The organism is Streptomyces sp. Tu 3180 (assembly GCF_009852415.1).
Classification (GTDB): Bacteria; Actinomycetota; Actinomycetes; order Streptomycetales; family Streptomycetaceae; genus Streptomyces.
The window spans coordinates 510,798-741,483 of record NZ_WOXS01000002.1 but is presented as its reverse complement, the minus strand read 5'-3'; the positions used below and the strand labels follow the sequence as shown (position 1 = coordinate 741,483).

The window sequence follows — 230,686 nt, the reverse complement described above, 5'->3', positions numbered from 1 at the left end:
GAGCCGGCCAGGTGGTGAGCCAGCCGGGTGACCTCGGCGGTGAAGTCCGCGGGAGCGCACTCGATCACCCGGTCGACCAGGCCGATGTCCCGGGCCCGCCCGGCGCTGAGCGGCAGCGCGTCCTCGGTGAGCCGCAGTGCCGTCGCGGCGCCCACCCGGCGCGGCAGGCTGTACGTCCAGTACTCGGACCCGTACAGGCCCATGAGCCGGTAGTGCGGGTTGAGCACGGAGCCGGAGCGGCACCACACCTCGTCGGCGGCCAGCGCCAGCATGACCCCGCCGGCCGCCGCGTTCCCGCCGACGGCGCCGACGACGAGACGGTCGGTGGTGGTCAGGACGGCCTCGACGAGGTCGTTCATGGCGTTGACGTTGGCCCAGGACTCCGCGGCGGGGTCGGGTGCCGCCTCGATGACGCCGAGGTGGATGCCGTTGGAGAAGAAGTCCCGCGCGCCGCCGAGCACCAGCACCGTGGTGGGCCGCTCGCAGGCCGCGCGGTAGGCGTTCAGCAGCCGTCGGCAGTGGTCGGTGGACATCGCGCCGCCGGGGAAGGAGAACGACAGCACCCCCACCGGGCCGTCCTCCCGGTACCGGATGTCCGACCAGGTGGTGTCGGACTCGGGGCACAGGACCGGCGCGGGCAGGTCCGGCACCTGCGGCAGGCGTCCGGACAGGGCGAGCACGGCGGGCAGCTTGCAGGCGCGCGCGGCGCCGGGGCCGGTCCGGGCCCGCAGTTCGGGGATCCACACCGCGCCGTCCGCCGTGGCCCGGCAGATCGCGCCCGCCCGGGTCGCCAGCAGCTCGCCGGGGCGTCCGCGCAGGCGGAGCTCGGGGTGACCGCCGTGCAGGAACCACTCCGCGCCGAGCAGTTCGTCCCTGACGCCGGGCTGGGAGTCGGCGGCGCGCAGGGTGCGCAGCACGGTCTCGGTCGGGTCGTCGGCCCAGGCGATGCGGCGTGTCTCCTGGCGCATCGGGGGACGGCTCCGGGCGCCGGGCGCGCTCGGCAGACCGCGCTGGTCGACGGGGGAGTGGCTGCCGGAGGCGAACCGCTCGACGGCCGTCAGCACGGCGTCGAGGGCCGCGTCGGACAACTCGTTGCGGTACAGGTCGCTCTTGGCCACCCCCCGCGGCACGGGAAAGGCCGCCGTGGCCCACACGGGCCCCGCGTCCAGCTCCTCCTCGGCCTGGAGGACGGTGACGCCCCACTCCTCGGCGTCCTCGTGGATCGCCCAGTCGAGGGAGGACGGGCCCCGGTCGCCGACCGGCCCGGGGTGCACGATCAGGCACGTCCGGGTCGCCCACACCTCGCGGGGGACGACCGTCTTCAGCAGGGGCGCCACGATCAGGTCGGGCGCGTGCCGGTCCACGGCGCGGACCACGTCGTGGCTCCCGGGCGTCACCTCGACGGCGACGGCGTGCCCGCGGTCGCGCAACTCGGCGTGCACCCGCTGCGTGAGGCTGTTGTAGGCGCTGGCGACGAGCAGGATGCGCATGGCGACGGCCCTTCCGAGGATGCTCCGGCCGTCGGGGATGGGCGGCCCGGCTGTCTGCGATGGTCGGACATACCGGGCCGTGAGCGTCGACATGAATCCCGCTCATCACCCGTGAGGGTGAATGTTTCGGTCGCATGGCGGACGGCCGGCGGCCGTGGACCACCTGTCCGGGTCAGTCGACGGGCCAGGTGTGCACCGGGGCGTTGAGGTGCATGTAGTCGATGTACTGCTGCGTCATCCGCCGCAGGGCCTCGTGGCGGCCGCAGTGGGCGGTGGCGTCGATGCGGTGGAACATCTCCTTCTGCCACACGGCTCCGTTGCGGCCGGTGACGCACCGCTGCTCGATGACGCCGAGCAGCGGCTCGCGCCAGGCCGCGTCCATGCCGGAGTGCTCCAGTCCGCGGTGCGCCAGCGGCAGCAGCCGCCGCAGGACCAGTTCGGCCGCCGGCACCTCGCCCATGCCGGGCCAGTACAGCCGCGCGTCGATGCCGTACCGCGCCGCCGTGTGCAGATTGTCCTCGGCCGCCGAGAAGGACATCCGCGACCACACAGGGCGGTCCTCCTCCACCAGGGCGCGGGTGAGCCCGTAGTAGAAGGCGCCGTTCGCGAGCGTGTCGGCGACGGTCGGGCCGGCCGGCAGCACCCGGTTCTCCACCCGCACGTGGGGCTTGTCGCGGGCGATGGCGTAGACCGGGCGGTTCCAGCGGTAGATCGTGCCGTTGTGCAGGGTGAGTTCGGACAGTTCCGGAACGTCGCCCCGGTTCAGCGTCTCCGCGGGGTCCTGTTCGTCGCACAGGGGCAGCAGGGCGGGGAAGTAGCGCAGGTTCTCCTCGAAGAGGTCGAAGACGCTGGTGATCCAGCGCTCCCCGAACCACACCCGGGGCCGTACCCCCTGCACCTTGATCTCCTGCGGGCGGGTGTCGGTGGCCTGCTCGAACAGCGGGATCCGGGTCTCGTGCCACAGCTCCTTGCCGAACAGGAAGGGCGAGTTGGCCGCGAGCGCGACCTGGACCCCGGCGATCGCCTGCGCCGCGTTCCAGTAGTCGGCGAACCGCTCCGGGGACACCTGGAGGTGGAACTGCGTGCTGGTGCACGCGGCCTCCGGGGTGATGGTGTCCGCGTAGGTCCGCAGCCGGTCGATGCCGGTCACCTCGATGTGCAGGTCCTCGCCGCGCGCCGCGAAGATCTGGTCGTTGAGCAGCCGGTAGCGCGGGTTCTCCGACAGGGCCCCCTCGCCGACGTCCTCCTGCCGCAGGGTGGGGAGGATGCCCGTCATGATCAGATGGGTGCCGATCGAGCCGGCGCGCTCCTCCGCGTGGTTCAGCGCGGCGCGGATCTCGGACTCCCAGGAGTCGGGGCCGCCCGCCGTCAGACGCCGGGGCGGGATGTTGATCTCGAGGTTGAACCGGCCCAGCTCCGTGGCCCAGGCCGGGTCCGCGATCGCCTCGAGCACATCCGTGTTGCGCATCGCGGGCTCGGCCCGGTCGTCGACCAGGTTCAGCTCGATCTCCAGCCCCACCTGGGGCCGCTCGGCCTCGAAGCGTGACTCGCGCAGCATCTGCGCGAACGCCTCGAGGCACTCCTGCATCTTGATCCGGTAGCGGCGGCGGTCCTCGCGGGTGAAGGTGAGCGCCGGGACGTCCCGTCCCATCGGTCTCCCTCCCGGAGTCTGGTCCTCGGACACCCTGTCCACCCCAGCGTCGCACCACGGGGCGGACCCGACCACGCGGGACGGTGCCGCGGGTGGGGCGTCCCGCGCGGCCGGGTCCGCCCCGTGGTGCCTCCGTCCGCGGCCGGCGACCGCGCTCGCCGGCCGCGTGTCCCCCGGGGCGCTCAGTCCGCCGGGCCCTCGGCGAGGAAGGCGCTCAGGCCGTCGAGGAGCATGGTGCTGCCCTGCTCGGCCATGTCGCGTTCCTCCGCCGTGCCGCACGTCTGACGGAGCACGATCCGCGTCCGCCGGCCGTCCTCCTCGTCGAGCTCCAGGGCCATCTCGGCGGGCGCGGGCCTTCCGGTCACGTCCATGCCGAGCACCAGCAGGCGGTTCTCGGCGACCTCGAGGTAGGAGCCGGTCAGCGGGAACCGGTCGCCGCCGGGCGTGAGCATCGTGGACTTCCAGGTGCCGCCCGGCCGTACGTCCATCTCCACGGAGCCCGGGACGGCGTGGGCCCACCGGGCGTACCGCTCGGGGGTCGTCCAGGCCCGCCACACCTCCTCCACGGGGGCGTCCAGGGTCCGGGTCAGCGTGTAGGGGAAGCCGTCGTCCGTGGTGGTCCGTCCGGTGCTCATGCCGTTGTTCCCTCGTCTCGTGCGGGATCGGGATCCGTCGGGGCTGTAGACGTGCGGGGGCCCGGAAAGTCATCGGTCGCGGGCCGGGCCGGCGGACCGCGCGGACACCACCGCCGCGTCCGGGCCCACCGGCGCGGCGGGCCCGGACGCGGCGCCCGCCGCCGCGGCGCACCGCGTCAGCCGTCGTGGGCCGGTTCGCCCACGGCCCGTGCCGCCTGCCGCCAGGCCGCGGTGACCGCCCGGTGCGCCGCCTCCGTGCCGCTCGACGCCCCGGCCGGCAGGTACAGGGGGCTGCCGATGTGGACGTGGAGGCGCGGGCGGCGCAGCGGGGCGGTGAGCACACCGGCCAGCTGCTTCGCGACCGGGCCCGAGGCCAGCCGCCGGGCCCCCGCCTGCCCCACCGGGACGACCGCGGCCCGGGTGGCGGCCGCGAGCCGCGCCGGACCGGTGCGGAAGGGCCGGGGAGGGGCACTCGCCGCGTCCCCGCGGCGCGGCAGCCCTCCCTCGGCGTAGATCAGCACATGGCGCCCCGACCGCAGTGCCCGCGCCGCGGCGTCGAGCGCCTCCGCCGCGCGGGCCGACCCCCGGTGGACGGGGACGTGTCCCTCCTTCGCCAGGACGCGTCCGAGCCCGGGCACGCGCCACAGACCCGCCGTCGCCAGGACGACCGGCACCACCCCCACCCCGCGCAGGGCGGCCAGCACGAGGGCGGGATCGGCCAGTGAATCGTGGTTGGCGACGAAGACGCTGCCCGCGGTGAAGGGCCCGTCGGTCTCGCGGGTGACGGTGAGCCGCCCGGACAACGGCACCAGGGCGGCGGCGGCACGACTGAGCAAGGGACGTCCTCTCGACGCACACGGAAGTCTCGCCCGTCAGTCTCGTGCGCGGTCCGTTCCCGCCGCCTGAGTACGCGTACCCGGAAGGGCGGACCGGCCTACTCGGGTCCGCGCCCCGGAGGGGAATTTTTCCCGGGCCCGTTCGGGGCCATCACTTCCCGGCGCCCTGGGTACCCGTGACGTCCTCGCGCGGGTACGCCGCGCCGCTTCGACGACGGGAGGCTCCCATGGCCGACGTCAGCCCGATCGATCTGCAGAAAGCCCTCAAAGGCGCCGACTACCCCGCCAGCCGTGACGACCTCGTCTCGCTGGCCAGGGACAACGGCGCGGACGACAACCTCGTCCAGAAACTGACGCAAGCCGGGACCAAGCGGTTCGACGGTCCCAACGACGTGCAGAAGGCGGTCTTCGGCGACGAGTAGCGCCCGCGCCGGGGCCGCCGGCGCCGCGCGCCGGGAGGCCCCGGCCCGCCGGGCACCCGTCCCGCCGTTTCGACCCCGCACCGAGGAACCGAGGAGCGGTACCGCAATGACCGAGTACGAACGTTCACGCACGATGCCCGCCGCACCGGAGCACGTCTTCGACCAGGCGGCCAACATCGGCCAGATGGGCAGCTGGCTGCCCGAGGACCTGCACGTGCACGCCGAGGACCTGCCCGCCGTCACCGTGCACGAGGACCGCTCAGACGAGGACATGGCCGCCCTGCTGCGCGCCCGGCGGGACCAGATGCGGCTCGAGTGGGGGACCCGCGACCAGGGCAGCTACACCGGCTGGCTGCAGGTCGCCGGGATCGGCAGCGGGGCCAGTGAGGTCACGGTGCACCTGTCCTTCTTCGAGGACGGCCACGACCCGGGTGAGCGGGCCGTGCGCGACGCCCTGGACACCAGTCTGCGGCGTCTGGAGGAGCAGGTGCGGCTGCGCGTCGACCACGCGGCCGGCTGACCGGGTCCGGTGAGACGAGATGCCCCGCACGAAGCGGTACGCGGTGGCCGCCTCCGGGCAGTGGACCGACGAGGAGGAGGGCCGGCGCAGGCTGCCCGCCGGTGAGGTCCACGCCTGGGAGCCGGGCCTGAACCAGACGGTGTGCGGGTTGTCCCTCAGCCGCTCGCAGCTGATCCGGTTCCCGCACGTCCTGTGGCCGGACACCTTCCCGGAGTCCGGGGGCGCGGCGGACCGGGTCCGGCGCCAGTGCCCGCGCTGCGCGTCCGTCGCCGGCCGGCGCGGCGGTGACGCCCGCCCGCGGTGGCACCGCACCGACCCGCGGCCGTGAGCGCCGGCCGGGGCGGCCCGCCGGTCCGGCTCGCGGGAACCGCGGCCGGCGCACCGGCCCCCGGAGGCCGCTCAGCCGGCTCGTCGGGCCCGCGCGGCCGTCCTCGCCCTCCACCGGTCCGCGGTCATGCGGCAGACGACGTCGATCCCCGTCTCGCCGGGGGCGGCCGGCCCCGCGGGGAGGGGGGCCCGTCCGACCTCGGCGAAGCCCAGGCGGCGGGCGACGGCCCCGCTGGCCGTGTTGGCGGCGTCGTGATGGATCTCGACGTGGTCGACGTCCGCCAGCCGGAGCCCCTGCCCGACCAGGGCCTCCGCGGCCGCCGTGGCCAGCCCCCGCCCGGTCCAGCGGGGGTGGAGCCAGTAGCCGATGTCCAGTCCGCCCGCGCCGATGCGGCGGTAGAGCCCGCAACTGCCGATCATCGCGCCGCCCGTCGTGATGGCGTAGGCGTAGGCCTCCCCCGTCCTCCACTGCTCCTGGTTCAGGGCGAGGAACTCGGCGAGCTGCCCCCGGTCGGGCGGGTCGGACGCCCAGGGCATCCACGGCACCAGATGGTCCAGGGACTCCCGGATCGTCCGCTCCAGGGCGCCGAGGTCGCTCGTGCGCCAGCGGCGCAGTTCCACCCGCTCGCAGCGGAGGATGTCGGCAGGCTCTTCCACGCGCCGGATGCTCCCGCAGCCGACGGACACCGGCAACGTGTTTTCCCGTCCGTGCGCCGGGCCCGCGGACGGCGGCGCGTGCGCCGGCCCCCTCCGGCACCGGTCACGTGCCGGGCGACGGTCCGCCGGCCCTGCCGCGGGCGGTCCGCCGTCAGGGCCGGCCGGTGAGGTAGCCGCCCATGGAGGTGAAGTACTCGGTCGCGCCCAGCTCCCGGCCGTCCTCGGTCCGTACGCGGGTGACGGCCAGACCGCGGTTGCGGCCGGTACGGGCGTCGGCTCCGGCGACGATCACCACGCCGTCGCCCTCGCGGTAGAAGATGCGGCCGGGGGTGCCGCCGTAGCGGCCCCGGGACACCACGGCGGAGAGGACCTCCAGGCGCCTGCCCCGGTGGAAGGTGAAGGCGCTCGGGTAGGGGGCGGACTGCGCCCGCACCAGGCGTTCCAGGTCCTCGGCGGGCCAGTTCCAGTCGATGCGGCTGTCCTCGACGGACCGCTTGTGGAAGAAGCTGGCCCGGGAGCGGTCCTGCCGGGTGAACTCGGTCCGCCCCGAGGCGATCAGGGCGAGGGCGCCCGTGGTGACCGGGGCGATGAGGTCGACGGTCCGGTGGAAGAGGTCGGTGGCGGTGTCCGCCGGCCCGACCGGCACCGCCTGCTGGAGGACGATGTCCCCGGCGTCGAGTTCCTCGTCCATCAGGTGCGCCGTGACGCCGACCTCCTCCTCGCCGTTGATGAGGGCCCAGATCAGGGGGGAGAAGCCGGCGTACTTCGGCAGCAGCGAGTCGTGGACGTTGAGCGTGCCGTGACGCGGCAGGCCGTAGACGTGCGGAGGGATCCAGGTCCGCCAGTTGTTGGCGACGATGATGTCGGGGTCGGCGTCCTTGAGCCGCTCGAACAGCTCCTCGTCGTCGGGGCGGCTGCGGACGAGGACGGGGATGCCGTGCTCCTCGGCGAGGTCGGCGACCGAGTCGCTCCAGATCCTCTCGTAGGCGTGCTCGCTCCTGGGATGCGTCACGACCAGCACCACGTCGTGCTCGGAATCCACAAGGGCCTGCAGGGTGCGGTGGCCCCAGGTCTGATAGCCGAACATGACGACCCGCATGGAGTTCCTCCTCAGGGCAGGGACTGGCCGCGGCCAGTAAAGCAAGGCTTACCTAAGGTCGCAATGGCGCACATCTTCAAGGAAGTTGACGGAGTGTCAGTCCGTGCCGTGCGCCCACTGTTCCGTTTTGTCCTGTCGACACCTCCAGGAGCTGAGCTTAGGCTTCCCTAAGTTTCATGGGCCCGCCGTCCTGCCGGCGCGCCCCTCCCTCTCGTATCCCCACGCCGGGCAACCGGCCGCCCGCACGATGGGAGTGACATGGCTCAGGTTCTTCCTGGCGACGACGCACCTCTGGTTCACGACCTCATGGGCCTCGGCTTCGGGCCGTCCAACGTGGCCATGGCGATCGCGCTCAGTGAGCACAACGCGCGGGTCGGCAGGCAGCGGGCGGTCACCGCCCACTTCTTCGAGCGGCAGCCGCGTTTCGGCTGGCACCGGGGCATGCTGATCGACGACGCGACGATGCAGGTGTCCTTCCTCAAGGACCTGGTGACCCTCCGCAACCCGACCAGCGAGTTCAGCTTCCTGAGCTATCTGCAGAGCAGGGGACGGCTGATCGACTTCGTCAACCACAAGAACTTCTTCCCGCTGCGCAGGGAGTTCCACGACTACTTCGAGTGGGCCGCGGCGAAGGTCGACGACATGGTCTCCTACGGCCACGAGGTCGTCTCCGTGGAACCCGTCGTGCGGGACGGGGCGGTGGAGTACCTGGACGTGACCGCCCGGTCGGGGGACGGGCTCGTGGTCCACCGGGCCCGCAACCTCGTCATCGGCACCGGACTGCGGCCGCGCATGCCGGACGGCGTCGAGCGCTCCGGCCGCGTCTGGCACAACTCCGACCTGCTGGCGAAGGTGGACGCCCTGGAGGGCATGAACCCCTCGCGGTTCATCGTGGTCGGGGCCGGCCAGAGCGCCGCCGAGAACGTGGCCTACCTGCACCGCCGCTTCCCCGGCGCGGAGGTCCACGCCGTCTTCTCCCGCTACGGCTACAGCCCCGCCGACGACAGCAACTTCGCCAACCGCATCTTCGACCCCGAGGCCGTGGACGAGTACTTCACCGCGCCCGAGGACGTCAAGCGGAAGCTGATGGACTACCACGGGAACACCAACTACTCCGTGGTCGACGTCGACCTCATCGAAGACCTCTACCGGCGCGTGTACCAGGAGAAGGTCCTGGGCACCGAGCGGCTCCGCTTCCACAACGTCTCCCGCCTCACCGACCTGGTCGAGACGCCGGAGAAGGTCCGGGCCACCGTCCTCTCCCTGGTCACCGGCGAACGGACGGAAATCGAGGCCGACGTCGTGGTCTACGGCACGGGATACCTGCCCGCCGACGGCCTGGCCCTGCTGGGCGAGACCGCCGGACTGTGCCACCGGGACGACGAGGGCCGCGTCCGGGTCGAGCGGGACTACCGCGTCGCGACGCGCCCCGAACTGCGCTGCGGGATCTATCTGCAGGGCGGTACCGAGCACACCCACGGCATCACCTCGTCCCTGCTGTCCAACATCGCGATCCGGGTCGGCGAGATCCTCGACTCGATCCTCGAACGGGGCCTGACGTCCCCGGACGCGCCCCGCCCGCTCACGGACGGGATCGGCACCTCCCGCTGACCCGGCCGAAGGTCCAGCCCCCCACACCGCCGCGCACCGTCCGGGCCTTGTGCCCGGCGGGCGCGGCACCCCTGTGAAACCCCGTGAAAGGAACCCACGTGTCCACTGGTGCACGCCCCGCGCCGGCGCGGTTCGCCGGACTCCTCCCCAGGGCGGTCGTGGCCGCCGTCGCCGCACTCGCCCTGACCGCCTGTGGGGGCGGGACCGACGACTCCTCCTCCGAGGCCGGCTCCTCGTCCCCGGGCGGCGCAGGCGCGCGGTCCGCGGCGTTCCCGGTCACGGTCGAGCACAAGTACGGCAGCACGACCGTCGAGGAGGAACCGAAGAAGGTCGTCACGCTCGGCCTGTCGGACCAGGACGCGGTACTGGCGCTCGGCGTCAAGCCGGTCGGTGCCGTGGACTGGTTCAAGGAGAAGCCGTACGGCAAGTGGCCGTGGACCAAGGACCTCTGGGGCCCCGACACCCCCGAGATCGTCGGCGAGCGCGACGAGTACAACATGGAGAAGATCGCGGCACTGAAGCCGGACCTGGTCATCGCCCAGTACTCGGGCATGAAGAAGGAGCAGTACGACACGCTCTCGAAGTTCACCAAGGTCGTCGCCCAGCCCGAGGACTACCCCGACTACGGGGCGCCCTGGGAGGTGATGACCCGTCAGATAGGCAAGGCGCTCGGCGAGGAGGACCGGACCGAGAAGCTGATCTCCGACGTCGGCGCGCGGTTCGAGGCGGTCCGCGAAGAACACCCCGAGTTCGCCGGCCTGACCCTCGCCGTCGCCGACAGCTTCGAGGCCGGCAAGTACTCGGCGTTCACGAGGACCGACCCCAAGGCGATCTTCTTCAAGGAGCTCGGCTTCCGGCAGGAGCCCGAGATCGACGAACTGGCCAAGCCGGGCTGGAACGTGGCCGAGCTCAGCGCCGAGAAACTGAACGTCCTCGACGTCGACCGCCTGGTCTGGGTCACCTCCAGCACCGAGGCCAACGACCGCATCAGGGCGGAGCCGCTGTACAAGAAGCTGAAGGTGCACCAGGACGGGCGCGACCTGTTCGTCCCCTACCAGGACCCGGACATCGGCGCGGCGTTCTCCTTCAACACGGTGCTGTCGATCCCCTACGCGATCGAGGAGATCACGCCGCTGCTCACGGCCGTCGAGTGAGGACGGGCCCGGCGACGGCCCCGTCATGAGCGGACCGCCTCGCGACGAGGACCGCTGACGCACACCGGTGCACCGGGCGGCGGGGACGACCGCGCCCCGCCGCCCGGGACCACCGGCCCACCGGTTCCTGACCGTTCACCGACGCACATCAGGAAGGGCGATCCTCACGATGTTTGACGCCGAGCCGGACCGGACGACCGGGGCCGGGGCCGGGGACGGTGCCGGGATGCCGCTGACGGGAGGACAGTCCGGCGTCTGGCCGGCCCAGCAGATCGAGCCGGACAGCTCCGCCTACGTCCTCGCCTACGTCCTCGAACTCAGGGGCGACGTCGACTGCGTCCGCCTGGCCGCCGCGGTGCGCCGCGCCGTCGGGGAGGCCGAGGCCCTGCACGTCCGCGTCACGGACGAGCGGGGCGAGCCGCGGCAGACGGTCACCCGCGGCCCCGTCGACGTGCGCGTCCTCGACTTCCGCGGCGAGCCCGACCCGGACCGGGCGGCCGGCGCGTGGATGGACGCCGACCGCGACCGGCCCGCCGACCTCGCGGCGGCCCCGCTGTTCGCCCACGCGGTGCTCCGGCTCGCCGACGACCGTGTGCTCTGGTACCAGCGCTACCACCACATCGTCGTCGACGGCACGGGCGTCGTCCTCGTCACGCGCCGGGCCGGGGAGATCTACACCGGGGGCGAGCGGGCGTCCGCGCCCCCCGACTGGTCGCTCTCCCGCCTGGTCGCCGCGGACCGGGCCTACCGCGCGTCCGAACGGCACCGGGCGGACCGGGCCCACTGGCTCGCCCGGATGGCCGACCGTCCGGAACCCGTCCGCCTGGTCGAGCGCGCGCCGTCCCCGATGAGGCGGCGGTCGCGGCGCTCCACGGTGCTCTCCGCGCGGGACACCGCCCGGCTGCACGACGCCGCCCGCGGCGCCGGGGTCCGGCTCTCCCGCCTCCTGATCGCCGCCGTGGCCGCCTACCTGCACCGGGTCAGCGGCGCACAGGACCTGGTCCTCGGCCTGCCGGTCACCGCCCGCGGGGACGACGCGTCGGCGGCCGTGCCCGGCATGGTGTCCAACGTCGTCCCCCTGCGCGTGACGGTCCGCCCCGACACGACCGGGACCGCCCTGGTGGCCGGGGTGCGGCGGGCCGTCGCCGAGGCGGTCGAGCACGGGCGCTACCGGGCCGAGGACCTGGCCCGGGACCTGGGGCTGGCCGACGGGATCGCGGAACTCGTCGGGCCGACCGTCAACGTCCTGCCCAGGGCCGCGGACCTGCGCTTCGGCGACCACACGGCCGAACTCCACCCGCTGTGGCTCGGTCCGGCCGGCGATCTGGCCCTCACCTTCTCCGAGACGGCCGGGGGCCGGGGCGTCCGCGTCCACCTCGACGCGGACGCCGAGGTCTGCGACGAGGACGCCCTGCGCGACCACGAGCGGCGCTTCCTCGCGCTGCTGGACTCCCTGGCCGAAGACCCGGACCGTCCCCTCGGGCGGATCGACCTCACCGACGCCGACGAGCGCGGCCGGCTGCTCGGCGTGCTCGGCGTGTCACCGCGCGAGGTGCCCGAACTGTCCTGGCCCGCCGCGTTCGAGCGGCAGGTCCGCCGGGCGCCCGACGCCGTCGCGCTGGTCTGCGAGGACCGGGAGCTGACGTACGCCGAACTGAACGCCGACGCCAACCGGCTCGCCCGCCTCCTCGTCTCCCGCGGGGTGGGGGCCGAGGACGTCGTCGCCGTGGCCCTGCCCCGCTCGCCCGAGCTCGTCGTCTGCCTGCTCGCCGTGCTCAAGGCCGGCGCCGCCTACCTCCCGCTGGACGCCGACCACCCGGAGGACCGCATCGCCCACATGCTGTCCGACTCCGGGGCGCGCACCGTCGTCACCGTGCGCGCCCTGGCCGGGGAACTCCCCGCGGCACCCTCGGTCGCCCGTGTCCTGCTCGACGCCCCGGACACGGCGGACGAGCGCGGCGCACAGGACGCCTCCGACCTCCGCGCGCCGGTACCGCTGGACCGGGCCGCGTACGTCATCTACACCTCCGGTTCCACCGGCCGCCCCAAGGGCGTCGTCGTCACCCACGACGGCGTCGGCAGCCTCGTCGCCACCGCCACCGACCGGATCGGCGTCGACGCCGCCAGCCGCGTCGTGCAGTTCGCCTCGGTCGGCTTCGACGTGACGGTGTGGGACCTGATCATGTCGCTGTGCGTGGGGGGCCGGATCGTCGTCGTCCCCGCCGAGCGCCGTGTCGCCGGGCCCGCCCTCACCGAGTACATCGCCGAGCACCGCGCCACCCACATGATCCTGCCGCCGTCGCTCGTCTCCGCGCTGCCGCAGGACTGCTCCCTGCCCGACGGCGCCGTCCTCGTCGTCGGCACCGAGGCCGTGCCGGGCGAGCTGATCGCCCGCTGGGCCGGGCGGCTGAACGTCGTCGTCGCCTACGGTCTCACCGAGGCGAGCGTCAACTCCACGCTGTGGCCCGCCGAGCCCGGCCGGCCGGGGCCCGCACCCATCGGCCGGCCCGACCCCAACACCCGGGCCTACGTGCTCGACGCGGCGCTGCGGCCGGTCCCCGTGGGCGCCGAGGGCGAGCTGTACGTCGCCGGGCGCGGACTGGCCCGCGGCTACCTCGGCCGGCCGGGGCTCACCTGCGAACGCTTCGTCGCCGACCCGTTCGGCGCGCCCGGCACCCGCATGTACCGCACCGGCGACCGGGTGCGCTGGGCCCCCGACGGCAACCTGGAGTTCCTCGGCCGCGCGGACGGACAGCTGAAGATCCGCGGCCACCGGATCGAGCCGGGCGAGGTCGAGAGCGCCTTCATGGCCTGCCCCGGCATCGCCCAGGCCGCGGTCCTCGCGCGCGAGGACCACCGGGGCGTCAAGCGCCTGGTCGCCTACCTCGTCGCCGGGGCGCCGGGCGCGGACGCCGACGCCGCCGTGACGGCCGCGCGGGAGCGTGTCGCGGACACCCTGCCGGAGTTCATGGTGCCGTCCGCCGTCGTCGTCCTCGACGGCCCCCTGCCGCTGACGCCCAACGGCAAGCTCGACCACCGCGCCCTGCCCACCCCCCGCTGGACCGCCCTGGGCGGGACCGACGCGCCGGCCACCCCGGCCGAGACCGCGCTCGCCGGCCTGTTCGCCGACGTCCTCGGCCTGCCCTCGGTGGGCGTCCACGACAGCTTCTTCGGACTGGGCGGCGACAGCATCGTCGCGATCCAGCTCGTCCACCGCGCCCGTGCGGCCGGGCTGGCGATCACGCCGCGGGACGTGTTCCGGCAGCGGACCGCGGCGGCGCTCGCCCGCACCGCCGACCGGGCCGCCCCCGACCCGGCACCCGTGACCCCGGTGGACCTGGACGAGGACGCCCTGCCGGTCTCCCCGCTCCAGGAGGGCTTCTTCTTCCACGCGCGGTTCGACGCCGGCGCCCCCGACCTGTACCTGGTCCAGCAGCTCCTCGACCTCGCGGGCCCGGTCGCACCGGACCGGCTGCGCCGCACGCTGCAACTCCTCGTCGACCGGCACCCGTTGCTGCGCGCCTCGTTCCGCCAGCTGCCCGACGGCCGGGTCGTCCAGCGGCTCGCGCGGCAGGCGGCCCTGCCCTGGCGGGAGGCCGACACCGCCGGAACCGCGCTGGACGACCTGCTGGCGGCGGACCGGGCCGAGCCGTTCGACCTCGCCCGGCCGCCGCTGCTGCGCGCCACCCTCATCCGGGACGGGCGGCGCCACCGCCTCCTGCTCACCCTGCACCACATCGTCGCCGACGGCTGGTCGCTCTCCGTCCTGCTGCGCGAACTGCTCGCCGCCCACCGGGGCGAGGAACTGCCGGAGCCCGTCGACCCGTACCCCCACCTGGCCCGGCTGGCCGGCCGGGACCGCGACGCCGCGCGGGAGGCGTGGCGGCGGGCGCTGTCCGGCCTCGAGGGACCCACCCGGCTCGCCGACGCCCTCACGACGGCGGACGGCGGACGGACACCCGCCCGGCCGGACCAGGTCGACATCCGCCTGCCCGACGACCTCACCGCGGCCCTGACCGCCACCGCCCGGGCCCACGGCCTCACCCCGAGCACCGTCGTCCACGGCCTCTGGGGGCTGCTGATCGGCGGCCTGACCGGCAGCCGGGACGTCGTGTTCGGCACCACGGTGTCCGGCCGGAGCACCGGGAGCGGCGATCCCGGCCGTGCCGTCGGCCTGTTCATCAACACCGTCCCGGCCCGCGTACGCCTGCGGCCGGATGAGTCCCTCGCCGGGCTGCTCCGGCGCGTCCAGGACGAGCACGCGGCCCTCCTGGACCACCAGCACCTCGGTCTCGCCGACATCCAGCGGGCCGCGGGCTGCGGCGAACTGTTCGACACCCTCGTCGTGTTCGAGAACCACCCGGCCCTCGACACGACGGCCGACCGGGGCACGGACACCCTGCGCGTCACGGGCGTCGACGTGCTCGACGCCGTGCACTACCCCCTCGCGCTCGTCGCCGAGCCGCGGGGCGGCCGGCTGCTGCTGCGGTTCAAGCACGACGCGGCACGGCTGGACCGGCCGACGGTGACCGGAGTCGCCCACCGGTTCACGGCCCTGCTGCGGACCCTGGCCGCCGACCCCGGCCGCCCGGTCGCCCGGACCGGGCTGCTCTCCGACCGGGAGCGGGACCGCCTCACCGAGCTGAACGCCACCGCGCACCCGGTGCCCGGCACCACCCTCCCCGCGCTGGTCGCCGCGCAGACCGCGCGCACCCCCGACGCCACGGCCGTCGTCTTCGAGGACGTCACGCTCACCTACGCGGAACTCGACCGGCGCGCCGAGGCCCTGGCCCGGCGGCTGCGGGCCCGCGGAGCGGGCCCCGAGCGGTTCGTCGCGGTCGCCGTGGAGCGGTCGGCGGACCTGGTGGTCGCCCTGCTGGGCGTCCTCAAGTCGGGCGCCGCCTACCTGCCCGTCGACCTCGACCACCCCGCCGAACGGATCGCGTTCGTGCTCGGCGACTCGGGAGCGCGGACCGTCGTGACCACCGCCCGGGACGCCGGACGGCTGCCCGGCGTGCCGGGCCTGGCCCACCTGGTGGTGGACCGGGACGAGGAGGAGGACGTTCCCGGGGGCCCGGGACGGCCGGCCGGCCCCGACCACCCCGCGTACCTGATCCACACCTCCGGCTCCACCGGGCGCCCCAAGGGCGTCGTGGTCACGCACCGGGCGATCGTCAACCGGCTCGCCTGGATGCAGGGGGAGTACGGGCTCGCCGCGGACGACCGGGTGCTGCAGAAGACGCCGGCCGGCTTCGACGTGTCGGTGTGGGAGTTCTTCTGGCCCCTGACCGAGGGGGCGACCGTCGTCCTCGCCCGCCCCGGCGGCCACCGCGACCCGGCCTACCTGGCCGGGCTGATCCGCACCGAGCGGATCACGACGACGCACTTCGTGCCGTCGATGCTGGCCGCGTTCCTCCGGGCCGTGGAGGCCGCCCCGGGCGGGCCGGACTGGGCGGCGAGCCTGCGCCGCACCTTCTGCAGCGGGGAGGCGCTCACCGGCGCGGACGCCGCGCGCTGGCGGGACCTCACCTCCCGCCCGGGGCACGGCCCGGTGCCCCTGCACAACCTCTACGGCCCCACCGAGGCGGCCGTCGACGTCACGTACTTCCCGTACGACGGCGCCGACGGCCTCACCGTGCCGATCGGCCGCCCCGTGTGGAACACCAGGCTGTACGTGCTGGACTCCTTCCTGCGCCCGGTGCCCGACGGGGTGCCCGGCGAACTCCACCTCGGCGGCGTCCAGCTGGCGCGCGGCTACCACGACCGTCCGGGACTGACCGCCGAGCGGTTCGTCGCCGACCCGTTCGGCGGGCCGGGCGAGCGCATGTACCGCACCGGGGACCTGGTGCGGCGCCGCGCCGACGGGGTGGTCGAGTACCTCGGGCGCACCGACCGGCAGGTCAAGATCCGGGGCAACCGCGTCGAACCGGGGGAGATCGAGGCGGCGCTCACCGCCCTGCCGGGCGTCGCCCGGTCGGCCGTGACCCTGCGCGACGGCGTGCTCGTCGGATTCGCCGTCCCCGAACCCGGCGCCGGGCCGGTGGACGCCGGGACCCTGCGCGCGGCCCTCGCGGACACCCTGCCCGCGGCCCTGCTGCCGGGCGCCGTCGTGGTGATCGACGAACTGCCGCTCACCCCGAGCGGCAAGCTCGACGTCAACGCGCTGCCCGCGCCCTCCTTCGCCCCCGCGGCGGGCGGACGCGCACCGGCCGACGGGCGGGAGCGCGCCCTGTGCGAGACCTTCGCCGCGGTGCTCGGGGTGCCCGCGGTCGGCGCCGACGACGACTTCTTCGCCCTCGGCGGTGACAGCCTCACCTCCATCACCGTCGCCACCCGGGCCAGGGAGCACGGACTCGCCCTCACCCCGCGCGACGTGTTCGAGCACCGCACCCCGGCCGGCCTGGCCGCCGTGGCCGGGCCGGCCGGCGCCGGCGACGACTCCCGGACCGCGCCCCCGACCGCCGGGGAGGGCCCCGCCGTGACCGTCCCGGCCGCCGAGGCCGGGCAGGCCGCGGCCGCCCTGAAGGCCGTACTGGAGCGGCAGGAGCAGTCCGGGGCCGCGGTCGACCCCGCCCTGCGCGCCCTGCTGGCCCAGCTCACCACGGGGGCCGGCGCACCGCCGGCCCCCGAGCCCCCCGCCGCGCCCGCCGGACCCGTGCTCGGCCCGGAGGAGACCGCCCGGGTCGAGGCCGCCGCCGGCGCCTTCGGGGTCGCGGACATCTGGCCCCTGTCCCCGCTCCAGGAGGGCATGTACTTCCACGCCACCTACGACACGGGCGACGCCCTCGACGTCTACCTCTCCCAGGAGACCCTGGACCTGGACCACCGCGTGGACGCCGGCCGGCTGCGCGCCGCGTGCCGGTCGCTGCTGGGGCGCAACACCGGCCTGCGCGCCGGATTCGTCAGCGACGGCCTGCCCCGCCCGGTGCAGTTCATCGCGGACCGGGCCGAGATCCCGCTCGTGGAGCACGACCTCACCGGGCTGCCGGCCGACGCACGGCGGGCCCGCACGGAGGAACTCCTCGCGGCGGACCGCCGCCGGCGCTTCGACCTGACCGCGCCGCCGCTCGCCCGCCTGCTCCTCCTGCACCTCGGCGACGGCCGGGACCGGCTGGTCGTCACCCACCACCTCATCCTGTGGGACGGCTGGTCCGCCTGGCTGTTCCTGGAGGAACTGTTCACGCTGTACGAGCGCGCCGGCGACGTCACCGGGCTGCCGGCCCCCGGCTCCTACCGGGACTACCTGGACTGGCTGGACCGGCAGGACACCGAGGCGGCCCTGACCGCGTGGCGCCGGGCGCTCGCCGGTTTCGACGAACCGACCCTGGTCGCCCCGGCCGGGCGCGACGGCGGCCCGGTGATCCCGGCGGACTTCGGCACGACGCTGAGCCGGGAGCTGAGCGACCGGCTGCGCACCGCCGCCCGGCGGCACGCACTCACCCCGAACACCGTGCTGAACACCGCCTGGGGGCTGGTCCTCTCGGCGCTGACCGGCCGCACGGACGTCGCCTTCGGCACCGCCGTGGCCGGACGGCCCGCGGACGTCCCCGACGTGGCCGGCATCATCGGCATGTTCCTCAACACGGTCCCGGCCCGCATCGCCTTCCGCCCCGGTGAACCCCTGCTCGACCTGGTGCGCAGGACGCAGTCCGAGCGCGCGGCGGTCATGCCGTACGAGTACGTGGGACTCGGCGTCCTGCAGCAGGAGACCGGCCACCGCCGGCTGTTCGACACCCTGTTCGTGCTGCGCTCGGCCGACGGCGAGGAGCGGGCCGCCGCGCTCCGCCGGCGGCACGGCATCACCGGCGTGTCCAACGTGGACGGCACCCACTTCCCGCTCACCCTGATCGTCACCCCGCAGACCCGGCTGCGGGTGACCCTGGCCGCCCGCCCCGACCTGTTCGGCCCCGACGCCGCGACGGTGATCCTGGACCGGTTCACGACCGTGCTGGAACGGCTGGTCGAGGCCCTCGCCGGACCTGACGCCGACGCCGCCCGGACCGCCGGCGTGGACCTGCTGCTGCCGTCCGAGCGGGCCGCCCTGGCCGCCGCCCGGGAGACGTCCCGCGAACCGGTGCCCGACGACACCGTCGCCGACCTGCTCGCCGCCCAGGCCGCCCGCACCCCGGACGCCGTCGCGCTGGTCTTCGGCGAACAGTCCCTGACCTACGCCGAGCTGGACGCCCGGATCAACCGGCTGACCCGGATGCTGCTGGCCAGGGGGGCGGGCCCGGAGCGGGCCGTCGCGCTCGCGCTGCCCCGCTCCCTCGACACGGTCGCGGCCCTGTTCGCGGTGCTGCGCACCGGGGCCGCCTACCTGCCGCTCGACCTCGACCACCCCGCCGAACGGCTGCGCCTGATGGTCGCCGACACCGGCCCGCTGTGCCTGATCTCCACCACGGCCGTCGCCCCCGCCCTGCGGGAGGGGACCGGACGGCCCGCGCCCGAACTGCTGCTGGACGACCCCTCCGTGGCGGCCGGGCTCGCCGCGCTCCCGGACGGCCCGGTCACCGACGCCGAGCGGCCGGCGTTCGCCCGTGGCGTGCCGGACCGGCTGGAGCACCCGGCGTACGTCATCTACACCTCCGGTTCCACCGGACGCCCCAAGGGCGTCGTCACCCCCTACCGCGGGCTGACGAACATGCAGCTCAACCACCAGAGGGAGATCTTCGACCCGGCCATCGCCTCCGCCGGGGGGCGGCGGCTGCGGATCGCGCACACCGTCTCCTTCGCGTTCGACATGTCCTGGGAGGAGCTGCTGTGGCTCGTCGAGGGCCACGAGGTGCACATCTGCGACGAGGAGCTGCGCCGCGACGCGCAGGCCCTGGTGGCCTACTGCGACCGGCACGCCGTCGACGTCGTCAACGTCACCCCGACCTACGCCGAGCTGCTGATCGAGGAGGGCCTGCTCGAACGGGACGAGGCCGCGGGCCGGCACCGGCCCGCCCTGGTCCTGCTGGGCGGCGAGGCCGTGTCCGACACGGTCTGGACGAGACTGCGCCGCACGGAGGGCACCTACGGCTACAACCTGTACGGACCCACCGAGTACACCATCAACACCCTGGGCGGCTCCACCGGGGACAGCGCCACCCCGACCGTCGGCCTGCCCATCCGGGGCACCCGCGCCCACGTGCTCGACACGATGCTCCGCCCCGTCCCGCCGGGCTGCCCCGGCGAGCTGTACATCGCCGGAACGGGCCTCGCCCGCGGCTACCACGACCGTCCGGGACTGACCGCCGAGCGGTTCGTCGCCGACCCGTTCGGCGAGCCGGGCGAGCGCATGTACCGCACCGGTGACCTGGTGCGGCAACGCCCGGACGGGCTGCTGGACTTCCTCGGCCGCACCGACGACCAGGTGAAGATCCGCGGCTACCGCATCGAGCCGGCCGAGATCGCCGCCGCCCTGTCCGCGCACCCCGAAGTCGCCCGTGCCGCCGTGGTGGCGGTGCCGTCCGCCGGGACGAAGCGCCTGGTCGGGTACGTGGTGCCGGAAGAGGGCGCGGAAGCGGGGAGGACCGGCTGCAGCGGCTCCGGGAGCACCTGAAGGCGGCTCTTCCGGACTACATGGTCCCGTCCGCCCTCGTCCCGGTGGACACCCTGCCGCTGACCGTCAACGGCAAGCTCGACGTCAAGGCGTTGCCGGCCCCCGACCTCACCGGCACGGGCGCCGGCCGGCCGCCGCGCACCCCGCGGGAGGAGACGCTCCGCGCGCTCTTCGCCGACGTGCTCGGACTGCCCGCGGACGGCATCGGGGCCGACAGCGACTTCTTCGAGCTCGGCGGGCACTCCCTGCTGGCCACCCGGCTGGTCAGCCGCGCCCGCGCCGCCCTCGGCGTGGAACTCGCCATCCGGGACCTGTTCGAGGCACCCACCGTCGCGGAGCTGGCCCGGCGCACCGGCCGCTCGGACGCCCCCGCCCGCCCCGCGCTCACCGCCGCACAGCGCCCCGCCGAACTGCCGCTGTCCCACGCCCAGCAGCGGCTGTGGGTCGTCCAGCAGATCGAGTGCACCTCCGCCGCGTACAACTTCCCGCTGGTGATGCGGGTGCGCGGAGCGCTCGACCGCACGGCGTGGAGCGCGGCCCTCACCGATGTGACGGCCCGTCACGAGGCGCTGCGCACCGTCTTCACCGAGCGGGACGGCCGGGTGTACCAGCGCGTCCTGCCCGCCGGCCGGGCACGCCCGGTGGTGGAGCACGTCCGCGCAGCCGAGGACGAGGTGCCCGGCATCGTCGACACCGCCGTCGCCCGGCCGTTCGACCTCGCCCGTGAACTGCCGCTGCGCGCCACGCTCGTGGAGATCTCCCCCGAGGACCACGTCGTCGTGCTGCTGCTGCACCACATCACCACCGACGAGTGGTCCGACCGCCCGTTCCTGCGCGACCTGGCCACCGCCTACCGCGCCCGCCTCGCCGGTGCGGCCCCCGAGTGGCCGCCCCTGCCCGTGCAGTACGCCGACTACGCCCTGTGGCAGCGGCGGCTGCTCGGCGACCCCGCCGACCCGGACAGCCTGGCCGCACGCCAGCTGGCGTACTGGCGGACGGCGTTGGCGGGAGCCCCGGAGGAACTCGACCTGCCCGCCGACCGGCCGCGGCCCGCGCGTCCGGTGTTCTCCGGAGCCGGGCTCGACATCGACTTCGACGCCGCGGTGTACGAAGGGCTGCGGCGGCTCGCCCGGGACACCGGCGCCAGCATGTTCATGGTGGTGCACGCCGCCGTCGCCACCCTGCTCCACCGCATGGGCGCCGGAACCGACATCCCGCTCGGTGCGCCGATCGCGGGCCGCGGCGACCAGGCGCTGGACGACCTGGTGGGCTTCTTCGTCAACACCCTGGTGCTGCGGGCCGACCTCGGCGGCGACCCCGCCTTCACCGAGCTGCTGGCCCGGATCCGCGAGAGCGACCTGGCCGCGTTCTCCCACGCGGACGTGCCGTTCGAGTCGGTGGTGGAGGCGATCAACCCGGCCCGGTCGCTCTCCCGCAACCCGCTGTTCCAGGTGATGGTCGGCCATCACCTCCGCACGGGCGACGCGCTGGAACTGCCCGGACTGAGCGCGCGGTACGTGCCCTTCGGGGTCGGTCCGGCCAAGTTCGACCTGGTGTTCAGCTTCACCGAGCACCAGAGGGCCGACGGCGCGGCGGGCTCGCTCCGCTGCCGTCTGGAGTACGCCACCGAGCTGTTCGACCACGACACCGCCGAGGCGGTCGGCGAGCGGCTGCGCAGGCTCGTCGCCGCCCTGGTCGCCGCGCCCGACCGGCCCGTCTCCCGGGCGGAGATCCTCTCCGCCGACGAACGGCGGCTGGTCCTGGAGCGGTTCAACGACACCGCCCGGGACGTCGAGGAGACCTCCCTGCCCGACCAGTTCGCCCGGCGCTCGGCCGAGCGGCCCGACGCGGTCGCCGTCGTCGAACGCTCCCGCCCGGTGACGTACGCCCAGCTCGACGCGCGGGCCGACCGCATCGCGCGGCTCCTCGCCGCGCACGGCGTGGGGGCCGAGAGCGTGGTCGGGGTGGCCGTGCCCCGCTCGGTCGACACGGTCGCGACCGTGCTCGCCGCGCTGAGGCTCGGGGCCGCGTTCCTGCCGCTGGACCTGGCACACCCGGCCGACCGCCTCACCTACATGATCGAGGACTCGGGCGCCGCGCTCGTCGTCGGCAGCGAGCCGGTGGCCGGCAAGATCCCCGACGTGCCGCACGTCCCCGTGCTGCTGCTGGACGCGCCCGGAACCGCCGCCGAGCTCGACCGGCTGCCCGGCACCCCCGTGGACCGGCCCCCCGTCCCGCTGGACCGGGCCGCGTACGTGATCTACACCTCCGGTTCGACGGGCCGGCCCAAGGGCGTCGTCGTCTCCCACGAGGGCATCTCCAGCCTGGTCGCCACCGCCGTCGACCGGATGGAGCTGCGCCCCGACAGCCGGGTGCTCCAGTTCGCCTCCATCGGCTTCGACGTGTTCGTCTTCGAACTGTCGATGGCGCTGTGCCACGGCGGCCGGCTGGTCCTGGTCCCCGAGGAGGCACGGGTCGCCGGAGAGGCCCTCACCGACTTCCTCGCCGACCAGCGGATCACCCACATGATCCTGCCGCCGTCCCTGGTCTCCGCCCTGCCGCCCGGCTGCGAACTGCCCGAAGGCTCGACCGTCCTGGTCGGCACCGAGACCGTGCCGCCGGACCTGTTCGCACGGTTCGGCACCACCGCCCACCTGATCTGCGCCTACGGACTCACCGAGGCCACCGTCAACTCCACCCTGTGGCCCTCCCGCGAGCACGGCGGCCGCCCGCCCGGCCGGGTGCCCATCGGCCGCCCCGACCCCAACACCCGCTGCTACGTGCTCGACGAGCACCTGCGGCCGGTCCCGCCGGGTGTGGCGGGGGAGCTGTACGTGGCCGGGCGCGGTCTCGCCCGCGGTTACCTCGGCAAGGCGGCGCTGACCTCCGAGCGGTTCGTCGCCGACCCGTTCGGGCCGCCCGGCGGCCGGATGTACCGCACCGGCGACCGCGCCCGCTGGCGGGCGGACGGCAACCTCGACTTCCTCGGCCGGGTGGACACCCAGGTGAAGATCCGGGGGTTCCGCATCGAACTCGGCGAGATCGAGGCCGTCCTCGCCGCGCACCCGGCGGTCGGCCAGGCCACCGTGACGGCCGACCGCGACGGGGACATCGTGCGCCTCGTCGGCTACGTCGTGCCCGACGGCGGCGCGGAACCCGACCCGCAGGAGCTGCGCGCCCATGTCGCCGGGCTGCTGCCCGAGTACATGGTCCCGGCTCTCGTCGTGCCGCTGGACGGCCCGCTGCCGCTGACGCCCAACGGCAAGCTGGACCGCAGGGCGCTGCCCGCACCGGACTGGTCCGCCATGACCGGCGACGCCCGTCCCGCCACCCGGACGCAGGCCCGGCTGGCCGGACTGTTCCGCGAGGTCCTCGGACTGGACGGCGTCGGCGTCCACGACGACTTCTTCGCGCTGGGCGGCCACTCGATGGCCGCGATGCGGCTGCTGGGCCGGATCCGCACCGAGTTCGGCGCGGAACTGAGCATCCGGGACGTCTTCGACGCGCTGACCGTCGCCGGCCTCGCCGCCAAGCTCGACGGCGCCGCGGCCGCCGGGCCCGCGCTGCGCCCGGCCGGGGACGGCGCGGCCGTGGCCGCCGACCGGCCCGTCGCGCCGGTCCAGCGGTGGCAGTGGGACGCCCACCGGCGCGATCCGCGCCCCGACCACGCCCTGGTGCTGCGCTCGCCGGGCGGGCTGGACGCGAACGCGCTCGCCGCCGCGCTGGCCGATGTGACGGCCCGGCACCAGCCGCTGCGCACCGCGTTCACCGAACGCGACGGCACGGTGTTCCCGCGGGCCGTCGAGCCCGCCGCCCTCGCCGTCGAACACTGCGCCGACCTCGACGCGCGCCTCGCCGAACGCGCGGGGGAGGAGGCGGACCCGACGACGCGGGCACCCCTGCGGGTCCGGCTGCTCACCGCCGCGGACGGCGGCCAGGCGATCCTGCTGACCATGCACTACCTCGCCGTGGACGAGTGGTCGGTGGTCCCCCTGCTCCGCGACCTCACCACCGCGTACGCGGCCCGCACCCGGGGCCGGGAACCCGGATGGGAGCCGCTGCCGGTGACGTACGCCGACTACACCCGCTGGGCGCACGAGGTGCTGGGCGACCTCGCCGACCCGGACAGCCGCGGCGGCCGGCAACTGGACTACTGGCGGCAGGCACTGGAGGACGTACCGGGCGTGCTCGCGCTCCCGGCGGACCGGCCGCGTCCCGCCCCGCCCGCTCCGTCGCGCCGGACCGCCGGGCACGTCGGCTTCGTGCTCGACGAGCGGCTGCACGCCGACGTGGACCGGCTCGCCCGGGCCACCGGCACCAGCATGTTCATGGTGCTGCACTCGGCCCTGGCGGCGCTGCTCACCGCACACGGCGCGGGCACCGACCTGCCCATCGGCACCATGGTGGCCGGCCGCGGCGACGACCGGCTCACCGATCTCGTCGGCTGCTTCCTCAACACGGTCGTGCTGCGCACCGACACGGCGGGCGACCCCACCTTCACGGAACTGCTGACCCGGGTACGGGAGACGACGCTCGGCGCCCTGGACCGGCAGGAGGTGCCGTTCGACGAGGTGGTGCGCGCCACCGGCCTGCCTCCCCGAGGACCGCAGGTCATGGTGGTCCACCACGAACAGGCCGACCTGGAACGGCTGGAGGGCGGCCTCGGCTCGCTGAGCGCCCTCCCCACGGGCTCGGCGCGAGCCGAGCTGACGCTCGGCTTCCACGAACCGCGCGGCGACGGCCCGGTGCACTGCGCGCTCGTCCACGCCACCGACCTGCTCGGCACCGCCGCGGCACGGCGGCTCGCCGACGACCTGCTCGCCCTGCTGCGCGACGCCGCGGCCGACCCGGACCGGCGCCTGACGGACCTGACCACCGCACCGTCCACGAGGAGTGACCACGCATGACGACCAACCCGTTCGAGGATCCGCAGGGCCGTTTCCTGGTCCTGGTCAACGACGAGAACCAGCACTCGCTGTGGCCGTCCTTCGCGGACGTGCCGGCCGGGTGGCGGACCGTCTTCGGCGAGGACACCCGCGAGGCCTGCCTGGCCTACGTGGAGACCCACTGGACCGACCTGCGCCCCGCGAGCCTGGCCGCCCGGCAGGACTGACCCGTACCCCTACGGCCGCCCGCGGGGAGTTCCGCGCCGCGGGCGGCCGTGCCGTCCCCGCGCCCCCTGTCCGCGGTCTCTCCGCGGCCTCCTCACGCCCCGGCGTCCTGCGCCGACGGCGCCGCCCCCGGACGGCTGTCGGACCACGCGGCCCACAGCTCGGCGTAACGGCCGCCCGCCGCGACCAGTTCCTCGTGCGTGCCGGTCTCGACGACCCGCCCCCCGTCGAGGACCACGACCCGGTCGGCGGTCGCGGCCTGCGGCAGCCGATGGGCCACCACCAGGCCCGTGCGCCCCTCCAGGGCCCTGAGCGCGGCCGTCTCCAGGACCCGCGCGCCCGCGCTGCCCGCGTCGGCGGTCGCCTCGTCCAGGATGGCGATCGGCGGGTCGGCCAGCACCAGGCGGGCCAGGGCCAGATGCTGGGCCTGGGTCACCGTCAGCCGGTGCCCGCCCTCACCGACGACCGTGTCCAGGCCGTCGGGCAGCGCCTCGGCCCACTCCAGGGCACCGACCTTCGCCAGGGCCGCCCGCAGCTCCTCGTCACCGGCCCCGGGCCGGGCCAGCCGCAGGTCCTCGGCCAGCGGGCCGGCGAAGACGTGCACCTCCTGGCTGATGAGCGCCACCGCCCGGCGGACCCCCGAGGGGCCCAGGTCGTCCGCGTCGACCCCGCCCAGCGTGATCGACCCGCGGGACGGCCGGTGCACCCCCGCGATCAGCTTGGCCAGCGTCGTCTTGCCCGCCCCGCTCGAGCCGACCAGGGCGACCCGCTCCCCGCCGCCCACCTCCAGGTCGACGTCGCGCAGCACCGGGTGGCCGGGTACGTAGGCGTGGTCGAGCGAGGAGACCTTGACCGAGCCGTCCACCGGCACGGCCCGGCCCTCCGGCCGCCGCGTCGCGGCGGCCGGCTCGGACACGCCGACCAGACGGGCCAGGCTCGCGCCCGCGGACTGCGCGTCGTCGAGGAGGAACAGCGCGGCGTTGACCGGGTTGAACAGGCTGTGGAAGTACAGCGCGGCCGCGGTCGCCGTGCCGATGCTCACCGATCCGTCGTCGACCAGCACGAAGCCGGTGACCAGGATCGAGCTCAGGCCGATGAACTCGGCGAGGTTGAGCCGGGAGAAGAACCCGGTCACGACGTGGATCCCGCGCAGCGCCAGGTCGAGGGCGGAGCGCGACCGCCGCTCCACGAGGGCCACGTGCGGCCCGCCCAGCCGGAAGGCGCGGACGGTGCGGACCCCGCCGACGCTGTCGAGGAGCTGGTGCTGGAGCGCGCCGGTGGCCACCCGGTGGTCGGCGTGCACGGGAGCGGCCCGGCGCAGGTACCAGCGCACGGACAGGACCTGCACGGGCACGGCCGGCAGCACCGCGAGCAGGAACCGCCAGTCCAGCACGGCGAGGCCCACGAGGGTCAGCACGATCGTGACGGCGGACCGGGTGAACTCCGGCAGGGCCTGGCGCACCGACTTGGTGATCACGGCGACGTCGCCGGTCACCCGGGAGACCAGGTCGCCCGAGCCGGCTTCCTCGACGCGTTCGAGCGGCAGCGCGAGGGCCCGCTCGACGAACCGCTCGCGCAGGGCGGCGAGCACGGTCTCGCCCAGCCGGGCGACGAGGGAACTGCCGATCGCGGTGGCGGCGCCGCGCGCCACCGCGACCGCGACGAGCAGGACCATGGGCACGGTCAGCGCGTCCGTGCCGCGCCGCTCCACCACCAGGTCGACGACATGCCCGAGCAGGGGCGCGGTCAGCAGGCCGATGCCCGTCCCGGCGACCAGCACGGCCGCCGCCGCCGCCAGCAGCGGGCGGTGGCCGCGCAGCAGCGAGCGGAGTGCGGCCAGGGTCTCGGCCCCGGAGGCGGTCGGCAGCAGGGCGCGGTCCAGGGCGCGGGCGTCGCTCATCGTCTCCTCGGTCCGTCCGCCGTCGGTCGGGGCGTCGGCGCGGTCGTCGTCGGCGCGGTCGTCACCGGCCGGATCGCCGGCGCGGTCGTGGGCGCCGGTCCCGGTGGGGTGCGCGGACGTCATGCCAGCACCACCGCCCGGTAGGCCGCGTCGGCGGCGACGAGTCCGGCGTGCCGCCCGTCGGCGGCCACCGTCCCCCCGTCGAGCACCACCACCCGGTCGGTCACCGCCAGCAGCGCGGGACTGGTGGTGACCAGCACCGTGGTGCGGCCCCGGCGGACGTCCCGCAGCCGGGCGGCGATCCGCGACTCGGTGACCGTGTCCACCGCGGTGGTCGGGTCGTGCAGGACGAGCACCGGACGGTCGGCGGCCAGCGCCCGGGCGAGCGCGACGCGCTGCCGCTGGCCGCCGGAGAGGGAGCGGCCGCGCTCGGCGAGGACGGTGTCCGCCCCGTCCGGCAGCAGCCGGGCGACGTCGTCGGCCGCCGAGGCCGTCAGCGCCGCCTCCACCTTCGCCGCGGCCGTGTCCGCCGCGCCGCGCACGTTGTCCAGCAGACTGGTCTCGAACAGGTCCGCGTCGTGCGGGGCGACCAGCACGGCCCGGCGGACGTCGTCGGGGTCCAGACCGGTCAGGGGCACGCCGTCGAGCTCGATCACGCCCTCGGCCGGGTCCGACTCCCGGGCCAGGCACACCAGCAGGTCGTGCGCCGCGGCCGGGTCCCCGGCCACGACACCGACGAGGCCGCCCGGGGCGATGTCGAGGTCGACCCCCCGCAGCGCGCCGAGCGACACGCCGCGCAGCCGGAGACCGCCGGCGACCGGGTCGGGCAGCGCGGACCCGCCCGGCTCCACGGCGGCGGGCGCCGCCAGCACCTCGGCGATCCGCCGCGCCGAGGCGCGGCCCTGGGCGAACTCGGCGTTGACGTAGGCGAGCAGCTGGAACGGCCCGAGCAGGAACTGGGCGAGTCCCACCGCCGCCACCAACTCGCCGACGCTGATGGTGCCGCGCATCGCCAGATACGCGCCCACCAGGCCGATGACCGCGATGAAGACGCCGGTCAGCGCGAGCACCGCGCCTTCGTGCCCGGCCCGGCTCCGCGCGGCACGCAGCGCCGCGGCCAGCGAGTCCCGGCTGGTCAGCCGGTAGCGCGACACGGCCGCCGACTCGGCCCCCATGCCCTTGAGCACGCGCAGCCCCCCGACCAGGTCGGCGGCGACACCCGAGGCGTGGGCGGCGCGTTCCTGCTCCGTCTCGCTGCGCCGCTCCAGCGGTCCGCTGATGCGGTGCCCCAGCCACAGCAGGGGCGGGATGCCGAGCAGGACGAGCAGACCGAGCGGCACCGAGACGCGCAGCAGCGCCACCGCGCTGACCGCCAGGGCGGCGATCGCCGAGGCCCCGTACGACAGGGCGGTCACCGCCGCGCCCACGCGCCGGGCGTCATGGGTGGCGACGCTGGTCAGGGCGCCCGGGAGCCGGTCCGCGTCGGCGCCGCCGCGCGGGTCGAGCACCCGGGCGCCGACGTCGAGGCGCAACCGGTGCGTGGCGTGCTCACCCGCGGCCTCCGTGATCCGGGCGCCGGTGCGGTAACACGTGGACAGGACGAGGAAGAGGACGGCGAGCAGCACCAGCAGGCGCAGCAGGGCGCCGGAGGACCCCTTCGCCACCGCCTCGTCGATGACCACCCCCACCACCACGGGGACCAGGGCCTCGCACGCCTGGTGCCCCATGCCGAGGAGCGATGCCGTGACGACACGGCGGCGCTGGCCCCCGATCGCTCCTCGCAGGACGTGCCCTCCGGTCGGTCCTCCAGCCGGCATGCGGTCCCTCCGCGGGGTTCAGTTGGTGAGGTAAGGCTATCCTGAACATCGTTGCCGCTGTAGAACGCGTCGCCGGGCGCACGGCACCGCGCACGCGCCGCACCGGCCCCACCCCGCACGCCCAACACCCCGTATCCGACGGCTCGTTGACCCTTCGCTTCCCCTTCGGTTAGCCTCGCCTAAGTCAGACCGGCGCCGCCTGGGGGAGTTGTCGTTGACGGTCGAAACCGGGGCGGTGACGAGGAGACGGGCTCCCGCCCCGGCCGCGCCCGCGACGCGGCGGAGGACGGCCGCGCTGCGCGGCCTCGGACTCCTCCTCGCGCTCGGCGCGCTCGTCCTCGTCGGACTGGTCGGCGTGTGGGTGGGCACGAAGGGCATCCCGTTCACCGCGACGTGGAGTCTGCTGTGGAGTCCCGACGGGTCGGAGAACTCCGTCATCATCCACGACTACCGCATCCCGCGGACGCTCCTCGGCCTCCTCGTCGGCACGGCCCTCGGGCTGTCCGGCGCCCTGATGCAGGCGATGACCCGCAACCCGCTCGCCGACCCGGGACTGCTCGGCGTGAACCTGGGCGCCTCCACCGCGGTGGTCGTGTGCATCGCGTTCCTCGGGGTGGGATCGGTCCTGGGCCAGGTGTGGTTCGCGCTCCTCGGCGCGGTCGTGGCGACGCTGGTCGTCCACCTGCTGGGCTCCTCCGGACGCACGACGGCCACACCCGACCGTCTCGTCGTCGCGGGCGCCGCCGTCACGGCGGTGCTGTACGCCTTCAACTCGGCCGTGCTGCTGCTGCGTCCACGCGCCTTCGACCAGTTCCGCTTCTGGACCGCCGGCTCCCTCGCCGGCCGGTACTACGACGTCATCCAGGTCGTGGCGCCGTTCGTCGCCGTCGGAGTCCTGCTCGCCCTCGGGCTCGCCCCCGCGCTCAACGCCCTGGCCATGGGCGACCAGACGGGGCGCGCCCTGGGCGTCCACGTCGGCCGGACGCGGGTGCTGGGCGCCGTCGCCGTGATGCTGCTGTGCGGTGCCGCCACCGCCGCCGCCGGACCGATCGGCTTCGTCGGCCTGGCGGTTCCGCACGTGGCCCGGTTCGCGGTCGGCCCGGACCAGCGGTGGGTGATGGCGTACTCGATGCTGCTCGCGCCCGTGCTGCTGATCGGCGCCGACGTCCTCGGCCGGGTGCTCGGCGCCCCGGGCGAGGTGCAGGTCGGGATCGTCACCGCGTTCCTCGGCGCACCGCTGTTCATCGCGCTGTGCCGTCGCCGGAAGCTGGTCATGCTGTGAGCCCCGCACGCCGGAGCGGGACCCCCGCCGACGCCGGGCCCGCCGCGCCCCCGGCCCTCGCGGGCACCGCGCGGTCCCGGGTCGTCAGCGGCCTGGTCGTGCGCGCCGGGGGAGGGGGGATCTCGCTGCGGATCCCGAGCCGCTCCGTCGCCGTGACCGCCGTGCTGCTCGCCGTGCTCGTCGCGGTCGTGGGCGTCAGCCTGACCACCGGGGACTTCGAGCTCTCCGTCGCGGAGGTCGTCCGGGCCCTGACCGGCGGCGGATCGCCCGGCGCCGACTTCATCGTCAACACCCTGCGCATGCCGCGGCTGGTCACCGCGGTCTGCGTCGGCGCCGCCCTCGCCGTCAGCGGCGGAATCCTGCAGAGCCTGACCGGCAACGCGCTCGGCAGCCCCGACGTCATCGGCTTCACCAACGGATCGGCCGTCGGCGCCCTGACCGTCATCATCGTGCTGCACGGCAGCATGACCCAGATCGCGCTCGGCGCGCTGATCGGGGGGCTCTCGACGGCCGCCGCCGTCTCCCTCCTCGTCACGGGCCGGGGACTGCAGGGCTTCCGGCTGGTGGTCATCGGCATCGGGGTGAGCGCCCTGCTGCTGGCCGTCAACTCGTACCTCATCACCAGGGCGACCTTCCAGGAGGCGCTGGAGGCCCAGGCGTGGCTCCTCGGCAGCCTGAACAACCGCGGCTGGACGCAGGCCAACGCGATCGGCGTCGCGGTCGTCGTCCTCCTCCCGGTCGCCTTCGCGCTCACCCGCCGGCTCTCCCTGGTGGAGATGGGCGACCTCACGGCGACGGCGCTCGGCGTGAACGTGGCGCGCACCCGCGCCGTCCTGCTCACGGTCTGCGTCGCCCTGGCCGCGTTCGCCACCGCGGTCGCCGGACCCATCTGGTTCGTCGCCCTGGCCGCCCCCCAGGTCGCCCGGAGACTCACCGGATCCTCCCGGCCCGCCCTGGTCCCCACCGCCCTCATGGGCGCCGTCCTGCTCACCGCCGGTGATCTCGCCGTGCAGCGCCTCTTCACCGACGCCCTCCTCCCGGTGGGCGCGGCGACCGGCACCGTCGGCGGGCTGTACCTGATCTGGCTGCTGGTCACCGAGTCGCGAAAGAGCCGCGCATGACAGCAACGCACACCCCGGCGCCCCGGCTGCGGGCCGAGAACCTGACCCTCTCCTACGACCAGCGGACCGTCGCCACCGGCCTCGGCGTCGACATCCCCGACGGCTCCTTCACGGTGATCGTCGGACCGAACGCGTGCGGCAAGTCCACGCTGCTCAAGGCGCTGGCGCGGATGCTCAGGCCCAAGGCGGGGGAGGTCTACCTCGACGGGGCCGCCATCGCCTCCTACCGCACCCGCGAGGTCGCACGCCGGCTCGGACTGCTCCCGCAGTCGTCGACCGCGCCCGGCGGCATCACGGTGGGCGACCTGGTGGCCCGCGGACGCTACCCGCACCAGCGGCTGCTGAAGCAGTGGTCCGCCGAGGACGAGACCGCCGTGGTCGAGGCGATGCGCCGGACCGGCGTGCTGGAACTCGCCGACCGGCCCGTCGACGACCTCTCCGGCGGCCAGCGCCAGCGGGTCTGGCTGGCGATGGTGCTCGCCCAGCAGACCCCCGTCCTGCTGCTCGACGAGCCCACCACCTTCCTCGACATCGCCCACCAGGTCGAGGTGCTGGACCTGTGCGCCGACCTGCACGCGCGCAGGGGACACACCGTCGTCGCGGTCCTGCACGACCTCAACCAGGCGTGCCGCTACGCCACCCACCTCGTGGTGATGCGGGCCGGCGGCACCGTCGCCGCCGTGGGGGACCCGACGGCCGTCATGACGGCCGACCTGGTGGAGGACGTGTTCGGCCTGCCCTGCCGCATCATCGACGACCCGGAGACCGGCACCCCGCTGATGGTGCCCGCCGCACCCCGGCTCCCCGCCGCCCCGGACGACCGCCCACCCGTCACCGCGACGGCCGACCTCCCGCGGGGACACCGCTGAGGCCCCGCACCTCCGGCCGTGTGCGCGACTCCCGGCCGCCACGGGTATGTTCTGGTGATCATCCCGAGGACGGCACGGCGGACTTCGAGGGGGCGTATGGACGCGGCAACGGTGAACTCACGTCTGGACGGGGCTCGTTCCGTCGACGTCAGAACACGCGAGCGCATCTGCGAGGAGACCGCCGAGGCGTTGCTGGCGGCAGGGACCGTACCGTCCTTCGAGGTGCGTTCGGCGGACCTGCGCGCGGATCCCTACTTCCGGTGCGCCGATCGCTACTGGCGCAGTCGCTTCCTGCGCCGGCCGACGGCGCGCACGGCTCTCGAGTGCGCGCGGTGGATGTCGGACCACGTGCGGGACGAGAACTGGGGTGAGGTCGCCGAGCAGTGGGCCCTGGGCAACGGATTCCTGAACAGGGGGAGCGTGGAGTCCACCGAGCAGGTGGCGGAGGCGGTGGGAGAAGCGGGCGCCGGTCCGGAGGCCGAGCGGACCGGGTTCTTCCTCACGCTGTTCCAGGCGGGCAAGCTGCGGGCGAACTTCTGCTTCGACGAGCTTCACGCCTTCCTGGCGTTCTCGCCCCCGGCCGCGACCGCCGGTTCCCTGCGCGAGCGGCCCGTCTTCGTGGCGCTCCGCTCGTTCGCCGCGTTCGGCAGCCGCACACTGACGGTCGCGTATGCCTGTGAGCTGCTGGAGCAGGCCTGGTCCGCGGCGGGACGGACACGGCACACGGTGGACATCTGCCTCAACGGCCTGGCCTTCGCCGCTCCCTTCGAAGGCCAGGGCGAGCTGCTGCGCGACCGGGCGGCGGAGGCCGTGGCGGCTTACCCGGACGACCACATGTTCCACGGGCGCCTGGCCGCCGGGCTGCACCTGTGCGGGCAGTACGACGCGGCGCTGCGGAGCATCGACACCGCACTCGCCCTGCTGGCGGCGAGTCCCACCGCCAGCCTCGGTGCGCTGCAGGACCAGTACCTGACGAAGCGGGACGCGATCCAGGAGGGACGTCTGCGGGCCCTGCGGGACGCGGAGCAGCAACGCCGCTGGGAACGGCAGGCAGTGGCCAACGCTCAGGTGGAACGCTCCCTCCACACCTCCTCGGTGCGCGCCGTCGAAGTCGTCGCCGTCTTCACGGCGGCCATCGCCTTCGCCGTCGGTTCCCTCCAGGTCACCCTCACCGGAGATCTCGCGCTGTCGGACCGCCTGTGGCTCCTGGCCGCGCAGGGCGTGGGCCTGGCGGTCTTCGCCCTGCTGACGGTCGGCGGGACATGGCTCATCACCCGGAGCCGTCGCGGGCCGGATCGCGGGGCCGAGTGAGTGCCCCGCTGCACGCGTCCGGAGGAGGCCGGCCCGTCAGCCGAGCGTGATCCGCGCCGCCACCGGCAGGTGGTCGCTGCCGGTGGCGGGCAGGGCGCGGATGTGGCCGACGGTCGCCGAGCGGGCCATGACCTGGTCGATCCGGGCCAGCGGGAAGGCGGCGGGGAAGCTGAGGGCGAAACCCCGCTCCGCCCCCTTCATCCGCGAGGTCACGGGCGCCAGACCGCGGTCGTCGACGGTGCCGTTCAGGTCGCCCAGCAGGACGACGGTCCGGAGGTCCTCGGCGGCGACGGCCGCGCCCAGCAGGCCGGCGCTCTCGTCGCGCCGGGAGGACGCGAGACCGCTCGCCCCGACCCGGACCGAGGGCAGGTGCGCGACGTACGCCGCGAAGTCGCCGTGCGGTGTGCTGACCGCGGTGCGCAGCCCGCGGTTCCAGTCCGCGGTGATCCCGCGGGGCCTGATGTCCAGCGGCCTGGTGCCGGTGAGCGGGTGCTTCGACCAGAGCCCGACGGTCCCCCGGACCGCGTGGTACGGGTAGTGGGGGGCGAGGGTCCTTGCGTAGACCGGCAGTGCCCGGGGCACCAGCTCCTGCAGCGCGATGAGATCGGGCCGGGCGGCGGCCAGGGCGCGGGCGGTGCCCGCCGGGTCGGGATTGTCGTCGCTGACGTTGTGCTGCACCACGACCAGGTCGCGCGTGCCGGGCTCCGCCTCGGGCAGCAGCAGGCCGCCGAAGAGGTGCGTCCAGGCCGCGACCGGCAGGAGCAGGGCCACCAGCGCCGCCGCGGAACGGCGCAGCAGCGCCGGGACGAGCAGCCCCACGACCACGAGCCCCAGCCACGGCAGGAACGACTCCAGCAGACTGCCCGCGCGGCCCACGGAGTTGGGCACCGCCCGGTGGAAGGCCAGCAGCCCGGCGGTCACCACCGCGAGTGCGGCGACCACCCGCCCCCGCGTCCGGACCGGCACACCCCTCGCCGCGCCCCCGCCCGGAGCCCACCGCCCCGCCCGCCGGCGCGGAGCCGCCCGCACCGCCCGTGCCGTACCGCTGTCCGCCCGATCCGCCATGACTTCCCGTCCGCTCGGCCTCGTCTTCCAGGACGAACCCGTGGACGCATCGGTTTCCCCGCGGCCCCCGAGGACCGGCCCCACCGCGCCGCGGTCGGGTCAGACCGGCGGTCGGGCCGGCGGCGCGGGCCGTGCGGCGAGGACGGCGATGTCGTCCTCGCTGTCGGCGCCCAGCCCGATGAGCAGCTCGTCGCAGAACACGTTCAGGGGCTCGCGGGCCAGAGCGGCGGCGTGCCGGCGCAGCCGGTCCATGGCGCGGTCCAGGTGCTCGTCACGGCGTTCGATGAGGCCGTCGGTGTACAGCAGCACGGTCGAGTGGGGCGGGAGCGGGTCACGGGCGTGGGGGCGGTGCGTGCCGGGGTCCACGCCGAGCAGCAGTCCCGCGCCGTCCTCCAGGTAGCGGGTGCGGCCGTCCGCGCCGACGAGCAGCGGCGGCAGGTGGCCGGCGGAGGAGTGCACCAGCTCCCAGGGGCCGTCCGCCGGCCCTTTGACCAGACCGTAGACGCAGGTCGCGGTGGCCTCCCGGTAGAGGCTGTGGTTCGCCAGGTCCAGGCGGTGCAGGACCGCTTCGGGCGGCTCCTGGCGGTCCACGGCGATGCCGCGCAGCATGCTGCGCAGCTGGCTCATGGCGATGGCCGCGTCGAGGTTGTGCCCGGTGACGTCGCCGATGACCAGCGCCGTGTCCCCGTTGGGCACGACGAAGCTGTCGTACCAGTCACCGCCGACCTGGGCGGTGGTGGAGGAGGCCGCGTAGCGGGCGGCCAGCTCGAGGTGCCCGACCTCCGGCAGCGCCGGCAGCAGCGAGCGCTGGAGGCGTTCGGCGATGTTGCGCGTCTGCTGGTGGAGCCGGGCGTTGTCCACGCCCAGGGCGAGACCGTGCACCAGGTCGGCCACCAGGGGCAGGTCCTCCTCCGTGAACGGCCTGCTTTGACCGCTGCGGGCCACGGTGAGGACGCCGATGACCTCCCGCCGCGCCCGCAGCGGGGCGACGACCGCGCTGTTCGCCCCCATGACCCGGAACAGCCCCAGGTAGTGGGCGTCCAGAGGGCTCGTCACCTGATCGGGTGACGGGGGCCCGCTGAGCAGCAGCGGACCCGCGCCGCGCAGCGCGCGGGCCAGGGGCCCCCGGGCGGTGTCGGACACCGGCGGAAGCCGGCCCCCGTACTCCTCGGGCCACCGGCCGTGCGGGGAGCGCTGGACGAGGGAGACCCGCTCCACCCGGGCGTCCTCGGTGAACAGGTCCACCGCGCACCAGTCGGCCAGCCGTTGGGTGAGGATCACGCCCACACGCCGCAGACCCTCGTCCAGGGTCGGGGCGTTGCCCAGCGCCGTACCGGCGTCGACCAGCAGGGAGAGCCGCCCGAGCGCCGACGCGTCCGCCCGGTCGCGGCCCCCGTCCCCGGCGGCCCGAGGGACGGCCGGCGAAGACGGACGCCCGGGCTCCTGGGCGGCCGCGGCCCGGCCGGTCCCGGCCGGGCGTGCGGAGGGGCCGGGAGCGGACGCCCTCGGGGAGAGCTGGGCGACGAACACCGTGCGGCCGTCGGCCGTCTCCTGCGTCTGGATGAACAGGCGGACGGGGATCAGGCGCCCGTCGCGGTGCAGCGCGGGGAGCGGCACCGAACGGTCCAGGATCCGGGACTCCCCGCTGAGCAGCAGGGAGAAGAACCCCGCCAGGTGGCGTCTGCGGAGGTGCTCCGGGACGAGGGAGGTGAGCGGCCGCCCCACGAGGTCGTCCTCGTGCCAGCCGAGCATGTCCGCGGCGGATCCGTTCGCCGCGATGATCCGGTTCCGCTCGTCGGCGGCGATCGTCGGGACCCTGCCGGCCCGCACCTGGTCGGCGTCCCACGGCACCAGCACCGAAGGGCCGGCGCCCGGCTGCCGGGGCATCACCGTCCATGCCGTGGGGGCCCCTCCGGCGAGCTGGCCGGCGATCTCGTCGAGCAGCCACTGCTGGAAGGCACGATGACGGGGGAGGGAGGGGAGGGTCAGCAGGCGTTCCTCGCGGGCGGCCTCCTCCGCCAGGGCGAGGACCTCGCGCAGGGTCCGCAGCGGCGGTCCGGCGTCCGGCGGCACCGGCAGGGGCAGGGCCCCCGTCTGCGCCCCGGTGCCCTGCCGCCGCAGTGCCGCCGTCACACAGGAGGTGATCACGTTGTTCATGTCCTGGGCGACGGCGACGTCTTCCACCGGCACACCGAGGTCGTGTCCGGCGGCCACGGCCAGGGTGACCTCGCGCAGCAGCGCCTGCCGGCGCTGCTGGGACGCCCGGTGGAGCGCCGCCGGCACGTCGACCAGCGTCACGGTCGTCCTGCCGGGGCCGGAGGGGGGCACGACGGTCTCCCACCCGCTCCGCCGCCGTGGCGCGGGCCCGGGCCGCAGCTCGAACCACACCGTCTTGTCCGCTTCCCCCACGGCGGCACCGTGCCGGGACGACAACTGCCCCACCAGGGCCAGGCCCTGCCCCGTACCGGCGTACGGCGAGTACTTCTGCGGCACGATCTCGCGGTCCGGCCGCCGATCGCCCACCCGCACGCGGACCGCGCCCCCCTCGACGTGGACCGCCACCTCCACCCCCGTGCGGGCGTGCAGCACGGCGTTGGTCACCAGCTCACTGATCAGCAGCTGAGCGGTGTCCACCACGTCCGGTGCGACATCACCGAGAGCGGCCCGTACGAAGCGCCGGGCCTCGGCCACGCTCTGCGGCGCCCCGGGGAAGCAGCGCGACGACGTCCCCCGGGCATTGAGGTCGCCCATGACCCCAGTCTGCCCCAGGGAGCCCGCCCCGCCCGCGTCCGCGCCCGGCGGTGGGTGCCGGACGGGTGAGGCGGGCCGCACCCCCCCCGGTCCCGCGCCGGTTTCACCCCCGAAGAGGGGATACCCGGTCCTCGACCCGTTCCCCCACATCCCCGGGAGGGCTCATGGCGACAGGCGAGACGGGATTCAGCGACATCGTGTACGACCTCATCTCCGTCCAGTACCACGCGCTGAAGGGGGGACACGACTACGGCCAGTACGTGCGCGACGCGGAGAACGCGAACGAGGAGGAGATCGCCGACTTCTTCCGGACCGTCATGGAACAGGACGCGGAGCGCGCGGCCCGCTGTCACCGGTTCCTGGTCCGGCTGTCCGGCACCGAGAAGGCCGGCCCCGCGGTCGACTGACCGGTACGGGCGAGGTGTGGGAGGCCGGCGCTGCGAAGAGGGCCGGCGGTTCTCACGCCGTGCCGGACGACGGTCCCCTCCGGCCGGTATCCGGCCGGAGGGGCCGGTCCTCGTGCGCGTCCCGCCGCGTGGTGGGCGGCGCCCCCGGCCGGGCCGTGCGGCGCCCCGGCCGGGACCTCCGTCCGGCGGCCGGAGCGCGGCGCCGGTCCCGCCCGGCCGTCACCGCACGCGCCGGGCCCTCCCGTCCCCCCGGGCAGTACACGGCGCAGCCCTCGTTCACGCCCTCTCCCTCCCACCGGCCGGTGACGGGAAGACGCCGTCACGCGGCGCACCGCCGCCGACGGTCATCGCCGTCATGACTCCGCTGTGAAGAACGCACGGGTGACTTCGCGGGACCGGGCGGCCGGCGCACCCGGGAGCACCGTGCCGGCCCCTCCGGGGACGGCTCCACCGCATGCCGGTCGTCCTTTGCGGGAGTACGGTCCTTTCATCGGCGGATCCACGCAGGATTCCCAGAGCCCCGGTGGAGCAGATGACGGCCCGCAGCCGGCGGGGGACCTCCCCCCGTGACGCCGGAGGCGCCCGGTGACCGGCACGGACGGGCCGGCCGTCGGCGCCGAAGCACTGGACGCCGCCTTCACGGAGGCGGTGCGCCACACCGGTGCGTCCATCGGCGCCCTCTACCTGCTCGCGCCGGACGAGCCGCTGCTGTACCTGGACGTGCTGTACGGGGCGTCGGCCGGTCTCGCCGCCCCGTGGACGAGGGTCTCGCTGGCCGCTCCGGCCCCGGTGGCCGACGCGGTCCGGGAGGACCGCCTGGTGTGGGTGGGCAGCCAGGAGGAGATGGCCCACTCCTATCCGCGGACCGCGATGGTGCTGCCCTATCCGCTGGCCCTGGCCGCCGCGCCGGTCACCGGCGTCCGCCGGTGGGGATCCCTGCTGCTGATGTGGCCGGCCACCCGTCCGCCGCACATGACCCGGCGCGAGCGCGGCCACATCGTGTCCCGCTGCCGGAACCTGGCCCGGCTGCTCGAGGAGGCCGCCGGACAGGGCGCGCCCTCGGGACGGACCGGCCGGCCCCGCATCCTCGGCGTCGACGCCGGCCGGTGGACCACGGGCCCGGCGATGGCGGTCGCCGACTTCGTCGAACGCCTGCCCGGCGGCAGCTGCGCACTGGACCTGGAGGGACGCTTCGTCTACGTCAGTTCCGGTGCCTGCGACCTGCTGGGCCGGGACGCCGGACAACTGCTGGGCACACTGCCGTGGCAGTCCCTGCGCTGGCTCGACGACCCCACCGTCGAGGACCGCTACCGCGCGGCGGTCATCGGCCGCGAGCCCGTCGCCTTCACCGCGTGCCGCCCGCCGGACCGGTATCTGGACTTCCACCTCTATCCGGACGCCAGCGGCATCAGCGTGCGCATCATCCCCGCCGGCGGCCGGCCCCCGCCCGCGCCGGCGCCCCACCTGCGCACCGGCGCCTCACCGGCCCGCGCGGGGCAGATCTACCAGCTCACCCACCTGGCCGCGGCCCTGACCGAGGTCGTCGGGGTCCAGGACGTCATCGACCTGGTCGCCGACCAGATCATGCCCGCCTTCGGGGCCCAGGGGCTGGTCCTGTCCAGCGCCGAGGGCGGCCGGCTGCGGATCACCGGTTACCGCGGTTACGCCCCCCACGCCATCGAGCGTCTCGACGGCCTGTCCCTCGAGACCGGTCTCACCCCGGCCGGGGAGGCGATCGTCAGCGGCAGCCCCCGCTTCTTCTCCGACCCGGAGGAGATGCGGCGCGCCTACCCCGAAGCCCAGCTGATCAGCGGCAAACAGGCCTGGGCCTTCCTGCCGCTGGTCGTCTCCGGCCGCCCCGTCGGCTGCTGCGTCCTCTCCTACGACGCCCCCCGCGCGTTCCACGCCGAGGAACGCGCCGTCCTGACCTCGCTCGCCGGACTCGTCGCCCAGGCCCTCGACCGCGCCCGTCTGTACGACACCAAGCACGAGCTGGCCCACAGCCTCCAGCAGGCGCTGCTCCCGCGCACCCTGCCGGCGGTCGCCGGCCTGCGGGTCGCCGCCCGCTACCTGCCCGCCACCCGCGGCATGGACATCGGCGGGGACTTCTACGACGTGATCCGGCTCGGCGACTCCGCGGCCGCCGCCGTCATCGGCGACGTCCAGGGACACAACGCGGCGGCCGCCGCACTGATGGGACAGGTCCGCACGGCCGTGCACGCGCACGCGACCTCCGGCACACCCCCGGAGCAGGTCCTGTCCGGGACGAACCGCCTCGTCACGGATCTGGGCCCGGACCTGTTCACCAGCTGTCTCTACGCCCACCTCGACTTCGCCCGCCGCCGTGCCGTCCTGGCCACCGCCGGCCACCCGCCGCCCCTCCTGCGCCGGCCCGACGGGGACACCCGTCCGGTCGCGGTCCGGCCGGGACCGCCGCTGGGCATCGATCCCGACGCGGACTTCCCCGTGACCGCGATCCCGCTCACCCCGGGCCTCACCTTCGCCTTCTACACCGACGGACTGGTCGAGACGCCGGGAGCGGACATCGACGACTCCATCGCCCGGCTCGCGCGCCGTCTCGCCCACGCCGACGACCGGGACCTCGACCTGCTCATGGACGAACTGCTGACGCAGGCGGGCACGGCCGGACAGCGCGCCGACGACATCGCGCTCCTCGTCCTCCACCTCGAGACCGCCCCGGGCCGGCGGGACTGAGCCGGCCCGCGCACCGCCGGCCGCACCCGCCGCCGCGCACACGGGGCCGGGGGCTCCCGGGACGCACGGGCCCCATAAAGTGCCCCTCATGTCTGCGACGTTGAATCCGAGGAGAACCCGCGCCGCGCTCCGTGTCTCGGCGCGGGTCTCCGGCGAACTGCTGCTGGTCCTGGTGATGGCCGCGGTGGTCCTGTGGCTCCTGGGCCGGATGTGGTCGGTGGTCTGGCCGCTCCTGGTCGCTCTCCTGCTCACCACGCTCACCTGGCCCCTGACCCGCTTCCTGCGCCGGCGCGGTCTGGCCCCGGTGCTCGCCGCGTCCGTCGTGACCGTGCTGTTCCTGCTGGTGGCCGCGGGCACCGCGGCGTTGATCGCGGTGCCCGTGGCGTCGCAGTCCGGGGAACTGGCCGACGGCGTCGTCGAAGGCATCCAGAGGCTGCGCGAGTGGGCCGCCGGGCCGCCGCTGAACATCGACGAGGAGGAGATCGCCGGTGCCTTCGACTCCGCGGCCGCCCGCATCCAGGACAGCGCCGGATCCATCGCCACCACCGCCGTCACGGGCGTGAGCACCGTCTTCAGCGGTGTGGTCACCGCCGTCCTGGCGCTCTTCCTGATGTTCTTCTTCCTCAAGGACGGCCCGCGCTTCCTGCCGTGGCTCGGCCGGCAGCTCCCCGGCCGGCTCGCCACCGACGTGCCGGCCGTGGCCGCGCGGTGCTGGGACACCCTCGGCGCGTTCGTACGGTCCCAGGCGCTCGTCGGTCTGCTCGACGCCGTGTTCATCGGGCTGGGCCTGTGGGTCCTGGACGTCCCCCTGGTGCTCCCGCTCGCGGTGCTGACCTTCGTGTCCGCGTTCGTGCCCATCGTGGGCGCCCTGTTCGCCGGCTTCGTCGCGGTGCTCATCGCCCTGGTGTCCAACGGCCTGACGAACGCCCTGCTGGTGCTGGCCGTCATCATCGTGGTGCAGCAGCTCGAGGGCAACGTGTTCCAGCCGATCATCCAGAGCCGGGGGCTCGGCCTGCACGCGGCGGTCGTCCTGCTGGCCGTGACGCTGGGCGGGAGCCTGACCGGCATCGTCGGCAGCCTGCTCGCCGTACCGGTCGCCGCGCTGATCGCGGTGGTCTGGAACTACCTGCGCGAACAGCTCGGCGACCCGCCGCGGGGCCCGGAGACCGATGCCCCGCGCACCGGTGCCGGCGTCCCGTCGTGACGCCCCACCCCGCTCCGGCGGCCGCGCGCCGCCGGCCCACCGCACCCGTCTCCAGGCCCGACAGGAAGTCCTCGTGACGTACGACCTCACCGCCCTGCGCGCTTCCATCCCCGCACTGGCCGCCGGCACCGCGCACTTCGACGGCCCCGGCGGCACCCAGATGCCCCTGCCCGTCATCGAGGCGATCGGCGCCGCGCTGTCCCGCCCCCTGTCCATACGGGGTGACGGCCTGCCCGGCGAACGCAACGCCGAGGAGATCGTCGCCGGGACGCGCCGGGCCATGGCCGACCTCCTGGGCGCCGACCCGCGCGGCATCGTCTTCGGACGCAGTGCCACCCAGCTCACCTACGACTTCTCCCGCACCCTGGCCCGCGACTGGTCGCCCGGCGACGAGGTGGTCGTCACGCGGCTGGACCACGACGCCAACATCCGCCCCTGGGTGCAGGCGGCGGAGCGGGCCGGCTGCACCGTCCGGTGGGCGGACTTCGACCCGGCCACCGGGGAGCTGACCGCCGACGACATCCGGGCCGTGCTCTGCGAGCGCACCCGGCTGGTGGCGGTCACCGCGGCCTCGAACCTGATCGGCACGATCCCCCCGGTCGCCGAGATCGCGCGGATCGTGCACGAGGCCGGTGCGCTGCTCCACGTCGACGGCGTCCACTACACCGCGCACGCCCGGGTCGACGTCGAGGCACTCGGCGCGGACTTCTTCGTCTGCTCCCCGTACAAGTTCCTCGGACCGCACCACGGCGTCCTGGCCGCCCGCCCGGGGCTCCTGGAGACCCTGCGCCCGGACAAGCTGCTGCCCTCCACGGACGCGGTTCCCGAGCGCTTCGAACTCGGCACGCTGCCCTACGAGTTCCTGGCGGGCACCCGCGCGGCCGTCGACGTCCTGGCCGGCCTGGCGGCACAGCCGGGCGGCAGCCGCCGCGAACGCCTCGGCTCGGCGTTCGAGGCGATCCACGAGCACGAGGAGACGCTGCGGAGCCGGCTCGAGGCGGAGCTGGCGGCCTTCGAGGAGGTCACCGTCCACTCCCGCGCGGCCCGGCGCACCCCGACCCTCCTCCTCACCCTCCGGGGCCACGACACCGCGGACGCCTACCGGTTCCTGGCGGAGCGCGGCGTCCACGCGCCCTCCGGCAACTTCTACGCGCTGGAGGCCTCCCGCCGTCTCGGTCTGGGAGACACCGGCGGCCTCCGCGTCGGCCTCGCCCCCTACACCGGCGCGGAGGACGTCGAACGGCTCCTGGAGGGCCTGTCCGCCTTCCTCGGACGGACGGCGCGGTAGGGCCGAGCGGCGCGGGAGGCGGGCCGCGCCGGGCGGCGGCCGTCGGCGCAGGGGGACGTCGGGCGGCCCGCCGGCCGGCCGGTACCTCCGCCCCGGCGGGCGGCCGACCGGCACCTCCGCCGTGGCCGCCCGGGCCGGTCCCGTCCCCCGGGAGCGGGACCGGCCCGGGACGTCGGGCGGACCGGCTGCCGCGCCGTGATCCGCCCACGGCGGCGATGATGGCGGACGCCGTCCTCGCGGAGAAGCCTTTCGATCCCGCTCGAAAGGGTTCCGCCGCACCTGTCCGAAAACAGCGGTGCGCCGGCCGTCTCCTCGGGGCGGACGGGAATCGGCTCCGCCGCGGGGCGGTCGACTGCCGGGGACCCGGGTCCCGACGACCGCCACCGGCGACCGGCCGACCGACGACAGGGGGAAGCAGTGGACGGACTCTCGGTGCAGGCGGGGCCGTTGGACCGCGTACCGCTCTCGGTCGGCAGCCGGCCCGGCGCGACCGTGTTCCCGCTGATCTTCCACGAGCTCGGCGGAGGCAGGTACGGGGTGCCCGCGCCCCTGCGGGACGCGGTGCGCCGGGCCCTGCCGGCCTCCGGCGCCCACGTGCTGAGGGCGGTGTTCGCACCCGGCCGGATCTGGGCCCCCGACTGCCTGGCCCTGACCCGGGACCTCGGCGCCGACGGCCCCTCGGCGGTCGTCGACGAACTGGACGCCATCGAACCGGAGGACCTCCTCGGGCAGCTCCACCACGAGTACGGAACCGTCCCCCCCCCCGCACTGGCGGGGCGCGGCCGCCCGCCCCCGGGCCTTCCTGTCGGTGTACCGCGCCGCGGTGCGCGCCGTGTGGGAGGACCTGCGCCCCCTGTGGCGGCGGGCCTCGCCGCTCCTGCGCCAGGAGCAGGAACGCATCGGCCTGGCCAGGGTGACCGACAGCCTGGACACGGTCCTGGACTCGCTCGGCGGCAGGGTGCGCTACGCCGACGGCGCGTTCCGCCTGCCCCACCCCTGCCCCCGGCAGCTCACCGACCTCGGCCGGCGGCGCGTCGTGCTGGTGCCCCTGGCCTCCGGCTACACGGCGGGCACCTACAGCGCCGAACGCGACGACGTGCTCCGGATCGGCTACCCCTGCCGGGACTGCACCGGCTGGTCACCGCCGCCGAGGCCGAGCCGGACACCGACCGCCTCGCCGTCCTGCTCGGCCGCACCCGCGCCGGCATCCTGCGCCACGCCCGCCGGCGCCCCTCCGCGCCGGACACGGCACGGCACGTGGGCGTCTCCGTCAGCACGGCCTCGTACCACTGCGACCAGCTGACCGAGGCGGGGCTCCTGCAGCGGCGGCGCCACGGGCAGCAGGTCCGGCTGTACCTCACCGACGAGGGGGCCGCGCTGATGGACCTGCCGGCCTGAGGCGAGCCGGGCGGCACGGCCCGGCGGACGGGCTCAGTCCAGGACCGCTTCCCAGGTGTCGACGGTGTAGTGGACGCTCATCCCGTGGCGGTCGTACAGCCGGGGAGCCCCGGTGGTGTTGGCCGTGTCCACGCCGAGCCCGACGACGTCCCGCCCCCGCGCCGCGAAGGCCGCGAAGGCGTGCCGCAGCAGGAGCCCGCCGAGGCCCCGGCCCCGGGCCCCGGGCAGGACGCCGATGCTGCGTATCCAGCCCATGGCCTCCCGGTCGTCGCGCGCGAGCAGGAAACCCACGTCCCCCAGCACGTCGTCCGTGACGATCCACACCAGGGACCAGTCCAGACCCTCCGCGTCGACGTCGTGCAGCCACGAGCCGTACGCGCGCGGCTGGAAGTCGAAGTGGCGGGCGAAGGCGGCCTGGTACAGCGCGTGCACCCGGGCGCGGTCCGCCTCGGCGGCGCACTCCCGGATCCGCACCCCCGCGGGCGGCTCGGGAGCCCGGTCCCGCGCGGGGTCCAGGTCCCGGCGCATGACGTGGTACCGCCGCACGACCCGCCAGCCCCGCTCCCGGAGCAGAAGGGTGTCGAGCGTGGGCGCCACGTTGAGGTGCAGGTGCACCACGGCCCTCGCGGCACCGTTCTCCCGGGCCTTCTCCCGCGCTCTGTCCTCCATCGCGGCCAGCACGGACGCGGCGGCCTCCCGGTGGTCGGGCAGGACGTAGTGGTCGACGTCGATGCGGTCGCCGCCGGACTCGTCCCACAGCAGTCCGTAGGCCACCAGCCGTTCCCCGTCGAAGACGAGCCAGGAGTCGCGTCGCAGGTCGATCTCGGGGTGCCTCAGGTCGGCCTCGACGGTGTGCAGGTCGGTCTCGGGCCGGCCGATCTCGATCTCGTCGACCCTGTTGAGCAGTTCGGTGATGCCGGGCGCGTCGTCGAGCGTGGCGGGCCGTGAGGAGTAGGGCATGGGGACCAAGGATCGGGCGGCGGGACACGCGCCGCAACGGGATTTCCCGGGCCCGCCCGGCCCGGGTCCCTGCGCGGTTCGCCCCGCGCCGGCGGACCGGTCCGCGGCCGGGACGGCCGGCCGCCCGCGCGGCCGGGCCGTCCCGTCCGGGCCCGCGTCAGCCGGGCCGGCGGGAGCCGGTCCGTGCGTGGTGCAGCTCGGTGACCACCGCCGCCATCAGCTCGGGGTCCAGGACCGAGGCGTCGGCGAGACGGGTGGGGGCGGTGAGGGAGTTCAGCAGTGTCTTGGTGACGCGCAGGGCCGCCGCCGGCCGGCGCAGGACGGGCTTGGCCCAGGCCGTGACGGCGGCGTCGAGGGCGTCCTCGGACACGACGCTCTGCAGGATCGACAGGCGGTGGGCCTCGTGGGCGTCGAAGGTACGCCCGGTGAGGACGAGTTCGCGCACGCGGGCGGCGCCGATCTCGCTGACGAGGCGGGGGAGGAGCCCGCCCCAGGCCGTGGGCAGGCCGAGCGCGAGCTCGGGCAGCCGGAAGGAGGCGGTGTCGGTGCCCACCCGCAGGTCGCAGGCGAGGGCGAGGGCGAGGCCGGCACCGATGGCCTTCCCCTGGACGCGGGCGATGGTGACGGCGGGGTTGGAGGTGAGGGCCTCGCACACGCGCCGGGCCCGGACCCCGGAGGCGCGGATGCCGCCACCGGTGGGGTCGTGGGCCAGGTGCTCGGCGAATTCGCCGCGGTCCCCGCCGAGGCAGAAGTCGTCGCCGGCGGCGGCCAGCACGACGACCCGTACCGCGGGGTCCTGCTCGTCGAGGACGGTGAGGAGGTCGTCCAGCATGGCGTCGGTGACGGCGTTGCCCTGCTCGGGGAGGTTCAGCTCGATGGTGAGGAGCGGTCCCCGCCGGTGGGTGCGCAGGGTCTTGAGCATCCGGTCGGCGGGGAGTTCGGCGAGGGGCGTGCTCATGTCGTGACTTTCAGGGAGGCGATGCGGCGGAAGACGACACGGGAGGTGTCGTACTCGGGGGGTGCGGTGGGCCGCAGGGTGGGGAATCGTTCCAGCAGCTGGCCCAGCAGCTCGCGGGCCTCGAGCCGGGCGAGCGCCGCTCCGAGGCAGTAGTGGGCGCCGCCGCCGAAGGTGAGGTGGCTGCCGTTGCGCAGGATGTCGAAGACGTGGGGCTGCTCGTTGCGGCGGGGGTCGTGGGCGGCCGCCCCGTACAGGACGTGGACGGTGGTGTCCTTCGCGATGGGGACACCCGCGAGGACGGTGTCGTCGGCGGCGACGCGGGAGTTGACGTACACGGGCGGGTCGTAGCGCAGCGTCTCCTCGACCGCGTCGTCGATGTGCTCGGGGTGCCGGCGCAGCCAGGCCGCGCGGGAGGGCTCCTGGGTGAGGAACCACACGGCGTTGGTGAGCAGGACCGCGGTGGTCTCCAGCGAGGCGATGGTGATGAACATCGTCAGGTCGTAGATCACCTGGTCCGCGGCCGCCCGGTCACCGGGGTACCGGGCGTCCCAGTGGTGGATCCAGCCGGTGAGGACATCGTTGCCAGGGCGTGCCCGCCGCTGCCGTATCAGCTCGGTGAAGAAGGCCCGCATCTCCAGCGTGGCCTGGGCCGATACGGCCAGTTCGCTCTTGGTGGGCAGCAACTCCTGCGCGTAGACCTGCCGGTGGGTGAAGTCCAGGATGTGCGCGAAGTGCTCCGGAGCGATCCCGAGCCACTCGCCCACGGTCCGGACGGGGAGTTGCTCGGCGACGGTGCGGACGAAGTCGGCCTCCCCGTCGGCGTGCAGCCGCTCCGCGAGGTCGTCGAGGAGCCCGGAGGCCAGGGCGGCGATCCCGGGACGCAGGGCCTGGAGGGTGGCGCGGTCGAAGGGGTTGCCCAGGGCGCGCCGCTGGCAGGTGTGGGTGGGCGCGTTGAGACGGGGCAGGGTCCGGGTCATCTCCCGCGTGGCGGGCGCCTGCCAGCGTTGCGTGTCGGGCTGGCGCTCCTGCCAGGCGAAGTCCGGTACGAGCCAGTTCCTGCCGCGCAGGACCTGGCTGCACGCGTCGAATCCGGTGACGAAGTAACCGCCCCAGGGGGCGCGTACGACGTCCCCCATGGAGCGCATTTCCTCCCAGATGGGCAGGGGGTTGGCCTGCCCTTCGCCGGAACGCAGTCGGCGCAGGAGGGAGATGACGGCTCGGCGGTCGGTGGTGGTGCCGCGTATGTCGCCAACGGCGGTCACGCAGGGCTCCTTCGGCTGGTTCTGTCGATACCGCCGGAACCTACCCTTCCACCCTCCGCCGTCATGCACCTCTGCGTGTTGCCCCTGTCACATGCCGTGCATCAGACACGGAAGATGTCCAGGAAGCTGCTCCAGAACCCCTTCTTGCGCGCGGGGTCCTGCCGGGCCGGCGCGGACGGGGACGCCGGCAGGGGCTGCTCCGGTCCGGGCGTCGAGGGCCGGTTCCGGATCGCCGCCGCCATCCGGGTCGCCGGGGTGGGGCTGAAGGCCACGGGCAGCGCGACGAGGGCGCGGTGGAAGGGGCCGGGCCGCCACTGCAGGTCCTTCTCGGGGACGGCCAGCGTCAGGTCGGGCAGCGCGTTGAGGAGCCGCTCGATCGCGGTGGTCGCGATGACCTGCGCCGGGTCCTTGGCGGGGCAGGCGTGCGGGCCGGCCCCCCACGCCAGGTGGGCCCCCCTGCTGCGGGTGCGGCGGGCCTCGGCGAGCGCGGGGTCGCTGTTCGCGCCCGCGAAGGAGATGACGACCGGAGTGTTGGCCTCCACCACGTAACCGCCGAGGTCGACGTCCTGGACCGGGTAGTGGGTGGCGTAGTTGGCGATGGGGGTCTGGTTCCACAGCACGTGATCGAGGGCCTCCTCGATCAGCATGCCGCTCTGCCGGCCGCCCGCGCCGGACAGCAGCAGGACCAGGGCGTTGCCGATGAGGTTGCGCTCCGGTTCGACGCCGGCGCCCATCAGCATCACCAGCTGGTCCTTGAGCTCCTCGTCGGTCAGTCCGGCGGGGTGCTGGATCAGCCAGGAGGTGACGTCGTCGTCCGGCCGGCGCCGCTTGAGGGCGATCAGCTCCATGAGGCAGGCGGTGAGGTCCTCGTTGGCGCGCAGGGCGTCCTTGCCGTCGAAGATCGCCGACATGGAGGTGGTGAGGGTGTCGCCGATGTCCGCGGGGCAGCCGAAGAGCTTGTTGAACAGCAGCAGCGGCAGCAGCTTGGCGTAGTCGTTGAGCAGGTCGGCGCGGCCCCGCTCGCTGAACCGGTCGAGGAGGTAGTCGGCGATCGGCTCCACGTCCCGCCGGATCCGGGTGATGTTGAGCCGGGCCAGGCTGTCGGTGACCGCCTTGCGCAGCCGCAGGTGCACCGCACCGTCGGTGAACAGGCAGTTGGGCCGGTACGCCATCATCGGCAGGACCGGGTTGTCCATGGCGATGCGGCCCTCGTTCAGCGCCTTCCAGCGGCGGGCGTCGCGTGCGAAGAGCTCGGTGTTCTGCAGCACCCGCAGCGCCATCTCGTGCCCGACGACCAGGGTGGCGTCCGCGCCCGGGGCGAGTTCCACCGGGCCGGCCGGTGCGTGGGCGCGCAGCCGGTCGTAGACCTGCTGCGGGTCGGCGGCGAACGAGGCGTCGTGCATGGGGCATCTGCCCACGGCGGGCGAAGAGGTTTGCTGAAGATCCATGACGTCTTCCTTAGTGATCCGGGAACCTCCGCTCCCGGGCCGGGTGGGCGGGCGGTCAGGCCGCGCGGTCGAGCAGGTGCCGGACCAGTGCGATCAGGGCCTTGGCGGAGGACTGCTGGTCCCGGGCGTCGCAGTAGACGACGGGGGTGTCCGGGAGCAGGTCGAGCGCCTCGCGCACCTCCGCCTCGCCGTAGGTGGCCGCCGAGTCGAAGCAGTTGACGGCGATGGCGTACTCCAGGCCGTAGCGCTCGATGAGGTCGATGACGGGGAACGTCTCCTCCAGCCGTGCCGGATCGACCAGCAGCAGTGCACCCAGCGCGCCGCGGGCCATGTCCTCCCACAGCTGCATGAAGCGCTGCTGGCCGGGCGTCCCGAACAGGTACAGGACCAGGTCGTCGCTCAGGGTGAGACGGCCGAAGTCCAGCGCGACCGTGGTGGTCGTCTTGTCCGCCACGCCCCGCAGGTCGTCCACGTGGACGGACGCCTGCGTCATCTTCTCCTCGGTACGCAGAGGAGTGATTTCCGACAGCGAACCGATGAAGGTCGTCTTGCCCACGGCGAAATGCCCGACGACCAGGATCTTGGCGGCGTTGGTCACCGCGCTGGAGACGTAGATGGACCTCTGGGCCGTCTCAGCCGATGAGGGATTGGAGTCCATTCAGAACCTTCTCGAGGGTCGCTCTGTCAACGTTCTGGGCCCGGGGCGGCTCGGCACGGCGCAACAGGTGCCCCTGTTCGAATAAATCGGTCAGCAGCAGCCGGGCCACCCCGACCGGCAGGCCGAGGTGGCCGGCCACCTCGGCGACCGACAGGTAGCCCCCCGCGCACAGCTCCCAGATCGCCCTCACCTCGGGGCCGGCCCCCAGCGGAAGGGTCCGCTCGGGAGCCAGGGTGACCAAGGTGTGCAGTGCCAGATCGTCCGAGGACGGCAGGCTCCGGCCGCCGGTGATGACGTAGGAGCGGACGAAGTCGCTGGTGACGGATGCTTCCTCGCCGGGAGTCGTCATGCGCCGACACCGTTGTCGGAGTTGTCGGAGCGTGGCGCCACGCTCATCGCCTTGCTCAGCGCCGCCACGGTCTTCTGCATGCGGAACGACATGGCCTCCATGTCGACGTCCAGCGCGGCGGACACGGCCAGGTAGGCGCCCTGCCCGGCGGCGATGAGGAAGATCCAGCCGCCGTCGTACTCCAGCAGCGTCTGCTTCCAGATGCCGTGCCCCGCGCCGACGAACCCGGCCACCGCCCGGCTGAGGGACTGCATGGAGCTCATCGCGGCGGCGTTCGTCTCCGCGTCGTCGCGCGAGATGTCGTCCGAACGCTGCAGCAGCAGGCCGTCACCCGAGACGAGGACCGCGTGGCGGGCACCACGCACCTCGAGCACGTCGTTCAGCACCCACGACAGGTCGGTGTTCACTGGTGGTCAGGTCCTTCCGTGGTGTTCGTGGTCCGTCCGAGGTGGGTGCCGCGTGCGAAAGCCCCCAGGCGGGAGGCGGTCACCTCGCCGGCCGACTCGGACGTCTGCTCGTCGATCCCGGGCGTGGCCTCCGGCGGCGGCACCACCGCGATGGGGCCCTGGCGCCGACGGCGCTTGGGCAGCCCGCCGGACGTCGTGCCCACCACGTGCGAGGGGCCCACCGGCACGGGCGCCAGCCGCTGGGGCGCGGCCTCCTGGCCCTCGGCCTCACGGACCGGTTCGGCGGGTGCCGGTCCGTCGGCCGACAGAAGGCTTTCCGGCACACGGATCACTGCACGCACTCCGCCGTAGGGGGACACGGAACCGACCGAGACGGCGAAGCCGTACCGTGCGGCGAGCATGCCGCACACGGCGAAACCGAAGTGGGGCGGATCGCCGAGGCCGGTGATGTCCACGGGGCCGTCCGCGGAGAGCAGGGCCGCGGCGCGGTCCTTGGTCTCCTGGTCCATGCCCAGTCCGGCGTCGTCGACGATGAAGCACACGCCCGTGGGGACGGCCTGGATGTTGACCTCGACCGGCGTGCCCGGAGCGCTGTAGGTGGTCGCGTTGTCCAGCAGCTCGGCCAGTACGACGGCCAGCGGCTCGACGGCCTTGCTGGAGACGGAGACGCTGACCTGCGCGTGGATGCCGACCCGGTCGAAGTCCTTGATCCGCCCCTGCGCGCTGCGGGCCACGTCGTAGACGGTCGCCGCGCCCTCGCGCCGGCCCAGCCACCCGCCGCACAGGACCGAGATGCCCTTGGCCCGGCGGCTGAACTGGCTGCCGGTGTGGTCCACCGACATCAGGTCGGCCAGCACCTCGGTGTCGTCACCGTACTTCTTCAGCAGCCCGTCCAGCAGCAGCTGCTGCTCCTCGGCGAGGGACTGCAGCGTTCCCATGGCCGACTTCAGCACGGCCTTGGTCGACGACTCCGCGTCGGCCCGGACGTCCGCGAGGTCGTCCTTGTGCCGCGTGGTCAGGGAGGCGATGTGCTCCTGGAGCTGGACGACGCGCCCCTGGGCCTGCCCCAGCCCCGCCTCCAGGTCGTTCTTTGTTCTTCGGAGAGCCAGATTGGTTCTCCGCGCCCGCATCACCGCGAACACCGCAGCGACGAGCACCACAAGCAAGATCCACAACAGTGGATCCTGGATCAATGACGTCATGAGACTCTCTTGGAAGTCGCATCGCGTCAGGAGTGAGGAAGGTCCACCGCGTCATGCCGACGGTCCGTGCCACCGAACGGCACGGGCCACGGGCGGACCAAAGTCTGACTCCTTAGCGATGGGGCCTTAGAGACTGTCCCCCGTACGCGTTCATGACGCGCCGCCAGCCTGCTGAACGTGGGATGATCTTATCAGGCGCCTACGGGCAACCCGCCTGCCCCGTCGGCCGGTTGGGCACCCTCACCAGACCCACACACCACGGCGCGGTTCCGGGCCGGGAGGCGTCCGGTTCCCTGCGCGGGGGACAACGGGAGGAGAACGGGCCGGTGTCGCCGTCCCCCGCCCGGCCCCAGTGATCCGTCCGGTGAACGGGGGGCGAAGAACAGGGGCGGAGGCGGGCCGCGGCCGCGGCGCTCACCGGCGGGCCGGGAGCGGGCGGAGCGGTGACGGCGGTGAGCGCCGGCGATTTCGGCGCGACGCGGATCCCGTACCGGAAAGAGGACACCTGCTGACCGCTTCGGCTGCGAGGGTTCTCCCGACCCGACGAGACCGACCGGAAGGCCCGGATCACCGTGACCGTTCTCGACGCCCGTGCGCTCAACCGGGCCACACTGGCCCGGCAGTTGCTGCTCGAACGCGCCGACCTCCCCGCGGCCGACGCCGTCGCGCACCTGTGCGGACTGCAGGCGCAGGAACCGCAGGAGCCGTTCACCGGGCTCTGGTCGCGGCTGCGCGCCTTCGATCCGGCGGTGCTGTCGGGCCTGCTGACCGAGCGGCGCGTGGTGCGCGTCCACCTGATGCGCCGCACCGTCCACCTCGTCACCGCCGACGACGCCCTGGCCTGGCGCGCCCGCCACGCCACCATGCTGCGCCAGAAGGTCCTCGGCGCCTACCGGCGCGAGCTCGACGGAGTGGACCTGGACCGGCTCGCCGCGACGGCACGGTCGGTGATGGCCGACGGCGTGCCGCGCACGACGGCCGAGCTCGTGCGGGCCCTCGCCGCGGACCGGCCCCGGCCGGAGCGACGGGCTCTGGGGGAGATGGTGCTCTGCGCCCTCGTCCCGGTGGCGCAACTGCCGCCGCGCGGTCTGTGGCGCACCGGGGGCGGGGTGCGCACCGTGCTGCTCTCCTCCTGGCTGGGGCGTGAGGTCGACCCGCTGCCCCCGGACGGGACCGACCCGGTCGGCCGGGCGCTGGTGCGGCGCTACCTGGCCGCGTTCGGCCCCGCCTCCCCGGCCGACCTGCGCGCCTGGTGCGGCCTCGCCGGGCTGCCGGCCGCGATCGCCGCGACACGCGGGGAACTGGTCGCCTTCCGCGACGAACGCGGCAGGGAACTGCTGGACCTGCCCGACGCGCCGCGTCCCGATCCCGGCACACCCGCCCCGGTGCGGTTCCTGCCGGCGTTCGACAACGCGATCCTCGGCTACCACGACCGCGGCCGGATCATCGACGACGCCCACCGCGGCCTGTCGGTCGCCGGCGAACGCGTCGTCCTGGTCGACGGCCGGGTCGCCGCGACCTGGACCGTCGACGCCGGCACCGTGACGGTCACCCCGCTGCGCCGCTTCTCCCGGGCCGACCGCACCGCCGTCGCCGAGGAGGGGCGGGCCCTGGCGTCGTTCCTCTCCGACGGCGACAGCCGGCGCGTCCGGATCGCCGCCTCACCCCGCTGAGCGGCGCGCCCGCGGGGCCCTCCGCGGCAGTGGCCCGGGACCCGTCCGCCTACTCCGGCGGCGTGGGCGTGTCGTGGGTGCGGTACATCGCCTGTACGTCCAGCTCCAGTTGGACGGTGGGACCGACGACCGCGATGCCGCGGGCCAGCATCGAGCGCCAGTTGAGGGTGAAGTCCTCACGGTGCAGCTCCGCCTTCGCCAGGGCGGCGCAGCGCAGCTCCTGCTCGTAACCGCCGTTCACCGTCCCGAGGTACGTGGTGTCGAGGCCGACGGAGCGGCTGGTGCCGTGCATGGTGAGCGTGCCGTGCAGGGTCCACTTCGAGCCGCCGCGGTAGACGAAGCGCGTGCTGACGAAGTCGATGTACGGGTAGCGCTCGACGTCCAGGAAGTCGGCGGAACGCAGGTGGTTGTCACGGGTCCTGTTGCCCGTGGTGATGCTGGAGGCGTCGATGCGCACCGAGACCCGCGAGTCGGTCATGTCCGGCGCGACGTGGATGCCGCCCTCGAAGCGGGTGAAGCGGCCGTGGACGTGGGCCATGCCCACGTGCCTGGCGATGAAGCGGATCGCGGTGTGCGGCGGGTCGAACAACCAGGTGCCGGACGGCGGGAGTTCCAGCTGGCGGGCGGACTCCAGCGCGATGCGGGCCGGGGGAAGGGCCGCACCGGCGGCTATGTCGATGGTCTCCCGGGCGGGTGACAGGCCCTCGGCCGCGGTCATCACGCTGTAGGTGCCCGGTGGCAGCGTCGCCATGAAGAAGCCGTACGGGTCGGTGGTGCCGCGGGCCGCGACCCGGTGGTTGTCCAGCGCGGTCACCGTGACCTCGGCTCCGCCCATGGGCTGCCCCATGGAGTCGACGACCTCGCAGCCGAACGCGCCGGCGCCCGGTGGCAGGGGGACCGTCAGGCCGGGTGCGGCGTGGGAGGCGCCGTGAGACCGCCTGCGCCGGAGCAGTCCGAGGACCATGGTGTTCACCTTTCTTGACACGTGTCACCATCCAGGACCCGCCCCACCAGTGATGTTCGCGGTCGCCAAGAATCACCGGGAACGGGAAGCGGGCGCGAAGGGTGCGGTTCGTCGACGATCATAGGGCGTCACCCTGACGCGCCTGCCTCCGGTGCCGGTTCGGGCGCAGGTTCTTCACGGCGGCCCGGACCCGGTGGACCAGCGCCCCCACGGGCCGCGGCGGCGCGTCCGGCGTCGATTCTTTGCACCGCCGCTCCGGCAAAGAAGACCCGAAGTTTCACAACATTCCCGCACGGCCTGCACCCCCGCCCCCCGGGGTCGCCGCCGCGGCGCTCCCTCCCGGACGCGGCGGGACCCGCCGGTCCCGCCGCCCCCTGCCCGGTGGGCGGCGGCACCCGGGCCGGGGCCGGAGCGGTGACCGCCGCGCCCGCCGGGCCGCCCGCGCTCAGTCGAGGACCGCCACGGCCTCCACCTCGACCAGGTGCTCGGGCACGTCCAGTGCCGCGACGCCCAGCAGCGTGGCCGGCGCGGCCGGGGGCACGCCCAGCTTCGCCGCCGCCCGGGCGATGCCCTCCAGGAGCAGGGGCATCTTGTCCGGGGTCCAGTCGACGACGTGGACGGTCAGCTTCGCCACGTCGCCGAAGGAGCCGCCGGCCCCGGCCAGGGCGGTGCCGACGTTGAGGTAGCACTGCTCCACCTGGGCGGCGAGGTCCCCCTCGCCGACCGTGACCCCGTCGGCGTCCCAGGAGACCTGCCCGGCGACGAAGACCAGTCTCGACCCGGTCGCGACCGACACCTGGTGGTACACGTCGATCTCCGGCAGACCGCCGGGATTCATCAGGGTGATGGCCATGCCGCCGCCTCCTCGTCAGGGAGAGCCCGAGGGTCCGCCCGGTGCGGTCCCGGCTCGTCCGTGCTCTCTTGTGGTTACCCGGGAACCGTAGGAGAGTGTCCCCTGACATGGAAGAACGCACTTTTCGGTGACTGGGGAACCTGATGGTGACCAAGCAGTTCAAGGGCTCGCCCGCGGACGCGGACCTGAGGCGCGCGGACTCACTGGCGCGGGAGATCTTCTCGGACGTCGCCAACAAGTGGGCGCTCCTGATCATCGAGGCGCTGGGTGAACGCACCCTGCGCTTCAGCGAGCTGCGCGACGAGGTCGAGGGCATCAGCCACAAGATGCTCACCCAGAACCTGCGCACGCTGGAGCGCAACGGCCTGGTCGAGCGGACCGTCCACCCCACCGTGCCGCCGCGCGTCGAGTACACCCTCACCGAGCCGGGGCAGGCGCTGCGGGAGACGGTGCACACGATGTGCGACTGGACCCACCGCTACCTCGGGCACATCGAGGAGTCCCGCCGCCGCTTCGCCACCTGACGGCGGGCCCGCGCCGCGGGAGTGGCCCGGTTCACATGGCGTACCCGACGTGCCGCCGACACGATGGTCTTCGTCACCGCAGGCTGAAGGGATCACGAATGTTCCGCAAGGTGCTGGTCGCCAACCGCGGTGAGATTGCGATCCGGGCGTTCCGCGCGAGCTACGAGCTGGGTGCCCGTACCGTCGCAGTCTTCCCGTACGAGGACCGCAACTCGCTGCACCGGCTGAAGGCCGACGAGGCGTACGAGATCGGCCGGCCGGGACACCCGGTGCGCGCCTATCTCTCCGTCGAGGAGATCGTCCGCGCGGCACGCCGCGCGGGAGCCGACGCCGTCTATCCGGGTTACGGGTTCCTGTCCGAGAACCCGGAGCTGGCCCGGGCGTGCGAGGAGGCGGGCATCACGTTCGTCGGGCCGAGCGCCGAGATCCTGGAGCTGACCGGGAACAAGGCGCGCGCCGTGGCCGCCGCCCGTGAGGCGGGCGTGCCGGTCCTGGGGTCCTCGGCGCCCTCCACCGACGTGGACGAACTCGTCCGCGCCGCCGACGGCATCGGCTTCCCCGTGTTCGTCAAGGCGGTCGCGGGCGGCGGCGGGCGCGGCATGCGCCGGGTCGAGGACCCCGCCCAGCTGAGGGAGGCCGTCGAGGCGGCGTCCCGGGAGGCGGCGTCCGCGTTCGGCGACCCCACCGTCTTCCTGGAGAAGGCCGTCGTCGAGCCCCGCCACATCGAGGTGCAGATCCTCGCCGACGGGCACGGCGACGTCATGCACCTGTACGAGCGGGACTGCTCCCTGCAGCGCCGCCACCAGAAGGTGATCGAACTCGCGCCCGCGCCGAACCTCGACCCGGCGCTGCGCGACCGCATCTGCGCCGACGCCGTGCGGTTCGCCCGCCGGATCGGCTACCGCAACGCGGGCACCGTGGAGTTCCTCCTCGACCGTGACGGCAACCACGTCTTCATCGAGATGAACCCGCGCATCCAGGTCGAGCACACGGTGACCGAGGAGGTCACCGACGTCGACCTCGTGCAGGCGCAGCTGCGCATCGCCGCCGGCGAGACGCTGGCCGACCTCGGCCTCTCCCAGGAGAGCGTCACCCTGCGCGGTGCCGCGCTGCAGTGCCGCATCACCACCGAGGACCCGGCCAACGGCTTCCGCCCGGACACCGGCCGGATCAGCGCCTACCGCTCACCCGGCGGCTCCGGCATCCGCCTGGACGGCGGCACCACCCACGCCGGTACGGAGATCAGCGCGCACTTCGACTCCATGCTGGTCAAACTGACCTGCCGGGGACGGGACTTCGCCACCGCGGTGGGCCGTGCCCGGCGCGCGGTGGCCGAGTTCCGCATCCGCGGCGTGGCCACCAACATCCCGTTCCTGCAAGCCGTCCTGGAGGACCCGGACTTCGAGGCCGGGCGGGTCACCACCTCGTTCATCGAGCAGCGCCCGCACCTGCTCACCGCGCGCCACTCCGCCGACCGCGGCACGAAACTGCTGACCTACCTCGCCGACGTCACGGTGAACAAGCCGCACGGCGAGCGGCCCGAACTGATCGACCCGCTGACCAAGCTGCCGCCGCTGCCCGCCGGCGAACCGCCGGCCGGCTCCCGGCAGCGGCTCGCCGAACTCGGACCCGAGGGCTTCGCCCGCTGGCTGCGCTCCTCCCCGACCCTCGGCGTCACCGACACCACCTTCCGCGACGCCCACCAGTCGCTGCTGGCCACCCGGGTCCGCACCAAGGACCTGCTCGCCGTCGCCCCGGTGGTGGCCCGCACCCTGCCCGGACTCCTCTCCCTGGAGTGCTGGGGCGGCGCCACGTACGACGTCGCCCTGCGCTTCCTCGCCGAGGACCCGTGGGAGCGCCTGGCCGCGCTGCGGGAGGCCGTGCCGAACATCTGCCTGCAGATGCTGCTGCGCGGCCGCAACACCGTGGGCTACACCCCGTACCCGACCGAGGTGACCGACGCCTTCGTCCAGGAGGCGGCGGCCACCGGCATCGACGTCTTCCGCATCTTCGACGCGCTGAACGACGTCTCCCAGATGCGGCCCGCCATCGACGCCGTACGCGAGACCGGCACGGCCGTCGCCGAGGTCGCCCTGTGCTACACCGCCGACCTGTCCGACCCGTCCGAGCGGCTCTACACCCTCGACTACTACCTGCGCCTGGCCGAGCGGATCGTCGAGGCGGGCGCCCACGTCCTGGCCGTCAAGGACATGGCCGGCCTGCTGCGGGCACCCGCGGCGGCGACGCTGGTGTCGGCCCTGCGCCGGGAGTTCGACCTGCCGGTCCACCTGCACACCCACGACACCGCCGGCGGTCAGCTCGCCACCTACCTCGCCGCGGTCCAGGCCGGTGCGGACGCGGTCGACGGGGCGGTGGCCTCCATGGCGGGCACCACCTCGCAGCCGTCCCTGTCGGCGATCGTCGCCGCGACCGACCACTCGGAGCGGCCCACCGGCCTGGACCTCCAGGCCGTCGGCGACCTGGAGCCGTACTGGGAGAGCGTCCGCAAGGTGTACGCCCCCTTCGAGGCGGGCCTGGCCTCGCCGACCGGCCGCGTCTACCACCACGAGATCCCCGGCGGGCAGCTCTCCAACCTGCGCACCCAGGCCATCGCGCTCGGTCTCGGCGACCGTTTCGAGGAGATCGAGGCGATGTACGCCGCCGCCGACCGGATGCTCGGCCGCCTGGTGAAGGTCACCCCCTCCTCGAAGGTGGTCGGCGACCTGGCCCTCCACCTGGTGGGCGCGGGCGTCTCTCCGGCGGACTTCGAGGCGGAGCCCGACCGGTTCGACATCCCCGACTCCGTCATCGGCTTCCTGCGCGGCGAGTTGGGCACCCCGCCCGGCGGCTGGCCCGAACCGTTCCGGAGCAAGGCACTGCGGGGCCGCGCCGAGCCCAAGCCCGTGCAGGAGCTGACCGCCGACGACCGCGCCGGGCTGGCGAAGGACCGCCGGGCGACCCTCAACCGGCTGTTGTTCCCCGGACCGACGCGCGAGTTCGAGACCCACCGGCAGACCTTCGGCGACACCAGCGTCCTGGACAGCAAGGACTTCTTCTACGGACTGCGCCCCGGCAAGGAGTACGGCGTCGACCTCGACCCCGGTGTGCGACTGCTCATCGAGCTCCAGGCCGTGGGCGACGCCGACGAGCGCGGCATGCGCACCGTGATGTCCACCCTGAACGGCCAGTTGCGGCCCATCCAGGTCCGCGACCGGGCGGCGGCCTCCGACGTGCCCGTCACGGAGAAGGCCGACCGGACCGACCCCGGCCACGTCGCGGCGCCCTTCGCCGGCGTGGTGACCCTCGCGGTCGCCGAGGGCGACGAGGTGGAGGCCGGGGCCACGGTGGCCACCATCGAGGCGATGAAGATGGAGGCCGCGATCACCGCCCCGAAGTCCGGCACGGTCGCCAGGCTGGCCATCAACCGCATCCAGCAGGTGGAGGGCGGCGACCTCCTCGTGGAACTCGCCTGAGCCTGCGGCCGGGCGCGCGCTTCGGTGCGCGCCCGGCCGCACCGAGGGGCGTGGCCCGCCGTACGGCCCCGCCGCGGGCGGTGCGCCCGCCGGACGCCCCCGCGGCTCCCCGGGACCGGACCCCACGAGGACACCGCCGGCGGGACCCCGCCGACACGTGAACAGGCGTGCCTCACCGGCCCGTCGGACGTAGGTTGTGCTCGACCGGATCACACCCCGAACGACGACGGACGGCACCCATGACCGACCCCGCACCGACGCACGGACCGACCCACCAGCAGATCGACACGTCGGTGCCGCACTCGGCCCGGATCTGGAACTACTGGCTGGGCGGGAAGGACAACTACCCCGTCGACGAGGAGGCCGGCGACGCGTACACGGCCGTCTTCCCCGGGATCGTCACCATCGCCCGCAGCAGCCGCGCCTTCCTGCGCCGCGCCATCACCTACCTGGTCGAAGAGGCGGGCATCCGGCAGTTCCTGGACGTCGGAACCGGCCTGCCCACGGCCGACAACACGCACGAGGTGGCCCAGCGCACCGCCCCCGAGGCCCGGATCGTCTACGTCGACAACGACCCGATGGTCCTCGCCCACGCCCGCGCCCTGCTCTCCTCCACCCCGGAAGGGGCGACCGCCTACGTCGACGCCGACGTGCTGGACCCGGACCGCATCCTGGCGGCCGCCGCCGACACCCTGGACCTCACCCGCCCCACCGCCCTCATCCTCAGCAACATCCTGGGCCACGTCGCCGACTACGACCGGGCGCGTTCCGTCGTCACCCGCCTGATGGACGCGCTGCCGTCCGGCAGCCACCTCTGCGTCAACGACGGTTCCCGGGGCATCGACCCGGTCTTCGAACGGGCCCAGGACGCCTACAACGAAAGCGGCGCCGTCCCGTACCACCTGCGCACCGTGGACCAGATCGCGGCGTTCTTCGACGGCCTGGACCTCGTCGACCCCGGCGTCGTCCCGGTCCCCCTCTGGCGCCCGGACCCCGCCGCCCCCGCCCCGGAACCCATCGGCGAGCACGGCGGTCTCGCCCGTAAGCCCTGACACCCCGTCGCACGGGGCCGGCCGGGGCGCCGTCCGCCCGCGTGGTCATCGGTGACACGGCGACGACCGCCGCCCCGGGGAGTGCACCCTCGTCCACAACACGATCTCCCACCTGCTCACCCAGGCCGGGCAGATCCGGCTGTCCCGCAGCCCCCACCGCTGCATCCGGCCGGCCGGGCTCGACCTGATGGCCCGGCCGGCCGGATTCGAACCGGAGACCGGGCACGCGGACCGGGACGGCGCGGAGTTCACCGCCGGGTCACGCTCCCCCGTCTCCGTCCACCGCCTCCCGCCCGCACCGGCGGCGCCCGGGCAGGGAGCGCCGTAGCCCCGGGGGAGTCAGCCCTGGCGGCCGCGGCCGGTGAACATGTCGCGCACGCGGTCGACCATGCCCACGCCGGGGGCCAGGAGCTTGTTCGCGGGCGGGGTGTCGGGAGCGGCCGGGTGGGGACGGGTCGGGGCGGCCTTCTTGGCCGAGCGGACCTTGTCCCCGAGCTCGTCCAGAAGCCCGGCGGGGCATGCCTCGGCCAGCAGGGGGAAGAGCCGGTCCTCCTCGTCCCGCACGTGCGCGGTGACCGACTGCTTCAGCTGCGCGACGAGGGTGTCGAACCGGCCGTCGCCCGGGGCGCAGCTCTCCAGCTCCTTGAGCATCCGCTCGACCTCGGCGTGGTCGGCGACCTCCTTGTCGGCCAGGTCGTCGCCGTCGTCGACGTACCGGCGCACCGCCGGGTACAGGTGCGCCTCCTCGGCGACGGAGTGCCTCACGAGTTCGATGGTGAGCTGATCGGCGACCTCCCGCTGCCTGTCGTCCCCCGGGGGGAGCGCCTGGATCTCGTCGAAGAGCGCGTCGACCTCGCGGTGGTCGGTGGTCAGTTCCTCGATCACGTTTCCGCCGTGTCCCATCACGTCTCCCGTTCCCTTCAAGCCTGGACGACCCTGCCGCAGCGGTTCTTGCGGGTATGCGTCGCGCCCAGCGCGATGCCGTCGCTCACCCGTCCCGCTCGTGCGGCGGGGAGTCGCTGCTCGGAGGCGCTGCGCACCACTACAGCAGTGCTGCTCGCCGTGTGCCTCGTCGGCAGGGCCCGTTGGAGTTGCGTACGTGCGCCGGACGGCGCGAAGGAACGACGCGGGACGTGACCGTCCGCCCCGGCCGGCAGCGCGCGCGTTCCGCCGTGCCGTCCGGTCCCGGACGGCAGGACCGACGGGCGGGTGTCAGCGGCAGCTGTCACGCTGAGGTCAGAACGGATCTGCGAAAGGACATCGCGGTGATCACCACAGACTTCGCTCCCGGCTCCCCCTGCTGGCTCGACCTGGGTGCCCCCGACGTCCGGGCCGCCGCGGCCTTCTACGGCGCGGTGCTGGGCTGGGACTACGAGCCCATGGGGGAGGGGGAGGACATGGAGGGCGGGATGTTCCGCAAGGACGGCAAGACCGTCGCCGGACTCGGCAGGCTCACCGAGGAGGGAGCGCGTTCGGCCTGGATGATCTACTACAGCGTCACCGACGCGGACGACACGACCCGGGCCGTGGAGCGCGCGGGCGGCATCGTGCGCGTTCCGCCGACGGACCTCGAGGAATGGGGCCGGATGGCACAGTACAGCGACCCGCTGGGAGGCCAGTTCGCCGTCTGGCAGCCGGGGAGCACCAAGGGCGTCGACCTGGTGGACGAGCCGGGCTCGCTGTCCTGGACCGAGCTGTACACGAGCGACGCGGCGGCGGCCAAGGAGTTCTACGGCGGTGTCCTCGGCTGGCGGTTCAGCGACATGCAGCTGCCGGGCGGCGGCGGCACGTACTTCCTCATCACCCCCGCGGAGCTGCCCGAGGAGCGCATGCACGGCGGCCTCATGGAGGTCCCCGAGGAGGACCTCGCCCTCGCGGGCGGGCGGCCGTACTGGCACCCGGTCTTCACCGTTACCGACTGCGACGCCGCGGTCGCCGAGGTCACGGGGAACGGCGGGCGGGTGCAGATGGGGCCGGAGGACGCGCAGGGCGTCGGCCGGCTGGCCGTCTGCCTCGATCCGGCCGGCGCGGATTTCGTGGTGCTCACCCCGTCCCAGGACTGACACCCGGCCCGGCGGGGCCGGACGCCGGGGGCGTGGGGGCCGGGCGGGGCCTCTCGCCGGCCCGCGCACGCTCGGGCCGCCGCTGCCGACGGAGCCGCGGCCGGCGGGCGGGAGGCACGAGGAGTGCGTGCGCCCCGGACCGCGGCGGCGGTCCGCCGTGGCCGTACCCTCGGGCGCCCTCGGGTACGGCCACGGCCTGACGGAAGCCTCCGTGCAGCCGCCGCTCAGCGTCCCCGGGGCCGCAGCACCCCGGCGAGCAGGAGGACGAGCGCTCCGGCGAGGGGCACCACCAGCAGGCCCAGCCGGAGGCTGGTGGCGTCGGCGACGAGCCCGACGACGGGCGGGGAGAGCAGGAAGCCCAGGCGCATGAGCCAGGAGACGATCGTCAGTCCCGATCCGGGCTTGAGGCCGGGCAGCTCGTCGGCCTCGTGCATCGCCGCGGGCACCAGGGTCGCCACTCCGAACCCGGCGGCGGCGAAACCGAGGATCGTCCCGGGCACGGTGGGCACGGCCAGCGCCAGTCCCATGCCGGCCGCGGCGACGAGCCCGCCGGCGCGCGCCACCGCCCGCTGGCCGAACCGGTCGACGAGCCGGTCGCCGACGAGCCGGCCCACGAACTGGGCCCCGACCAGGGCGATGTAACCGGACGCCGCCAGCGTCACCGACGCGTCGAGCGCGTCGGAGAGGTAGAGCGGGGCCCACGAGTTGCCCGCGTCCTCGACGAGCGTGCCCGCCGTCGCGATGAGGACGAGCGCGGCCAGCACGTACCCGGTGCGCCGAGCCGTCGTCGCCGGCTGCTGCGGCCGCCGCGGCTCCCGGTCGCCGTCCTCCGCCTCCTCCTGCGGCCCGGTGTCGGGGCCGGGCAGGCAGAACCGCAGGGCGACACAGGCGGCGACGGCGAACACCACCGCCGAGATCAGCAGGTGCTGCCCCCGGGACAGGCCGAGCGCGATCGCGGCGGCGGCCATGGACCCGCCGGCGACGGCGCCGATGGACCAGATGGCGTGGAAGGAGTTGATGATCGAGCGTCCGTAACGGCGCTGCACCCGCAGGCCGTGGGCGTTCTGCGCGACGTCGGTGATCGCGTCCATCGCCCCGGCCAGGAACAGCGCGGCCGCGAACACCAGCACCGACTCGGCCAGACCGGCGGCGAGGACCCCGGCACCGGTCAGCAGGGTGCCGGCCACCGCCACCCGCGCCGAGCCCAGCCGGCGGACGAGCACCCCGGCCGCCAGGCCGGCCGCGATGGCACCCGCCGGGAACGCCGCGACCGCCAGCCCGTAGGCGGCGTTGCCGATGCCGAGGTCCGCCTTGATCTGCGGATAGCGCGGCAGGAGGTTGGCGAACAGGGCCCCGTTGGTGAAGAAGAGCACGGCGACGGCCGCGCGGGCCTGCCGTTCGGCCGGGGCAGGCCGGCGCAGTACGTCAACAGTCATGACCGGGAGCCTATCGTCAGAGCGTACGAACGTACACTCCTCCTCGGCCGGGAGCGGACGGCTCCTTGAAGCGCGCCGCCGGCTCACTGCGGCAGACCGGCCCCGCACGCTGGTTCGCGGATCCTCCGACCGCCGCCGGGTCGGCCCCCGGGCAGCGCCCTGCTGAACACGCTCGACGCCGCCGACCCCGCGGGTCACGCCGCCCGCTGCGACGTCCTCGCCGCCCACGACCTGCGCGCGGACCTGCCGCGCATCGCGGCCCCGCCTTGGTCGTCGGCGGCCGCCACGACGTGGCCACCCCGCTCCACCGCGCCGTCGAACGCGCGGAAGCGAGTCCCGGGCCGCGCCGACCGTGCCCGGCCGCGGTCATCTCGTCGTGGGACGGCCCGGCGCCCCGGCCGACGCGCTGGTCACCCGTCCGCTGGGACACCACTCGCCACCGCACCCGGCGACACCGCAGCCGCCGGGCGCGCGACCGAGGCGGCCGTCGGCCGATCCGGCGATCAGCTGACGTGGGCGGCGATGGTTCGCGCACACGACAGGGACTCGGTGTGGGTCGTGTCCACCTCCAGGTCGTAGAACACCCCCTCGTGCACCGCATCCGCCTGCGACGCGGCCATCCCCCGGACGCGGTCTCCCCGTGCGATCTCGCGGCCTGCGGCGACCGCGCCCTCACACCTGACGCCGACCCACAGCACGTCCAGTCCGTCCAGCGCCTTCCGCCACCGCTGCTGGGACGCCGCTCCGCCCAGGAAGACGTCATCGACGATGATCCTGGCGCCCGCACGGGCCGTCGCCGCGACGCCCTCCGCCCAGGCGGCCTCCAGCGCCCGGAAGTCCGGTCCGACGCTCACCCCGCCGTCCGCGGCGAACGTGATCCCCGCGTCCGACGCCTGCATCCTCGCGGGCAGGGCGTCGACGAACGTGTCGATCCCGAACGCCAGCCACGGCTCCGGCAGCACGGCCTGCAGACACCGTACGATCCCGGACTTCCCCGAGCTGGAACCACCGTTGAGAATGATCATCCGAATCGTCACCGCGCCACAGTAGGGGGCGTCCCGCATCCGCACGAAACGGATGTCGGCGGGCGCCGCTCCGCTGCCGCGGGGGACGAGGCCCCTGGGAACCGGTGGACCACCCGGCGCGGCCTGCTCACCCGCCCGTCCTGCCCCATCCGCACTGCCTCACCCCACCGGGAGAACCCCCCGGAAAGGTTCCGCCTGCTCGTCACCGGGTGGGGCCCTGCCGGGGATCGGGCCGGCGGCGAGCGAGGAGGATTCCCCGAGTGTGCTCCCGGCCGAGCCGAGCGTCCTGTGCGTCTCGACCGTGAAGCCGGCGTCGTCGAGCCGGGCGATCACTTGGCCGGGCCGGCGACGACGGACCCGGACCTTCACCGGGTGGCCGCCGTAGCCCTCCGCCTTCAGCCGCGCGCCGTCACCGACGTGGAACAGGGCTCCCGGGTGTCCGCCGCCGGCCTTCGTCGTCCGTTCCGGCCTCCACGACCGCAGGCTGCCCGACAGTCCGATCGGAACCGCCTCTCGCTCCGCCCGGTGCCCGGCCCGCAGGAGTCCCGGCGCCGGCCACTGGGCAAGGGCAACTCCCCTGCAACCGGACACAGTCGGCGGCGCATATGGGGCACGACGGCCACGCATCGGGTATCGGTCCCCGGAGCCGGGTGCGTGCGGGATCATGAAGCATGCGCCCGGATGCCTGGCACCTCACCGAAGACATCGACGAATTCCACGCCCGTTCCGCGGACTTCCTCCGCTCGCGCCCCGTGCTGCACAACACGCCGCTCACCGTGATGGAGAAGTGGCGGACCCGCCCGGGCGCGTTCGACCCCGGAAGCGTCCTCTTCGGCCGGCTGGAGTCGCAGGGCGGGACCCGGGCGATCTTCTACCGCCCGCCGACCCGTCGGCTGACCCTCACCCCGCTCTCCCCGAGCGGGCCGACGCCCTCGCCGCCCGGCTGACCCGCCTCGGCCACACGTTCTCCGGCGTCACCGCGGACCACCACACCGCCGCCGCGTTCGCCGAGTCCTGGCAGCGGCACACAGGAGCAACGCCGACGCTCCGCGTCCGGCTCCACCTGTACCGCCTCGGCACGCTCACCCCGCCGGAGCCGGTCCCGGCGGGCCGGGGCCGGCTCGTGGGCGAGCAGGACCACGAGCACCTCGTGCGCTGGTGCCGCGAGTTCGCCGCGGACGTCGGGGAGGCCGTCACCGTCGACGCCGCCTCCTGGGCGGACACGCGCTTCGCCGAGAAGCGCTACACCTTCTGGGAGACCCCGGACGGCACGCCCGTCTCCATGGCGGGCGTGAACCCGACGGTCGCCGGCATGGTCCGGGTGGACCCCGTCTACACCCCGGCCCACCTGCGCGGCCGCGGCTACGCGGGCGCCGTGACGGTCGAGGTGAGCCGGGCCGCGCTGGCCGCGGGTGCCGAGGAGGTCGTGCTGTACACGAACGCGGCCAACCCCACCAGCAACGCCCTCTACCAGCGCATCGGATACGTCCGGGTCACCGACTGGGCGGCGTACGACTTCGCGTGAGCCGCACCGGAAGCCGGTGACTGGTCACTGGACCTGCGATCGCGGCGAAGCCGAGGCGCCCCGCGTGGGCGAGCGGGGTGACGCCTCGGCGCGCATGACGGACGCCTGCCGCCGAGGCCGACGGCAGGACCCGCGACGGGGCCCGGGCCGCCGAGCTCACGGGCAAGCCGCCGGCCGGCGCCGGCCGAAGGGCACGGGGCCTGCCTTCGCTCCTTCCCCTTCCGCCTGGTCAGCCTTCCGTGCGGAAGACCACCTCCGGGTGCTCGGCGGTCGGCCCGTCCAGCAGCTTCCGGTCCACGCCCTTCAGGTGCAGGTCGAAGAACGCCGTCACGTACGCGCGGGTGATCTCCTGCGACCGCTTGCCCGACAAGGGCTCCTCCGGCGGCAGGAGGCCGAGCTGGTCACCGAGGACGGGCACGTCCGTGAACGTGAAGTGTTCCGCGCCGGTGACGCCGATCCAGCGCTTCCAGCCGTCGAGGAGCGGCCAGTCACGTGTCCAGGAGCGGTCGCCGTCGTCGGTGCCCAGCAGCATGAAGGGGCGCCCGCCCAGGCCCTGTGCCGGGACCGGCTCCATGAAGGAACCGTCCATGTTGGCCCCGGCGCGGACCCGCTGGTCACCCGCCATGGCCGTTGCGGCGGAGGCGCCGCCGACGGAGTGGCCGGCCATGCCGATCCTCGTGGGGTCGATCATGCGGGCGTGCCGCCAGGCGGCGTGCCGGTCGGCGAGCAGCCGGTCGAGGAGGAAGGACACGTCCTCGGCCCGGCCCCTGGGCACCTCGTCGTACCCACTGGAGGAGGTCTTCTCGCAGGCGACGCAGTTCAGGAGGCGCCCACCGGGAAAGGCCGTGCCGACCGACTCGTAGGCGTGGTCGACGGAGGCGACCACGTACCCCCGGCTCGCCAGTTCCTCGGCGAGCAGGGTCAGGGTGGAGCGGTTGACGGTGAAGCCGGGCGACAGCACGACGAGGGGGAACTTCCCGCGTACGGGCGCGGCGCCGGGGCGGGCGTTGGTGCGGGTGCCGCTGAGCGTCCTGGCGGACACCACGTCGGTCAGTCGCCGGTCGTCGATGAAGGCCTGGGCCTCGGCGGCGGTCATGTACGGGGCCGTCCGGCCGCCGCCGGGCCGTGCCGGGTAGTACATCGACACCATCAGCTCACGCGCCCCGGCCTCCGGCACCCAGTGGTCGGGGCGGCTCCCGTCGACGAGGTGCAAGGTGTCACGGCCCACCGCGTACGCCCCGGTGGGCGGCGGCAGTTCGAGGCGTACGCGGGCGGTCTCGGCGACTGACGACACCGCCGTGGGCGCGGGTGGTGCGGCTTGGGCCACGCCCGTGCCGAGAAGGGAGAGGGACAGACCGAGCAGGGCGGCGGCTGCGCCGCGAGGCAGATGATCCATACCGGTGAGGCTAGGCAGCGGGCCCGCCCGGAGCGTCCGTCCACGGCCTGAACGGTGTCGGCCCCCGGACGTATGCCGATGTCCGCCCGTGTCCGCCCGTGGACGGACACGGGCACCTCCGCGTACGGGGCACCCCCAGGTGCGGCGCCAGGTCGCCGAAGCGCTTTGACTTCAAGTCGAGTTGAGGTTCTACGGTCGTCTCGTCGAACCAGCCCCGGCGCAGACGGAGGGACCGGCCGTGGAGTACTCGCGCAACGACACCGAACTGGTCCGGCAGCCCATCGGCTGCCGGAGCCGGGCCGCCCTCGCCGGGATCGGCATCACCCAGCCGCAGCGGTGGATCCGCGCACAGGCAGTACGGGCCGCACGGGCCGACGCTGTCAGGACCCGGGACGAGGTGTCCCGTCTTCCCGCGCGGCAGGCGACCGCGGTGCGCGTCCTGTGGTCGGACGTCACGTCCCTCCGAGGGGCGCCGCTGCTTGCCCCGTTGCGGCTCGTGACGCCCTGCCTCCGCGGTCGCGCCGCCCCCTGGAGGCGGCGGGGCCGCAGGAGTTGAAACGCAAGTGTGAGTGGCCCTCCCCGCCGATGTGGCGGATTGATCACCTCTCCTGGGGACGGAAGGGCCACAGGTGATCGACTCGAGATCGAAAAGGAGACCCCGTGATCGTAGTGACCGGTGCCACCGGGAACGTCGGCCGTGCCCTTGTCGAGCGGCTCGTCGCCGGAGGGCGGCCCGTGCGGGCGGTGAGCCGCCGCGACGCGGAACGCGCCGCGCTTCCCGCGGGGGCGGAGGTGACGCGTCCTGAGTCGGCCGGGCTGTTCGACGGAGCGGTGAAGCTCTTCCTGCACCTGCAGGCCACCGGGGACCGCACGGGCACCGTCCTCGCCAAGGCCCGCGCCGCCGGCGTACGACACGTGGTCCTGCTCTCCTCGGGAATCATTCAGGAAGGCGCCGACGAAACCCACCCCATCCACGTGAGGCACGCGCGAGCCGAGCAACTGGTCCGGGACAGCGGCCTGGAGTGGACCTTCCTGCGCCCCAACGCGTTCTCCGCGAACGCCCTCCAGTGGGCTGGGCAGATCCGCGCGGGCGACACCGTGCGCGGTCCGTTCGCTGACGCCGTCAGCGCGCCGATCCATGAGGACGACATTGCCGCGGTGGCCGAGCGTTCCCTGCTCGACGCGGGTCACGAGGGCGCCGTCCACCGGCTCACCGGACCCGGGGCGGTGACGAACGCAGGGCAGGTCGCGGCCATCGGACGGGTGCTCGGGCGGGACCTGACCTACCTCGAGATTCCCGTCGCGGAGGCGGAAGCGGCCTTCTTCCCCGACCTGCCACGGCAGACGGTGCGGGCCGTGCTGAAGTCCTTCGCGGCGATGGTCGGCTCCCGGCCCGAGATCACGTCGACGGTCGAGGAGGTCACCGGCCGCCCGGCGCGCACGTTCGCGGAGTGGGCCGAGGACCACAAGGCGGACTTCGCGCCATGAGGGGGGCTCTGGAGCGGCGACACCCCGCAGGGAGTGTCCGCTGGAACAGTTCGGCATGCGGGGGGACAGCCCCGGGTCGGTTCCCCCGGGGCGGGAACGTCGTCGAGCATGTCGTCCGTCGCCCGGCCGACCCGGGACCCGGACTCGGTCGCCGAGGCCGCAATCGACGGGACGCGCGTCCGCCCGGTCCGTAGGATCCGCCCATGTCGATGCGAGGACCTGCGCCCGACGCGCCGGAGACGGTCCTGGCCGGCAGAGGCACGACGGCCCGCTTCGACGGGCAGCGGTTGCTGGTCGTACGCGGACGTACGACGTGGACGCTGCCTGTCCGCGCGGTCGCCTCCGCAGAGGCGACCGCGGGCGGCACCATCCGTGTCGGGATCAGCGGAGATCCCGGCCGTGCCCGGCACGGTCTGGGCCGAGTGCTGGAGCTGCCCACCGCCAACGCCCGCGCCGCCGAGGCGTTCCTGGGGCAACTGACGGCCGCCCTCACCGCAACGGAGCCCGCCGCGGACGGCCACGCGCTGATACAGGTGCGGACGCAGCCTCCGCCCTCGTACGCGCCGGGTCCGCGGGGCCGGCGGGCCGTGCGGGCCGGGTCGCTCCTGGCGGGTTACACGCTGCTGCTGTCCCTGCTGGGATGGATGAGCCCGCTCGAGGACGGCCTGGCCGCGTTCTCGCTGAGCGTCGCGGGCGTCCTCGGTCTGATCGGGGGAGCAGCGCTGTGGCGGACGGCCCGCCGCGTACGCTCCCTGTGGCTGCTGCGGCGGCGCGGTGTCGGGGTGGTCGGCGAGGCGGACGGCCATGTGCGCATCCGGTCCGAGGGAGCCCACCTCTGGATCTTCTCCAAGCTGACCTTCACCACGGTCGACGGGCGGATGATGCGGGGCGTCCCCCCGGTCGTGTCCGTCCGGGACTTCTCCGGTGCGGTGATCACCGGTCGGGCCGATCTCGTGTACGACCCCGAGCACCCTGCCCGCGCAAGCCGCCCCCTCACGTTCGCCTTCGTCCTGCGCACCGTGCTGCTCACGGCGCTGGGCCTCGTCCCGCTGGGGGGCGCGGCGGTCTGCCTCGTCCCCAACCTGCCGTTCTGATCCGGTGTTCCGGTGGGACGTCGTGTGCTGAGCCGGTGGTTGCCGTGGTCCGGGCGGGGAGGCGAGCGGGGTTCCCGTCCCGGTTCCCGCAGAGCGGGGGCCCTTCCCGGTGCGCGGTGGTAGGACGGAGCCGTGGTCGGCACCGCGGGCAGCAGCCGGAGTGCGGGCCGGACGAGGGGACGGCGAAAGGGGAGTCGGCATGGCGGCAGAGAACATCGACGATGTCGTGGACGGGCTGGCCGGGATCGTGCGGGAGGCCGGCCGCACCGGTGACCGGGTCGGGTACTTCGCGGCGCTGTACCGGCAGGTGACCGTCGAGGTCCGCACGGCCATCCACGGTGGGCTGTTCGACGACGGCGCCCGGATGGACCGTTTCGACACGCTCTTCGGCAACCGCTACTTCGACGCGTACGAGGCGTGGCGCCGTGACCGGAGCGGGCCGCGGTGCTGGCGCGAGGCGTTCGGACTGCTCGACGACGCCGACACCGCCATCGTCCAGCACCTGATACTCGGCGTGAACGCGCACATCAACCTCGACCTGGCCATCGCCGCCGCGCGGACCAGCCCGGGCGAGGCCATCCACACGCTGCGGCGCGACTTCCTGCTGATCAACGACATCCTTGCGCGGGTGGCGCTGGCGGTGCAGGACTCGCTCGGCGCCCTGTCGCCACTCATGTCGCTGCTGGATCGGGTCGGAGCCCGCACGGACGAGCGGATCCTCGACTTCAGTGTCCGTCAGTCCCGCGAGGAGGCGTGGTACAACGCCGTCCTGCTCGCCGGCCAGAACGAAGAGGAGCGCGAGGCCACCCTCGAACGGCTCGACGTCCGGGCCGCCGTGCTCGCACGGTTGACAGCCCGTCCGGGCGGCCTCGTCCGGCCGGCCCTGGAGCTGATCCGGAGCACCGAGAGCGATGACGTGGCGGCCGTCATCGCCCGTCTGGACAGCGCCGTGGAGCGGCCCTCCGCCCGGCAGGGGACGGGGTGAGGCCGTAGCGTGGGCCCATGCCCGAACGCGCGTACATACTCCACATCACCGAGCGTTCCCTGTGGGACGAGGCCCGTGAGCAGGGCGCGTACCGGATGTCGACGCGTGGCCGCACCCTTGCGCAGGAGGGCTTCGTCCACTGCTCGACGCGCGCCCAACTGCCCGCCGTGGCGGCCTTCCTGTACGGCTCCTACGAGGGGCCCGACGAGCTGGTGGTGCTCGTCGTGGACCCCGGGCGGCTGGACGTGCCGGTGAGGTACGAGGCGCCGGAGCCCGGGGCTGAGGAGTTCCCGCATGTGTACGGCCCGATTCCGGTGGAGGCGGTGGTGGAGGTGGAGCCGTGGCGGTGACGCGCCGCCGCAGGCCATGACGGTGGGCCGTGGCGGTGTGGCTGGTCCTCGTGACCGTCACGGCCGGCCTGACCCTGTGGCCGCGGGACTCGGCGGAGCCGCAGCGGTACGGCTGGGAGGAAGCCGGCCCGACGCCACCGTTTCCCGCGGGAGGGGAGCCGGCGTGCGCGGACTCCCCACCCGACGAGAACGGCCGAGCGCTCTGCTTCTTCAGGAGCCGCTAGCCGGGCCGCCCGTCTCCGGGTCCCGCCCCTCCGGAAGTCCCGTCGGCACGGCCCGACCGTAGTGCAGGGCTCGGCCCCGCCGGCGCCGGTGTCGCTCCGCGCGTCGTCGATGACGTGCTGATGCCACAGCAGGCCGGCGGCGGCTCGGGCGGGGTCGGCGCCCCTGGCAAGTGAGGCAGGGCGGAGGGCAGCGCTGCAAGGCGGGATGACGCGGTCGTTCCCGAACCGGGTGGCTGCGCGCCGGGACGTAGGGCTCACATCGTCGAATCCCAGCCCCGGGCGAGGCCTCGTACCCGCGCCGCTCCCGCCGGGCAGCCGGTGAACGGAACCGATCCGGTGACGGGCTGAGGCCATGAGAAGGGCCGCGCGCCCGAAGCCCGTCGGCTCAGGTGTCGAGTGCGTGCCCGGTCGTCGCGTCCACGTGGTCCGGGATCTCGTCGTGGCGATCACCCACGGTCGGTGTCCCGGCGGGCTCGAACATGAGGATCGCGGCGCCGGACGGAGCGTACGGCTTGTGCTCCGTGCCTCGGGGGACGGTGAAGACCGCCCCCTGGGGGAGCAGGACCGTGCGCTCCCCCTCGGGCTCGCGCAAGGAGATGTGCAGCTCTCCGTCGAGTACCAGGAAGAACTCGTCGGTGTCGTCGTGGGCGTGCCAGACGTGTTCGCCCTCGACCTTGGCGATGCGGACGTCGTAGTCGTTGACGCGCGTGACGATGCGGGGGCTCCACAGGGCGTCGAAGGAGGCCAGGGCCTTGCCGAGGGGGATGGGTTCGTGGCTCATGGGCTCATCCTGAGCCGTTTCGCACGGTCGGCGTGAGTGCTAGGAATCGCACATGGCGAAAGAATCCTCGCACGCCGTTCACGCGGCGGGCGTGCACCGGGTCGTCGTGATCGTGGACGAGAACTCGAACCCGTTCGAGCTCGGCTGCGCGACCGAGGTCTTCGGTCTGCGCAGACCGGAGATCGGCCGTGACCTCTACGACTTCAGGCTCTGTTCCCCCGAACCCCGCACCCTGATGCGAGACGGATTCTTCACGCTCACGGGAGTCGCCGGTCTGGAAGCGGCCGACGCGGCGGACACCTTGATCGTCCCCAACCGCCCGGACATCGAGGTGCCCCGCCGTCCCGCCGTGCTCGATGCCGTCCGACGGGCGCACGCCCGCGGTGCGCGCCTGGTCGGCTTCTGCAGCGGCGCCTTCACACTGGCCGAGGCCGGGGTCCTCGACGGGCGCCGGGCCACCGCGCACTGGCAGTGGGCGGATTCCTTCCGGGCCCGCTTCCCCGCCGTCCGGCTCGAATCGGACGTGCTGTTCGTGGACGACGGTGACATCCTCACCGCTGCGGGGAGCGCGGCGGCGCTCGACCTCGGGCTGCACATGGTCCGCCGCGACCACGGCGCGGAGGTCGCCAACTCCGTGAGCCGGCGACTGGTCTTCGCGGCGCACCGGGACGGTGGGCAGCGGCAGTTCGTGGAACGCCCCGTGCCCGACCCGCCGGACGAGTCCCTGGCGCCTGTCCTGGCCTGGGCCCTGGAACGGTTGGACTCACCGCTCACTGTGTCCGACCTCGCGGCGCGTGCGGCGGTCAGTCCGGCGACGCTGCATCGCCGCTTCCGGGCGCAACTGGGCACGACCCCGTTGACGTGGCTCACGGGGGAACGACTCGCCCTGGCCTGCCGGCTGATCGAGCGAGGTGAGTCCCGCTTCGAGGTGGTCGCGCGGCGCAGCGGGCTCGGCACCGCCGCCCATCTGCGCACGCTGATGCGCCGCGAGGCCGGCATCACCCCGTCGGCGTACAAGCGCCGGTTCGGGCCGGAGGCGAATTGACGGCGGACACCCCTTCCGGCGGACCGAGGGACGGTCCGCCTCGCCGAGGTGAGTCGGGGAGGAGTGCCGGTCCGGGCGTGTCTCCTCCACCACGCGTCACGGGTCACACCACGTCAGACCGTGGACCGGCCGTTGACGCGGTGCTCCTCGGAGGGCATCGAGTCCCATTCGGTGTTCGCGCCGTCGCGCGTCACCATGAACAACGGACGCGATCGGAGGGCCTGCCCGACCAGTTGCCCGCGTATCACGACCCCGGGATCATCCGGTCCCGCTTAGCCCTCGGGCGTGTAGCGAAAGTGCACGTCCATCGCCTCGGCATACGCGATTGCGTCGCTCTCCAGCTCCGACAGGTCTCTCCCGACCAGGGGGAGTCCGTCATACGCGATCCGGGGGCCGTGCACGGCGTCCGCGGCGATGCAGAACAGCCCCACAGCTCGGCTCACACAGGCGGTGACGGCAGGCGAAGAAGGAACCGCCCCGCGACGGTGGACTTCGACCTCCCAGGTCGGCGAGAAGATCGCGTGGTCCTGTGCGCAATCGCTGACCTTCGTCTGGCCGAGCGTCTCAGCCGCCTCGACCACGTCGTCGACGCTCATGCCGAACCGGAGCGGTCCGACGCCGACAGCCGGTGAGCAGGACCAATCGTCCCGTTCGGCGATTCCGAAATCGACTTCGGTCTCGAACGCCACAGTCGCTCCTCCAGGGACACCTGAGACTTGCCGCCCCCCATCATGTCAATCGCCGGCCAGCGGACTGCCGGGTGCCGCCGAGCTCGCGCGGGTCACTCGGCCGAGCCCCCTCTGGGCTCGGCCGCGAATGCGCGACACCTGAAACGCGAGCTCACCGGTCTCGCCCCCGGGTTCCCCCGGACTCCTCCACGCTGTGCGTCGCCCGCCGGGGCCGTGCGGCGTCGCCGCTGGTCCGCACCGGAAAGGTGAGCCCTCTGGAACCGGCCACGCCGTCGCTGCCCCTGGGCCCGGGCGCCTCCGGTGACGATGACGTCCCGGTCGCTTTCCCTGACATCGGCGCAGCCTTCGACCGCTGCCGCTACCTTGCCGACTGATCAACGCGTGCGAGCTCGTTCCCCTCGTCGGGCAGGGCGGACGAGGTGGCTGGGCCGGGAGTCGTGACGGCGCGGTGGGTGAGGTCGGGCAGGACGGTGGCCAGGCCGACCAGCGCCAACACCGCGCCGAGCCAGAGCGGAGCGCGCAGTCCCCAGGTTTCGATCACCACGGCGCCGATGGAGGAACCGAGGATGATGCCGAGGGTGATGAAGGAGGAGTGCACGGTGTTGACCAGCGGCCCGGCGTTGCCGGTGCGCTGGACGCGGGTCACCATCGCCGGGTTCATGGTGACACCGGCCAGGCCGATGCCCATCATGCAGATGACCGCCGGGACGGGCACGTGGGCGAGGAGGGCGAAGGCGGTCAGGAAGACCGTGTTGAGGACGAGCCCGACGGCGAGCACCGGGACGGTGTGCGTGTCGGCGAAACGGCCGACCACGTTGTTGCCGATGACGGTGGCGGCGCCGTAGGCGATGAGCAGCAGGGGGACGGTGCCGGCGGAGAAGCCGGTGACGTCGGTGAGGATGGGGTTGAAGTAGCTGAAGGCGGAGAAGGTGGCGCCGATGATCAGTGTGCTGCCGGACAGCACCAGCCACATCCTGGGCTTCTTGAAGACGCCGGCCTCCTGGCGGAAGCCGCCGCCCTCCACCCGCTCGACGCGGGGCACGCCGAACAGGGTGGCCACGGCCGCGATCACGGTGATCAGGACGATGGCCCAGAACGCGGCGCGCCACCCGAAACGCTCACCGACCAGGGTGGAGACGGGCAGTCCGAGCAGGGTGCCGAGCATGAGGCCGTTCATCGCGACGGCGATGGCGCGGCCACGGATCTCGGGGCGGGTGATCCGGGCGCACATCGAGATGCCCACGCCGAAGAACGCCTGGGAGGCGATGCCGGTGATGATCCGCGCGGCCATCATGGTGCCGTAGCCGGTCGCGGTGGCGGCCAGTACGTTGCCGGCGAGGAAGACGACGAACAGTGCCAACAGCGCCGTGCGCGGGGGGAACTTCATCAGGGCCACGGTCAGGAAGGGGCCGCCGGCAGCCATGGCCACCGCGAAGGCGGTGATGAGGTAGCCGATCTGGGGGATGGTCGCGTCCAGCCCGTCGGCCATCTGCGGCATCAGCCCGGCGACCACGAACTCGCTGGTCACCATGGCGAAGATGCCGAGCGCCAGCACGTATACGGCACGAGGCACGGCTCGTTCTCCTTCGAGGTCCGTTATGGATTGATCAGTACAAAACTTGAGTACGCGTGGGCCTGGCCCCCGGTGGCGTGCGCCGTCAGCCGGTGAGTGCGTCCATGGCGATCTCGGCGATCGACTCCAGTGCGGCCCGGTCGGCACCGCCCTGGCTGGAGATGCGCATGCCGCCGATCGCCGCGTTGACGAAGCGGGCAAGCGCTCCGGCGTCGCGGGGGGAGGTGATGCTGCCGTCCCGCTGCCCCTCCTCGAGCACCGCGCGCAGCGCCGTCAGCCGACGCCGTGTGTCGCGCTCCAGCATTTCCGCCGCCCGCGGATCCCGGGCGACCAGCTCGACCGTGGTGTTCACGGTCAGGCAGCCGAGACCGCGTCCGCCCGTCCGGTGTTCCGTCTCGCCGTCGACGACCATGGTGAACAGGGCGCGCAGCCGGTCGGCGGCGCTGTGCCGGACGTCCTCCAGGACGGCCAGCTGGGCGGTCGTCATGGAGTCGATGTAGCGCGCCAGTACGCGCTCGAAGAGGTCGTGCTTGCTCTTGAACGTGTTGTAGATGCTGCTGCGCCCCAGCCCTGTGGCGTCGCACAGGTCCTGTGTGGAGGTGGCCTCGTAGCCCCTCTCCCAGAACGTGCGCATCGCCGCGTCCAGGGCGCCTTCCTCGTCGAACGTCCTCGGCCGGGCCATGGCGCGACCTTAACCGTTTTGGACTGTACGTTGCAATACCCCTTCGGAGGTCCGCCCTCACCGCGGCCGTGAAGCCCTGCCGGGGTGGTCGGTGCCGGAGGAGCACATCGGGCCGTCGGCCCGAGGCCGGACGTGACAACCGCACCGACTGCCGCTCGCCACCAACGCGACAGCGCGTGGTCCGGAAAAGCGCCGGCGGTCTCACCGAACCCCTGGCCCAGGCGCTCAGGGACCGCCGCCGCAACGCCCCCGGCGCCTTCGCTTCCGGGAGCCAGGTACTCGTCGACGCGTTCCGCGCGGTGCTCGCGGCCGTGCGCGCCCCGGAGCCCTGGACGCCCGGCCGCGCCCAGGACGTCGCCGTGCGGGCCGGGCCGTTCATCGAGCGCACACACCCGGCCCGGCGACGACCACGGTACCGAGATGCTCGCCGCAGCCTTGGTCCACCCCGGCACCCGCACGTCGCGGCCCGCTTCCACGGCCGCCGGCTCGGCTGCACCGACCGGGACCGACTGCGCTGCGGGACGACCGCGATCCTCGGCGTTCACCGACTTCGGCGCGTTGAGGCCCGTCCCGTGAATAATCTTCGAGCCGCCTCGGGCACGGCTGATCACAGTGAGGTCCACCGATCTGTCCGGCGGGGGCGAGGTCGTGCATCCGGGCGATGCCGGGCACGGCGTCCATCACGCGATGAGCGGCAACGCGCGTCTCCACGACCTCGCACTCGGCCGACGGGCGAGCGGTGGACGAAGACCTACCCCGCCCAGATTTCCGGCCCCTGCTCGACGACGACGAGTCCGTGAGTCCGGTCGGACGGCCAGAGGTCCATCCGGTACAGGAAGTGGTCACCGGGACCTCCGTCGGTGTCGGCCGGCGGTGGTTCGGCTGGAACGCAGGAAACCCGAACACGTAGCCATCCGGCGGGAACGGCCAGGAACGGCCCGTCGGCGGGGTCGGTGCCGGGGCTGGACACGGTGAGCTGACCGGTCGGGGCGTCGGGGTCGGCCTCCACGATGTGCTCGGCCGTCGGCTCCGTCGTGGGCGCGGAGGCGTGAACGGTGATCAGGGACTCGACCATGTCGTCCCGAGCTGTGCCGACGGGGACCGAGTGCGGTTCGACGCCGATGCGATGGAGGCGGACCGCTTCTTCCGTCCAGCCGGCGGGCACCAGGTCCGGGTCCGTCGCGTGTTCGGCGATCCACGCTTCATAGGGGTCGAGGTCCTGGACGTGGAACTGCCCGTGATCGGCGTCGATCATGAATACCGGCGAAGCGTCGGCCACCGGCGCAGACCATCGAAGCCGACGGGGGGCGCCGAGGCGGGTGCCTTCCAGCTGGTCGGCCCGAGGCAGTCGTGCCGGGGCACCCCTGTCCGCCGCCTCTCCCCGGTGATCGCCACGGCCGCATCCACGCACCCCGGCTGAGACCAGGGGCCGGTCGGCCGGTCGTTTCCACAGGGGTGGGCGTCCGGTTCTACAGGGGCGGACGTCCGGTGGGGGCGTCGCCGGGGCCGTCGAGCAGGGCGATGCGGGCGGTGATGCGTTTGCCGACCGGCTCGCGCTGCGCCGCGAAGCCCTGGGCGACGGCCATGACGATCTCCAGGCCGTGCTGGCCGACCCGGCCGGCGTCCGCGGCCCGGGCGATCGGCAGGACCGGATCGGAGTCCCACACCGAGACCTCGACCGTGTCGCCGGTGACGCGCAGGTCCAGCAGCGCCGGCCCGGGGGCGTACTTGCGGGCGTTGGTGACCAGCTCGCTGACCACCAGCTGGGTCAGGTCGATGGCACGCCGGGAGACCGGCAGGCCGTGCTCGGTCCGTACCCGGGTGAGGAAGTCGGCGGCCTGGTGGCGGGCATGGGCGATGTCCGTGCCGTCACCGCCCAGGGCGATGCTGGTCTGCGGGGTGCGCTCGTCCGGTGCGGTGCCGTCCTCGCCCACGGGCGCTGATTCCATGCCGTCCACCCTTCGTTCCCCCGTTCACACCCGCGCGCGTACCCGCGCGCAAACGGGCAACACCCCACATCCCCCCGTCGGCTCTGCCCCACCAGGACTTCGCCCGGTGCACGCGCGGCACGTAACCGGTGAAGACCTGGTGCGTCAGGGTCACCGACATGGCTGGGGGAGAAGTGGCGAACGGGCCGCACGGCGGGGCCGGCTGCCGGCCACGGCCGCACGGGCACCGCGCCGGGCGGGGACGGCCTGACCCGCACCGGCGCGGAACGGCCCGGGGCGGCGGGCGAGCGGCAGGACGAGGCGGGGCGCGGGCCTTCGGCCGCCAGGACGGCCGCCCCGGCACCCGCGAGGGCCCTTCCGGCCGGCGGCGGCCGATGCCGGGCAAGCGGCCTGCCCGGCGGCCGCGGAACTCGGGTCACCCGTTCCCGGCGCGCCGCAGGACCGCGCGCACGTCCTGCTCGAACCGCAGGCGCCGGACGGGCAGGCGCCGGTACCCGACCGGGAACGAGAACGTGGACCGGGCTCCCGCGCGGTGTTCGATCTCGACCATCACCGCGGTGTCCAGCCTGGGCAGCTGCCCCGCCAGGAGCGGGAGGACCCAGCCCCACGTGCGCGAGTCGACCGCGTTCCCGTAGACCAGGGCGGCGCACCGGTTCGTCGCCAGCCTTTCCCGCAGGGCGCCGGCGAAGGAGCGGGCGGACCGCGGGCCGTCCCAGTCGACGTGCTCGCTCAGTTCGCCGGATTCCACCCGGACCACGACGTCGTCGTCGCCGTCACGGAGCGTGATCCACTGCCGCCGGACGCCCCTGCGGCGGGTCCACGCCCCGGGGACGGTCCGCACGACCGTCTCGAGGACGCGGAGGTAGTCCGCGCGCACAGGAGCCGGAAGGGAGCCGAGTTCGGCCAGCAACGCCTCGTCCCGCACGGTCATGCACGCCCCCGACGTGGTGTGGTCCCGACCGGCCGCAGGATAGTGCAGCCCGGCTCCGCCGGCGCGGTCGGCCGGGTCGGGTGCGCGGGGCACGGACCCGTTCCGGCGGAGTGCCTGCGCGGACGCTGCCGTAGGGCCGGCCAGGCGTCACCCGGAGTGCGCGGGGCCGGCCCCGGAGCCGGGTGAGGGAAGCGGGGCGGCGCCCCGGGCCGCCCCGCCGGCGAAGATCTTGCGCAGCGTGCGCGTCCGGAACAGCACCACCTGGGTGACGATTTGCAATCCGATCCAGGACACGGCGTACAGGACTCCGTCCAGGGCGGGCACGGTGTCCACGGGCAGGCTGTACGCCATCACCAGACGCAGCAGCGCGTCGCACAGCAGACCCACGCCCCACAGCACCGTCAGCCCGCGCCACACCCGCCGGAAGGCCGCGTCCGTCTCCCACAGCTCCTCCAGCACCGCCGTCCGCCCGGGCAGCAGGGTGCGCAGGGCCTGGTAGGTGAACGGCCGCGCGGTGAACAGCGTCACCAGCAGCCAGACGCCGGCGAGCGCCGTGAACAGGCCGTTGCGCGCCAGTGCGACGCGCGGGTCGGACGTCATCAGCGACGCCGCGGCGCTCACCAGGAGCAGGGCCGTGATGAAGACGCCGATGGCGTCCAGCTTCCGGTGGCGGACCGCGGAGTGGAGCGTGTGCACGGCGGGCGCGCAGCCGCTCAGCAGCAGAGCGGTGATCTCGCTCGTTCCGGCGGCGCGCAGCGCGTAGTAGAGCCCGACCGGCAGCACGACGTCGCACAGGACGGTGAGGACGAAGCCCCAGCGGGGGAGGGGGGACGCGAGGCCCCGGACGGGCCGGGAGGGGGGTCGGCGGGGGAGGCCGTGGGACCGGAGCGGGACGGGGGGGAGGTCATGAACGGTGCTCCTGTGGATCGGCCGGCGGCCGGACGGCTCGGTGCGGGACGGCTCTCAGTCGGGCCGGGTGCAGCGATCGATCACCTCCGCCAACTCCCGCGCCGCGCTCTGAAGCTGGTGACACGTGCTGTACAGGTGGTGACGCAGTACGTTGTCGGTGGCGCCGCGTACGGCCAGAGCCATGGTGCGGCAGTCGAAGGTGCCGAACTCACCCGCTTCGCGCCCTTGCCGGAGAAGCGTCACGAGCGACTCCACCGACGTGACGGTGTGCTCGACGTCGTCCAGGCCGGTGATCCGCCCGTCCCGGACCATGCGGACGATCTCCGAGAGCGCCCGCGCCTGCAGGGGGTGGCGGGCGACGAAGTCGAAGCCGGACGTGATGTACGCGCTCAACCTGCCGCGGTGGGTCGTTTCGTCGGCGACACGGGCGGCCGTCAATTCCTGCGCCTGTTCGATGACCGTGCGGGCGACCTCGGCGAACAGTTCCGGTTTTCCGGAGAAGTGATAAGAGATCATCCCGGTACTGCTGAGTTTCGCCTGTCGGGAGATCCTGGCGAACGAAGCCTTCGCGTAGCCGCTTTCCGCGAGGGTTTCGATAGCCGCCTGAACTATCTGCGCCCGCCGTGCCTTCTGTGTGAATGTGCGCGTCTTCGCCTTAGTTGCGTTGGCCATCATGATGTCAAATTAGCATGATCGGATTCAGGTTATTCCCATGTTTTTTCGCTCTTCTTGGCCATGCGTTCAATCGACCGAAACGCGTCGCGCCGCGGCGCGCACGGCATCCACCAGCTCCATCGCCGCGACCGCCTCCGCACGGACACCGCTCTCCGCGGTGCGGGCCCCGCCCGCGCGCACCTGCCGGGCGAACGCCTCGAGCAACAGCCGCAGTTGGTCGGCCGCGGGCAGGTGCAGGTGCTCCTGGCGGTCCTGTTCCTCCACCACCACCAGCGGCTGGTGGGCGGGCGGCGGAGTGAACGCCCGGGTCACCGTGACCCGGGCCCGGTCGCCCCACACCGTGTAGGTCGACGCGTAGGCGTGCTCGAACCCGAAGGCCAGCTCGGCCAGCACACCCGACGGTGACACCAGCAGTGCCTGGCCGGACAGGTCGAGCCCGTCCTCGGCACGGACCCGCAGGGTGGCCCCCGCCACCTCCAGGCCGGGTCCCAGCAGCAGCGAGGCCGCCCGGAGGGGGTACACCCCGACGTCCAGCAGCGCGCCGCCGCCCAGCCGGGCGTCGTGACGGATGTCGTCCTCGGGCAGCGGCGGGATGCAGAACGCGGCGTGGAAGGAGGCCGGCCGGCCGAGCCGTCCCGTCCCCACCAGGTCGCGGACGTAGGCGTGCTGCGGATGGTGCGGGAACATGAAGTTCTCCCGCAGCACCAGATCCCGCTCCGCGGCCAGCGCGCACAGCGCCCGCGCCTCGGCCGCGTCCACCCCGATCGGTTTCTCCACCAGAACGTGCTTGCCCGCCATGAGCGCCTGCTCGGTGAAGCGGCGGTGCAGCCCGGTCGGTGTCGAGATGTACACCGCGTCGACGTCGGGCCTGTCCAGCAGCGCGGCGACGTCCGTTTCGGCGGCGCACCCGAAACGCTCCGCGAACCGCCGGGTCTTGGCCTCCCCACGGCCGGCCACGGCTGTCAGCCGCAGCCCCGGCGTACGCACCACCGTGGGCAGCACCCGGCGCCACGCGATCGACGACGTCCCCAGCGCACCCAGCCGGACCGTGCGCTCCCGCGCCTCCGTCACAGCGACCTCCAAGCGGCGATCAGCGTGCGCGCCTGGACGTTGAGGTGGTGGTCGTAGCGCAGCAGCTCGTCCACCTGGCGCAGGGACACCCAGCGGAACTCCTCGGAGAGCACCGGCAGATCGTCGTCGAGCTCGATGATGACGTAGTGGATCTGGCCGTGCAGGAAGCGTCCGCCCTCCTCCGACAGCTTCACGTCGTAGACGGCGTCGGCGCGACGGGCCAGCACCTCGTCCAGGTAGGCCGGCCGGAGGCCGGCCGGCAGGTGCGCGTAGTTCTCCGGCGCGCACTGCAGGGTCGGGCCGAGCTCCACCACCGACACGAAGCCGGGTTCGGCACGGGCCCGCAGCAACACGTGCGGCACACCGTGCACCCGCCGCACGAACAGGGCGGCCAGGCCCGTTCCGTGCGGCTTCAGCAGGGGCTGGGTCCAGGCCCGCACCTCCCGCCGGGCCGAGGCGACGTCCACCGCCACGATGCTGAAGTGCTGGCCGCGCTCGTGGGTCACCTCGGTGTCGCCCACGTTCCAGCCGCTGGTCTGCGCCAGTCCGATCGCGGTGACCCGCACCTCGTGCTCGGCCCGCCGGCGGGTGATCCAACTGCGGATGTCGGCGTCCGGGTGCATCGACTCCACCGCCTGCGCCTGCCAGTCCGGCAGACAGGACAGCACGGTGCGCGCGTCCATGTTCACGAGGTTCTCCTCGTGCAGGAGCGCATTGACCTGGCCCAGCGTCAACCAGGCGAAGTCCTCACCGGCCTCGACGTCCGGCCCCACCGTGACGACCATGTTCCGGTTGCGTTTGCGCAGGAACCAGGAGCCCTGCTCCGACTGCAGCACGTCGGCCACCACGGAACCCGGCTCGGGACGGCGGAAACACCCGAGATACGGAACCTCCGAACCTCCGTGCACCCGCGTGTAGTTGCTCTTCGTCGCCTGGACGGTCGGCGACAGCTGGACCCCGTTGACGTTTCCGGGCTCGGACTTGGCCTGCATCAGCAGATGCGGTACTCCGTCAAAGTCGCGCAGCGCGATGCCCAGGATGCCGATCTCCGGCTGGTTGATGATCGGCTGCTCCCAGGCCGGCACCGGACCGAAGTCCGAGGAGACCCGCAGCCCGTGCACCGAGAAGAATCGCCCGCTGCGGTGCCGCAGGTCGCCGGTGAGGTCGTCGAAGGCCCAGCCGTCCAGCTCCGCGAACGCGATCCGCTCCACCCGCTGCGCCTGCGCCCGGCGACGGTCCTCCAGCCAGGCCGCCAGGTCGGCGTTGCTCAGCACACCGCCGTCGACGGCCGCCGCGGACGCGGCCAGGCCCGCCGCGGCCGGCGTCCTCGCGGGGCGCGACGGCACCAGCGCGGTCGTTGGTGTCATGGATACGACCTTCTCTCGTTCGAGGCGCCCTGCCGTGCGGACGGTTCACCGGCCGGAGCGCCGTCGTCCGCACCTCCGCGCCGAAAGAACGGCACCCGCACCGAAAGGGGCGGCAGTCGAATGCCGCAGCCCCCAGCGTGCCCGACCCAATTCGAGCATTCGCCTAGTCATTCCGCCTTGCGACCCGTTCCCCGGACTCGCTATGGACCGGGACCGGACACGACCGGGGCCCGCGGACTCCCGCGCCCGTCCCGCGACCGATCGGCGGCCCGCCGGGACCGGGATCCGGAAAGCCCCGGCCACGCCTAGGAATTCCCCTAGAGCGTTTCGCGGGGCCGCCGGACACCCCCGCACCGCGTGCGAACGTGAGGGCTGTTCCCCTCCCCACGCCCTCGGTATCTGGAGTGCCATCGATGAACGAGCCGGTGCCCACCGACCTCCGGAACGTCGCGCCGGGCCAGGAACCCGTGGCCGTCGTCGGTCTCGCGTGCCGGCTCCCCGGAGCCGACGGCCCGGCCGCCTACTGGGACCTCCTCAGCGCGGGCCGCAGCGCCGTCGCCGACACCCCGGACGACCGCCGCGAGGGCGCACCGGACGACGGCTGGCCCACTCCGGACGGCGGCACCGCCCCCCACCGCGGCGGATACCTCACCGCACCCGCCGACTTCGACGCCGCCTTCTTCGGCATCTCGCCCCGCGAGGCCGACGCCATGGACCCGCAGGCCAGACTCGCCCTCGAACTGGGCTGGGAGGCACTGGAGCACGCCGGCGTCCCCGCCGCGTCCGCACCCCGCGCCACCGCCGTCTACCTCGGCGCGGACGTCTGCGACTACGCCGACGTCGTACGGCGGTCGGGCACGGGACCGGGACACCACACCCTCACCGGACTCAACCGCGCCCTCATCGCCAACCGGCTGTCCTACGCACTCGGCGTCAGCGGCCCCAGCATGACGGTGGACAGCGCCCAGTCCTCCTCCCTGGTCGCCGTCCAGCTCGCCTGCGACAGCCTTCGCCGCGGGGACTGCGAACTCGCCCTCGCCGGAGGCGTACACCTCAACCTCAGCCCCGAAAGCTCCCTGGCCGCCGCCCAGTTCGGAGCACTCAGCCCGGACGGCGCCTGCCACACCTTCGACGCCCGCGCCAACGGCTACGTACGCGGCGAGGGCGGCGGCGTCGTCGTCCTCAAACTCCTCGACCGGGCCCTCGCCGACGGTGACCACGTGCACGCCGTCATCCGCGGCGGCGCACTCAACAACGACGGCACCGGCACCAGCCTCACCACCCCTGACGCCGCCGCCCAGCAGGCGGTCCTGCGCACCGCCTACGAACGCGCCGGCGTCGACCCCGCCGACGTCGGCTACGTGGAACTCCACGGAACCGGCACCCGGGCCGGCGACCCCGTGGAGGCCGCCGCCCTCGGACAGGTCCTCGGCACCGCCGCGGGCCGCCGCACCCCCCTCGCCGTCGGATCGGTGAAGACCAACATCGGCCACCTGGAGGGCGCGGCCGGCATCGCCGGGCTCCTCAAGGCCGTGCTGTGCCTCTCCCACGGCCACCTCGTGCCCAGCCTCAACCACGAGCGGCCGCACCCGGCCATCGACCTCGACCGGCTCGGCCTGCGCGTCCAGCGGGAACTCGCCCCCTGGACCCCGGACACCCCCGGTGTCCCGCTCCGGGCCGGCGTCTCCTCCTTCGGCATGGGCGGCACCAACGCCCACCTCGTCCTCGAAGCCGCCCCGGCCCCCGCACCCGAGGCACCCCGCACCCCCCGCACCGCCCCCGCCACCGTCCCCTGGCTGCTCTCCGCCCGCACCCCCCAGGCGCTGCGCGCCCAGGCCGAACGCCTCGGCGATCACGTCCGCGCCACCCGCCCCGACCCGGTCGACACCGCCTGGTCCCTGCTCACCACCCGCACCCACCTGGAGTACCGTGCCGTCGCCGCCGGCACCGACCCCACGAGCGTCCTGCACGCGCTCACCACGGCCGTACCCGCCGGCCCCGTCGACGGCGACATCGACCGACCGGTGTTCGTCTTCCCGGGCCAGGGCAGCCAGTGGCACGGCATGGCCGCCGAACTCCTCGCCACCTCACCGGTCTTCGCCGACCGCCTCGCCGCGTGCGGACGCGCCCTCGCCCCGCACGTCGACTGGGACCTCGAAGCCGTACTGCGGGGCGACCCCACGGCCCCGCCCCTGGACCGCTCCGACGTCGTCCAGCCCGTCCTGTGGGCCGTGATGGTGTCCCTGGCCGCCCTGTGGCAGGCACACGGCCTGCGGCCCGCCGCCGTCGTCGGACACTCCCAGGGCGAAATCGCCGCCGCCTGCGTCGCCGGCGCCCTCAGCCTCGAGGACGCGGCACTGGTCGTCGCCCTCCGCAGCAAGGTCCTCCTCCCCCTGGAAGGCCGCAGCGGCATGGTGTCGCTCGCCCTGCCCCCGGACGCCGCCCGGGACTTCACCGCCCGCTGGGGCGACCGCGTCACCGTCGCCGCCCTCAACGGTCCCTCCTCCACCGTCGTCTCCGCCGACGCCGGCACCGTCGCCGACGTCCTCGCCACCGCCGGCCGCGAGAACGTCCGGGCCCGCCGGGTCGGGATCGACTACGCCTCCCACTCGGCGCACGTCGAACCCGTCCGCGACGACATGCTGCGCCTGCTCGCCCCCATCACCCCGCGCACCCCCGAGGTGCCCTTCCTGTCCACCGTCACCGGCGACTGGCTGGACGGCCCGGCCACCGACGCCGCCTACTGGTACGACAACCTGCGCCGACCCGTCCTGCTCGAACCCGCCGTCCGCGCCCTCACCGCCGCCGGACACGGAGCCTTCGTCGAGGTCAGCCCGCACCCCGTCCTCACCGGCCCGGTCCAGGACACCGTCGAGGCCACCGCGGGCAGGGACCGGGCGGTCGTCACCGGCACCCTGCGGCGCGACGACGGCGGCCCCGCCCGCTTCCAGACCTCCCTGGGAGCCCTGTGGGCCCGGGGCGCCGACGTCGACTGGACACCGGTCTTCTCCGGCCTCGCGCCCCGCCGCACCGCACTGCCCACCTACGCCTTCCAGCGGCGCCGCCACTGGATCTCCGGCGGCACCGACGCCCCGGCCGCACCCGCCGGCGCCCCGGCCCCGCCCACCACCGCCCCGGACCGGCGTGCGGCCACCCCGGACGCCGTGCACCAGACCCCCGCCGGCCCTTCCGGCACCGACACCCTGCGCCTCGTCCAGGAGAGCACCGCCGCCGTACTGGGCCACCCGGACCCCGCGGCCGTCGACCCCCGGCGCTCCTTCAAGGACCTCGGCATCGACTCCGTCACCGCAGTGGAACTGCGGGACCGGATCAACGCCCTCACCGGACACGACCTCCCCGCGACCGCGGTCTACGAGTACCCGACCCCGGCCCGCCTGGCCGGCCGCCTGCGCACCACCGGCGACGACCGCGCGGCCACGCCCTCCGTCCCCACCGGCCGCACCGCCGCCGACGACCCCGTCGCGATCGTCGCCATGGGCTGCCGCCTCCCGGGCGGCGTGCGCAGCCCCGAGGACCTGTGGCGACTCGTCGCCGACGGAGCGGACGCCCTCACCGCCTTCCCCACCGACCGCGGCTGGGACCTCGCCCACCTCTTCGGCCCCGACCCGGACCGGCCCGGCACCACCTACGTCCGCGAAGGCGGATTCCTGCACGACGCCGCCGAGTTCGACGCCGGTTTCTTCGGCATCTCGCCGCGTGAGGCGACGGCGATGGACCCGCAGCAGCGGCTGCTGCTGGAGACCAGCTGGGAGACCCTCGAACGCGCCGGCATCGACCCCCGCACCCTGCACTCCACCCCCACCGGCGTCTTCGTCGGCGCCACCGCCCCCGAGTACGGCCCCCGCCTCCACGAAGCCACCGAAACCGTCGAGGGACACGTCCTCACCGGCACCACCGCCGGCGTGGCCTCGGGGCGGATCGCCTACGCGCTGGGGCTGGAGGGGCCGGCGGTGACCGTCGACACCGCCTGCTCGTCCTCGCTGGTCGCGCTGCACCTGGCGGTGCGCGCCCTGCGCAACGGCGAATGCTCCCTCGCCCTCGCGGCCGGCGCGACCGTGATGTCCAGCCCCGGCATGTTCGTCGAGTTCAGCCGCCAGCGCGGTCTGGCACCCGACGGCCGCTGCAAGCCGTTCGCCGCCGGAGCCGACGGCACCAACTGGGCCGAGGGCGTGGGCGTGCTGCTGCTGGAGCGGCTGTCGGACGCCCGGGCCAACGGGCACCGGGTGCTGGCCGTCGTCCGCGGCTCGGCCGTCAACCAGGACGGGGCCTCCAACGGGCTGACGGCACCGAGCGGTCCTGCGCAGGAGCGGGTGATCCGGGCGGCGCTGGCGGACGCGGGGGTGCCGGCGGCGGAGGTGGACGTGGTCGAGGCGCACGGCACCGGCACCAGGCTCGGCGACCCGATCGAGGCGCAGGCCCTGCTCGCCACCTACGGGCGGGAGCACGACGCCGGCCGTCCCCTCTGGCTGGGTTCGGTGAAGTCCAACATCGGTCACACCCAGGCCGCCTCCGGCATCGCCGGCGTCATCAAGACGGTCGAGGCGATGCGCGCACGCGTCGCCCCCAGGTCCCTGCACGCCGAGGAGGCGACTCCGTACGTCGACTGGTCGTCGGGGTCGGTGGAGTTGCTGGCGCGGGCCCGGGAGTGGGAGGCGCGGGACGGGCGTCCCCGCCGGGCGGGGGTGTCGTCGTTCGGGATCAGCGGGACGAACGCGCACGTGATCCTGGAGGAGGCCGAGGCCGAGCCGACTCGGACGACGGAGCTTCCCCCTGCCGCCGAGGGCGAGGCCATTCCCCTTCTGGTGTCGGCTCGTTCCGAGGGGGCGTTGGCCGGGCAGGTCGAGCGGTTGAACGCTTTCGTGGGGTCGGCCGGGGTGCGTCCGGTGGATGTGGCGTGGTCGTTGGTGACGTCGCGGTCGGTGTTCGAGCACCGGGCGGTGCTGGTGGGGGGCGAGCCGGTGGCGTCGGGTGTGGCGTCGGTGTCGGCCGGTTCGCCGGTGTTCGTGTTCCCGGGTCAGGGGGCGCAGTGGGTGGGGATGGCGGTGGAGCTGTTGGAGTCCTCGCCGGTGTTCGCGGCGCGGTTCGCGGAGTGCGGTGCGGCCCTGTCGCGGTTTGTGGACTGGTCGTTGGTGGATGTGGTGCGTGGTGGGCCGGGCGTGCCGGGGCTGGACCGGGTGGATGTGGTGCAGCCGGTGTTGTGGGCGGTGATGGTGTCGTTGGCGGCGGTGTGGGAGTCGTTCGGGGTGCGGCCGGCCGCGGTGGTGGGGCACTCGCAGGGTGAGATCGCCGCCGCGGTGGTGTCGGGTGCGCTGAGTGTGGCGGACGGTGCGCGGGTGGTGGCGTTGCGGTCGCGGGCGATCGTGGCGCTGGCCGGCCGCGGCGGCATGGTCTCGGTCGCTCTTTCCCGCGAGGACACCGATGTTCTGCTCGCCGGGTGGGAGGGGCGGGTCTGGGTCGCGGCGGTCAACGGGCCCACCTCGACGGTGGTGTCCGGGGACGCGGACGCGCTGGACGAGCTGGTCGCCCGGGCGGAGGCGTCGGGCATTCGGGTGCGTCGTATCGAGGTGGACTATGCCTCGCACTCGGCGCATGTCGAGGCCCTTGAGGCGGAGTTGGCGCAGGTGCTGGGCCCGGTCGTGGCGGGGGTGGCGTCGGTGCCGTTCTTGTCGACGGTGACGGGGGAGTGGGTCGGCGCGGGTGAGACGGATGCCGGGTACTGGTATCGCAATCTGCGTCAGACGGTGCTGCTGGAGCCGGCCGTGCGGCGGCTGGTGGCCGAGGGGCACGGCGCGTTCCTGGAGATGAGTCCGCATCCGGTGCTGACGGTGCCGGTGGCGGAGACCATCGAGGCGGCCGGCGCGGACGCGGTGGTGGTGGGGTCGCTGCGGCGGGGCGAGGGCGGTCTGGAGCGCCTGTACGCGTCCATGGGTGAGGCGTGGGCGGGGGGTGTCGCGGTCGACTGGACGGCGGCCTTCGCGGGGCTGTCCCCGCGCCGCGTCGACCTGCCGACCTACGCCTTCCAGCGGCGGCGTTACTGGCTGGAGGCGCCGAAGGCGGAGGCGAGGGCCGCCGATCCGGTGGAGGAGCAGTTCTGGCGCACCGTCCAGGACGGTGACCTCCGGGAAGTCGCCCGTACCCTCGGGCTGGAGCGCACCGACGGTCTGGGTGAGATCGTCCCGGCGCTGGCCGCCTGGCGGCGGGCGGGCCGCGACCGTGCCACGCTCGACAACTGGCGCCACCGCGTCGAATGGCGAGCCCTTCCGGCTGTGGCCCCGGCCGCCGTCACAGGCACCTGGCTGCTCGTCGTTCCCGCGACCGTCCAGGACGACGGTACGGCCACCGCGGTGCGGACCGCGCTCGAGAACCGGGGCGTCCGCGTCCTGACCCTGGCCGTCGAGCCCGGGGACATGAACCGGGCGGACCTCCAGGCGCTGCTCGGCCGGACCGGCGGTGCCGAGACGGTCACCGGTGTCCTCTCCCTGCTGCCCCTCGACACACGGCCGCACCCGGAGCACCCGGCTGTTCCGCTGGGCCTGGCCGGCAGCCTCGCCCTCGTCCAGGCCCTCGGCGACGCGGGGATCGAGGCGTCCCTCTGGTGCGTGACCCAGGGAGCCGTGGGAACGGGCCCGCACGACGCGCCGACATCCCCGGCCCAGGCCGGTGTCTGGGGCCTGGGCCGGGCAGCCGCTCTGGAGCATCCCAGGCGCTGGGGCGGCCTCGTCGACCTCCCCGCGACCCTTGCCCCCGACACCGTCGCCCTTCTGCCCGACGTCATCGCCGCGGGCACCGAGGAGGACCAGGTCGCCCTGCGAGGGGGCAAGGCGTACGGCCGTCGACTCGTCCACGCGCCCACGGGCCACAGGACGGCCCCGCGTGCCTGGAAGCCGCGCGGCACCGTCCTCGTCACCGGCGGCACCGGCGCGCTGGGCGCCCACGTCACCCGCTGGCTGGCGGGCAACGGCGCCGAACACGTCGTCCTCACCGGCCGGACGGGCGACGGCCCGCACATCGAGGAACTCCGCGCCGAACTGCGGTCACGCGGCACCCGGCTCACGGTCGCCGCCTGCGACACGGCCGACCGTGAGGCGATGGCCGGCCTGGTCGCTCGTCTCGCCGGGGACGGCACCCCCGTACGGTCCGTCGTCCACGCGGCGGGCGTGAGCGTGCTCGGACCGGTGGCGGAGACCGGTGTGGAGGACCTCGCGGCCACCCTCTCCGGGAAGGTGCTGGGCGCGGAACACCTCGACGCGGTCCTCGACACCGGACGACTGGACGCCGTGGTCTACTTCTCGTCCATCTCCGGCACCTGGGGCGTCGCCGACCACGCCGCGTACGGAGCGGCCAACGCCATCCTCGACGCCCGTGCCCAGCGCCGCCGCGCCGACGGGGCTCGTGTCCTGTCCGTCGCCTGGGGACCCTGGGCGGGCGGCGGCATGATCGCCGAGTCGGTGCAGGACGATCTGCGGCGCAGGGGCGTCCCCGTGATCGAACCCGCTCCCGCGATCGCCGGGCTCCAGCAGGCCCTGGACCACGACGACACGTGCGTCGTCGTCGCCGACGTCGACTGGAGGCGCTTCACCGAGGTCTTCACCTCCGTGCGCGGCAGCGCACTCCTGCGGGAGCTGCCCGACGCCGTGACCTCTGCGGACGGTGGCGGCGACGGCACCGACGCCCATGACACCGCCGGTGCGCTGAGCGAGATCGCGGCGCTGGAGCCCGCCCGCCGACCGGCCGCACTGCGCGCGCTGGTCAGCGCCAACGTGGCCGCCGTACTCGGACACACGCCCGCCGAATCCGGCGCGCTCGGTGACGAGACCGCCTTCAAGGACATGGGATTCGACTCCCTGACCGCCGTGGCCCTGCGGGACCGGCTCAACCGTGCCACCGGGCTGTCCCTGCCCACCACGGTCGTCTTCGACCACCCCAGCATCACGGCCCTGGCCGCCTACGTCGACGAGCGCGCGTTCGGCCGGACGGAGCGGGAACAGCAGCGGGCGACCACTGCCGACGCCGGTGGCACGGACGAGGTCCGCGCGGACGACCCCATTGCGATCGTGTCCATGGGGTGCCGTTTCCCCGGCGGCGTGCGCAGCCCGGAGGACCTGTGGCGACTGGTCGCCGACGAGGTGGACGCCATCACGGCGCTGCCGGCCGACCGCGGCTGGGACCTGAACGCCCTGTACGACGCCGACCCCGACCACCTCGGCACCACCTACGTCCGGGAGAGCGGATTCCTGGACGGGGTGACGGAGTTCGACGCCGGTTTCTTCGGCATCTCGCCGCGTGAGGCGACGGCGATGGACCCGCAGCAGCGGCTGCTGCTGGAGACCACCTGGGAGACCCTCGAACGCGCCGGCATCGACCCCAAGGCGCTGCGCGGCAGCTCCACGGGTGTCTACATCGGCCTCACCGACCAGGAGTACGCCACCCGGCTGCGCGCCGCCTCCGGCGACAACGAGGGCTACCTCGCCACCGGAGCCGCGGCCGGCGTGGCCTCGGGGCGGATCGCCTACGCGCTGGGGCTGGAGGGGCCGGCGGTGACCGTCGACACCGCCTGCTCGTCCTCGCTGGTCGCGCTGCACCTGGCGGTGCGCGCCCTGCGCAACGGCGAATGCTCCCTCGCCCTGGCCGGGGCGGCCACGGTGATGTCGGGCCCCGGCGCGTTCATCGCCTTCAGCCGCCAGCGTGCGCTCGCCCCCGACGGCCGCTGCAAGCCCTTCGCCGCCGACGCGGACGGGTTCGCCCTTTCCGAGGGCGTGGGCGTGCTGCTGCTGGAGCGGCTGTCGGACGCCCGGGCCAACGGGCACCGGGTCCTCGCGGTGGTGCGGGGCACCGCGGTCAACCAGGACGGTGCGTCCAACGGTCTCACCGCGCCCAACGGTCCGTCGCAGGAGCGGGTGATCCGGGCGGCGCTGGCGGACGCGGGGGTGTCGGCGGCGGAGGTGGACGTGGTCGAGGCGCACGGCACCGGCACCCGGCTGGGTGATCCGATCGAGGCGCAGGCGCTGCTCGCCACCTACGGGCGGGAGCACGACGCCGGCCGTCCCCTCTGGATCGGTTCGGTGAAGTCCAACATCGGTCACACCCAGGCCGCCTCCGGCATCGCCGGCGTCATCAAGACGGTCGAGGCGATGCGGGTGGGAGCGCTGCCCAAGTCGCTCAGGGCCGAACGGCCCAGCACGATCGTCGACTGGTCGTCGGGGTCGGTGGAGTTGCTGGCGCGGGCCCGGGAGTGGGAGGCGCGGGACGGGCGTCCCCGCCGGGCGGGGGTGTCGTCGTTCGGGATCAGCGGGACGAACGCGCACGTGATCCTGGAGGAGGCCGAGGCCGAGGCGGAGGCCGCGGAACCGCCCGTGGCCGGGGACGGGACCGCCGTTCCGTTCCTGGTGTCGGCTCGTTCCGAGGGGGCGTTGGCCGGGCAGGTCGAGCGGTTGAACGCTTTCGTGGGGTCGGCCGGGGTGCGTCCGGTGGATGTGGCGTGGTCGTTGGTGACGTCGCGGTCGGTGTTCGAGCACCGGGCGGTGCTGGTGGGGGGCGAGCCGGTGGCGTCGGGTGTGGCGTCGGTGTCGGCCGGTTCGCCGGTGTTCGTGTTCCCGGGTCAGGGGGCGCAGTGGGTGGGGATGGCGGTGGAGCTGTTGGAGTCCTCGCCGGTGTTCGCGGCGCGGTTCGCGGAGTGCGGTGCGGCCCTGTCGCGGTTTGTGGACTGGTCGTTGGTGGATGTGGTGCGTGGTGGGCCGGGCGTGCCGGGGCTGGACCGGGTGGATGTGGTGCAGCCGGTGTTGTGGGCGGTGATGGTGTCGTTGGCGGCGGTGTGGGAGTCGTTCGGGGTGCGGCCGGCCGCGGTGGTGGGGCACTCGCAGGGTGAGATCGCCGCCGCGGTGGTGTCGGGTGCGCTGAGTGTGGCGGACGGTGCGCGGGTGGTGGCGTTGCGGTCGCGGGCGATCGTGGCGCTGGCCGGCCGCGGCGGCATGGTCTCGGTCGCTCTTTCCCGCGAGGACACCGATGTTCTGCTCGCCGGGTGGGAGGGGCGGGTCTGGGTCGCGGCGGTCAACGGGCCCACCTCGACGGTGGTGTCCGGGGACGCGGACGCGCTGGACGAGCTGGTCGCCCGGGCGGAGGCGTCGGGCATTCGGGTGCGTCGTATCGAGGTGGACTATGCCTCGCACTCGGCGCATGTCGAGGCCCTTGAGGCGGAGTTGGCGCAGGTGCTGGGCCCGGTCGTGGCGGGGGTGGCGTCGGTGCCGTTCTTGTCGACGGTGACGGGGGAGTGGGTCGGCGCGGGTGAGACGGATGCCGGGTACTGGTATCGCAATCTGCGTCAGACGGTGCTGCTGGAGCCGGCCGTGCGGCGGCTGGTGGCCGAGGGGCACGGCGCGTTCCTGGAGATGAGTCCGCATCCGGTGCTGACGGTGCCGGTGGCGGAGACCATCGAGGCGGCCGGCGCGGACGCGGTGGTGGTGGGGTCGCTGCGGCGGGGCGAGGGCGGTCTGGAGCGCCTGTACGTGTCGCTGGGTGAGGCGTGGGCGGGGGGTGTCGCGGTCGACTGGACGGCGGCCTTCGCGGGGCTGTCCCCGCGCCGCGTCGACCTGCCGACCTATGCCTTCCAGCGGCGGCGTTACTGGCTGGAGGCGCCGAAGGCGGAGGCGAGGGCCGCCGATCCGGTGGAGGAGCAGTTCTGGCGCACCGTGGAGGAGGGCGATCCGTCGGAGCTGGCGGCGACCCTCGGTGTCTCCGAGCGGGACGGGCTGCACGCCGTCGTCCCGGCGCTGGCCGCCTGGCGGCGGGCGGGCCGCGACCGTGCCACGCTCGACAACTGGCGCTACCGGGTGGTCTGGCGGCCCCACGACCTGCCCGCCGCCGGCACCCTGGACGGCACCTGGCTCCTCGCCGTCCCCGAGACGTGGACCGACGGCGAACTGACGCTGCGGACACGGAACGTGCTGGAGGACGCGGGCGCCGACGTCGTACGCCTCGGCGTGCCCGAGAACGCGGACCGGGCGGTTCTCGCCGAACGGCTGGCTGCCGTCGCCTCGCCCGAGCGACCGCCCGCGGGAGTGCTGTCGCTCCTCGCGCTGGACGACACCCCCGACAAGCGGAGTAACGGCGTCTCGCGGGGACTGCTGGCCTCCATGGCCCTGAGCCAGGCCCTCGCGGACACCGGACTCGTCACGGCCCTGTGGACGGTGACGCGGGGAGCGGTCGCCGTCGACGCGGCCTCGGAGGCGCCGAACACCGGCCAGGCCGCCGTATGGGGCCTGCTGAGGGTGTCCGCGCTCGACGATCCCGAGCGTTCCGGTGGCCTCGTCGACCTCCCCGCAGGGGACGGTGCGCACGACCTGCTGTCCCGTCTGCCCGCCCTGCTGGCCGGACCCGCCGCGGGCGACGACGCGTCAGGGGGCAGGGAGACGGAGTTCGCCGTCCGCGCCGGCGGCGTGTGCGTCCGACGCATGGTCCGCGCGCCCCGGCGCCCGGAGGCGACGGCCGCCGGTTCCGTCTGGAAGCCCCGCGGAACCGTCCTCATCACCGGAGGTACCGGTGCGCTCGGCGCCCACGTGGCCCGGGACCTCGCCCGCGACGGCGCCGGACACCTGCTGCTCACCAGCAGGCGCGGCCCCGACGCTCCCGGCGCGGCCGAACTGGAGCGGGAGCTGACCGCCCTCGGCTGCCGGGTCACCGTCGCCGCCTGCGACGTCGCCGACCGCGCCGCGCTCACCGCCCTCCTGGACGGTGTGCCGGACGACCTGCCGCTCACCGCGGTCGTCCACACCGCCGGGGCCGTCGACCTGGCCAGGCCCCTCACCGAGGTCGACGCGGACGAGACCGTCGACCTCATGCACGCCAAGGTCGTCGGCGCCCACCACCTGCACGACCTGCTCGGCGACCGGCCGCTGGACGCCTTCGTGCTGTTCTCCTCCGGCGCCGGAGTCTGGGGCAACGGCGGACAGGCGCCCTACGCCGCCGCCAACGCCCACCTCGACGCCCTCGCCCAGCGACGCCGGGCCGCGGGTCTGCCCGCCACCTCGATCGCCTGGGGCGCCTGGGCCGGCGGCGGCATGGTGGACGCCGAGGTCGCCGAGCAACTCCTGCGCCGTGGCGTGCCCGCCATGGAACCGCGCCTCGCCGTGCGGGCGCTGCGCGAGGCGGTCGCGGACGGCGAGACGACCCAGGTCGTCGCCGACATCCGCTGGGACCGCTTCGTACCGGCGTACTGCGCGCACGGTCACCGGCCGCTCATCGACGACGTACCCGAGGTCCGGGACCTGCTGGCGGGACGACACGAGGAGGAGGCCGCCACGGCCGGCGACACCGCGGCGGCCACCGGACTGCGGGGAGAACTCGCCGCTCTGCCTCCCGCCAAGCGGCGGCGGCGCCTGATCGACCTGGTCCGGACCCACGTCGGCACGGTCCTGGGCTCCCACGACGGCGTCAGGGCGGGCAAGGCGTTCCGGGACATGGGATTCGACTCGCTGACCGCGGTCGAGCTGCGCAACCGACTCGGCTCCGCGCTCGGCACCCGCCTGCCCGCCACGATCGTGTTCGACCACCCGACACCGAACGCGCTGGCCGACCACCTCGAGGCCGAGCTCTTCCCGGACACCACCTCCGGCACCACCCTCGACCCCCGGCTGCGGGAGATCGAAGCGGCCTACCGCGCCGCGACCGACCCGGCCGCCCGGCAGGAACTCGCGGACGCGTTGCGCGGCCTGCTGGACAGCTGGACGACACCCACCGGCGAGCCGGCGCACACGGCCGTCGACGAGGAACTGGTCGGCGCCTCCGACCAGGACATGTTCGACCTGATCGACAGGGAACTCGGGATCTCCTGAGCGGTCCCCCGACACGATCTCCCGATTCTCGAAGGGCTGACTGCCATGGGCAACACGGACAACACCGAGGACAAGCTCCGCGAGTACCTCAAGCGCGTCACCACCGACCTGCGCCAGACCCGGCGCCGGCTCACCGACCTGGAGACGCGAGCGCACGAACCGATCGCCATCGTGGCGACCGCCTGCCGTATGCCCGGCGGCGTGCGCACCCCCGAGGACCTGTGGCAGATCGTCGCCGACGGCGTCGACACCGTCTCGGACCTGCCGACCGACCGTGGCTGGGACCTGGACGCGCTCTACGACCCGGACCCCGACCGGGTCGGCACGAGCTACGTCCGCCGAGGCGCCTTCCTGCACGACGCCGCCGAGTTCGACGCCGGTTTCTTCGAGATCTCGCCGCGTGAGGCGACGGCGATGGACCCGCAGCAGCGGCTGCTGCTGGAGACCACCTGGGAAGCGTTCGAGCGGGCCGGCATCGACCCGACCACCCTGCGCGGCAGCTCCACCGGCGTCTTCATCGGCGCGAGCAACCAGGCGTACGCCAACGACGGCACCGGAGCCCCCGAAGGCGTCGAAGGCCACTTGCTGACCGGCGGATCCGCCGCGGTCCTGTCCGGCCGCATCGCCTACAGCCTCGGCTTCGAGGGGCCCGCCGTCAGCCTCGACACCATGTGCTCGTCCTCGCTGGTCGCGCTGCACCTCGCGGTGCGCGCCCTGCGCTCCGGCGAGTGCTCCATGGCCGTCGCCGGCGGCGCCACCGTCATGGCCACCATGCGCAACTTCATCGAGTTCAGCCGTCAGCGCGGTCTCGCGCCCGACGGCCGCTGCAAGCCGTTCGCCGCCGGAGCCGACGGCACCGGCTGGGGCGAAGGAGTCGGCGTGCTGCTGCTGGAGCGGCTGTCGGACGCCCGGGCCAACGGGCACCGGGTCCTCGCGGTGGTGCGGGGCACCGCGGTCAACCAGGACGGTGCGTCCAACGGTCTCACCGCGCCCAACGGTCCGTCGCAGGAGCGGGTGATCCGGGCGGCGCTGGCGGACGCGGGGGTGTCGGCGGCGGAGGTGGACGTGGTCGAGGCGCACGGCACCGGCACCCGGCTGGGTGATCCGATCGAGGCGCAGGCGCTGCTCGCCACCTACGGGCGGGAGCACGACGCCGGCCGTCCCCTCTGGCTGGGTTCGGTGAAGTCCAACATCGGTCACACCCAGGCCGCCTCCGGCATCGCCGGCGTCATCAAGATGGTCGAGGCGCTGCGGCACGACATCGTCCCCAAGTCCCTGCACGCGGACGAGCCCACCCCCCACGTCGACTGGTCCTCCGGCACGCTGCGCCTGCTCACCGAAGCCGTCGCATGGCCCGAGCACGACCGGCCGCGCCGCGTCGGCGTCTCCTCCTTCGGCGGCAGCGGCACCAACGCCCATGTCGTCATCGAGCAGGCGCCCGCTGCCGAGGAGCCGGAAGTCCCCGCCACCGAGCGGCCCGGCGCCGTCGTGCCGTGGCTGCTCTCCGCCCGCTCCGCGGACGCGCTGCGGGAGCAGGCCCAGCGACTCGCCGAGCGCGTGCGGTCCGCGGACCTCGGCACCGCGGACGTCGCCCACACCCTCGCCACCGGCCGTGCCGCCCTGGAGGAGCGCGCGGTGGTCGTCGGCGCCGACCGCGACACCCTGCTGAACGCCCTGCGCGCCCTGGCCCGCGGCGAACAGCCCGCCGGCACCGCACGCGGCCTCACCACGAGCCCCGGCGAGACCGTCGATCCGGTGTTCGTGTTCCCGGGTCAGGGGGCGCAGTGGGTGGGGATGGCGGTGGAGCTGTTGGAGTCCTCGCCGGTGTTCGCGGCGCGGTTCGCGGAGTGCGATGCGGCCCTGTCGCGGTTTGTGGACTGGTCGTTGGTGGATGTGGTGCGTGGTGGGCCGGGCGTGCCGGGGCTGGACCGGGTGGATGTGGTGCAGCCGGTGTTGTGGGCGGTGATGGTGTCGTTGGCGGCGGTGTGGGAGTCGTTCGGGGTGCGGCCGGCCGCGGTGGTGGGGCACTCGCAGGGTGAGATCGCCGCCGCGGTGGTGTCGGGTGCGCTGAGTGTGGCGGACGGTGCGCGGGTGGTGGCGTTGCGGTCGCGGGCGATCGTGGCGCTGGCCGGCCGCGGCGGCATGGTCTCGGTCGCTCTTTCCCGCGAGGACACCGATGTTCTGCTCGCCGGGTGGGAGGGGCGGGTCTGGGTCGCGGCGGTCAACGGGCCCACCTCGACGGTGGTGTCCGGGGACGCGGACGCGCTGGACGAGCTGGTCGCCCGGGCGGAGGCGTCGGGCATTCGGGTGCGTCGTATCGAGGTGGACTATGCCTCGCACTCGGCGCATGTCGAGGCCCTTGAGGCGGAGTTGGCGCAGGTGCTGGGCCCGGTCGTGGCGGGGGTGGCGTCGGTGCCGTTCTTGTCGACGGTGACGGGGGAGTGGGTCGGCGCGGGTGAGACGGATGCCGGGTACTGGTATCGCAATCTGCGTCAGACGGTGCTGCTGGAGCCGGCCGTGCGGCGGCTGGTGGCCGAGGGGCACGGCGCGTTCCTGGAGATGAGTCCGCATCCGGTGCTGACGGTGCCGGTGGCGGAGACCATCGAGGCGGCCGGCGCGGACGCGGTGGTGGTGGGGTCGCTGCGGCGGGGCGAGGGCGGTCTGGAGCGCCTGTACGCGTCGCTGGGTGAGGCGTGGGCGGGGGGTGTCGCGGTCGACTGGACGGCGGCCTTCGCGGGGCTGTCCCCGCGCCGCGTCGACCTGCCGACCTATGCCTTCCAGCGGCGGCGTTACTGGCTGGAGGCGCCGAAGGCGGAGGCGAGGGCCGCCGATCCGGTGGAGGAGCAGTTCTGGCGCACCGTCCAGGACGGTGACCTCCGGGAAGTCGCCCGTACCCTCGGGCTGGAGCGCACCGACGGTCTGGGTGAGATCGTCCCGGCGCTGGCCGCCTGGCGGCGGGCGGGCCGCGACCGTGCCACGCTCGACAACTGGCGCTACCGGGTGGTCTGGCGGCCCCACGACCTGCCCGCCGCCGGCACCCTGGACGGCACCTGGCTCCTCGCCGTCCCCGAGACACACCTGCGCTCCCCCCTGGTCACCGCCGTGGCCCGCGCCCTCGGACAGGCGGGCGCGACCACCGTCACCCTTGCCATGGACGCCGGCGACCCGGACCGTGCACGGGTCGCCGCCCGGCTCGCGGACGCCGTCTCGGCGACCGAGCCGGCCTCCCCGCGAGGTGTCGTCTCCCTGCTCGCACTCGACGAGCGGGCCGCCCCCGGCCACCCGGGTGCCACCGCCGGCATGACCTCCTCCCTCGCCCTGCTCCAGGGACTGCTGGACGCCGGCCTGGAGGCCCCGCTGTGGATCCTGACCAGCGAGGCCGTCACCACCGGCACCGGTGACGCCGTCCGTAACCCGCTCCAGGGCGCCCTGTGGGGCTTCGGACGGGTCGTCGCCCTGGAGCAGCCCCGGCGCTGGGGCGGACTGGTGGACCTGCCCGCCGAGCTGGACGGGGACACCGCACGCGGGCTCGTCGCCGTGCTCGCCGCCCGTGCCGACGAGGACCAGACCGCACTGCGCGGCCGGACCGCGCACATCCGCCGTCTGGTGCGGGCCCCGCTGGCCGGACGTACCGCACCGCGCGCCTGGCGCACCAGCGGAGCCGCGCTGGTCACGGGTGGAACCGGCGGCCTCGGCGCCCACACCGCCCGGCTGCTGGCCCGCAAGGGCGCCGAGCACCTGGTGCTGACCAGCCGTCGTGGGCCGGACGCCCCCGGCGCCGCCGCACTGCGCGAGGAACTGACCGCCCTGGGCTGCCGGGTCACCGTCGCGGCCTGCGACGTGGCCGACCGCGAGGCCTTGGAACGCCTGGTGGCCGAGGTCGAGTCCGACGGGCCCGCCATCCGGACCGTCGTGCACACCGCCGGCGTCGGCATGCTCGCCCCCCTCGCCGAAACCGACCTGGACTTCTTCGCCGAGGGTGCCAGAGCCAAGCTGCTCGGCGCGGTGAACCTCGACGCCGTCTTCGACCACGACCGGCTGGACGCCTTCGTCCTCTACTCGTCCGTCGCCGGCACCTGGGGCAGCGGCGACCACGGCGCGTACGCGGCCTCCAACGCCTACGTCGACGCGCTCGCCGACCACCGCAGGGCCCGCGGCCTGACCGGGACGTCCATCGCGTGGGGCATCTGGAGCCCCGAGGGCGGCGGTATGGCCGTCAACGTGGTGCGCGAGCAGCTGCGCTGGCGCGGCATCCCGTTCATGGACGCGGAACTGGCCGTCACCGGCCTCGAGCAGGCACTGGACCACGACGACACCTTCCTGGCCGTCGCCGACATCGACTGGGAACGCTTCGTCCCCGTCTTCACGGCCGTCCACCCCCGGCCCCTGCTGCACGAGGTCCCCGAGGTGGCCGAGGCCATGAAGGCCGACGAGCCCGACGCGGCCCGGTCCGCCGACCGCCTCGGCGGACTGCGCGCGGAACTGGCCGCCCTGTCCGGCGCCGAGCGCGTGCGGACCCTCACCGACGTCGTGCGCACCCAGGTCGCCGCCGTCCTCGGCCACGCCGACGGCAACGAGATCGCCCCGCAGCGCGCCTTCCGGGAACTCGGCTTCGACTCCCTCACCGCCGTCGAACTGCGCAACCGCCTCAACGCGGCGACCGGACTGACCCTCCCCGCCACCGTCGTCTTCGACTTCCCGAACGTCCACGACCTCGTCCGGCACCTGCTCGGACACCTCGTCGGGGACACGGCGGGCGAGCGGGCCGCCGCCGTGCCCGCCGCACCGGCGAACGGCCCCGCACACCGGGACGAGCCCATCGCGATCGTCTCGATGGGCTGCCGCTTCCCCGGCGGAGTGCACTCGCCCGAAGACTTCTGGCGGCTCGTCCTCGACGGGACCGACGCCATCTCCGCCCTGCCCGCCGACCGTGGCTGGGACGTGGCGAACCTGTACGACCCCGACCCGGACCGGCCCGGCACCACTTACGCCCGCGAAGGCGGATTCCTGCACGACGCCGCCGAGTTCGACGCCGGCTTCTTCGGCATCTCGCCGCGTGAGGCGACGGCGATGGACCCGCAGCAGCGACTGCTGCTGGAGACCAGCTGGGAGACCCTGGAACGGGCCGGCATCGCCCCCGACAGCCTGCGCGGCAGCGACACGGGCGTCTTCGTCGGGGTGTCCCACCAGGGATACGGCGCGAGCGGCGAGGTGCCCGAAGGACTCGAAGGACACCTGATCACCGGCACCGTCACCAGCATCGCCTCCGGCCGTGTCTCCTACACCCTGGGCCTCGAAGGCCCGGCCGTGACCCTGGACACCGGCTGCTCCTCCGCACTCGTCGCCCTGCACCTGGCCGTCCGGTCGCTGCGCTCCGGAGAGTGCTCCCTCGCCCTGACCGGTGGTGCCGCCGTCATGGGCGAGCCGATCGGCCTGGTGGGCTTCAGCCGCCAGCGGGGCCTGGCGGTGGACGGCCGCTGCAAGGCCTTCGGTGCCGACGCCGACGGTATGGGCATGGCCGAGGGCGTGGGCGTGCTGCTGCTGGAGCGGCTGTCGGACGCCCGGGCCAACGGGCACCGGGTGCTGGCCGTCGTCCGCGGCTCGGCCGTCAACCAGGACGGGGCCTCCAACGGCCTCACCGCGCCCAACGGCCGCTCCCAGCAGCGCGTCATCCGCGCCGCGCTGGCCGACGCCGGACTGTCCGGCGCGGAGGTGGACGTGGTCGAGGCGCACGGCACCGGCACCAGGCTCGGCGACCCGATCGAGGCGCAGGCCCTGCTCGCCACCTACGGGCGGGAGCACGACGCCGGCCGTCCCCTCTGGCTGGGTTCGGTGAAGTCCAACATCGGTCACACCCAGGCCGCCTCCGGCATCGCCGGCGTCATCAAGATGGTGCAGGCCATGCGGCACGGCGTCCTGCCCCGCACCCTGCACGCCGACGCGGTCTCCCCGTTCGTCGACTGGTCGACCGGACACGTCGAGGTCCTCACCGAGACCCGGCCCTGGAACGCGGACGGTCGTCCACGCCGGGCCGCCGTCTCGTCCTTCGGCGTCAGCGGCACCAACGCCCATGTGATCCTCGAACAGCCCGTCACCGAGCCGGAGTCCACCGAGCCGGCTCCGGCTCCGGCCGGCGCCGTCGTGCCGTGGCTGCTCTCCGCCCGCTCCGCGGACGCGCTGCGCGCCCAGGCCGAGCGACTGCTGTCCCACCTGGCGGACACCACCCCCGACCCCGCCGACGTGGCGCACTCCCTCCTCACGGGCCGTGCCGCCCTGGAGGAGCGCGCGGTGGTCGTCGGCGCCGACCGCGACACCCTCCTCGCCGGAGTCCGGGCCCTCGCCGCCGGCACCACCTCACCCGTCCTCGCCCGAGGCACCGCCCAGCGCATCGGCGAGACCGTCGATCCGGTGTTCGTGTTCCCGGGTCAGGGGGCGCAGTGGGTGGGGATGGCGGTGGAGCTGTTGGAGTCCTCGCCGGTGTTCGCGGCGCGGTTCGCGGAGTGCGGTGCGGCCCTGTCGTCCTTTGTGGACTGGTCGTTGGTGGATGTGGTGCGTGGTGGGCCGGGCGTGCCGGGGCTGGACCGGGTGGATGTGGTGCAGCCGGTGTTGTGGGCGGTGATGGTGTCGTTGGCGGCGGTGTGGGAGTCGTTCGGGGTGCGGCCGGCCGCGGTGGTGGGGCACTCGCAGGGTGAGATCGCCGCCGCGGTGGTGTCGGGTGCGCTGAGTGTGGCGGACGGTGCGCGGGTGGTGGCGTTGCGGTCGCGGGCGATCGTGGCGCTGGCCGGCCGCGGCGGCATGGTCTCGGTCGCTCTTTCCCGCGAGGACACCGATGTTCTGCTCGCCGGGTGGGAGGGGCGGGTCTGGGTCGCGGCGGTCAACGGGCCCACCTCGACGGTGGTGTCCGGGGACGCGGACGCGCTGGACGAGCTGGTCGCCCGGGCGGAGGCGTCGGGCATTCGGGTGCGTCGTATCGAGGTGGACTATGCCTCGCACTCGGCGCATGTCGAGGCCCTTGAGGCGGAGTTGGCGCAGGTGCTGGGCCCGGTCGTGGCGGGGGTGGCGTCGGTGCCGTTCTTGTCGACGGTGACGGGGGAGTGGGTCGGCGCGGGTGAGACGGATGCCGGGTACTGGTATCGCAATCTGCGTCAGACGGTGCTGCTGGAGCCGGCCGTGCGGCGGCTGGTGGCCGAGGGGCACGGCGCGTTCCTGGAGATGAGTCCGCATCCGGTGCTGACGGTGCCGGTGGCGGAGACCATCGAGGCGGCCGGCGCGGACGCGGTGGTGGTGGGGTCGCTGCGGCGGGGCGAGGGCGGTCTGGAGCGCCTGTACGCGTCCATGGGTGAGGCGTGGGCGGGGGGTGTCGCGGTCGACTGGACGGCGGCCTTCGCGGGGCTGTCCCCGCGCCGCGTCGACCTGCCGACCTACGCCTTCCAGCGGCGGCGTTACTGGCTCGAACCGGCCGCCCGCCCGGCCGCTCCCGAGGTGGTTTCCGACGGTGTGGACCCCCTCGACGACGACTTCTGGACCAGTGTCGAGAACCACGACCTCGACGCCCTCGCCGGGGACCTGGGAATCGACGACGTCCGCTCGCTGGCGAAGGTCGTGCCGGCGCTGTCGTCCTGGCGGCGCGACCGCCTCAACCGTTCGACCCTCGACGGCTGGCGCTACCGCGTGACCTGGCGGCCCCGCGCCGAACAACCGGCCGGCGCCGCCGCCCTCCAGGGCGTCTGGCTGGCGGTCGTGCCCGCCGGACACGCGACCGATCCCTTCGTCCGCGACGTCCTCGACGCCGTCGCCGGGCACGCGGACGAGGTGCGCGTGCTGTCCGCCGGAGCGGCCGAGGCCGAACGCGACCGCATGGCGGACCTCGTACGGCAGCACACCGCGGACACCACCGTCGGCGGCGTGCTCTCGCTGCTCGCGCTGGACGAGTCGCCGTGGTCGCGGGAGGGCGTGCTGCCCACCGGCCTGGTGCTGATGACCGCCCTGCTCCAGGCGCTCGGCGACGCACGGGTCGACGCACCCGTGTGGTGCGCCACGCGCGGCGCCGTCACCGTCCGCCGCGGCGACCCGCTCGTCAGCCCCCTGCAGGCGATGAGCTGGGGCCTCGGACGCATCGCGGCCCTGGAGTACCCGCAGCGCTGGGGCGGGCTCGTCGACCTGCCCGGGACGCTCGACACCCGCGCCGCCCGCCGTCTGGCCACCGCCCTGTCCGGGACGCTGGAGGAGGACCACCTCGCGGTGCGCCCGTCCGGGACCTTCGCCCGCCGGCTGGTGCGCGCGGGCGACGGACCGCGCCCCGCGGGCACCTGGACGCCGTCCGGCACCGTCCTCGTCACCGGCGGCACCGGCGGACTCGGCCGGCACGTCGCCCGCTGGCTCGCCCGCGGCGGCGCCGAACACCTGGTGCTCGTCTCCCGGCGCGGGCCGGCCGCCCCCGGCGCCGACGGCCTCGTGGCCGAACTCGCGGAACTCGGCACCCCGGCGAGCGTCGTCGCCTGCGACGTGTCCGACGCCGAGGCCGTCCGCCGACTCGTCGACGACCTGCCCGGGGCGGCACCCTGACCGCCGTCTTCCACACCGCGGGCATCATCGACGACGGCCTCATCGACGCCCTCACCCCGCAGCGGGCCCACGACGTACTGCGGCCCAAGGCCGACGCGGCGCTCGCTCTCGACGCCGCCACCCGGCACCTCGACCTCGACGCGTTCGTCCTGTTCTCCTCCATGGCGGGCACCCTCGGCGGACCCGGTCAGGGCAGCTACGCCGCGGCCAACGCCCATCTCGACGCCCTCGCCGCCCGCCGGCGCGCCGAGGGCCTGCCGGCCACCTCGATCGGCTGGGGCACCTGGGCCGGCGGTGGCATGGTCGGCGAGGAGGTCGCCGAACGGCTGCGCCGCGACGGCGTACCGCCGATGGACCCCGAACTCGCCGTCGCCGCCCTGCAGAGGGCGCTCGACCAGGACGAGGAGTTCCTCGTCGTGGCCGACGTCGACTGGAAGCTCATCACGGCCCGGGCCTTCGCCGCGCTGCGCGAACTCCCCGAGACCCGGGCCGCCGTCGCCGACCGGGCGACGGAGAAGGAGACCGACCCGGTCGACGGGCCGCCGCTCGTCAAGCGGCTGGCCGCCCTGGCTCCCGCCGAGCGCCGCGCCGCCCTGCTCATGGAGATCCGCACGCAGGCCGCCGCCGTCCTCGGACACGACGACGCCGCCGCCGTCCCCGAGGGCCGGGCCTTCCGCGACCTCGGCTTCGACTCGCTGACCGCGGTCGAACTGCGCAACCGGTTCGCCGAGGCCACCGGGCTGCGGCTGCCGGTCACCCTCGCCTTCGACCACCCCTCCGCGTCCGCCCTCGCCGCCCACCTGGACAGCGAGCTGTTCGGCGGACGGACCACCGACGCCCTGCCCGTCCTGCCCACGGCGTCCGTGACCGACGACCCCGTGGTCATCGTCGGCATGGGCTGCCGCTTCCCCGGCGGAGTCACCTCCCCGGAGGAGCTGTGGCGGCTCGTCGCCGACGGCACCGACGCCATCACCCCGTTCCCCGGCGACCGCGGCTGGGACGTCGAGAACCTGTACGACCCCGACCCCGACCGGGCCGGCCGCTCCTACACCCGGCACGGCGGGTTCCTGCACGACGCCGACCGGTTCGACCCGGTGTTCTTCGGCATCTCGCCGCGTGAGGCCGTCGCCATCGACCCGCAGCACCGGCTGCTGCTCGAGACCTCCTGGGAGACGTTCGAACGCGCCGGCATCGACCCGGAGGGGATGCGCGGCGCCCGGGCCGGCGTGTTCGTGGGCTCCAACTACAACGACTACGCCCGCAGGGTCCACCGGGCCCCCGAGGAACTGGAGGGATACCTGGCCACCGGCAGCGCGAGCAGCGTCGCCTCCGGCCGCGTCGCCTACACCTTCGGCCTGGAGGGACCCGCCGTCACCGTCGACACCGCCTGCTCCTCGTCGCTGGTCGCCCTGCACCTGGCCGTGCAGGCCCTGCGGTCCGGGGAGTGCGAGCTGGCCCTGGCCGGCGGCGTCACCGTGATGTCCACCCCGGACACGTTCGTCGAGTTCAGCCGGCAGCGCGCGCTGTCACCCGACGGGCGCTGCAAGCCGTTCGCCGCCGAGGCCGACGGAGCGGGCTGGGCCGAGGGCGTCGGCCTGCTCCTGCTGGAACGCCTCTCCGACGCCCGCCGCCACGGGCACCCGGTGCTGGCCGTCGTCGCCGGCACCGCGGTCAACCAGGACGGCGCCTCCAACGGACTGACCGCGCCCAGCGGCCCCGCCCAGCAGCGCGTCATCCGCCAGGCCCTCGCCTCCGCCGGACTCTCCCCGGCCGACGTCGACGCCGTCGAGGCGCACGGCACCGGCACCAGGCTCGGCGATCCGATCGAGGCGCAGGCCCTGCTCGCCACCTACGGCCAGGACCGGCCCGCCGGACGCCCGCTGTGGCTGGGGGCGCTGAAGTCCAACATCGGGCACACCCAGGCCGCCTCCGGGGTCGCCGGCGTCATCAAGATGGTGATGGCGATGCGGCACGGCGTCCTGCCGCGCACCCTGCACGCCGACCGTCCCTCCCCGCACGTCGACTGGTCCAGCGGCGCCGTGCGCCTGCTGCACGAGGAGCGGCCCTGGGAACCGGGCGACGGCCCGCGGCGCGCCGGGGTCTCCTCCTTCGGCGTCAGCGGGACCAACGCCCACGTCATCCTCCAGGAGCCGGACCTCCCCGCACCGCCGCGACCGCGGCCCGGCGCCCGGCCCGCGCGGACACTGCCCTGGCTGCTGTCCGCCCGCGGCACCGCCGCCCTGCGCGACCAGGCCCGCCGCCTCCTCGACCACCTCGCCGCCCACCCGCAGACCCCGCCGGCCGACCTCGCGCTGTCCCTGGCCACCACCCGCGCCCAGCTGGAGGACCGGGCGGCCGTCGTGGCCGACACCACCGACGACCTCACCCGGGCGCTCACCGCTCTCACCGAGGGGCGCGAACACCCCGGCCTGACCACGGGACGCGCCCGCGGCGGCAGGACGGCGTTCCTCTTCCCGGGCCAGGGCGCCCAGCGCCCCGGGACCGGCCGCGCCCTCTACGAGACCCACGACGTGTTCGCCGACGCCCTCGACGCCGTCTGCGCCCACCTCGACGCCCACCTCGGCACACCCCTGCGCGACGTCCTGTTCGCCGAACCCGGCACCCCGGAGGCGGCCCTCCTCGACCGCACCGACTACACCCAGGCCGCGCTGTTCGCCGTGCAGGTCGCCCTGTACCGCCTGCTGGAGAGCCTGGACGTACGGCCCGACGTGCTGCTCGGCCACTCCGTCGGCGAGATCGCGGTCGCCCACGTCGCCGGCGCCCTCGCCCTGGAGGACGCCTGCCACCTCGTGGCCGTACGCGGCCGGCTCATGGCGGACCTCCCCGAGGGCGGAGCCATGATCTCCGTACAGGCCCCGGCGGAGGAGGTGACGCCGCTGCTGGCCGCCTACGGGGGCCGGGTGGCCGTCGCCGCCGACAACAGCCCCCTCGCCACCACGCTGTCCGGCGACGAGGGCGACGTCGCCGCGCTCGCCGCCGAACTCGCCGCGCAGGGCCGCAGGACCCGCCGGCTCAACGTCGGCCACGCCTTCCACTCGCACCACGTGGACGGCATGCTCGACGCCTTCGGCGAACACACCGCACGGCTGCCGCACGCGGCCCCCGAGCTGCCGGTGGTGTCCACCGTCACCGGACGCCCCGTCACCGCCGACGAACCCCTCGACGGCGCCTACTGGGTGCGCCAGGTCCGCGACGGCGTCCGCTTCCGGTCCGGTGTGCGCACCCTGGAGGAACAGGGCGTCACCACCTACGTGGAGATCGGCCCGGGCGGCGTGCTCACCGCGCTCGCCGGGGAATGCGTCGGCGGCGACGCCCTCCTGGTGCCCACCCTCGGCCGGGACACCGAGGAGAACCGGTCACTGACCTCCGCCCTGGCCCGGCTGCACACCCACGGCCACCGCGTCGGCTGGGACACCTGGTTCGCCCCCACCGGCGCCCGGCGCACCGACCTGCCGACCTACCCCTTCCAGCGGCGCCGCTACTGGCTGGAGGCGGCCGGCACGGCCGGCGCGGACCCGGACTCCGTACACCACCCCCTGGTCACCGCGGCCGTTCCGCTGGCCGACGGGGACGGCCTGGTCCTGACCGGGACCGTCTCGGCGGACAGCCGGCCCTGGCTCGCCGACCACGTCCTCGACGGCCGGATCCTGTTCCCCGGCACCGCCTTCCTGGACATCGCCCTCGAGGCGTGCGCCCACGTGGGCGCCGCCCGCGTCGGCGACCTCACGCTGAACACGCCGCTCGTCCTGCCCGGACACGGCGGCGTGCAGCTCCAGGTCGGCGTCTCCGCACCCGACGCGGACGGCGACCGCACCCTGACCGTGCACTCCCGCCCCGTCACCGGCGACGGCGCGGACGCACCCTGGACCCGGCACGCCGAAGGCGTCCTCTGCGCCGCCCCCGCAGCCGCCGGCGAGCCCGCCCCGGCCGCCTGGCCGCCGCCCGGCGCCACCCCGGTGGACGTGAGCGGCCTGTACGAGGGGATCGCCGCACGGGGCTTCGCCTACGGTCCCGCCTTCCGCGGGCTGCGCGCCGCCTGGCGCGACGGCGACACGGTGTACGCGGAGGTCGCCCCCGAGGAGGGCGAACACCTCCAGGGCACCGGCCGGTTCCGCATCCACCCCGCCCTCCTCGACGCGGCCCTGCACACCACGGCCCTCACCGCCACCGACGGCACGGGCACCGCGGTGCCGTTCACCTTCCAGGACGTCACCCCGCACGCCGCCGGGCCCGCCGCCCTGCGGGTGCGGCTCGTACCGGCCGGGGAGCACACCCACCGGGTGACGCTCCTCGACGGCAGCGGGGCGCCGGTCGCGGAGATCGGCACGCTCGCCCTGCGGGCCGTGGACACCGCGGCCCTGCCGGCCGCCGCGGGCGCCGGCGCGCTGCACACCGTCCGCTGGACCCCGGCCGCCCCCGCCGCGCCGTCCGGCGCCGTCGCCCCGCTGCACCTGGTGGGCCCGGCGGCGGACCTCACCGGCCACCCGGCCCTGGCCGGATGCGTGCGGCACGCCGATCCGGCCGCGCTGGCCACGGCGACCGCCGTACCGCGCACCGTGCTGGCCGTCGTGCCGACGCCCGACGAGGACACCGACCCCGCCACCGCCGCCCGGCACACCACCCACCACGTGCTGCGTCTGGTGACCGAATGGCTCGCGCAGGACGCCCTCGCCGCGTCCCGGCTGGTCCTGCTGACCCGCCACGCGGTCTCCACCGGGCTCGGCGACGCCTCCCTCACCGACCCCGCGCACGCCGCCGTATGGGGCCTGGTCCGCGCGGCGCGGACCGAGAACCCGGGCCGGTTCGCGCTCGTCGACCACGACGGCACCGCCGCCTCCCTGGCCCTGCTGCCGGCCGTCCCGGCCGACGCGGACGGCGAGACCGCGCTGCGGGACGGAGTCGCCCTGGTCCCCCGGCTGACCCCCGTCACGCCCGACGCCGACGCGCCCGACGCGGTCGGCGACGGCACGGTGCTCGTCACCGGCGCCGGCGGTGTCCTGGCCCGGCGGGTCGCCCGCCACCTGGTGACCGCGCACGGCACCCGCTCGCTGCTGCTGGCCGGACGGCGCGGCCCCGCCGCCGAGGGCATGACCGAGCTGTGCGAGGAACTGCGCGGCCACGGCGCCCGCGTCACCGTCGCCGCCTGCGACGTGACCGACCGGGACGCCCTGACCGCCCTGCTCGCCCAGGTCCCCGACGACCGGCCGCTGACCGCGGTCGTGCACACCGCCGGCGTCCTCGACGACGGCGTCGTGCAGTCGCTCACCCCCGCACGCCTGGACACGGTGCTGCGCGCCAAGGCCGACGCGGCCCTGCTGCTGGCGGAACTCACCCGCGACACCGGCGCCGCGCTCGTCCTGTTCTCCTCCCTCGCCGGCACCCTCGGCGGGGCCGGACAGGCCAACTACTCGGCCGCCAACGCCTTCCTCGACGCGTTCGCCACCCGCAGCGCCGCCGCCGGACGCCGCGTGCAGTCCCTCGCCTGGGGGCTGTGGGCGGAGCGCAGCGGCATGACCGGCACCCTGGCCGAGGCCGACCTGCGCCGCATCGCCCGCAGCGGCCTGCGCCCCATGGACACCGCCGACGCGCTCGCCCTGCTGGACACGGCGCTGCGCAGCACGCAAGCCTGGTTCGCCCCCGCCGACCTGGACCCCGGCGCGCTGCGCGGACCGGACGGCTCGGTGCCCGGCCTGCTCCGTGACCTCACCGCGGACCGCGTCCGGCCCCCGGCCCGTACGGCTCCCGCCGCCCCGGCCGGGGACAGCCTGCGCGAACGCCTCGCCGCGCTCGACCCGGGCGCCCGCCACGGCGCCGTACTGGAAGCCGTGCTCGCCCAGGCGGCCCTGGTCATCGGCCACGGCACGCCCGACTCCCTCGACCCCGAGCGGGGCTTCCTGGACATCGGCTTCGACTCCCTGACCGCCGTCGAACTGCGCAACCGGCTCGGCGCCCTCGCGGGCGTACGGCTGCCGGCGACGCTCATGTTCGACCACCCCACCCCCGAGCGGCTCGCCGCGCACCTGCTGGAGCGGATGGCGCCCGCCGACCCGCCCGCCGCCACTCGCGCCCCCGTCCCCGACCGGCTGGAGCGACTGGAGGCGCAGTTCGCGGACGCGCTCGCGGACCCGGCCCTCCACGAGGGACTGCGGGTACGGCTGCGCGGCTTCCTGGACCGGCTCGACGGCGCCGCGGCACCGGTCCCGGAAGGGGGCCCGGACGCACTCGCCGACGAGGTCTCCGACGAGGAGCTCCGCGCCTTCCTGGAGGGCGACCTGGACGACGCCTGACCACCGGCCGCCGGCCGTCGCGGTACGGACGCGTTCCGGCCGCGGCGGCCCCGGCCCGCCCCCCCCGCCCGCCCGCGGCCGAACCCCCCGCGGCCCGCCACCGGCCCGCACCCCTCGGCCGCCCGATCCGTCCCGCCACCCCGACCCCGACCCGGCGCCCGCACGACCGCGCGCGCCCCGCCCACCGATCCGCTCCACACGGCCGGGACCTCCCACCCCCACCGGCCGTCCGCCCCCGTCACCTGGATGGAACAGTGAAGGCTCTTGTGCTCGCGGGGGGATCCGGTACGCGACTGCGGCCGATCACCCACACGTCCAGCAAACAGCTGGTCCCGGTCGCCAACAAGCCGATCCTCTTCTACGGACTGGAATCCATCGCCGCCGCCGGCATCACCGAGGTCGGCGTCATCGTCGGCAGCACCGCCGCCGAGATCGAGGCCGCGGTCGGCGACGGTTCCGCGTTCGGCCTCGACGTCACCTACATCCCGCAGAGCGAACCCCTCGGGCTCGCCCACGCGGTCCTCATCGCCCGGCCCTTCCTCGGCGACGACGACTTCGTGATGTACCTCGGCGACAACTTCGTCCTGGACGGCATCAGCGACGTCGTCGACGAGTTCCGCAAGAACCCCTGCGACGCGCAGATCCTGCTCACCCGCGTCAGCGACCCCACCGCCTTCGGCGTGGCCGTGACCGACGACCAGGGCAACGTCGTCGACCTCGAGGAGAAGCCGCGGACACCGCGCAGCGACCTCGCCGTCGCCGGCGTCTACCTGTTCGGCCCCGCCGTCCACGACGCCGTCCGCGCCGTCCGGCCCTCCGCCCGCGGCGAGCTGGAGATCACCGACGCCCTCCAGTGGATGATCGACCGGCGGATGACCGTACGCTCCACGGTCATCACCGGCTACTGGAAGGACACCGGGAACGTCACCGACATGCTGGAGGTCAACCGCACCCTCCTGGAACGCCTCCAGCCCCGCGTCGACGGGCACGTGGACGAGGAGAGCGAGATCATCGGACGGGTCCGGATCGAGTCCGGGGCCCAGGTCCGGCGCTCGCGCATCGTGGGCCCCGCCATCATCGGTGCGGGCAGCGTCGTCACCGACTCCTACATCGGACCGTCCACGTCGGTCGCCGAGGAGTGCCGGATCAGCCACAGCGAGATCGAGTACTCCATCGTCCTGCGCGAGTCGTCCTTCGACCGCATCCGCCGCGTGGAGGGGTCCCTCGTCGGACGCAACGTCAAGGTCACCCTCGCGCCCCGGCTGCCCGCCACCCACCGCCTCGTGATCGGGGACCACGGACAGGTCCAGTTCTCCTCATGAGCGCCGTCCGCCTCCTCGTCGTCACCGCGGTCGCCGCCGAACGCGACGCCGCGGCCCGCGGGCTCCGCCCCGCCGCGGCGTCCCCGCCGCCCGCGCCGCCCGGGCGGGACGCGATCCGGGTGACGAGGGGCGGCGACGGCCCCGGACACCGGCCGGTCCGCGCCGACCTCGTCGCCGGAGGCGTCGGACCGGCCGCTTCGGCGGCGAGCACCGCGACCGCGCCCACCGCGGCGGCCGCCCGCGGCGAACCCTACGACCTGGTCGTCTCCGCCGGCATCGCGGGCGGGTTCGCCCCCGTCGCGGCCCCGGGCTCCGTCGTCGTCGCCGACCGGGTCATCGCCGCCGACCTGGGAGCCGACTCGCCCGACGGCTTCCTGCCCGCCGACGCCCTCGGCTTCGGCACCACCGAACACACCTGCGCGCCCCGCCTCGCCGCGGCCGTCGCCCGCGGCCTGGGCGCCGTCCACGCACCCGTCCTGACCGTCTCCACCGCCACCGGCACCGCCGGACGCGCCGCCCTGCTGCGGGAGCGCCACGACGCCGCCGCCGAGGCGATGGAGGGGTTCGGAGCCGCCGAGGCCACCGCCGGCCACGGCACACCGTTCCTGGAGATCCGCACCGTCTCCAACGCGGTCGGCCCCCGCGACCGCTCCGCCTGGCGCGTCCCGGAGGCACTGGCCGCCCTGGAGGACGCCTTCGCGGCCCCGCACGCCGTGCTCACACGGTGCGTTCCACCTCCCCATGGCCGACCGCCGGAAGTCCGCGGCAGCTCCGGGGCGGTGCCGTCTCCCCGCGGTTGACCGCCGTGTCCCCGGCCCGGCGGATCCCCCGCGGGGCCACCTCTCCCTGTGCCCGCCACCCGGGCGGCCGCGGCGGCCTCGCCCGGCCGGACCGCCGCCGGGCACCGGGCCGCATGCTAGGCACCGGCCGCATGCCGGGCTTTGAGTCGGGCGCCGGGCACCGGGCCGGCCGTGACTGCTGCGGCCGGCCTCCCCGGACGCGTGACCCCCGCCCCGACGGCGACGGACCCGGCCCCGCCTCCGTGCGCGCGTACGGCCGCGGAGCGACGCGGCCGTGGGCCGGCCGACGCCCCGGCCTGCGCGAACGCCGAACCGCGGACGATTTCAAGGGTTTCCCCAAACAACCCCGCCGGGGGCCGGAATCGGGTGACCGCGCGGGTCATGCTGTCCCCACCGCACGAGGAGATCGCCACCGGCCGGGCCCCACCGGGCTCCCCGGCCCGGCACCCGGGCCTCCGCGCGGCACCACCCCTTCCGTCACCGAACCGAACAGCATGGGGGCAGTCCATGACGAAGGAAGCGCAGCTTCGGGACTACCTCAAGCGGGTCACCGTCGATCTCCACACCACACGCCGCAGGCTGCGGCAGCTGGAGGCCCGTGAGCAGGAGCCCATCGCCATCATCGGCATGAGCTGCCGGCTGCCCGGAGACGTGCGCACCCCGGACGACTTCTGGGACCTGCTGGTCTCCGGAACCGACGCGGTGACGGAATGGCCCACCGACCGCGGCTGGCCCACCGTCCCCGGCACCGGCTCCGGCCACCGCCGGGGCGGCTTCCTCCGCGACGCGGACCGCTTCGACCCCGCCTTCTTCGGCATCTCCCCGCGCGAGGCCCTCGCCATGGACCCGCAGCAGCGCCTGCTGCTCGAAGTGGTCTGGGAGTCCCTCGAACGCGCCGGCATCGACCCGGCCACCCTGCGCGGCAGCCGTTCCGGCGTCTTCGTCGGCTGCAGCGACCAGGGCTACACCTCCGGCCTGACCGAGGTGCCCGAGGACGTCCGCGGTCACCTCCTCACCGGCAACTCCATGTCCGTCCTCTCCGGCCGCGTCGCCTACACCCTCGGCCTGGAGGGACCCGCCGTCACCGTCGACACCGCCTGCTCCTCCTCGCTGGTCGCCCTCCACCTGGCGGCCCAGTCACTGCGGTCCGGCGAGTGCTCCCTCGCGGTCGTCGGCGGTGTCACCGTCATGTCCGGCCCCGGCGCGTTCACCGAGTTCGCCCGGCAGGGCGGCCTCGCCGGCGACGGCCGCTGCAAGGCGTTCTCCGACGACGCCGACGGCACCGGCTGGGCCGAGGGCGCCGGCATCCTCGTCGTGGAGCGTCTTTCCGACGCGCGCCGCAACAACCATCCCGTGCTCGCCGTCGTCCGCGGCAGCGCCGTCAACCAGGACGGCGCCTCCAACGGCCTGACCGCCCCCAACGGCCTGTCCCAGCAGCGTGTCATCCTCGCCGCCCTGGCCAACGCCAAACTGTCCGCCACCGAGATCGACGCCGTCGAGGCCCACGGCACCGGCACCGCGCTCGGCGACCCGATCGAGGCCCAGGCACTGCTGGCCACCTACGGCCAGGGCCGCCCCGCCGACCGCCCCCTGCTGCTCGGCTCGGCCAAGTCCAACCTCGGCCACACCCAGGCCGCCGCCGGCGTCGTCGGCGTCATCAAGTCCGTCCTCGCCCTGCGCCACGGCGTACTGCCCCCCACCCTGCACGCCGAGCGGCCCTCCAGCCACGTCGACTGGACCGCCGGCCACGTCCGGCTCCTCACCGACGCGCACGACTGGCCGGAGACCGACCACCCGCGCCGCGTCGGCGTGTCCGCGTTCGGTGTCTCCGGCACCAACGCCCACGTCATCGTCGAACAGGCCCCTCAGCCGACGGCCGGGGAGACGGACGGGACCGAAGGGACCGACCGGACTCCCCGCGCGAGCCTTCCGGTACTGCCCTGGGTCCTGTCCGCCCGCGACGAGGAGTCCCTGCGCACCCAGGCCCGCCGCCTGGCCGACCACCTCGCCACCCGGCCGGACACCGACCCCTACGACCTGGCCGCGTCCCTCGCCACCACCCGTACCGCGCACCCGTACCGCGCCGCGGTCCTGGGGGCCGACCGGTCCGAACTCCTCGCCGCCGTCGGGGCGCTGGCCCGCGGCGAAGCCGCTGCGGACGTCTTCACCGACACCGCCCGGGACGAGGGCAAGGTCGCGTTCCTGTTCTCGGGTCAGGGGGCGCAGCGTGCGGGGATGGGGCGGGAGCTGTACGCGGCGTTCCCGGTGTTCGCGGAGGCCTTCGACGCGGTGTGCGCGCACGTCGGCGGCGAGCTGAGGGACGTCGTCTTCGGCGGTGACGCGGAGCGCCTGGCACGCACGGAGTGGACGCAGCCGGCGTTGTTCGCGGTCGAGGTGGCGTTGTTCCGGCTGCTGGAGTCCTGGGGGGTGCGCCCGGACTTCGTGGGCGGGCATTCGGTCGGTGAGATCGCGGCCGCGCACGTGGCGGGGGTGCTGTCCCTGGAGGACGCGTGTGCGCTGGTGAGCGCGCGGGGCCGGTTGATGCAGGCGCTGCCGCCGGGCGGGGCGATGGTGGCGGTGGAGGCCGCCGAGGGCGAGATCGTCCCGCTGCTGGACGGGCGTGAGGTGGCGGTGGCGGCGGTCAACGGCCCCCGAGCGGTGGTGATCTCCGGCGCCGGGGCGGCCGTGTCGGAGGTGGCCGCGGAGCTGGCCGCACAGGGCCGCCGCACCACCCGCCTGCGCGTGTCGCACGCCTTCCACTCGCCGCTGATGGAGCCGATGCTGGACGCCTTCCGCCAAGTCGCCGAGGGCATCACCTACACCGCCCCGGCCCTCCCGGTCGTCTCCCACGTCACCGGCCGGCTCGCGACGGACGACGAGTTGACCACCGCCGAGTACTGGGTGCGCCACGTGCGTGAGGCGGTCCGGTTCGCCGACGGCGTCGCCGCCCTGGCGGCGGAGGGCGTCACCCGGTTCGTGGAGGTCGGCCCCGACGCCACCCTCACCGCCCTGGCCCGCACCTGCGTGCCCGAGGACCGCGGGCTGCTCTTCCTGCCCGCCCAGCGCAAGCAGGGCACCGAAGCGCACAACCTGATCGGTGCCTTCGCCCGCCTGCACCTGCACGGAGCGGCGGTGTCGTGGCCCGCGCTCCTCCCGGGCGGGCGCGTCGTCGACCTGCCGACCTACGCCTTCCGCCGCGACCGCTACTGGCTGGAGCGCTCGTACGCCGAGGACGGCGCCGCCCTCGTCCCTTCCGGGTCGCATCACCACGTCATCTGGGTCCCGGTCCAGGGGCTGCCGGAAACGGCGCGGCTGTCCGGCCGCTGGCTGCTCGTCCGGCCCGCGTCCCTCGACGGCGACGACGGATGGGGCGGCGCGCTGACCACCGCGCTGCGCGACGCGGGCGCCGAAGTGGTCACCGTGGACCACCACCACCTCGACACGCGGGCCGAGCTCGCCCGCCGTATCGCCGCCGCGGTCGAGGACGGACCGGTCACCGCGGTCCTCTCCGCGTCGGCGCTCAGCGGCTCGGTGGACGACGTGCCCGCGGGCGTGCCCGCCACCGCACTGCTTCTCCAGGCCCTCGGCGACGTCCGTGTCGACGCTCCGCTGTGGGCGCTCACGCGCGGTGCCGTCGCCGCCGAGGCGAACGATGCGGCACCCGATCCCGCGCAGGCCGCCGTCTGGGGCCTGGGCCGCGTCGCCGCCCTGGAGCACCCCGACCGCTGGGGCGGGCTCGCCGACCTTCCGCCGACCCTGGACCAGCGCTCCGCGGCGCGGCTCGTCGCCCTGCTCGCCGACGGCATGGCGGACCTCCACCCGCGCGAGGACCAGATCGCCGTCCGCGCCGACGGCGCCTTCGCCCGCCGACTGGCCCCCGCAACCCCGTCCGCGGATGCGGCCTGGCGGCCCGCCGGAACCGTCCTGGTGACCGGCGGCACCGGTGCCCTGGGGGCCCGGGTGGCCCGCTGGGCCGCGCGACGGGGAGCCGCGCACCTCCTCCTCGTCAGCCGACGAGGCGCACAGGCGCCGGGTGCGCAGGCCCTCGCCGAGGACCTGCGCCGTCTGGGAGCCGAAGTCACTTTCATAGCAATGGATCTGACGGATCGTGAGGCCGCCCGGGAGCTGCTCGACACACACCCGGTGGACGCCGTGGTCCACACGGCCGGCGTCCTCGACGACGGAGTGCTCGACGGCCTCGACCCGCGCGCCTTCCGCTCCGTGTTCGCGGCCAAGACCACGGGGGCGCGGCACCTCGACGAACTGACCCGCGACCGCGACCTGTCCGCCTTCGTCCTGTTCTCCTCCTTCGCGGGCACCGTCGGCTCCGCCGGGCAGGGCAACTACGCCGCCGCCAACGCCCTGCTGGACGCCCTCGCCGAGCGGCGGCGGGCCGAGGGCCTGCCCGCCACGTCCATCGCGTGGGGGCCCTGGGCCGGCGGCGGCATGGTGGCCGACGCCGACGCCGACGCCGAAGGCCGCCAGGTGCGCGGCGGCGTCGGCCTGCTCGACCCCGACCGGGCCCTGGAGGCCCTCGCCCTCCACGCCGCCGGGGACCACGCCGCGCCGCTGGTCGCCGACGTGGACTGGGACCGCTTCGGGGCCGCCTTCACCGCCGTCCGCCCCAGCCCGCTGCTCACCGAGGTCTACGGCAGCCCGGCCGGGGCCCGCACCACCCCGGCCCCGAACGGTCTGCGTGACCGCCTCGCCGGCCTGGCCCCCGAACGGCGTCAGCACGAGCTGCTGGCCGAAGTGCGCACCCGTGCCGCCGCCGCCCTCGGCTACGCCGGGATCGAACAGGTCGGTGCGGAGCGGGCGTTCCGCGACCTGGGCGTCGACTCGCTGATCGCGGTCGAGCTGCGCAACACCCTCGCCGCCGCGTGCGGTCTCGCCCTCCCGACGACGGTGGTGTTCGACCACCCGACCCCGCGGGCCCTCGCCGCCCACCTCCACGACGAGCTCTTCGGCGGCACCGGCACCGCCGCGACGACCGCCGCCGCGGTCACCGTCACCGACGAGCCGGTGGCGATCGTCGGGATGGCCTGCCGTTTCCCCGGCGGTGTCGACTCTCCGGAGAGCCTGTGGGCGCTGCTGGAGGAAGGGCGCGACGGCATCACCGACTTCCCCGCCGACCGCGGCTGGGACCTCGACCGGCTCTTCAACCCCGATCCGGACAACCCCTACGCCGCCCACACCGCGAGCGGAGGCTTCCTCGACGGCGTCGGCGCCTTCGACGCGGAGTTCTTCGGGATCTCGCCGCGTGAGGCGGTGGCGATGGATCCGCAGCAGCGGTTGTTGCTGGAGTCGTCGTGGGAGGCGGTGGAGCGGGCGGGTGTCGATCCGGGGTCGTTGCGCGGGGCTCGGGTGGGGGTGTTCGCGGGGACCAACGGGCAGGACTATCCGGCCTTGTTGGGTGTGGCGGAGGGTGACTTCGGCGGGTACGTGGGCACGGGCAACGCGGCGAGTGTGATGTCCGGTCGTCTGGCCTATGTGCTGGGGCTGGAGGGGCCGGCGGTCACGGTGGACACGGCGTGCTCGTCGTCGTTGGTGGCGTTGCATCTGGCGGTGCAGTCGCTGCGGCGGGGGGAGTGCGATCTGGCGCTGGCGGGCGGGGTGACGGTGATGTCGACGCCGGGTGCCTTCGTGGAGTTCGCCCGTCAGGGGGGTCTGGCGGGGGACGGCCGGTGCAAGGCGTTCGCGGAGGGGGCGGACGGGACCGGGTGGGGTGAGGGTGTCGGTGTGCTGCTGGTGGAGCGGCTGTCCGACGCGCAGGCGAACGGTCGTCGGGTGCTGGCGGTGGTGCGGGGTTCGGCGGTGAACCAGGACGGTGCGTCGAACGGGTTGACGGCGCCGAACGGTCCGTCGCAGCAGCGGGTGATCCGCGCGGCGCTGGCGGACGCGGGGGTGTCGGCGGCGGACGTGGACGCGGTGGAGGCGCACGGGACGGGGACCCGGCTGGGGGATCCGATCGAGGCGCAGGCGCTGCTGGCCACCTACGGCCAGGACCGCGAGCGCCCTTTGTGGCTGGGGTCGGTGAAGTCGAACCTGGGTCACACGCAGGCGGCGGCGGGGGTGGCCGGTGTGATCAAGATGGTGGAGGCGCTGCGGCGCGGTGTGCTGCCGGCGACGCTGCACGTGGATGCGCCGTCCTCGCGGGTGGACTGGTCGGCGGGCGCCGTGCGACTGGTCACCGAGCGCCAGGAGTGGCCGTCGGTCGACCGGCCCCGCAGGGCAGGTGTCTCCTCCTTCGGGCTGAGCGGCACCAACGCCCACGTCATCCTCGAACAAGCCCCGCAGGAGACGACCGCCCCGGCCGACCTCGCGGTCCTGCCCGTGATCCCCTGGGCGCTGTCCGGGCGCGGTGCCGATGCGCTGCGCGCGCAGGCCGCCCGGCTGCTCGACGCCGTACGCTCGGCCCCCGATGCCGACTCACTGCGGATCGCCTCGGCGCTGGCCACCACCCGTACCCCCTTCGAGAACCGCGCCGTCGTGCGAGGCCGTTCCCGCGAGGAACTGCTGACCGGTCTGGCCGAGTTGGCAGCCGGTGAACCCACTGCCCAGGTCACCGTCGGCACCGTCACCGAGGGCCGCACGGCGTTCCTGTTCTCGGGTCAGGGGGCGCAGCGCCCCGGTATGGGGCGGGAGCTGTATGCGGCGTTCCCGGTGTTCGCGGAGGCCTTCGACGCGGTGTGCGCGCACGTCGGCGGCGAGCTGAGGGACGTCGTCTTCGGCGGTGACGCGGAGCGTCTGGCGCGTACGGAGTGGACGCAGCCCGCCCTGTTCGCGGTCGAGGTGGCGTTGTTCCGGCTGCTGGAGTCCTGGGGCGTGCGCCCGGACTTCGTCGGCGGGCACTCCATCGGCGAGATCGCGGCCGCGCACGTGGCCGGGGTGCTGTCCCTGGAGGACGCCTGCACGCTCGTGGCAGCGCGGGGCCGGCTCATGCAGGCGCTGCCGTCGGGCGGGGCGATGGTGGCGGTGGAGGCCGCCGAGGACGAGGTGCTGCCCCTGCTCAAGGGGCGCGAGGCGTCGGTGGCCGCGGTCAACGGCCCCCGCGCCGTGGTGATCGCGGGCGACGAAGGGGCCGTGTCCGAGGTGGCCGCCGCGCTGGCCGCACAGGGCCGCCGCACCACCCGCCTGCGCGTGTCGCACGCCTTCCACTCACCCCTGATGGAACCGATGCTGGACGCCTTCCGCCGGGTCGCCGAGGGCATCACCTACACCGCCCCCGCCCTCCCGGTCGTCTCCCACGTCACCGGCCGGCTCGCGACGGACGACGAGCTGACCACCGCCGAGTACTGGGTGCGCCACGTCCGTGAGGCGGTCCGGTTCGCCGACGGCGTCACCACCCTCGCGGCGGAGGGCGTCACCCGGTTCGTGGAGGTCGGCCCCGACGCCACCCTCACCGCCCTCACCCGCTCCGTCCTCGGCGACGCCGGCGACCCGGTCTGCGTGGCCGTGCAGCGCAAGGACCGGTCCGAGGCGGACGCCCTGACCGCCGCCCTCGCGACCCTGCACACGACGGGCGCGCGGGTGGACTGGGCCGCGGTGTTCGGTGCCGCCGAAGCCGCCGGCATCGTCCCGCTGCCCACCTACGCGTTCCAGCGCCGCTGGTACTGGCCCGAACCGCGCCGTGCCGACGACCGGGCGGCCGGGACCGCGGCGTCCGCCGGGCCCGCCGAGGACGCCTTCTGGCAGGCCGTCGAGCGCGGTGACACCCGCGAACTCGCCGACGCGCTGCACCTGGACGACACCACCCTCGGCACCGTGCTGCCGGCGCTGTCCTCCTGGCGGCGCGCCACGACGGAACGGCTCACCGCCGACTCCTGGCGCTACCGCATCCGCTGGCAGCGCCTCGACGGCGCCGCCGCCCAGAACGGTCCGGACACCCGACGGTGGCTGCTGCTCCAGGCCGGGGCCGGGGACGACCGTGCGCTCAGCGGCATCGAGGAGTTCCTGCCCCGGATCGAGCGCCTGGCCTGCCCCGCGGAGGCCGACCGGACCGTGCTGGCCGGGCTGCTCGCCGAGGCCGCCGAGGGTGACCCGGTCGCCGGCGTGCTCTCCTGCCTGCCCGGCGTCGGTGCGGCCCTGGCCGTCGTGCAGGCCCACGGCGACGCCGGGCTCACCGCGCCGCTGTGGCTGCTGACCAACGGTGCCGTCGCCGTCGGCGGTGGTACGGAGGCCGTGGTCGAGCCGGCCGCCGCCGCCGTGTGGGGGCTCGGGCGGGTCGCCGCGCTGGAGCACCCCGACCGCTGGGGCGGGCTGCTCGACCTGCCCGCCCGGCCGGACCGCCGTGCCCTCGCCCGCGCCTCCGCCGTCCTGGTCGCCCGGACCGAGGACCAGGTCGCCGTCCGCGGCGGCACCGCCCACGCCCGCCGCCTCGTCCCCGCTCCGGCGCCCGCCGCGACCGAGGAGTGGACCGCGCCCCGGCGCGTCCTCGTCACCGGCGGCACCGGTGCCCTCGGCTCCCGCGTCGCCCGCTGGGTCGTCGAACGCGGCGCCCGCGAGCTGGTCCTCACCAGCCGTCGCGGGCCCGACGCGCCCGGTGCCGACACCCTGCGCGCCGACCTCGCCCGGCTCGGCGCGAAGGTCACCGTCGTCGCCTGCGACACGGGCGACCGCGACGCCGTCGCCCGGCTGCTGGCCGCGCACCCCGTCGACGCCGTGGTGCACGCCGCCGGCGTCCTCGACGACGACGTGATCACCGGCTGCACGCCGGACCGGCTCGCCGCCGTCCTGCGCGCCAAGGCCGACGCGGCCGACCACCTCGACGCCCTCACCCGTGACAGCGACCTGTCGGCGTTCGTCGTGTTCTCCTCCGTCGCCGGTGTGTGGGGCAGCGGCGGACAGGCCGCGTACGCCGCCGCCAACGCCCACCTCGACGCCCTGGTGGAGCGCCGCCGCGCCCGGGGTCTGCCCGGCACCGCCGTCGCCTGGGGCCCCTGGGACGGCACCGGCATGGCCGCCGGCCCGCGGGCGCAGGAGACGCTGCGCCGCCGCGGGCTGCGCCCGCTCGACCCCGACGCGGCGCTCACCGCGCTCGGCCGCGCACTCGCCGCCCGCGACACCGCCGTCGTCGTCGCCGACGTCGACTGGGCCCGGTTCGCGCCCGCGTTCACCACCGGCCGCCCGAGCCCCCTGCTCGCCGGCCTGCCCGGGGCCGCCGCGCCGGCCGCCACCGGCCCCGTCGCCACCGCGTCCGCCACCACCGCGGGCGGCGCACTGCGCGACCGGCTCGACCCGCTGTCCGCCGAGGAGCGTGACGCCGTCCTGCTGGAGCTGGTGCGCCGCCGCGCCGCCGTCGCGCTCGGCCACGCCGACCCGGCCGCCGTCGCCGAGGGGCGTGCCTTCCGCGACATGGGCTTCGACTCGCTCACCGCCGTCGAACTGCGCGACGACCTCACCGCCGAGACCGGCGTCGCCCTGCCCACCACCCTCGTCTTCGACCACCCGACCCCGGCCGCCGTCGCCGCCCACCTGCGCGACCGGATGTACGGGACGGGGGAGCAGCGGTCGGAGACGGCCCCGGCGGCCACCGGCACCGACCCGGTCGTCATCGTCGGCATGGGCTGCCGGCTGCCCGGCGGCGTCGACGGCCCCGACCGGCTGTGGGAGCTGCTGGCGTCCGGCGGCGACGCCGTCGGCGGGTTCCCCCGGGACCGCGGCTGGGACCTCGCGGCCCTGCTGGAGGCCAGCGACACCCGCCGCGGCGGATTCCTCGCCGACGCCTCCGCGTTCGACGCCGCGTTCTTCGGCATCAGTCCCCGCGAGGCCCGGGCCCTCGACCCGCAGCAGCGGCTCTTCCTGGAGACCTCCTGGGAGGCGCTGGAGCGCGCCGGCGTCGCCCCCACCGCGCTGAAGGGCTCCCGCACCGGCGTCTTCGTCGGCGCCGGCAGCTCCGGCTACGCCACCGGTCTCACCGAGGTCCCCGAAGGACTCGGCGGGCACCTGCTCACCGGCCAGGCCGGCAGCGTGATCTCCGGCCGCGTCGCCTACACCCTCGGCCTCGAGGGCCCGGCCGTCACCGTCGACACGGCCTGCTCCTCCTCGCTGGTCGCCCTGCACCTCGCCGTGCAGTCGCTGCGCTCCGGCGAGTGCGACCTCGCCCTGGCCGGCGGCGTCACCGTCATGGCCGACCCGGGGGCGTTCGTCGAGTTCAGCCTCCAGGGCGGCCTCGCCCCCGACGGCCGCTGCAAGGCGTTCTCCGACGACGCCGACGGCACCGGCTGGGCCGAGGGCGTCGGCGTCCTGGTCGTCGAACGGCTCTCCGACGCGCGCCGCAACGGCCACCCGGTCCTCGCCGTCGTCGAGGGCACCGCCGTCAACCAGGACGGCGCCTCCAACGGTCTGACCGCCCCCAACGGACCCTCGCAGCAGCGCGTCATCCGCCAGGCCCTGGCGTCGGCCGGGCTCTCCCCGGCCGACGTGGACGCGGTGGAGGCGCACGGCACCGGCACCACCCTCGGCGACCCCATCGAGGCGCAGGCGGTCCTGGCCGCCTACGGCCAGGACCGGCCCGCGGACCGCCCGCTGTGGCTGGGCTCCGCCAAGTCCAACCTCGGCCACACCCAGGCCGCCGCCGGAGCCGTCGGCCTCATCAAGATGGTCCTCGCCCTGCGGGAGAACACCCTCCCGCGCACCCTGCACGCCGAGCGGCCCTCCTCGCGCGTCGACTGGTCCGCCGGGCACGTCCGGCTGCTGGACGAACCCGTCGCCTGGCCCGCCGGCGACCGCCCCCGACGCGCCGGTGTCTCCGCCTTCGGCGTCTCCGGCACCAACGCCCACGTCATCGTCGCCGAACCGCCCGCCGGGCCCGCCGCCCCGGCCCGCCCCGCCGGGCGCACCGAACGCGCCGTCCCGTGGGCGCTGTCCGCGGGCAGCCCGGCCGCGCTGCGCGACCAGGCGGCCCGGCTCCTCGCCCACCTGGAGGACCGCCCCGGACCGCACCCGGCGGACGTGGCCCACGCCCTGGCGCTCACCCGGGCTCACCTGGAGCACCGCGCCGTCGTCACCGGCACCGGCCGCGACGCGCTGCTGACCGCCCTCGCCGCGCTCGCCGAGGGCCGGAACGCCCCCGGCGTCGTCACCGGTGACACCCTCACCCGGGGCGACACGGCCTTCCTCTTCGCCGGACAGGGCACCCAGCGCCCCGGCATGGGCCGCGCCCTGTACGACGCCTTCCCGGCCTACGCCGATGCCCTCGACAGCGTGTGCGGGCACTTCGACGGCCTGCTGCCGCGTCCGCTCGCCGAGGTCATGGCGGACGCCGACGCCGGCGTCCTGAACCGCACCGAGTACGCCCAGCCGGCCCTGTTCGCCGTCGAGGTCGCCCTCCACCGGCTGCTGGAGTCCTTCGGCGTACGGCCCACCCACCTCATCGGCCACTCCGTCGGCGAGCTGGCCGCCGCCCACGTGGCCGGGGTGTTCTCCCTGCCCGACGCGTGCCGTCTGGTCGCCGCCCGCGGCCGGCTGATGCAGGCCCTGCCCGAGGGCGGCGCCATGATCGCCGTGGAGGCCGCCGAGGAGGAGGTGCTGCCGCTGCTCGCCGGCCGCGAGGACGCCCTGTCGCTCGCCGCCGTCAACGGTCCCCGCTCGGTCGTGGTCGCCGGGGACGCGGACGCGGCCGACGCCGTCGCCGGCCACTTCGCCGCGCTGGGCCGCAGGACGAGAAGGCTCCGCGTCGGCCACGCCTTCCACTCGCCGCACATGGAGGCGATGCTCGACGACTTCCGCGCGGTCGCCGGCACCGTCGCGTACGCCGAACCGCGCGTCCCGCTCGTCTCCGGCCTCACCGGCCGGCCCGCCGCCCCCGGCGAACTGACCGTCCCCGAGTACTGGGTACGGCACGTCCGGCACACCGTGCGCTTCGCCGACGCCGTCGCCGCCCTCGAGGAGCTGGGCACCGCCCACCTCGTGGAACTCGGGCCCGACGCCACCCTGACCGCCCTCGCCCAGACCGCCTGGCAGGGCACCGCCCCGCTCGCCGTGCCCGCGCTGCGCGAGGACCGGGACGAGACCGAGACCCTGCTGACGGCCGCCGGCGCCCTGCACACCCGGGGCGTCCCGGTCGACTGGCACGCCCTGCTCGCCGCCACCGCCCCCGGCTCCCGCCCGGTGGAACTGCCCACCTACGCCTTCCAGCACCGCCCGTACTGGATCGAGCCCACCGCCGCGGCCGGCGACCCGGCCGCCGCCGGACTCGTCGCCGCCGACCACCCGCTGCTCGCCGCGGTCGTCCCGTCCGCGGCCGACGACACCCTGCTGTTGACCGGCCGGCTGACCGCCGACGGCAACGGCTGGCTCGCCGCGCACCGGCTCGGCGGAACCGCCGTCCTGCCGAGCACCGCCTTCCTCGACCTGGCCCTGCACGCCGGTGCCGTCACGGGCCGGCCCCAGGTCCGCGAACTGGTCCTGGAGAGCCCGCTGCCGCTGCCCGAGCACGGCGGCGTCGCCCTGCAGATCCGCGTCGAGGCCCCCGACGCCCGCGGCGACCGCCCCTTCGGCGTGTACGCCCGCGCCGCCGCCGACGCCACCGCCGGCTGGACCCGGCACGCGGGCGGCGTCCTCACCGCCGGCACCGACGCCGGATCCGCCCCCGTCCACGACCTCACGGCCTGGCCCCCGCCCGGAGCGCAGGAGCTGTCCACCGACGGCCTGTACCCGCGGCTGCGCGAGGCCGGTCTGGACCACGGGCCCGTCTTCCAGGGACTGCTGGCCGCCTGGCGGGACGACACGGCGGTGTACGCGGAGGTCGCCCTGCCCGCCTCGGCCGCCGACGAGGCCGCCCGCCACGACCTGCACCCGGCCCTCCTGGACGCCGCCCTGCACCCGCTGGGCCTCGGCGTGTTCGACGGCCTCGGTGACGGACGCGTGCTGTTCTCCGCCGGAACCGTCCGCCTCCACGCCACCGGCGCCACCACCCTGCGGGTCCGGCTCGAGCGCACCGGCCCCGACACCCTCGCCCTGACCGCGGCCGACGCGGTCGGCGACCCCGTCCTGCAGATCGGCTCGCTGCTGCTGCGCCCGGTACCCGGCGTCACGTCCGCCACCACGGCCACCACGCGGGAGCCGGCCCCGGCGGCCGAACCCGCCCGCCGCCGCGCCGCCGCCCGCCCCCGGCCCGCCGGCAGCCCGCTGGAACGGCTGGCCGCCAGGCCCGCCGCCGAACGCGCCCGCACCCTGCTCGCCACCGTCCGCGACCGCACCGCGGCCGTCCTCGGCCACGCCGGCGCCGACGAGATCGAGCCCGCCCGGCCCTTCACCGACCTCGGCCTGACCTCGCTCACCGCCGTGGAACTGCGCAACGGCCTCAGCGCCGCCCTCGGCGTCACCCTGCCCGCCACCCTCGTCTTCGACCACCCCACCCCCGCCGCGCTCGCCGCACACCTCGCCGACGACCTCTTCGGCACCGCGAGCGCGGACACCCCCGCGGTCACGGCCCGGCGCCCCGTCGACGACGACCCGATCGCCGTCGTCGGCATGGCCTGCCGCTACCCCGGCGGCGTCAACAGCCCCGAGGACCTGTGGGACCTGGTGCGCGCCGGAGCGGACGGCATCTCGCCGCTGCCCACCGACCGCAACTGGAACCCCGAGCGGCTCCACCACCCCGACCCCGACCACCCCGGCACCGTCTACACCCGTGAGGGCGGCTTCCTGCACGACGCAAGCCGCTTCGACCCCGCCTTCTTCGGCATCTCCCCGCGCGAGGCCCTCGCCATGGACCCGCAGCAGCGCCTGCTGCTCGAGGTCTCCTGGGAGGCCCTGGAGCGGGCCGGCGTCGACCCGGCCGGCGCCCGCGGCTCCGACACCGGCGTCTTCGCCGGCGTCACCTACCAGGACTACGTCACCATCCTCGCCGCCTCCGACGACAACTTCGAGGGCTACGTCGGCACCGGCAACTCGCCCAGCGTCCTGTCCGGCCGCATCTCCTACGCCCTCGGCCTGGAGGGCCCGGCCGTCTCCGTCGACACCGCCTGCTCCTCCTCCCTGGTCGCCCTGCACCTCGCCGCGCAGTCCCTGCGCCAGGGCGAGTGCTCGCTCGCCCTGGCCGGCGGCGTCACCGTGATGTCGACGCCGGGCTCCCTCATCGAGTTCAGCCGCCAGCGCGCCCTCGCCCCCGACGGCCGCTGCAAGCCCTTCTCCGCGGACGCCGACGGCGCCAGCTGGGCCGAGGGCGTCGGCGTGGTCGTCCTCGAACGGCTCTCCGACGCCCGGCGCAACGGCCACCAGGTCCTCGCCGTCATCCGCGGCAGCGCCCTCAACCAGGACGGCGCCTCCAACGGCCTGACCGCCCCCAACGGCCCCTCGCAGCAGCGCGTCATCCGCCAGGCCCTCGCCGCCGCCGGCCTGACCCCGCAGGACGTGGACGCCGTCGAGGCGCACGGCACCGGCACCACCCTCGGCGACCCCATCGAGGCACAGGCCCTCATCGCCGCCTACGGCCAAGGCCGCGCCGAGGACCGCCCGCTGTGGATCGGCTCGCTGAAGTCGAACATCGGGCACAGCCAGGCCGCCGCCGGCGTCGGAGGCGTCATCAAGATGGTGACGGCGCTGCGCGAGGGCGTCCTGCCCCGCACCCTGTACGCCGAGAACCCCACCCCGCACGTCGACTGGAGCGCCGGCCGCGTCGAACTCCTCACCGAGGAACGGCCCTGGCCCGACACCGGCCGCCCCCGCCGCGCCGGCGTGTCCTCGTTCGGCATGAGCGGCACCAACGCCCACGTCATCGTCGAGCAGGCCCCCGACGACGCGAGCGCGCGGCCGCCCGCCACGACCGAACTGCCCGCCGTCCCCGTCCTGCTGTCCGCCCGCACCCCCGCCGCGCTGCGCGCGCAGGCCGCCCGGCTCCGCACCCACCTGCGCACCCGGCCCGGCACCCCGCTCACCGACCTCGCCTACACCCTCGCCGTGGGCCGCGCCGCCTTCACCCACCGGGCCGCCGTCCTCGCCGACGGCGCCGGCGGCCTCGACGAGACGCTCGCCGCGCTGGCGGCCGACGGGCCGCTCACCGCGCCCGCCCTGCTCGCCGACGCCGTGCCGGGCGGTGCCGAGCCCGTCCTCGTCTTCCCCGGCCAGGGCGCCCAGTGGGCGGGCATGGGCCGCGAACTCCTCGCCGGGTCACCGGAGTTCGCCCAGTGGATCGAGCGTTGCGAGCAGGCCCTCGCCCCGTACGTCGACTGGTCGCTGAGCGCCGTGCTGCGCGGCGACGAGGACGCCGCCGACCTCGGCCGCGTCGACGTCGTCCAGCCCGCCCTGTGGGCCGTGATGGTCTCCACCGCCGCCCTGTGGCGGGCCCACGGGATCCGCCCCGCCGCCGTGGTCGGCCACTCCCAGGGCGAGATCGCCGCCGCCTGCGCGGCCGGCGCGCTGTCCCTGGAGGACGGTGCCCGCGTCGTCGCCCTGCGCAGCCGCGCCCTGACCCGCATCGCCGGCACCGGCGGCATGATGTCCGTGCCGCTGAGCGCCGACGACACCCGCGCCCGCCTGGCTCCCTGGCACGGCCGTCTCGCCCTGGCCGCCGTCAACGGCCCGTCCTCCTCTGTCGTCTCCGGCGAGGCCGGCGCGCTGGAGGAGATGCACGCCGCGCTCGTCGCGGACGGCGTGCGCGCCCGCAAGGTCAACGTCGACTACGGCTCGCACTCCCCGCAGGTCGAGCAGATCGAGGACACCGTCCGGGACGCCCTGGCCGGCATCGAGCCCCGCGAGAGCGAGATCCCCTTCCGCTCCTCCCTGACCGGCGACTGGCTGGACACCACCGCCCTGGACGCCGGCTACTGGTACACCAACCTGCGGGAGACCGTCCGCTTCGAGGAAGCCGTGCGCGGCCTGATCGCCGCCGGCCACCGCACCTTCATCGAGGTCGGCCCGCACCCGGTGCTCGCCGTCGGACTGCGCGACAGCCTCGACGCGGCCGGCGTCGACGGCGCCGTCCTCGGCTCGCTCCGCCGGGACCAGGGCGGCCTGCGCCAGTTCCTCACCGCGCTCACCGAAGCCCACCTGCACGGCGTGGACGTCGACTTCGCCACCGTGTTCGCCGGCACCGGCGCCGTCCGCACCGACCTGCCCACCTACCCCTTCGAGCACCGCCGCTACTGGCCCGCCGTGCGCGAGGGCGCCGCGGCCGACGCCGCGGGCGGCTCCCCGGACGCCGACCCCGTCGAGGCCCGCTTCTGGGAGAGCGTGGAACAGGAGGACCCGCAGGGCCTCGCCGACACCCTCGGCCTGACCGCCGACGCCCCGCTGAGCAGCCTGGTGCCCGCACTGTCCCGGTGGCGGCGCGCCGGACGCGAACGCGCCGGTGCCGACGCCCTGCGCTACGCCGTCTCCTTCAGCCCCCTCCCCCTCGGCGCCGCCGCCCTCACCGGCACCTGGCTGCTCCTCGCCCCCGCCGCCGAGGCCGGGCAGGACGCCACCGCCGACCACGTCGCCGACGCCCTCACCGCGGGCGGCGCCCGTACCGTCCGCCGGATCGCCCTGCCCGACGGCGCACCCGACCGCGCCGCGATCGCCGCCCTGCTCGCGGCCGGCACCGCCGACGACACCGACCGGCCCGCCGGAGTGCTGTCCCTGCTCGCCCTCGACACCCGCGACCACCCCGGCCTCCCGGGCGTCCCCGTCGGTCTCGCCACGACCCTCGCCCTCGTGCAGGCCCTCGGCGACCTCGGTGCCGGCGCCCCCCTGTGGTGCGCCACCCGCGGCGCGGTCGCGGTCGGCACCGCCGACCCCGCCCCCGTACCCGCCCAGGCCCTGGTCTGGGGCTTCGGCCGGGTCGCCGCCCTGGAACACTCCGACCGCTGGGGCGGCCTGATCGACCTGCCCGCCGACCTCGACGCGCGCACCGGCACCCGGCTGGCCGCCCTCCTCGCCGACCCGGGCCGGGAGGACCAGATCGCGCTGCGCGCGGCCGGCGCCTTCGGCCGCCGCCTGGTGCACGCCCCCGGCACCGCCGAACCGGCCGAGCCCTGGCGGCCGGGCGGCACCGTCCTGGTCACCGGCGGCACCGGAGCCCTCGGCCGGCACGTCGCCCGCTGGCTCGCCGAGCGCGGCGCCACCCGCCTGGTGCTGGCCGGCCGCCGCGGAGCCGACGCGCCCGGCGCCACCGAACTGCGCGACGAACTCGCCGCCCGCGGCGTCGACGTCACCCTCGCCGCCTGCGACGCCGCCGACCGCACCGCCCTCGCCGAACTGCTCGCCGGCCTGCCGGCCGACCAGCCACTGGACGCCGTCTTCCACGCGGCGGGCGTCCTCGACGACGGCGTGATCGACTCCCTCACCCCCGAGCGGATGGCCGGCGTCCTGCACGGCAAGGCCACCGCCGCCCGCGTCCTGCACGACCTCACCCGCGACCTGGACCTGTCCGCCTTCGTCCTGTTCTCCTCCACCGCCGGCGTCCTCGGCGGCGCCGGACTCGGCAACTACGCCCCGGGCAACGCCTACCTCGACGCCCTCGCCGCCGAACGCCGGGCCGCGGGCCTGCCCGCCACGGCCGTCTCCTGGGGCCTGTGGGCCGACGGCGGCATGGTCGGCGACGCGGCGGGCGGACGCATGCGCCGCCACGGCGTCCACCCCATGGACACCGGCACCGCCTGCCGGGCCCTCGGCCGGGCCCTCGACCTCGGCGACACCCACGTCGTCGTGACCGACCTGCGCTGGGACACCTACGCGCCCTCGTTCACCGCGCCCCGGCCCAGCCACCTGCTGGACGAACTGCCCGCCGCCCGCCGGGCCCTGGACGCCGCCCACCACGACTCCGGACCCGGCACCGCCGGGATCTCCTCGCTCCACGCCCATGTGAACGCCCTGCCCGAGTACGAGCGGGCGGACGCCGTCCTGGACGTCGTGCGGGGCCATGTCGCCGGCGTCCTCGGCCACCCCTCCGCCGACGCGGTCGACCCCGCCCGGCCCTTCACCGACCTGGGCATCGACTCGCTCAGCGCGGTCGAACTGCGCAACGGCATGAGCCGCATCACCGGCCTGCGCCTGCCCAGCACGCTCGTCTTCGACCACCCCACCTGCCGGGACCTGGCCGGCTTCCTGCTCGCCCGGATCGCCGCGGACACGGGCACCGGCGACACCGTCGCCCCGGCCGCGGCCGACGCCGTCCACCGCGCCCCCGCCGCGGAGGACCCCATCGCCGTCGTGGCCATGGGCTGCCGCTTCCCCGGCGGCGTGCACACCCCCGAACAGCTGTGGGACATGCTGCTGGCCGGCGAGGAGGCCCTGGTGCCCTTCCCCGAGGACCGCGGCTGGGACCTCGGCGCCCTCTTCGACCCGGAGCCCGGCAGGGCGGGCACCGTCGCCACCCGCACCGGCGGCTTCCTCAGCGACGCCGCCGCCTTCGACCCGGCCTTCTTCAACATCTCGCCGCGGGAGGCCCTCGCCATGGACCCGCAGCAGCGGCTGCTGCTGGAGATGGCGTGGGAGACGTTCGAGCGGGCCGGGATCGACCCGCGCGCGCTGCGCGGCAGCCGCACCGGCGTCTTCGCCGGCACCAACGGCCAGGACTACACCGGCATGCTGGCCGCGTCCGGCGAGGACTTCGAGGGCTACATGCTGACCGGCAACGCCGCCAGCGTCGTCTCCGGCCGGCTGTCGTACACCTTCGGCCTGGAGGGTCCGGCGGTCACCGTCGACACCGCCTGCTCCGCGTCCCTGGTGGCCCTGCACCTGGCCGTGCGGTCGCTGCGCGCGGGGGAGTGCGACCTGGCCCTGGCGGGCGGCATCACCGTGATGTCGACGCCGGGTCTGTTCGTGGACTTCAGCCGGCAGCAGGGGCTGGCGGCGGACGGCCGGTGCAAGGCGTTCGCGGACGCGGCGGACGGGACCGGGTTCTCCGAGGGCGGCGGTCTGCTGCTGGTGGAGCGGCTGTCGGACGCGCGCGCCAAGGGGCACCCGGTGCTGGCGGTGGTGCGCGGCTCGGCGGTGAACCAGGACGGCGCGTCCAACGGGCTGAGCGCGCCCAACGGCCCCTCCCAGCAGCGGGTGATCCGGGCCGCGCTCGCGGACGCGGGGCTGTCGGCGGCGGAGGTGGACGCGGTGGAGGCGCACGGCACGGGCACGCGGCTGGGCGACCCGATCGAGGCGCAGGCCCTGCTCGCCACCTACGGGCGGGAGCACGACGCGGAGCGTCCGCTGTATTTGGGGTCGGTGAAGTCCAACATCGGTCACACGCAGGCGGGTGCCGGTGTGGCGGGCGTGATGAAGATGGTGCTGGCGATGCGGCACGGTGTGCTGCCGGCGACGCTGCACGTGGACGCGCCGTCCTCGCACGTGGACTGGGACCAGGGCGCGGTCGAGCTGCTGACCGGGGCGCGGGAGTGGACCGTGCCCGGGGACCGGCCACGGCGCGCGGGGGTGTCGTCCTTCGGGATCAGCGGCACCAACGCGCACGTCGTCCTCGAGGCCGCACCCGAACAACCCGCCCCCGCCCAGCCCGCCGCCGACACGGCCGAGGGCCCGGCCGCCGCCCACGGCACCCTGCCCTGGGTCCTCAGCGCCCGCAGCCGCGACGCGCTGCGCGCCCAGGCCGCCCAGCTCCTCGCCCACGCCGGGCGGAACCCCGGCCACACCGCGGCCGACCTCGGCCTGTCCCTGACCGCGACCCGCACCGCCTTCGAACACCGGGCCGTCGTGCTCGGCGCCGACCGCGCCGCCCTCACCGACGGACTGCGGCTCCTCGCCGACGGCGAGAGGGGACCGCACACCGTCACGGGCACCCACCGCGGCGAAGGGAAGACCGCCTTCCTCTTCTCCGGACAGGGCTCCCAGCGCCCCGGCATGGGCCGCGAACTGCACGCCGCCTTCCCGGTGTTCGCCGACGCCTTCGACGCCGTCTGCGCCCACCTCGGCGACGACCTGCGCGCCGTCGTCCTCGGCGACGACGCCGAGCGGATCGACCAGACCCGATGGGCGCAGCCCGCCCTGTTCGCCGTCGAGGTCGCGCTCTACCGCCTCCTCGAAGCCTGGGGCGTCCGGCCCGACTTCGTCGCCGGCCACTCCGTCGGCGAGATCGCCGCCGCCCACGTGGCCGGCGTCATGTCCCTGCCGGACGCCTGCGCCCTGGTCGCCGCCCGCGGCCGGCTCATGCAGGAACTCCCTCCGGGCGGCGCGATGTTCGCCGTCGAGGCGGCCGAGGACGAGGTGCTGCCGCTGCTCGCCGGCCGCGCCGACGCGGGCATCGCCGCCGTCAACGGGCCGCGCGCCGTCGTCATCTCGGGCGCCGAGGCCGCGGTCGCCGAGGTGGCCGCCGAACTCGCCGCAGGCGGCCGCCGCACCACCCGGCTGCGCGTCAGCCACGCCTTCCACTCGCCGCTGATGGACCCCATGCTCGACGCCTTCCGCGAGGTCGCCGCCGGCATCGCCTACGCCCCGCCCCGGATGGCCGTGATCTCCCACGTCACCGGGCGGGCCGCCGCCCCCGGCGAACTGCAGGACCCCGAGTACTGGGTCCGCCACGTCCGCGAGGCGGTCCGCTTCCACGACGGCGTCGCCTGGCTCGCCGCGCACGGAGCCGACCGGTTCTGGGAGATCGGCCCCGACGGCACCCTGACCGCCCTCGCCCAGAACTGCCTCGCCGAGGACACCGGCGACCTCCTGTTCGTCCCGTCGCTGCGCAAGGACCGCGACGAGGCCGACGCCCTGCTCGACGCCCTCGCCCGCGCCTTCGCCAAGGGCGTGGACGTCGACTGGCCCCGCCTCTTCGACGGCACCGGCGCCCGCGTCGTGCAGCTGCCCACCTACCCCTTCCAGCGCCGCCGGTTCTGGCCGCGCCCGCCCGCCCCGCTCGGCGACGTCACCGCCGCCGGCCTCGGCACCAGCAGCCACCCGCTGCTGGGCGCGGCCGTCGCCCTCGCGGACGGCGACACCCACCTGTTCACCGGCCGCCTGTCCCTGCACTCCAGCCCCTGGCTGAAGGAGCACGCCCTCACCGGCACCGCCCTGTTCCCGGCCACCGGCTTCCTCGACCTCGCCCTGCACGCCGGGGCGCGGACCGGCTGCGAGCACGTCGCCGAGCTGACCATCCTGACCCCGCTCGCCCTGCCCGCCCACGGCGGAGTCCAGGTGCAGGTCCGCGTCGAGGCGCCCGACGCCGGCGGCGCCCGGGCGCTGACCGTGCACGGCCGCCCGGACGACGCCGACCCCGACGCCCCGTGGACGCTGCACGTCAGCGGCCTGCTCACCGCCACCGGACCGGCCTCCGCCGGCCCCTTCCCCGCACCGTCGTACGACTTCACCGCCTGGCCTCCCCGGGACGGCGAGGAGGTGCCGCTGGACGGCTTCTACGAGGCGTTCGCCGACCGCGGCCACCTCTACGGCCCGCTCTTCCAGGGGCTGACCCGGGTGTGGACGCGCGGCGAGGAGGTCTTCGCCGAGGTCCGCCTGCCCGACGGCGCCGACCCCGCCGCCGACGCCTTCGACCTGCACCCGGCGCTGCTCGACGCCGCCCTGCACGCCGTGATGTTCGTGCCGATGGAGGACGCCGGACGGCTCCCGTTCTCCTGGAACGACGTCCGGCTGGACGCCGTCGGCGCCTCCGCCCTGCGGGTGCGCATGGTCCAGCGGGGCCCGGAGTCCGTCGCCCTCGAACTCGCCGACCCGGCCGGCCGCCCCGTCGCCTCCGTCGGCTCGCTCACCCTGCGCGAACTCACCGGCGACGTCCACGGGTCCACCGTCGGCGGCCCCGGCCGCCGGGGCCTGTACGAAGTGGACTGGCAGCCGGTGACCCCCTCCGGCGCGCCCGCTCCGGCCGACTGGGTGGTGATCGGCTCCGCGGAGGCCCGGGACCTGGCCGCGGCCCTGCGCGAGGCCGGGCACGCCGTCACCGTCGTACCCGGCCCGGACGCCCTCGCCGACGCCGCCCTCGTCCCGGACACCGTGCTGTACGCCGTCCCGGCCGCCGGCGGGCCCGTCGGCGACCCGGCGCGGCGGGCACGGGACCTCACCGCCGAGGTGCTGGCGTTCCTCCGGCGGTGGCTGGACGACCCGGCGTTCGCCGCGGCGCGCCTCGCCGTCGTCACCCGCGGCGCCGTGCCCGCCGGGCCCCGGCCCGTGGACCCGGCCCAGGCCGCCGTCTGGGGCCTGGTGCGCTCCGCCCGCACGGAGAACCCCGGACGCCTGGTCCTCGTCGACACCGACGGCACCGCCGCCTCCGCCGCCGCGCTGCCCGGCGCGCTCGGCGACACCGCGTTCGAACTGGCCCTGCACGACGGCTCGGTGACCGCGCCGAAGGTGGTGCCGCTGGCCGCCGACCGGTCCCTCGTCCCACCGCCCGGCACCGGGCCGTGGCGGCTCGGCGTCGAGCGCAAGGGCACCCTGGAGGGCCTGCGGCTCACCCCCTGCCCGGAGGCCGCCGCCCCGCTCGGCCCGCGCGAGGTGCGCATCTCGATGCGTGCCTGCGGCGTGAACTTCCGCGACGTCCTCACCGCGCTCGGCATGTACCCGGGCGACGCCACCGCCATCGGTCTGGAGGGCGCCGGCGTGGTCACCGAGACCGGCGCCGACGTGACCTCCGTCGCCCCCGGCGACCGTGTGATGGGCATGTTCGCGGGCGCCTTCGGACCGGTCGCCGTCGCCGACGAGCGCATGGTCGCGCCCGTTCCGAAGGGCTGGAGCTTCGCGGAGGCCGCCACCGTCCCGATCGCCCACCTCACCGCCTACTACGGCCTCGTCGACCTCGCCGCCCTGGAACCCGGCGAGAGCGTCCTCGTGCACGCCGCGGCCGGCGGTGTCGGCTCCGCCGCCGTCCAGCTCGCCCGCCACCTCGGCGCCGAGGTCTACGGCACCGCGTCCCCGGCCAAGTGGGACGCGCTGCGCGCCGCCGGCCTCGACGACGGCCACCTCGCCTCCTCCCGCGACCTCGGCTTCGAGGAGCGGCTGCGCACCGCCACGGAAGGCCGCGGCGTCGACGTGGTCCTCGACTCCCTGGCCGGGGAGTTCGTGGACGCCTCCCTGCGGCTGCTGCCGCGCGGCGGACGCTTCCTGGAGATGGGCAAGACCGACGTCCGCGACCCGGCCGCGGTCGCCGCCGACCACCCCGGCGTCCGCTACCGCGCCTTCGACCTGGTCGAGGCCGGACCCGACCGGATCGGCGAGATCCTGCGCGAGCTGGCGGAGCTGTTCGACCGGGGGGTGCTCGAGCCGCTGCCGATGACCGTGTGGGACGTGCGCCGCGCCCCCGAGGCGTTCCGGTACCTCAGCCAGGCCAAGCACGTCGGCAAGGTCGTCCTCACCGTGCCGGCCGCCCCCGACCCCGACGGCACCGTGCTGCTCACCGGCGGCCTCGGCGGTCTGGGCCGCGCCACCGCCCGGCACCTGGTCGCCGAGCACGGCGTCAGGCACCTGCTGATCGCCGGGCGGCGCGGCCCGGACACCCCCGGCGCGGCCGGCCTGCGCGCCGAACTCGCCGCCCTGGGCGCCGAGGTGACCGTCGCCGCCTGCGACGTCGCCGACCGCGCCGCGCTCGCCTCGCTCCTCGCGACCGTCCCCGCCGACCGGCCCCTGACCGCGGTCGTGCACACCGCCGGCGTCCTCGCCGACGGCGTCCTCTCCTCGATGACGCCCGCCCGGCTCGCCGAGGCGCTGCGGCCCAAGGCCGACGCCGTCGTCGCCCTGCACGAGCTGACCCGCGACCTGGACCTGGCCCGGTTCGTGGTCTTCTCCTCCGTCGCCGGCACCTTCGGCGGCGCCGGGCAGGCCAACTACTCCGCCGCCAACGCCTTCCTGGACGCCTTCGCCCACCACCGGCGCGCCCTCGGCCTGCCGGCCGTCTCGCTCGCCTGGGGCACCTGGCTGCCGGACGCGGGCATGACCGGCGAACTCACCGACGCCGACCGGGAACGGCACGCCCGCACCGGCATGGTGCCGCTCGGCCCGGAGCGCGGCATGCGCCTGCTGGACGCCGCGTCGGCCTCCGACCGGGCCGCCCTGCTGCCGATGGACCTCGACGCCGCCGCCCTGCGCGAGCACCACGACGTCCTGCCGGTCCTACTGCGCGGCCTGGTCCGCGCGCCCGTCCGCCGCCGCGCCGACGCCGCCCCGGCGGCCGGGGCCGCTCCGGTGGCCGGACCGGGCCTGGCCGAGCGGCTGGCCCCGCTGTCCGCCGCGGACCGCGAGCAGCTGCTCCTCGACGTGGTGGCCGAACAGGCCGCCGCCGTCCTCGGACACGGATCGGCCGACGCGATGGAACCCGACCAGACCTTCAAGGAACTCGGCTTCGACTCCCTCACCGCGGTCGAACTGCGCAACCGGCTCGGCGCGGTCACCGGCCTGCGGCTGCCCGCCACGCTGGTCTTCGACCACCCGACGCCGCTCGCCCAGGCCCGGCACCTGCTGGACGCCCTCGGCCTGCCCGAGCCGCCCGGCACCGCACAGGCCCTGCTCGGTGAGGTGGACCGCCTGGAGAACGCCCTGCGGGACGCGTCCGTCGACGGCGAGGACCGCGAGCGGGTCACCGCCCGGCTGCGGGAGCTGCTCTCCCGCTGGCAGGGCGGACCGGTCCCCGCGGCCCCCGCCCCCGCCCCGGTGGAGGAGGACGAGGAACTCGCCGGGGTCGAGACACCGGGCGACCTCTTCGACCTGATCGACCGCGAGCTGGGAGACGCATGAGGACCCCGCCGCCCTCCCGACCGCACCCGACGCCCCGGCCCCGCCGGGTTCAAGGAAGTGACACACGTGGCTGACGACGACAAGTACGTGGAATACCTCAAGCGGGTCACGGGCGAACTGCGGCAGACCCGCCGCCGGCTGCGCGAGGCGGAGGACCGGGTCCGCGAGCCGATCGCCGTCGTCGCGATGAGCTGCCGCTTCCCCGGCGACATCCGCAGCCCCGAGGACCTGTGGCGGCTCGTCGACGAGGGCGGCGACGCCATCGGCGAACTTCCCGAGGACCGCGGCTGGGACATCGAGGACCGCTACGACCCCGACCCCGGCCGCCCCGGCACCTTCTCCACCCGGCAGGGCGGCTTCCTCCGCGACGCCGCCGCCTTCGACGCGGCCTTCTTCGGCATGAGCCCCCGCGAGGCCCTGGCCACCGACCCCCAGCAGCGCCTGCTGCTGGAAGCCTCCTGGGAACTGCTGGAGCGGGCCGGGATCCGGCCGCAGACCCTGCGGTCCAGCGCCACCGGCGTGTTCGTGGGCGCGGCCGCCTCCGGCTACGGCCAGGGCCCCGTCGAGGTGCCCGAGGACGTCCACGGCCTGATGCTGGCCGGCAACGCCACCTCCGTCGCCTCCGGCCGCATCTCCTACGTCCTCGGCCTGGAGGGCCCCACGGTCACCGTCGACACCGCCTGTTCCTCCTCCCTGGTCGCCCTGCACTGGGCGGTGCAGGCCCTGCGCAACGGCGAGTGCGACCTCGCGATGGCCGGCGGCGTCGCCGTCATGGCCACCCCCGGCCTGCTGTTCGAGTTCAGCCGGCAGCGCGGGCTGGCCCCCGACGGCCGCTGCAAGGCGTTCGCCGACTCCGCCGACGGCACCGGCTGGTCCGAAGGCGTCGGCCTGCTCCTGGTGGAACGCCTCTCCGACGCCCGCCGCAACGGCCACCCCGTGCTCGCCGTGGTCCGCGGCTCCGCCGTCAACTCCGACGGCGCCTCCAACGGCCTCACCGCCCCCAACGGCCCCGCCCAGCAGCGGGTGATCGAACAGGCTCTCGCCAACGCCGGCCTCACCGCCGCGGACGTCGACGCCGTCGAGGCGCACGGCACCGGCACCACCCTCGGCGACCCGATCGAGGCCCAGGCCCTCCTCGCCGCCTACGGCCGGGACCGGCCCGCCGAACGCCCGCTGCTGCTCGGCTCCCTGAAGTCCAACCTCGGCCACACCCAGGCCGCCGCCGGTGTCGCCGGCGTCATCAAGACCGTGATGGCGCTGCGGCACGGCCGGCTGCCCCGCACCCTGCACGTCGACACGCCCTCCACCCACGTCGACTGGGACGCCGGACACGTCCGCCTGCTCACCGAGCCCGCCGACTGGCCGGACACCGGCGGCCGCCCGCGCCGGGCCGCCGTCTCCTCCTTCGGCATCAGCGGCACCAACGCCCACACGATCCTGGAGGCCGCACCCGAGCCGGAGCCCGCGGCGGACGACACGACCCCGACGGCCGCTCCGGCCGAACCGCTGCCCGTGGCCCCCTGGTTCCTGTCCGCGCGCAGCGCCGAGGCCCTGCGCGGCCAGGCCGCACGGCTCCTCGCACACGTCACCGCCCACCCCGGGCACGACCCGCACGACACCGCCCGCGCCCTGGCCACCACCCGGCAGGCCTTCGAGCACCGGGCCGCCGTCCTCGCCCCGGACACCGCCGCCGCACGCGACGCGCTGCGCGCCCTCGCCGACGGCGAGGAGCACCCGGCCGTCGTCACCGGCCGCACCCTGCGCGGCGGCACCGCGTTCCTCTTCCCCGGGCAGGGCGCCCAGCGCCCCGGCATGGGCCGGGACCTGTACGCCGCCTTCCCCGCCTTCGCCCGCGCCTACGACGAGGTCTGCGCCCACCTCGACCCCGAACTCGGCCTGTCCCTCAAGGACACCGTCCTGCACGGCGGGGACGAGGAGGCCCTGCGCGGCACGGGACTCGCCCAGCCGGCCCTGTTCGCCTTCGGGGTCGCCCTGTTCCGGCTGCTGGAGTCCTGGGGCATCACCCCCAAGTACCTCCTGGGCCACTCCCTGGGCGGGCTGACCGCCGCCCACGTCGCGGGCGTGTGGTCGCTGGCCGACGCCTGCCGGCTCGTCGCCGCCCGCGGCCGGCTCATGCAGGCGCTGCCCGAGGGCGGCGCCATGATCTCCCTCGACGCGGCCGAGGACGAGGTGACCCCGCTGCTCGCCGCGCACGGCGACGCCGTGTCCGTCGCCGCCGTCAACGGGCCCCGCGCCACCGTGATCTCCGGCAGCACCGCGGCCGTCGAGGCGGTCGCCGCCGAACTCGGCGCCCTCGGCCGGACCACCCGGCGGCTGCGCGTGTCGCACGCCTTCCACTCCGCCCGCATGGACGGCGCCCTCGACGAGTTCCGGCGCGTCGCCGAGAGCGTCACCGCCCGTCCGCCGCGGATCACCGTCGTCTCCGACCTCACCGGCCGCCCCGCCACCGCCGCCGAACTCGCCTCCGCCGGCTACTGGGTACGGCACCTCCGCCACACCGTCCGCTTCGCCGACGGCGTCGGCCACCTCGTCGAGCGGGGCGTCACCCGCTTCCTCGAACTCGGCCCCGACGCCTCCCTCACCGCGCTGGCCCGCACCTGCCTGCCCGACGACACCACCGAGCGGGTCTGCCTGCCCCTGCAGCGCAAGGACCGCCCCGAGCCGGCCACCCTGCTGGCCGCCGTGGCCGGGGCCCACGCGCACGGCGTGCCCGTCGACCACGAGCGCCTCCTCGGCGGCCCGGTGCCGGACGCCCCCCGGATCGAGCTCCCCACCTACGCCTTCACCCGCGAGCGGTACTGGCTGCGGCCCGCCGCACAGACCGGCGACGTCACCGGTGCCGGCCTCACGGGCGCCGGGCACCCGCTGCTCGGTGCCGTGGTCCGCGTCGCCGACGAGGACCGGGTCCTGCTCACCGGCCGCCTGTCCACCCGGAGCCAGCCCTGGCTCGCCGACCACACCGTCTCCGGGACCGTCCTGCTGCCCGGCACCGCCTTCGTCGAACTCGTCCTGCGGGCCGGCGACGAGGTCGGCTGCGGCCTGCTGGAGGAACTCACCCTCCAGGCGCCGCTGGCCCTGCCCGACGGCACCGGCGCGCAGCTGCAGATCGCGCTGGGCGCCCCCGACGACGCGGGCCGCCGCACGGTCGCCGTCCACGCCCGCCCGGACGCCGACGACGACACCCCCTGGACCCGGCACGCCACCGCCGTCCTCGCCCCGGCCACCCCCACCGCGTCCGGCGACGACCTCACCGCATGGCCGCCCGCCGGCGCCCGTCCCGTCCCGCTGGACGGCTTCTACGCCGCGCTCGCCGCCCAGGGCTACCAGTACGGCCCCGTCTTCCAGGGCCTGCGCGCCGCCTGGCACGACGGCGACGTCCGGTACGCCGAGGTCGCGCTGCCCGAGGACGAGCACCGTGACGCCGCCCGTTTCGGACTGCACCCCGCCCTCCTCGACGCCGCCCTGCACGCCCAGCTCACCGGCGGCGACGGCGAGGCGGACGGCGACGGCGGGGGAGTGGGCCTGCCCTTCGCCTTCAGTGGCGTCACCCTGCACGCCGTGGGTGCCACCGCCCTGCGCGTCCGGCTCGAGAAGCGCCCCGGCGGTTCGGTGCGACTGCGCGTCGCCGACGGCACCGGACGACCCGTGGCCACCGTCGACTCCCTCGTCAGCCGCCCGCTGTCCGCGGACGCCACGCCCGCCGCCCGGCCGGCCGACGGAGCGCTGTACGCGGTCCGCTGGACGGCCGCCGACCTGCCCGGGGCACAGGCCACCGACGGCTGGCGCCTGGCCGCCGACGACCCGTCGGGCCTGGTCCCCGACTGGCCCGCGCTCGGCTCCGACGGCTGCGCCGCCGCCGTCCTGCCCTTCACCTCCGCACCCGGCGAGACCCCCGCCGGGGTAGCCTCCCGCGCCCTGGACGCCCTGCGCACGCTCCTCGCCGACGAGCGCACCCAGGACGCCCCTGTGGTCGTCGTCACCCGGGGCGCCGTCGCCGCCGGGCACGAGGACGTACCGGACCTGTCCGCCGCCGCCCTGTGGGGTCTGGTGCGCTCCGCCCAGACGGAGAACCCCGGCCGGATCGTCCTCGCCGACCTCGACGGCACCGACGCCTCCCGTACCGCCCTGGCCGCCGCGGTCGCCTCCGGCGCACCGCAACTCGCCCTGCGGGAGGGCCGGCTGCTCACGCCGACGCTGACGCGTGCCGTCGGCGCGCGGAACCCCGCCGGGAACGCCGCCGGCACCGCAGCCGACGCCGCCGGCCGGACCGCCGCCTGGGACCCCGACGGCACCGTCCTGATCACCGGCGGCACCGGCGCCCTCGGCACGCTCGTCGCCCGCCACCTGGTCACCGCGCACGGCGTGCGCTCCCTGCTGCTGCTCTCCCGCAGCGGCCCGCACGCCCCCGGCGCCACCGAGCTCGCCGCCGAACTCACCGCCCACGGCGCGGCCGTCCGCATCGAGGCCTGCGACGCGGCCGACCCCGCGGCCCTCACCGCCGCCCTGGCCACCGTCCCCGCCGAGCACCCGCTGCGCGCCGTCGTGCACACCGCCGGCGTCCTCGACGACGGCGTCCTCGCCTCCCTCACCCCGGACCGCCTCGCCACCGTCCTGCGCGCCAAGGCCGACTCCGCGCTCGCCCTGCACCGGGCCACCCGCGACGCCGGCCTCACCGCCTTCGTGCTGTTCTCCTCCGCCGCCGGCCTCCTCGGCGGCGCCGGACAGGCCAACTACGCCGCCGCCAACACCGTCCTGGACGCCCTCGCCCAGCACCGCCGCGCCCGGGGACTGCCCGCCGTCTCGCTCGCCTGGACCCTGTGGCAGCACGACGGCGGCATGACCGGCGGCCTCGACGACGGTGACGTACGCCGCATCGCCGCCTCCGGACTGCCCGCCCTCGACCCCGCGCACGCCCTGCGGCTGCTGGACGAGGCGCTCACGGCCGGCGAGGCCGTGCTCGCCCCGCTGCGCACCGACCCCGCCGCGCTGCGGGCCGCCGCCGCGGCCGGCCGGCTGCCCGCCCTGCTGCGCGGCCTGGTCCCGGCACCGGCCCGGCGCACCGCCCGCACCGCGGACGGCGGCGACTCCTCCGCACTCCTGCGGCGCCTCGCCGCACTCACCGGACCCGAACAGGAACGCCTGCTGCTCGACGTGGTGCGCCGCCACGCCGCCGTCGCCCTCGGCCACGGCTCGGCCGGCGCCGTCGACGGCGAACAGTCCTTCAAGGACCTCGGTTTCGACTCCCTCACCTCGGTCGACCTGCGCAACCGGCTGAACGCCGAAACGGGACTCAGGCTGCCCGCCACCCTGGTCTTCGACCACCCCAGGCCCAGCGCCCTCGCCCGCCACCTGCGGCGGGAACTCGCCGGCGGCACCGAGACGGCCGAGACCGCCACCGCCGCCGCCGGTGACGACGACCCCGTCGTCATCGTCTCCATGGCCTGCCAGTACCCGGGCGGAGTCACCTCCCCCGAGGAGCTGTGGCGGTTCGTGTCCGAGGGCGGCGACGCCATCGGCGCCTTCCCCACCGACCGGGGCTGGGACCTGGACCGGCTGCCCGGCCTGGAGGCCGGCTTCCTGCACGGCGCCACCCACTTCGACGCCGCCCTGTTCGGCATCTCCCCGCGCGAGGCCCTCGCCATGGACCCGCAGCAGCGCCTGCTCCTGGAGACGTCCTGGGAGGTCTTCGAGCGCGCCGGCCTCGACCCGCTGGCCCAGCACGGCAGCCGCACCGGCGTGTACGTCGGCGCGATGGGATCCGGCTACGCGTCGGGCCTCGCCGACATCCCCGAGGGCATGGAGGGCTACATCGGCCTCGGCGTGTCCGGCAGCGTCATCTCCGGCCGCGTCGCCTACACCTTCGGCCTGGAGGGGCCGACGATGACGGTCGACACCGCCTGCTCCTCCGCCCTGGTCGCCCTGCACCTCGCGGCCCAGGCGCTGCGGCGGGGCGAGTGCTCGATGGCGCTCGTCGGCGGCGTCACCGTCATGGCCACCCCCGGCACCTACACCGAGTTCACCGCGCAGAACGGGCTGGCCGCCGACGGCCGCTGCAAGGCGTTCGCCGCCGCCGCCGACGGCACCAGCTTCTCCGAGGGCGTCGGCGTGCTCCTGCTGGAACGGCTGTCGGACGCCCGGCGCAACGGGCACCCGGTGCTCGCCGTCGTCCGCGGTTCGGCCACCAACCAGGACGGCGCGTCCAACGGCCTGACCGCCCCCAGCGGCCCCTCCCAGCAGCAGGTCATCCGCCAGGCCCTGGCCTCGGCCGGGCTCTCCCCGGCCGACGTGGACGCGGTGGAGGCGCACGGCACCGGCACCACCCTCGGCGACCCCATCGAGGCGCAGGCCCTGTTCGCCACCTACGGCCGGGAGCGGCCCGAGGGACGGCCCCTGCTGCTGGGCTCCGCCAAGTCGAACTTCGGCCACACCCAGGCCGCCGCGGGCGCGGCCGGCGTCATCAAGATGGTGATGGCGATGCACCACGGCGAACTGCCCCGCACCCTGCACGTCGACGAGCCCTCCCCGCACATCGACTGGTCCAGCGGCACCGTCGAACTGCTCACCGAGCCCCGCCCGTGGCCCGCCCGGGAAGGACGCCCCCGCCGGGCCGGCGTCTCCTCCTTCGGCATCAGCGGGAGCAACGCCCACGTCGTCCTGGAGGAACCGCCCGCCCCCGCGCCCGCCCCCCGGCGGGACGCGGCGGCCGCCCTGCCGCGCGCGTACCCCGTCTCCGGGCACACCCCCGAGGCGCTGCGCGCCCAGGCGGCCCGGCTGCGCACCCACCTCCTCACCGCCGACCACGACCCGCGCGACCTCGCGCACACGCTGACCACGGCCCGCCACGCGCAGCGCCACCGGGCCGTCGTCGTCGCCGGGGACCGGGAGGAACTGCTCACCGGGCTCGCCGCCGTCGCCACCGGCGGCCGCGCCCCCCACGTCGTCACCGGCGGAACCGACGGCGGCCGCCTCGCCGTCCTGTTCAGCGGCCAGGGCGCACAGCGCCCGGGCACGGGCCGCGGCCTGTACGCCGCCCACCCGGTGTTCGCCGAGACCCTCGACGCCGTCTGCGCCGAACTGGACCGGCACCTGGACGGACCTCCGCTGCGCGAGGTGGTCCTCGCAGCCGAGGGCAGCGCCGAGGCGGCGCTGCTGGACCGCACCGCCTGGACGCAGGCCGCCCTGTTCGCCTTCGGCACCGCCGCCCACGCCCTGACCGCGTCCTGGGGTGTCCGGCCCGACGTACTGGCCGGGCACTCCGTCGGCGAGCTCACCGCCGCGCACGCCGCCGGGGTGCTCGACCTGGCCGACGCCTGCGCCCTGGTCGCCGCACGCGGCCGGCTCATGCAGGCGCTGCCGGAGGGCGGTGCCATGACCGCGATCGAGGCCACCGAGGCGGAGGTGCTGCCGTACCTGGAGGGCCGGGCCGACCGCCTCGCGGTCGCCGCCGTCAACGGGCCCGTCTCCGTCGTGGTCTCCGGCGCCGCGGACGACGTGGACGCGGTCGCCGCCGAGTTCGCCGCGCGCGGCCGCCGGACCCGGCGCCTGCGGGTCAGCCACGCCTTCCACTCGCCGCTGATGGACGCCGTGCTGGAGGACTTCCGGCAGGCGGCCGCGCGCGTGCGCTACGCGCCGCCGGCCGTCCCCGTGGTGTCCCACCTGACCGGCGCCCTGTGCACCGGAGAGGACCTGTGCACCCCCGACTACTGGGTGCGTCACGCCCGCGAGGCCGTGCGCTTCGCGGACGGGGTGCGCACCCTGGAGACCGAGGGCGTCACCCTCTGCCTCGAACTCGGTCCCGACGCCACCCTCACCCCCCTGGTCCGCGACGGCGTCGGCGACCCGGCCGCCGTCACCGCAGTGCCCCTCCTCCACCGCGACCTGCCCGAGACGCGCGCGGCGCTGCTGGCCGCCGCCACCCTGCACGCGCACGGCCGCGGAGACCTGCCCGCCCACCCCGCCGACGCCGGCGCCCGGCCCGTCGCCCTGCCGACGTACGCCTTCCAGCGCGAGCGCTACTGGCTGGAACCGTCCGCGCGGACCGCCGCGCCCGCGGCCGACGGCGCCTTCTGGGACCTGGTCGAGGCCGCCGACCCGGCAGCCCTGGCCGAGCGGCTCGACCTCGACGCCGACGCCCCGCTCAGCGCCGTCCTGCCCGCCCTCGCCGCCTGGCGCGGCGCGGACCGCAGGCACGCCGAGGAACAGCGCTGGGAGCACCGCGTGACCTGGCGGCCCGCCGCCGACGGCGCCACCGCCGCCCTCACCGGCACCTGGCTGCTCGCCGTCCCGGGCTCACTGGACGGCGGCCCCTGGGCCACGTCGATCGCCGAGGCGCTCACCGCGCACGGCGCCCACGTCCGCGTCCTGCCCGTGGACTGCGCGGGCACCGACCGCACGACCCTGGCCGCCGCCTACGACACCGCCCGCGAGGACGGTCCGGCACCCGCGGGCGTCCTGTCCCTGCTGGCCGCCGACACCCGGCCGCTGCCCGGCCACCGCGCCGTCCCGGCCGGTCTCGCCGCGACCACCGCCCTCGTGCAGGCCCTCGCCGACCGGGCCACCGGCCCGGACACCGCCCGCCTGTGGGCCGTCACCGCGGGCGCGGCCGGCGTGCTGGGACACGAGGCGCCCGCCGAACCCGAACAGGCGGCCGTCTGGGGCCTGGGCCGCACCGCCGCGCTGGAACACCCGCAGCTGTGGGGCGGCTTGGTCGACCTGCCCGCCGGCACCACCGCCGTCGCCCCCGACATCGCCCGCCGGCTGTGCGCGGTCCTGGCGGACGGCCGCGAGGACCAGACCGCCGTGCGCGCCGCCGGCACCTTCCTGCGCCGCCTCGAACGCGTCCCCGCCGCACGGCCCGCCGGAACGTCGCCCGACTGGACGGGCACCGTCCTGCTCACCGGCGCGACCGGCGCCCTCGGCCTGCGCACCGCCGCCTGGCTCGCCTCCCGCGGCACCACCCGGATCGTCGCCGTCAGCCGCTCGGGCCCCGGCTCGCCCGGCGCCGCCCGCCTCGAGGAGACCCTGGCCGGCACCGGCACCGCACTCGTCCTGACCGCCTGCGACGTCGCCGACCGGGACGCACTCGCCGCCCTGCTGGCCGAGCACCCCGTCGACGCGGTCGTGCACACCGCCGGTGTCCTCGACGACCGGCTCATCGACGGCATGGACGCCGACGCCCTGGAGAACGTGCTGCGGCCCAAGCTCGCCGCCGCCCGCAACCTCCACGACCTCACCCGGGACCGGGACCTGACGGCGTTCGTCCTGTACTCGTCGGTCTCCGGCACCCTGGGCACCATCGGCCAGGCCAACTACGCCGCCGCCAACGCCGGCCTCGACGCGCTCGCCGAACAGCGCCGCGCCGCCGGCCTGCCGGCCACCTCCCTGGCCTGGGGCCCCTGGGCGGGCGGCGGCATGGCGAGCCGGGACGCCGGCACCGAGGCCCGCATGCGCCGCGGCGGCATCAGCCCCCTCGACCCCGACCGGGCGGTGGAGGCGGTCGGCAGGGCCACGGCACGCACCGACGCCGTGCTCGCCGTCGCCGACATCGACTGGGCGCGGTTCGCCCCCGGCTTCACCACCTCCCGGCCCAGCCCGCTGCTCGCCGAACTGCCCGAGGTGCGCGAACTGCTCGCCCGGCGTCCCGAGAGCGCGGACGCGGACGCCGGGCAGGCCCTGCGCGCCCGGCTGGCCGGCCAGACCCCCGCCGAACGGGAACGCACGCTGGTCGGCCTGGTGCGCACCGAGGCCGCCGCCGTCCTCGGGCACGCCTCCGCCGACCGGGTCGGCGCCACGCAGGCGTTCAACGCCCTCGGCTTCGACTCGCTGACGGCGGTCGAACTGCGCAACCGGATCGGCGCCGCCACCGGTCTCGCCCTCCCGGCCACGCTCCTGTTCGACCAGCCCAACGCCACCGCGCTCGCCGGACACCTGCTCGGCCGGCTCACCGACGGCACGGACGCGGCCGGCGCCGTCCTCGCCGACCTCGACCGGCTGGAAGCGGCCCTGTCCGGGCTGCCGGCCGGCGACGCCCGGCTCGACCGCATCGGCGCCCGGCTGCAGTCGCTGCTCGGACGCATCGGCGGTACCGCGACCGCCGCCGCACCGGCCGCGGCGACCGGCGACGACATCACCGACCGCCTGGAGTCCGCCGCGGCGGACGAACTCTTCGACTTCATCGAGAACGACCTCGGCATCTCCTAGCGGGGACGGCCACGGGACCTCGGAAACGGGTGAGGAACGCATGAGCGATGAGGACAAGCTCCTCGGCTACCTGAAGAAGGTCACGGCCGATCTCCACCGGACGCGACAGCGGCTGGCGGCGGCCGAGGCCCGCGAGAGGGAACCCATAGCGATCGTCGCGATGGGCTGCCGCTTCCCCGGCGGCGTGTCCGGCCCCGACGACCTGTGGCGGCTGCTGGAGGACGGCACGGACGCGATGACCGACTGGCCGCGCGACCGCGGCTGGGACGTCGAGTCGCTCTACGACCCGGAACCGGGCACACCCGGCCGCAGCTACACCCGCACCGGCGGGTTCATCGACCGGGTCGCCGACTTCGACGCCTCGTTCTTCGGCATCTCCCCGCGCGAGGCCGTCGGCACCGACCCGCAGCAGCGGCTGCTGCTGGAGATCTGCTGGGAGGCCCTGGAACGCGCCGGCATCGACCCGCTCGCCCTGCGCGGCAGCCGCACCGGCGTGTTCTCCGGCACCAACCTCCAGGACTACCCGGCCCTGCTCGCCCACTCCGACAACGCCGGCGACGACGGCGTCGGCAACTCGCCCAGCGTGCTCTCCGGGCGCATCTCGTACACCCTGGGCCTGGAGGGGCCGGCCGTCTCCGTCGACACCGCCTGCTCCTCCTCCCTGGTCACCCTGCACCTGGCCGCGCAGGCGCTGCGCGCGGGGGAGTGCGACCTGGCCCTGGCCGGCGGCGTCACCGTCATGTCGACCCCGACGATCTTCCTCGAGTTCAGCCGCCAGCGCGGGCTGTCCCCGGACGGACGCTGCCGGGCCTTCGCCGACGCGGCCGACGGCACCGCCTGGGGCGAGGGCGCCGGCGTCCTCGTCGTCGAGCGGCTGGCCGACGCCCGGCGCAACGGCCACCCCGTCCTCGCCGTGCTGCGCGGCTCCGCCGTCAACCAGGACGGCGCCTCCAACGGCCTGACCGCACCCAACGGGCCGTCCCAGGAACGCGTCATCTGGCAGGCCCTGCGCTCCGCCGGACTCGCCCCCGCCGACGTCGACGCCGTCGAGGCGCACGGCACCGGCACCACCCTCGGTGACCCCATCGAGGCGCAGGCCCTGCTCGCCACCTACGGCCAGGACCGGCCCGCCGACCGGCCGCTGCTGCTCGGCTCGGTGAAGTCCAACATCGGCCACACCCAGGCCGCCGCCGGAGTCGCCGGCGTCATCAAGACCGTCCTCGCCCTGCGCGCCGGCCGCCTGCCGGCCACCCTGCACGTCGACCGGCCCAGCCGGCACGTCGACTGGAGCGCGGGCCACGTCGAACTGCTCACCGAGGCCCGCGACTGGCCCGGCACCGGCGACCGGCCGCGCCGCGCCGCGGTCTCCTCCTTCGGCGTCAGCGGCACCAACGCCCACGTCATCCTCGAACAGGCCCCCGAGCCGGACACGGACGAGACGGCCGCGCCGGCCGACGACACCCCCCGCGCCCGGGCCTTCCCCGTCTCCGGCCGCACCGCCGCCGCCCTGCGCGCGCAGGCCGCCCGTCTCGCCGCCCACCTGCGGGCCGCCCCCGACGGCACGCCCCGCCCCGCCGACCTCGCCTGGTCCCTGGCCACCACCCGGCCCGCCCTCGAACACCGGGCCGTGGTCGTCGCCCGCGACCGGGACGATCTCCTGCGCGGCCTGGCCTCACTCGCCGAGGACACACCCGACGCGGCCGTCGTGCGCGGCGTCGCCGACACCGACGGCGACCCGGTCCTCCTCTTTCCCGGCCAGGGCCCCCAGTGGGAGGGCATGGCCACCGAACTCCACGCGGCCGACCCGCGGTTCCGCCGCTTCTTCGACGAGGCCGCCGCCGCGGTCGAGGCGTTCACCGACTACGCGGTCCTCGACGTGCTGCGCCGCGCACCGGGCGCCCCGCCGCTGGAGCGTCTCGACGTCGTCCAGCCCACCCTGTTCGTCGTCTGCGTCGCACTCGCCCGGCTGTGGATGGCCTGCGGAGTGCGCCCCGCCGCGGTGGCCGGGCAGAGCCAGGGCGAGATCGCCGCCGCCCACATCGCCGGCGTCCTCACCCTGGAGGACGCCGCCCGCGTCGTCGTCACCCGCTCCCGGGAACTGACCGCCATCACCGGCCGCGGCGGCATGGTGGCCGTCCCCCTGCCGCTCGCCGAGGTGGAACGGCTCCTGACCCCCTACGAGGGCCGGATCTCGGTGGGTTCGGTCACCGGCCCCCGCTCGGTCACCGTCTCCGGGGACGCCGAACCGCTCGCCGAACTCCTGACCACCCTCACCGACGCCGGGGTCCGAGCCCGCCGCGTCCCCGTGGACTACGCCTCCCACTGCGCGCAGGTGGAGGAGGTCCGCGACGCACTGCTCACCGGGTTCGCGCCGGTCCGCCCGCGCCCCGCACGGATCCCCTTCCACTCCACCGTCACCGGGGCCCGCGTCGAGGACACCACCACCCTCGACGCCGCCTACTGGTACGACAACGTCCGCCGCCCGGTCCGCTTCGAGACCACCGTGCGGGACCTCGCCGGAGCCGGGCACCGCGTCTTCGTCGAGGCCGGCCCGCACCCCGTCGTCACCACCGCGGTCGGCGACGTCCTGGAGGACCTCGGCATCACCGACGGCGCCGTCCTCGGCACCCTGCGCCGCTCCGAGGGCGGACCCGAACGCTTCCTCGCCTCCGCCGCCGCCCTCGCCGTGCGCGGCGGCCGCGTCGACTGGACGGCCGTCCACGACGAGCCCGCCCACCGCGTCGACCTGCCCGTCTACGCCTTCCAGCGCCGCCGCTACTGGCCCGCCTTCACCGGCGCACCGGCCGCCGACACCGCCGCCGGCACCGCGGACGCCCCGTTCTGGCGGGCCGTCGAGGCGGGCGACCTCGACACCCTGGCCGCCGCCCTCGACCTGGACCCGGACACCGTCTCCGCCCTCGCCCCCGCCCTGGCCGGCTACCGCAGGCGCAGCACCGACCGGGCCACCGCCGACCGCTGGCGCTACCGCATCACCTGGCACCCCCTGGCCGACCGCCCCGCCCCCGCGCTGACCGGACGCTGGCCGCTGCTGGTGCCCCGCGGCCACGAGGAGGGTCCCGAGGCCACCGCGGTCCGCGCCGCCCTCACCCGGGCCGGCGCCGACTGCGTCCCGGTCGTCGTCGACCCCGCCGCCGACCGCACGGCCCTCACCGCCGCCCTGTCCGGCGCGGCCGACGGGGCGCAGGCCGTGCTCTCGCTCCTCGCCCTCGACGACACCCCGCACCCCGGCCACCCGCTGCTGCCCGGCGGGTTCGCCGCCACCGTCGCCCTCGTCCAGGCCATGGACGACCTCAACACCCGCCTGCCGGTGTGGTTCCTGACCCGGGGCGCCGTCGCCACCGCGCCCGGGACGGGCCCCGACCACCCCGCCCAGGCCCTGATCTGGGGCTTCGGCCGGGTCGTCGCGCTGGAACAGGCCGACTGCTGGGGCGGTCTGGCCGATCTGCCCGCCGGCTTGGACGACCGCGCCGCCGACCGGCTGATCACGGTCCTCGCGGGCACCGACCACGAGGACCAGGTCGCCGTCCGCCCCACCGGGGTCCTCGGCCGCCGCCTGGAGCGCGCCGCCACCGGCGGACTGCCCGGCCGCCGCCGCTGGCGGCCGGGCGGCACCGTCCTGGTCACCGGCGGCACCGGAGCCCTCGGCCGGCACGTCGCCCGCTGGCTCGCCCGCTCCGGCGCCGAGCACCTGCTGCTCGTCAGCCGCTCCGGCCCCGACGCGGAGGGCGCCGCCGGCCTGCTGGAGGAACTCGCCGCCCACGGAACCCGCGCCGAGCTGGCCGCCTGCGACATCGCCGACCCCGACGCCCTCGGCTCCCTGCTCGCCGCCATCCCCGCCGACCGGCCCCTCACCGCCGTCTTCCACACCGCGGCCGTCCTCGACGACGGCGTCATCGGCTCCCTCACCCCCGACCGGCTCGCCGAGGTGCTGCGGGTCAAGGTCGGCGGCGCCCTCAACCTCGACGCCGCCACCACCGGGCTCGACCTGTCCGCGTTCGTGCTGTTCTCCTCCTCGTCGGGCGTCTTCGGCAGCCCCGGACACGGCAACTACGCCCCCGGCAACGCCTTCCTCGACGCCCTCGCCGAGGACCGCCGCGCCCGCGGACTGCCCGCCACCGCCGTGGCCTGGAGCGGCTGGGCCGACGGCGGCATGGCCTCCGGCACCGTCGGCGAACGCCTCCAGCGGCACGGCGTGCGCCTGATGGACCCCGCCGTCGCCGTCACCGCCCTCCAGGACGCCCTCGACCACGACGACACCGCGCTGGTCGTCACCGACATCGACTGGGAGGTCTTCGGCGCCGAACTCGACAAGGGCCGTCCCCGGCGCCTGTACGCCGCCCTGCCCGACCTGGAGCGCCCGCGGGCGAACCGGCCCGCGCCCCGCGCCGGCGACCCGGACGCGGAGGACACCGGGGACGGGCTCCTCGTCCGGCTCGCCGCCCTCTCCGACGCGGACCGCAGGCACGCCCTGCTGCACCTCGTCCGCGCCCACATCGCCCACGTCCTCAACCACCCGAGCCCCGACGACGTCGAACCCGCCCGCGCCTTCCGCGAACTCGGCTTCGACTCCCTCACCGCCGTCGAACTGCGCAACGCCCTCGGCGAGGCGACCGGCATGCGGCTGCCCGCCACCCTCGTCTACGACTACCCGACCCCGGCCGCGCTCGCCGAGCACCTCGACGGGCAGCTCGCCCCCCGGCGAGGGCTCTCCGCCTCCGGTGCCGGTGCGCCGTCGCCCGCGGACAGCGCACAGGACCCCGTCGTGATCGTCGGCATGGCCTGCCGGTTCCCCCGCGGCGCGGACACCCCCGAACGGTTCTGGCGGCTCCTGGCCGACGGCACCGACGCGATGGGCCCCTTCCCGCAGGACCGGGACTGGGACCCGGAGTCGCTCTACGACCCCGAGCCCGGACGGGCCGGCCGCACCTCCACGCTCACCGGCGGCTTCCTCGACGGCTTCGCCGACTTCGACCCGGGCGTGTTCAACATCTCGCCGCGGGAGGCCCTCGCCATGGACCCGCAGCAGCGGCTGCTGCTGGAGATGGCGTGGGAGACGTTCGAGCGGGCCGGGATCGACCCGCGCGCGCTGCGCGGCAGCCGCACCGGCGTCTTCGCCGGCACCAACTACCAGGACTACACCTCCCGCCCGATCGCACCGGGCGACGAGGTCGGGGCCCACCTGGGCACCGGCAACTCCGCCAGTGTCATGTCGGGCCGGCTGTCGTACACCTTCGGCCTGGAGGGTCCGGCGGTCACCGTCGACACCGCCTGCTCCGCGTCCCTGGTGGCCCTGCACCTGGCCGTGCGGTCGCTGCGCGCGGGGGAGTGCGACCTGGCCCTGGCGGGCGGCATCACCGTGATGTCGACGCCGGGTCTGTTCGTGGACTTCAGCCGGCAGCAGGGGCTGGCGGCGGACGGCCGGTGCAAGGCGTTCGCGGACGCGGCGGACGGGACCGGGTTCTCCGAGGGCGGCGGTCTGCTGCTGGTGGAGCGGCTGTCGGACGCGCGCGCCAAGGGGCACCCGGTGCTGGCGGTGGTGCGCGGCTCGGCGGTGAACCAGGACGGCGCGTCCAACGGGCTGAGCGCGCCCAACGGCCCCTCCCAGCAGCGGGTGATCCGGGCCGCGCTCGCGGACGCGGGGCTGTCGGCGGCGGAGGTGGACGCGGTGGAGGCGCACGGCACGGGCACGCGGCTGGGCGACCCGATCGAGGCGCAGGCCCTGCTCGCCACCTACGGGCGGGAGCACGACGCGGAGCGTCCGCTGTATTTGGGGTCGGTGAAGTCCAACATCGGTCACACGCAGGCGGGTGCCGGTGTGGCGGGCGTGATGAAGATGGTGCTGGCGATGCGGCACGGTGTGCTGCCGGCGACGCTGCACGTGGACGCGCCGTCCTCGCACGTGGACTGGGACCAGGGCGCGGTCGAGCTGCTGACCGGGGCGCGGGAGTGGACCGTGCCCGGGGACCGGCCACGGCGCGCGGGGGTGTCGTCCTTCGGGATCAGCGGCACCAACGCGCACGTCGTCCTCGAGGCCGCACCCGGACAACCCGCCCCCGACCCGGGGGAGAGGCCGTCCGGCGATGTTCCCTGGGTCGTCAGCGGCCGTGACCCGCAGGCCCTGCGCGACCAGGCCCGCCGCCTGCTCGACCACGTGAGCGCGCACCCCGGCGTGGCACCGGCCGACACCGCCCTCGCCCTGGCCACCACCCGCACCGCCTTCCCCCACCGGGCCGTGCTCATCGGCGCGGGCCAGGACGACCTCACCGCCCAGCTCCGGGCCCTCGCCGACGGCACCCCGCTGCCGGCGACCGTCACCGGCACCGCCCGCACCGGCGGGCGCACCGCCTTCCTGTTCACCGGGCAGGGCGCCCAGCGCCCCGGCATGGGCCGCGAACTGCACGCCGCCTTCCCGGTGTTCGCCGACGCCTTCGACGCCGTCTGCGCACGGGTCCCCGGCCTGCGCGAGGCCGTGCTCGGGGACGACACCGACCTCGTGCACCGCACCGAGTACGCCCAGCCCGCCCTCTTCGCCTTCGAGGTCGCGCTGTTCCGGCTGCTGGAGTCGCTCGGCGTACGCCCCGACGTGCTCGTGGGCCACTCCGTCGGCGAGATCGCCGCGGCCCACGTGGCCGGCGTGCTCTCCCTCGACGACGCCTGCACCCTGGTGGCCGCCCGCGGACGCCTGATGCAGGCCCTCCCGGCGGGCGGCGCGATGGCCGCGGTACGGGCCACCGAGGAGGAGGTGACGCGGCTGCTGGCCGGACGGGAGGACGAGATCGGCGTCGCCGCCCTCAACGGGCCCGACGACACCGTCGTCTCCGGCACCGAGGACGCCGTGGCCGAGGTCTGCGCGCACTTCGCCCGGCAGGGCCGGCGCGCGACCCGGCTGCGGGTCGGCCACGCCTTCCACTCGCCCCTGATGGAGCCGGTGCTCGAGGAGTTCCGGGCCGTCGTCACCGGACTGTCCTACGCCGAGCCGGCCCTGCCCGTCGTGTCGACCGTGACCGGCTCGGCCGCGGAACCCGGCCTGCTCACCGACCCCGAGTACTGGGTACGGCACGTCAGGCGGCCGGTCCGGTTCCACGACGCCCTGCTGCGCCTGCGCGACCTCGGCGCCCGCCGCTTCCTGGAGGTGGGCCCCGACAGCCGGCTCACCGCCCTCGCCGAGGCGGTCCTCACCGAGGCGGAGCCGCAGGCCGCGCGGGACGCGGTGTTCACCGCCGCCGTCCTGCGCGACCGGTCCGAACCGCGCCGGCTGCTCACCGCGGTCGCCACCCTCTTCGTCCACGGCGCCGACCCCGACTGGGCGGCGCTGCTGCCCGGCGCCCGGCCCGTGCCGCTCCCCACGTACGCCTTCCAGCGGCAGCGCTACTGGCTGCCCACCGTGCCGGCCGGCGCGGTCGCCGGAGCCGGGGGAGCCGACCCCGCCGGTCACCCGTTCCTCGACGCCGAGATCACCCGGGCGGGCTCGCGGGAGCTGCTGTTCACCGGGCGGCTGTCGACGCGCACCCAGCCCTGGCTCGCCGACCACGCCGTCCTCGGGCAGGTCATCCTGCCCGCCACCGCCCACCTCGACCTCGCCGTACACGCCGGCGACCGGGCCGGCTGCGGCCACCTGAGCGAACTCACCCTGCTCAGCCCGCTCGTCGTACCGGAGCGGGACGCCGTCCCCGTCCAGGTCACCGTCGACGCTCCCGACGAGGCCGGGCGCCGTCCCTTCGGCATCTGGTCGCGGCCCGCCGGCGACGGAACCGGCTGGCGCCTGCACGCCCGGGGCGTCCTCGCCCCGCAGGTCCCCTCCCCGCCGGCGGACGACCTGGCCGCCTGGCCGCCGCCCGGCGCCGTCGTCGTCTCCGACGAGGACCCCTACGCCGCCTTCGCCGCGGCCGGGTTTTGCTACGGGCCCGGCTTCCGCGGGCTGCGCACCGTGTGGCAGCGCGGCGACGAGGTCTTCGCCGAGGTCGAACTGCCCGAGCCGTACCGGCAGGACGCCGCCCGGCACGGCCTGCACCCCGCGCTCCTGGACGCCGCCCTCCAGGCGCTCCTGGTCCGGCGTCCGGGAGTTCCGGCGGACGAACCCGCCGCGCCCATGCTGCCGTTCGCCTGGACCGGGCTGACCCTGCACGCCACCGGCGCCACCGCCCTGCGGGTGCGGCTGGCCTCCGCCGGGCACGAGCACGGCTACTCCGTCCTCGTCACCGACACCACCGGGCAGCCGGTCGCCACCGCCGACGCGATCACCCTGCGCGCGGTGAACCCCGCCGACGGCTCCGACCGGCCCGAACTGCTGCGCCTGGACTGGCGGGCGACCCTGCCGCTGCCGGCCACGCCCCGCGCGGAGTCGGTGCGCTGGGTCGTCCTCGGCACCGGTGACGACCGCGTCGCCGCGGCCCTCGACGGGGCCGGCGTGCACCTGGAGACCTACGCCGACCTGGAGGCCCTGGCCAAGGCGGTCGACACCGGCATGACCATGCCCGAACTGGTCCTGGTGGCCCCCGAACCCCGCAGCCCCGACGGCCATGCGGCACCCGACGCGGTACGGGGCCTGCTGACCCGGACGCACGAGCTGATGTGCGGCTGGCTGGCCGACGACCGGTTCGCCGACTCCCGGCTGGTCCTCGTCACCCGCGCCGCCGTCACCGCCGGTCCGGTCACCGCGTCTCCCGGAGCGGCCCTGCCGGACATCGCCGGCGCCGCCCTGTGGGGACTGGTGCGCTCCGCGCAGGCCGAACACCCCGGCCGGTTCCAGCTGCTGGACCTGCCCGGCGAGTCCGCGGACGCCGACGACCGGGCCCTGCTCGCCGCGGTGGCCGCCGGCCGGCCGCACGGCGCCGTCCGCGACGGACGCCTCCTGCACCCCGATGTGGCCCCCGCCGCCACCGGCGCCCCCGCGCCCGGCCTGGCCGCCGGCACCGTCCTGGTCACCGGCGCCACCGGCACCCTCGGCCGGGCCGTCGCCCGCCACCTGGTCACCCGGCACGGCGTGCGCTCCCTGCTGCTGGCCGGCCGCCGCGGCCCCGCCGCCGACGGCGCGGACGCCCTGGTCGCCGAACTGACCGCGCTGGGGGCCAGGGTCCGGCTGGAGTCCTGCGACGTCGCCGACCGCGCCGAGGTCACCCGGCTGCTGACCCGGCTGCCCGGCGACGCGCCGCTGACGGGGGTCGTCCACGCGGCCGGCGTCACCGACGACGCCGTGCTCACCGCCCTCGACCCCGGCCGTCTGGACACCGCGCTGCGTCCCAAGGCCGACGGCGCCTGGCACCTGCACGACGCCACCGCGCACCTCGGCCCGACGGCGTTCGTGCTGTTCTCCTCCGCGGCCGGCACCTTCGGCGCACCCGGCCAGGCCAACTACGCGGCCGCGAACGCCTTCCTCGACGGGCTCGCCGCCCACCGCCACGCCCTGGGACTGCCCGCCGTCTCCGTCGCCTGGGGACTGTGGGACGGCGACAGCGGCATGACCTCCCGCCTGTCCGCCACCGACCGCGGCCGGCTGGCCCGCGGCGGCCTGCGCCCGCTCGCCACCGACGACGCCCTCGCCCTGCTGGACGACGCGCTGACCGCCGCGGACCCCGCGGTGATCGCCGTACGCACCGGCTCGGGCACCGCGGGAGTACGCGCGATGCTCCGCCCCACGCCCACCGCCCCCACCCGCCGCACCGTCGGGTCCGGCCCCACCGGACCGGCCCCCTCACGCCTGCTCGCCGGCACCACGCCCGAGGAGGGCCGCGCCCGCCTGCTCGGACTGGTCCGCGACCTGGCCGCCACCGTGCTGGGCCACCCCTCGGCCGACGCGGTCGAACCCGACCGCCTCTTCACCGAGCAGGGCTTCGACTCCCTGACGGTGGTGGAACTGCGCAACCACCTCGCCTCGGCGACCGGTCTCACGCTGCCCCCCACCCTGCTGTTCGACCACGCCACCCCCGAGGCGCTCGCCGCCCACCTGCACCGGCGCCTCGACGCGGAGCCGCAGCAGGCCGCCGCACCCGCCGGCGGCCCGGCTCCGGCCGGCCCGCCGGTCCGCGCCGAGGACACGATCGGCGGCCTGTTCAAGGCGGCCTGCCTGGACGGCCGGGTGGACGACGGCTTCACGCTGCTCCAGGCGGCGGCCGGACTGCGTCCCACCTTCACCGCCCCGGCCGACCTGCCGTCCCTCCCGGAGGCGATCCGCCTGTCGGCCGGCGGCGCCGCCGCACCCCTGGTGTGCTTCAGCTCCTACGTCGCCCTCGCCGGCGTCCACCAGTACGCCCGGTTCGCCTCCCGCTTCCGCGGCCGGCGCGACGTGTGGGCCCTGCCCACCCAGGGCTTCGGCGCCGGGGAGCCGCTGCCCGCCACCTTCGACGCGGTGGCCGACCTGCACGCCGACGCCGTGCACCGCACCGTCGGCGACACCCCGGCGGTCCTGCTCGGCTCCTCCTCCGGCGGCGTGCTGGCCCTGGCCGCGGCCCGGCGCCTGCAGGAGCGCGGCGCGGCCCCGGCCGCCGTCGTCCTGCTCGACACCTACATGCCGCGGGCCGACTCGCCGTTCCTGCGCTTCTCCCAGCAGATGCTGAGCGGCATGTTCGAACGCGAGTCGATGTTCGCGCACATGGACACCGACCGGCTGACCGCCATGAGCTGGTACGTGGCGCTCGTCGGCGAGTGGGAGCCGGGTCCGCTGGACTGCCCGGTCCTGCTGGTGCGTTCCAGCGAGCCGCCGGTGCCCCCGGCCCCCGGGGAGGAGCTGCCCGCGCACGAGTGGCAGACGTCCTGGGACCGGGCCCACACCGTGCTCGACGTCCCCGGCGACCACTTCACCATGATGGAGGCGCACGCCCGCTCCACCGCCGACGCCACCGACGGCTGGCTGACCGGCCTCGGCACCTGACGCGGTGCAGGGCACGGACGGGGCCCGCTTCCCCTCTCACCCGAGAGGGGAAGCGGGCCCCGTCCGTGCCGCGCGGTCACTCCGCCCAGTGCGGCACCCCGGTGACGGTGACCACGGCCGCGCTGCACAGCCAGCCGGGCCCCTGCGACACCAGCAGCACGTGGTCGCCGGGGGACACCGCCCGGGTGCGCACCAGGTGCTCCAGGGTGATGAACACGTCCGCGCCGCCCACGTGCCCCACCGACCGGCCGAACTCCCAGCTGCACCGGTCCATCGTCAGCCCCAGCGGCATCATGATCGAGTACTCGATCATCCGGCCGTCCATGTTGATCGGGACGACCTTCGCCAGGTCCGAGGCGTTGATCCCGGCGTCCACCAGGGAACGCTGGATGATCTCCAGGTCGAACAGGGTCAGCTTCTCCATCGTCTCCGACAGCGGCATCTCGCGTTCGGTGAACCGCTGCGCCCGCTCGGCCATGTCGGACATCGGCCCGGCTCCCTCGCGCAGCACCAGCGGACCGTCACCGCGGTGCCACTTCTCCAGCTCGTGCAGCACACCGGAGTTCAGCGACCGCACCTCGGCGAACCCGCCCTCGTCGCTGACCAGCGCCGCCGCCGCGCCGTCCCCGAGGATGTAGGCCTGCCCGAAGCCCCGCCAGCGGTCCATGGTGGGGGAGGAGAAGTTCTCCCCCGTCGTCAGCAGCACCGACCCCGCCCCGGCGGCCCCGGTGAGCTTGCCGATCGCCACCTCCAGCGCGCTGAGCATGCCGTCGCAGCCCTGCTGGAGGAAGAGCGCCGGCAGCCGGCCCAGCCCCAGCTCCCGCAGGATGTAGCCGGGCGGGTAGGCGCCTTCGGGGGCCTGGTAGTGGACCGCGCTGTGGATGTGCGCCCCCAGGTCCTCCGGGTCGATCTTCGAGCGGTCCAGTGCGATCCGCGCCGCCGACACCGCCAGGTCCATCGCCGGCACGTCCCCCGCGACATGGGCCCCGGTCAGGCCGTTCGCGGCCTGCACCTCGGCGTCCAGACGGCCTTCCGCCACCGCCTGCTCGGCACTGGCCCAGGCGGGCAGCACCACGCCCAGCGACTCGATGTGGACGTTCTCGACACGCATCTCTTCCTCCTCCTGGCCGGCCCCGGGGCCGGCGTTCGTGGCGGCGTCGAAGACGGCACCGGGCGGCAGCGCACCCGTCCGGTGCCCTGCCGCCCGGCTCGCCGGCCCGCCTCAGCCGGCGAGCAGCTCCTCGCGCAGATGACGGGCCAGCCCCGCCGGCGTCGCGAAGTCGAAGACCACCGACGCCGGCAGCGACAGCCCGGTCGCCGACTCCAGTGCGTTGCGCGCGGTCAGCGCGGTCAGCGAGTCGAACCCCAGGTCGCGGATCTCCTGGTCGGCGGGCACCTGTCCGGCGCCCGTGCGGCCCAGTGCCGTCGCGAAGTGCTCGCGCACCAGACGCAGCAGGATCTCCTCCTGCTCGGCGCCGGTGAGCGCGGCCAGGCGGTGCCGCAGTCCGCCGGGGTCGGCGAGCGCGTCGCGCGCGGCCCGCCGGACCGCACCCGGTGCGAGGCCGCGCAGCAGCGCGGCGCTCGCCGTGAGGGGCGCGACGGTGCGCGGGCGCGGTATCCCGGGCCGCTCGGCGGTGAGCGCCGGCCGTCCGGCGCCGACGGCCGCGGCGAACAGGTCGGCGGCCTCCTCCGGCGGTCCGGCCGGACCGCGCACCGACACGGCCGCCACCCCCGCCTCCCGCAGCCGGCGGGCGCAGACGTCGAACACCGCCGCCACCGCCGCGTCCGCCGGTCCCGCCTCCCGCGGGCCGGGCGTGACGAACACCACCGACGTCACCGCGCGGGCGGGCGCCGAGCGGACCAGCTCCAGGGCCGGGTCCACGACGGGGCGCAGCGCGGCGTCCACGTCGGCGTCCCGCTCGGCCCGTACGGAAGCGGAGAACACCACGGTCGCGGGGCCTTCGTCGAGCAGCGCCCGGACGGATCCGGCCGGGTCGCCGGGCTCCCACGGCACGAGGTCGCCGGGCCCGGCGGACGCCGGCGTCCGGTCGGCCGCGTTCTTCGCGAACGGCCCCGCCAGCAGCGGCCGGCACCCGGGCCACACGGCCGGCAGGAACTCCGCCGGACCGGCCTCCTCACCCGCGGCGAACAGCGCGATCCGCCCGGCCTCCGGGAAGCCGCCGGCGACCGCCGCGGGCAGCCGGGCGGCTCGCGGCCGGCGGACCTCGCCGCCGCGCAGCGCGAGCCGGGGCTCGCCCGAGGCGACCGCGTCCCGCACGCGCCGCCAGGAGCGCTTGACGTCGTCGGTCTCGATCAGCGTGAACCGGCCCGGCGCCCGGTCCTGGACCGCGCCGATCAGCCCCCACACCGCGGCGGCCGCCGGGTCCGGCGCGACACCGTCCTCCCGGGCGGCGAGAGCGCCGCGGGTCAGCACGACCAGACGGCTGTGCGCGAAGCGGGGGTCGGCCCAGTGCCGTACCCAGCCCAGCGCCTCGTCGACGGCCGCGCGCACCGCGTCGGCGGACGACGGGCCCTCCGGGGCCCCGGCCCGTGACACGACCACCACGTCCGGCACCGGGGCGCCCTCCTCCACCGAGGACAGCAGCTCCGGCAGACCGGGCCGGGTCTCGCAGTAGCGGCCGGCCGACATCAGCCCCGGGCGGGCCCGCAGCGGGTCCGCGCCGACGACCGTCCAGCGTTCCTGCCGCGGCGTCGCGCGGGGCAGGTCGCAGACGTCCCACACCTCCTCGAACAGGCCGTCCTGCTGGGCCGCGGACGCCGCCCGGACGGTACGGCGGGCCGGTGGCGCGAACGTCACCGAGCGCGCCGTGAGCACCGGGTCCCCGGCACCGTCCGCGGCGTCCACCGCCCAGGTCCCGTCCGCCGCGGCCCGCAGCCGCACCCGCAGCACCGACGCGTCCACCGCGTACAGGGACACCTCGCGCCAGGACACCGCGGCCGCCGGTTCCGGTGACCGCCCGAGCGCGGCCGCGAACGCCGCCTCCAGCAGCGCGGGGTGCACCTCGAACCCGTCCCGTGCCGCGGCCCGGTCCGGCAGCGACACCTCCGCGAACACCTCGTCGTCCCGCCGCCACACCGCGCCCGGCGTACGGTCGTCCGGCGCGGCGTCACCGGCGCCCTCGCGGCGGGCGTCCCGCGGGGGCCACACGGCCCCCGGGCCGTCCGGCTCCGGCACGGCGCCGGGCGCCACCGCACCCGTGGCGTGCCGGGTCCACGGGCGGCCCGCGGCGCCGTGCGCGTCCCGCCGCCCGTGCACCTCCACGCGCCGGACACCGGCGCCGTCCGCCGCGCCCACGGTCACCCGCAGCTGCACACCGCCCTCGCGCGGCACCACCAGCGGGTCCTCGGCCGCGAGCTCGGCCACGCGCGCGCAGCCGGCCCGGCCCGCCGCGTACAGCACCAGCTCCAGCAGCGCGGATCCGGCCAGGACCGTGCCGCCGCCGGTCCGCCGCAGCAGCGAGGGGTCGGTCCCGGCGGCGGTGAGACGGCCGGAGTACACCACTTCCTGCCGGCCGGGCAGCTCGACGCACGCGGTCAGCAGGGGATGACCGGTGTCGTCCAGGCCCAGGTCGGCGGCGCCGGTGTACCGCAGGACCGGCTCCGGTGCCCGCCGGTTCCGGCGCCACAGCAGCCGGCCGGGCAGACCGGCCAGCTCCTTGCGGACGACCTTCCCGGCCGGGTTGCGCGGCACCTCGGCGATCTCGTGGATCTCCTCCGGCAGCTTGAACGCCGACAGCCGTTCCCGGCACACGGCCAGCACGGCCTCGACGTCGATGCCCTCCGGGCCCGGCACCAGGTAGGCCGCCGGGACCTCGCCGAGCGACTCGTGCGGGATGCCCGCCACGGCCGCGTCGGCCACCCCGGGGGCCGCGGCGAGCGCCTGCTCCACCTCGCGCGGGTGGATGTTCTCCCCGCCGCGGATGATGAGTTCCTTGAGCCGGCCCGTGATCGTCACATAGCCGTCGGCGTCCTGCCGGGCCAGGTCACCGGTGCGGTACCAGCCGTCCGACAGGACGGCGGCGGTCTCCTCCGGCTGCCGGTGGTAGCCCAGCATCAGGGCGGGGCTGGAGACCCAGATCTCGCCCTCGGCGCCCGGTTCGACCTCCGCGCGGGTGCGCGGATCGGTCAGCCGCAGCGTCAGCCCGGGCAGCGGCACCCCGCACGAACCCGGCACGTACGGTCCGCCGGGCAGGTTGGTGGTGATGGCGCCGCCGGTCTCGGTGGAGCCGTAGCTGTCCAGCAGCCCGATGCCGAAGGCGGCCCGGAACTCCTCGTGCAGGGACCGCGGGCAGGAGGAGCCCGCGACCATGCACACCCGCAGCCGCGGCACCTCGACGGCGCCGGAGCGGGCGAGCTCCACCATGCGGTGGAACAGCGTCGGCACCCCCACCAGGAAGGTGGCGTCCTCCTCCCGCGCCCGGAGCAGCACCTCCTCGGCCGCCAGACCGTCGGTGATGCGGGCGCTCGCGCCGACGGCGACCACACCGAGCACGCAGATGTTGTGCGCCACCGCGTGGAAGAGGGGCATCGGCCACACCACGCGGTCCTGCGGCGACAGCCCCAGCAGCGGGGCGTTGCACGCCGCCGTCGCCCACAGGGAGCCGCGCTGCGTGGAGACGACGCCCTTGGGGCGGCCGGTCGTGCCGGAGGTGTAGAGCATCCAGGCCGGCTCGTCCAGACCCAGGTCGTCGCGGGGCGGGTCGCGCAGCGACCACGTCGACGCCAGCACCTCCCACAGCGGCAGCGTCTCGTCGCGGGCCTCGGCGAACCCCGGTTCGGAGGGGTCCCCGACCAGGATCACCACGACGTCCGGCCGGTCCGCGAGGACCCGGCGCACCTGCGGCAGCTGCGCGGCGCCCGTGATCACCACCCGGGCCGCGCAGTCCGCCAGCAGGTGGGCCAGTTCCGGGTCGGTCGACCGCGGGTTCAGCGGCACCCCCACGCCGGCGGCACGGGTGACGGCGAGATAGCTCTCCACCGTCTCCAGCCGGTTCGGCAGGTAGATCACCGCCGACTCGGCGCGGCCCAGTCCCAGGCCCACCAGGTGTCCGGCGACCCGCGCCGTGCGCCGGTCCAGTTCGGCCCAGGTGACCGAGCGGCGGCCGTCCTTGAAGGCGACGCGGTCCGGTTGCCGGGCCGCGTGCCCGGCGAGCAGTTCGTGCACCGGCCGGATCAGATCCGCCCGGAACGTGGCGTCCGTCATCGGGCCGTCCCCCTCAGGCACCGGCCGCACGGCAGCGGCGCACCGCCAGCGTCCGGCACACCACGGCGACGACCACCGACCAGGCCACCGAGACCAGCACCGGATGCTGCGCGGGCCAGGACCCGGGGGCGGCCGGCCCCGGATTGCCGAACAGCTCGCGTGCCGCCTGCACCGTCGCGCTCAGCGGATTCCACTCGGCGGCCCAGCGCAGCACCGTCGGCAGCGTGGACGGCGCCACGAACGCGTTGGACAGGAAGGTCAGGGGGAACAGCCACAGGAAGTTGCTGGTCGCCGCCGCCTCCGGGGCGCGCACCGACAGCCCGATGAGGACGCCCACCCACGACAGCGCGTACCCCATGAGCAGCAGCAGCGCGAAGGCCGCGGCCGCCCGGAGCGGACCGTGGTGGACGCGCCAGCCGACCAGCAGCCCGCACAGGACCATCACCACCATGACGGCCGCGTTCTGCACCAGGTCCGCGACCGTGCGCCCGGTCAGCAGCGCGCCCCGCGCCATCGGCAGCGACCTGAACCGGTCCACCATGCCGCTCCGCACGTCGGTGGCCATGCCGACGCTGCTGTTGCTGGCCGTGGCGAACGCGATGGTCTGGGCGAAGAACCCCGGCATCATGAACTCCCGGTAGGCCGCCGGACCCTCCGCGCCGGGCAGGCCGAAGGAGCCGGCGAAGAGGTAGGCGAAGAGCAGGACGAACACCACGGGCTGCACCAGGCTGAGGATCAGCACCTCGGGGATCCGGACCATGCGGATCACGTTGCGCCGCGTCACCACCAGGACGTCGCGCAGGGCCTTGGCGGCCGTACCGGGTTTCAGCTCGGGTACGGCGGGCGCCGTCGCCGGCACGTTCACCACTCCTTCCCGTTCGGCGCGCCGACGCCCACCGCGGTCCGTCCGGTGTCCCGGGGGCCGTTCTCGGTCAGGGCCAGGAAGACCTCGTCCAGGGTGGGGCGGCGCAGCCCGATGTCGGTGATCTCGATGCCCTCGGCGTCCAGCGCGGTGACGACCTCCGCCAGCAGCCGCACCCCGCCGTCGGCCGGCGCGGACACCGTGGCCCGGGGCCGGTCGACGTCCGGGGCACGGCCGGTGAGCCGGGCCAGCAGCCGTGCGGCGGTGTCGAGTTGTTCGGGCCAGGGCACGACCAGCTCGATGCGCCGGCCGCCGGCCCGGGCCTTGAGGTCGTGGGGAGTGCCACGGGCGACGATCCGTCCGCGGTCGACCACCGCGAGATCCTGGGCGAGCCGGTCGGCCTCCTCCAGGTACTGCGTCGTGAGCAGCAGCGTGGTGCCCTGCCGCACCAGGTCCTCGACGGCGTCCCACAGCAGCAGCCGGCTCGTCGGGTCCAGCCCGACCGACGGCTCGTCCAGGAACATCACCGAGGGCCTCACCACCAGCGCGCAGGCCAGGTCCAGCCGGCGCCGCATGCCGCCGGAGTAGGTGCTCGACACCCGGTCGGCGGCGCCGGCCAGGTCGAACCGGCCGAGCAGTTCGTCGGCGCGCCGCCGGGCCGCGCGGGAGCGCAGCCCGTACAGCTCGCCGATCATGCGGAGGTTCTCGCGGCCGGTGAGCCGGTCGTCGACGGCCGCGAACTGACCCGACAGACCGATCGAGAGCCGCACCGCGTCCGGGTCGCGGACCACGTCGTGACCGGCCACGGTCGCGGTGCCCGCGTCGGGGCGCAGCAGCGTGGTGAGCAGACGCACCATGGTCGTCTTGCCCGCTCCGTTGGGGCCCAGGAGCCCCAGCACGCTGCCTTCCGGCACGTCCAGGTCGACTCCGTCGACGGCCCGGACCTCGCCGAAGGTCTTCACCAGACCCGCGGCGTGAATGGCGCCCGCCATGGGCTTCTCCGTCCTTGTGCGCAGGGGTGGGGGTGGGGGAGCCCGGGTCGTCAGTTGGCGGACAGGAGCTTCAGCTCCGGGTGGGCGGTGCCGCCCTCGATGGCGGTGGAGGAGATGTGGGAGACCACGCGGTCGTCGACGGGGTCGTTCGCCGGGTCGTCGTGCACGACCAGGTGCTCGTACGTGGTGGAGCGCTGGGCCGGGACCCGTCCCGCCCTGCGGATCAGGTCGATGATCTCCAGCCGGTTGGAGCGGTGCCTGGCGCCGGCGGAGGAGACGACGTTCTCCTCCAGCATGATCGAGCCGAGGTCGTCCGCGCCGTAGTGCAGGGAGAGCTGGCCGACCTCCTTGCCGGTGGTCAGCCAGGAGCCCTGGATGTGGGCCACGTTGTCCAGGAACAGGCGGGCCACGGCGATCATCCGCAGGTACTCGAAGAGGGTGGCCTGGGTGCGGCCCTTCAGGTGGTTGTTCTCGGGCTGGTAGGTGTACGGGATGAAGGCGCGGAAGCCGCCCGTGCGGTCCTGCACGTCCCGGATCATCCGCAGGTGCTCGATGCGCTCGGCGTTGGTCTCGCCGGTGCCCATCAGCATGGTGGAGGTGGACTCCACGCCGAGGCTGTGCGCGATCTCCATGATCTCCAGCCAGCGCTCGCCGGACTCCTTCAGCGGGGCGATCGCCCTGCGCGGGCGCTCGGGGAGCAGTTCGGCGCCGGCGCCGGCGAAGGAGTCGAGCCCGGCCGCGTGGATCCGGGTGATGGCCTCCTCGACGCTCACCTTGGAGATCCGGGCCATGTGCTCGACCTCGCTGGCCCCCAGGCTGTGGATGACGAGCTGCGGGAACTCCTGCTTGATGGCGGCGAAGTGCCGCTCGTAGTACTCCACGCCGTAGTCGGGGTGGTGGCCGCCCTGGAACATGATCTGGGTGCCGCCGAGCTCGACCGTCTCGGCGCAGCGCCGCAGGATGTCGTCCAGGTCGCGGGTCCAGCCCTTGGCGGTGTCCTTGGGCGCGGCGTAGAAGGCGCAGAACCGGCACGCCGTCACGCACACGTTGGTGTAGTTGATGTTCCGCTCGATGATGTACGTCGCGATGTGCTCGGTGCCGGCGTACTTCCGGCGGCGCACCGCGTCGGCGGCGGCGCCCAGCGCGTGCAGCGGGGCGTCGCGGTAGAGGTCGAGCGCCTCCTCGGGGGTGATCCGCCCACCGGCGGCGGCACGGTCGAGGACGGACTGCAGGGGGTGGTGCGCGGGTCGGGACACGGGGCCGGCCTTTCCGGGCGTGGTCGGGGACGGGATCAGGAAGCAGCGGGTTCGAGCAGCCGGACCACGACGTCGGGCGGGAAACCCGCGTCGTCGCCGCCGACCCGGCGGGCGAACTCGGAGATGCCGGCGAGCTGGGCCCGGCCGAGGCTGAAGTCGAGCGCCGTGGTGTAGTAGCGCTCCAGCGTCGCGGCGTCGAACTCCTCCCACCGGGCGGCCTGTTCGCACACCTTGGTCACCTCGGCCAGCGACAGGTCGCGGGAGGCGAGCAGACCGGCGTGGACCCGGCGCACCAGCTCCGGTTCCCGGGCCAGGAAGTCGCGACGGGCCGCGAAGACGGCGAAGACGAAGGGCAGACCCGTCCAGTCCTTCCACATCCGGCCCAGGTCGTGCACCCGCAGCCCCCTCCTCGGCGCCTCGTGCAGGGCCGCGCGCAGCGCCGCGTCACCGATGACCACGGCGGCCTTCGCCTCGGACATCATGGTGCGCAGGTCGGGCGGGCAGACGTAGTACTCGGGACGCACCCCGACGCGCTCGGCCAGCAGCAGCCGCGCCAGGCGCACGGAGGTGCGGCTGGTCGAGCCCAGCGCGACGCGCTGACCGTCGAGGTCCTCCAGCGGCACCTGACTGACGATCAGACAGGACATCACGTCGCCGTCGCTGCCGACCGCGATGTCCGGCAGGGCCACCAGGTCGTCCGCGTGCCGCAGGAACTCCAGCAGACTGATCGGACCGATGTCGAGGTCGCCCGCGGTCAGCGCGTCGTTGAGGCCGTCCGGGGTGTCGGTGCGCAGCTCCATGTCCAGGAGGGCGCCGGTGCGGGCCAGCCCCCAGAACAGCGGCAGGCAGTTGAGGAACTGGATGTGTCCCACCCGGGGCCGGCGCCGGCGCACCGGGGTCGGTGCCGGCGCCGGTGCCTCGGGGGCGAGTTGCTCGGTCATGGTGCACGGCTCCCGGAACGGGTCGAGGGGGAGGGGCGGGGGGAGGGAGGGCGGCGGGGGTCAGGCCCGGCCGGTGACGCGGGCGGCGGCGAAGTGCTCGGTCAGCACGGCCAGCACCTCGTCGGGCCGTTCCGACAGGAAGAAGTGGCCGCCGGAGAAGACGCGCACGTCGCAGCCGGCCTCGGTGTGCCCGCTCCAGGCGCGGGCCTCCTCCAGCGTCGTGCGGGGGTCCGCGTCCCCGGTCAGCACGGTGACGGGGCAGCGCACCCGGGCGCCGGGCTCGCAGCGGTAGGTCTCCACGGCCCGGTAGTCGCTGCGGATGGCGGGCAGCACCATGCGCAGCAGCTCCTCGTCCTGGAGGACCTTGGCGTCCGTGCCGGCCAGGGCGCGCAGTTCGGCGACCACCCCGTCGTCGTCGAGCGTGTGCACGCGCTCGTCACGGGTCCTGGAGGGGGCACGCCGGCCCGAGGCGAACAGCCGGACCGGTCCGCTCCCGGCACGCTCCGCACGCCGGGCCGTCTCGAAGGCGACCAGGGCCCCCATGCTGTGCCCGAAGAAGGTCAGCGGACGGTCGTCCCAGCCGGCCAGCGCCGCCGCCACCCCGTCCGCGAGTTCGGCGACGGAGGCGGGCGCCGGTTCGCCGCGGCGGTCCTGGCGTCCGGGGTACTGGATCGCGAGGACGTCGACACCGGGGCTCAGCGCGGCCGCGACGGGCACGTAGAAACTGGCCGATCCGCCGGCGTGCGGAAAGCACACCAGGCGGTCGGCCGCGTCGGGGGAGGGCCGGAACCTGCGGATCCACAGGTTGTCGGAGGGGGTGGTGCTCATGGGACGAGGGTGTCCTTCCCGGGTGTCGACGTGCCCGCTCCGCGGGCAGGGGGCCTCGGGCGCGGGTCGCGGGGGTGCGGTGAGGAGGAGGGGCGGGGCCGCCGGCCCGCCGGGGGACCGGTCCGGCGGCCCCGCCCGGCGGGGGAGGGGGCGGTCAGGCGTCCACCGCGTCGGGCCCGTGGATCTCGACCCCGTCGGCGACGCGGCGGACGTGGATGCACTCGCCGGGGCACTCCTTGGCCGAGTCGACCACGTCGGTGAGCAGCTCCAGCGGGATCCTCGTCGCCGCGCCGGGCTCCTGCAGCAGTTCGTCCTGCTCGCTCTTCACGTAGGCCAGTCCGTCGATGTCCAGCTCGAACACCTCGGGCGCGTACTGGGCGCAGATGCCGTCACCGGTGCACAGGTCCTGGTCGATCCAGACTTCCAGGTCCTCGTTGTTCGTCGTCTGGGGGACATTCACACCTGCCTGGCGGGGTCGTCGTGGGTTTGCGGACGCGGGAGGGAGGAGACCACGGTGCCGTCCGCCGGGTCAGACCCGCATCGGCTGCGGGGACTCCCGGCGTGCCGGGTCGGGGCCGTCGTACTCGCGGATGATCTCGTAGCGCGTGTTGCGCTCCACCGGGCGGAAGCCGGCGTCGCGGATCAGGTCCAGCAGGTCCTCGCGGGTCAGCTTGTCCGGGGTGCCGTAGTTGTCGGCGTCGTGCGTGATCTTGTACTCGACCACCGAGCCGTCCATGTCGTCCGCGCCGTGCTGCAGCGCCAGCTGCGCGGTCTGCACGCCGTGCATCACCCAGAAGACCTTGACGTGCGGCACGTTGTCGAACAGCAGCCGGGAGACGGCGAACGTCTTCAGCGCCTCCGCGCCGGTGGCCATCCGGGTGCGCGCCTGCAGCCGGTTGCGGACCTTGCCGTCCTTCACGTCCACGAAGTCGTGCTGGTAGCGCAGCGGGATGAACACCTGGAAGCCGCCGGTCTCGTCCTGCAGCTCACGCAGCCGCAGCACGTGGTCCACCCGGTGGCGGGGTTCCTCGATGTGGCCGTAGAGCATGGTGCACGGGGTCTTCAGCCCCTTCTGGTGCGCCAGCCGGTGGATGCGCGACCAGTCCTCCCAGTGGGTGCGGTGGTCGACGATGTGCTGCCGCACCTCCCAGTCGAAGATCTCCGCGCCGCCGCCGGTCAGCGACTCCAGGCCCGCGTCGATCAGCTCGTCGAGGATCTGCGAGGCGGACAGCCCGGAGATGGTCTCGAAGTGGTGGATCTCGGTGGCGGTGAACGCCTTCAGCGACACCCCCGGCAGGGCGGCCTTCAGCTCGCGCAGGGAACGCGGGTAGTAGCGCCACGGCAGGTTCGGGTGCAGCCCGTTGACGATGTGCAGCTCGGTGAGGTTCTCCGGCTCCATCGCCTTGGCCAGCCGCACCGCCTCCTCGATGCGCATCGTGTACGCGTCCTTCTCCCCCGGCTTGCGCTGGAAGGAGCAGTACGCGCAGGAGGCGGTGCACACGTTCGTCATGTTGAGGTGGCGGTTGACGTTGAAGTGCACCACGTCGCCGTTCAGCCGCGTCCGCACCTCGTGCGCCAGCCCGCCCAGCCAGGCCAGGTCGTCCGACTCGTACAACGCGATGCCGTCCTCACGGGACAGCCGCTCACCGGAGCGGACCTTCTCCTCCAGCTCGCGCTTGAGCCCAGCGTCCATGGCCGGGAACCTCCTCGATCAGTGCCTCGTGGCACACGTAGTGGGTCCGAGCACGCGCAGCACGTGGCTCGTCGGCCCCGGAACGCGACGAACTCCCGAGGACCGTGGACCGGTCGTCCCGCCCAGGGACGGCCGGGCGGGACGGATCACAGCCGCACCATCCGGGCGGTCGCGTCGAAGCAGGCCGGCGGGAACCCGCGGAGCCGGCCAACGATCCGGACGCCACGGGCCCCGGCCGGACGACGGGGCGTCGACACCGCGCCGGGTGGGGCCCTCCCATCCTCGGGGAGGGCAGTCTGGGGAAAACCCCATACCCGCAACGGCTTTGCTGAGGGCGACGACCCCGTGCCACCCGGCACGCCCCGGGCCGAACGGCACGTTCCGGGCCGGGCGGCAGACCGCAGACCGAGGAAGCCCCTGCCCATGACGCCACCGCTGACCCTGGCGCACTCGCCGTGCCCCAACGACACGTTCGTCTTCCACGCCTGGACCGAGGGGCTGCTCCCGGAAGCCCCCGAGGTGCGGCTCACCTTCGCCGACATCGACGTCACCAACGGGATGGCCGCACGCGGTGAACTGGACGTGCTGAAGATCTCCTACGGCGCGCTGCCCCACGCCCTGGACGACTACGCCCTGCTGCCGTGCGGCGGAGCCCTCGGCTACGGGTGCGGTCCCCTCGTCCTGTCCGCCGGACCCCGCGGGCCCGCCGCACTGACCGGGGCCCGGATCGCCGTCCCCAGCACCAGCTCCACCGCCTACCTGCTGTTCCGGCTGTGGGCGGCCGAAGCCGTACCGGGCGGCATCGGCGACATCACCGTCCTGCCGTTCCACGAGATCATGCCGGCCGTCCGCGACGGCCGCGTCGACGCCGGCCTGGTCATCCACGAGGCCCGCTTCACCTACGGGCGCCACGGTCTGCACCGCGTGGCCGACATGGGCGAGGAATGGGAGAAGCTGACGGGCCTGCCCATCCCCCTCGGCGCCATCGTCGCCCGCCGCTCCCTCGGCGAGCCCCTGCTGCACCGGATCGCCGACGCCGTACGGGACTCGCTGCGCGCCGCCCGCCGCACACCCACCGCCTCCCGCGCCTACGTCCTGCGGCACGCCCAGGAGATGGAACCGGACGTCGTCGACCAGCACATCGGCCTCTACGTCAACGAGTTCACCCTCGGACTCGGCCGGGACGGCCTGCACGCCGTCCGCACCCTGCTCGACCGCTCCGCCCGGCTGGGCCTGCTGCCGCCGCTGCCGGACGGAGCGCTGGAGGCGACCGCCCGCCTGTGAGCGGCGCCCCCCGCCGCACGGCCCGGCGGACGAGGACCGGGCGGCTCAGGCCCGGGAGGCTCACGGCTTGGGCGGCTGCCGGCCCCGGCGGACACCCGGGCGCCCGGGAAACCGCGCGACAAGGCTAGGAGTTCTCTTAGAGCCCCGGCCGAACCTCCGGAACCGTCCCGGGCCGTCCCCATAATCGCCCTGGAGGACGGCCCGGCACCGGGAGCGCCACGGCCGCCCTCCGCGAGGGCGCCGGCGCCGGACCCGCCCTCGCCCGGCCCCGGCACCCACGGTGCCGGGGCCGACACGATGGCCCGTGCCCCCACCGGCGAGCCTCCGCGCCCGCCGCCGAAGGGAGACCGCTCCGTGAGCGAGGACAAGCTTCGCGACTTCCTGACCCGAGTCTCCACCGACCTCCGGCGCACCCGCGCGCGGCTGCGCCAGGTCGAGGCCAAGGCGACGGAACCCATCGCGGTCGTCTCCATGAGCTGCCGCTACCCCGGCGGGGTCCGCACCCCCGAAGACCTGTGGCACCTCGTCGACACCGGCACGGACGGCATCTCCGGCTTCCCCGACGACCGGGGCTGGGACCTGGACGCCCTCTACCACCCCGACCCCGCCCACCCGGGGACCTGCTCCACGCGGGAAGGGGGGTTCCTGCACGACGCCGCCGACTTCGACCCCGCCTTCTTCGGCATGTCACCCCGCGAGGCACTCGCCACCGACCCGCAGCAGCGGCTCTTGCTCGAACTGACCTGGGAAGCCCTCGAACGCGCCGGCCTGCGCCCCTCCGACCTGCGCGGCAGTGCCACCGGCGTGTTCGCGGGCGTGATGTACAACGACTACGCCACCCGCTTCCTCGAGCCGCCCGCAGGGGTCGAGGGCCACCTCGGCAACGGCAGCGCGGCCAGCATCGCCTCCGGCCGCATCTCCTACACCTTCGGTTTCGAAGGCCCGGCCCTGACCGTCGACACCGCCTGCTCCTCCTCGCTGGTCGCCCTGCACCTGGCCGTCCAGGCACTGCGCGCCGGGGAATGCGACCTCGCCGTGGCCGGCGGCGTCGCCTTCATGTCCACCCCCGTCACCTTCCTGGAGTTCAGCAGGCAGCGCGGACTCTCGCCCGACGGACGCTGCAAGTCCTTCGCCGAGGCGACCGACGGCACCGGCTGGGGCGAGGGCGCGGGCCTGCTCCTGCTCGAACGCCTCTCCGACGCCCGCCGCAACGGCCACCAGGTCCTCGCCGTCATCCGCGGCTCCGCCGTCAACCAGGACGGTGCGAGCAGCGGTCTCACCGCCCCCAACGGCCCCGCGCAGCAACGCGTCATCCGCGCAGCGCTGGCCTCCGCCGGACTCTCCCCGGCCGACGTCGACGCCGTCGAGGCGCACGGCACCGGCACCCCCCTCGGCGACCCGATCGAGGCGCAGGCCCTGCTCGCCACCTACGGCCAGGACCGGCCGGACGGCCGGCCCCTGTGGCTGGGCTCCCTCAAGTCGAACATCGGCCACACCCAGGCCGCGGCAGGGGTCGGCGGCGTCATCAAGATGGTCCAGGCCCTGCGCCACGAACGTCTGCCGCGCACCCTGCACGTCGACACCCCCACCACGAAGGTCGACTGGACCGAGGGCGACGTACGCCTGCTCACCGAGCCGGTCGCCTGGCCGCGGACCGGACGCCCGCGTCGTACGGGAGTGTCCGCGTTCGGTGTCTCCGGCACCAACGCCCACGTCATCCTGGAGGAGGCCCCGCCCGCCGAACCGGCCGACGACGCGCCCGCCGGCCCGGACGACGACGCGGCCGTCAGCCGGGGTGACGACGTGGACACGGCCCGGCCGGCCGCACACACGTCGCCGGTGCTGCCCTGGATCCTCTCCGCGCACACCCCCGGCGCCCTCGAGGGACAGGCTCGTGCCCTCCTGGACCACATCGAGGCCCACCCCGGCGCGGACGACCGGGCCGTCGCCCACACACTGGCCACCCGGCGCACCTTCTTCGAACACCGCGCCGTCGTCCTCGGCACCGACCGGGGCGCCCTCCTCACCGGTCTGCGCGCTCTCAGCGCCGGTGAGTCCACGGCGAACACGGTGACCGGCAGCGCACGCCGCGGCGGCAAGGTCGCGTTCCTGTTCTCGGGTCAGGGGGCGCAGCGTGCGGGGATGGGGCGGGAGCTGTACGCGGCGTTCCCGGTGTTCGCGGAGGCCTTCGACGCGGTGTGCGCGCACGTCGGCGGCGAGCTGAGGGACGTCGTCTTCGGCGGTGACGCGGAGCGCCTGGCACGCACGGAGTGGACGCAGCCGGCGTTGTTCGCGGTCGAGGTGGCGTTGTTCCGGCTGCTGGAGTCCTGGGGGGTGCGCCCGGACTTCGTGGGCGGGCATTCGGTCGGTGAGATCGCGGCCGCGCACGTGGCGGGGGTGCTGTCCCTGGAGGACGCCTGCACGCTCGTGGCAGCGCGGGGCCGGCTCATGCAGGCGCTGCCGCCGGGTGGGGCGATGGTGGCGGTGGAGGCAGCCGAGGACGAGATCGTCCCGCTGCTGGACGGGCGTGAGGCGTCGGTGGCCGCGGTCAACGGCCCCCGCGCCGTGGTGATCTCCGGCGCCGAGGCGGCCGTGTCCGAGGTGGCCGCGGAGCTGGCCGGACGGGGTCGGCGCACCACCCGTCTGCGGGTCTCGCACGCCTTCCACTCACCCCTGATGGAACCGATGCTGGACGCCTTCCGCCAAGTCGCCGAGGGCATCACCTACACCGCCCCGGCCCTCCCGGTCGTCTCCCACATCACCGGCCGGCTCGCCGTCGAGGACGAGCTGACCACCGCCGAGTACTGGGTGCGCCACGTGCGTGAGGCGGTCCGGTTCGCCGACGGCGTCACCGCCCTGGCGGCGGAGGGCGTCACCCGGTTCGTGGAGGTCGGCCCCGACGCCACCCTCACCGCCCTGGCCCGCACCTGCGTGCCGGACGAGCAGGGACTGCTGTTCGCAGCCACCCTCCGCAAGGACCGCGACGAGGCGCACACCGTCGTGTCCGCCCTGGCGTCCCTGCACACCACGGGACTGACCGTCGACTGGAACGCCCTCCTCCCGGGTCCCCACCCCCTCGCCGAACTGCCCACCTACGCCTTCGAGCGGCGCCGCTACTGGCTCGACCCGGTCACCGGCCACCCCGGCCGCCGCGGCGACCACCCGCTGCTGTCCGCCGGCACCCATCTCGCCGACTCGACCACCGTCATGGCGACCGGACGCCTCTCCCGCCGCAACCAGCCGTGGCTCGCCGGCCTCGCCACCGGCGGCAGCACCTCGGTGCCCGGATCCGTCCTCACCGACCTCGCCCTGCACACCGGACGCGCCCTGGGCGCCCACCACCTCGCCGAACTGCACATCGACGTCCCGTTGCCGCTCCCGGCCACCGGTGAGACCGAGGTGCAGACGGTCACCGAGGCGGGCGACGGCGAGGACCGTTGGCGCTTCGCCCTCTACGCACGGCCGCTCGCCCCCGACGCCGACCGGACCGACGAGCTCCGGCCCTGGACGCGCCACGCCCACGGCACACTGATCCGTGTCCGGGACGAGGAACCGGCCGGCAGCCCCGCCGGCACGGAGGGAACCTGGCCGCCCTCCGGAGCGGTTCCGGTCGATCCCGAAGAGCTGTACGGAGCCCTCGACGTCCAGGACGCCGCGGATCCGGCTCCGCGCTCCCTCAAGGCCGTCTGGCGCCGGGCGGACGACATCTTCGCCGAAGTCGCGCTGGACGAGGGCCAGGAGGCGGATGCCGCGCGGTTCGCCGTGCACCCCGCCCTCCTGGACGGCGCGCTGGTCGCCCTCACCGCGCTCGGCCACCCCGCCCCCCGGCTGCTCACCTGGTCCGGTCTCACCCTGCACGCCCACGCGGCCACCTCGGTCCGCGTCCACATCACCCCGGCTTCCGGCACCGGAGCCACGCTCCGGCTGCTGGACGGCACGGGCACCCCCGTACTGACCGCGCAGGCGGTCTCGGTCACACCTCACGATCCGAACGACCTCCCGGCGGACGCCCCGGGGCTCACCGGAGACCTCTACACCGTCGCCTGGACCCCCGCCGGGCCCGCCTCCCTGCCGGAACCCGCTTCGACGACCCGGCTCACCGGCCCGGACGACATCCTCGAAGACGTCTCCGACACCCCGTACGCCGAACTGGTCGTCGTCCCCTGGAACTCCGCCGGCGCCGTCACGGCAGCCGGTGTGCACACGTCCACCGCGCACGCCCTGGCCCTGCTCCAGCGCTGGCTCACCGACCCCCGCGCCACCCGCTCGCGCCTCCTGCTGGTCACCCGGCGCGCGGTCGCCGTGACCGGCGACGAGACGGCCACCGACCTGGAGGCCGCCGCGGTCCGCGGGCTCGTGAAGTCGGCCCAGTCCGAGAACCCGGGCCGCTTCCTGCTCCTCGACACCGACGAAGCCCCTTCGGACGACGACATCGCTCTCGCCGCCCGCCTCGGCCACGAGGAGCTCGCGCTCCGCGGCGGACGGGTCCTCGCCCCCTCCCTCACGCGGGCGGACGCCACCCGGGCGGGCGCCACAGCGGGAACCGCCGTCGCGGCCTTCGACCCGGACCGGACCGTCCTGATCACCGGCGGCACCGGCACCGTAGGAGCGGCCACGGCCCGCCACCTCGTCGTCCGTCACGGCGTCCGGCACCTCCTGCTCCTGACGCGTCGCGGAACGGACGCCCCGGGAGCGGCCGAACTGGTCGCCGAACTGGCCGCCCACGGTGCTCGGGCCACCGTGGTGAGCTGTGACGCCGCCGACCGCGACGCCCTCGCCGACGTCATCCGCGAGATCCCCGACGACCATCCCCTCGGCGCCGTGGTCCACGCCGCCGGCGTCCTCGACGACGGAGTCATCACCTCCCTCACCCCGGCCCGGCTCTCCGCCGTGCTGCGCCCCAAGGTCGACGCCGTGTGCAACCTGCGCGACCTCACCAGGGACCACCGGCTGTCGGCGTTCGTGATGTTCTCCTCGGCCGCGGCCACCCTCGCAGGCCCCGGCCAGGCCAACTACGTGGCCGCGAACAGCTTCCTCGACGCCTTCGCCTCCGCCCTGCGGGCGGAGGGCCGCCCCGCGCTGTCCATCGCCTGGGGGCTGTGGGAGGCCGACAGCTCCATGACCCGGGAGCTGACCGGTGCCGCCCACAGCAGGGCCGCACGCAACGGCGTCATGGCGCTGCCCACCGACGACGCCCTGGCCCTCTTCGACCGTGCCCTGGCCCATACCGGCGGCACTCCCGTACCGCTGCGCCTGGACCGGGCCGCCCTGCGCCGCACCGCCGACCGGCTCCCGCCCCTGCTGCGCTCCCTGACGGGCCGTCCGGCCCTGCGCACGGCGGTTGCGGCCGCTCAAGGAACCCCTGCTCACGAGAGGTTCGCGCAGCTGCCGGAGCCGAGGCGCCGCGACGCCGTGACCGATCTCGTGCGCACCACCCTGTCCTTCGTACTGGGACACGCGCCGGGCACATCCGTCGGCCTCGACCTGCCGTTCACCCAGCTGGGGCTGGACTCCCTGACCTCCCTCGAGCTGCGCAACACCCTCAGCCGTGAGACCGGCCTGACGCTGCCGGCCACGCTCGCGTTCGACTGCCCCACTCCCCGGGCGGTCGTGGACCACCTGCTGACATCCCTCGGCCCGTCGGCACAGCAGGACGTCCCCACGGTCCCCGCGCCCCCGAACGGCCCGAGCGGTACGCCGTCCGACGACCCGATCGCCATCATCGGGATGGGCTGCCGCTTCCCGGGCGGAGTGGAGAGCCCCGAACAGTTCTGGGACGTACTCCTGCGCGGCGAGGACACCATCGGTGAGTTCCCCGCCGACCGCGGCTGGTCCGAAGTGCCCGCTCTCGGCATGCCGGATGCGGGTGGTGTGCGGCTGGGGGGTTTCCTGGACGACGTGGCCGGGTTCGACGCGGAGTTCTTCGGGATCTCGCCGCGTGAGGCGGTGGCGATGGATCCGCAGCAGCGGTTGTTGCTGGAGTCGTCGTGGGAGGCGGTGGAGCGGGCGGGTGTCGATCCGGGGTCGTTGCGCGGGGCTCGGGTGGGGGTGTTCGCGGGGACCAACGGGCAGGACTATCCGGCCTTGTTGGGTGTGGCGGAGGGTGACTTCGGCGGGTACGTGGGCACGGGCAACGCGGCGAGTGTGATGTCCGGTCGTCTGGCCTATGTGCTGGGGCTGGAGGGGCCGGCGGTCACGGTGGACACGGCGTGCTCGTCGTCGTTGGTGGCGTTGCATCTGGCGGTGCAGTCGCTGCGGCGGGGGGAGTGCGATCTGGCGCTGGCGGGCGGGGTGACGGTGATGTCGACGCCGGGTGCCTTCGTGGAGTTCGCCCGTCAGGGGGGTCTGGCGGGGGACGGCCGGTGCAAGGCGTTCGCGGAGGGGGCGGACGGGACCGGGTGGGGTGAGGGTGTCGGTGTGCTGCTGGTGGAGCGGCTGTCCGACGCGCAGGCGAACGGTCGTCGGGTGCTGGCGGTGGTGCGGGGTTCGGCGGTGAACCAGGACGGTGCGTCGAACGGGTTGACGGCGCCGAACGGTCCGTCGCAGCAGCGGGTGATCCGCGCGGCGCTGGCGGACGCGGGGGTGTCGGCGGCGGACGTGGACGCGGTGGAGGCGCACGGGACGGGGACCCGGCTGGGGGATCCGATCGAGGCGCAGGCGCTGCTGGCCACCTACGGCCAGGACCGCGAGCGCCCTTTGTGGCTGGGGTCGGTGAAGTCGAACCTGGGTCACACGCAGGCGGCGGCGGGGGTGGCCGGTGTGATCAAGATGGTGGAGGCGCTGCGGCGCGGTGTGCTGCCGGCGACGCTGCACGTGGATGCGCCCTCTTCCCGGGTGGACTGGTCGGCCGGCGCCGTGCGACTGGTCACCGAGCGGCGGGAGTGGCCCGACACCGGCCGTGCCCGGCGGGCGGGTGTGTCCTCGTTCGGGCTGAGCGGCACCAACGCCCACGTCATCCTCGAACAAGCCCCGCAGGAGACGACCGCCCAGCCGGCGGAGTCTGACGCTCCGCCCCTGACTCCGTGGCTCGTCTCGGGCGAGGGCGGTGACCTCCTTCGTGCACAGGCGATCCGTCTGCACGCATACGTCCGGACCAGCCCGGACATCGGCCCCGACGCCGTGGCCGCCGCGCTGGCGACGCAGCGGACCTCCTTCACGAACCGAGCCGTGATCCGGGGGCGTGATCGCGAAGAACTCATGACCGGGCTCCTGGCGCTCGCCGAAGACCGTGCCGCTCCCCAGGTCACGGTGGGCACCGTCACCGAGGGCCGCACGGCGTTCCTGTTCTCGGGTCAGGGGGCGCAGCGTGCGGGGATGGGGCGGGAGCTGTACGCGGCGTTCCCGGTGTTCGCGGAGGCCTTCGACGCGGTGTGCGCGCACGTCGGCGGCGAGCTGAGGGACGTCGTCTTCGGCGGTGACGCGGAGCGTCTGGCACGCACGGAGTGGACGCAGCCGGCGCTGTTCGCGGTCGAGGTGGCGTTGTTCCGGCTGCTGGAGTCCTGGGGGGTGCGCCCGGACTTCGTGGGCGGGCATTCGGTCGGTGAGATCGCGGCCGCGCACGTGGCGGGGGTGCTGTCCCTGGAGGACGCGTGTGCGCTGGTGAGCGCGCGGGGCCGGCTGATGCAGGTTCTGCCGTCGGGTGGGGCGATGGTGGCGGTGGAGGCCGCCGAGGACGAGGTGCTGCCCCTGCTCAAGGGGCGTGAGGCGTCGGTGGCCGCGGTCAACGGCCCCCGCGCCGTGGTGATCGCGGGCGACGAAGGGGCCGTGTCCGAGGTGGCCGCGGAGCTGGCCGCACAGGGCCGCCGCACCACCCGTCTGCGGGTCTCGCACGCCTTCCACTCACCCCTGATGGAACCGATGCTGGACGCCTTCCGCCAAGTCGCCGAGGGCATCACCTACACCGCCCCGGCCCTCCCGGTCGTCTCCCACGTCACCGGCCGGCTCGCCATCGAGGACGAGCTGACCACCGCCGAGTACTGGGTGCGCCACGTGCGTGAGGCGGTCCGGTTCGCCGACGGTGTCGCCGCCCTGGCGGCGGAGGGCGTCACCCGGTTCGTGGAGGTCGGCCCCGACGCCACCCTCACCGCCCTGGCCCGCACCTGCGTGCCGGACGAGCAGAGACTGCTGTTCGCAGCCACCCTCCGCAAGGACCGCGACGAGGTGGACACGATCCTGGAGAGCGTGGCCGCCGGGCACACGACCGGGATGGCGGTCGACTGGGCGTCGGTGATCGGTGCCAGGTCCACGGAAGGGGTGACACTTCCGACCTACGCCTTCCGGCACGAGCGGTTCTGGCCGCAGACGAAGCGGGCGCGTACGGCGGACCAGCCCGAAGGCGTCGGCGTCGTGGACGGTGCCGACACCTGGGAGGCGGTCGCTCCCGGGGAGTCCCGTGAACTGGCGCGCTCCCTCGGCGTCGGTGAGGAGGTCGTCGAGAAGGTCGTGTCCGGTCTCGCCGCTCGGCGGCGGGAGCGGTCCCTGCGCGCCCAGGTGGACGGCTGGCGGTACCGCATCACCTGGGAGCCGGTCACGCCGCCTCCGGCACCCGGCGGAACGGGGCGATGGCTGGTGCTCCACCCGGCCGACGGATCGGAGGGGCTCGACACCGTCGTCGAGGCGCTGCCCGGCTGCCTGCCGCTCGCCGTCCCGACGCGCGCCGACCGCACCTCTCTGGCCCGCGACCTGGCCGCGGCGGTCCGTGGTGCTTCCCTCGCCGGAGTGGTCGTCCTGCCCGACTCGTTCCCCTGGGCCCTCACCGCCGTCCAGGCGCTCGGCGACGTCGGCACGACCGGCCCCGTCTGGTGCGTCACCACCGGTGCCGTGTCCGTCGGGCACCCCGCGGACGGCCCCGTGCATCCGGAACGGGCCGCCGTCTGGGGGCTCGGGCGGGTGGCGGCCCTGGAGCACCCCGACCGCTGGGGCGGATTGATCGACCTGCCGTCGACGCCCGATGCGCACACGCCCGGCCTGCTCGCGGCAGCGGTCGCCTCCTCGGACGAGGACCAGCTCGCCCTGCGGGCCGACAGGACCTTCGCGCGTCGTCTTCGCGAGCATCCGGCCCCCCTGCCGGCCGTGACCGGCTGGAAGTCGCCGAGGCGGGTGCTCGTCACCGGCGGCACCGGTGCCCTCGGCGGGCACGTGGCGCGCTGGCTCGCCGAGCGGGGCGCGCACGAGGTCGTGCTCGCCGGCCGGCGCGGCCCCGACTCCCCGGACGCGGGCCGGCTCGTGGAGGAGGTACGCGCCGCGGGAGCGGAACGGGTACATGTCGAACGGTGCGACGTGGCCGACCGTGATGCGGTCGCCGCCCTCCTCGCCCGGCACCGCGTCGATGCCGTCTTCCACGCCGCCGGCGTACCCGACTCCACGCCCATCGACGAGGTCGACGAGGAACACCTGGCCGACGTCTGGTCGGCAAAGGCGGAAGGTGCCGCGCATCTGGACGAGTTGACGCGGGGACGGGGGCTGGAGGCGTTCGTGGTGTTCTCGTCGATCGCGGGCGTGTGGGGGAGCGGCAGGCAGGGCGTGTACGCGGCGGCGAACGCGTGCGCCGACGCGGTCGTGGAAGCGCGCCGAGGCCGCGGCGACGCGGGACTGTCCGTGGCGTGGGGCCCGTGGTCGGGCGGGGGAATGGTGTCGAGTGTGGGTGCGGTGGAGCTGGAGCGCCGCGGGCTGCGGACGATGGAGCCCCGGCGTGCACTGCTGGGACTGGGGCGTGCGCTGGAGGCGGGGGACGGCGCGGTGGTGGTGGCGGACGTGGAGTGGGAGCGGTTCGTTCCCGCGTTCACCGGCCGTCGGCCCAGCCGCCTGCTGAGCACCGTCCGCGCCGTCCGCGCCCTCGGCACCGGCGGCCCCGCCGGGGACGAACGCACGACGGGGATCACCACGGGAAGCGCCACGAGGAGCACGACGGTCGGCGCGGCCGAGGACGTTCGCGAGCGTCTGGTGCGACGCCTGGCCGACCGGCCCGAGAGGGAACGGCGCCGGGCCCTGCGCGAACTCGTCCAGGAACGGGCGACCTCCGTGCTCGGCCGGTCCGCCGATCGCGCGGTGCACGTCGACCGGCCCTTCAAGGACGTCGGGTTCGACTCCCTCACCGCCGTCGAACTGCGCAACGGACTGAGCGCCGAAACCGGCCTGCGGCTGCCCCCGTCCCTCGTCTTCGACCATCCCACCCCGCGGCACCTCGCCGATCACCTCCACGACGAACTCTTCGCGGAACCCCAGTCGGCCACCGGTCCGCTTCCCGCGGTGGCCGAGCGGGACGAGGCCCGCCTCCGTGACGCCCTCGCCGCCATCCCCTACGCCAAGTGGCGGGAGAGCGGCCTGCTGACGGCCGTGCTCGCCCTGGCGGAGGGCGAGAACCACGCGCCGGGCGCACCGCCTCGGGACGCCGGCACCGACGCCACGGACGCCACCGACACCAACGGCATCGGCTCCATGGACGTCGACGCCCTCGTCCAACTGGCCCTCGGGGACGCCTCCTCCTGAGGCTTCGTCTCCCGAGGCACCGTGTCATCCCGCCCTCGGCGCTGTGCCGCCGCGCCGCGCCGCACCAGGTGATCCCCGCCCCCCTTGCCGTCCGCCCGTCCGCCCGAGTACGGACCACCAACCAGTGGAGCTGAGCATGTCCACCTCCGAGGAGCGCGTCGTCGCCGCGCTGCGCGCGTCCCTGCTCGAGAACGAACGCCTTCGCCGGCACAACGAGGAACTCCTCCGGACGGCGAACGAACCGATAGCCATCGTCGGCATGGCCTGTCGCTACCCGGGTGACGTCACCGGTCCGGAGGACCTGTGGCGGCTGGTCGCCGACGGCGTCGACGCCATCGCTCCGTTCCCCGCCGACCGGGGCTGGGACACCGAGGGCCGCACGACGCCGAGCACCACGGGCCAGGGCGGGTTCGTCTCCACGGCGACCGAGTTCGACGCCGGGTTCTTCGGCATCTCACCGCGCGAAGCACTGGCCATGGATCCTCAGCAGCGGCTCGTCCTGGAGACGTCCTGGGAGGCACTCGAACGCGCGGGCCTCACCTCCGCCTCCGTACGCGGAAGCCGGACCGGCGTGTTCATCGGCTGCGGCAACCAGAACTACGGCGCCGACACAGGCGACGAACTGCCCGAAGGGGTGGAAGGGCACCTGCTCACCGGCAACGCGGCGAGTGTGGTGTCGGGCCGGGTGGCCTACGTCCTGGGCCTGGAGGGTCCGGCCGTCACGGTCGACACCGCGTGCTCGTCGTCCCTGGTGGCGCTGCACCTGGCGGCCCAGTCCCTCCGGTCGGGGGAGTGCGACCTCGCACTCGCGGGCGGCGTGACGGTGATGTCCACACCCGACGTCTTCACCGAGTTCGCCCGTCAGGGGGGTCTGGCGGGGGACGGCCGGTGCAAGGCGTTCGCGGAGGGGGCGGACGGGACCGGGTGGGGTGAGGGTGTCGGTGTGCTGCTGGTGGAGCGGCTGTCCGACGCGCAGGCGAACGGTCGTCGGGTGCTGGCGGTGGTGCGGGGTTCGGCGGTGAACCAGGACGGTGCGTCGAACGGGTTGACGGCGCCGAACGGTCCGTCGCAGCAGCGCGTGATCCGCGCGGCGCTGGCGAGCGCGGGGGTGTCGGCGGCGGACGTGGACGCGGTGGAGGCGCACGGGACGGGGACCCGGCTGGGGGATCCGATCGAGGCGCAGGCGCTGCTGGCCACCTACGGCCAGGACCGCGAACTTCCCCTGTATCTGGGGTCGGTGAAGTCGAACCTGGGTCACACGCAGGCGGCGGCGGGGGTGGCCGGTGTGATCAAGATGGTGGAGGCGCTGCGGCGCGGTGTGCTGCCGGCGACGCTGCACGTGGATGCGCCGTCCTCCCGGGTGGACTGGTCGGCGGGTGCGGTCCAGCTCCTGACCGAGCGGCGGGAGTGGCCCGACACCGGCCGTCCCCGACGTGCCGCCGTCTCGGCGTTCGGCGTCAGCGGCACCAACGCGCACGTCATCCTGGAACAGGGCCCCGAACCGGCGGCCACCGAGCCGCCCGCGGTCGTGACGGGCGGCGAGCCGATCGTCTGGCTGCTCTCCGGCCGCAGCGAGGAAGCACTGCGGGCCCAGGCTCGTTCCCTCCGCGCCTTCGCCACCCGGCATCCGGAGACACCGGCGGCCCTCACCGGGCTCGCCCTCGCGAAGACCCGCACCCATTTCGAGCACCGGGCTGTCGTCGTCGGGAGCGCCCCCCGTCTCGTCGACGCACTGACCGAACTCGGTTCCGGCTCCATGCCCCTGGACGTCGTGACCGGACGGGACCGGGGCGAGGCACGCCAGGCGTTCCTGTTCTCGGGTCAGGGGGCGCAGCGTGCGGGGATGGGGCGGGAGCTGTACGCGGCGTTCCCGGTGTTCGCGGAGGCCTTCGACGCGGTGTGCGCGCACGTCGGCGGCGAGCTGAGGGACGTCGTCTTCGGCGGTGACGCGGAGCGCCTGGCACGCACGGAGTGGACGCAGCCGGCGTTGTTCGCGGTCGAGGTGGCGTTGTTCCGGCTGCTGGAGTCCTGGGGGGTGCGCCCGGACTTCGTGGGCGGGCATTCGGTCGGTGAGATCGCGGCCGCGCACGTGGCGGGGGTGCTGTCCCTGGAGGACGCGTGTGCGCTGGTGAGCGCGCGGGGCCGGTTGATGCAGGCGCTGCCGCCGGGCGGGGCGATGGTGGCGGTGGAGGCCGCCGAGGGCGAGATCGTCCCGCTGCTGGACGGGCGTGAGGTGGCGGTGGCGGCGGTCAACGGCCCCCGAGCGGTGGTGATCTCCGGCGCCGAGGCGGCCGTGTCGGAGGTGGCCGCGGAGCTGGCCGGACGGGGTCGGCGCACCACCCGTCTGCGGGTCTCGCACGCCTTCCACTCGCCGCTGATGGAACCGATGCTGGCGGAGTTCCGCCGGGTCGCCGAGGGCATCACCTACACCGCCCCGGCCCTCCCGGTCGTCTCCCACATCACCGGACGGCTCGCCGTCGAGGACGAGCTGACCACCGCCGAGTACTGGGTGCGCCACGTCCGCGAGGCGGTCCGGTTCGCCGACGGTGTCGCCGCCCTGGCGGCGGAGGGCGTCACCCGGTTCGTCGAGGTCGGCCCCGACGCCACCCTCACCACCCTCGTCCAGAACTGCCTCCCCGACGCGCACGGTTCACTCCTCGTGGCCACCCTCCGCAAGCAGGATCCGGAACGCCTTGCCGTCCTACGGGCGATGGCACGCCTCCACGCCGACGGGGGTGAGGTCGACTGGCCCGGAGTGCTGGGTGACGGCGAGGGGACACCGGCGGTGGATCTGCCCACCTATCCCTTCCAGCGCAGCCGTTACTGGCTGGGACCGAACGAGTCGGCCAAGGACACCCCGCCCGGCCCCGCCCGGGCCTCCGCCGTCGTCGACGCCGCCTTCTGGTCCGCCGTCGAGCGGCAGGACATCACCAGCCTCGCCGCGGACCTCGACCTCGCGCCGGACGCCCTCGGCACGGTGGTCCCCGCGCTGTCCGACTGGTACCGGCGCCGGCAGGAGCGGGCGGAACTGGACGTCCTGTGCCACGAGGTCTTCTGGCGTCCCCTGACGGGTGACGACATGGTGCCCGCCGCCGCGACCGGGGCCTCCCCCGTGGACCACTGGACGGTCCTCGTGCCGAAGGATGCGGACACCTCGGCGCGGGTGCTGGCGGACGAACTCGCGGAGGGGCTGCGCGCCCAGGGGCCGACGGTGCGGATCTGCGAGGTCGACACCGCGGATACCGACGCCTGTGCCTCAGCCGTTCGCACCGCCGCGGAAACGGCCGGAGCCCCGCACCCCACCGGTGCCTCGCACGGCGTCCTCTCCCTGCTGGGCTTCTCCCCGTCGACCGACGCCGTCGTCGCCACGCTCACCGCCGTCCAGGCACTGGTCCGGACGGCCCCCGGCGCGAGACTGTGGGTGATCACTCAGGGTGCCGTCGCCGTCGGCGGTCCGGACCGCGTCACCCGTCTGTCCCACAGCGCCGTCTGGGGACTCGGCCGGGTCGCCGCTCTGGAGCACCCGGACCTGTGGGGCGGCCTGATCGACCTCCCCGCGCAGACGGACCACCGGGTGTGGACACGACTGGCATCGGCCCTGACGCGCCTGAAGCCGGGCGAGGACCAGGTCGCCCTGCGCTCCCACGGCGTGTTCGGACGCCGGGTGAGACCCGCCGCACCGCTCGCGCCGCGCACGGCTTCCGTCACCGACCCCGCCGACTGGACACCGGGTGACGGCGCCGTGCTCATCACCGGCGGCACAGGCGCCCTGGGAGCTCAGGTGGCACGCTGGGCCGTCCGGCGCGGCGCCCGCCACCTGCTCCTGGCCGGCCGCCGGGGCGAACAGGCACCCGGCGCCGCTGAGCTCCGTGCCGAACTGGAGCAGTCGGGCGCCCGCGTGACCATCGCGGCCGTGGACGTCTCCGTCCGCGAGGACCTGGTCGCCCTCCTCGCGGAGCACCCCGTCGACGCCGTGTTCCACGCGGCCGGGGTCCTGGAGGACGGGACGGTCCTCAGCACGGACGCCGACCGGGTGCGGCGCGTGATGGGGCCGAAGGCCGAGGGGGCGCTGCTGCTGGACGAACTGACCCGGGGCACCGACCTCACCGCGTTCGTCCTGTTCTCCTCCCTGGCCGGAACCGTCGGCAGTCCGGGACAGGGTGCGTACGCGGCCGCCAACGCCGTGCTGGACGCGCTGGCCGAGCGGCGGAGGTCCGAGGGCCTGCCCGCGACGTCCATCGCGTGGGGCCCCTGGGCGGGTGACGGTATGGCCGCTGCCGCCGGCGGCCGACGCCGCGGACGGGGAGCGGTGACCCCGCTCGCCCCCGAGACCGCGTTGTCGGCGCTGGGAGCGCTGATCGACGCCGGAACCACCACCCGACTGGTCGTCGCGGCCGACTGGGACCGCTTCGTCCCCGCGTTCACCGCCTCCCGGCCCAGCGCATTGCTCACACCGCTGAGTCCGGCCTCGGCGGCCGCTCCGGGTCAGGTCGCCGTCCGTGACGCCGGTGCCGCCACGGACGGTCTGCGCTTCCGCGTCAACTCCCTGCCCCGCGAGGCCGGCCGGCGCCTGGTCCTGGACCGGGTACGCGAGTGCGCGGCGGCCGTCCTCGGCCATGGCACAGCCGAACAGGTGGAGGCGGAGCGGGCGTTCCGCGACCTCGGCGTCGACTCGCTGATCGCGGTGGAACTGCGCAACGTCCTGGCGGCGGACTGCGGTGTCACGTTGCCGGCCACGGTCGTCTTCGACCACCCGACCCCGCAGGACCTCGCCGCTCACCTCCACGGCGAGCTGCGCGAGGAGACCCGGCCGGAGGAGACGGCCGCCGCCCACGCCGTGGTCACCGTCACCGACGAGCCGGTGGCGATCGTCGGGATGGCCTGCCGTTTCCCCGGCGGTGTCGACTCTCCGGAGAGCCTGTGGGCGCTGCTGGAGGAAGGACGCGACGGCATCACCGACTTCCCCGCCGACCGCGGCTGGACCGGCCTGGACCCGCTCTACGAACGCTACGCCCGTGCGGGGGACGGTGCGTCGGATGCGGGTGGTGTGCGGCTGGGGGGTTTCCTGGACGACGTGGCCGGGTTCGACGCGGAGTTCTTCGGGATCTCGCCGCGTGAGGCGGTGGCGATGGATCCGCAGCAGCGGTTGTTGCTGGAGTCGTCGTGGGAGGCGGTGGAGCGGGCGGGTGTCGATCCGGGGTCGTTGCGCGGGGCTCGGGTGGGGGTGTTCGCGGGGACCAACGGGCAGGACTATCCGGCCTTGTTGGGTGTGGCGGAGGGTGACTTCGGCGGGTACGTGGGCACGGGCAACGCGGCGAGTGTGATGTCCGGTCGTCTGGCCTATGTGCTGGGGCTGGAGGGGCCGGCGGTCACGGTGGACACGGCGTGCTCGTCGTCGTTGGTGGCGTTGCATCTGGCGGTGCAGTCGCTGCGGCGGGGGGAGTGCGATCTGGCGCTGGCGGGCGGGGTGACGGTGATGTCGACGCCGGGTGCCTTCGTGGAGTTCGCCCGTCAGGGGGGTCTGGCGGGGGACGGCCGGTGCAAGGCGTTCGCGGAGGGGGCGGACGGGACCGGGTGGGGTGAGGGTGTCGGTGTGCTGCTGGTGGAGCGGCTGTCCGATGCGCAGGCGAACGGTCGTCGGGTGCTGGCGGTGGTGCGGGGTTCGGCGGTGAACCAGGACGGTGCGTCGAACGGGTTGACGGCGCCGAACGGTCCGTCGCAGCAGCGGGTGATCCGCGCGGCGCTGGCGGACGCGGGGGTGTCGGCGGCGGACGTGGACGCGGTGGAGGCGCACGGGACGGGGACCCGGCTGGGGGATCCGATCGAGGCGCAGGCGCTGCTGGCCACCTACGGCCAGGACCGGGAGCGCCCTTTGTGGCTGGGGTCGGTGAAGTCGAACCTGGGTCACACGCAGGCGGCGGCGGGGGTGGCCGGTGTGATCAAGATGGTGGAGGCGCTGCGGCGCGGTGTGCTGCCGGCGACGCTGCACGTGGATGCGCCGTCCTCGCGGGTGGACTGGTCGGCGGGCGCCGTGCGACTGGTCACCGAGCGGCGGGAGTGGCCCGACACCGGCCGTGCCCGGCGGGCGGGTGTGTCCTCGTTCGGGCTGAGCGGCACCAACGCCCACGTCATCCTCGAACAAGCCCCTTCCACGGAAACTGAATTCAGTCGTGACGATGATGGCGTGGTGGTGCCCTGGCTCGTCAGCGGCCGTAGTGAGGCGGCCCTGCGTGCCCAGGCCGGCAGACTCCTCGCCGCTCTGGAAGAGCTGCCCGCTCCCGGTCTGGCGGACTTCGCTGGGGCGCTCGCGAGCACCCGGTCGTCGTTCGAGCACCGTGCCGTGGTGATCGCCGCCCACCGGGACGAGTTCGTTCGGGAGCTGCACTCCCTCCACCTGGGCGAACCGGGCGTACATACGGTCTCCGGCGTCAGACACCGCGGCGGCAAGGTCGCGTTCCTGTTCTCGGGTCAGGGGGCGCAGCGCCCCGGTATGGGGCGGGAGCTGTACGCGGCGTTCCCGGTGTTCGCGGAGGCCTTCGACGCGGTGTGCGCGCACGTCGGCGGCGAGCTGAGGGACGTCGTCTTCGGCGGTGACGCGGAGCGTCTGGCACGCACGGAGTGGACGCAGCCGGCGTTGTTCGCGGTCGAGGTGGCGTTGTTCCGGCTGCTGGAGTCCTGGGGGGTGCGCCCGGACTTCGTGGGCGGGCATTCGGTCGGTGAGATCGCGGCCGCGCACGTGGCGGGGGTGCTGTCCCTGGAGGACGCGTGTGCGCTGGTGAGCGCGCGGGGCCGGTTGATGCAGGCGCTGCCGTCGGGTGGGGCGATGGTGGCGGTGGAGGCCGCCGAGGACGAGGTGCTGCCCCTGCTCAAGGGGCGCGAGGCGTCGGTGGCCGCGGTCAACGGCCCCCGCGCCGTGGTGATCGCGGGCGACGAAGGGGCCGTGTCCGAGGTGGCCGCGGAGCTGGCCGCACAGGGCCGCCGCACCACCCGCCTGCGCGTGTCGCACGCCTTCCACTCACCCCTGATGGAAACGATGCTGGACGCCTTCCGCCAAGTCGCCGAGGGCATCACCTACACCGCCCCGGCCCTCCCGGTCGTCTCCCACGTCACCGGCCGGCTCGCGACGGACGACGAGTTGACCACCGCCGAGTACTGGGTGCGCCACGTTCGCGAGGCGGTCCGGTTCGCCGACGGCGTCGCCGCCCTGGCGGCGGAGGGCGTCACCCGGTTCGTCGAGGTCGGCCCCGACGCCACCCTCACCACCCTCACCCGCACCGCCCTCGGCGACACCGCCGCCCCCCTCTGCGTGCCGTTGCTGCGCCGCGACGCGGCCGAGAGCGTCGCTCTGCTGCGCGGACTGGCCGCTTTCCACGTGAGTGGCGGCGCCGTCGACTGGGCGGCGGTGCCGAGTGTCCGTACGCAGGCCCCTGTGGACCTGCCCACGTACGCCTTCCAGCACACCCGGTACTGGCCCGCTGTCGACGCGCGCGCCGCCGCGTCAAATACGTCGGCCACATCGGGCGTGGCCGCCGCACCGGGCGTGCCCGAGGCGTCGGCGTCCCGGGCGGCCTCCACGGACGAGACCTTCTGGGCGATGGTCGAGCAGGAGGGGCCTCAGGATCTGGCCGGCCGCCTCGGGGTGCCGGAAGAGGCCCTGGACGCCGTTCTGCCCGCACTGATGTCACTGCGGCGTGAGCACGCCGCACGCGAGGAGGTCGACAACTGGCGGTACCGCGTCGGCTGGGAGCCGGTGGACGTGGGACCGGCCGGCCCGGTGCCGGGGCGCTGGCTTCTGCTGCAGCCGCCCGGTGACCCCGCCCTCGACGGGCTCGAGGAGTTCGTTCCGGGGCTGGAGCGCGTGCGCTGCGAGGCCCGGGACCGTGAGGGACTGGCCCGTCTGCTCGGCACGCTCGTCGCGCGGGAGGTGCCGGCCGGGGTGCTCTCCTGCCTCACAGGTGCCGTGTCCGGTGCCGGAGACGGCGCTCCTGGCGCGGTGGTCGCCGCCGTGGTGGACACCGCGGCCCTGGTCCAGGCGCTCGGTGACGTCTGCGTGAGCGCACCGCTGTGGGTGGTCACGCACGCCGGTCCGGGACCGGAGGACGCGCCCGAGGATCCGGCACAGGCCGCCGTGTGGGGCCTCGGACGGGTGGCGGCGTTGGAGCACCCCGACCGGTGGGGCGGGCTGATCGACGTGCCGCACCGGGCGAGTCGAGCGGAACTCGGCTCCCTGGCCTCGGTCCTGGCACGAACCGGCGAGGACCAGGTTTCCCTGCGCGGCACCGCGGCGTACGCGCGACGGCTGCGTCCGGCCCCGCCGGCCGGCACCGCGCCGGCCGGCGACTGGACGGCTCCCGCCCGGGTGCTGGTCACGGGCGGCACCGGAGCGCTCGGCGGGCGGGTGGCCCAGTGGCTCGCCGAACACGGCACCAGGGAACTCGTCCTGACGAGCCGCGGCGGAACCGCCTCCCCCGGCGCCGCCGATCTCGTGGCGCGGCTGCGCGCGGCCGGAGCGGGACGGGTCGACGTCGTGGCATGCGATGTCGCCGAGCGCGCCGAGGTGGCCGGCCTGCTCACGGCCCACCGGGTCGACGGCGTCGTCCACGCGGCGGGTGTCCTGGACGACGACCTGATCGACGCGATGACGCCCGAACGCCTGGAACACGTGCTGCGCGCCAAGGCCCTGGGAGCGGTGCACCTGGACGAGCTGACGCGGGGACGGGGTCTGGAGGCGTTCGTGGTGTTCTCGTCGATCGCCGGTGTGTGGGGGAGCGGCGGGCAGGGCGCGTACGCGGCGGCGAACGCGTGCGCCGACGCGGTGGTGAGGGCGCGGCGCGGGCGCGGCGAGACGGGACTGTCGGTGGCGTGGGGTCCCTGGTCGGGCGGGGGAATGGTGTCGAGCGCGGGTGCGGTGGAGCTGGAGCGCCGCGGGCTGCGGACGATGGAACCCCGGCGCGCACTGCTGGGACTGGGGCGTGCGCTGGAGGCGGGGGACGGCGCGGTGGTGGTCGCGGACGTGGAGTGGGAGCGGTTCGTCCCCGCGTTCACCAGCCGCCGTCCCGGCCCGTTGCTGGCCGCCCTCCCGCAAGCGGCGGCCGTCACGGAGGGAGAAGACAATCCCGGGCCGCACGGCCGGGACGGGGCCCGTCCCGCCCTGGTGGAACGGGTGATGTCCCTGCCGGAAGCGGAGCGGTCGGCCGCCCTCCAGCGCCATGTGCGGCAGGTCGCGGCCGCGGCACTCGGGTACGCCGACCCGGGCGACGTCCCCGCGGACCGGGCCTTCCGCGACATGGGCTTCGACTCCCTCACGGCCGTCGAGCTGCGCGACCGGCTCACGAAGGACACGGGACTGCGGCTGCCCTCGACGCTCGTCTTCGACCACCCCACACCGGCCGCCCTCGCCCGTCACCTGGACGCCGAACTGACCGGTGGAGGCGGGGCGATGACGGGCGTGCTGGCCGACCTCGAGGCCGGCGTCGCGCGCATCCTGCGGGCGGACCCGGGCCAGGAGGCGCGCACCCTGCTGGGCACACGGCTCAGGGCGCTGCTGGACGAGGTCGAGGGCGTTTCGGCCGACGGCGTCGACGCGGGCGGTGCTTCACTCGGTGACCTCCTGGAGGACGCGAGCGACGACGAGTTGTTCGACCTCGTCAGCCGCGAGCTGGAGCAGTAGCCACCGGACCCGGGGCGGCCGGCGACCACCCCGGGGCACGCGTGACGGCGGCCGTACCGGAGCGGGGGTGGTACGGCCGCCGTCCGCCGGGGTGAGGGCCGCAGCCCCCGCCCGGTCGGTCACGGTCCGCGCCGCTGCGGGGAACCGGACCTGTCACGGGGTCACTTGATGAACTCCGGCAGCACGCGAGGCGGCCACTGGCCCACCGTCAGCATGCCCATGGAGTGGGCGCGGGCCACCAGCGCGGCCCGGTTGGGGGCCTTGAGCTTCCGCAGCATGAGGCCGACGTGGTACTCGACGCCCTGTCTGCTGAGATAGAGCTTGGCGGCGAGCTGCACGGTCGAGGCGCCCGTGGCGACCCCTTCCAGGACCTGTGCGTCGAGCTTGCTGAGCAGCCGCTCGCGCGGGATGCCGACCACGTCCTTCAGGTCCGTGCCGTCCGCCTCCGCATCGGGCCGTACCTGCACCACGATCCCGGCCAGACGCCCCGTGGTGTTCTGCACGGCGATGCCGGTCAGTTCGCCGGAGAAGACCCGGCCGGCGTTCCCCAGGCCGACCATCCGCTCGGCGAAGCGCTGGGAGCGGCCCTCGGCGAGCCGGGCGAAGTGACGGTTCAGCACGGCGGGGGCGGAGGGGTGGAGCAGTTCGTACAGGCTGCGGCCGCAGGTGTCGGCCGAGGTGCGGCCGAACTGGCGCGAGAAATTGGGTTCCGCGGCCACGATGTGCATTTCGGGATCTATTTGGGCCGTGAGGCGTCGATCACTCAGCGTATGGGCTCGGGGCTCCTGGGTGTTTCTGGCAGTCACAGCGTGATGCGGCGGGAGGATCCTGTCCCTGTTGTGCGAGGCACTGGCTGTGTGCGTGGTCACTGCAACGCACCGTCTTTCTGTGTTCAGATGTGGGGGATGCGCGCACCACCTGGAAGCGCACCTGATCACAGGTGGTACGAACTCGCCGGGACTCGGTCAATGACCCGGCGAGTTTTCTTTGATCAACCGTGGAAGAGCCTAGGAATGCACCTACAGGCCGGTCAAGCAAACCTTTGCGTGGCTCCAAAACACTGTGGTTCGGTGGTTCGGTGGTGCGGTCCGGTGGAGGCTTCCGGGGCTCGCGCGAGGCGCTGACCTCTGCTCTGAGCAGCCCGATCGTAGGCGATCGTTAAGCCTCGGTTGCTCTTGCCCGTCGTCTCCGTGACGTCTGTGACGGGCCGGCCGGCGAGACCGGCCGGGGGCCGGCCCGGCCCGGGTGACCGTTTGCGTCCGGCGGCTGTTCGTTTGCTGCCCGATTCGGTGACGGGAGAGGGGGAGGGCGAAGACGGGGGTAGGCCTCAGGAGTTCGGTGTTTCGCCGAGTTTCTCGAGGGCCCGGGCCAGGTCCGGGCGGCCGGAGACGCCCAGTTTGCGATACGAGTTCGTCAGATGCTTTTCCACCGTGCGCGAGGTCGTGCCCAGCCTGGCTGATATCGCCGCATTGCTGAGACCGGTCGCCGCCAGGTGCGCCACTTTGCGCTCGGAGGGAGTCAGCCGGTCGGTGCGTGAGGAAGGCCTGCGCACGTGCTCGTCCCTCTTCCGCGCGATCGTCTCCGCCAGGGAGTCGTCTCCGTTGTCGACGGCGAGTCCGTGTGCCCGTTCGAGCACGGCCGCGCGCCGTCTGCGGTCCGTTTCGCGGCGGGTGCCGAGGGCGTACAGCGCCTGGCACAGTTCGTGTGTGTTGCTCCCCTTCTCCAGCACCTCGACGGCCTCCTCCAGCACCGCCACGGCCTCTCGCCCCGGGGAGACCCTGCCCAGGGCCACCAGGGCGCGTCCCAGCCTGACGGGGGCGCCCCAGGCACGGGAGCGTTCGACCTCCAGGAGCGCCGAGGCCACCGCTTCCTCCTGCTCGCCGAGACGGTGGTGCATGAGGGCGGCGCAGGACGCCCAGGGGACCGTGACCGGGTTGTGCCAGCCGATGCGTTCCGCGCGCCGGCCCGCCGTCTGGAAGTGGACGAGTGCGGTGCGGGTCTCGCCGCGCCCGGCCGCGAGGGTGCCCCGGGCCAGGTGCAGCAGCGCGGCCAGGTGCTGGTTCTCGGCGTGCAGCCGGTGCCGGGTGAGGATCTGTTCCGCGAGGTGGGGCTCCGCGGTGTGGAGGGCGACGATGGCCAGGACCGCGGCACAGATGGTGGGCAGGTCCCCGGTGCCGGTCCCGGCCAGGGCGTCGGCCTGGAGCACCTTCTGCCGGGCGCGCGCCAGCCGCCCGTCGGCGAGCGCGACCAGGGCCTGCTCCGCGCGGATGACGGCCTGCTCCACCTCACCGCCCCTGCGCTGGGCGAGCAGGTGCGCCTCGCGCAGCCAGTCGGCCGCGCCTTCCGTGCGGCCGGCGCCGGCGAGGACGTTGACGGCCAGCGGCACGGTGCTGTGGACGTGCTCGGGGGCGGGCGTCTCACGCTCCAGCAGCCGGGTGCACAGCGCTGTCAGTTCCTCGGCGGAGGCCGAGTTGGAGACGAACGCGATGTGCATGAGGGACGTCACCAGCTCGCGTTCCCCGGTGGTCCGCAGGGCGGGGGAGGGGCCCAGCGACCGGAACCGCTGCAGGGCCCGCTTCACATGGGCGGGATCCTGCGCCGACAGCACGTGCTCCCGGGCCTCCAGACGCAGGGCGAGCTCCCGTTCGATCCAGTCGTCCGGGTCGGACCGGCCCAGTTCCTCGGTCACGGCACGCCGGACGGCGTCGATGCGGAACGCGGCGGGGTCCATCAGCAGAGGACCCAGCCGCGTCACGGCGTCGGCCCGCTCCCGTACCGACTCCAGCAGCGGTACGGCCTCCGCGACGTGCCGCAGCGAGGCGGCCGAGGCGAAGCTGCGCTCGGCCGTCGCCAGGTCGACCAGCAGCCGGCCGCGGTCGTGGTCCGTGGGGGAGGTGTCGAGCAGCGCGCGTCGCAGGTAGCGGGCGGCGTCCCGGGGCGAGCCGCGGCGCACCGCGCTGTCGGCGGCGGTCCGCAGGATCTCCACTGCCTGCGGACCGCGCAGGGTGATCACCGACATGAGCTGTTCCGCGGCCAGTTCGGCCGGGTGGCCGGTCCGGTGCAGCAACTCGGCCGCCACACCGCGCAGGACGGTGCGCTCGGTCGCCGGCATGCTCTCCTCGAGCAGGTCCCGCAGCAGCGTTCCGGGGATGAGGGAGTCGGAGTGCTCCGCCACGAGTCCGGCGAGGCGCAGCACGCCGACGGCCTCCGCTCGCCGGGGCTCGTCGATCTCGGCCAGCCGGGTCACCAGGTGCGGGTCCGCGACGGCGTCGAGCACGGTCAGCGCGTAGGCGACGCGCCGGACGTGGTCCGGCTGGGAGCGCAGGAAGGCGGCCAGACGCCGGCGCGCCCGTTCCGGGCGGAGCGCCGCCGCGGCGTCCGCGTCGGCCTCGGTGGGCTGGAGCGCCTGGTACTGGGCCTCGTCCACCAGGGCCGTCACCCACAGGGGATTGCCGCCGGAACGTTGCTGCAGAGTGTCGACGAACGCGTCGTGGGACGGTGTGCCGCAGGCCCCCTCCACCAGCAGGCGCACGCTGTCACGGCCGAGTGCGGCCAGCTCCACCGTGTGGTCCGCGGACTCCAGCAGCCCCCTGACGTGTTCCCTGGTGCCGCGGACGTCGCCGGGCAGGACGGTCAGGACGAACAGGACGCGGTCGTGTCTTCGGCGCGCGAGGCACGGCGCCAGCGCCAGCAGGGAGTCGGTGTCCGCCCACTGGAGGTCGTCCACCATCACCACGACCGGCCGCTCGGACGCCATGGACTCCAGGAGGGCGGTCAGCCGGAGGGGGGCCTGCCGAGGGGCGACTGCGGACCATGGGGGGACGGAACCGGCGACGGGCGGCGCCGCTGCGGACGCCGCCTCCCGCAGCCGGCGTCCGCTCTCACCGGCCGGCGCGGCCGCCAGGGCGGAGTCCGCCAGCTGCCGCACGACTCCGAAGGCGAAGTTCTCCTCGGCGGCGGCCGCCTGCGCCCGCAGGGGGAGGAACCCCTCACCGTGCGCACGTGCCGCCACCGCTTCCAGGAAGGTCGACCTGCCGACCCCCAGCGGGCCCCGGACGACCAGGAGGGAACCCTCCCCCTCCGCGGCGCGGCGCAGCGCCGACGTCGCCTGCGCCAGTTCGGACTCGCGCTCCAGCAACAAGGTGATGGCCCTCCTTGGACGGCACGGGCCGCCGGTCACCGCCCGGGGCGCGACCGGACGGGACTCCGTGGGCAGTGCACAGCACGGGGACGGCGTGCGACCGGCCTCCTCGCGAGGGCCGGTGCCCCCGCGCGCGGGAGCCCGGGCGACTCCACCCCGAAGGTCGTTCATCGCTGCTTCGCATCTCCGGGAGGAGCAGATCACAGCGACGCGCGGGGCAGCAAGGGCCCCCGGGTGACGAGGGCTTCGTGCGCCGGTGGGGGAAAGGGCACGACCGTCCCCGCGGTGCGGCGTGCGCGTGGGCGGAACGCTCCGGGGAGCCGGTCCCCGGTGCGGGGCGGGGCGGGCGGCCCGATCGTCGCCGAGCGGCCGTGTCGACATGTACGTCCTTCTTGCCGGACACCCGACGGCCGTCGCCGGTGCACCCGGACGGAAGACCGGGGCGGGGCGGACGGAGGGCCGGGACGCGCGCGTGGGCGGAGGAGCGCCGCGACGGAGCGGGCGCGGGGGCGTCGGAACGTACATGGGGGGTGATCGGGGAACAGCGGTGTTGCCGGCCGGCGGGACGGATCGGTTGCCCCTCACCTCTACCCCACGGTTCCGCCCGCGGGGAGGGGCCGCCCGGCATCGACAGCAACACGACAGCAACGCGGCGGCGCGGCGGGGGCCGCCGGGCACGTCCACCGGGTCCCCGGGCGGTCCTCCCGGCGGACCGCCCGCGCGGTCACCCCCGGCGGCCCCCGTCACGGACGTCCGCCGACTCCAGGGCGTCGCGCAACTCCCGCCGGCCGGACAGGCCGAGCTTGCGGTACACGGAGGTCAGATGGACCTCCACGGTCCGCTGGGTGACGAACAGGGTTTCCGCGATCCACGCGTTGGAACGCCCGTCCGCCGCCAGACGGGCCACCTGCGCCTCGCTGCGGGTGAGGGCCGCCGGCCCCCGCGACACCGGCCGGCGCGGGCGGGCGCCCGTGGCCAGCAGCGCCCGGCGGGCGACCTCGTGGAGGGGGCGGGCGCCGAGCGTGTACGCCTCCTCCCACCCCTGCCGCAGCACCTCACGGGCCGCCTTGCGGTAACCGAGATCGTGCAGCGCGCGGCCCCTGGCGACCTTCACCCGTGCCGTCAGCAGAGCCGCCCTCGTCCCGTCGAGCGCGTCCTCCGCCTCCTCCAGCAGCACCGCGCGTTCGTCGGCGGCGGCCGTCGCCGCCCACAGCTCCAGTCCGGCACCCAGGGCGAGGGGCAGGTTCGCCGACCGCGCCCCGTCGACGGCCTGTTCGGCCAGCGTGCGGGCCGCGCGACGGTCACCCAGGGCCAGGTGCGCCTGGCCGGCCCAGTACCACCAGGACGAGACGGCCGGGTTGGTGCGCTGCCAGGCCGCCTGCCGGCGTCCGCACTCCTCCAGGTCGGCCAGCGCGCGCTCGGCGTCCTCCTGCGCCAGCCGGAGCCGGCCGCGGGCGCACAACAGCTCGTTCCACTGCCAGGCCTCGCTGCGGGCCGGGTCGGGCGCGCGCCCGCACAGGTCGTCGGCCTCCGCCAGCCGGCCGCGGTCCAGGAGCGTGTGCAGCCGCACGGCCAGCGGGAGCGCCTCGTGCGCGTGGGCACGGGCCACGGTGGTGTCGCGCAGCGCCTCGGCGGTGTACCGCAGCGCGCCGTCGAGGTCGCCGAGCCGTTCGTGCGCCTCGGCGCTCAGCGCGAGCAGGACGGGATAGGCCTGGTCGAGCAGCACGTCGGCGCCGTCGATCAACTGGTGGTAGACGTCCTGCGCCTCGTACGGCAGGTCGGCGTAGAGCAGCACCGAGGCGGCGGCCGTGAGGAAGGCGGGGGAGTTCGCGGTGGGCCCGCCCCGCCCGGTGATCCGGCGTGCCACCGCGACCGACTCCGCCACCCGGTCCATCCGGGACACCGAGATGACGGCCCGGGCGGCGAGCAGCGCCCGCTCCTGGATGGTGTCGTCCGGCAGGGAGAGGTCGAAGGACACCGTGTCGAGCAGCCGCGTGTAGGCGTCCCGGTCGACCGTGGCGGCCATCAGCAGCTGCGCTTCCAGCAGTTGGGTGCTCCGCGCCCCGGAGGGCAGCAGGGCCGGGTCCGAGCGGTACCGGTCGAGCAGTTCGAAGGCGCGGTCCATCCGGCCCTGGCGGGTCAGCGCGTCGGCGAGGGCGCTGAGGGCCTCGAACCGCAGGTCCGCGGAGGTCGTCCGGTCCAGGGCCGCGGTCAGGTGCCGGACACCGGCCTCCGGGTCCACCCGTGCCTCGGCCGTGCCCAGTTCGATCAGCAGCCCGGGATCGCAGTCGTCCGCGGCGCCGTCCGGGACACAGGGCCGCAGCAGCGTGACCGCCCGGCTCGGCGAGGCGTGCAGCATCGCCTCCCGGGCCGCCTCCCGCAGCACGGTCGTGGCCCACGGCTGGGTCGCTGTGGCGGCGGACCGGCACAGGTGGTCGGCGACGTCCGCCGGGCCGGCGCCGAAGTCGTGCAGCAGACGGGCCGCCCGGCCGTGCGCGGCGGCGCGCTCGTCGTCCGGCAGGTCCTCGAGCACGGCGCGGCGCACCAGGGCGTGCGTGAAGGCCCACGTCCCCCTGACACGGTCGCCGTTGACGAGTCCGAGGGAGCCCAGCACCAGCAGGGACCGGTCGAAGGAGGCGGCGTCCACCAGCGCCAGACGCGCGCACAGCTCGTGGGGGCTCCCGTCCCCCAGCACCGCCATGGCACGGGCCGCGTCGACCGTGGCCGGCGCCTGCCGGTGCAGCAGACGCACCACACGGGCCCCGAAGGCCTGCATGTCCTGTTCGCCCACCACGCTGAGCTCGGCTCCCGTCAGCGGCAGGTCCTCCGCGCGCAGCGTCCGGATGAGCCGGGTCGCCAGCAGCGGATTGCCGTGGGTGGCGGCCAGACACGCCTGCTGGAACGCCGCGTCGGTCTCGGCACCGGTGAGGCGGCGGGCGAGCAGGCCGATGCCGGGGCCGGTGAGCGGGCGGGGCCGCAGCACCCGGCAGGACGCCAGGGTGGTGATCTCGGCGAGGGCCGGCGCGTCGGAACCGCTGCGGCCCACGAGCGCCAGCAGGACCGGCAGGCCCGCCAGTCGCCGCGCCGTGTGCGCCAGCAGGCGCAGGGAGGCGGGATCGGCCTCCTGGGCGTCGTCCACGGCGATCAGCAGCGGAGTCCGCGCGGCGGCACGCCTGATGACGTCGTGCAGCTGCGTCAGCACACCGAACGAGACGTCCTTGGCATCGTTGTCACAGCACAGCAGCGTGGGTGGCCGTCTGTCCGCGAGCCCGTGCGCCACGGAGGGCCCCACGCCGCCGGGCAGACCGGACAGCAGGGCGTGCGCGGTGCTGAGCGGCAGCCGGTGCCCGCCGGCGGCCTCCGTGTGAACGACGGACAGGCCCAGGCCGCGTGCCTCGGCGACCAGGGCCCGCAGCAGGGCCGTCTTCCCGATGCCGACCGGGCCCTCCAGGACGACGAGGCCGGAGCGTCCCGCGGCGGAGCGCCGCACCAGCTCGCCGAACAGGGCGAGTTCGCGTTCCCGCTCCACCAGTGCCGGGGGCGGGGCACCGGTGTCCGACGGGGAATCGTGACCCTCCGAGGCAACGACCATGACCGTGTCCCTCTCTCCGGTGCTCCCGGCTCTCCCGGCGTCGCGGGTCGTCCCACGCCGGGGCCGCCGTGGCCGGCTGCCGCCGGTGTGCGCCCGGCGGTCCGGCCGACGGCCTGTCCGCTGGTGGCCATCTTGGTCCACGAACGCCCGGCCGATCACCCGGACCGCCCATTTGCCGTCCGGAGGACTCCTCCCGGCCGCCTTCCCGGCGGGGCGTGCCCCGCCGGGCCGCCCGCCGCGACCGGCCACGGCCGCTCACCGTACCCCGGGCGGGGCCTCAGGCCGCGAGGCCGGGGACCGCGTGCGGGTGCAGCCGCTCCTGCCAGCGGGAGGAGCGGACCAGGTCCGCATGCGGTTCGGACAGGCACAGGTACACGTCCCGGCCCCCGTCCTCCCGGGGTGTCGGGGCGATGTGCACGGTGGGGACCGGCAGGTCGGGGAACTCGTACCAGAAGGGCCGCCCGGCGCCGAAGTCGATCCGGTACAGCGGGAAACGCGACCAGTTGTTGACCGACAGGGACGCCTCGGACACGTCGAGGGCGCGTACCGACATCACGTGCCGGGAGACGCCGCGCCGGCGCCAGGTGCCGAGGAAGGCGATCTCGTCGCGCAGCTTGTCCTCCGTGTTGCTCCGCAGACACCGGCGCACGTCGCCCGCCACCGCCCCCAGGGGCCGGCCGCGCAGTTCTCCGGCGGGCAGCGACGTCCAGCTCTTGGTGACGCAGTTGCCCCAGTACGACGACGGCAGCGCGTCCCCCAGCACGGACTGGGCCCCGACGACGAGGCCCAGCCACTGCGCCGCCTCGTCCGGATGCCCCCGCAACTCGGCCAGGACACGCCAGAGATGGGCCGTCAGCACGTCGTTGGTGGACACCCAGTCGCCCGGGTCCGTCAGGGCCTGCAGCGCCTCGCTCTTCATCGCCGCCAGCTCGGCCGCCCCGAACCGGGTGCTGACGGTGGCGCGCCTGCGCAGTCCCGGACGCAGGGTGCTGAGCAGACGCCGCGTCCGGCTCACCCCGGCGAAGGCGCGGTCGTCCCGCGTCTGCGGACGGTCCGACAGCCGGCCGAGCGCCTCCAGCGCCCCGCGGTCGTGACTGGGCTCCTCCCAGGGCAGTCCCAGGTGCTCGCGCGACCAGCTCTCCAGGAAGGCGAGGGCGCTGCCGCCGTCCGCCAGACTGTGGTTGACGAGGACGCCGAGCACCGATCCGCCGCCGCGCATCCGCGTGAGCCGGATCTTCAGCAGGGGGGTGTCCCTGGCGACCACGCCGAGGGGGCTCACCTCGCGCAGCACGTCCCCGACGACCGGCTGCGCGCGCAGCAGGTGGCCGTACTCGCGCATCGGTTCGGGACAGGACGCCTCGGTGAAGCGCACACCCGCGTCGTTGCACAGCACGCTCAGTCCGCCGTCGGCGTCCCGCAGCAACCGCCCCGCCAGCAGCGGGTAGCGCCGCAGCGTACGGGCCAGTGAGTCGCGCAGCGCCGCGCCGTCGAGCGTCCCGCGGTAGAAGAACGTCAGCGGCGTGTACCAGGGACCGGTCAGCAGGTCGTAGGGGGTGAGCCGGATCCGGCTGCCGTCGGCCGTCCCGGTCCGGACCGTGTGCACGCTCTCCACCCGGCTGTCGACGACCGTCCGGAACGCAGGGGTCTTCCTACCCGCCACGGCCGCCTCAGTCCCATTCCACGAGCAGCCGGTCCACGCCGTAGTGCACGGCGCGGTCCCGCAGCGGCACCTCCTCGGCCGGCTCCGCCAGCCGCAGCGTCGGGAACCGCTCGAACAGCGCGCGCAGCCCGATCCGCAGGCTCGCGCGGGCCACGTGCTGGCCCAGGCACTGGTGCGCGCCGAAGCCGAGCGCCAGGTGCTTGCGCGGTGCCCGGGTGACGTCGAGCCGGTCGGGGTCGTCGAAGACCTCGGGGTCGCGGTTGGCCGCCGGCAGCGACAGCACCACCGTCTGGCCCGCCTTGATCGTCGTCCCGCCGATCTCCACGTCCTCCAGCGCGCACCGGCTGGACCCCATGTGCGAGATGGTCAGGTAACGCAGCAGCTCGTCCACCGCCCCCTGCGCGTACAGCTCAGGCCGCTGCCGCAGCAGGGCCAGCTGGTCGGGGTGCTCGAGCAGGGCGAAGGTGCTCAGCGCCAGCATGTTCGGCGTGGTGTCCAGCGAACCGGCCAGGGTGAGCACCGCCAGGTTGACCATCTCCTCCTCGGTCAGTTCGCCCGTCGCCGCCAGCCTGCCGAAGAAGTCGTCCCCGCGCTCGGCCATGCGCGCGCGGATCATGGGGCGGATGAGGGCGTCCATCGCCTCCATGTGGTGGATGAACTCCTCCAGCGTGTAGGTGAGCGCCATCAGGACCGAGAAGTGCTCCTGGATGCCGTCCATCAGCTCCGGCGACACGTCCATCAGCGAGCACGTCGACCGCAGGCCGACCTTCTCGGCGAAGGCGGTCACCAGGTCGGCCGGCGAGCCCTGGGCCGCCATCTCCTCCAGCGCCTCGTCGACGATGCGGGTCAGCCGGGGTTCGTGCCGCTGGACGTTGCGCAGCGTGAAGTGCCCCGCCAGCAGCCGCCGGTACCTGGTGTGCTCGGGCGCGTCCATCTTGGCGAAGGAGCCGGGCGGCGAGGGCTGCGGCACGTACTCGGTCATCGGGAACGGCGGGGCCACGACGTGCGCGAGCAGTTCGTTGCGGTGGCTGAAGCGGTCGTCCGCGAGGATCCGGCGGACCAGGTCGTAGCGGGTCACCAGCCAGCCGGAGGGGTCCTTCGGCGCCACCTGGAAGGTGATCGGGCTGACCGGCTCCTCGGCGCGCAGCCGGGCGTAGGCGGCGGGCGGGTCGAAGGGGCAGGTGCCGCGTTCCGAGGGGATGACCGGGGGATCGGGGCGGGTCTTCATGGGATCACTCCGTCGCGGGACGAGGGTGGTGTGCGGGCGGGGCGGGTGGTGCGGGGGCCGTCAGGCGCGTTCCACGCACAGCGGCAGGTGCCGGGCGCCGAAGACGTTGGTGCCGTGCCACGAGAGCCGGACCGTGGGATCGACGCGGATGCCGCTGAAGCGGTCCAGCAGGGCCTCCAGGGCGATCCGGCCCTCCAGCCGGGCCAGCGGAGCCCCGATGCAGTAGTGGATGCCGTGCCCGAACGCCATCTGCCGGGCGTTGGCGCGGTCCGGGCGGAACGCGTCCGGGGCCTCGAAGACCCGCTCGTCGCGGTTGGCGGCCAGCAGCCACAGGTGCACCAGCGTGTCGGGTCCCACCTCCAGGCCCGCGACGGTCGTGGCGGTCGTGGTGACCCGTTCGATCCGGGTGAACGGCGGCCGCAGCCGCAGCGTCTCCTCGATGACCGCGGGGATCAGCGAACGGTCCGCACGCACCTCGGCCAGCAGGTCCGGGTCGGAGTCCAGGCAGATCAGCGCGTTGCCGACCAGCACGGACGTGGTGATGTGCCCGGCGAGCAGCAGGAGGGTGGCGAAGCTGGCGATGTCCTCGTCCTCCAGGCGTTCCCCGTCGAGCTCGGCGCCGACCAGGGTGCCCAGCAGGTCTCCCCGGGGTTCCGCGCGCCGGGCCTCGATGAAGTCCTGGAGGTAGGCGGTGATGGTGACCGCGGTCTCCTCCATGCGGCGCACGCTCTCGGGGTCCTCCGGATCGGTGGACAGCAACTGGTCGGCCCAGCCCTGGAACAGTGCGCGGTCCTCCGCCGGCACGCCCAGCATGCGGGCGATGACGGTCACCGGCAGCGGGTTGGCCAGCGCGTCCACCAGGTCGAAGCGGTCCTCGGTGACGGCGTCCAGCAACTCACCGGTCAGCTCGGTGATCCACGGTTCGAGCCCGGCGATCAGACCGGGGGTGAACGCCTTGCTCACCAGCCGGCGCATCTTCCCGTGCAGCGGCGGGTCCAGCAGCAGGAGCGTGCCGCGCGGCGCCTTCTTCCGGCCGCCCGACAGACGGCCCACCGTGTCCGAGGAGAAGGTGGCGGGGTCGGAGAGCACCCGCTGCACGTCGGCGTGCCGGAAGACGTGCACATGGCCCGAGTCGTCCCGCCAGACCCGCTGCTCCTCGCGCATCCGCGCCGCCCACGCCAGCAGGGCGGCCCCGCCGTCCGGATCCACGGACGGCGCGCGGCCGGGCCGGGGGGCCGCCGCGGGCGTGGGGTCGAGCACGTCCGAAGTGCCTTGCTGCGCCACCCGGATTCCCCTTTCACGAAACTGTCGTACGGTCGCTCGCCATCCCGCGTCCACGGCCGGACCGGGACCGGGGCGCCACGCCGGCCGGCCCGGGAGCGAGCTTCACCGGGCACCGGCCGGCGGCACCGAGTCCGCCGCCGGGAACGGCCGTTGCCGGCGGCCACTCCAGCACGGCCGGAGCGCGCGCGGCCAGCGGCGTCGGCGCACTCTAGGGATTTTCCGAGTACCGGCCGGTCGGCTCCGCCCGCGGGAACGGGCGCTGCGCACGAATCACTGGAGGAAACCCCAGACAGCGCCGCTTCGCGCACCCGATTCCCCCGGGGCGCCGCCAAGATGGGCCCGACCCGGCACGCGTGACCGGACCCGACCGGCGACCAGGGGGCGGCATGGACATCACCATCGATCACGACCGGTGCATCGGCGCCGGCCAGTGCGCGCTCGTCGCGCCCGCCGTGTTCGACCAGCGGGACGAGGACGGACTCGCCGTGCTGCTCGCCGACCCGCCCGGTGACGACCAGCGCGCCGCGGTGCGCGAGGCGGCCGAGTCGTGCCCGCTGAGCGCCATATCCGTACGGGAGGACCGCGGAGCGGCGGACTGAGGTCCGCCGCGCGCCGCCCCCGAGGTCCCGACGAGGAGAGGAACCCATGCGCGTCCTGTTCGCCGGCTTGCCGGAGAAGTCGCACGTCTACACGATGGTGCCGCTGGCCTGGGCCCTGACGGCCGCCGGGCACGAGGTGCTGATGGCCAACGCCCCGTCGCTGACCGAGGCCGTCACCGGCGCCGGCCTGGTCGCCGCCCCGGTGGGCGACGACCACGACCTCCACCGCGACATGGCCGTCGCCCGCGACTCCCAGGACGCGGACGTCGCCAACTGGAGCCACCTGGGCTACGGCGACGTCGACCACGCCGGCCTGGTCGACCGCTACCGGATCAGCGTCCCGTACGGGTTCGCCCGCTACAACGACCCGATCCTCGACGACCTCGTGGCCCTCGCCCGCGACTGGCGGCCCGACCTCGTCGTGCGCGACCCCATCGCCTACGCGGGCGGCATCGCGGCCCGGGCCTGCGGTGCCGCCCACGCCCGTCTGCTGTGGTGCGCGGACGTCTACGGCCGGGCGCGCGCCACCTTCGTCGAACTCGCCCGGGACATGCCCGAGGAACAGCGCGTGGACCCCCTCGCCGACTGGATCGACGAGCGCGGCCGCCCCTACGGCGTGCGCTGCGACGAGGAGCTCCTCAACGGGCAGTTCACGCTCGACACCCTCCCCCCGAGCCTGCGCCCGGCGAGCAACCTGCGCACCGTGTCCATGCGGTACGTCCCCTACAACGGCCGTGCCGTGCAGGAGGCGTGGCTGCGCGAGCAGCCCAAGCGGCCCCGGATCTGCGTCACCCTCGGACGCACCAACACCGAGGCGTACGGCGGTGACTACGTGGGCGTCGGGGACATCCTGCGGTCCCTGTCCCGGCTCGACGCGGAGATCGTCGCCGCGCTGCTGCCCGAGCAGACCGAGCACCTGGGCGAACTGCCCCCCAACGTACGGGCCGTCAGCGGCGTCGCCCTCAACACGCTGCTGCCGAGCTGTGCCGCCGTCGTCCACCACGGCGGCTGGGGCACCTTCTCCACCGCCCTGGTGAACGCCGTGCCGCAGCTGGCGCTGTCCACCCTCGTCGCCGACCAGGAACTGCGCGGCCGTTCCCTGGAGGAGGCGGGCGCCGGATTCTTCCTGCACCACTCCGAGAGCGACCCCGACCGGGTCGCCGGCCTCGCCCGGCGGCTCCTGGACGACCCCTCCCACGCCGCCGCCGCCCGCCGGCTGCGCGACGAGTCCGCCGCCATGCCCAGCCCCCACGACGTCGTGCCGGAACTGGCCGGCCTGGCCACGGGCGACTGAGGCGCGCCGGCTCCGCGTTTCCCGCCGGGCGGCCACCACCGCACCACCGAAGAGGAAGGAGGACGGCGCACGCTCGGCACGCCCGGGACACGCCGCATCCACATGAGTCAGACGCGCATCCTGGTGACCGGCGGTGCCGGCTTCATCGGCTCCCACTACGTCCGCACCCTGCTCGGACCCGACGGCCCCGACGACGTCACCGTCACCGTTCTCGACACCTTCACCTACGCCGCCAACCCGGCCAACCTCGACCCCGTCCAGGACTCCCCCCGCTACCGCCTGTGCGTCGGCGACATCTGCGAACCCTCCGTGGTCGACGCCCTCATGGCCGAACACGACCAGGTGGTGCACTTCGCCGCCGAGTCCCACGTGGACCGCTCCCTGTCCGGCGCCACCGAGTTCGTGCGCACCAACGTGCTGGGCACCCAGGTCCTGCTGGACGCCGCCCTGCGCCACGGCGTCGACCGGTTCGTGCACATCTCCACCGACGAGGTCTACGGCTCGATCCCCGAGGGCTCCACCTCCGAGGAGCACCCCCTGCACCCCAACTCCCCGTACGCCGCGTCCAAGGCGGCCTCGGACCTGGTGGCCCTGTCCTACCACCGCTCGCACGGGCTCGACGTGCGGGTCACCCGCTGCTCCAACAACTACGGGCACCACCAGTTCCCCGAGAAGATCATCCCGCTGTTCGTGACCCGCCTGCTCACCGGCGCGAAGGTGCCGCTGTACGGCGACGGACTCAACGTGCGCGACTGGCTGCACGTCGACGACCACGTCCGCGGCGTCGAACTCGTGCGCACCCGCGGCCGGGCGGGCGAGGTCTACAACATCGGCGGCGGCACGGAGCTGGACAACCGCCGGCTCACCGAACTGCTGCTGCGGGCCTGCGGGGCGGACTGGGACAGCGTCGAGTACGTCGCCGACCGCAAGGGACACGACCGCCGTTACTCCGTCGACTGGAGCAAGGCGCACCTCGAACTCGGCTACGTGCCGCGCAAGGACTTCACCGAGGGCCTCGCCGAGACCGTCGCCTGGTACCGGGACAACCCCGACGTGTGGAGGGAGGCCGCCCGCCGCGCCACCCTTCCCGAGCCGTACTCGGGAGCCGTGCCGTGCTGAGGTGGCGAACCCTGGGACCGTTGCGGGCCACCAGCGACGGCCGGGACGTCACGCCGACGGCACCGAAGGTGCGCCAGGTCCTGGCCCTTCTGCTGGCCCGCCGCAACACCGTCGTCCCGCTGACCGCCATCGCCGAGGAACTGTGGTCCGGCCGGGCCCCCCGCAGCGCGATCACGACCGTGCAGACGTACGCCTACCAGCTGCGCAAGGTGCTGCACGAGGGCGAGGAACCGGACGGTCCCGACGGCGGGCCGCTGGTCACCCACGCGCACGGCTACCTGCTGCGGGTGGGGCCCGGCGAGTGCGACGCGGAGGAGTTCACCGCTCTGACCGGCGAGGCGCGGACCGCGCTGGCCTGCGGTGACCCCGCCACCGCCGGGACACTGATCGGCCGGGCACTGAACCTGTGCGACGGGCCGCTCTTCGCGGACGTGGCCCACGGCCCCCTGCTGCGCGGATACGTCCTGCGCATGGGGGAGGTGCAGTTGCAGGCGCAGGAACTGCGCGTCACCGCCGGCCTGCAACTGGGCCGGCACCGCGAACTCGTGGGCGACCTCAAGGAACTGGCATGCGCCTACCCGCTGCACGAGTGGTTCCAGGGCTCCCTCATCATCGCCCTGCAGCGGTGCGGCCGGCGCAGCGAGGCCCTCGAGGTCTACCAGAGGCTGCGCGTGGTCCTGCGGGACGAGCTCGGTCTCGATCCCTCGCCCGGACTGCAGCAACTGCGCCAGCACGTCCTGACCGACCGGGTCAGCGCCTCGGACCTGGATCTGCTGCCCGGCTGAGGCGCGTCCACCGCCGGCGCCCCGCGCCCGCGCCGGACGCGCGTCCGTGTCCGGGTCCCCTCCGGCGCCGGGGCGGTCAGCCCCGGCGTGCCGCGGCCCGCCACAGGTCCTCCACCATCTCCCGAGGGGTGCGCCGCGGCTCCCAGCCGAGCACCGCGCGTGCGGCCGACACGTCCACCCCCGTCCAGTCGTTGTCCGCGGCGGGGCGCAGCTCCGCGGTGCCCCGTTCCACCAGGGTGGCCCGCCTGCCGCTGATCGCGAGCAGCAGGCCGACCATGTCCCGGACGTGCTGGGAGGTGCCGCTGGCGATGTTCAGCACCCGCCCCGAGGCGCCGGGAACCCGCAGGGCCGAGACCACGGCGCGCGAGACGTCCTGCGCGTCGACGAAGTCACGGCTGCTGCGCAGGGGGGAGACCCGCACCTGCGCCGGGGCCCCGTCCCCGCCGCCGGCGAGCAGCTGCGCGGCCACCTGCCCGAGCAGGCTGGCCCGGGGAGTGCCGGCGCCGATGACGTTCGACAGCCGCAGCACCACCGCGTCCGCGTCCCCGGCCCGCACGGCCCGCAGGACCGCCCGGCTGCCCTTCAGCTTGGTCCGGCCGTAGTCGGAGACCGGCTCTTCCGGCGACGACTCCGTGAGCCACACCCCGTGCGGCTGCGGCGCGTACTCGTGCACCGACCCGAGCTGGACCAGCCGCGGGCGCGCCCCGGAGGCGGCGAGTGCCGCGAGCAGCCGGTCGACGAGCAGCTCGTTGTTGCGGCGCATCCCTTCGGCGTCGGGGGACCACACCTCGCCGGCGGCGTTCACGACGGCCACCGGCCGTTCCGTCCCGATCAGGTCGGTCAGGGCCTCCGGGCCGTCGTGCGCCAGGTCCATCGGCCGGAACCGCCAGGACGCCGGGGTCTTGAGCGGGCGGCGCGCCACGGCGATGATCTCGTACCCGGCCGCCTCCAGCGCCGCTCCCACGTGCCCGCCGACGAAACCGGTCGCTCCGAGGACGACCACCCGGCCGGGCCCCGCATCCGGCCCGTCCGGTCGCCCCCGCACACCGACCTCCGTCATGCCGCTCTCCTCCCGGGCCCGCCGGCGCGTGCCCGTCCGTCTCCCGCACCCGCGACGCGGACGCGCGGGCCTCGGCGGCCACCTTGGCACCCGCCGGTCCAGGATCCCTCCAGGCTCCGTCGACCCGATCCGTTCACGGCCGGTCCTGGACCGGTTCTCGAACGGGGTTCCCTACGGTGTTGCCACCATGAAGGTTCGAGAGATGGCCGTGCCGGACGCGTACCACATCACCCCGCGTCACCTGCGTGACGTGCGCGGCAGCTTCTACGAGTCGTTCCGGCGGGACCGGCTGGCCGAGGAGATCGGCCGCCCCGTGCCCGTCGCGCAGGTGAACTACTCGGTCTCGCGCCGCCACACCCTGCGCGGACTGCACGGGACGCTGCTCCCGCCGGGCCAGGCCAAGGTCGTGTGCGTGGTGCGGGGCGTGGTCCTCGACATCGTCGTCGACCTGCGGGTCGGGTCGCCCACCTGGGGCGTGTACGAGGTGAACGAGCTGTCCGCCGAGACCGGCGAGAGCCTGTTCGTCGCCGAGGGCCTGGTCCACGGATTCCTCGCGCTCACCGACGACACCTGCGTGTCCTATCTGTGCTCCACCGAGTTCGTGCCCGGCACCCAGGTGGACATCGACCCCTTCGACCCCGAACTCGACCTGCCCTGGGGCCTGTCGGAGGCGCCGCTGATGTCGGCCAAGGACTCCTCGGCCATCTCCGTCGCCGAGGCCCGCCGGGCCGGGATCCTGGCGGGGTACGAGGAGTGCCTGGCGCACTACGCGGCGCTCCGCGAGGCCGCCCGCTGATCACGGCCGCCGCCGGTCCCGCCGCCCGACCCCTAGGAGAGCCGATGCCGCCCGGCACCCCCACGCCCGCCCTGCGCTACGCCCTGCTGCTCTTCGCGGACTTCGGCCACATCGCCCCCACCCTGGGCGTGAGCCGCGAACTGCTGAACCGCGGACACCGCGTCACCTACGTCGTCGCCGAGGAGTTCGCCGCCACCGTCGAGGAGATCGGCGCCGAAGCCGTCACCTACACCTCCGCCCGCGGGGACTTCTACCGGGCGGCCGATCCCTCCGCGGACCGGCTCGCCGTGGACGGCTACAACCTGCTCGTCGACACCGTGCGCACCGTCTTCCCCACAGCCATGGAGGCGTTCGCCGCCGACCGGCCCGACGTCGTCCTGTACGACTTCGAGACGGTCGCCGCCGGCCGGGTCGCCGCCCGGGTGCTGGACGCGGTGCCGGTGCAGGTGTGTCCGAGCCACGCCGCCAACGAGTCGTTCTCGATGCGTGCCCAGATGTGGGGCGCCGACCACCCGGTGATGGCCGAGTGCGCCCGGGTGATGGTCGAATTCATGGGGGAGCACGGCATCGGTCTCGACGAGATGGCCCGCTACGGCGCCGAGTGGGAGCAGCGCAACCTGGTGTTCCTGCCCCGTGCCTTCCAGATCGAGGGCGACAGCTTCGACGACCGCTTCGCCTTCGTCGGCCCCACCTTCTCCGAGCCCGCCCCCGGCAGCGGCCGGTGGACGCCGCCCGCCGACGGCCGGCGCGTGGCGCTGGTGTCCCTGGGGACCGAGGCGGGGGACCGGGGCGACTTCTTCCGGCTGTGCGCGCAGGCGTTCGACCCGGCCGACTGGCACGTGGTGATGACCCTCGGGCGCGGCAGCGACCCGGAGCGGCTCGGGCCGCTGCCCGCGCACGTCGAGGCGCATCCCTGGCTGCCGCATCCGCTGGTCCTGCCGCACGCCGATGTCTTCGTCTGCCACGCCGGCATGGGCAGCGTCATGGAGGCCCTGTACTACGGAACCCCCGTGGTGGCGCTGCCCCGTGCCCACGAACTGTCCCTGAGCGCAGAGCAGTTGGAGCGGTGCGGCGTCGGCCGCTCGCTGCCCCGGTCCGGGCTGACCGCACCCGGGCTCCGGGCGGCGGTGGCCGGCCTGCTCGCCGACCCGGAGGTGCCCGCGGCGCTCGTCCGCATGCGGGAGGCGGTCCGTACGGCCGGTGGCGCCGTCCGGGCCGCCGATCTGCTGGAGACCTGGGCCGCCGCCGACCGCCGTGCGGTCCGGGCCGCCGGCTGAACACCCGTCTTCCCACGACCGGTGGTCCCCGGCACCGGTGACGGTGCCGGGGACCACCGGCGGGCGGGTGCGCGGTGGGGCGTCAGTGCGGCAGCGTCACGTACTTGCTCACGGTGTCGATGCTGTGGTCGATCATCTCGTCGGTCAGACCCGGGTAGACGCCGATCCAGAACGTGCACTCGGTGGTGATGTCGCTGTTGGTGAGCGACCCGCTGACCCGGAACTCCCGCTCCTCGTAAGCGGGATGGCGGGTGAGGTTGCCGGCGAAGAAGCGCCGGGTGGCGATCCTGCTGTTCTCCAGGTGGTCGATGAGCGCACCCGGCGCGAAGGGCGCGTCAGGGCGCACGGTGATGGCGAACCCGAACCAGCTGGGGTCGCTGCCCTCGGTGGCTTCGGGCAGCAGCAGGTGCGGCAGCCCGTCCAGCCCCTCCCGCAGCCGGGCCCAGTTGCGCCTGCGTGCGGCACCGAACTCCTCGACACGACCGAGCTGCTGGAGCCCGAGGGCCGCCGCCACGTCGGTCGACTTCAGGTTGTAGCCCACGTGGGAGAAGATGTACTTGTGGTCGTAACCCGGGGGAAGCGATCCCATCCGGTGCTCGAAGCGTTTGAAGCACCGGTTGTCCTCGCCCGGTTCGCACCAGCAGTCCCGACCCCAGTCGCGCATCGACTCCACGATCCTGGCCAGCACCAGGTTGTCGGTCAGCACGCAGCCGCCCTCGCCCATCGTGATGTGGTGCGCGGGGTAGAAGCTCTCCGTCGCCAGGTCGCCGAAGGTACCGGTCAGCTGCCCGCCGTAGGTGCTGCCCAGGGCGTCACAGTTGTCCTCGATGAGGAACAGGTCCCTGTCCTGGGCCAGTTGGGCGATCTCACGTACCTGGAACGGGTTGCCCAGCGCGTGCGCCATCATGATCGCCCGGGTGCGCGGGCCGATCGCCCGCTCCACCCGCTCCAGCGAGGCGTTGTACGTGCCCAGTTCGACGTCGACGAAGACCGGCACCAGGCCGTTCTGCAGGATCGGGTTGACCGTCGTGGGAAAGCCGGCGGCCACCGTGATCACTTCGTCGCCGGGCCGGAGGCGGTCCTCTCCCAGCTGCGGCGAGGTCAGCGAGCTGAGCGCCAGCAGGTTCGCCGAGGAACCGGAGTTGGTCAGGTGCGCCTTGCGCAGGCCGAAGTACTTCGCCAGTGACCGTTCCAGCCGACGTGTGCTGACGCCCGCGGCGATCCGCATGTCGAGCGCCGCCTCGACCAGGGCCACGCGGTCGTCCTCGGTGAGCACGGCGCCGGAGGCCTGCACCGGGGTGACACCCGGCACGAACCCCGACGAGACGGTGGAGCGGTGGTATGCGCGAACCAGATCGAGGATCTCGGTCTTGTCGTTCCCCATCGGCTGATGGCCTCCTGTAAGTGCCGGTGGGGACGACACGTACGGCCGGCTCGCAGTCGAAGCGGGTCCCCACGCCCGTATCGATCGATCGGGGGATCCCACACCAGCACGCGGGCGCACCCGTGGGCCAGCGCCGCCGGACAACTCTAGGGATCCACCAAAAGCGCGGACCGCTCCTCGTCCGGTCTAGGGATTTCCTCGCCCCGCACCGGTCACGCTGGAGCGTCCGGCCATCGCCCCTGCGACCGACCATCCTGGAGACACCCATGAAACGCGGCCCCGCGCAAGGCGACGCCGACCGTACCGTGCTCCTGCGCACCGGAGGGGCGAGCGGCGAACGCGTCCGGCTGAGCGTCTACGACCTGATGACCGGCACCTTCGCCACGGCGCGCACCTTCTACTACCGCCGGCGCCTGGACACCGAGGCCCTGCGGGAGTCCCTGCTGCGGACCCTCGTGCACTACCCCCTGCTCACCGGGCGCCTCGAACGGGACGCGGACCGCGGCCTGAGCGTCGTCTGCAACGACGCCGGTGCCGTGTTCGCCGAGAGCCACCTCGACCGGCCCATGCCCGACTACGGTCCCGGCCGCCCGGCCGGGGACGACCTGCGCCGCTACGTCCACTCCGTCAACCCCTTCCGGGTCGTCGGTCACGACACCCCGCTGCTGGCGGTCAAGGTGACGCACCTGCGCGGCGGCTCGGTCCTCGGCGTCACGGTCAACCACAGCCTGGTCGACGGCAGCGGCTGCCTCGACTTCCTCCTGCACTGGTCACGCACGCACAGGGGACTGGACCATCCGGCGCCGTCCCATGACCGCGCCCTCGTGGACGGCCTCGCCGCCGGCACGCCGCCCGCGCCGGACGACCCGCAGTACACGGTGGTGACCGGCCGCGGCAAGTTCGGTTTCCTCTGGCGGGTCAACGCACGTGCCCGCCGGGTGCGGACCCTCACCACCCGCTTCTCCTCGGCGGAGGTCCTCGCCCTGCGGGACACCGCGCGCGCCGGGGCCGGCGGCACACGGGTGTCCAGCGGCGACGCCCTGAGCGCCCACGTGTGGCGGGTGCTGGGCGCGCTGCGCGACCGGGCCCCGGAGGCGACGGAGCGGCTGGGCCTCGTGGTCGGCCTGCGGGCCGCGCTGTCGGAGCGGCTGCCGCACGGGTACTGGGGCAACGCCGTCTCCAACACCACCGCCGCGCTGCCGGCCCGTGCGCTGCGGGAGGAGCCCCTGGCCCGCACCGCGTCAGCGGTCCGTGAGGCCCTCGACCGCGTCACCTTGCGCCGGATCCGCGAGGAGACGGCGTTCCTGGAGGCACAACGGCGTGCGGGCCGGACGAACCGGGTGCTCAGCCGCATGGCACTGGACGCCTTCGAGGGCACCGTCGCCCTCAACAACGTCAGCCGGCTGCCGATGTACGGGATCGACCTCGGGGCCGGCCGGCCGTTCTGGTTCGAGTACCCCGCGACCCCCATCCCGTGGACCGTCCTCATCACTCCGACCCCGGACGACGACCACAGCCGCGACGTGCACCTCAGCGTCCCCCGCGAGGCGGCCGAGGCCCTGCGCACCCCCGCATGGGCGGGACGCCTGCACCCCCGGGAACACTCCGGCGACCGGCCCTGAACGGCACGCAGGCCCCGGACCTGAGGGAACCGCGCCCCGACGTTCCCGGCGACCCGGCGCGTCGCGTCCGCCGCCGAGCGGTCCACCTCGCACGGGTCCCGGCCGGAGAAGCGGTCCTGTCCGTCCGTGCATGCTTTGAGGAGCTGTGGTGCACATTTTCGCGGAGGACACCCCGACGATGGCATAGTTGAATTGTGTTCATGGCCGATCACATCGGAGTCGTCTTCTTCTCCGTGGACTGCGTCCTGGTGCGGGGAAGGACCCTCACCCACGCGGTGGAGGAGTGTCTCGGCCTGCGCGCGACCGCGGCCGGGCCGGACGACGCGCGCCCCGACGCCGCCCGCTGGGCCGGGGTGTCCGAGGACGCCCTGCGCGTCGGACTGGAGGAGTTCACGCCGCTGCCCGGCGTCCGGGAGACCACCGACTGGTGCCGGCGCAGCGGACTGGTGCCGGTCGCCTCGTCCCTCACCTGGGCGCCGATAGCGGCTCACCTGGCCGACCGGTTCGGCTTCCACTCGTACTCGGGCCGGCCCCTGGAGACCAGGGAAGGCCGGTTCACCGGCCGCGTGGCCGAACCGTCGAGGGCGACGGCCCCACGGGACTTCGCGGTCCGACGGGCCGACGAACTCGGTGTGTCCCTCGCCGACTGCGCCGCCGTCGGGGCGTGCCCCGCCGACGGTCCGCTCTTCGAGGTGGTGGGCATCGGCATCGCCTTCAACGCCCCGGACGACGTCCGCGCCCTGGCGGACACGACCGTGGACGGCGACGACCTGCGCGCGGTCATCCCCGCACTGGAGCGGCTGACCGCCGGAACGCGATAGCCCGCGTCGCCGCCGTCCGGTCATGACGCGGTCCTCGCCCCGACCGATCCGCGGGGCCGTCCGGCGTCAGCCCCGCAGGTGACGGCCGTCCCCGGCCGGCCGGGCCCCGCGCGGCACCCGTGCGGAGGCGGGTGCGGACCCCGGTGACCGGGTGCGGGCCCACCGCCGCCGTCTCACCTCTGCAGCAGGTCGAGGCCCGCTCTGCGGGAGACCTCGAGGGCGAGGATCATCAGGTGCGCCCGGTTGCTGGCTCCCGTCTTCCCGCGGATCCTGCGCAGGTACGTGTCCACGGTGTGCGGGCTCAGATTGAGCCTCCGGGCGATGGAGATGTAGGTGTATCCCTGGGCCAGGTAGGACAATACTTGGCGTTCGCGGTCGCTGAGGGTGTCCAGGACCTCGACGGCGATGGGACTCACGGGGAGCCTTTCGTGGGGGGACGAGGCTGCGCGGCGCGATGGTGCGCGCCGGTGCGGGCGCGGGACGGCTGAATCAACCGGCAAGCTTCCGACCCGGGTTAAGGTGTGGATGTCTTGTGGAGGACAAGCGGGGGTGCGCACTGACTCGCGTGAGGCACGGCTCGAGTACGAACAGCGCGTGCTCGGCGCGTCCGCGGCGGCACGGCGGTGCCGCGGGCGCGGAGGCCGGCCGAGGGCCCCGCGCCGGATCAGCCCCAGCCGCTGTCGTTGTCGTCGTCGGCCGTGACCGCTGCCGTGGCGGTCGCCGAGCGGCCCCACCCGCTGTCCCCGTCGGTCGGGGCGGCCGAGGCCGCCGTCGTGAGGGCCGGGGAGTCCGCCGGTGCGCAGGAGGCGTGCACTCCGAAGAGCCCGACTGCGAGGACCGCAGCCAGTGGGGCGGCGATGGCGAGGTGGGGACGAACCGGTTTCATCGAGGCACTCCTAGCGCGGTATCAGGGAGTCGGCGGGGTCGTTCCGCTGATCTCCGGGACTTCAAGTGTGTTGTGTGAGCGGGTCCATGACCACCGATGACGGTGCTCACCAAGTTGTCCGGCAGCAAGACGAAGAGGGATCAGAAGTGCCCATACTGGACGAAAACCACTCAATCGACCCGCCGATGCGACCGAGTGAACGGGAAGCGACCCTTTACCGCTGGATAGCCCGCAACCAGCGCCTCGAACCGGACCGCGCCGCGCGTGAACTGGGCCTGGACCGCGAGGAGATAGACGCCGCCCTGCTGTCCCTCACCGGCATGGGACTGCTCAAGGCGGACGCGGAGGACCCCACCCGGCTGCGACCGGTCGACCCGGACCTGGTCGGCGTCGTCGTCACCGGCCGCCTGGAAGCCGCGATCCGCACCCAGCAGGCCGAACTGCACCGCATCCGCGAGCAGTTCTCCGATCTGCGCGGACACTACATGGACAGCCTCAGCCACGCCTCCGCCGACGTGGAGATCGTGCCGCGCGTGGAGGAGGTGCGGGCCGCCCTCAACCGTGCCTCCGCCGAGTGCGCCGAGGAGATGCTGACCAGCCAGCCCGGCGGCCGACGGGACCCCGCGGTCCTCCAGGAGGCACTCGGCCGGGACTCCGCCTTACTCGCCCGCGGCGTGCGCATGCGCACCCTCTACCACCACACCGCACGCTTCAACGGCCCGAGCCAGGCGTACGTCGCCACGCTGTCGGCGCTCGGTGCCGAGTACCGCACCGCCCACCAGCTGTTCGGCCGACTCATCGTCTTCGACCGCAAGATCGCCTTCGTGCCCGAACACGGCGACTCCGAGGGCGCCGTGGTGGTGCGCGAGCCGTCCCTGGTGCACTACCTGAGCGAGATCTTCGAACAGACGTGGTCCCTCGCCGAGCCGTTCTCCGACGCCGCCGTCGACGGACTCGAAGCCGTCGCCAAGGACGTCGACCGGACCATCGTGCGGCTCCTCGCCGCGGGGCTCAAGGACGAGACCATCGCCCGCCGCACGGGCATGTCGCTGCGCACGGCGCGCAAGCACATCGCGGACATCATGGAGACACTCGGGGCGGAGAGCCGGTTCCAGGCGGGTTTCCTGGCCGCCCGCAGCGGTCTCGTCGACTTCGTGGAGCCCGGCTCGGAGAACAGCTGAGGACATACGCGTACCGGTCTCGCCGCCCGCCCCTCATCTGGGTACCGTAAGCCCGGGACTACCGCGACGCGCCCTCAGCTTGCAGAGTCTCGAGCACGCCACACCGACGTGCCGGAGCCAGGGCCCGCACACGGCTGCGGCCACGTGCCGGAGGGGATGAGCAGATCCTCCTTCCCCGGACGCGCCGTACGCCCCCGGGCGACGACGTGAGCACGCCCCGGTCCACCGGTGGCCCGTCCGAAGGCCACCCCGCCGCAACGTCGTCGGCTTGCTTCCAGGAGGGCTTCGTCGTGGTCGTACCGCTCGCCGTCGGAGAGGCGCGACAATGGGGGAAGCAGGACGTGGACATGGAATCGGCTCCGGTCGTCAGCAGAACTGCCCTGGACGTGTTCGCACGGGATCTGGCGCTGTGCCTGTCGGTCCACCGCGACCGCGGCCCGGCCCTCGTCTGGCCGGACGGTCTGGAGGCCCTCGCGGCCGAGCCCTCCCTGGCCGACTTCGCGCAAGTGATCGCCGGGACCGCGACGGCCACCACGCCGCCGATGCCGCCCGGCTGCCCCGGGGGAGTGGCCGAGGAACTGGGCCGGCTGCTGGGCTGCGAGGTGCGCAGGTCGCTCGTCCTGCTGCTGGCCGGCGAGGAACGCCCGGACAACAGGGCCGCCACCGATCTGGTGCTGCTGCCCGTGCAGGGCGGGTGCGACTGCCGGGTGGAACTGGAACCGCGTGGCGCGGACCCCGCCGCCTCCCCCCGGGACCTGAACCTGCGTCTGCGGGTCGGCGAGGCGCTCTACGTGCCCGGCGGACTGACCTACGCCCTCGGCGGGGTGCACGCCCCGTGCCTCCTCCAGGTGATCTCGCTGCACGCCGCCTCCTGGTGACCGCGGGCCCGGCCCGCCCCGCGCGGGGACCGCGAATCCGTGACTTCCCTCCGGCCCGTCCGCCGAGGACGATCTCTGTCGTCACGAAAGGTGGGTCGTATGAAGTTCACCGTCCTTGGACCGCTCACGCTGCGCGACGGCGGCGACCTCCGGGCCCTGCCCACGGCGCCGAAAACCCGCAGTCTCCTCGCGCTGCTCCTGCTCCACGGCGGCCAGCCCGTGCCGCAGGACACCTGCCGGGAGGAACTGTGGCCCGAGGAGATGCCGCCCACCGCCGTGCAGAGCCTGCACACCCGGGTGCTGCACCTGCGCCAGGCCCTCGCGGCCGTGCCGTCGGCGGGCTCGCTGCGCGCCGCCAAGCGGATCCTGGTCACCGAGCCCGGCGGTTACGCGCTCCGGCTCGGGGAGAGCGGCCTGGACCTGCACGACCTGGAGCACCGGCTGCGCGTCGCCCGGCAGGCGGAACTGGTCCGTGACGACCGCAAGCTGTCGTTCGCGCTGCGCGACGCCCTGAGCCTGTGGCGCGGCCCGGTGCTCGGGGACACCCCGGCGGGTCCGCGCATCCAGGCCCACGTCACCGCCTTGGAGGAGCGGCGCGTCACCCTGCTGGAGAAGTGCGTGGAGGCGGAGCTGCGCCTCGGCCTGCACCACGAACTGCTGCCCGAACTGCGCAGTCTGACGGTGTACTTCCCCACCCACGAGAACCTGCACGCCCAGTACATGATCGCCCTCTACCGGTCCGGCCGGGTGGCCCAGTGCCTGGAGGCGTACCGCGGGCTGCGCGACCGCCTGGTGACGCAGATCGGCATCGAGCCGTCGCCCCGGCTCCGCGAACTGCACGCGGCCGTCCTCGCGGAGAGCCCCGAACTCACCGCGCCCGGCCCCGGCCCGGTCGGCCGGCTCTCGTCCCCGCTCGGCTCGCGCCTGCTCAGCGCGGGCTGAACGCGGCCGGCCGGGGCCCGCGCCCGGGTCCGTCACACCGACGCGAGGACCCGCCGCTCCACGTCCGCCACCAGCGTGTCCAGCACGTCCTGGAGGTAGAAGTGCCCGCCGGGGAAGTCGAGGACCTCGGTCGGCCCGGTGGTGTGCCGCGCCCACTCACCGGCCGCCTCGGCGGAGACGTCCTTGTCCTGCCGTCCGTAGTAGACGGTGATCGGGGTGTTCAGGGCGCGCTCGGCGCCGGTGAACGTGTAGGTCTCCATCAGCCGGTAGTCCCCGCGGATGGCCGGCAGGAGGAAGGCGCGGAACTCCTCGTCGGCCAGCATCGCCGCGTCCGTGCCGCCCTGTTCCAGGACGTCGGCGACCAGCGCCTCGTCCCCGTCCAGGTGGCGGCGCCCCGGCGGCACCAGGTGCGGCGGCACCATGCCCGACACGAAGAGGTGGGCGACGTCCCTGCCGTGCGCCCGGCGCAGCAGCCGCGCCACCTCGTAGCCCAGGGCCGCCCCCATGCTGTGCCCGAACAGGGCCAGCGGCCGGTCCGTCAGCGGCAGCAGTGCGGCGGCGACCTCCTCGGCCAGCACCTGCATGCGCGTGACGCACGGCTCGGCGAAGCGGTCCTGGCGCCCCGGGTAGCACACCGGGACGACGTCGAGGGAACCGGCCAGCCGCTCCGCCCACGGGCGGAAGAACGTCGGCGCCCCGCCCGCGTGCGGCAGGCAGACGAGGGTCGCCGGCAGCGGTGCCGGGGCGGGGACGTAGCGGCGCAGCCACAGGCCCCGGCCGGGTTCTGCGTCGGTGTGCACACTCATGGTCAGTCCTTCGCTTCGGGTGTCGGTTCCGCGGTCAGTGCCCCGGCGGGCATCCACCGCAGGAACGGGACGATGATGACGGCCGCCGCCACCGCGAACACCGCGAAGGCGGCGGACAGGCCGGCCGCCTGGGCGAGCGCGCCCGCCAGGGCCGAGCCCAGCGGCAGCGCGCCCCAGCTGAACATGCGCAGCGCGGCGGTGTACCGGCCCAGGAGCGCGTCGGGCACCAGCGACTGCCCGATGGTCCGGGAGTTGACCGACCACAGGACGCCGCCCATGCCGCCCAGGAAGGCCGCCACCGTGTTGAGCACCAGCGACGACGTCAGCCACGGCGTGGCGACCAGGACCAGGGTGCCGAGCAGGTCGGCGAACATCGCCCCCTTGCGGCCCAGCAGCCGGTTGACGAGGCCGACGGTCACCGCGCCGACCACGCCGCCCAGGCCCAGGGCGCTCATCAGCACCCCGTACCGGCCGTCGTCGGCGCCCATGGAACGGGTGGCGGCCAGCGGGATCAACGCCATCCAGGCACCCCAGCAGGCGCACATCACGGTCAGCGTGAGCGCCATGGTCCGCAGCACCCGGTTGCCCCACAGGAAGGCGAGACCCGCCCGGATGTCGCCGTGCACCGAGCGCACCGTGCCGCCCCGGCCGGCCTCGGCCCGGAACCGGCCCGCGAGGGGGACGAGCGGGAGCAGGACCAGCGTGCCCAGCACATAGGTGACGGCCGTCGTGCCGAGCGCCGCCGCCGTGCCCGCGGCCAGCAGCGCCGCGCCGACCAGGGGCCCGGCGAACTGGTTGCAGACGGTCTCCGCGCCCGCCATCCACGCGTTGGCCCGCTCCCGGCCGGGGCCCGTCACGGCGGCCGGCACCAGGGACGCCGCGGCGGTGAGCGCCACCACCTCGGCGACGCCGAGCACCAGGCCGCAGGCGAACAACAGGGCGACGCCCGCGCCGCCCCCGGACGCCGCGGCCATCAGGACGAGCACCGCCAGGGCCCGCGCCCCGTCCGCGAGCCACAGCAGCAGCCGCCGGTCGAAGCGGTCGACGAGGACGCCGACGTGCAGCGAGGTCAGCAGCCACGGCAGGGTCAGGGACAGGGCGACGGCGGAGACCGCCAGGGGCGAGTCGGTGACGCGGGCGGCCATCAGCGGGATGACCAGCTTCGTCACGCCGTCGGCGAGGTTGGTGACGGCGGTGAAGACCGTCAGCAGCCAGGTGTTGCGCCGGCTCACCCGGTGCGGGGGCGCTGTCGCGCCGGGGGCGGCGGGCGTCGCGGTCATACCGGGAACTCCAGGGGCGAGGGCCGGCGGGCGAAGTGCACCAGGGGCGTGGCGTCCTCGTCCGCGCGGGCGTGCACGACCCGGCCGGAGACCAGGACGTGGTCGTCCAGGGGCACACAGTCCGACACCCGGCACACCACACCGGCCACGGCCCCCTCCAGCAGCGGAGCACCGTGGACCGTGTCGTAGGGGACCTGCTCGAACCGCCGTCCGGCGGGCAGCCGCGCGAACCGGTCGACGAGGGGGCGCTGCCGCCACGACAGCACGTTGACGGCGAAGGCCCCCGCCTCCCGGACGGCGCGCAGCGTGCCGCTGCCCGACGCGAGCGACATCACCAGCGTCGGCGGGCGGTCGGTGAGCGAGAACACCGCGGTGGCGGTGCAGCCCACCGGACGGGACCCCGCCTGGGCGGTGATCACCGTCACGCAGGTGGCGAAACGGGTCATCGCCTCCCGGAACTCGGCGGGCGCGACCGTGCCGGCCCTCTCGGGCACGGGGCTCGCGGCAGAGGCCTCCGCGGTGAGCGGGGTCATCGGCGACTTCCTTCCGGGGGGAGCGGCGGGCGGCCGGCCTGCGGGCGGGGCGTCGGGGAACAGCCGCCTGGACGGGGCGTCGGGCGGCTCGCTGACGGGCGGGGCATCGGGGGCGTCCTCCTGGACGGGGGTCGGGGTTCCTACCGGCGGGCGGCCACCGGGGAGCGGCCGTCCGGACGGGGTCTCGGCGGGCCTCCCGCGGGGCGCGTCATCGGTTGCCTCCTTCCGCCGGCCGGGCGTCCGGACGCGGGGCGCCGTGCGCGGTGCCGGGCGCCCGCAGGACATGCCGCAGGGCCGCGCGGTCGGTCTTGCCGTTGGCGTTCAGCGGCAGGGTGTCCAGGACCGTGAGCGAGGCGGGGACCATGTACGCGGGCAGCCGCGACCGCAGTGCGGCCAGCACCCCGGACGGGTCGACGGCGTCGCCGGTGCAGGCGGCGGCCAGACCGGTCCGGCCGCCCGTGTCCGGCACCGCCAGGACGACGGCGTCCCGCACCCCGGGCGCGGCGCGCAACGCCGCCTCGACCTCGCCGAGTTCGACCCGGTAGCCCTGGACCTTGACCTGCTGGTCGAGACGGCCCAGATAGGCCAGTCCCTCCTCGGTCACGCGCACCCGGTCACCGGTGCGGTAGTACAGGCCGGGCTCCGGGGGAGCCGTGTCCGTCACGACGGTGGCCGTGCCGTCCGCGTACCGCACGAAGCGGCCACGGTTGTCCTCCGGGTCGAGGTAGCCGGGGAACCGCTGGACGCCGCGGACGCACAACTCGCCCTCGGCGGCCGGGTGTCCGTCCTCGTCGAGCACCAGGTGGTCGAGACCCGGGTACACCGTGCCGATCGGCACCGCCGATCCCGTCCGCGCCGCGCCGTCCGCGCCGTCCAGCCGGAACTGCGCGCAGCTCAGGGTGAGTTCCGTCGGACCGTACAGGTTCTCCAGCACGGACGCCGGTGCCGCCGCCTGCCAGGCCGCCGCCTGGGCGGGGGTGAGCGGCTCGCCGCAGAACAGGCTCCAGCGCAGCCCCGGCATGGAGTTCGGGCCGAGCTGCCGCAGCCGGGCGGCGAGCGAGACGACGGACGGCACGGAGAACCAGTGGGTGATGTTTTCCCGGGCCACGAACCGGGCCGGGGCGAGCAGATCGTTGGGGCCGGGCACCACGACGGTGCCGCCGGACGCCCACGCCCCGAACAGGTCGAAGACGGACAGGTCGAAGGTGAGGTCGAAGGTCTGGCTCAGCCGCGACCCCACGCCCAGGCCGTAGCGCGGGACGACGTGGTCGAGGTAGGCCTCGACGCTGCGGTGCTGCACCGGAACGCCCTTGGGGGCGCCGGTGGAGCCGGAGGTGAACAGCACGTAGCACACGTCGTCCGGGTCCACCGGGCGGGCCGGCGGGGCCGGGTGGTCCGCCGCGGTGTCCGGTCCGCCGGCGGCGGGCGGGGTGATCACCGGCACCGGCAGCGCCGCCCCGGCCCGGTCGGGCTGCGCCAGGACCAGGTCCAGGCCGGCCCGTGCGGCGACGTCCGCGGTGCGCGCCACCGGGAAGGCCGGGTTGAGCGGGACGACGACGGCGCCCAGGCGCTGCACCGCGAGGTAGCCCGCGTACGCCGTGACGGTGCGGGAGGCCAGCAGCCCCACGCGCCGGGGCACCGCGCCGCCGCGCGCGTCGAGGAGCAGCCGGGCCAGCCGGCCGGCCAGCGACTCCAGCCGCCGGTAGGTGTACGACTCGCCCCCGACCTCCAGGGCGACCGCGTCCGGGTGGCGGCGCGCGGTCGCCGCGAACCGGCCGTACAGCCCCGCCGGGGTGTTCATGACGTGCTCAGCGTCCATGGCTCAGGTCCTCCGTCCACGAGGTGGCCGTCGTCTCCAGGTCCCGCAGGGCGTCGAGGAGTTCCGTGAACGCCCGCTCGATCACGGCCGGGCGGGGCCGGCCGCGTGCGGCGGAGGCCGTCACGAAGCGGGCCGCGCGCGGCAGTTCCGCCCAGGCGGCCGCCGCCCGTTCCGCGGCCCGCGGTGTCCCGGCGCCCAGCGCGGCGAGCCGGTACCGCTGGTGGCGGGCCGCCGTCCACAGGTCGTCGGCGTGCGCGGCCAGGGCCGACGGGTCGTGGCACACCCGCTCGGCGACGTGGCGCAGCGCGTCGGCGCCGTGCACCCAGTGGCCCTCGCCGGCCGGTCGCCGCACGGTGCCGGCGCGTTCCAGCCACCGGTACTCCCGGGCGTCGGCCGGGTCGCTCTCCTCGCCCAGCGCGTAGCGGTCCCGGTTGGCGGCCTGCGGGGTCAGGGCGGTCGGCGGCGTCAGGGCGGTGCGCAGTTCGGCGTCGCTCAGGGTGCCCGACCAGGGGGTGTGGACACCGTGCGGCGTCAGCGCCTGGAACGGGTCGCACACCGCCCAGCGGCCGTCGCTCAGGGCCTCGACGAGCAGCCAGTGCGGGGTCTGCGTCCCGCCGTACGCCGGGGACCAGGGCAGGTGCCGGGTGTTGCCCACGGCGATCACCCGTCCGCGGAGGCCGGCCTCCCGGGACAGCGCCTCCCGCGCCGCCTCCCAGCCGGCGGCGGAGCGGTGGACGAGGCCGGTGCCGTGTGCGTCGACGTCGATCCGGGCGTGGTGGGAGAAGGCCGTGCCCCCCTCGGGAGGGTCGGTGCGCACGGCCAGGCGTATCGCGGCGGCGAACTCGGCGTGCACCGCCGGGCGTTCGGGCTCCAGATAGGGCAGCAGCGCGGCCGTGTAGCAGCTCAGCTCCGGTGCTGCGGCTTCGGTGGTCATGGGGTCTCCGGTACGCGGGTCGGGTCCGGCAGGGCGGTGTAGGCGATGCTCAGCGGGACGGACGTCCGGCCGCGGAGGCTGATCCAGTGGTAGGGGCCCCAGGTGCCCCGTGTGGCGGGCAGCGGGACGTCGATGGCCCAGGGCCGGCCGGCCAGGCCGGTGCCCGCCGCCTTCACACAGGCCTCCTGCACGGTCCACAGCCAGGTGAACTCCCGGGCGCGCAGCCCCTGCGGGAGCCGGGCCAGCGCGTCCGCGCGCCGGTGTGCGCAGCGGCGCAGCAGGGCGTCCGCCACGGTCGGCGGCGGGTGCTGCACGTCCAGCCCGACCGCGTGGCCCACGGCCGCGCAGGCGGCGACGGCGTCACCGTCGTGACTGACGCTGATGCCGATCTCCGGCCGGCCGGCGAGGGCGGGGCGGCCGTGCGCCGAGTAGACCACCTCGGCGTCCCGGGCCTCGGGGAAGCGGGCGGCGAGCAGCCCGCGCAGCACCCGCCGGGCCGCGAGCCGTTCGGCGGCGCGGCGCGGGGGCAGCGTGGCGGCGTCGGCCAGGTCCCGTTCGGTGAGGCGGCCCCGGGGCGGGCAGCCGTCGGCGAGCGCCACCCACACCCCGGGCGCCGCCTCGGTGAGCAGCCGGCTCCGGTGCCGTACGCTCCGCGGGAGGACGTGGCGCACCGCGGTGCCGTTCATGCGGCCAGCCCTTCCAGCAGCGGGACCAGCCGGTCGGCCACGGTGTCCAGGACCACCTCGGTCGCACCCCCGCCGATGCCGAACAGAGCTGCCTCGGCGCGCAGTTGCTGGATGCCGTCGGCGGAGAACCCGTCCGCGCCCCACAGCTGTGCGCAGGCCGACAGGACGTGGTCCACCGTGGCACCGGACGCCGCCTTGAGGACCGCGGCCGTGGTGGCGTCCCGCTCGCCGGTGATCCGGTCGCACGAGGCCGTCCACAGGGCGTCCAGCGCGCTGACCCGCACGGCGCACTCCGCGAGCCGTTGCCGTACGGCCGGGTGGCGGTCGAGCGGGGTGCCGTCGAGGGTGCGCCCGGCGAGCCGGGTGGCGGTGTCCGCGAGCACGCGGCGGCACAGTTCGGTGCCCCAGGCGGCCGAGGCGAGCCGTTCGACGGCGATGTTCCGGGCGAACAGGGGCAGCCCGCGGCCGGGCCGCCCCAGCAGGTGGCCGCGGTCCAGCCGGCACCCGGAGAAGGTGACGTGGCCGACGCCGGACCCGGCGAACAGCGGGGTGCCGGCCGGGCGCACCGTCACGCCCGGGGCGTCGAGCGGGACGAGCAGCCAGGTGAAGCTGGTGAAGTGACGGCCGGGACGGTGCCGGGCGAGGACCAGGGCGTGGTCGGCGGTGGTGGCCGAGGTCACCCAGCGCTTCACCCCGTCCACGACGACCGTGCCGCCGTCGCCGTCCGCCGCCGTCAGGTCCGCACGGGTGGCCAGGCCGGCGAGGTCCGAGCCGGCCTGCTCGTCGGTGGCCGCCAGCGCCAGCAGGGACCGCCCTTCGCACGCCGCGCCCAGCACCTTCTCCGCCACCGGCGACGACGCGGTCTGCGCCAGCAGCGGCAGCGCCGTGGCCAGCTGGACGAGCAGCGACAGCACGAGCCCCTGCGGACCCCGCGCGTCGGCGGCGCCCAGCAGGCCCCGCAGCAGCCCCGCGTCGATCTCCCCGGCGGGACCGGCGGGGTACAGCCGGTCGAGCACGCCCGCGCGGGCCAGCCCCGTCAGCACCTCCCGGGCGTCCCGGCCGGGCGGCAGGACGCCGGGCGCCTCAGACACAGCGCACCTCCTGGTCGAGCAGGACGAGCCGGCCGTCGGCCAGGTGGAGGCGGTCGTTGCTGTAGTTCAGCGCGGCCGACCGCAGGTCGCGCAGGGCGCGTTCGAGGCCGGTGGGGGAGTCCTTGAGGTAGCCGTGCCGCATGCCGAGCGCGGTCACCAGGTCGTCGACCGCCCGGTGGCACTGCTCGGAGGCGGTCAGCTTCAGGGCGTTGACCAGCAGCTGGTGCCGGGGGTGCGACAGGTCCGCGTCCTCCTCCACGGCCCGGCGGACCACGCCGGCGGTGTGCCGCAGCATCGCGTGCACCGTGTCCAGGCGCTGCCGCGCCGTGGAGAGCCGGGTGAGCAGCAGCTCGGAGGAGAGGTCGGAGCGGCGGCGGCCGGGGCCGCCGCGCAGCACCGACACCACGCGCGACAGGGCGCCGCTCGCGGTGCCCAGCCACGCCGCCGACCAGCCCAGGTGGGCCAGCGGGCCGAAGGTGTTCATCGCGATCCGCCGGAAGGCACCGTGCTCCCCGACCACCTGGTCCTCGGGGACCCGGCCGGTCAGCTGGAGCGCGGTGCTGTGACTGGCGCGCATGCCCAGGGGGTTCCAGGTGCCGCGCTGCTCCACCTCCAGCTGGTCGCGGCGGGCGAAGACGAGGGAGACCTCGCCGTCGGAGCGGGCCCGCGGGCTGCGCATGGTGATGAGGTAGCCGTCGGCGTGCATCCCGCCGGTCACCACGGGGGCGAACCGGTCGATCTCCAGCCGTCCGTCCCGCGCGCCGAGTTCGGCCCGCGCCGAGAGCAGGTGGCCGCCCTTGTCGGCCTCGGTGGTGACCGAGGCGAGGTACATCCGCCCGGCGGCGATCTCCGGCAGCAGCTCCGCGGCCAGACGCGGGCCGGCGTGCCCGGCGACCGCGGCGACCTGCTGGCAGTGCATGGCGAACACCATGGCCGTGGACATGTCGGCGCGACCCAGCTCCATGGTGACGTCGATCAGGTCGTCGACGGTGCCGCCGGGGCCCCCGTGCCGGGTGGGCACCAGCAGCCCGAGCAGCCGGGGCCGCAGGGCGTCGAGCACGGCCAGGGGGAACTCGGCCCGTTCGTCGCAGTGCGCGGCGTGCCGGACGGCCAGGGCGGACACCTGGTCGACCTCGGCGCGCAGCGACGCGGACAGTCCGGACGCGGGGACGTCCGGCACGCGCGCGGCCGGTGCGGGGGCGCTCACACCGACTCCGCCGTGACCGCGCCGGTGTCCCGCGCGGCCTGCACGGCCCGCCACAGGTTGCCGGCCGTGGCGAAGGTCTCCTCGACCAGGGCCTCGTCGGGCAGGGAGACGCCGAGGCCGTCCTCCAGCGCGAACATCAGCTCGATGGCCTGCATGGAGTCCAGCCCGTAGGTGCGCAGGGGGGTGTCCTCGGTGATGGTCTCGCCGTGGAGGAACGGCAGGAACGGCGTGAGCGTCTCGACGAAGCGTGTGTCCATCGTGATCAGTGCCTTTCTGGGGGGGGAGGGGGAGGAAGGGGAGGGGGTCAGCGGGCGGAGGGAGCCCGGCGGATCAGGGCGCACAGGTCGTCCACGCGGTGCAGGTTCTCCGGCACCAGGTCCTCGGGTGCGAACTCGACGGCGAAGCGCTGCTCCAGCCGCTCCACGACCTCGACCATGCGCATCGAACCGAACTCCGCGAGCCGGCTGAGGTTCCCGTCGAAGCCGCCGGCCCCGACGACCAGGGAGTCCGCGGGGACGTGCAGCACCTCGGCGACGACGGCGCGCACCTCGTCCTCCAGGTCCTCCGGGGTCCGCGGCCGCCGCCCGCCGAACACGGCGGCGTCCGCGCGCAGCGCCTCGCCGACCCGTTCGAACAGCCCGGCCGGTTCCGCCCGGCCGCGCACCGCCCGGCGGTAGGCGAGGTAGGTGTGCTCGACCACGCCGTCCCACCGCGCCAGGTGCGCGCGCACCGTCTCGTCCTGCGCGCCGCCGGCCAGGCGGGCGGCGTACGCGGCGTGCAGGTGCCGGGCGCGGGCCAGCAGCCAGGTCTCCAGCGTGAACCGCTCCAGGGCGAGGACGCGGTCCTCGTGGTCGGCGTAGGCCCGCAGGTAGGCGTCGACCGCCGCCTCGCCGGCGGGCGCGTGCACCGGCGCCGGGGCGGGCCCCGGCGGGCGCGCGGACAGCCGCACGGTGACGGTGTCCTCCGGCAGCGCCGCCAGCAGCACGTCGAGCTGCTCGCGCCGGTAGGACAGGCGCAGCGGGCGGGCCGGACCCCACGTGGTGTCGTTGTGGTAGGCGTCGGTCACCGTCACGCCGTCGGCGTCCGGCTCGACGAGGAAGCTGTGCTCGACGTGCCGGTGCCCGTGATAGGGCACCCACGGCAGGTGGAAGGCGTCCGCGACGACGTACGACGGCTCCGCCGGCCCGTCCGGTGCCGTGCCGGGCCGGCCCGTCGCGCGTGCGCGGACGGCCAGGCCGAGCAGCTCCCCGGCCGCGGCGAGCTGGTCCTCGACGGTGGGCTCGACGGTGGGCAGGCCGCCGGGCCCGTGCGGCGCCGGGGCGAAGCGCAGGACGGCGCCCAGGCGCAGATGGGTGTCCGGGCCGTGGTGGCGGTCGGCGAGCACGGCGAGGTTGGCCTGGAGGCAGTCGAGCAGTGCGGCCCGCACCCGGGGCGGCTCCAGCGCGCGCGGCCCGTCCGCCCGCGCGGCGTCCTGGGGGGTGAGGGTGGTCATGCCGTGCCTCCCGCCGCCCCGTCCGTGCCCGGCGCGTCGCCGACGCGGGGCAGACCGCGCACCGCCTCCCGCAGTCCCGCGGGGTCGGGCGCGCTGTCCGCCAGCTCCCCGGCCAGCAGCTGCTGGTAGGCGCCGAGGTCGAGGTAGCCGTGGCCGCTCAGGCAGACCAGCACGCCCCGGGGGAGGTCGCGTGCCTCGTCCCCGCCGGCGAGCCGGGCCGCCACGGCGAGCGCGTGCCCCGACTCGGGGGCGGGCAGCACCGCCTCCGACAGCGTGAACCGGCGGCCCGCCTCCAGGGCCTCGACCTGGCCGACGGCCACCGCCTCCACGTCACCGGAGTGCCGCAGCGCCGAGACGAGCTTGGCGGCGCCGTGGTAGCGCAGCCCGCCCGAGTGCGAGTCGGGGATGCGGTAGTCGCTGCCGATGGTGTACATCGCCTCGCGGGGCCCGGTGCCCGTCGCGTCGGTCTTGTCGTACGCGTACACGCCCCTGCTCAGCTTGGGCGAGGCGGCGGACTCGGCCGCCACCAGGCGCGGCGGCCGGGCGCCGGCCGCCCGGGCGGAGGCGAGGAACGGCAGGGCGGTGCCGCCGAAGTTGGAGCCGGCCCCGACCGCGCCCACCACGGCGTCCACCGAGGTGCCCGCGGCGGCGAGCTGCTCCTCGCTCTCCAGGCCGATGACCGACTGGTGCAGGATGCTGTACGTCTCGCCGCTGCCGATGCAGAACGCGGCCCCGTCGTGCGTCTGGGCGTACTCGACGGCCTCGCCGATGGCCAGCGAGAGGCTGTTGCCCTGGCTGCCGTCGTCGGCGGCGGCCACCGAGGTCAGGTCGCTGGGGCTGGCGTGCACCCGCGCGCCGAGCATCCGCATCAGCACGCCCCGGTAGGGCTTCTTGGCCAGGCTGGAGCCCACCATGAAGACCGTGCAGCGCAGGCCGAACATCGCGCAGGCCGCGGCCATCGCCGTGCCCCACTGGCCGGCGCCGGTGCCGGTGACCAGCTCGGTCACCCCGGCCCGCTTGTAGTAGTAGGCCTGGGCGAGCGCCGTGTTGAGCTTGTGGCTGCCGGAGATGTTGCCGCCCTCGTACTTGACCCAGACCGGGACGCGGGCGCCGACCGCCCGCTCGAAGCCGCGGGCCCGCCACAGCGGCGTGGGCCGGAACGAGCGGTAGGCCTCGGCCACCTCCTGCGGGATGTCCCAGAACTCCCGGGGCTGCAGGCTCTGCCGCATCAGCTCCATCGGCAGGTTGATGTGGATGCCGGAGCCGGACGCCGGGTTCTCCGGCGGCAGGTCGGCGGGCAGGGCGGTGTCCAGGTGCGGCAGGACGCTGCGCCAGCGCGCCGGCACCGGGGTGGCGGGGGCGGCGGGCCGCGCGGTGACGCGCTCGGTGACGGGCGCGCTCATCGCGCGGTCTCCGCGGCGGTGGCGACCAGGTCGATCAGGTCGCGCACGGTGGCGAAGCTGCGGCCCACGAACAGGTCGTCGGGCAGGGCCAGGCCGAGGTCGTCCTCCAGGCGGATGAGCATGCCCAGGAAACCCAGGGAGTTGACCTTCAGCAGGGGGCCGTTGAGCGGTTCGTCCTCGGAGATCGTGGCGGGGTCCACGGACAGCCGGGACTCGGTGACGACCAGGCGCCGCACGGCGGCGGCGATGCGGTCGCGGTCCGGCGCGGTGGAGGCGGGCGGTGCGGTGGACACGGGGGATTCGCTGGACATGGGGGATGAGCCCTTCTCGGCCCGGGACGGTGCGCGGGCCGGATGGAGGAGGGATGCGTCGGGGAGGGGGCGCGACGGTCAGGTGCGCAGGGTGCCGCGGGCCCGGACCACCCACTGGGTGGTCAGCAGCGAGCCGAGGGCGACCGGGCCGCGCACGTGCAGTCGGCCGGTGGAGATGGACAGTTCGGGGCCCAGCCCCATGGTCGGGCCGTCGTGCAGGCGCAGGGAGCCGTTGACGATCAGCGCGGCGGCGTCCACCGCGCCGGTGTAGGCCGCCACGGCCGCCTCGTCGGTGGCGACGATGCCCTCGGTGTGCCCGGAGCCGTGGCGGCGCACGTGGGCCACCGCCGCGTCCAGGCCGTCGACGACGTGGACGCCGATCGCGGGCTCCAGCACCTCGCGGCCGAAGTCGTGCTCGGCCAGCGGCTCTTCGCGCAGGCCGTCGGCGGCCGCGCCCTCCGGGTCGGGCAGGGGCGGCAGGGCCGGGTCGGTGCGCAGCGTCACCGGTCCCTCCCAGCGGCGGGCCGCCTCGCGCAGGTGTGCCGTGAACGCGCCGGCC

The 230,686-nt window shown here is 75.0% G+C and carries 116 protein-coding genes and 2 pseudogenes (2 of these 118 only partly in view); 51 read left to right on the top strand and 67 right to left on the bottom strand.

The features are described 5' to 3' along the window. The 4 genes from GL259_RS04230 to GL259_RS04215 all read right to left on the bottom strand — a co-directional run. Positions 1-1,490, bottom strand: partial view of a hydrogenase maturation protein gene (locus GL259_RS04230; RefSeq protein ID WP_159529296.1) — the 5' portion only. 181 nt of this gene lie to the left of the window's left edge; the window shows 1,490 of its 1,671 coding nt (coding positions 1-1,490); the start codon lies at positions 1,488-1,490; its stop codon lies off the left edge, out of view. 172 nt (positions 1,491-1,662) lie between these two features. Then, positions 1,663-3,141 (bottom strand): glutamate-cysteine ligase family protein, encoded by a 1,479-nt coding sequence (locus GL259_RS04225; protein WP_159529294.1) that lies wholly within the window; start codon positions 3,139-3,141, stop codon positions 1,663-1,665. Between the two features lie 182 nt (positions 3,142-3,323). Beyond that, complete coding sequence (locus GL259_RS04220) at positions 3,324-3,776, bottom strand: SRPBCC domain-containing protein (protein ID WP_159529292.1); 453 nt, start codon at positions 3,774-3,776, stop codon at positions 3,324-3,326. Positions 3,777-3,952: 176 nt separating this feature from the next. Next, positions 3,953-4,612, bottom strand: coding sequence for a lysophospholipid acyltransferase family protein (locus GL259_RS04215; RefSeq protein WP_159529290.1), 660 nt, complete (start codon positions 4,610-4,612; stop codon positions 3,953-3,955). A gap of 227 nt (positions 4,613-4,839) precedes the next feature. On the opposite strand from GL259_RS04215, the gene GL259_RS04210 reads away from it, so the two are divergent. The 3 genes from GL259_RS04210 to GL259_RS04200 all read left to right on the top strand — a co-directional run bounded on the left by GL259_RS04210 (position 4,840) and on the right by GL259_RS04200 (position 5,882). Continuing rightward, on the top strand, positions 4,840-5,034 hold the full coding sequence (locus GL259_RS04210; protein WP_159529288.1) for a DUF2795 domain-containing protein: 195 nt from the start codon (positions 4,840-4,842) through the stop codon (positions 5,032-5,034). 106 nt (positions 5,035-5,140) lie between these two features. Then, entirely contained in the window at positions 5,141-5,554 is a 414-nt protein-coding gene (locus GL259_RS04205) for an SRPBCC family protein (RefSeq protein ID WP_159529286.1), read from the top strand. Between the two features lie 19 nt (positions 5,555-5,573). Further along, positions 5,574-5,882: a hypothetical protein gene (locus GL259_RS04200; protein ID WP_159529284.1), complete on the top strand. Its 309-nt coding sequence runs from the start codon at positions 5,574-5,576 to the stop codon at positions 5,880-5,882. Between the two features lie 71 nt (positions 5,883-5,953). Here the strand turns inward: GL259_RS04200 and GL259_RS04195 are convergent, their stop codons facing one another. Together GL259_RS04195 and GL259_RS04190 are read right to left on the bottom strand one after the other, a co-directional pair. After that, the gene (locus tag GL259_RS04195; RefSeq protein ID WP_159529282.1) at positions 5,954-6,538 is read right to left on the bottom strand and encodes a GNAT family N-acetyltransferase; all 585 of its coding nucleotides are present in this window, start codon (positions 6,536-6,538) and stop codon (positions 5,954-5,956) included. Positions 6,539-6,689: 151 nt separating this feature from the next. Next, positions 6,690-7,637, bottom strand: coding sequence for a methionyl-tRNA formyltransferase (locus tag GL259_RS04190; protein ID WP_159529280.1), 948 nt, complete (start codon positions 7,635-7,637; stop codon positions 6,690-6,692). 258 nt (positions 7,638-7,895) lie between these two features. Between GL259_RS04190 and GL259_RS04185 the strand changes: the two genes are divergently transcribed. The 5 genes from GL259_RS04185 (at position 7,896) to GL259_RS04170 (ending at position 25,059) form a co-directional block, all read left to right on the top strand. After that, positions 7,896-9,248, top strand: coding sequence for a lysine N(6)-hydroxylase/L-ornithine N(5)-oxygenase family protein (locus GL259_RS04185; RefSeq protein WP_159529278.1), 1,353 nt, complete (start codon positions 7,896-7,898; stop codon positions 9,246-9,248). A 98-nt stretch (positions 9,249-9,346) separates the two neighbouring features. Next, positions 9,347-10,402 (top strand): iron-siderophore ABC transporter substrate-binding protein, encoded by a 1,056-nt coding sequence (locus GL259_RS04180; protein ID WP_159529276.1) that lies wholly within the window; start codon positions 9,347-9,349, stop codon positions 10,400-10,402. Between the two features lie 226 nt (positions 10,403-10,628). Then, the gene (locus tag GL259_RS39505; RefSeq protein ID WP_347814612.1) at positions 10,629-19,946 is read left to right on the top strand and encodes an amino acid adenylation domain-containing protein; all 9,318 of its coding nucleotides are present in this window, start codon (positions 10,629-10,631) and stop codon (positions 19,944-19,946) included. Positions 19,947-19,966: 20 nt separating this feature from the next. Next, positions 19,967-24,853 carry a non-ribosomal peptide synthetase gene (locus GL259_RS39500; protein WP_243762243.1) on the top strand — a complete coding sequence of 1,629 codons (4,887 nt, stop codon included), beginning with the start codon at positions 19,967-19,969 and terminating at the stop codon, positions 24,851-24,853. Further along, positions 24,850-25,059: an MbtH family protein gene (locus GL259_RS04170; protein ID WP_159529274.1), complete on the top strand. Its 210-nt coding sequence runs from the start codon at positions 24,850-24,852 to the stop codon at positions 25,057-25,059. The genes GL259_RS39500 and GL259_RS04170 overlap by 4 nt, the downstream gene beginning before the upstream one ends. 92 nt (positions 25,060-25,151) lie before the next feature. Here the strand turns inward: GL259_RS04170 and GL259_RS04165 are convergent, their stop codons facing one another. Together GL259_RS04165 and GL259_RS04160 are read right to left on the bottom strand one after the other, a co-directional pair. Continuing rightward, positions 25,152-26,957: an ABC transporter ATP-binding protein gene (locus GL259_RS04165; RefSeq protein ID WP_159538364.1), complete on the bottom strand. Its 1,806-nt coding sequence runs from the start codon at positions 26,955-26,957 to the stop codon at positions 25,152-25,154. Between the two features lie 119 nt (positions 26,958-27,076). Beyond that, entirely contained in the window at positions 27,077-28,774 is a 1,698-nt protein-coding gene (locus tag GL259_RS04160; protein WP_159529272.1) for an ABC transporter ATP-binding protein, read from the bottom strand. 235 nt (positions 28,775-29,009) lie between these two features. Between GL259_RS04160 and GL259_RS04155 the strand changes: the two genes are divergently transcribed. The 4 genes from GL259_RS04155 (at position 29,010) to GL259_RS04140 (ending at position 33,357) form a co-directional block, all read left to right on the top strand. Beyond that, positions 29,010-30,056: an iron chelate uptake ABC transporter family permease subunit gene (locus GL259_RS04155; RefSeq protein WP_166461622.1), complete on the top strand. Its 1,047-nt coding sequence runs from the start codon at positions 29,010-29,012 to the stop codon at positions 30,054-30,056. A gap of 92 nt (positions 30,057-30,148) precedes the next feature. Next, on the top strand, positions 30,149-31,177 hold the full coding sequence (locus GL259_RS04150; protein WP_243762540.1) for an iron chelate uptake ABC transporter family permease subunit: 1,029 nt from the start codon (positions 30,149-30,151) through the stop codon (positions 31,175-31,177). Further along, positions 31,174-32,046 (top strand): ABC transporter ATP-binding protein, encoded by an 873-nt coding sequence (locus tag GL259_RS04145; protein WP_159529266.1) that lies wholly within the window; start codon positions 31,174-31,176, stop codon positions 32,044-32,046. Before GL259_RS04150 ends, GL259_RS04145 begins: the two co-directional genes overlap by 4 nt. 111 nt (positions 32,047-32,157) lie before the next feature. Beyond that, positions 32,158-33,357: a hypothetical protein gene (locus GL259_RS04140; RefSeq protein ID WP_208026428.1), complete on the top strand. Its 1,200-nt coding sequence runs from the start codon at positions 32,158-32,160 to the stop codon at positions 33,355-33,357. Between the two features lie 36 nt (positions 33,358-33,393). Here GL259_RS04140 and GL259_RS04135 read toward each other — a convergent pair whose 3' ends face one another. Further along, complete coding sequence (locus tag GL259_RS04135) at positions 33,394-34,299, bottom strand: endonuclease/exonuclease/phosphatase family protein (RefSeq protein ID WP_347814611.1); 906 nt, start codon at positions 34,297-34,299, stop codon at positions 33,394-33,396. A 222-nt stretch (positions 34,300-34,521) separates the two neighbouring features. After that, on the bottom strand, positions 34,522-37,173 hold the full coding sequence (locus GL259_RS04130) for a SpoIIE family protein phosphatase (RefSeq protein WP_159529260.1): 2,652 nt from the start codon (positions 37,171-37,173) through the stop codon (positions 34,522-34,524). Between the two features lie 164 nt (positions 37,174-37,337). On the opposite strand from GL259_RS04130, the gene GL259_RS04125 reads away from it, so the two are divergent. The 6 genes from GL259_RS04125 (at position 37,338) to GL259_RS39495 (ending at position 44,185) form a co-directional block, all read left to right on the top strand. Further along, entirely contained in the window at positions 37,338-37,580 is a 243-nt protein-coding gene (locus tag GL259_RS04125) for an acyl carrier protein (RefSeq protein WP_159529258.1), read from the top strand. Positions 37,581-38,165: 585 nt separating this feature from the next. Then, on the top strand, positions 38,166-40,295 hold the full coding sequence (locus GL259_RS04120; protein ID WP_159529256.1) for a SpoIIE family protein phosphatase: 2,130 nt from the start codon (positions 38,166-38,168) through the stop codon (positions 40,293-40,295). Between the two features lie 88 nt (positions 40,296-40,383). Continuing rightward, entirely contained in the window at positions 40,384-41,499 is a 1,116-nt protein-coding gene (locus GL259_RS04115) for an AI-2E family transporter (protein ID WP_159529254.1), read from the top strand. A gap of 73 nt (positions 41,500-41,572) precedes the next feature. Then, entirely contained in the window at positions 41,573-42,787 is a 1,215-nt protein-coding gene (locus GL259_RS04110) for a cysteine desulfurase-like protein (RefSeq protein ID WP_159529252.1), read from the top strand. Between the two features lie 823 nt (positions 42,788-43,610). Further along, the gene (locus GL259_RS38540; RefSeq protein WP_347814610.1) at positions 43,611-44,090 is read left to right on the top strand and encodes a hypothetical protein; all 480 of its coding nucleotides are present in this window, start codon (positions 43,611-43,613) and stop codon (positions 44,088-44,090) included. Continuing rightward, positions 44,045-44,185, top strand: a complete 141-nt coding sequence (locus GL259_RS39495; protein ID WP_347814609.1) for a winged helix-turn-helix domain-containing protein — start codon at positions 44,045-44,047, stop codon at positions 44,183-44,185. Before GL259_RS38540 ends, GL259_RS39495 begins: the two co-directional genes overlap by 46 nt. A 33-nt stretch (positions 44,186-44,218) precedes the next feature. Here the strand turns inward: GL259_RS39495 and GL259_RS04100 are convergent, their stop codons facing one another. The 8 genes from GL259_RS04100 to GL259_RS04065 form a co-directional block, all read right to left on the bottom strand. Then, on the bottom strand, positions 44,219-45,145 hold the full coding sequence (locus tag GL259_RS04100; protein ID WP_159529248.1) for a GNAT family N-acetyltransferase: 927 nt from the start codon (positions 45,143-45,145) through the stop codon (positions 44,219-44,221). A 157-nt stretch (positions 45,146-45,302) separates the two neighbouring features. After that, positions 45,303-46,103 (bottom strand): enoyl-CoA hydratase/isomerase family protein, encoded by an 801-nt coding sequence (locus tag GL259_RS04095; protein ID WP_159529246.1) that lies wholly within the window; start codon positions 46,101-46,103, stop codon positions 45,303-45,305. After that, positions 46,100-47,365, bottom strand: a complete 1,266-nt coding sequence (locus tag GL259_RS04090; protein WP_159529243.1) for a cytochrome P450 — start codon at positions 47,363-47,365, stop codon at positions 46,100-46,102. Before GL259_RS04090 ends, GL259_RS04095 begins: the two co-directional genes overlap by 4 nt. A gap of 101 nt (positions 47,366-47,466) precedes the next feature. Continuing rightward, the gene (locus GL259_RS04085; RefSeq protein WP_159538362.1) at positions 47,467-48,768 is read right to left on the bottom strand and encodes a cytochrome P450; all 1,302 of its coding nucleotides are present in this window, start codon (positions 48,766-48,768) and stop codon (positions 47,467-47,469) included. 100 nt (positions 48,769-48,868) lie between these two features. Beyond that, the gene (locus GL259_RS04080) at positions 48,869-49,471 is read right to left on the bottom strand and encodes an ATP/GTP-binding protein (protein ID WP_159529241.1); all 603 of its coding nucleotides are present in this window, start codon (positions 49,469-49,471) and stop codon (positions 48,869-48,871) included. Next, positions 49,446-49,820: a DUF742 domain-containing protein gene (locus tag GL259_RS04075; RefSeq protein WP_159529239.1), complete on the bottom strand. Its 375-nt coding sequence runs from the start codon at positions 49,818-49,820 to the stop codon at positions 49,446-49,448. The genes GL259_RS04080 and GL259_RS04075 overlap by 26 nt, the downstream gene beginning before the upstream one ends. Continuing rightward, entirely contained in the window at positions 49,817-50,227 is a 411-nt protein-coding gene (locus tag GL259_RS04070; protein ID WP_159529237.1) for a roadblock/LC7 domain-containing protein, read from the bottom strand. Before GL259_RS04070 ends, GL259_RS04075 begins: the two co-directional genes overlap by 4 nt. Beyond that, the gene (locus tag GL259_RS04065; RefSeq protein WP_208026427.1) at positions 50,224-51,429 is read right to left on the bottom strand and encodes a sensor histidine kinase; all 1,206 of its coding nucleotides are present in this window, start codon (positions 51,427-51,429) and stop codon (positions 50,224-50,226) included. The genes GL259_RS04070 and GL259_RS04065 overlap by 4 nt, the downstream gene beginning before the upstream one ends. 572 nt (positions 51,430-52,001) lie before the next feature. Here GL259_RS04065 and GL259_RS04060 point away from each other — a divergent pair. After that, a complete protein-coding gene (locus tag GL259_RS04060; RefSeq protein WP_159529235.1) occupies positions 52,002-53,102 on the top strand; it encodes a winged helix DNA-binding domain-containing protein in 1,101 nt (366 codons plus the stop codon). A 49-nt stretch (positions 53,103-53,151) separates the two neighbouring features. Here the strand turns inward: GL259_RS04060 and GL259_RS04055 are convergent, their stop codons facing one another. Both GL259_RS04055 and GL259_RS04050 read right to left on the bottom strand, forming a co-directional pair. Further along, the gene (locus GL259_RS04055; RefSeq protein WP_159538358.1) at positions 53,152-54,066 is read right to left on the bottom strand and encodes a YceI family protein; all 915 of its coding nucleotides are present in this window, start codon (positions 54,064-54,066) and stop codon (positions 53,152-53,154) included. Between the two features lie 445 nt (positions 54,067-54,511). After that, the gene (locus tag GL259_RS04050) at positions 54,512-54,919 is read right to left on the bottom strand and encodes a RidA family protein (protein ID WP_159529233.1); all 408 of its coding nucleotides are present in this window, start codon (positions 54,917-54,919) and stop codon (positions 54,512-54,514) included. 143 nt (positions 54,920-55,062) lie between these two features. On the opposite strand from GL259_RS04050, the gene GL259_RS04045 reads away from it, so the two are divergent. The 3 genes from GL259_RS04045 to GL259_RS04035 all read left to right on the top strand — a co-directional run bounded on the left by GL259_RS04045 (position 55,063) and on the right by GL259_RS04035 (position 59,968). Beyond that, the gene (locus tag GL259_RS04045; RefSeq protein WP_159529231.1) at positions 55,063-55,443 is read left to right on the top strand and encodes a helix-turn-helix domain-containing protein; all 381 of its coding nucleotides are present in this window, start codon (positions 55,063-55,065) and stop codon (positions 55,441-55,443) included. Between the two features lie 98 nt (positions 55,444-55,541). Beyond that, complete coding sequence (locus tag GL259_RS04040; RefSeq protein WP_159529229.1) at positions 55,542-58,916, top strand: pyruvate carboxylase; 3,375 nt, start codon at positions 55,542-55,544, stop codon at positions 58,914-58,916. Positions 58,917-59,155: 239 nt separating this feature from the next. Then, positions 59,156-59,968 carry an SAM-dependent methyltransferase gene (locus tag GL259_RS04035; RefSeq protein WP_159529227.1) on the top strand — a complete coding sequence of 271 codons (813 nt, stop codon included), beginning with the start codon at positions 59,156-59,158 and terminating at the stop codon, positions 59,966-59,968. Between the two features lie 339 nt (positions 59,969-60,307). Here GL259_RS04035 and GL259_RS04030 read toward each other — a convergent pair whose 3' ends face one another. Next, positions 60,308-60,871, bottom strand: a complete 564-nt coding sequence (locus tag GL259_RS04030; protein ID WP_159529225.1) for a hemerythrin domain-containing protein — start codon at positions 60,869-60,871, stop codon at positions 60,308-60,310. 362 nt (positions 60,872-61,233) lie between these two features. Between GL259_RS04030 and GL259_RS04025 the strand changes: the two genes are divergently transcribed. Continuing rightward, positions 61,234-62,031, top strand: a complete 798-nt coding sequence (locus GL259_RS04025; protein ID WP_159529223.1) for a VOC family protein — start codon at positions 61,234-61,236, stop codon at positions 62,029-62,031. 224 nt (positions 62,032-62,255) lie between these two features. Here the strand turns inward: GL259_RS04025 and GL259_RS04020 are convergent, their stop codons facing one another. Together GL259_RS04020 and cpt are read right to left on the bottom strand one after the other, a co-directional pair. Continuing rightward, entirely contained in the window at positions 62,256-63,467 is a 1,212-nt protein-coding gene (locus GL259_RS04020; protein ID WP_159529221.1) for an MFS transporter, read from the bottom strand. Positions 63,468-63,970: 503 nt separating this feature from the next. Then, entirely contained in the window at positions 63,971-64,504 is a 534-nt protein-coding gene (cpt, locus tag GL259_RS04015) for a chloramphenicol phosphotransferase CPT (protein WP_243762242.1), read from the bottom strand. 659 nt (positions 64,505-65,163) lie between these two features. Between cpt and GL259_RS04005 the strand changes: the two are divergent. Next, positions 65,164-66,017 (top strand): annotated as a pseudogene (locus tag GL259_RS04005) (GNAT family N-acetyltransferase). A 229-nt stretch (positions 66,018-66,246) separates the two neighbouring features. Here GL259_RS04005 and GL259_RS04000 read toward each other — a convergent pair. Further along, the gene (locus GL259_RS04000; RefSeq protein ID WP_159529219.1) at positions 66,247-67,413 is read right to left on the bottom strand and encodes an alpha/beta hydrolase; all 1,167 of its coding nucleotides are present in this window, start codon (positions 67,411-67,413) and stop codon (positions 66,247-66,249) included. A gap of 660 nt (positions 67,414-68,073) precedes the next feature. Here GL259_RS04000 and GL259_RS03990 point away from each other — a divergent pair. From GL259_RS03990 to GL259_RS03975, 4 genes are all read left to right on the top strand, one after another. Beyond that, a complete protein-coding gene (locus tag GL259_RS03990) occupies positions 68,074-68,901 on the top strand; it encodes an NAD(P)H-binding protein (protein WP_159529217.1) in 828 nt (275 codons plus the stop codon). A 203-nt stretch (positions 68,902-69,104) separates the two neighbouring features. After that, positions 69,105-69,995 (top strand): hypothetical protein, encoded by an 891-nt coding sequence (locus tag GL259_RS03985; RefSeq protein WP_159529215.1) that lies wholly within the window; start codon positions 69,105-69,107, stop codon positions 69,993-69,995. 199 nt (positions 69,996-70,194) lie between these two features. After that, a complete protein-coding gene (locus GL259_RS03980; RefSeq protein ID WP_159529213.1) occupies positions 70,195-70,980 on the top strand; it encodes a DUF5995 family protein in 786 nt (261 codons plus the stop codon). Positions 70,981-70,997: 17 nt separating this feature from the next. Next, positions 70,998-71,330: a DUF952 domain-containing protein gene (locus tag GL259_RS03975; RefSeq protein ID WP_159529211.1), complete on the top strand. Its 333-nt coding sequence runs from the start codon at positions 70,998-71,000 to the stop codon at positions 71,328-71,330. Positions 71,331-71,939: 609 nt separating this feature from the next. On the opposite strand, the gene GL259_RS03970 is transcribed toward GL259_RS03975, so the two are convergent. Next, positions 71,940-72,335 (bottom strand): cupin domain-containing protein, encoded by a 396-nt coding sequence (locus GL259_RS03970; RefSeq protein WP_159529209.1) that lies wholly within the window; start codon positions 72,333-72,335, stop codon positions 71,940-71,942. Between the two features lie 52 nt (positions 72,336-72,387). Between GL259_RS03970 and GL259_RS03965 the strand changes: the two genes are divergently transcribed. Then, positions 72,388-73,380: a helix-turn-helix domain-containing protein gene (locus GL259_RS03965; protein ID WP_159529207.1), complete on the top strand. Its 993-nt coding sequence runs from the start codon at positions 72,388-72,390 to the stop codon at positions 73,378-73,380. 272 nt (positions 73,381-73,652) lie between these two features. On the opposite strand, the gene GL259_RS03960 is transcribed toward GL259_RS03965, so the two are convergent. From GL259_RS03960 to GL259_RS03915, 10 genes are all read right to left on the bottom strand, one after another. Next, positions 73,653-74,069: a hypothetical protein gene (locus GL259_RS03960; protein ID WP_159529205.1), complete on the bottom strand. Its 417-nt coding sequence runs from the start codon at positions 74,067-74,069 to the stop codon at positions 73,653-73,655. A 358-nt stretch (positions 74,070-74,427) separates the two neighbouring features. Then, entirely contained in the window at positions 74,428-75,642 is a 1,215-nt protein-coding gene (locus tag GL259_RS03955) for an MFS transporter (protein ID WP_159529203.1), read from the bottom strand. A gap of 85 nt (positions 75,643-75,727) precedes the next feature. After that, entirely contained in the window at positions 75,728-76,324 is a 597-nt protein-coding gene (locus GL259_RS03950) for a TetR/AcrR family transcriptional regulator (protein ID WP_159529201.1), read from the bottom strand. 751 nt (positions 76,325-77,075) lie between these two features. Continuing rightward, positions 77,076-77,579, bottom strand: coding sequence for a hypothetical protein (locus GL259_RS03945; protein ID WP_159529199.1), 504 nt, complete (start codon positions 77,577-77,579; stop codon positions 77,076-77,078). A 214-nt stretch (positions 77,580-77,793) separates the two neighbouring features. Further along, positions 77,794-78,273: an ATP-binding protein gene (locus GL259_RS03940; protein ID WP_159529197.1), complete on the bottom strand. Its 480-nt coding sequence runs from the start codon at positions 78,271-78,273 to the stop codon at positions 77,794-77,796. Positions 78,274-78,688: 415 nt separating this feature from the next. After that, positions 78,689-79,204: a hypothetical protein gene (locus tag GL259_RS03935; RefSeq protein ID WP_159529195.1), complete on the bottom strand. Its 516-nt coding sequence runs from the start codon at positions 79,202-79,204 to the stop codon at positions 78,689-78,691. 147 nt (positions 79,205-79,351) lie between these two features. Continuing rightward, positions 79,352-79,987: a VC0807 family protein gene (locus GL259_RS03930; RefSeq protein WP_159529193.1), complete on the bottom strand. Its 636-nt coding sequence runs from the start codon at positions 79,985-79,987 to the stop codon at positions 79,352-79,354. 180 nt (positions 79,988-80,167) lie between these two features. Continuing rightward, positions 80,168-80,788 carry a TetR/AcrR family transcriptional regulator gene (locus GL259_RS03925; RefSeq protein WP_159529192.1) on the bottom strand — a complete coding sequence of 207 codons (621 nt, stop codon included), beginning with the start codon at positions 80,786-80,788 and terminating at the stop codon, positions 80,168-80,170. A gap of 66 nt (positions 80,789-80,854) precedes the next feature. Then, positions 80,855-81,859 carry a Gfo/Idh/MocA family oxidoreductase gene (locus GL259_RS03920; protein ID WP_159529191.1) on the bottom strand — a complete coding sequence of 335 codons (1,005 nt, stop codon included), beginning with the start codon at positions 81,857-81,859 and terminating at the stop codon, positions 80,855-80,857. Then, a complete protein-coding gene (locus tag GL259_RS03915; protein WP_159529190.1) occupies positions 81,856-83,226 on the bottom strand; it encodes an NDP-hexose 2,3-dehydratase family protein in 1,371 nt (456 codons plus the stop codon). The genes GL259_RS03920 and GL259_RS03915 overlap by 4 nt, the downstream gene beginning before the upstream one ends. A gap of 413 nt (positions 83,227-83,639) precedes the next feature. Between GL259_RS03915 and GL259_RS03910 the strand changes: the two genes are divergently transcribed. From GL259_RS03910 to GL259_RS39270, 8 genes and pseudogenes are all read left to right on the top strand, one after another. Next, positions 83,640-96,074, top strand: coding sequence for a type I polyketide synthase (locus GL259_RS03910; RefSeq protein ID WP_159529189.1), 12,435 nt, complete (start codon positions 83,640-83,642; stop codon positions 96,072-96,074). A gap of 45 nt (positions 96,075-96,119) precedes the next feature. Beyond that, positions 96,120-105,338: pseudogene (locus GL259_RS39285) on the top strand (type I polyketide synthase). Beyond that, positions 105,239-110,947, top strand: coding sequence for a type I polyketide synthase (locus GL259_RS39280; RefSeq protein ID WP_347814646.1), 5,709 nt, complete (start codon positions 105,239-105,241; stop codon positions 110,945-110,947). The pseudogene GL259_RS39285 and the gene GL259_RS39280 overlap by 100 nt, the downstream one beginning before the upstream one ends. Positions 110,948-111,201: 254 nt before the next feature. Beyond that, positions 111,202-112,269, top strand: coding sequence for a glucose-1-phosphate thymidylyltransferase (locus GL259_RS03895; RefSeq protein ID WP_159529186.1), 1,068 nt, complete (start codon positions 111,202-111,204; stop codon positions 112,267-112,269). After that, on the top strand, positions 112,266-113,069 hold the full coding sequence (locus GL259_RS03890) for a futalosine hydrolase (RefSeq protein ID WP_159529185.1): 804 nt from the start codon (positions 112,266-112,268) through the stop codon (positions 113,067-113,069). Before GL259_RS03895 ends, GL259_RS03890 begins: the two co-directional genes overlap by 4 nt. Before the next feature lie 507 nt (positions 113,070-113,576). Then, positions 113,577-137,669: a type I polyketide synthase gene (locus GL259_RS39275; protein ID WP_159529183.1), complete on the top strand. Its 24,093-nt coding sequence runs from the start codon at positions 113,577-113,579 to the stop codon at positions 137,667-137,669. Between the two features lie 66 nt (positions 137,670-137,735). After that, positions 137,736-147,890, top strand: a complete 10,155-nt coding sequence (locus GL259_RS39490; protein WP_159529181.1) for a type I polyketide synthase — start codon at positions 137,736-137,738, stop codon at positions 147,888-147,890. Positions 147,891-147,930: 40 nt separating this feature from the next. Further along, complete coding sequence (locus GL259_RS39270; RefSeq protein WP_159529179.1) at positions 147,931-158,778, top strand: type I polyketide synthase; 10,848 nt, start codon at positions 147,931-147,933, stop codon at positions 158,776-158,778. A 76-nt stretch (positions 158,779-158,854) separates the two neighbouring features. Here the strand turns inward: GL259_RS39270 and GL259_RS03870 are convergent, their stop codons facing one another. The 9 genes from GL259_RS03870 to mqnE form a co-directional block, all read right to left on the bottom strand. Beyond that, positions 158,855-159,889 carry a ketoacyl-ACP synthase III family protein gene (locus GL259_RS03870; RefSeq protein ID WP_159529177.1) on the bottom strand — a complete coding sequence of 345 codons (1,035 nt, stop codon included), beginning with the start codon at positions 159,887-159,889 and terminating at the stop codon, positions 158,855-158,857. 111 nt (positions 159,890-160,000) lie between these two features. After that, on the bottom strand, positions 160,001-164,002 hold the full coding sequence (locus GL259_RS03865) for an AMP-binding protein (protein WP_159529175.1): 4,002 nt from the start codon (positions 164,000-164,002) through the stop codon (positions 160,001-160,003). 13 nt (positions 164,003-164,015) lie between these two features. Beyond that, positions 164,016-164,867, bottom strand: a complete 852-nt coding sequence (locus GL259_RS03860) for an ABC transporter permease (RefSeq protein WP_159529173.1) — start codon at positions 164,865-164,867, stop codon at positions 164,016-164,018. Further along, complete coding sequence (locus tag GL259_RS03855) at positions 164,864-165,856, bottom strand: ATP-binding cassette domain-containing protein (protein ID WP_159529171.1); 993 nt, start codon at positions 165,854-165,856, stop codon at positions 164,864-164,866. The genes GL259_RS03860 and GL259_RS03855 overlap by 4 nt, the downstream gene beginning before the upstream one ends. Before the next feature lie 50 nt (positions 165,857-165,906). After that, positions 165,907-167,112, bottom strand: a complete 1,206-nt coding sequence (gene mqnC, locus GL259_RS03850; protein ID WP_208026425.1) for a cyclic dehypoxanthinyl futalosine synthase — start codon at positions 167,110-167,112, stop codon at positions 165,907-165,909. 35 nt (positions 167,113-167,147) lie between these two features. Beyond that, positions 167,148-168,053, bottom strand: coding sequence for a menaquinone biosynthesis protein (locus tag GL259_RS03845; protein ID WP_159529169.1), 906 nt, complete (start codon positions 168,051-168,053; stop codon positions 167,148-167,150). Between the two features lie 60 nt (positions 168,054-168,113). Then, on the bottom strand, positions 168,114-168,881 hold the full coding sequence (locus GL259_RS03840) for an alpha/beta fold hydrolase (RefSeq protein WP_159529167.1): 768 nt from the start codon (positions 168,879-168,881) through the stop codon (positions 168,114-168,116). Between the two features lie 154 nt (positions 168,882-169,035). Continuing rightward, positions 169,036-169,341: a ferredoxin gene (locus GL259_RS03835; protein ID WP_159529165.1), complete on the bottom strand. Its 306-nt coding sequence runs from the start codon at positions 169,339-169,341 to the stop codon at positions 169,036-169,038. A 69-nt stretch (positions 169,342-169,410) separates the two neighbouring features. Then, positions 169,411-170,574 (bottom strand): aminofutalosine synthase MqnE, encoded by a 1,164-nt coding sequence (gene mqnE / locus GL259_RS03830; RefSeq protein ID WP_159529163.1) that lies wholly within the window; start codon positions 170,572-170,574, stop codon positions 169,411-169,413. Positions 170,575-170,997: 423 nt separating this feature from the next. On the opposite strand from mqnE, the gene GL259_RS03825 reads away from it, so the two are divergent. The 3 genes from GL259_RS03825 (at position 170,998) to GL259_RS03815 (ending at position 192,016) form a co-directional block, all read left to right on the top strand. Next, positions 170,998-171,858 carry a 1,4-dihydroxy-6-naphthoate synthase gene (locus GL259_RS03825; RefSeq protein ID WP_159529161.1) on the top strand — a complete coding sequence of 287 codons (861 nt, stop codon included), beginning with the start codon at positions 170,998-171,000 and terminating at the stop codon, positions 171,856-171,858. Positions 171,859-172,212: 354 nt separating this feature from the next. Continuing rightward, positions 172,213-182,346, top strand: coding sequence for a type I polyketide synthase (locus GL259_RS03820; RefSeq protein WP_243762241.1), 10,134 nt, complete (start codon positions 172,213-172,215; stop codon positions 182,344-182,346). A 136-nt stretch (positions 182,347-182,482) separates the two neighbouring features. Next, positions 182,483-192,016, top strand: coding sequence for a type I polyketide synthase (locus tag GL259_RS03815; RefSeq protein WP_159529157.1), 9,534 nt, complete (start codon positions 182,483-182,485; stop codon positions 192,014-192,016). A 161-nt stretch (positions 192,017-192,177) separates the two neighbouring features. Here GL259_RS03815 and GL259_RS03810 read toward each other — a convergent pair whose 3' ends face one another. The 6 genes from GL259_RS03810 to GL259_RS03785 all read right to left on the bottom strand — a co-directional run bounded on the left by GL259_RS03810 (position 192,178) and on the right by GL259_RS03785 (position 203,921). Next, complete coding sequence (locus GL259_RS03810; protein ID WP_279578619.1) at positions 192,178-192,822, bottom strand: LuxR C-terminal-related transcriptional regulator; 645 nt, start codon at positions 192,820-192,822, stop codon at positions 192,178-192,180. Positions 192,823-193,343: 521 nt separating this feature from the next. After that, the gene (locus GL259_RS03805) at positions 193,344-196,157 is read right to left on the bottom strand and encodes a LuxR family transcriptional regulator (protein ID WP_159529155.1); all 2,814 of its coding nucleotides are present in this window, start codon (positions 196,155-196,157) and stop codon (positions 193,344-193,346) included. Positions 196,158-196,881: 724 nt separating this feature from the next. Then, positions 196,882-199,749, bottom strand: coding sequence for a LuxR family transcriptional regulator (locus GL259_RS03800; RefSeq protein ID WP_159529153.1), 2,868 nt, complete (start codon positions 199,747-199,749; stop codon positions 196,882-196,884). A 277-nt stretch (positions 199,750-200,026) separates the two neighbouring features. Further along, a complete protein-coding gene (locus GL259_RS03795; protein ID WP_159529151.1) occupies positions 200,027-201,409 on the bottom strand; it encodes an acyltransferase in 1,383 nt (460 codons plus the stop codon). A 7-nt stretch (positions 201,410-201,416) separates the two neighbouring features. Continuing rightward, entirely contained in the window at positions 201,417-202,637 is a 1,221-nt protein-coding gene (locus GL259_RS03790; RefSeq protein WP_159529149.1) for a cytochrome P450, read from the bottom strand. A 60-nt stretch (positions 202,638-202,697) separates the two neighbouring features. Beyond that, positions 202,698-203,921 (bottom strand): cytochrome P450, encoded by a 1,224-nt coding sequence (locus tag GL259_RS03785; protein ID WP_243762239.1) that lies wholly within the window; start codon positions 203,919-203,921, stop codon positions 202,698-202,700. A 386-nt stretch (positions 203,922-204,307) separates the two neighbouring features. Between GL259_RS03785 and GL259_RS03780 the strand changes: the two genes are divergently transcribed. From GL259_RS03780 to GL259_RS03765, 4 genes are all read left to right on the top strand, one after another. Continuing rightward, entirely contained in the window at positions 204,308-204,520 is a 213-nt protein-coding gene (locus tag GL259_RS03780) for a ferredoxin (protein ID WP_159529148.1), read from the top strand. A 46-nt stretch (positions 204,521-204,566) separates the two neighbouring features. Next, a complete protein-coding gene (locus GL259_RS03775) occupies positions 204,567-205,814 on the top strand; it encodes an activator-dependent family glycosyltransferase (RefSeq protein WP_159529147.1) in 1,248 nt (415 codons plus the stop codon). 102 nt (positions 205,815-205,916) lie between these two features. Beyond that, positions 205,917-206,933 (top strand): dTDP-glucose 4,6-dehydratase, encoded by a 1,017-nt coding sequence (rfbB, locus tag GL259_RS03770; RefSeq protein WP_159529146.1) that lies wholly within the window; start codon positions 205,917-205,919, stop codon positions 206,931-206,933. Between the two features lie 20 nt (positions 206,934-206,953). After that, positions 206,954-207,718 carry an AfsR/SARP family transcriptional regulator gene (locus tag GL259_RS03765; RefSeq protein ID WP_159529145.1) on the top strand — a complete coding sequence of 255 codons (765 nt, stop codon included), beginning with the start codon at positions 206,954-206,956 and terminating at the stop codon, positions 207,716-207,718. A gap of 76 nt (positions 207,719-207,794) precedes the next feature. On the opposite strand, the gene GL259_RS03760 is transcribed toward GL259_RS03765, so the two are convergent. Next, complete coding sequence (locus tag GL259_RS03760; protein ID WP_159529144.1) at positions 207,795-208,778, bottom strand: NAD(P)-dependent oxidoreductase; 984 nt, start codon at positions 208,776-208,778, stop codon at positions 207,795-207,797. Positions 208,779-208,965: 187 nt separating this feature from the next. On the opposite strand from GL259_RS03760, the gene GL259_RS03755 reads away from it, so the two are divergent. Next, on the top strand, positions 208,966-209,574 hold the full coding sequence (locus tag GL259_RS03755; RefSeq protein WP_208026424.1) for a dTDP-4-dehydrorhamnose 3,5-epimerase family protein: 609 nt from the start codon (positions 208,966-208,968) through the stop codon (positions 209,572-209,574). A 44-nt stretch (positions 209,575-209,618) separates the two neighbouring features. Beyond that, positions 209,619-210,851 (top strand): macrolide family glycosyltransferase, encoded by a 1,233-nt coding sequence (locus tag GL259_RS03750; protein ID WP_159529143.1) that lies wholly within the window; start codon positions 209,619-209,621, stop codon positions 210,849-210,851. Between the two features lie 82 nt (positions 210,852-210,933). On the opposite strand, the gene rfbH is transcribed toward GL259_RS03750, so the two are convergent. Next, entirely contained in the window at positions 210,934-212,235 is a 1,302-nt protein-coding gene (rfbH, locus tag GL259_RS03745; RefSeq protein ID WP_159529142.1) for a lipopolysaccharide biosynthesis protein RfbH, read from the bottom strand. Positions 212,236-212,501: 266 nt separating this feature from the next. On the opposite strand from rfbH, the gene GL259_RS03740 reads away from it, so the two are divergent. Further along, the gene (locus GL259_RS03740; RefSeq protein ID WP_159529141.1) at positions 212,502-213,857 is read left to right on the top strand and encodes an acyltransferase; all 1,356 of its coding nucleotides are present in this window, start codon (positions 212,502-212,504) and stop codon (positions 213,855-213,857) included. A 200-nt stretch (positions 213,858-214,057) separates the two neighbouring features. Further along, the gene (locus GL259_RS03735) at positions 214,058-214,678 is read left to right on the top strand and encodes a haloacid dehalogenase (protein ID WP_159529140.1); all 621 of its coding nucleotides are present in this window, start codon (positions 214,058-214,060) and stop codon (positions 214,676-214,678) included. 173 nt (positions 214,679-214,851) lie between these two features. On the opposite strand, the gene GL259_RS03730 is transcribed toward GL259_RS03735, so the two are convergent. Together GL259_RS03730 and GL259_RS03725 are read right to left on the bottom strand one after the other, a co-directional pair. Beyond that, complete coding sequence (locus GL259_RS03730; RefSeq protein ID WP_159529138.1) at positions 214,852-215,094, bottom strand: helix-turn-helix transcriptional regulator; 243 nt, start codon at positions 215,092-215,094, stop codon at positions 214,852-214,854. A 248-nt stretch (positions 215,095-215,342) separates the two neighbouring features. After that, positions 215,343-215,564 carry a hypothetical protein gene (locus GL259_RS03725; RefSeq protein WP_159529136.1) on the bottom strand — a complete coding sequence of 74 codons (222 nt, stop codon included), beginning with the start codon at positions 215,562-215,564 and terminating at the stop codon, positions 215,343-215,345. A gap of 185 nt (positions 215,565-215,749) precedes the next feature. Between GL259_RS03725 and GL259_RS03720 the strand changes: the two genes are divergently transcribed. From GL259_RS03720 to GL259_RS03710, 3 genes are all read left to right on the top strand, one after another. After that, positions 215,750-216,745 carry a helix-turn-helix transcriptional regulator gene (locus GL259_RS03720; protein ID WP_208026423.1) on the top strand — a complete coding sequence of 332 codons (996 nt, stop codon included), beginning with the start codon at positions 215,750-215,752 and terminating at the stop codon, positions 216,743-216,745. Between the two features lie 290 nt (positions 216,746-217,035). Further along, positions 217,036-217,623, top strand: coding sequence for a hypothetical protein (locus tag GL259_RS03715; RefSeq protein WP_159529132.1), 588 nt, complete (start codon positions 217,036-217,038; stop codon positions 217,621-217,623). A gap of 99 nt (positions 217,624-217,722) precedes the next feature. Beyond that, on the top strand, positions 217,723-218,565 hold the full coding sequence (locus tag GL259_RS03710) for an AfsR/SARP family transcriptional regulator (RefSeq protein WP_159529130.1): 843 nt from the start codon (positions 217,723-217,725) through the stop codon (positions 218,563-218,565). A gap of 32 nt (positions 218,566-218,597) precedes the next feature. On the opposite strand, the gene GL259_RS03705 is transcribed toward GL259_RS03710, so the two are convergent. The 13 genes from GL259_RS03705 to GL259_RS03645 form a co-directional block, all read right to left on the bottom strand. Next, the gene (locus GL259_RS03705) at positions 218,598-219,371 is read right to left on the bottom strand and encodes an alpha/beta fold hydrolase (RefSeq protein ID WP_159529128.1); all 774 of its coding nucleotides are present in this window, start codon (positions 219,369-219,371) and stop codon (positions 218,598-218,600) included. 2 nt (positions 219,372-219,373) lie between these two features. Continuing rightward, on the bottom strand, positions 219,374-220,651 hold the full coding sequence (locus GL259_RS03700) for an MFS transporter (RefSeq protein WP_159529126.1): 1,278 nt from the start codon (positions 220,649-220,651) through the stop codon (positions 219,374-219,376). Beyond that, positions 220,648-221,184: a flavin reductase family protein gene (locus GL259_RS03695; RefSeq protein ID WP_159529124.1), complete on the bottom strand. Its 537-nt coding sequence runs from the start codon at positions 221,182-221,184 to the stop codon at positions 220,648-220,650. The genes GL259_RS03700 and GL259_RS03695 overlap by 4 nt, the downstream gene beginning before the upstream one ends. Positions 221,185-221,392: 208 nt before the next feature. Further along, the gene (locus GL259_RS03690; RefSeq protein ID WP_243762238.1) at positions 221,393-223,003 is read right to left on the bottom strand and encodes an amino acid adenylation domain-containing protein; all 1,611 of its coding nucleotides are present in this window, start codon (positions 223,001-223,003) and stop codon (positions 221,393-221,395) included. Further along, positions 222,993-223,937, bottom strand: a complete 945-nt coding sequence (locus GL259_RS03685; protein WP_159529122.1) for a hypothetical protein — start codon at positions 223,935-223,937, stop codon at positions 222,993-222,995. Before GL259_RS03685 ends, GL259_RS03690 begins: the two co-directional genes overlap by 11 nt. Continuing rightward, positions 223,934-224,623 (bottom strand): 4'-phosphopantetheinyl transferase superfamily protein, encoded by a 690-nt coding sequence (locus GL259_RS03680; RefSeq protein WP_159529120.1) that lies wholly within the window; start codon positions 224,621-224,623, stop codon positions 223,934-223,936. Before GL259_RS03680 ends, GL259_RS03685 begins: the two co-directional genes overlap by 4 nt. Then, positions 224,620-225,714, bottom strand: a complete 1,095-nt coding sequence (locus GL259_RS03675) for an acyl-CoA dehydrogenase (RefSeq protein WP_208026422.1) — start codon at positions 225,712-225,714, stop codon at positions 224,620-224,622. The genes GL259_RS03680 and GL259_RS03675 overlap by 4 nt, the downstream gene beginning before the upstream one ends. After that, on the bottom strand, positions 225,707-226,921 hold the full coding sequence (locus GL259_RS03670; RefSeq protein ID WP_243762237.1) for an acyl-CoA dehydrogenase family protein: 1,215 nt from the start codon (positions 226,919-226,921) through the stop codon (positions 225,707-225,709). Before GL259_RS03670 ends, GL259_RS03675 begins: the two co-directional genes overlap by 8 nt. Next, positions 226,918-227,178, bottom strand: coding sequence for an acyl carrier protein (locus tag GL259_RS03665; RefSeq protein ID WP_159529118.1), 261 nt, complete (start codon positions 227,176-227,178; stop codon positions 226,918-226,920). Before GL259_RS03665 ends, GL259_RS03670 begins: the two co-directional genes overlap by 4 nt. 47 nt (positions 227,179-227,225) lie before the next feature. Further along, positions 227,226-228,413, bottom strand: a complete 1,188-nt coding sequence (locus tag GL259_RS03660; RefSeq protein WP_159529117.1) for an acyl carrier protein — start codon at positions 228,411-228,413, stop codon at positions 227,226-227,228. Further along, positions 228,410-229,816: a TrpB-like pyridoxal phosphate-dependent enzyme gene (locus tag GL259_RS03655; RefSeq protein ID WP_159529116.1), complete on the bottom strand. Its 1,407-nt coding sequence runs from the start codon at positions 229,814-229,816 to the stop codon at positions 228,410-228,412. The genes GL259_RS03660 and GL259_RS03655 overlap by 4 nt, the downstream gene beginning before the upstream one ends. Beyond that, the gene (locus GL259_RS03650) at positions 229,813-230,127 is read right to left on the bottom strand and encodes an acyl carrier protein (protein WP_159529115.1); all 315 of its coding nucleotides are present in this window, start codon (positions 230,125-230,127) and stop codon (positions 229,813-229,815) included. Before GL259_RS03650 ends, GL259_RS03655 begins: the two co-directional genes overlap by 4 nt. A gap of 78 nt (positions 230,128-230,205) precedes the next feature. Beyond that, a protein-coding gene (locus GL259_RS03645; RefSeq protein ID WP_159529114.1) for a glutamate-5-semialdehyde dehydrogenase crosses the window boundary here: on the bottom strand, positions 230,206-230,686 show its 3' end. Its footprint extends 794 nt past the window's final position; only the last 481 of its 1,275 coding nucleotides appear in the window; its start codon lies off the right edge, out of view; the stop codon is at positions 230,206-230,208.

Coding starts and splice junctions, on each gene's coding strand:
- GL259_RS03940 (WP_159529197.1), bottom strand. CDS start 78,273: ATGGAATCAGCGCCCGTGGGCGAGGACGGCACCGCACCGGACGAGCGC.
- GL259_RS03870 (WP_159529177.1), bottom strand. CDS start 159,889: ATGCGTGTCGAGAACGTCCACATCGAGTCGCTGGGCGTGGTGCTGCCC.
- GL259_RS39270 (WP_159529179.1), top strand. CDS start 147,931: ATGAGCGATGAGGACAAGCTCCTCGGCTACCTGAAGAAGGTCACGGCC.
- GL259_RS04125 (WP_159529258.1), top strand. CDS start 37,338: ATGGCGACAGGCGAGACGGGATTCAGCGACATCGTGTACGACCTCATC.
- GL259_RS03980 (WP_159529213.1), top strand. CDS start 70,195: ATGGCGGCAGAGAACATCGACGATGTCGTGGACGGGCTGGCCGGGATC.
- GL259_RS03915 (WP_159529190.1), bottom strand. CDS start 83,226: ATGACACCAACGACCGCGCTGGTGCCGTCGCGCCCCGCGAGGACGCCG.
- GL259_RS03975 (WP_159529211.1), top strand. CDS start 70,998: ATGCCCGAACGCGCGTACATACTCCACATCACCGAGCGTTCCCTGTGG.
- GL259_RS04100 (WP_159529248.1), bottom strand. CDS start 45,145: ATGCCCTACTCCTCACGGCCCGCCACGCTCGACGACGCGCCCGGCATC.
- GL259_RS03760 (WP_159529144.1), bottom strand. CDS start 208,778: ATGACGGAGGTCGGTGTGCGGGGGCGACCGGACGGGCCGGATGCGGGG.
- GL259_RS04035 (WP_159529227.1), top strand. CDS start 59,156: ATGACCGACCCCGCACCGACGCACGGACCGACCCACCAGCAGATCGAC.
- GL259_RS04055 (WP_159538358.1), bottom strand. CDS start 54,066: ATGGTCCTCGGACTGCTCCGGCGCAGGCGGTCTCACGGCGCCTCCCAC.
- GL259_RS03865 (WP_159529175.1), bottom strand. CDS start 164,002: ATGACGGACGCCACGTTCCGGGCGGATCTGATCCGGCCGGTGCACGAA.
- GL259_RS04145 (WP_159529266.1), top strand. CDS start 31,174: ATGACAGCAACGCACACCCCGGCGCCCCGGCTGCGGGCCGAGAACCTG.
- GL259_RS04115 (WP_159529254.1), top strand. CDS start 40,384: ATGTCTGCGACGTTGAATCCGAGGAGAACCCGCGCCGCGCTCCGTGTC.
- GL259_RS04225 (WP_159529294.1), bottom strand. CDS start 3,141: ATGGGACGGGACGTCCCGGCGCTCACCTTCACCCGCGAGGACCGCCGC.
- GL259_RS39280 (WP_347814646.1), top strand. CDS start 105,239: ATGGAGATCCGCACGCAGGCCGCCGCCGTCCTCGGACACGACGACGCC.
- GL259_RS04160 (WP_159529272.1), bottom strand. CDS start 28,774: ATGCCGGCTGGAGGACCGACCGGAGGGCACGTCCTGCGAGGAGCGATC.
- GL259_RS03740 (WP_159529141.1), top strand. CDS start 212,502: ATGAAACGCGGCCCCGCGCAAGGCGACGCCGACCGTACCGTGCTCCTG.
- GL259_RS04040 (WP_159529229.1), top strand. CDS start 55,542: ATGTTCCGCAAGGTGCTGGTCGCCAACCGCGGTGAGATTGCGATCCGG.
- GL259_RS03655 (WP_159529116.1), bottom strand. CDS start 229,816: ATGAGCGCGCCCGTCACCGAGCGCGTCACCGCGCGGCCCGCCGCCCCC.
- GL259_RS04065 (WP_208026427.1), bottom strand. CDS start 51,429: ATGACGTCATTGATCCAGGATCCACTGTTGTGGATCTTGCTTGTGGTG.
- GL259_RS03650 (WP_159529115.1), bottom strand. CDS start 230,127: ATGTCCAGCGAATCCCCCGTGTCCACCGCACCGCCCGCCTCCACCGCG.
- GL259_RS03965 (WP_159529207.1), top strand. CDS start 72,388: ATGGCGAAAGAATCCTCGCACGCCGTTCACGCGGCGGGCGTGCACCGG.
- GL259_RS04130 (WP_159529260.1), bottom strand. CDS start 37,173: ATGGGCGACCTCAATGCCCGGGGGACGTCGTCGCGCTGCTTCCCCGGG.
- GL259_RS03775 (WP_159529147.1), top strand. CDS start 204,567: ATGCGCGTCCTGTTCGCCGGCTTGCCGGAGAAGTCGCACGTCTACACG.
- GL259_RS03660 (WP_159529117.1), bottom strand. CDS start 228,413: ATGACCACCCTCACCCCCCAGGACGCCGCGCGGGCGGACGGGCCGCGC.
- GL259_RS04220 (WP_159529292.1), bottom strand. CDS start 3,776: ATGAGCACCGGACGGACCACCACGGACGACGGCTTCCCCTACACGCTG.
- GL259_RS03925 (WP_159529192.1), bottom strand. CDS start 80,788: ATGATGGCCAACGCAACTAAGGCGAAGACGCGCACATTCACACAGAAG.
- GL259_RS03890 (WP_159529185.1), top strand. CDS start 112,266: ATGAGCGCCGTCCGCCTCCTCGTCGTCACCGCGGTCGCCGCCGAACGC.
- GL259_RS03680 (WP_159529120.1), bottom strand. CDS start 224,623: ATGAACGGCACCGCGGTGCGCCACGTCCTCCCGCGGAGCGTACGGCAC.
- GL259_RS39500 (WP_243762243.1), top strand. CDS start 19,967: ATGGTCCCGTCCGCCCTCGTCCCGGTGGACACCCTGCCGCTGACCGTC.
- GL259_RS03845 (WP_159529169.1), bottom strand. CDS start 168,053: ATGACCGAGCAACTCGCCCCCGAGGCACCGGCGCCGGCACCGACCCCG.
- GL259_RS03735 (WP_159529140.1), top strand. CDS start 214,058: ATGGCCGATCACATCGGAGTCGTCTTCTTCTCCGTGGACTGCGTCCTG.
- GL259_RS04045 (WP_159529231.1), top strand. CDS start 55,063: ATGGTGACCAAGCAGTTCAAGGGCTCGCCCGCGGACGCGGACCTGAGG.
- GL259_RS03750 (WP_159529143.1), top strand. CDS start 209,619: ATGCCGCCCGGCACCCCCACGCCCGCCCTGCGCTACGCCCTGCTGCTC.
- GL259_RS04185 (WP_159529278.1), top strand. CDS start 7,896: ATGGCTCAGGTTCTTCCTGGCGACGACGCACCTCTGGTTCACGACCTC.
- GL259_RS03945 (WP_159529199.1), bottom strand. CDS start 77,579: ATGATCGACGCCGATCACGGGCAGTTCCACGTCCAGGACCTCGACCCC.
- GL259_RS03950 (WP_159529201.1), bottom strand. CDS start 76,324: ATGGCCCGGCCGAGGACGTTCGACGAGGAAGGCGCCCTGGACGCGGCG.
- GL259_RS04200 (WP_159529284.1), top strand. CDS start 5,574: ATGCCCCGCACGAAGCGGTACGCGGTGGCCGCCTCCGGGCAGTGGACC.
- GL259_RS03800 (WP_159529153.1), bottom strand. CDS start 199,749: ATGGTCGTTGCCTCGGAGGGTCACGATTCCCCGTCGGACACCGGTGCC.
- GL259_RS03985 (WP_159529215.1), top strand. CDS start 69,105: ATGTCGATGCGAGGACCTGCGCCCGACGCGCCGGAGACGGTCCTGGCC.
- GL259_RS03815 (WP_159529157.1), top strand. CDS start 182,483: ATGTCCACCTCCGAGGAGCGCGTCGTCGCCGCGCTGCGCGCGTCCCTG.
- GL259_RS03910 (WP_159529189.1), top strand. CDS start 83,640: ATGAACGAGCCGGTGCCCACCGACCTCCGGAACGTCGCGCCGGGCCAG.
- GL259_RS03935 (WP_159529195.1), bottom strand. CDS start 79,204: ATGACCGTGCGGGACGAGGCGTTGCTGGCCGAACTCGGCTCCCTTCCG.
- GL259_RS03705 (WP_159529128.1), bottom strand. CDS start 219,371: ATGAGTGTGCACACCGACGCAGAACCCGGCCGGGGCCTGTGGCTGCGC.
- GL259_RS04075 (WP_159529239.1), bottom strand. CDS start 49,820: ATGACGACTCCCGGCGAGGAAGCATCCGTCACCAGCGACTTCGTCCGC.
- GL259_RS03840 (WP_159529167.1), bottom strand. CDS start 168,881: ATGAGCACCACCCCCTCCGACAACCTGTGGATCCGCAGGTTCCGGCCC.
- GL259_RS03710 (WP_159529130.1), top strand. CDS start 217,723: ATGAAGTTCACCGTCCTTGGACCGCTCACGCTGCGCGACGGCGGCGAC.
- GL259_RS04085 (WP_159538362.1), bottom strand. CDS start 48,768: ATGCACGACGCCTCGTTCGCCGCCGACCCGCAGCAGGTCTACGACCGG.
- GL259_RS39505 (WP_347814612.1), top strand. CDS start 10,629: ATGCCGCTGACGGGAGGACAGTCCGGCGTCTGGCCGGCCCAGCAGATC.
- GL259_RS03755 (WP_208026424.1), top strand. CDS start 208,966: ATGAAGGTTCGAGAGATGGCCGTGCCGGACGCGTACCACATCACCCCG.
- GL259_RS03825 (WP_159529161.1), top strand. CDS start 170,998: ATGACGCCACCGCTGACCCTGGCGCACTCGCCGTGCCCCAACGACACG.
- GL259_RS03780 (WP_159529148.1), top strand. CDS start 204,308: ATGGACATCACCATCGATCACGACCGGTGCATCGGCGCCGGCCAGTGC.
- GL259_RS03685 (WP_159529122.1), bottom strand. CDS start 223,937: ATGACCACCGAAGCCGCAGCACCGGAGCTGAGCTGCTACACGGCCGCG.
- GL259_RS04050 (WP_159529233.1), bottom strand. CDS start 54,919: ATGGCCATCACCCTGATGAATCCCGGCGGTCTGCCGGAGATCGACGTG.
- GL259_RS03700 (WP_159529126.1), bottom strand. CDS start 220,651: ATGACCGCGACGCCCGCCGCCCCCGGCGCGACAGCGCCCCCGCACCGG.
- GL259_RS03790 (WP_159529149.1), bottom strand. CDS start 202,637: ATGAAGACCCGCCCCGATCCCCCGGTCATCCCCTCGGAACGCGGCACC.
- rfbB (WP_159529146.1), top strand. CDS start 205,917: ATGAGTCAGACGCGCATCCTGGTGACCGGCGGTGCCGGCTTCATCGGC.
- GL259_RS04095 (WP_159529246.1), bottom strand. CDS start 46,103: ATGAGCACGCCCCTCGCCGAACTCCCCGCCGACCGGATGCTCAAGACC.
- GL259_RS03695 (WP_159529124.1), bottom strand. CDS start 221,184: ATGACCCCGCTCACCGCGGAGGCCTCTGCCGCGAGCCCCGTGCCCGAG.
- GL259_RS04165 (WP_159538364.1), bottom strand. CDS start 26,957: ATGAGCGACGCCCGCGCCCTGGACCGCGCCCTGCTGCCGACCGCCTCC.
- rfbH (WP_159529142.1), bottom strand. CDS start 212,235: ATGGGGAACGACAAGACCGAGATCCTCGATCTGGTTCGCGCATACCAC.
- mqnE (WP_159529163.1), bottom strand. CDS start 170,574: ATGGACGCTGGGCTCAAGCGCGAGCTGGAGGAGAAGGTCCGCTCCGGT.
- GL259_RS03720 (WP_208026423.1), top strand. CDS start 215,750: ATGCGACCGAGTGAACGGGAAGCGACCCTTTACCGCTGGATAGCCCGC.
- GL259_RS04210 (WP_159529288.1), top strand. CDS start 4,840: ATGGCCGACGTCAGCCCGATCGATCTGCAGAAAGCCCTCAAAGGCGCC.
- GL259_RS04170 (WP_159529274.1), top strand. CDS start 24,850: ATGACGACCAACCCGTTCGAGGATCCGCAGGGCCGTTTCCTGGTCCTG.
- GL259_RS03970 (WP_159529209.1), bottom strand. CDS start 72,335: ATGAGCCACGAACCCATCCCCCTCGGCAAGGCCCTGGCCTCCTTCGAC.
- GL259_RS03665 (WP_159529118.1), bottom strand. CDS start 227,178: ATGGACACACGCTTCGTCGAGACGCTCACGCCGTTCCTGCCGTTCCTC.
- GL259_RS04190 (WP_159529280.1), bottom strand. CDS start 7,637: ATGCGGGTCGTCATGTTCGGCTATCAGACCTGGGGCCACCGCACCCTG.
- GL259_RS04205 (WP_159529286.1), top strand. CDS start 5,141: ATGACCGAGTACGAACGTTCACGCACGATGCCCGCCGCACCGGAGCAC.
- GL259_RS04030 (WP_159529225.1), bottom strand. CDS start 60,871: ATGGGACACGGCGGAAACGTGATCGAGGAACTGACCACCGACCACCGC.
- GL259_RS04020 (WP_159529221.1), bottom strand. CDS start 63,467: ATGACTGTTGACGTACTGCGCCGGCCTGCCCCGGCCGAACGGCAGGCC.
- GL259_RS04080 (WP_159529241.1), bottom strand. CDS start 49,471: ATGGACTCCAATCCCTCATCGGCTGAGACGGCCCAGAGGTCCATCTAC.
- GL259_RS04000 (WP_159529219.1), bottom strand. CDS start 67,413: ATGGATCATCTGCCTCGCGGCGCAGCCGCCGCCCTGCTCGGTCTGTCC.
- GL259_RS39275 (WP_159529183.1), top strand. CDS start 113,577: ATGACGAAGGAAGCGCAGCTTCGGGACTACCTCAAGCGGGTCACCGTC.
- GL259_RS03690 (WP_243762238.1), bottom strand. CDS start 223,003: ATGGACGCTGAGCACGTCATGAACACCCCGGCGGGGCTGTACGGCCGG.
- GL259_RS03725 (WP_159529136.1), bottom strand. CDS start 215,564: ATGAAACCGGTTCGTCCCCACCTCGCCATCGCCGCCCCACTGGCTGCG.
- GL259_RS03855 (WP_159529171.1), bottom strand. CDS start 165,856: ATGGCGGGCGCCATTCACGCCGCGGGTCTGGTGAAGACCTTCGGCGAG.